The 230,686-nt window shown below is 59.2% G+C and carries 196 protein-coding genes, 1 tRNA gene and 7 pseudogenes (2 of these 204 cut by a window edge); 102 read left to right on the top strand and 102 right to left on the bottom strand.

All coding sequences use genetic code 11. The annotated features are described in order from the left end of the window. The 4 genes from C6382_RS02570 to C6382_RS02555 form a co-directional block, all read left to right on the top strand. Positions 1–850, top strand: partial view of a YCF48-related protein gene (locus C6382_RS02570; protein WP_107022964.1) — the 3' portion only. The gene continues 197 nt to the left of window position 1, outside the view; 850 of the gene's 1,047 nt are visible here — the last part of the coding sequence; the start codon falls outside the window, past its left edge; its stop codon occupies positions 848–850. A gap of 20 nt (positions 851–870) precedes the next feature. After that, complete coding sequence (locus C6382_RS02565; RefSeq protein WP_107023023.1) at positions 871–3,255, top strand: RND family transporter; 2,385 nt, start codon at positions 871–873, stop codon at positions 3,253–3,255. 116 nt (positions 3,256–3,371) lie between these two features. Beyond that, positions 3,372–3,662, top strand: coding sequence for a DUF5629 family protein (locus C6382_RS02560; RefSeq protein ID WP_107022963.1), 291 nt, complete (start codon positions 3,372–3,374; stop codon positions 3,660–3,662). Continuing rightward, the gene (locus C6382_RS02555; RefSeq protein WP_107022962.1) at positions 3,628–4,767 is read left to right on the top strand and encodes a lactonase family protein; all 1,140 of its coding nucleotides are present in this window, start codon (positions 3,628–3,630) and stop codon (positions 4,765–4,767) included. The genes C6382_RS02560 and C6382_RS02555 overlap by 35 nt, the downstream gene beginning before the upstream one ends. 206 nt (positions 4,768–4,973) lie before the next feature. On the opposite strand, the gene C6382_RS02550 is transcribed toward C6382_RS02555, so the two are convergent. The 19 genes from C6382_RS02550 to C6382_RS02460 form a co-directional block, all read right to left on the bottom strand. Continuing rightward, positions 4,974–5,567 carry a glutathione S-transferase gene (locus tag C6382_RS02550; RefSeq protein WP_107022961.1) on the bottom strand — a complete coding sequence of 198 codons (594 nt, stop codon included), beginning with the start codon at positions 5,565–5,567 and terminating at the stop codon, positions 4,974–4,976. Next, positions 5,564–9,211: an AAA family ATPase gene (locus C6382_RS02545; RefSeq protein WP_107022960.1), complete on the bottom strand. Its 3,648-nt coding sequence runs from the start codon at positions 9,209–9,211 to the stop codon at positions 5,564–5,566. Before C6382_RS02545 ends, C6382_RS02550 begins: the two co-directional genes overlap by 4 nt. Beyond that, positions 9,208–10,449 (bottom strand): exonuclease SbcCD subunit D C-terminal domain-containing protein, encoded by a 1,242-nt coding sequence (locus tag C6382_RS02540; protein WP_107022959.1) that lies wholly within the window; start codon positions 10,447–10,449, stop codon positions 9,208–9,210. The genes C6382_RS02545 and C6382_RS02540 overlap by 4 nt, the downstream gene beginning before the upstream one ends. A 51-nt stretch (positions 10,450–10,500) precedes the next feature. Beyond that, positions 10,501–12,129, bottom strand: coding sequence for a BatD family protein (locus tag C6382_RS02535; RefSeq protein WP_107022958.1), 1,629 nt, complete (start codon positions 12,127–12,129; stop codon positions 10,501–10,503). Next, entirely contained in the window at positions 12,126–13,844 is a 1,719-nt protein-coding gene (locus C6382_RS02530; RefSeq protein ID WP_107022957.1) for a VWA domain-containing protein, read from the bottom strand. Before C6382_RS02530 ends, C6382_RS02535 begins: the two co-directional genes overlap by 4 nt. Then, entirely contained in the window at positions 13,841–14,917 is a 1,077-nt protein-coding gene (locus tag C6382_RS02525; RefSeq protein WP_107022956.1) for a VWA domain-containing protein, read from the bottom strand. The genes C6382_RS02530 and C6382_RS02525 overlap by 4 nt, the downstream gene beginning before the upstream one ends. After that, a complete protein-coding gene (locus tag C6382_RS02520; protein WP_107022955.1) occupies positions 14,910–15,404 on the bottom strand; it encodes a DUF4381 domain-containing protein in 495 nt (164 codons plus the stop codon). The genes C6382_RS02525 and C6382_RS02520 overlap by 8 nt, the downstream gene beginning before the upstream one ends. Then, positions 15,401–16,345, bottom strand: a complete 945-nt coding sequence (locus C6382_RS02515; protein WP_107022954.1) for a DUF58 domain-containing protein — start codon at positions 16,343–16,345, stop codon at positions 15,401–15,403. Before C6382_RS02515 ends, C6382_RS02520 begins: the two co-directional genes overlap by 4 nt. Before the next feature lie 4 nt (positions 16,346–16,349). Beyond that, entirely contained in the window at positions 16,350–17,309 is a 960-nt protein-coding gene (locus C6382_RS02510) for a MoxR family ATPase (RefSeq protein WP_107022953.1), read from the bottom strand. A 189-nt stretch (positions 17,310–17,498) separates the two neighbouring features. Then, the gene (locus C6382_RS02505) at positions 17,499–18,431 is read right to left on the bottom strand and encodes a phosphatidate cytidylyltransferase (RefSeq protein ID WP_107022952.1); all 933 of its coding nucleotides are present in this window, start codon (positions 18,429–18,431) and stop codon (positions 17,499–17,501) included. A 2-nt stretch (positions 18,432–18,433) separates the two neighbouring features. Next, complete coding sequence (locus C6382_RS02500; RefSeq protein WP_107022951.1) at positions 18,434–19,054, bottom strand: 1-acyl-sn-glycerol-3-phosphate acyltransferase; 621 nt, start codon at positions 19,052–19,054, stop codon at positions 18,434–18,436. 9 nt (positions 19,055–19,063) lie between these two features. Next, positions 19,064–19,519 (bottom strand): hypothetical protein, encoded by a 456-nt coding sequence (locus C6382_RS02495; RefSeq protein ID WP_107022950.1) that lies wholly within the window; start codon positions 19,517–19,519, stop codon positions 19,064–19,066. Beyond that, complete coding sequence (locus C6382_RS02490; RefSeq protein WP_107022949.1) at positions 19,509–20,864, bottom strand: phosphatase PAP2/dual specificity phosphatase family protein; 1,356 nt, start codon at positions 20,862–20,864, stop codon at positions 19,509–19,511. Before C6382_RS02490 ends, C6382_RS02495 begins: the two co-directional genes overlap by 11 nt. Next, a complete protein-coding gene (locus C6382_RS02485; protein ID WP_107022948.1) occupies positions 20,861–22,618 on the bottom strand; it encodes a bifunctional alpha/beta hydrolase/class I SAM-dependent methyltransferase in 1,758 nt (585 codons plus the stop codon). Before C6382_RS02485 ends, C6382_RS02490 begins: the two co-directional genes overlap by 4 nt. Before the next feature lie 10 nt (positions 22,619–22,628). Beyond that, positions 22,629–23,252: a CDP-alcohol phosphatidyltransferase family protein gene (locus C6382_RS02480; RefSeq protein WP_107022947.1), complete on the bottom strand. Its 624-nt coding sequence runs from the start codon at positions 23,250–23,252 to the stop codon at positions 22,629–22,631. Positions 23,253–23,441: 189 nt separating this feature from the next. Beyond that, the gene (locus C6382_RS02475) at positions 23,442–24,770 is read right to left on the bottom strand and encodes an MFS transporter (protein ID WP_107022946.1); all 1,329 of its coding nucleotides are present in this window, start codon (positions 24,768–24,770) and stop codon (positions 23,442–23,444) included. A gap of 46 nt (positions 24,771–24,816) precedes the next feature. Beyond that, a complete protein-coding gene (lhgO, locus tag C6382_RS02470) occupies positions 24,817–26,010 on the bottom strand; it encodes an L-2-hydroxyglutarate oxidase (RefSeq protein ID WP_107022945.1) in 1,194 nt (397 codons plus the stop codon). Positions 26,011–26,128: 118 nt separating this feature from the next. Continuing rightward, positions 26,129–26,839 carry a FadR/GntR family transcriptional regulator gene (locus C6382_RS02465; RefSeq protein ID WP_107022944.1) on the bottom strand — a complete coding sequence of 237 codons (711 nt, stop codon included), beginning with the start codon at positions 26,837–26,839 and terminating at the stop codon, positions 26,129–26,131. Positions 26,840–26,913: 74 nt separating this feature from the next. Further along, positions 26,914–27,267: a hypothetical protein gene (locus tag C6382_RS02460; RefSeq protein WP_107022943.1), complete on the bottom strand. Its 354-nt coding sequence runs from the start codon at positions 27,265–27,267 to the stop codon at positions 26,914–26,916. A gap of 349 nt (positions 27,268–27,616) precedes the next feature. On the opposite strand from C6382_RS02460, the gene C6382_RS02455 reads away from it, so the two are divergent. After that, the gene (locus C6382_RS02455; protein ID WP_107022942.1) at positions 27,617–32,482 is read left to right on the top strand and encodes an NAD-glutamate dehydrogenase; all 4,866 of its coding nucleotides are present in this window, start codon (positions 27,617–27,619) and stop codon (positions 32,480–32,482) included. Between the two features lie 176 nt (positions 32,483–32,658). On the opposite strand, the gene C6382_RS02450 is transcribed toward C6382_RS02455, so the two are convergent. Beyond that, positions 32,659–33,477: a pyruvate, water dikinase regulatory protein gene (locus C6382_RS02450; protein ID WP_107022941.1), complete on the bottom strand. Its 819-nt coding sequence runs from the start codon at positions 33,475–33,477 to the stop codon at positions 32,659–32,661. 176 nt (positions 33,478–33,653) lie between these two features. Between C6382_RS02450 and ppsA the strand changes: the two genes are divergently transcribed. The 8 genes from ppsA to C6382_RS02410 all read left to right on the top strand — a co-directional run bounded on the left by ppsA (position 33,654) and on the right by C6382_RS02410 (position 41,737). Next, positions 33,654–36,029 (top strand): phosphoenolpyruvate synthase, encoded by a 2,376-nt coding sequence (ppsA, locus tag C6382_RS02445; protein WP_107022940.1) that lies wholly within the window; start codon positions 33,654–33,656, stop codon positions 36,027–36,029. A gap of 109 nt (positions 36,030–36,138) precedes the next feature. Further along, a complete protein-coding gene (locus C6382_RS02440) occupies positions 36,139–37,155 on the top strand; it encodes an alpha/beta fold hydrolase (protein ID WP_107022939.1) in 1,017 nt (338 codons plus the stop codon). A 68-nt stretch (positions 37,156–37,223) separates the two neighbouring features. Then, positions 37,224–37,712 carry a ribonuclease E activity regulator RraA gene (gene rraA / locus C6382_RS02435; RefSeq protein WP_107022938.1) on the top strand — a complete coding sequence of 163 codons (489 nt, stop codon included), beginning with the start codon at positions 37,224–37,226 and terminating at the stop codon, positions 37,710–37,712. Positions 37,713–37,739: 27 nt separating this feature from the next. After that, positions 37,740–38,735: a zinc transporter ZntB gene (locus C6382_RS02430; protein WP_107022937.1), complete on the top strand. Its 996-nt coding sequence runs from the start codon at positions 37,740–37,742 to the stop codon at positions 38,733–38,735. A 95-nt stretch (positions 38,736–38,830) separates the two neighbouring features. Then, positions 38,831–39,085 (top strand): CrfX protein, encoded by a 255-nt coding sequence (locus C6382_RS02425; protein WP_371261983.1) that lies wholly within the window; start codon positions 38,831–38,833, stop codon positions 39,083–39,085. Positions 39,086–39,087: 2 nt separating this feature from the next. Beyond that, a complete protein-coding gene (locus C6382_RS02420; RefSeq protein WP_107022936.1) occupies positions 39,088–39,912 on the top strand; it encodes a mechanosensitive ion channel domain-containing protein in 825 nt (274 codons plus the stop codon). A gap of 113 nt (positions 39,913–40,025) precedes the next feature. Next, positions 40,026–40,592 carry an RNA polymerase sigma factor SigX gene (gene sigX / locus C6382_RS02415; protein ID WP_107022935.1) on the top strand — a complete coding sequence of 189 codons (567 nt, stop codon included), beginning with the start codon at positions 40,026–40,028 and terminating at the stop codon, positions 40,590–40,592. A gap of 110 nt (positions 40,593–40,702) precedes the next feature. Then, on the top strand, positions 40,703–41,737 hold the full coding sequence (locus C6382_RS02410) for an OmpA family protein (RefSeq protein WP_107022934.1): 1,035 nt from the start codon (positions 40,703–40,705) through the stop codon (positions 41,735–41,737). Between the two features lie 57 nt (positions 41,738–41,794). Here C6382_RS02410 and cobA read toward each other — a convergent pair whose 3' ends face one another. From cobA to C6382_RS02385, 5 genes are all read right to left on the bottom strand, one after another. Next, entirely contained in the window at positions 41,795–42,538 is a 744-nt protein-coding gene (gene cobA, locus C6382_RS02405; protein ID WP_107022933.1) for a uroporphyrinogen-III C-methyltransferase, read from the bottom strand. A gap of 29 nt (positions 42,539–42,567) precedes the next feature. Next, on the bottom strand, positions 42,568–44,238 hold the full coding sequence (locus C6382_RS02400; RefSeq protein ID WP_107022932.1) for a bifunctional protein-serine/threonine kinase/phosphatase: 1,671 nt from the start codon (positions 44,236–44,238) through the stop codon (positions 42,568–42,570). Between the two features lie 9 nt (positions 44,239–44,247). Then, entirely contained in the window at positions 44,248–45,459 is a 1,212-nt protein-coding gene (locus C6382_RS02395) for a NarK/NasA family nitrate transporter (protein WP_107022931.1), read from the bottom strand. 174 nt (positions 45,460–45,633) lie between these two features. Next, positions 45,634–46,209, bottom strand: coding sequence for an ANTAR domain-containing response regulator (locus C6382_RS02390; protein ID WP_107023022.1), 576 nt, complete (start codon positions 46,207–46,209; stop codon positions 45,634–45,636). Between the two features lie 15 nt (positions 46,210–46,224). Further along, positions 46,225–47,439, bottom strand: coding sequence for a CmpA/NrtA family ABC transporter substrate-binding protein (locus C6382_RS02385; protein ID WP_107022930.1), 1,215 nt, complete (start codon positions 47,437–47,439; stop codon positions 46,225–46,227). Positions 47,440–47,590: 151 nt separating this feature from the next. Here C6382_RS02385 and C6382_RS02380 point away from each other — a divergent pair, with 151 nt between their 5' ends. Beyond that, positions 47,591–48,613: a quinone-dependent dihydroorotate dehydrogenase gene (locus C6382_RS02380; RefSeq protein ID WP_107022929.1), complete on the top strand. Its 1,023-nt coding sequence runs from the start codon at positions 47,591–47,593 to the stop codon at positions 48,611–48,613. A gap of 95 nt (positions 48,614–48,708) precedes the next feature. On the opposite strand, the gene rmf is transcribed toward C6382_RS02380, so the two are convergent. Beyond that, a complete protein-coding gene (gene rmf, locus C6382_RS02375) occupies positions 48,709–48,924 on the bottom strand; it encodes a ribosome modulation factor (RefSeq protein ID WP_010223328.1) in 216 nt (71 codons plus the stop codon). A 541-nt stretch (positions 48,925–49,465) separates the two neighbouring features. Between rmf and rlmKL the strand changes: the two genes are divergently transcribed. Further along, on the top strand, positions 49,466–51,667 hold the full coding sequence (gene rlmKL / locus C6382_RS02370; protein WP_107022928.1) for a bifunctional 23S rRNA (guanine(2069)-N(7))-methyltransferase RlmK/23S rRNA (guanine(2445)-N(2))-methyltransferase RlmL: 2,202 nt from the start codon (positions 49,466–49,468) through the stop codon (positions 51,665–51,667). Between the two features lie 106 nt (positions 51,668–51,773). After that, positions 51,774–54,170, top strand: coding sequence for a diguanylate cyclase (locus C6382_RS02365; RefSeq protein WP_107022927.1), 2,397 nt, complete (start codon positions 51,774–51,776; stop codon positions 54,168–54,170). A 4-nt stretch (positions 54,171–54,174) separates the two neighbouring features. On the opposite strand, the gene dacB is transcribed toward C6382_RS02365, so the two are convergent. Continuing rightward, a complete protein-coding gene (gene dacB, locus C6382_RS02360) occupies positions 54,175–55,638 on the bottom strand; it encodes a D-alanyl-D-alanine carboxypeptidase/D-alanyl-D-alanine-endopeptidase (protein WP_107022926.1) in 1,464 nt (487 codons plus the stop codon). Positions 55,639–55,841: 203 nt separating this feature from the next. On the opposite strand from dacB, the gene C6382_RS02355 reads away from it, so the two are divergent. Further along, positions 55,842–56,186 (top strand): YggL family protein, encoded by a 345-nt coding sequence (locus tag C6382_RS02355; RefSeq protein WP_107022925.1) that lies wholly within the window; start codon positions 55,842–55,844, stop codon positions 56,184–56,186. 80 nt (positions 56,187–56,266) lie between these two features. After that, positions 56,267–56,371, top strand: a complete 105-nt coding sequence (locus tag C6382_RS24555; RefSeq protein ID WP_371919550.1) for a hypothetical protein — start codon at positions 56,267–56,269, stop codon at positions 56,369–56,371. Here the strand turns inward: C6382_RS24555 and C6382_RS02350 are convergent. The 3 genes and pseudogenes from C6382_RS02350 to C6382_RS02335 form a co-directional block, all read right to left on the bottom strand. Further along, positions 56,345–59,662: pseudogene (locus C6382_RS02350) on the bottom strand (ATP-binding protein); the annotation flags it as partial. The gene C6382_RS24555 and the pseudogene C6382_RS02350 sit on opposite strands and share 27 nt — an antisense overlap. A 233-nt stretch (positions 59,663–59,895) precedes the next feature. After that, a pseudogene (locus C6382_RS02345) lies at positions 59,896–60,372 on the bottom strand (LuxR C-terminal-related transcriptional regulator); the annotation flags it as partial. A gap of 696 nt (positions 60,373–61,068) precedes the next feature. Then, a complete protein-coding gene (locus C6382_RS02335) occupies positions 61,069–61,713 on the bottom strand; it encodes a hypothetical protein (protein ID WP_107022922.1) in 645 nt (214 codons plus the stop codon). A 273-nt stretch (positions 61,714–61,986) separates the two neighbouring features. Between C6382_RS02335 and C6382_RS02330 the strand changes: the two genes are divergently transcribed. Then, entirely contained in the window at positions 61,987–62,757 is a 771-nt protein-coding gene (locus C6382_RS02330; RefSeq protein ID WP_107022921.1) for a hypothetical protein, read from the top strand. Between the two features lie 254 nt (positions 62,758–63,011). Here C6382_RS02330 and C6382_RS02325 read toward each other — a convergent pair whose 3' ends face one another. The 6 genes from C6382_RS02325 to C6382_RS02300 all read right to left on the bottom strand — a co-directional run bounded on the left by C6382_RS02325 (position 63,012) and on the right by C6382_RS02300 (position 69,059). Next, complete coding sequence (locus C6382_RS02325; protein WP_107022920.1) at positions 63,012–63,395, bottom strand: hypothetical protein; 384 nt, start codon at positions 63,393–63,395, stop codon at positions 63,012–63,014. A 188-nt stretch (positions 63,396–63,583) separates the two neighbouring features. Beyond that, positions 63,584–64,768: an HNH endonuclease signature motif containing protein gene (locus tag C6382_RS02320; RefSeq protein ID WP_107022919.1), complete on the bottom strand. Its 1,185-nt coding sequence runs from the start codon at positions 64,766–64,768 to the stop codon at positions 63,584–63,586. A 376-nt stretch (positions 64,769–65,144) separates the two neighbouring features. Continuing rightward, the gene (locus C6382_RS02315) at positions 65,145–66,701 is read right to left on the bottom strand and encodes a hypothetical protein (protein WP_107022918.1); all 1,557 of its coding nucleotides are present in this window, start codon (positions 66,699–66,701) and stop codon (positions 65,145–65,147) included. 9 nt (positions 66,702–66,710) lie between these two features. Then, entirely contained in the window at positions 66,711–66,998 is a 288-nt protein-coding gene (locus tag C6382_RS02310; RefSeq protein WP_107022917.1) for a hypothetical protein, read from the bottom strand. 220 nt (positions 66,999–67,218) lie between these two features. Beyond that, entirely contained in the window at positions 67,219–68,418 is a 1,200-nt protein-coding gene (locus C6382_RS02305; protein WP_107022916.1) for an XRE family transcriptional regulator, read from the bottom strand. Continuing rightward, entirely contained in the window at positions 68,415–69,059 is a 645-nt protein-coding gene (locus C6382_RS02300) for a hypothetical protein (protein WP_107022915.1), read from the bottom strand. The genes C6382_RS02305 and C6382_RS02300 overlap by 4 nt, the downstream gene beginning before the upstream one ends. A gap of 221 nt (positions 69,060–69,280) precedes the next feature. On the opposite strand from C6382_RS02300, the gene C6382_RS02295 reads away from it, so the two are divergent. From C6382_RS02295 to C6382_RS02280, 4 genes are all read left to right on the top strand, one after another. Next, a complete protein-coding gene (locus tag C6382_RS02295) occupies positions 69,281–70,996 on the top strand; it encodes a hypothetical protein (RefSeq protein ID WP_107022914.1) in 1,716 nt (571 codons plus the stop codon). Between the two features lie 58 nt (positions 70,997–71,054). Beyond that, entirely contained in the window at positions 71,055–71,744 is a 690-nt protein-coding gene (locus C6382_RS02290; RefSeq protein WP_107022913.1) for a hypothetical protein, read from the top strand. A gap of 67 nt (positions 71,745–71,811) precedes the next feature. Further along, positions 71,812–72,555, top strand: coding sequence for a hypothetical protein (locus C6382_RS02285; RefSeq protein WP_107022912.1), 744 nt, complete (start codon positions 71,812–71,814; stop codon positions 72,553–72,555). A gap of 156 nt (positions 72,556–72,711) precedes the next feature. Continuing rightward, the gene (locus C6382_RS02280; RefSeq protein ID WP_107022911.1) at positions 72,712–73,953 is read left to right on the top strand and encodes a hypothetical protein; all 1,242 of its coding nucleotides are present in this window, start codon (positions 72,712–72,714) and stop codon (positions 73,951–73,953) included. Between the two features lie 273 nt (positions 73,954–74,226). Here C6382_RS02280 and C6382_RS02275 read toward each other — a convergent pair whose 3' ends face one another. Further along, a complete protein-coding gene (locus C6382_RS02275) occupies positions 74,227–74,667 on the bottom strand; it encodes a transcriptional regulator (RefSeq protein WP_158262095.1) in 441 nt (146 codons plus the stop codon). 775 nt (positions 74,668–75,442) lie between these two features. On the opposite strand from C6382_RS02275, the gene C6382_RS02265 reads away from it, so the two are divergent. The 5 genes from C6382_RS02265 (at position 75,443) to C6382_RS02245 (ending at position 78,339) form a co-directional block, all read left to right on the top strand. Next, positions 75,443–75,841: a hypothetical protein gene (locus C6382_RS02265; protein ID WP_146146884.1), complete on the top strand. Its 399-nt coding sequence runs from the start codon at positions 75,443–75,445 to the stop codon at positions 75,839–75,841. A gap of 62 nt (positions 75,842–75,903) precedes the next feature. After that, positions 75,904–76,107, top strand: a complete 204-nt coding sequence (locus C6382_RS02260; RefSeq protein WP_256588910.1) for an MbcA/ParS/Xre antitoxin family protein — start codon at positions 75,904–75,906, stop codon at positions 76,105–76,107. Between the two features lie 174 nt (positions 76,108–76,281). Then, positions 76,282–77,013 carry a hypothetical protein gene (locus tag C6382_RS02255; protein ID WP_107022906.1) on the top strand — a complete coding sequence of 244 codons (732 nt, stop codon included), beginning with the start codon at positions 76,282–76,284 and terminating at the stop codon, positions 77,011–77,013. A gap of 447 nt (positions 77,014–77,460) precedes the next feature. Beyond that, entirely contained in the window at positions 77,461–77,766 is a 306-nt protein-coding gene (locus C6382_RS02250; protein ID WP_107022905.1) for a hypothetical protein, read from the top strand. 138 nt (positions 77,767–77,904) lie between these two features. After that, positions 77,905–78,339: an RES family NAD+ phosphorylase gene (locus C6382_RS02245; RefSeq protein ID WP_256588909.1), complete on the top strand. Its 435-nt coding sequence runs from the start codon at positions 77,905–77,907 to the stop codon at positions 78,337–78,339. 111 nt (positions 78,340–78,450) lie between these two features. Here the strand turns inward: C6382_RS02245 and C6382_RS02240 are convergent, their stop codons facing one another. Next, positions 78,451–79,113: a hypothetical protein gene (locus C6382_RS02240; RefSeq protein WP_256588908.1), complete on the bottom strand. Its 663-nt coding sequence runs from the start codon at positions 79,111–79,113 to the stop codon at positions 78,451–78,453. Position 79,114: 1 nt separating this feature from the next. Beyond that, positions 79,115–79,285 (bottom strand): hypothetical protein, encoded by a 171-nt coding sequence (locus C6382_RS24115; RefSeq protein ID WP_178082730.1) that lies wholly within the window; start codon positions 79,283–79,285, stop codon positions 79,115–79,117. Between the two features lie 577 nt (positions 79,286–79,862). On the opposite strand from C6382_RS24115, the gene C6382_RS02235 reads away from it, so the two are divergent. Beyond that, positions 79,863–80,768 (top strand): hypothetical protein, encoded by a 906-nt coding sequence (locus tag C6382_RS02235; RefSeq protein WP_107022904.1) that lies wholly within the window; start codon positions 79,863–79,865, stop codon positions 80,766–80,768. 337 nt (positions 80,769–81,105) lie between these two features. On the opposite strand, the gene C6382_RS02230 is transcribed toward C6382_RS02235, so the two are convergent. The 3 genes from C6382_RS02230 to C6382_RS02220 form a co-directional block, all read right to left on the bottom strand. Next, positions 81,106–82,311: an XRE family transcriptional regulator gene (locus C6382_RS02230; protein WP_107022903.1), complete on the bottom strand. Its 1,206-nt coding sequence runs from the start codon at positions 82,309–82,311 to the stop codon at positions 81,106–81,108. After that, the gene (locus C6382_RS02225; RefSeq protein WP_107022902.1) at positions 82,308–82,964 is read right to left on the bottom strand and encodes a hypothetical protein; all 657 of its coding nucleotides are present in this window, start codon (positions 82,962–82,964) and stop codon (positions 82,308–82,310) included. The genes C6382_RS02230 and C6382_RS02225 overlap by 4 nt, the downstream gene beginning before the upstream one ends. Positions 82,965–83,192: 228 nt before the next feature. Then, positions 83,193–85,619: a UvrD-helicase domain-containing protein gene (locus C6382_RS02220; RefSeq protein ID WP_107022901.1), complete on the bottom strand. Its 2,427-nt coding sequence runs from the start codon at positions 85,617–85,619 to the stop codon at positions 83,193–83,195. A gap of 762 nt (positions 85,620–86,381) precedes the next feature. Here C6382_RS02220 and C6382_RS02215 point away from each other — a divergent pair. From C6382_RS02215 to C6382_RS02200, 4 genes are all read left to right on the top strand, one after another. Beyond that, the gene (locus C6382_RS02215; RefSeq protein WP_107022900.1) at positions 86,382–86,591 is read left to right on the top strand and encodes a hypothetical protein; all 210 of its coding nucleotides are present in this window, start codon (positions 86,382–86,384) and stop codon (positions 86,589–86,591) included. Between the two features lie 456 nt (positions 86,592–87,047). Further along, positions 87,048–88,271, top strand: a complete 1,224-nt coding sequence (locus C6382_RS02210) for a DUF4427 domain-containing protein (RefSeq protein WP_256588907.1) — start codon at positions 87,048–87,050, stop codon at positions 88,269–88,271. A 96-nt stretch (positions 88,272–88,367) separates the two neighbouring features. Next, the gene (locus tag C6382_RS02205) at positions 88,368–88,988 is read left to right on the top strand and encodes a hypothetical protein (RefSeq protein ID WP_256588906.1); all 621 of its coding nucleotides are present in this window, start codon (positions 88,368–88,370) and stop codon (positions 88,986–88,988) included. Between the two features lie 109 nt (positions 88,989–89,097). Then, positions 89,098–89,460 (top strand): histone-like nucleoid-structuring protein, MvaT/MvaU family, encoded by a 363-nt coding sequence (locus C6382_RS02200; protein ID WP_107022899.1) that lies wholly within the window; start codon positions 89,098–89,100, stop codon positions 89,458–89,460. A gap of 285 nt (positions 89,461–89,745) precedes the next feature. Here the strand turns inward: C6382_RS02200 and C6382_RS23845 are convergent, their stop codons facing one another. Next, entirely contained in the window at positions 89,746–89,928 is a 183-nt protein-coding gene (locus tag C6382_RS23845) for a hypothetical protein (RefSeq protein ID WP_146146883.1), read from the bottom strand. Positions 89,929–90,061: 133 nt separating this feature from the next. Continuing rightward, positions 90,062–90,457 (bottom strand): helix-turn-helix domain-containing protein, encoded by a 396-nt coding sequence (locus tag C6382_RS02190; RefSeq protein WP_256588905.1) that lies wholly within the window; start codon positions 90,455–90,457, stop codon positions 90,062–90,064. 202 nt (positions 90,458–90,659) lie between these two features. Here C6382_RS02190 and C6382_RS02185 point away from each other — a divergent pair, with 202 nt between their 5' ends. Together C6382_RS02185 and C6382_RS02180 are read left to right on the top strand one after the other, a co-directional pair. Continuing rightward, on the top strand, positions 90,660–90,905 hold the full coding sequence (locus C6382_RS02185; protein ID WP_107022897.1) for a hypothetical protein: 246 nt from the start codon (positions 90,660–90,662) through the stop codon (positions 90,903–90,905). Positions 90,906–90,988: 83 nt separating this feature from the next. Further along, entirely contained in the window at positions 90,989–93,844 is a 2,856-nt protein-coding gene (locus tag C6382_RS02180) for an AAA family ATPase (RefSeq protein ID WP_107022896.1), read from the top strand. Positions 93,845–93,945: 101 nt separating this feature from the next. On the opposite strand, the gene C6382_RS02175 is transcribed toward C6382_RS02180, so the two are convergent. From C6382_RS02175 to C6382_RS02135, 9 genes and pseudogenes are all read right to left on the bottom strand, one after another. Continuing rightward, on the bottom strand, positions 93,946–95,427 hold the full coding sequence (locus C6382_RS02175; RefSeq protein WP_107022895.1) for a site-specific integrase: 1,482 nt from the start codon (positions 95,425–95,427) through the stop codon (positions 93,946–93,948). Beyond that, on the bottom strand, positions 95,427–95,966 hold the full coding sequence (locus tag C6382_RS02170; protein ID WP_107022894.1) for a hypothetical protein: 540 nt from the start codon (positions 95,964–95,966) through the stop codon (positions 95,427–95,429). The genes C6382_RS02175 and C6382_RS02170 overlap by 1 nt, the downstream gene beginning before the upstream one ends. Further along, entirely contained in the window at positions 95,944–98,094 is a 2,151-nt protein-coding gene (locus C6382_RS02165) for a hypothetical protein (RefSeq protein WP_107022893.1), read from the bottom strand. Before C6382_RS02165 ends, C6382_RS02170 begins: the two co-directional genes overlap by 23 nt. A gap of 27 nt (positions 98,095–98,121) precedes the next feature. Next, complete coding sequence (locus C6382_RS02160) at positions 98,122–100,194, bottom strand: hypothetical protein (protein WP_107022892.1); 2,073 nt, start codon at positions 100,192–100,194, stop codon at positions 98,122–98,124. Between the two features lie 142 nt (positions 100,195–100,336). Continuing rightward, positions 100,337–100,489, bottom strand: a pseudogene (locus C6382_RS02155) (response regulator); the annotation flags it as partial. Positions 100,490–100,797: 308 nt separating this feature from the next. Then, positions 100,798–102,129, bottom strand: a complete 1,332-nt coding sequence (locus tag C6382_RS02150; RefSeq protein WP_107022891.1) for a deoxyguanosinetriphosphate triphosphohydrolase — start codon at positions 102,127–102,129, stop codon at positions 100,798–100,800. Between the two features lie 87 nt (positions 102,130–102,216). Then, positions 102,217–102,549 (bottom strand): hypothetical protein, encoded by a 333-nt coding sequence (locus tag C6382_RS02145; RefSeq protein WP_107022890.1) that lies wholly within the window; start codon positions 102,547–102,549, stop codon positions 102,217–102,219. Next, entirely contained in the window at positions 102,546–102,923 is a 378-nt protein-coding gene (locus C6382_RS02140; protein WP_107022889.1) for a phage holin family protein, read from the bottom strand. Before C6382_RS02140 ends, C6382_RS02145 begins: the two co-directional genes overlap by 4 nt. 8 nt (positions 102,924–102,931) lie before the next feature. Further along, complete coding sequence (locus C6382_RS02135; RefSeq protein ID WP_107022888.1) at positions 102,932–103,246, bottom strand: YqjD family protein; 315 nt, start codon at positions 103,244–103,246, stop codon at positions 102,932–102,934. A 296-nt stretch (positions 103,247–103,542) separates the two neighbouring features. Between C6382_RS02135 and C6382_RS02130 the strand changes: the two genes are divergently transcribed. Next, on the top strand, positions 103,543–104,751 hold the full coding sequence (locus C6382_RS02130; protein WP_107022887.1) for an ammonium transporter: 1,209 nt from the start codon (positions 103,543–103,545) through the stop codon (positions 104,749–104,751). On the opposite strand, the gene C6382_RS02125 is transcribed toward C6382_RS02130, so the two are convergent. Continuing rightward, the gene (locus C6382_RS02125) at positions 104,752–106,710 is read right to left on the bottom strand and encodes a monovalent cation:proton antiporter family protein (protein ID WP_107022886.1); all 1,959 of its coding nucleotides are present in this window, start codon (positions 106,708–106,710) and stop codon (positions 104,752–104,754) included. Positions 106,711–106,887: 177 nt separating this feature from the next. On the opposite strand from C6382_RS02125, the gene C6382_RS02120 reads away from it, so the two are divergent. From C6382_RS02120 to C6382_RS02105, 4 genes are all read left to right on the top strand, one after another. Next, positions 106,888–107,124, top strand: a complete 237-nt coding sequence (locus C6382_RS02120) for a glutaredoxin family protein (RefSeq protein WP_107022885.1) — start codon at positions 106,888–106,890, stop codon at positions 107,122–107,124. Positions 107,125–107,219: 95 nt separating this feature from the next. Further along, positions 107,220–107,651, top strand: coding sequence for a D-Ala-D-Ala carboxypeptidase family metallohydrolase (locus C6382_RS02115; RefSeq protein WP_107022884.1), 432 nt, complete (start codon positions 107,220–107,222; stop codon positions 107,649–107,651). Positions 107,652–107,739: 88 nt separating this feature from the next. Then, on the top strand, positions 107,740–108,051 hold the full coding sequence (locus C6382_RS02110) for a transcriptional regulator (RefSeq protein WP_107022883.1): 312 nt from the start codon (positions 107,740–107,742) through the stop codon (positions 108,049–108,051). Between the two features lie 50 nt (positions 108,052–108,101). After that, positions 108,102–108,989: a pseudouridine synthase gene (locus C6382_RS02105; RefSeq protein ID WP_107022882.1), complete on the top strand. Its 888-nt coding sequence runs from the start codon at positions 108,102–108,104 to the stop codon at positions 108,987–108,989. 40 nt (positions 108,990–109,029) lie between these two features. On the opposite strand, the gene C6382_RS02100 is transcribed toward C6382_RS02105, so the two are convergent. From C6382_RS02100 to acnA, 3 genes are all read right to left on the bottom strand, one after another. Next, complete coding sequence (locus tag C6382_RS02100; protein ID WP_107022881.1) at positions 109,030–110,595, bottom strand: PAS domain-containing methyl-accepting chemotaxis protein; 1,566 nt, start codon at positions 110,593–110,595, stop codon at positions 109,030–109,032. A gap of 93 nt (positions 110,596–110,688) precedes the next feature. Beyond that, the gene (locus C6382_RS02095; RefSeq protein ID WP_107022880.1) at positions 110,689–111,465 is read right to left on the bottom strand and encodes a CPBP family intramembrane glutamic endopeptidase; all 777 of its coding nucleotides are present in this window, start codon (positions 111,463–111,465) and stop codon (positions 110,689–110,691) included. 153 nt (positions 111,466–111,618) lie between these two features. Beyond that, the gene (gene acnA, locus C6382_RS02090; protein ID WP_107022879.1) at positions 111,619–114,360 is read right to left on the bottom strand and encodes an aconitate hydratase AcnA; all 2,742 of its coding nucleotides are present in this window, start codon (positions 114,358–114,360) and stop codon (positions 111,619–111,621) included. Between the two features lie 253 nt (positions 114,361–114,613). Between acnA and rlmM the strand changes: the two genes are divergently transcribed. Next, positions 114,614–115,678, top strand: a complete 1,065-nt coding sequence (rlmM, locus tag C6382_RS02085; RefSeq protein ID WP_107022878.1) for a 23S rRNA (cytidine(2498)-2'-O)-methyltransferase RlmM — start codon at positions 114,614–114,616, stop codon at positions 115,676–115,678. Positions 115,679–115,738: 60 nt separating this feature from the next. Then, positions 115,739–115,981 carry a sulfurtransferase TusA gene (gene tusA / locus C6382_RS02080; protein ID WP_038608848.1) on the top strand — a complete coding sequence of 81 codons (243 nt, stop codon included), beginning with the start codon at positions 115,739–115,741 and terminating at the stop codon, positions 115,979–115,981. Here the strand turns inward: tusA and C6382_RS02075 are convergent. Continuing rightward, complete coding sequence (locus C6382_RS02075; protein WP_107022877.1) at positions 115,978–117,384, bottom strand: MATE family efflux transporter; 1,407 nt, start codon at positions 117,382–117,384, stop codon at positions 115,978–115,980. The genes tusA and C6382_RS02075 overlap by 4 nt on opposite strands. Before the next feature lie 143 nt (positions 117,385–117,527). On the opposite strand from C6382_RS02075, the gene pdxB reads away from it, so the two are divergent. Then, a complete protein-coding gene (gene pdxB / locus C6382_RS02070) occupies positions 117,528–118,670 on the top strand; it encodes a 4-phosphoerythronate dehydrogenase PdxB (RefSeq protein ID WP_107022876.1) in 1,143 nt (380 codons plus the stop codon). Between the two features lie 53 nt (positions 118,671–118,723). On the opposite strand, the gene C6382_RS24110 is transcribed toward pdxB, so the two are convergent. Beyond that, on the bottom strand, positions 118,724–118,897 hold the full coding sequence (locus C6382_RS24110; protein WP_178082729.1) for a PA1571 family protein: 174 nt from the start codon (positions 118,895–118,897) through the stop codon (positions 118,724–118,726). Positions 118,898–119,152: 255 nt separating this feature from the next. Between C6382_RS24110 and C6382_RS02065 the strand changes: the two genes are divergently transcribed. The 4 genes and pseudogenes from C6382_RS02065 to mqo all read left to right on the top strand — a co-directional run bounded on the left by C6382_RS02065 (position 119,153) and on the right by mqo (position 124,737). Further along, entirely contained in the window at positions 119,153–120,925 is a 1,773-nt protein-coding gene (locus C6382_RS02065) for an ABC transporter transmembrane domain-containing protein (protein ID WP_107022875.1), read from the top strand. A 161-nt stretch (positions 120,926–121,086) separates the two neighbouring features. After that, positions 121,087–121,866, top strand: a pseudogene (locus C6382_RS24550) (methyl-accepting chemotaxis protein); the annotation flags it as partial. A gap of 117 nt (positions 121,867–121,983) precedes the next feature. Next, positions 121,984–122,751, top strand: coding sequence for a methyl-accepting chemotaxis protein (locus C6382_RS24545; RefSeq protein ID WP_371919549.1), 768 nt, complete (start codon positions 121,984–121,986; stop codon positions 122,749–122,751). Between the two features lie 387 nt (positions 122,752–123,138). Beyond that, the gene (mqo, locus tag C6382_RS02055; RefSeq protein ID WP_107022873.1) at positions 123,139–124,737 is read left to right on the top strand and encodes a malate dehydrogenase (quinone); all 1,599 of its coding nucleotides are present in this window, start codon (positions 123,139–123,141) and stop codon (positions 124,735–124,737) included. An 87-nt stretch (positions 124,738–124,824) separates the two neighbouring features. Here the strand turns inward: mqo and C6382_RS02050 are convergent, their stop codons facing one another. The 3 genes from C6382_RS02050 to C6382_RS02040 form a co-directional block, all read right to left on the bottom strand. After that, positions 124,825–125,187, bottom strand: coding sequence for a glycine zipper domain-containing protein (locus tag C6382_RS02050; RefSeq protein ID WP_107022872.1), 363 nt, complete (start codon positions 125,185–125,187; stop codon positions 124,825–124,827). Between the two features lie 136 nt (positions 125,188–125,323). After that, positions 125,324–125,400 (bottom strand) — tRNA-Pro (locus C6382_RS02045). A 65-nt stretch (positions 125,401–125,465) separates the two neighbouring features. Beyond that, entirely contained in the window at positions 125,466–125,687 is a 222-nt protein-coding gene (locus C6382_RS02040; protein ID WP_107022871.1) for a YgdI/YgdR family lipoprotein, read from the bottom strand. A 192-nt stretch (positions 125,688–125,879) separates the two neighbouring features. Between C6382_RS02040 and moaB the strand changes: the two genes are divergently transcribed. Both moaB and glp read left to right on the top strand, forming a co-directional pair. Continuing rightward, on the top strand, positions 125,880–126,419 hold the full coding sequence (moaB, locus tag C6382_RS02035) for a molybdenum cofactor biosynthesis protein B (RefSeq protein WP_107022870.1): 540 nt from the start codon (positions 125,880–125,882) through the stop codon (positions 126,417–126,419). A gap of 22 nt (positions 126,420–126,441) precedes the next feature. Beyond that, positions 126,442–127,629, top strand: coding sequence for a gephyrin-like molybdotransferase Glp (glp, locus tag C6382_RS02030; RefSeq protein ID WP_178082734.1), 1,188 nt, complete (start codon positions 126,442–126,444; stop codon positions 127,627–127,629). On the opposite strand, the gene C6382_RS02025 is transcribed toward glp, so the two are convergent. Then, complete coding sequence (locus C6382_RS02025; protein WP_107022868.1) at positions 127,618–128,865, bottom strand: glycosyltransferase family 4 protein; 1,248 nt, start codon at positions 128,863–128,865, stop codon at positions 127,618–127,620. The genes glp and C6382_RS02025 overlap by 12 nt on opposite strands. Positions 128,866–128,929: 64 nt before the next feature. After that, on the bottom strand, positions 128,930–130,384 hold the full coding sequence (locus tag C6382_RS02020; RefSeq protein WP_107022867.1) for a mannose-1-phosphate guanylyltransferase/mannose-6-phosphate isomerase: 1,455 nt from the start codon (positions 130,382–130,384) through the stop codon (positions 128,930–128,932). 277 nt (positions 130,385–130,661) lie between these two features. On the opposite strand from C6382_RS02020, the gene yegS reads away from it, so the two are divergent. Next, positions 130,662–131,561 carry a lipid kinase YegS gene (gene yegS, locus C6382_RS02015; RefSeq protein ID WP_107022866.1) on the top strand — a complete coding sequence of 300 codons (900 nt, stop codon included), beginning with the start codon at positions 130,662–130,664 and terminating at the stop codon, positions 131,559–131,561. Here the strand turns inward: yegS and C6382_RS02010 are convergent. The 3 genes from C6382_RS02010 to C6382_RS02000 form a co-directional block, all read right to left on the bottom strand. Beyond that, on the bottom strand, positions 131,545–132,204 hold the full coding sequence (locus C6382_RS02010; protein ID WP_107022865.1) for a response regulator transcription factor: 660 nt from the start codon (positions 132,202–132,204) through the stop codon (positions 131,545–131,547). The genes yegS and C6382_RS02010 overlap by 17 nt on opposite strands. Continuing rightward, the gene (locus C6382_RS02005) at positions 132,201–133,091 is read right to left on the bottom strand and encodes a sensor histidine kinase (protein ID WP_107022864.1); all 891 of its coding nucleotides are present in this window, start codon (positions 133,089–133,091) and stop codon (positions 132,201–132,203) included. Before C6382_RS02005 ends, C6382_RS02010 begins: the two co-directional genes overlap by 4 nt. Before the next feature lie 448 nt (positions 133,092–133,539). After that, positions 133,540–134,037, bottom strand: a complete 498-nt coding sequence (locus C6382_RS02000) for a histidine kinase (RefSeq protein ID WP_107022863.1) — start codon at positions 134,035–134,037, stop codon at positions 133,540–133,542. A 349-nt stretch (positions 134,038–134,386) separates the two neighbouring features. Here C6382_RS02000 and C6382_RS01995 point away from each other — a divergent pair, with 349 nt between their 5' ends. Together C6382_RS01995 and C6382_RS01990 are read left to right on the top strand one after the other, a co-directional pair. Beyond that, positions 134,387–135,322: a chemotaxis protein CheV gene (locus C6382_RS01995; RefSeq protein ID WP_107022862.1), complete on the top strand. Its 936-nt coding sequence runs from the start codon at positions 134,387–134,389 to the stop codon at positions 135,320–135,322. A gap of 46 nt (positions 135,323–135,368) precedes the next feature. Further along, positions 135,369–136,172: an MOSC domain-containing protein gene (locus C6382_RS01990; protein WP_107022861.1), complete on the top strand. Its 804-nt coding sequence runs from the start codon at positions 135,369–135,371 to the stop codon at positions 136,170–136,172. A 77-nt stretch (positions 136,173–136,249) separates the two neighbouring features. Here C6382_RS01990 and C6382_RS01985 read toward each other — a convergent pair whose 3' ends face one another. Further along, a complete protein-coding gene (locus C6382_RS01985) occupies positions 136,250–138,178 on the bottom strand; it encodes a transglycosylase SLT domain-containing protein (RefSeq protein ID WP_107023018.1) in 1,929 nt (642 codons plus the stop codon). A 221-nt stretch (positions 138,179–138,399) separates the two neighbouring features. On the opposite strand from C6382_RS01985, the gene C6382_RS01980 reads away from it, so the two are divergent. Beyond that, positions 138,400–140,319 carry an ATP-binding cassette domain-containing protein gene (locus tag C6382_RS01980; RefSeq protein WP_107022860.1) on the top strand — a complete coding sequence of 640 codons (1,920 nt, stop codon included), beginning with the start codon at positions 138,400–138,402 and terminating at the stop codon, positions 140,317–140,319. Positions 140,320–140,358: 39 nt separating this feature from the next. Here C6382_RS01980 and C6382_RS01975 read toward each other — a convergent pair whose 3' ends face one another. Then, a complete protein-coding gene (locus tag C6382_RS01975) occupies positions 140,359–140,799 on the bottom strand; it encodes a universal stress protein (protein ID WP_107022859.1) in 441 nt (146 codons plus the stop codon). 109 nt (positions 140,800–140,908) lie between these two features. Between C6382_RS01975 and C6382_RS01970 the strand changes: the two genes are divergently transcribed. The 7 genes from C6382_RS01970 (at position 140,909) to C6382_RS01935 (ending at position 149,215) form a co-directional block, all read left to right on the top strand. Beyond that, positions 140,909–141,346, top strand: coding sequence for a hypothetical protein (locus C6382_RS01970; RefSeq protein ID WP_107022858.1), 438 nt, complete (start codon positions 140,909–140,911; stop codon positions 141,344–141,346). 496 nt (positions 141,347–141,842) lie between these two features. Then, complete coding sequence (gene fadB / locus C6382_RS01960; RefSeq protein ID WP_107022857.1) at positions 141,843–143,990, top strand: fatty acid oxidation complex subunit alpha FadB; 2,148 nt, start codon at positions 141,843–141,845, stop codon at positions 143,988–143,990. A gap of 29 nt (positions 143,991–144,019) precedes the next feature. Further along, positions 144,020–145,195, top strand: a complete 1,176-nt coding sequence (gene fadA, locus C6382_RS01955; protein ID WP_107022856.1) for an acetyl-CoA C-acyltransferase FadA — start codon at positions 144,020–144,022, stop codon at positions 145,193–145,195. Positions 145,196–145,273: 78 nt separating this feature from the next. Beyond that, positions 145,274–145,525, top strand: coding sequence for a DUF1653 domain-containing protein (locus C6382_RS01950; protein ID WP_038608885.1), 252 nt, complete (start codon positions 145,274–145,276; stop codon positions 145,523–145,525). A gap of 100 nt (positions 145,526–145,625) precedes the next feature. Continuing rightward, positions 145,626–148,238 (top strand): type I DNA topoisomerase, encoded by a 2,613-nt coding sequence (topA, locus tag C6382_RS01945; RefSeq protein ID WP_107022855.1) that lies wholly within the window; start codon positions 145,626–145,628, stop codon positions 148,236–148,238. 171 nt (positions 148,239–148,409) lie between these two features. After that, complete coding sequence (locus C6382_RS01940; protein WP_107022854.1) at positions 148,410–148,931, top strand: DUF6586 family protein; 522 nt, start codon at positions 148,410–148,412, stop codon at positions 148,929–148,931. Between the two features lie 50 nt (positions 148,932–148,981). Continuing rightward, positions 148,982–149,215 (top strand): hypothetical protein, encoded by a 234-nt coding sequence (locus C6382_RS01935; RefSeq protein WP_038608889.1) that lies wholly within the window; start codon positions 148,982–148,984, stop codon positions 149,213–149,215. A gap of 66 nt (positions 149,216–149,281) precedes the next feature. On the opposite strand, the gene sulA is transcribed toward C6382_RS01935, so the two are convergent. Together sulA and lexA are read right to left on the bottom strand one after the other, a co-directional pair. Then, positions 149,282–149,776, bottom strand: a complete 495-nt coding sequence (sulA, locus tag C6382_RS01930) for an SOS-induced cell division inhibitor SulA (protein ID WP_107022853.1) — start codon at positions 149,774–149,776, stop codon at positions 149,282–149,284. A 10-nt stretch (positions 149,777–149,786) separates the two neighbouring features. Continuing rightward, positions 149,787–150,395, bottom strand: coding sequence for a transcriptional repressor LexA (gene lexA, locus C6382_RS01925; protein WP_107022852.1), 609 nt, complete (start codon positions 150,393–150,395; stop codon positions 149,787–149,789). Positions 150,396–150,625: 230 nt separating this feature from the next. Between lexA and C6382_RS01920 the strand changes: the two genes are divergently transcribed. From C6382_RS01920 to nagZ, 3 genes are read left to right on the top strand one after another with little or no spacing between them, the layout of a single operon-like run. Then, the gene (locus C6382_RS01920; RefSeq protein WP_107022851.1) at positions 150,626–151,339 is read left to right on the top strand and encodes a TetR/AcrR family transcriptional regulator; all 714 of its coding nucleotides are present in this window, start codon (positions 150,626–150,628) and stop codon (positions 151,337–151,339) included. 45 nt (positions 151,340–151,384) lie between these two features. Then, on the top strand, positions 151,385–151,909 hold the full coding sequence (locus C6382_RS01915; protein WP_107022850.1) for a L,D-transpeptidase: 525 nt from the start codon (positions 151,385–151,387) through the stop codon (positions 151,907–151,909). Positions 151,910–151,931: 22 nt separating this feature from the next. After that, the gene (gene nagZ, locus C6382_RS01910) at positions 151,932–152,930 is read left to right on the top strand and encodes a beta-N-acetylhexosaminidase (RefSeq protein ID WP_178082733.1); all 999 of its coding nucleotides are present in this window, start codon (positions 151,932–151,934) and stop codon (positions 152,928–152,930) included. Between the two features lie 71 nt (positions 152,931–153,001). On the opposite strand, the gene C6382_RS01905 is transcribed toward nagZ, so the two are convergent. From C6382_RS01905 to mfd, 3 genes are read right to left on the bottom strand one after another with little or no spacing between them, the layout of a single operon-like run. Beyond that, the gene (locus tag C6382_RS01905) at positions 153,002–156,340 is read right to left on the bottom strand and encodes a DEAD/DEAH box helicase (protein ID WP_256588903.1); all 3,339 of its coding nucleotides are present in this window, start codon (positions 156,338–156,340) and stop codon (positions 153,002–153,004) included. 4 nt (positions 156,341–156,344) lie between these two features. Continuing rightward, entirely contained in the window at positions 156,345–156,905 is a 561-nt protein-coding gene (locus tag C6382_RS01900; protein WP_107022848.1) for a CsiV family protein, read from the bottom strand. A gap of 10 nt (positions 156,906–156,915) precedes the next feature. Continuing rightward, a complete protein-coding gene (gene mfd / locus C6382_RS01895) occupies positions 156,916–160,365 on the bottom strand; it encodes a transcription-repair coupling factor (RefSeq protein WP_107022847.1) in 3,450 nt (1,149 codons plus the stop codon). Between the two features lie 169 nt (positions 160,366–160,534). On the opposite strand from mfd, the gene C6382_RS01890 reads away from it, so the two are divergent. From C6382_RS01890 to sthA, 3 genes are all read left to right on the top strand, one after another. After that, positions 160,535–161,998 (top strand): glyceraldehyde-3-phosphate dehydrogenase, encoded by a 1,464-nt coding sequence (locus C6382_RS01890; RefSeq protein ID WP_107022846.1) that lies wholly within the window; start codon positions 160,535–160,537, stop codon positions 161,996–161,998. A gap of 71 nt (positions 161,999–162,069) precedes the next feature. Then, positions 162,070–163,068 (top strand): FAD:protein FMN transferase, encoded by a 999-nt coding sequence (locus C6382_RS01885; RefSeq protein ID WP_107022845.1) that lies wholly within the window; start codon positions 162,070–162,072, stop codon positions 163,066–163,068. 194 nt (positions 163,069–163,262) lie between these two features. Further along, on the top strand, positions 163,263–164,657 hold the full coding sequence (gene sthA, locus C6382_RS01880; RefSeq protein WP_107022844.1) for a Si-specific NAD(P)(+) transhydrogenase: 1,395 nt from the start codon (positions 163,263–163,265) through the stop codon (positions 164,655–164,657). Positions 164,658–164,699: 42 nt separating this feature from the next. Here sthA and C6382_RS01875 read toward each other — a convergent pair whose 3' ends face one another. Both C6382_RS01875 and C6382_RS01870 read right to left on the bottom strand, forming a co-directional pair. Beyond that, entirely contained in the window at positions 164,700–165,422 is a 723-nt protein-coding gene (locus C6382_RS01875) for a glycerophosphodiester phosphodiesterase family protein (RefSeq protein ID WP_107022843.1), read from the bottom strand. Positions 165,423–165,449: 27 nt separating this feature from the next. Next, positions 165,450–166,037, bottom strand: a complete 588-nt coding sequence (locus tag C6382_RS01870; RefSeq protein ID WP_107022842.1) for a PilZ domain-containing protein — start codon at positions 166,035–166,037, stop codon at positions 165,450–165,452. Positions 166,038–166,131: 94 nt separating this feature from the next. Between C6382_RS01870 and C6382_RS01865 the strand changes: the two genes are divergently transcribed. The 3 genes from C6382_RS01865 to C6382_RS01855 all read left to right on the top strand — a co-directional run bounded on the left by C6382_RS01865 (position 166,132) and on the right by C6382_RS01855 (position 169,390). Continuing rightward, positions 166,132–167,382 carry a lipoprotein-releasing ABC transporter permease subunit gene (locus C6382_RS01865; RefSeq protein ID WP_107022841.1) on the top strand — a complete coding sequence of 417 codons (1,251 nt, stop codon included), beginning with the start codon at positions 166,132–166,134 and terminating at the stop codon, positions 167,380–167,382. A 7-nt stretch (positions 167,383–167,389) separates the two neighbouring features. Next, entirely contained in the window at positions 167,390–168,073 is a 684-nt protein-coding gene (lolD, locus tag C6382_RS01860; protein ID WP_178082728.1) for a lipoprotein-releasing ABC transporter ATP-binding protein LolD, read from the top strand. 72 nt (positions 168,074–168,145) lie between these two features. Next, positions 168,146–169,390, top strand: coding sequence for a lipoprotein-releasing ABC transporter permease subunit (locus C6382_RS01855; protein ID WP_107023016.1), 1,245 nt, complete (start codon positions 168,146–168,148; stop codon positions 169,388–169,390). 66 nt (positions 169,391–169,456) lie between these two features. Here the strand turns inward: C6382_RS01855 and C6382_RS01850 are convergent, their stop codons facing one another. Continuing rightward, positions 169,457–170,815, bottom strand: coding sequence for a heavy metal sensor histidine kinase (locus C6382_RS01850; protein WP_107022839.1), 1,359 nt, complete (start codon positions 170,813–170,815; stop codon positions 169,457–169,459). Continuing rightward, complete coding sequence (locus C6382_RS01845; protein WP_107022838.1) at positions 170,812–171,492, bottom strand: heavy metal response regulator transcription factor; 681 nt, start codon at positions 171,490–171,492, stop codon at positions 170,812–170,814. Before C6382_RS01845 ends, C6382_RS01850 begins: the two co-directional genes overlap by 4 nt. 156 nt (positions 171,493–171,648) lie before the next feature. On the opposite strand from C6382_RS01845, the gene C6382_RS01840 reads away from it, so the two are divergent. Both C6382_RS01840 and queF read left to right on the top strand, forming a co-directional pair. Beyond that, positions 171,649–172,143: a plastocyanin/azurin family copper-binding protein gene (locus C6382_RS01840; protein WP_107022837.1), complete on the top strand. Its 495-nt coding sequence runs from the start codon at positions 171,649–171,651 to the stop codon at positions 172,141–172,143. Positions 172,144–172,210: 67 nt separating this feature from the next. Beyond that, on the top strand, positions 172,211–173,041 hold the full coding sequence (gene queF, locus C6382_RS01835; protein ID WP_107022836.1) for an NADPH-dependent 7-cyano-7-deazaguanine reductase QueF: 831 nt from the start codon (positions 172,211–172,213) through the stop codon (positions 173,039–173,041). Positions 173,042–173,086: 45 nt separating this feature from the next. On the opposite strand, the gene C6382_RS01830 is transcribed toward queF, so the two are convergent. Further along, on the bottom strand, positions 173,087–173,350 hold the full coding sequence (locus C6382_RS01830; protein WP_107022835.1) for a DUF4404 family protein: 264 nt from the start codon (positions 173,348–173,350) through the stop codon (positions 173,087–173,089). A 124-nt stretch (positions 173,351–173,474) separates the two neighbouring features. Further along, complete coding sequence (locus C6382_RS01825) at positions 173,475–174,041, bottom strand: phosphonoacetaldehyde phosphonohydrolase-related protein (RefSeq protein WP_107022834.1); 567 nt, start codon at positions 174,039–174,041, stop codon at positions 173,475–173,477. Between the two features lie 197 nt (positions 174,042–174,238). Here C6382_RS01825 and C6382_RS01820 point away from each other — a divergent pair, with 197 nt between their 5' ends. The 3 genes from C6382_RS01820 (at position 174,239) to rssC (ending at position 176,949) form a co-directional block, all read left to right on the top strand. After that, positions 174,239–174,946 (top strand): VacJ family lipoprotein, encoded by a 708-nt coding sequence (locus tag C6382_RS01820; protein WP_107022833.1) that lies wholly within the window; start codon positions 174,239–174,241, stop codon positions 174,944–174,946. Positions 174,947–175,285: 339 nt separating this feature from the next. Then, positions 175,286–176,470 carry a two-component system response regulator RssB gene (gene rssB, locus C6382_RS01815; RefSeq protein ID WP_107023015.1) on the top strand — a complete coding sequence of 395 codons (1,185 nt, stop codon included), beginning with the start codon at positions 175,286–175,288 and terminating at the stop codon, positions 176,468–176,470. Then, the gene (gene rssC / locus C6382_RS01810) at positions 176,467–176,949 is read left to right on the top strand and encodes an anti-sigma factor antagonist RssC (RefSeq protein ID WP_013971741.1); all 483 of its coding nucleotides are present in this window, start codon (positions 176,467–176,469) and stop codon (positions 176,947–176,949) included. Before rssB ends, rssC begins: the two co-directional genes overlap by 4 nt. A 39-nt stretch (positions 176,950–176,988) precedes the next feature. Here rssC and C6382_RS01805 read toward each other — a convergent pair whose 3' ends face one another. The 3 genes from C6382_RS01805 to dusA form a co-directional block, all read right to left on the bottom strand. After that, a complete protein-coding gene (locus C6382_RS01805) occupies positions 176,989–178,893 on the bottom strand; it encodes an alkaline phosphatase D family protein (RefSeq protein ID WP_107023014.1) in 1,905 nt (634 codons plus the stop codon). 153 nt (positions 178,894–179,046) lie between these two features. After that, positions 179,047–179,973, bottom strand: coding sequence for a transaldolase (tal, locus tag C6382_RS01800; protein WP_107022832.1), 927 nt, complete (start codon positions 179,971–179,973; stop codon positions 179,047–179,049). Between the two features lie 122 nt (positions 179,974–180,095). Next, on the bottom strand, positions 180,096–181,070 hold the full coding sequence (gene dusA, locus C6382_RS01795) for a tRNA dihydrouridine(20/20a) synthase DusA (RefSeq protein ID WP_178082727.1): 975 nt from the start codon (positions 181,068–181,070) through the stop codon (positions 180,096–180,098). A 491-nt stretch (positions 181,071–181,561) separates the two neighbouring features. Between dusA and C6382_RS01785 the strand changes: the two genes are divergently transcribed. Then, positions 181,562–182,452 carry a glycosyltransferase gene (locus C6382_RS01785; protein WP_107022829.1) on the top strand — a complete coding sequence of 297 codons (891 nt, stop codon included), beginning with the start codon at positions 181,562–181,564 and terminating at the stop codon, positions 182,450–182,452. Here C6382_RS01785 and C6382_RS01780 read toward each other — a convergent pair. Then, positions 182,442–183,644 (bottom strand): O-antigen ligase, encoded by a 1,203-nt coding sequence (locus C6382_RS01780; protein WP_107022828.1) that lies wholly within the window; start codon positions 183,642–183,644, stop codon positions 182,442–182,444. The genes C6382_RS01785 and C6382_RS01780 overlap by 11 nt on opposite strands. A gap of 257 nt (positions 183,645–183,901) precedes the next feature. After that, positions 183,902–184,513, bottom strand: coding sequence for an alpha/beta fold hydrolase (locus tag C6382_RS01775; protein ID WP_107022827.1), 612 nt, complete (start codon positions 184,511–184,513; stop codon positions 183,902–183,904). Between the two features lie 246 nt (positions 184,514–184,759). Between C6382_RS01775 and C6382_RS01765 the strand changes: the two genes are divergently transcribed. Next, the gene (locus tag C6382_RS01765; RefSeq protein WP_107022826.1) at positions 184,760–185,740 is read left to right on the top strand and encodes a hypothetical protein; all 981 of its coding nucleotides are present in this window, start codon (positions 184,760–184,762) and stop codon (positions 185,738–185,740) included. 45 nt (positions 185,741–185,785) lie between these two features. Here the strand turns inward: C6382_RS01765 and C6382_RS01760 are convergent, their stop codons facing one another. Further along, entirely contained in the window at positions 185,786–186,571 is a 786-nt protein-coding gene (locus tag C6382_RS01760) for a sulfite exporter TauE/SafE family protein (RefSeq protein WP_107022825.1), read from the bottom strand. Between the two features lie 280 nt (positions 186,572–186,851). Continuing rightward, on the bottom strand, positions 186,852–187,472 hold the full coding sequence (locus C6382_RS01755) for a helix-turn-helix domain-containing protein (RefSeq protein WP_107022824.1): 621 nt from the start codon (positions 187,470–187,472) through the stop codon (positions 186,852–186,854). Positions 187,473–187,598: 126 nt separating this feature from the next. On the opposite strand from C6382_RS01755, the gene C6382_RS01750 reads away from it, so the two are divergent. From C6382_RS01750 to C6382_RS01740, 3 genes are all read left to right on the top strand, one after another. Further along, positions 187,599–188,729, top strand: coding sequence for an FAD-binding oxidoreductase (locus C6382_RS01750; RefSeq protein WP_107022823.1), 1,131 nt, complete (start codon positions 187,599–187,601; stop codon positions 188,727–188,729). A 21-nt stretch (positions 188,730–188,750) separates the two neighbouring features. After that, positions 188,751–189,128, top strand: coding sequence for a RidA family protein (locus C6382_RS01745; protein WP_107022822.1), 378 nt, complete (start codon positions 188,751–188,753; stop codon positions 189,126–189,128). A gap of 75 nt (positions 189,129–189,203) precedes the next feature. After that, positions 189,204–190,268 (top strand): hypothetical protein, encoded by a 1,065-nt coding sequence (locus C6382_RS01740; protein WP_107022821.1) that lies wholly within the window; start codon positions 189,204–189,206, stop codon positions 190,266–190,268. Positions 190,269–190,316: 48 nt separating this feature from the next. On the opposite strand, the gene C6382_RS24540 is transcribed toward C6382_RS01740, so the two are convergent. The 3 genes and pseudogenes from C6382_RS24540 to C6382_RS01730 all read right to left on the bottom strand — a co-directional run bounded on the left by C6382_RS24540 (position 190,317) and on the right by C6382_RS01730 (position 193,252). Further along, on the bottom strand, positions 190,317–191,057 hold the full coding sequence (locus C6382_RS24540; RefSeq protein WP_371919548.1) for a methyl-accepting chemotaxis protein: 741 nt from the start codon (positions 191,055–191,057) through the stop codon (positions 190,317–190,319). A 114-nt stretch (positions 191,058–191,171) separates the two neighbouring features. Beyond that, positions 191,172–192,203 (bottom strand): annotated as a pseudogene (locus C6382_RS24535) (cache domain-containing protein); the annotation flags it as partial. Positions 192,204–192,370: 167 nt separating this feature from the next. Further along, positions 192,371–193,252, bottom strand: coding sequence for a LysR family transcriptional regulator (locus tag C6382_RS01730; RefSeq protein ID WP_107022819.1), 882 nt, complete (start codon positions 193,250–193,252; stop codon positions 192,371–192,373). 124 nt (positions 193,253–193,376) lie between these two features. On the opposite strand from C6382_RS01730, the gene C6382_RS01725 reads away from it, so the two are divergent. Beyond that, complete coding sequence (locus C6382_RS01725) at positions 193,377–193,823, top strand: PACE efflux transporter (RefSeq protein ID WP_107022818.1); 447 nt, start codon at positions 193,377–193,379, stop codon at positions 193,821–193,823. A gap of 6 nt (positions 193,824–193,829) precedes the next feature. Here C6382_RS01725 and C6382_RS01720 read toward each other — a convergent pair whose 3' ends face one another. Continuing rightward, positions 193,830–194,876, bottom strand: coding sequence for a hypothetical protein (locus C6382_RS01720; protein WP_107022817.1), 1,047 nt, complete (start codon positions 194,874–194,876; stop codon positions 193,830–193,832). A 314-nt stretch (positions 194,877–195,190) separates the two neighbouring features. Between C6382_RS01720 and C6382_RS01715 the strand changes: the two genes are divergently transcribed. The 8 genes from C6382_RS01715 (at position 195,191) to C6382_RS24530 (ending at position 204,814) form a co-directional block, all read left to right on the top strand. Further along, positions 195,191–197,206, top strand: a complete 2,016-nt coding sequence (locus C6382_RS01715) for a type VI secretion system tip protein VgrG (protein WP_107022816.1) — start codon at positions 195,191–195,193, stop codon at positions 197,204–197,206. Then, positions 197,203–198,084, top strand: a complete 882-nt coding sequence (locus C6382_RS01710; protein ID WP_107022815.1) for a DUF4123 domain-containing protein — start codon at positions 197,203–197,205, stop codon at positions 198,082–198,084. The genes C6382_RS01715 and C6382_RS01710 overlap by 4 nt, the downstream gene beginning before the upstream one ends. After that, positions 198,081–201,551 (top strand): T6SS effector BTH_I2691 family protein, encoded by a 3,471-nt coding sequence (locus tag C6382_RS01705; protein ID WP_107022814.1) that lies wholly within the window; start codon positions 198,081–198,083, stop codon positions 201,549–201,551. Before C6382_RS01710 ends, C6382_RS01705 begins: the two co-directional genes overlap by 4 nt. A gap of 277 nt (positions 201,552–201,828) precedes the next feature. Then, entirely contained in the window at positions 201,829–202,317 is a 489-nt protein-coding gene (locus tag C6382_RS01700) for a hypothetical protein (RefSeq protein WP_256588902.1), read from the top strand. Positions 202,318–202,394: 77 nt separating this feature from the next. Next, positions 202,395–202,895, top strand: coding sequence for a hypothetical protein (locus tag C6382_RS01695; protein WP_107022813.1), 501 nt, complete (start codon positions 202,395–202,397; stop codon positions 202,893–202,895). Positions 202,896–203,163: 268 nt separating this feature from the next. Continuing rightward, on the top strand, positions 203,164–203,658 hold the full coding sequence (locus tag C6382_RS01690; RefSeq protein WP_371919546.1) for a hypothetical protein: 495 nt from the start codon (positions 203,164–203,166) through the stop codon (positions 203,656–203,658). Further along, positions 203,658–204,359: a hypothetical protein gene (locus C6382_RS01685; RefSeq protein ID WP_107022812.1), complete on the top strand. Its 702-nt coding sequence runs from the start codon at positions 203,658–203,660 to the stop codon at positions 204,357–204,359. The genes C6382_RS01690 and C6382_RS01685 overlap by 1 nt, the downstream gene beginning before the upstream one ends. Before the next feature lie 20 nt (positions 204,360–204,379). Beyond that, entirely contained in the window at positions 204,380–204,814 is a 435-nt protein-coding gene (locus tag C6382_RS24530) for a hypothetical protein (protein ID WP_371919545.1), read from the top strand. Between the two features lie 635 nt (positions 204,815–205,449). Here the strand turns inward: C6382_RS24530 and C6382_RS01675 are convergent. The 4 genes from C6382_RS01675 to C6382_RS01660 all read right to left on the bottom strand — a co-directional run bounded on the left by C6382_RS01675 (position 205,450) and on the right by C6382_RS01660 (position 208,793). Continuing rightward, positions 205,450–206,136, bottom strand: a complete 687-nt coding sequence (locus tag C6382_RS01675; protein WP_107022811.1) for a GntR family transcriptional regulator — start codon at positions 206,134–206,136, stop codon at positions 205,450–205,452. Positions 206,137–206,152: 16 nt separating this feature from the next. Continuing rightward, positions 206,153–206,857, bottom strand: a complete 705-nt coding sequence (locus tag C6382_RS01670) for a FadR/GntR family transcriptional regulator (RefSeq protein ID WP_107022810.1) — start codon at positions 206,855–206,857, stop codon at positions 206,153–206,155. A gap of 69 nt (positions 206,858–206,926) precedes the next feature. Beyond that, positions 206,927–208,237, bottom strand: coding sequence for a C4-dicarboxylate transporter DctA (locus C6382_RS01665; protein ID WP_107022809.1), 1,311 nt, complete (start codon positions 208,235–208,237; stop codon positions 206,927–206,929). A 241-nt stretch (positions 208,238–208,478) separates the two neighbouring features. Then, a complete protein-coding gene (locus C6382_RS01660) occupies positions 208,479–208,793 on the bottom strand; it encodes a helix-turn-helix domain-containing protein (protein WP_107022808.1) in 315 nt (104 codons plus the stop codon). A gap of 368 nt (positions 208,794–209,161) precedes the next feature. On the opposite strand from C6382_RS01660, the pseudogene C6382_RS24525 reads away from it, so the two are divergent. The 9 genes and pseudogenes from C6382_RS24525 to C6382_RS01620 form a co-directional block, all read left to right on the top strand. Next, positions 209,162–209,323 (top strand): annotated as a pseudogene (locus tag C6382_RS24525) (PAS domain-containing protein); the annotation flags it as partial. A 408-nt stretch (positions 209,324–209,731) separates the two neighbouring features. After that, positions 209,732–210,610, top strand: coding sequence for a methyl-accepting chemotaxis protein (locus tag C6382_RS24520; protein ID WP_371919547.1), 879 nt, complete (start codon positions 209,732–209,734; stop codon positions 210,608–210,610). 22 nt (positions 210,611–210,632) lie between these two features. Next, a complete protein-coding gene (locus C6382_RS01650; protein WP_107022806.1) occupies positions 210,633–212,330 on the top strand; it encodes a bifunctional diguanylate cyclase/phosphodiesterase in 1,698 nt (565 codons plus the stop codon). Positions 212,331–212,444: 114 nt separating this feature from the next. After that, complete coding sequence (gene kdpF / locus C6382_RS01645; protein WP_105642480.1) at positions 212,445–212,534, top strand: K(+)-transporting ATPase subunit F; 90 nt, start codon at positions 212,445–212,447, stop codon at positions 212,532–212,534. A gap of 8 nt (positions 212,535–212,542) precedes the next feature. Then, positions 212,543–214,237, top strand: coding sequence for a potassium-transporting ATPase subunit KdpA (gene kdpA / locus C6382_RS01640; protein ID WP_107022805.1), 1,695 nt, complete (start codon positions 212,543–212,545; stop codon positions 214,235–214,237). A gap of 10 nt (positions 214,238–214,247) precedes the next feature. After that, positions 214,248–216,302, top strand: a complete 2,055-nt coding sequence (kdpB, locus tag C6382_RS01635) for a potassium-transporting ATPase subunit KdpB (RefSeq protein ID WP_107022804.1) — start codon at positions 214,248–214,250, stop codon at positions 216,300–216,302. A gap of 16 nt (positions 216,303–216,318) precedes the next feature. After that, positions 216,319–216,879 (top strand): potassium-transporting ATPase subunit KdpC, encoded by a 561-nt coding sequence (gene kdpC / locus C6382_RS01630; RefSeq protein WP_107022803.1) that lies wholly within the window; start codon positions 216,319–216,321, stop codon positions 216,877–216,879. 9 nt (positions 216,880–216,888) lie between these two features. Beyond that, entirely contained in the window at positions 216,889–219,549 is a 2,661-nt protein-coding gene (locus C6382_RS01625; protein WP_107022802.1) for a sensor histidine kinase KdpD, read from the top strand. After that, positions 219,546–220,244: a response regulator gene (locus tag C6382_RS01620; RefSeq protein WP_107022801.1), complete on the top strand. Its 699-nt coding sequence runs from the start codon at positions 219,546–219,548 to the stop codon at positions 220,242–220,244. The genes C6382_RS01625 and C6382_RS01620 overlap by 4 nt, the downstream gene beginning before the upstream one ends. A gap of 57 nt (positions 220,245–220,301) precedes the next feature. Here the strand turns inward: C6382_RS01620 and C6382_RS01615 are convergent, their stop codons facing one another. After that, positions 220,302–221,342, bottom strand: a complete 1,041-nt coding sequence (locus C6382_RS01615; RefSeq protein ID WP_107022800.1) for a patatin-like phospholipase family protein — start codon at positions 221,340–221,342, stop codon at positions 220,302–220,304. A 157-nt stretch (positions 221,343–221,499) separates the two neighbouring features. Between C6382_RS01615 and C6382_RS01610 the strand changes: the two genes are divergently transcribed. The 3 genes from C6382_RS01610 to C6382_RS01600 all read left to right on the top strand — a co-directional run bounded on the left by C6382_RS01610 (position 221,500) and on the right by C6382_RS01600 (position 223,442). Next, entirely contained in the window at positions 221,500–221,778 is a 279-nt protein-coding gene (locus C6382_RS01610) for a hypothetical protein (protein ID WP_107022799.1), read from the top strand. Between the two features lie 14 nt (positions 221,779–221,792). Next, complete coding sequence (locus C6382_RS01605; RefSeq protein WP_107022798.1) at positions 221,793–222,560, top strand: CHAD domain-containing protein; 768 nt, start codon at positions 221,793–221,795, stop codon at positions 222,558–222,560. Between the two features lie 81 nt (positions 222,561–222,641). Beyond that, positions 222,642–223,442: an acyl-CoA thioesterase II gene (locus C6382_RS01600; protein ID WP_107022797.1), complete on the top strand. Its 801-nt coding sequence runs from the start codon at positions 222,642–222,644 to the stop codon at positions 223,440–223,442. A gap of 42 nt (positions 223,443–223,484) precedes the next feature. On the opposite strand, the pseudogene C6382_RS01595 reads toward C6382_RS01600, so the two are convergent. From C6382_RS01595 to C6382_RS01585, 3 genes and pseudogenes are all read right to left on the bottom strand, one after another. After that, positions 223,485–223,706, bottom strand: a pseudogene (locus C6382_RS01595) (Mpo1-like protein); the annotation flags it as partial. 75 nt (positions 223,707–223,781) lie between these two features. After that, positions 223,782–225,260 carry a methyl-accepting chemotaxis protein gene (locus tag C6382_RS01590; protein WP_107022796.1) on the bottom strand — a complete coding sequence of 493 codons (1,479 nt, stop codon included), beginning with the start codon at positions 225,258–225,260 and terminating at the stop codon, positions 223,782–223,784. Between the two features lie 86 nt (positions 225,261–225,346). Next, a complete protein-coding gene (locus tag C6382_RS01585) occupies positions 225,347–226,153 on the bottom strand; it encodes a TatD family hydrolase (protein WP_107022795.1) in 807 nt (268 codons plus the stop codon). Positions 226,154–226,311: 158 nt separating this feature from the next. On the opposite strand from C6382_RS01585, the gene C6382_RS01580 reads away from it, so the two are divergent. Continuing rightward, positions 226,312–227,736, top strand: coding sequence for a transglycosylase SLT domain-containing protein (locus C6382_RS01580; protein WP_107022794.1), 1,425 nt, complete (start codon positions 226,312–226,314; stop codon positions 227,734–227,736). Positions 227,737–227,949: 213 nt separating this feature from the next. Beyond that, positions 227,950–228,258 carry a hypothetical protein gene (locus tag C6382_RS01575; protein WP_107022793.1) on the top strand — a complete coding sequence of 103 codons (309 nt, stop codon included), beginning with the start codon at positions 227,950–227,952 and terminating at the stop codon, positions 228,256–228,258. A gap of 14 nt (positions 228,259–228,272) precedes the next feature. On the opposite strand, the gene C6382_RS01570 is transcribed toward C6382_RS01575, so the two are convergent. From C6382_RS01570 to C6382_RS01560, 3 genes are all read right to left on the bottom strand, one after another. Next, complete coding sequence (locus tag C6382_RS01570; RefSeq protein WP_107022792.1) at positions 228,273–229,490, bottom strand: DUF3422 domain-containing protein; 1,218 nt, start codon at positions 229,488–229,490, stop codon at positions 228,273–228,275. Between the two features lie 146 nt (positions 229,491–229,636). Then, positions 229,637–230,131 carry a transcription elongation factor GreB gene (greB, locus tag C6382_RS01565; RefSeq protein WP_107022791.1) on the bottom strand — a complete coding sequence of 165 codons (495 nt, stop codon included), beginning with the start codon at positions 230,129–230,131 and terminating at the stop codon, positions 229,637–229,639. 78 nt (positions 230,132–230,209) lie between these two features. Continuing rightward, positions 230,210–230,686, bottom strand: the 3' portion of a protein-coding gene (locus C6382_RS01560) for an ABC transporter permease (protein ID WP_107022790.1). Its footprint extends 2,034 nt past the window's final position; only the last 477 of its 2,511 coding nucleotides appear in the window; its start codon lies beyond the right edge, outside the window — the gene reads right to left on this strand; its stop codon occupies positions 230,210–230,212.

Genomic DNA, 230,686 nt, shown 5'->3' with positions numbered 1-230,686 from the left:
CGCACGCCTGGTCGCAGTTGGCGATCGCGGTCATATTCTCTTCTCCGATGACCAGGGCAAGTCCTGGACCCAATCCAAGGTGCCGACCCGGCAATTGCTCACGGCGGTGTATTTTGTCGACGACAAGCACGGCTGGGCTGTTGGTCATGATGCGCAGATTCTCGTCAGCGCAGATGGCGGCGTAACCTGGACCAAGCAATTCGAAGACCTGCAACGCGAAGCGCCATTGCTGGATGTCTGGTTCAAGGACGCCGAGCACGGCTTTGCTGTGGGCGCCTACGGTGCATTGCTGGAAACCACCGACGGTGGCAAGCAGTGGAGCGACGTTGCCGATCGCCTGGACAACGAAGACCAGTTCCACCTCAATGGCATCGCGCAAGTGAAGGACGCTGGCCTGTTCATCGTCGGTGAGCAGGGCAGCATGTTCCGCTCCAGTGACGACGGCCAGACCTGGCAGAAGCTCGAAGGCCCTTACCAGGGTTCGCTGTTCGGCGTGATCGGCACTGCCCAGCCACGCACACTGCTGGCTTATGGGTTACGCGGTAACCTCTACCGCTCCACGGATTTCGGCGACAGTTGGCAACAGATCGAATTGAAAGCCGCCCGCGGTGCCCTCGAATTTGGCCTGGCAAGCGCTACGCTTCTCGATGATGGCAGCCTGGTGTTGGTCGGCAATGGCGGCAGCGTCCTGCGCAGCAGCGACGATGGCCAGACTTTCAGCGTTTACAACCGCGCCGATCGCATCGCTCTGGCGGGCGTCAGCGGCAGAAACGGCGAAGGCCTGGTGCTGGTCGGCCAGGGTGGCGTGCACCTGGCCTCGGCCCAGGGTGCCGAAGGAGTGCAGCCATGAGCCAGCAGGAGCAGTTCAGCATGAATCAGCAGCAACACCACCATCAGGACAAGGCGACGCTGCTTGAGCGCCTGATTTTCAATAACCGTCCGGTGGTGATCCTCATCTGCCTGCTGGTCAGTGTGTTCCTGTTCTGGCAGGCCACGCAGATCCGTCCTTCGACCAGCTTCGAGAAGATGATTCCGCTTGAGCACCCCTTCATCGAGAAGATGCTTGAGCACCGCAACGACCTGGCCAACCTCGGCAATACCGTGCGCATTTCGGTGGAAGCCACCGATGGCGATATCTTCAGCAAGGACTACATGGAGACCTTGCGCCAGGTTCACGACGAGGTCTTCTACATTCCCGGCGTCGACCGCTCCGGGCTCAAATCGCTGTGGAGTCCCAGCGTGCGCTGGACCGAGGTGACCGAAGAGGGCTTCGCCGGTGGTGAAGTCATCCCCAATACCTACGACGGCTCGGCCGACAGTCTCGACCAGTTGCGCAACAACGTGCTCAAGTCCGGGCAGGTCGGGCGTCTGGTGGGCAACAACTTCAAGTCGAGCATCATTGACGTGCCGCTGCTGGAGTCCTACCCGGATCCGCAGGACCAGAGCAAGCTGATCAAGCTCGACTATCAGCAGTTCTCCCATCAACTGGAAGAAAAGATCCGCGACAAGTTCCAGGCGCAGAACCCCAATGTGAAGGTGCACATCGTTGGTTTTGCCAAGAAAGTCGGTGACCTGATCGATGGCCTGGTCATGGTGGCGATGTTCTTCGGTATCGCCCTGGTGATCACCTGGATCCTGCTGTACTGGTTCACCTGGTGTATTCGCAGCACCATCGCCGTGCTGATCACCACCCTGGTGGCGGTGGTCTGGCAACTGGGGCTGATGCATGCGGTAGGTTTCGGCCTCGATCCGTATTCGATGCTGGTGCCGTTCCTGATCTTCGCTATCGGTATTTCCCACGGGGTGCAGAAAATCAACGGTATCGCCCTGCAGTCGAGCGAGGCCGAGAACGCCCTGACCGCCGCCCGGCGTACCTTCCGCCAGTTGTTCCTGCCGGGGATGATTGCGATTCTGGCCGACGCCGTGGGTTTCATCACCTTGCTGATTATCGACATCGGCGTGATTCGCGAGCTGGCCATTGGCGCGTCGATCGGCGTGGCGGTGATCGTGTTCACCAACCTGATCCTGTTGCCGGTAGCGATTTCCTATGTCGGCATCAGCAAGAAGGCCATTGAGCGCAGCAAGAAAGACGCGACCCGCGAGCATCCGTTCTGGCGCTTGCTGTCGAATTTTGCCAGCGCCAAAGTTGCCCCGGTGTCCATCGTCCTGGCCTTGCTGGCCTTCGGTGGCGGCCTTTGGTACAGCCAGAACCTGAAGATCGGCGACCTCGATCAGGGCGCACCGGAACTGCGTCCGGATTCGCGCTACAACAAGGACAACAGCTTCATCATCAACAACTATTCGACCAGCTCCGACGTGCTGGTGGTGATGGTCAAGACCCCGACCGAGGGTTGCTCGATCTACTCGACCATGGCGCCGATTGACGAGCTGATGTGGAAGATGGAAAACACCCCGGGCGTGCAATCGGCGATTTCCCTGGTTACTGTGTCCAAACAGATGATCAAGGGCATGAACGAAGGCAACCTGAAATGGGAAAGCCTGTCGCGTAACCCGGATGTACTCAACAGTTCGATCTCCCGTGCCGATGGCCTGTACAACGCCGACTGCTCGCTGGCGCCGGTGCTGGTGTTCCTCAACGACCACAAGGCCGAGACCCTCGATCGGGCGGTCAAGGCGGTACAGGAATTTGCCGATACCCACAACAAGGAAGGCCTGGAGTTCCTCCTGGCAGCGGGTAACGCCGGTATCGAGGCGGCCACCAACGAAGTGATCAAGTCGGCCGAGCTGACCATCCTGATCCTTGTGTACATCTGTGTAGCGGTGATGTGCATGATCACCTTCCGCTCCTTTGCCGCGACCCTGTGCATTGTGCTGCCGTTGGTCCTGACCTCGGTGCTCGGTAACGCGCTGATGGCCTTCATGGGCATCGGCGTCAAGGTCGCGACCTTGCCGGTGGTGGCGCTGGGTGTCGGTATCGGTGTGGACTACGGCATTTATATCTACAGCCGCCTGGAAAGTTTCCTGCGTGCCGGGTTGCCGTTGCAGGAGGCTTACTACCAGACCCTCAAGTCCACCGGTAAAGCGGTGCTGTTCACCGGCCTGTGCCTGGCCATCGGTGTGTGCACCTGGATCTTCTCGGCGATCAAGTTCCAGGCGGATATGGGCCTGATGCTGACCTTCATGCTGCTGTGGAACATGTTCGGTGCACTGTGGCTGCTGCCAGCACTGGCGCGGTTCCTGATCAAGCCGGAGAAAATGGCGGGCAAGGAGAGCCGTTCGATTTTCGCGCATTGAGGGTTATCGCAGGGCAAGCCCGCTTCTATAGGGATCACCCAGATCCTGTGGGAGCGGGCTTGCCCCGCGATGCTTTCAGGTATCATTAATTTTTTTAGCCTGATGATACCTGCCTGATGACAACCCTTTCCCAAGCCCTGCAGACTTGCGACATGCTCCTGATTGACGGCCTGCACGCCTTCGACTTCACCTTCGACGACACCGGTCTGCACCTTGAGTGCATGGATGGCCGGGCCCTGAAGAAGTGGTCTTTCACCCCTGAGCAAATCGCCGCCGCCCGTGCAGAAGGAGGGGATTGGCTGATCGCTGCCGACACCGCCGAGCATCGGCTAGTCTGTATGAGTGCCTTTCGCGCCCCGGACGAAGATGACGATGAAACGCCAGCTGACGACCCTGCTGATCGCTAGTGCCATGAGTGTGTTTGCCACCGCCCACGGCGCGCAACTGCTGGTGGGCAGTTACACCGAGGGCGCCAGTGAAGGGCTCTACCGTTACGCGTTCAACAGTGACAGTGGCCAGATCGATGCCAAGCCGTTGCAGGTGCTCAAGAGCGAGAATCCCTCCTGGTTGACCCTGTCGATCGACAATCGCCTGCTTTTCGCGGTCAACGAGAACGGTACCGGTAAAGGCCAGGCCAGCAGTTTTTCCATCAACGCCAAAGACGGCAGCCTCAAGCCCCTCAATCAGGTCGGCAGCGCCGGCGACGAGCCGACCCATGCCAGTCTCAGTCATGACCAGCGCTACCTGTTCGTGGCCAACTATGGCGTACAGCCGACCCCCGGCGGCAACCTGAGCGTGTTGCCGGTGGCCAAGGACGGTAAGCTCGCGGCTTCGGTGCAGCAGGACCAGCACAAGGCCAGCGGCTCAAACCCGCAGCGCCAGGCCGGCCCGCATGTGCATTCGGTGGTGTCCTCGCCTGATGGGCATTATGTGTTTGCCAGCGACCTGGGCGCCGACAAGGTGTTCATCTACCGTTATGACGGCGCCAGTCCCAAGCATCCGCTGAGCCCGGCCGATCCGGCAGCGATTGATCTGCCACCGGGTAGCGGGCCGCGTCATCTGTTGTTCAGCAGCGACGGCAAACAGGCCTACCTGACCCTGGAAATGAGCGCGCAAGTGGTGGTCTTCGCCCATCAGGACGGCAAGCTGCTGGAGCTTCAGCGCCTGCCGCTGACCGAGCAGAACGATGCCTCGGCCAAGGCCGCAGGCGCCTTGCATCTGTCGGCTGACGGGCGTTTTCTGTATGTCAGCAACCGTGGGACGGCCAATGAGTTGCTGGTTTTCGCTGTGGATGAAGACAGCGGCAAGTTGATGCAGGTGCAGCGCCGCAGTGTCGAGGGTGATCATCCGCGGGAGTTCACCATCGACCCGTCTGGCAAGTTCCTGCTGGTGGCCAACCAGAAAAGCAACGAGATCGTGGTGATCCGCCGCGATCCACGTAGCGGCATGCTCGGTGAAACGCTGCAGAAGCTGCCCCAGGACGCGCCGTCGGACCTCAAGTTCATCGATTGACGGTCAATAGCCATTGCCCTGAGAGGTGTAAAGATTCTGGTAATGGCATATCGCCATGTTATTGAATTTGACGCTAAATTTTTGACTCTTCTCGATCAGGAGATCAAGCATGATCTGGCGCGTCGTGGCGGTACTGCTGTTCCTCTACTCTTCACCGATTCTAGCTGTGTAAACCCATTGAGCGCGGTGGACCGGGTCGTACAGTATCACCGCGCCATAATTGCCTTGAACAATGCCGAAGCCAGCCAACCCTGCAACCACGCACGCAAGTGCGGGTAGGGTGCGCTGGCGAACCAGTCCGGTTCGACCCCGGCGAACTGGCGTATCAACGGCAGCAGGGCGGCATCGGCCAGGCTCGGGTGATCGGCGAACAGGAACGCTCGTTGCATCAGTCGCTCATCCAGTTCAGTCAACCAGCCTTCAGCTTGCGTGCGGTAGTCTTCACGCGAGTGCTCCGGGTAGCGTTCGGCGTATTTGTACAGATTGACCTGGGCCTTGAAATCCCGGTCGTTGCGGGCGATCAGCGCATCGGCCGCTTGCGCCGCCTGCGGATTGGCGCGTAGCAGCCAGTCCTGCGGATCATGCCGGGCCAGGGCCCAGCGCATGATATCCAGGCTTTCATCAAGCACCTGATCATCCGCGCTCAGTACCGGCACCGTGCCTTTGGGCGAAAGCGTGAGTAACTCGGCCGGCTTGGCCTTGAGGCTGACCTCCCGGATTTCCACCGGACATTCGCTATAACGCAGCGCCAGCCGTGCGCGCATGGCCCAGGGGCAACGGCGGAACGAGTAGAGAATCATCCACTGACCTCCAGCGTACTCAAACCATTACCCTGACGGCGTACCTGGATCTGCACCGGGATCCGCTCGTGCATTTCCTGCACATGGGAAATCACCGCAACCTTGCGGCCCTGGGCCTGCAGGCCATCAAGGGCGTCCATGGCCAGTTGCAGCGACTCCGGATCGAGGCTGCCGAAGCCTTCGTCGATAAACAGCGATTCGATGCGCAAGGTGCTCGAAGCCATCGACGCCAGGCCCAAGGCCAGGGCCAGGGACACCAGGAAGGTCTCGCCACCGGACAATGAGTGCACTGAGCGCAGCTCATCGCCCATTTCAGTATCCAGCACCAGCAAGCCCAGCAGGCTGCCGCCACGCTTGAGGCGATAGCGCCGGGCCAGCTGGCGCAGCTGGGCGTTGGCGTGATGCACCAGCAAGTCGAGGTTGTAGCCCTGGGCGATCTTGCGGAAGGTATCGCCGGTGGCCGAGCCGATCAGGGCATTGAGCCGCGCCCAGCGTTGCCATTCAAAGTAGGCCTGGGCAATTTGCTCGGCCAGGGCCTGGTTGGCTTGTTGGCGGCGCTGGTCATCAGCTTGCTCGGCACGTAGTTCGGCACAGGCCTGCTCGCTGGCCGAGAGCTGTTCGTGCAGGGCTTGGAGTGCTTGCTCCAGCGCTTCGGCAGGTAGCTCCAATGTGGCCAGGGCTTGATGTTGCTCCAGGCGCTGCTGACGTTCCTTAAGCAGAATGTGCGCTTGTTCCAGTGCTTTCTCACTGTCTTGCAGGCGCTGACGCAGCTGGCTGACAGCATTGTCATCCAGGGCCAGCAATTGCTCCAGGCCGCTGTCGTCCAGCTGCGGATGACCCTGGCGCCATTGCTCGATCTGACTGCGCACCTCAGCGTGTTCTTGTTCCAGGGCAGCCAAGCGCTCGCCCTTGGCTTTGAGTTCGGCCGCCAGTTCAATCAGCCGTGCCTGGGTGTCCTGCAATTGCTGGGCTGCTTGTGCTTGTTGCTGGCGCGCATACTCTACCGCCTGTTCCAGGTGCTGCTGCCATTGCTCGGCGCTGGGTTGCTCAGCGAGCAGGCTGGCAAGACTGGCCTTACTCTGCTGCTGTTGGCGTTCAAGCTCGGCGAACTGCGCCTGCAACTCCTGCTGTTTTTGCGCCCGCGCCTGTTGCTGGGGCTGAGCCTTGTCCAGGGGCTGCTGGCGTTCGCTGTGCTCAAGCTGCTCATCCTTTTGTCGCTGCAGCAGGTCCAGACGCTGGGCCAGTTGCTGGTCCAGACGCAGGAAGGTTGCGGCCGGCTCACGGCGAAGTTCTTCCAGGGTGTCGGCGGGCAGCAGCGTGGCGAAGCTTGCCAGCTCCTGTTCCAGACGCTCTTGATCGGCGCCCAGGGCTTGCTGCTGTCGCTGCAGATGCTGGTTGGCCTGCTGGCTGGCTTCGCTCGCGGCTTGCAGTTGCTGCTGCAGGCGGGCGGCATCTTTTTGCAGGGTCAGCAGGGTGTTCTGGCGCTGCTCGTCGCGGTTGATGTCATCGTTCAGACGGCGGGACTGCAGCTCCAGCCAGGCCGTGCGCTGGCTCACCTCCTGATCGGACAAGGCAGGGAAGAGCGGGTGTGCCTGCAGGTTGGGTACCAGGCCTTGCAGCTGCTCGGCCAGTTGCTCCTGCTGAAGCAGGTACTCCTTGATCTGACCGTTGACGCCGCCCAATTGCGTGCGCAGTTCGTCCAGCTGCTTCTTCAACTCATCGACTGCCTGCTGGGCGTTGCGCTCTTCATCCTGGTCATGCCGCCCGAGACTTTGCAGCAAGGCTTCAGGTTGGTGGTAGGGATGCTCCTGGCTACCGCATACCGGGCAGGGCTGATCGTCCTGAAGTTGGGCGCGCAGTTCTTCGACGCTCTGGCTGCGGGCCAAACGTTGGCGTTCGAGCAGTTGCCGGGTGACCGTTAGCGTTTGTTCGGCGGCGGTCAGCTGGTTCTTGCCGTTGAGGCCTTCGCTGATCAGCTGCTCACGCTGCATCAGAGCGATTTGCTGGCGCTCACGCAGGGTATTGAGCCGTTGTTGCAGTTCCTGCTGCTGGCTCCACAGCCGGTTGAGCGCTTCCACCTGGCGTTGCTGCTGGCGATTATTCTGCAGCAGCTCGCCAAGCAGGCCGATCTGTTCGGCCAGGGCTTCGGGTTCGGCCTGGGCTTCGTGGTAGAGCAGGGCGATGGCGGCGCGCTGTTGCTCGAGTACGGCGCTTGCCTGCTCGGCACGGGTGTGCAGGCTGGGCAATTCGGCGCGGCCCTGATTGAGGCGGTTGCCCAGTTGCATCACCTGTTGCAGGCGATCGCGGTAGGCGTTCCAGGCTTCGCTCAAGCCTGCCAGGGATGCACTCTGGGCCAGTTGCTCGCTGATCTGACCGAGGCGTTCTGCGCTCAGTTGCTGTTGCTCGGTGAGGTTGAGCAACTGTAGCTGGCCTTCGCTGCAAGCTTGCTCGGCTTGCTGTTTAAGCGTCTGGCAGTTGCCCAGTTCCTGGGACAGGCGTGCCAGGGTGTTCTGCTCGGCAAAGGCCTGGCGCAGCAAGGGCGTACTTTCGCTTTGCCGGCTCAGGGCCTGGTTCAGCGCCTGTTGGGCGTCGTGCTGTTGGCTGTGCAGTTGTTGCTGACGCGTCTGTAGTGCGTCGTACTGTTGACGCAAGGCGCTGATGCTGGCGGCCAGGGGGGAAAGCTGGCTGCTCAACGTCTGCAGACGGGTGAACTGATGACGCTGCGGAGCCAGTTGTTCCAGATGCACCAGGTTCTGGCGCTCACCCTGCAGGCTGTCGCTGTGTTGCTGGGCGCTGTGCAGTTGCTCGTTGCTACTGTGTACCTGAGCTTGCAGCTGCTGCAGTTCGGTCAGCCAGGCGCGTTGCAGTTCGAGTTGACGCAGTTGCGCCTGCTCGCCCTTGAGTCGCTCCAGAGCCTGAGCATAACGTTGGTCGAGTTCGGCACGGGCTTCAGGCGTCATCGGCATGACGCCGGCGGCCTGGTCTTCAAGGGCCTTGTGGAGTTCTTCGGCTTCTTTGCTCTTGCTGTAGGCGCGACGCCCCAACTGGCTGTAGATCGCCGTGTTGGTGAGCTTTTCCAGCAGCTCGCTACGGTCTTTGTCGTCGGCCTTGAGGAAGGCGCTGAACTCGCTCTGGGCCAGCATCACGGCCCGGGTGAACTGCTCGAAGTTCAGGCCCAGGCAAGCTTCGATCAGTTGCTTGTATTCACCTTTGCTCTGGTTGCTCAGCAGTTGCTCGCTGTCCAGGTCGTGCAGGCTCTGGCGGCTGCCTTGCAGTTTGCCGTTGGCTTTGTCGCGGGCGCGGTTGGCTTCCCAGCGGGCGCGATAACGACGGCCATCGACACCAACGAAGTCGACTTCGGCAAAGCCACTGCCGGTGCCGCGACGCAGCAGGGTGCGCGGGTCGCTGGTGAGGATGTCGCTGTCGACTTCCGGCAACTTGGTTTCGCGGCCGATATTGCTCAGCCGTGGCACGGCGCCGAACAGCGCCAGGCACAGGGCATCGAGCAGCGTGCTTTTGCCGGCACCGGTAGGCCCGGTGATGGCGAACAGGCCAGCGCTGGCCAAAGGCTCTGCAGTGAAGTCGATTTCAAACGGGCCAGCCAGAGAGGCCAGGTTTTTCAGGCGGATGGCGAGAATCTTCATGGCTGCTCCTCTTGCTGTTGAACGTCCTGCAACAACAGGGCGAAGTCGGCCAGGGTCTGTTCGTCCACGGCGTTGCCATAGGCCTGGGCCCAGGCGCGGCTGAACAGTTCCTGTGGCGTCATCTGGTCCAGCTCCACCAGGGCGACGTCATCCAGCGCTTCACCTTCACGGTTACCCGCGTATTCGGCGCCGATGCGCACCAGGCGTACGGCCTTGCCGTGCAGGGCGCTTTCCAGTTGCTGGCGCAGGTCCGGTTGCGGCTCGTCGAGGCGCACGCGCACTTCCAGCCAGGGTTGGCGCTGCGGGTCATCGAGCAGATCGACTACCGGCAGCTCGGCCAGTTGCTCAAGTATCTCCGCCAGCGGTGCCGGACCGAGGCGTTGCAGGTGAACTGCGCGGGGTATCAGACGCGTTTCGACACTGGCCAGTGTGCTGCCATCGAGTTCGATTTCGAGGATCTGGTGCTGATAGCCAATTTCCGAGAATGACAGCGGGATCGGCGAGCCGCTGTAGCGGATGCGCTCCTCGCGGTTGACCCGCTGCGGTTTGTGCAGGTGGCCCAGAGCGACGTAGCTGATGTCCTTGCTGAACAGGCTGGCGGGCAGGGCTTCGGCGTTGCCGATGATCAGGCTGCGCTCGGAGTCTTGCGAGACCGAACCGCCGGCCATGTGTGCATGGCTGACAGCGATCAGCGCCTGGCCCGGCTTGCGTCGTTCCAGTGCGGCTTCGATCAGGCGCTCGTGCACCTGGCCGATACCGCGCAGGTAGTCATCGCCCAGCTGCGCGCCGGTCACTTCGGCCGGCCGCAGGAAGGGCAGGGCCAGGCACCAGGCCGCGACCTTGCCGCGGGCGTTGGTCAGCGGAATCAGCAGGCGATCGCTGTCCAGGATACCGTCATCGAGCCATTGCACCCGCCCCAGGGCGTGGGTGCGCAGACGCCGCATCAACGGTGCTGGCAGTTCGATGCGCGAGCCCGAGTCGTGGTTACCGGCGATCATCACGATGTTCAGTTTTGGCTGCTGCTCGTGGGCCTGGACGATAAAGTCGTAGAGGCGCTCCTGGGCTTTGACCGGTGGGTTGACCGTGTCGAAGATATCGCCCGCAATCAGCAGCGCATCAGGTTGGCGCAGCTTGAGCTGGCCGAGCAGCCAGTCAAGGAAACAGGCGTGTTCGAAGTCGCGTTCCTGGCCATGCAGGGTTTGTCCCAGGTGCCAGTCGGAGGTGTGAAACAGACGCATGAAGGGTTCCGCAGATTGCCGGCGCAACGCGTTGAGCGTCACGCCTTGGGGTTATTTGGGATACAACGGCGGCAGGCTGCCGTTTTCGCTCGCAGTCGGCTGAACCTGTTCAGCTGCTGGAATGGTGCCGATGGCACGCCACAGTTCATCACCTTGCCAATACTGCCCGCTTTCGCTGTAGAGGGCACCGTTCAGACCATCCAGAGCATCGGACAACGGTACGAAGCGGGCGGCGATTTCCGCCAGGGTTTCTGGCTGTTGTCGGGCCCAGGCGTCCAGAGCCTGGCGGGTGGCCTGCGGATCGTTGGCCTGGCACGCACGCTTGAGATCATCGAGCAGGGTGCGTGGGCTTGGTCCGCTCTGGGCTGCACGTAGCACCGCCGGTTGCGAACGGGCGCGCCACCACAGGGCGAAGCCGAGCAGGGTGGTCAGGGCCAGCAACGCGGTACTTAGTTGCCAGGGCCAGAGCGGTCGGGTGGTGACACTGACCGGGTCGATGTTGGCCGGTTTGTCGGCGCTCAGGGCCGGATTGTCCTGGATCTGCAGGCTGCGCGCCGGCAGGCTGCTGTGCTCCAGGTGGTCTTCACGGGTGTTCCACCAGAACACCTCCTGAGCTGGCAGTTCCAGGTTGCCGCTGTGGGTCGGGACCAACGCTTCACGTTCTTCGCGGATGCCGAGCAAGCCCCGGTCATTGACCTGGTTGCGCAGTTGCGGCTGGTCCGGGTAACGGCGCAGGCCGGTCACTTCGGTAGCTGGCAGCGGTGGCAACTGGGCACTGGACAGGCCTTCGGCCTGTACCGTCACGGTACGGGTCAGGGAGTCGCCAATCTGGGTCTGCTGTTGCGCCGGGTCGGGGCTCCAGTGTTCCTCCAGGCTCAGGTTGCTGGTTGGCAGCCAGGGCGCATTGACCGGATAGTCGGCGGGGATCGGGTTGACCGTCAGCACCAACGGTGTGGAATCGACACGTACTGGTTTGCCGGCCATGGGTGCATTGAGTTCTTGCTCGGCATCATTCTGTGCAGCCGTGGCGCTGAACGCCAGCGCCGGGATGGTGAGGTCACCGCTTTGCTGCGGGTAGATCGCATAGCGCATTTCGATCACCCCGTGGCGCACACCGTCGATATCCTTCTCGAAGGTCCGCGATTCACCCAGTGGTTCGACCTTGGCGTTGTCGATCTGCAACGGGCTCAAGCTGCTGTCATCGTACAGCGGCACCGAGTGATAGATGCTCAGGGTCAGTACCGCCTGGGCTTGCACGTAGACTTCGGGTTGATCGAGGCTGGCATCGATGAACACCGGGCCGTGGTTCTCGTTGCTGGCTTGCTGAGTGAGGATTTGCAGACTGATCGGCTCGCTACGTAGCTCGCCCAGTTGCAGGGCTGGAATTTCCACGCTGCCGCTCTGGCGTGGCAGCAGGGTGATGATCCAGCGGGTGCCGGCAGCGCTCTGGTCGTCGAGGCTGTTGAGGCTGTTGACCTGGCGGGTGTCACGTACTTCGAAATTGGCCTCCAGAGGGCTCAGGTCCGGTTTGCCGAACTGGGTTACGTCTCTGGTCTGCAAGGTCAGCTCAAGGGTTTCGCCGGCGTTCAGGCGTGCGCGATCGACGCTGGCGAGCAGCGACGCGGCCTGCACCTGCAGGCAGAGTAAGAGGCCGAGTACAAAGACGCAGACGCGACTCATCGATGGGGTTCCTGATGTTGTTGCTGTTCGTACCAGAATTTACGCCGAAGCAGTTCTGCCGGGTTGTCCGGGATCTGCCGCAGCCATTGTTCCAGCGCCTGGCGCTGTTCGGCATCCAGGGTGCTGTCGAGCGGGCGCTGGGGTGGCCGGGTGGTTTCTTCATCATCGCCGTTGTTGGCCAGGTGCTGTGCCTGCTCACTGCTGTTGCTGTCGTCCTTGTGGGTGTCGCTGGGCTGTTGCGCAGGCTTTTCGCTGGGCGGATCCTGATTGTTCTGGGTGCTGCTGTTGCTGTCGGTTTGGGCGTTTGCGTCGCTCTGCTGGTTTTGCTCGGGCGGTTGCTCGGGCTGTTCGGCCTGACGTTGTTGCAGCAACTGTTCGACCAGGGCCTTGTTGCTCAAGGCAGGCTGCAATTCCGGCTGGCGCTCCAGCGCCTGTTCATAGGCATCCAGCGCCGCTTCAAGTTCCCCACTACGCGCCAGGGCGTTGCCGCGATTGTAGTGGTCTGCAGCACTGTTGCCTTGGGCGAACAGGCGCGCGGCAGCGTCGTAGTCGCCAGCTTCATAGAGGGCCAGGCCTTTCCATTGGCGATTCTGGAAGTGCTCGGCGGCTTCATTCGGGCGCTGTTGCTCAAGTAATCGCTGGCCTTGCTGGTCGGGACGTAGCCACAGGTCACTGAACTCGAAGGCATAGCCGGGTTGCGGCAACACCAGCAACAGCGGCAGGCAGAACAGCCAGCCACGGCGGCCGGCGCAGGCTGCCAACAGCAGCAGCGGCAACAGCAGCCAGTAGCCCTGATCGGCCCAACTGTCCAACTGCAGCGTCTGACCATCGTCGCGCAGGCTTTTCGGGTTATCGAACAGGCGCAGACCGCGCAGGTCGAGGTCATCGATACGGGCGTTGCGATAGCGCCCGCCGGTGCTGCTGATAAATGCTTTAAGGCTGGCGCTGTCCAGACGTGGCAGCAGGATACCGCCCTGATCGTCCTTGAGGAATTCACCATTGGCTTGCTTGACCGGGGCGCCTTGAGCGGTACCGATACCCAGCATCAGCAGGCTAGGACCCTGGCGTCCCAGGGCTTGCTTGATGCCTTCGCGTTCCTGCGGGCTCAAGGACGAGCCCAGCAGCAGCAAGCGACCCTGGCCCAGGCCAGCCTGGGCCAGCAAGGCCAGGCCCTTGCGCACGGCGAGGTCGGCGCGCTGGCCGGTCTGGGGCATGATCGACGGGGCGAGGGCTTCAAGCAGGTTGCGGCTGGTGGCCAGGTCGTCCGACAGCGGCACCAGGGTGTGGGCGCTACCGGCATAGACGATAATTGCGGTCTGGCTGTCGCGGCGATGCTCAAGCAGGTCGAGAATTTTGCGCCGAGCCTGTTCCAGGCGGGTTGGCGCGACATCTTCGGCGAGCATCTGCGGGGTCAGCTCGAGCAGGATTACCAGCGGGTCGGCAGGACGCTGGCGGGTTTCTTCCAGGCGTTGCCAACTGGGGCCGACCAAGGCCAGTACGCTGAGCAGCCAGGCCAGGCCCAGGGCAATCCACGGCAGTTTACTGTCGCGGCCACTACCACCGCCCAGCAGTACGGCATGGAAACTGGGCGGCAGGATCATTTGCCAGCGTCCGGCGCGTTTCTGCCGGTGCCAGAGTTTCCATAGCAACCAGGCGAGCAGGGGCAAAACGATCAGCCAGGCCGGGCGCAGCCATTGGGGCCATAGAGCCATCATCGGCGTCTCCTCAGACGCAGGCGCTTGAGCCGCTCACGCCACTGCGGATGTGGAACCAGAAAGCTGGGGCGGCGTAGCAGACGTTGCAGGCGGTTGTCCGGCCATTGTTCCTGGATGACCAGCAATACGCTGAGCAGCAAGGCCAGCGCCAGCGGCCAGCTGTACAAGGCCTCGGCGGTACGCGCCTGGGTCGGTTGCTGGGCCACCGGTTCCAGGCGGTCCAGGGCACCATCGATATCCCGTAGCTGTTCGCCGTCACGGGCGCGGAAATAGGTGCCGCCGGTCAGCCCGGCGATTTCCTTGAGTGAGGCCTCGTCCAGGTCCAGGCTCGGGTTGAGGCCGAGCAAGCCGGCAGTGCCGGTTTCTTCCGGGTCGGCGCCGATGCCGATGGTGTAGATCCGTACATTTTCCTGGGCGGCCAGGCGGGCGGCGGTCAGTGGGTGGATCTGTCCGCCATTGTTGGCGCCGTCAGTGACCAACACCAATACCCGGCTCTGCGCCGGGCGCTGGCGCAGGCGCTTGAGTGCCAGGCCAATGGCATCGCCGATGGCGGTGTTCTTGCCGGCAATGCCGATCTGCGCTTCGTCGAGGAAGGTGCGTACGGTACGTCGATCGAAGGTCAGCGGTGCTTGCAGGTAGGCCTGGCTGCCGAACAGGATCAGGCCGACACGGTCGCCCTGGCGGGCTTCAAGGAAGTCGCCGAGCAGAGTCTTGACCAAGGTCAGACGGCTGACTTCTTCGTCCTGCCAGTGCATGTCGGGAAAGTCCATGGAGCCGGAGACATCCACCGCCACCAGCAGGTCGCGGCCGCTGGCGGACACCGGCACCGGCTCGCCCAGCCACTGCGGGCGGGCGGCGGCCAGCAGCAGTAACAGCCAGACCACGACGAAGGGTGCCTGCTGACGCCAGGTCGGCAGGTTCAGACGTGCACGGCGCCCGGCCAGACCTTCGAGTTCATTGAGAAAACTGACTTTGAGTACCGGTTCGCCACTGTCGGCGCCAGGCAGCAGCAAGCGCGCCAGCCAAGGCAGCGGCAACAGCAGGAAAACCCATGGCCAGGCCAGTTCAAACATGTTTACGGATCCAGGTTTCGACCGCTTGACTAAGTCCGGCGATGGCCTTGTCATCGAGCTTGCATTCGGGCTTGTAGGCGCCTTCGACCAGGACCATCCAGCGGGTCAGGCCGGCGGCTGGGCAACGGTTGTCGAGAAAGGCCAGCCACTGCCGGCCATTGAGGGTATGGCTGTGGCTACCCGGGTAATGGTTGCGGCACAGGCGTTTGAGCAGCGCGTTGATCTGCTGCAGCCAAGCGCCGGCCGGCTCACCGTCATAGGGTTTGGGCAGGCGCGCGAGCTCCGCCAGCGCTTCGATACGGATCGGGTCCAGGGGCAGTTCGGCGCGCACGATAGGCTTTTTGCCTGGGCGCCAGTGTCGTAGGCGCCACACGCCCCAACCCAGCAACGGCAGCAGGGCAAGCAACAGCCACCAGCCTGGGGCCAGTGGCCACCAACTGATTGGCGCCGGGCTGATCAGTGGTTGCAGTTGCTCCAGCGGGTTCACTGGGCTTTCCCCGGTCGTTGCGCGTTGAGGTACTCACGCAGTTGTTCGATCATTTCGCTTTGCGTGCTCAAGGGCATCAGCACCACCCGAAGCTTTTGTGCCAGCAGCTCCCAGCGCTCGATACGCGCTTCGCTCTGTTGACGGTAGCTGCGGCGCAAGGTCGGGTCGAGCGTGTCGAGCTCCAGTTGCGCACCGTGCTGGGCAAAACGCAGCAGGCCGGCGGCGGGCAGGGCGTGGTCGAGCGGGTCGGACAGCGGCAACAGGAGCAGGTCGCAGTGGCGCGACAGCAGGCTCAGTTGCTGCTCCACCGCCGGGCTCAAGGCGCGCTCGTCGCAGATGATGATTGCCAGGCTGCCCGGGCGCAGTACTTCGCGGGCGCGGCGCAGGGCCAGTCCGAGGCTGTCAGCCTGCGGCTTGGCTTCGGTATGCAGCGACTGGTTGACCCGGGCCAGGCGGTTGAGCAATTGCAGCAGGCTCTGCTTGCTGCGCCGAGGTTTGATTTCGTAGTGCTCGTTGTCACCGAACACCAGGCCACCGATGCGGTCGTTATGACCCAAGGCGGCCCAGCCGATCAGCGCCGCAGCCTGGGCTGCGAGCACCGATTTGAACATCAGTCCCGAGCCGAAGAACAGGCGCTGGCTTTGTTCGACGAGAATGAATATCGGCCGCTCACGTTCCTCATGAAAGAGTTTGGTGTGTGGCTCCTGGGTGCGCGCGGTCACCCGCCAGTCGATATTGCGCACATCGTCGCCGGCCTGGTAGACCCGCACCTGGTCGAAGTCGACCCCGCGGCCACGCAGTTTCGAGTGGTGCAGCCCCACCAGCGGGCTGCGCTGGCCGGGCCGGGAGAACAATTGCACTTCGCGCACACGATGACGCATCTCGATCAGCTCGGCGAGGCTGATACGGATTCCGGGCGCGGTCAGCAGGCTATCGGGCATGGCGTCAGGCGACGGCGACGACGTCGAGGACGCGCTGGATTACCCGGTCCTGATCGATCCCGGCGGCCTCGGCCTCGAAGGAAAGAATGATGCGGTGGCGCAGCACGTCGAACAGCACGGCCTGGATGTCTTCCGGGCTGACGAAGTCGCGCCCGGCCAGCCAGGCGTGGGCGCGCGCGCAACGGTCCAGGGCGATCGAGCCACGCGGGCTGGCGCCATAGGCGATCCAGTCGGCGAGCTCCAGGTCGAATTTGCCCGGCGTGCGGGTGGCCATGACCAGCTGTACCAGGTATTCCTCTACCGCATCGGCCATATACAGGCCGAGGATTTCCTTGCGGGCGGCGAAGATCGCCTGCTGGCTGACTCGTCGTTCCGGTTTGGCCTCGCCATTGAGTGCTTCGCCACGGGCCTGCTGGAGAATCCGGCGTTCCACGGAAGCATCCGGGAAACCGATTTTCACATGCATGAGGAAACGGTCGAGCTGGGCTTCTGGCAGCGGGTAGGTACCTTCCTGCTCGATCGGGTTCTGCGTGGCCATGACCAGGAACAATGGCGACAGCTCGTAGGTGCTGCGCCCGACGCTGACCTGGCGTTCGGCCATGGCCTCAAGCAGCGCCGACTGAACCTTGGCCGGGGCCCGGTTGATTTCGTCGGCCAGTACCAGATTGTGGAAGATCGGCCCTTGCTGGAACACGAAACTGCCGGTTTCCGGGCGATAGATCTCGGTACCGGTGATATCGGCCGGGAGCAGGTCGGGGGTGAACTGGATACGATGGAACTCGGCTTCGACGCCTTCGGCCAGTTCCTTGATGGCCTTGGTCTTGGCCAGGCCGGGGGCGCCTTCAACCAGCATGTGGCCGTCAGCCAGGAGGACGATGAGCAAGCGCTCGACGAGCTTTTCCTGACCCAGGATCTGGGTTGAAAGAAAGGTGCGCAGCGCGATCAGCGCCTCACGGTGTTCCATCGTTGACGATTCCTGGACAAAAGCCTGGGCGTGCGGCGTGAAAGCGCCCGGGCGGGGGTTGTTACTTTAATCTATCCGGGCCTCAGGCTACTAATGGCGGCAGGTAATTTTGTGCAAATCGACCACACATCGCGGGGCGAGCCGGCTCCCACCGACCGGGGTAGGAGCGGGCTTGCCCCGCGAGCGATCTCAGGTCCACCAGTAACGCACCAGGTGAAAGAAGATCGGTGCGGCAAAGCACACCGAGTCCAGGCGATCGAGCATGCCGCCGTGGCCTTCGATCATGTGCCCCCAATCCTTGACACCACGGTCGCGTTTGATCGCGGACATGACGATGCCGCCGGCAAAACCCAGCAGGTTGATCAGCAGCGCTATCAGGAACGACTGCCAGAGGTTGAACGGGGTGATCCACCACAGCGCAGCGCCGATCAGCGACGCCAGTAACAGGCCGCCGACAAAGCCTTCGACGGTTTTCGACGGTGACAGGTTGGGGGCGATCTTGTGCTTGCCGAACAGTTTGCCGCAGACGTACTGCAGCACATCGGACAGTTGCACGACGATCACCAGGTAAGCAATCAGCAACAGGTTGCGGCCCTCATAACCGGCGATGTCCAGGGTCAGCAGGGCTGGCACGAACGATATGCAGTACACCGCAATCATCAGGCCCCACTGGACTTTGGAGGCGCGCTCGAGAAAATGCGCGCTGTCACCGCCCAGGGACGCGAGGATCGGTAGAAGCAAGAACACATAGACCGGGATGAAGATCGAGAACAATCCATACCAGTCGGCGTAAATCAGCAGGTATTGCAGCGGTAGTGCCAGATAGAAGGCTGCCACCAGGGCCGGGTAGTCGCTGCGCCGGGTCGGGGTCAGGGTGAGGAATTCACGCAAGGCATAGAACGATACGGCGTAGAAAAGCAGGATCACTGCGCCGTTGCCCAGCCAGAAGGCGATGCCAATGACCAGCACCATCACCCACCAGGCATTGATCCGCGCATTGAGGTTGTCGATCACGGCACTGGTTGCGCCGCCGCTACGCCATTTGAGGATCAAGCCGATCAGCGAGGCCGACAGCAGCAGCGCGCCGATGCCGGCAAATAACGTCAGAGTCTGGTTATCCATGTTCAGCAATGCTCCGGGGCCAGGTCCAGCAACGCGGCACGGCTACGTTGAAGAAATTGTGCTTTGCTCTCACCGTCTTCGAGCTGCAGCGGTGTGCCGAAGCTGGTAGTGCAGAGCAACGGCAACGGCAGTACACGGCCCTTGGGCATGACCCGATTGAGGTTGGCGATCCACACCGGAACCAGTTGCACCTGTGGGTACGCTGTGGCCAGGTGAAAGATTCCGCTTTTGAACGGCAGCAGGCCGTCTTCCTGATTACGCGTGCCTTCGGGGAAAATGATCAGGGAGTCACCACCCTCCAGGGCATCGAGCATGGGTTGCAGGGGGTTGGCCTGTGGGTCATGGCGCTCACGGTCGATCAATACGCCATTGAACACCTGATTGATCACGTAGCGGCGCACGGCAGTGGTTTGCCAGTAATCAGCACCCGCCACCGGCCGAGTGGTTCTGCGCAAAGCCGGCGGCAGCGAGGCCCACAGCAAGACGAAATCGCCATGGCTGCTGTGATTGGCAAAGTAGATGCGTTGCACAGGCTCCGGGCCGCAGCCGAGCCACAGGCTGCGGGCACCGGTGATGGAGCGTGCGGCTGAGGTGATGAGGTGCGCGACCAAGGGTGCGAGCATAGGGATTCCTTATCCGGCTGTGGTCCACCAGGGGCTGGCCAGCAGGCAGCCCAGGGTCAGGAGTAGTTGTGCCGCGAGCATGAGCGCTTGACGGCGCAGCAGCGCCAAGGCGCCGCGACTGCGTTCAGGCCACGCTCGGCCGCCGTGTTCGGCAGCTTGCAGGCCAAGTGAAGCCAGGGCGTGATCCAGCGCTTGGGTCTTGTCGTCCAGTGTTGACGGGGTATCGGCCAGCCGTTGGAACAGATCGGCATCGAAGGCCACCCTCAGTGCCCAGTATTTCTGCACGGCCCCCAGTATCAGCAACGCGCAGCCGAGCGCCAGCGGCCAGGGGTTGAACGTGGCCAGCCACCAGGGGCCGAGCCCGAGCAACACGCCCAGCAATGTCAGCCCGGTGGATAATTGATCCAGGCTGCGTCCGCGGCGCAGCAGGCTGGCGACACAGTACAGTTGCATTTCAGTGGTCATACACCCTCGACTGCTTTTTACTCAATGGCGTCAGGGCCTGACGGTGCGCAGCGTGCAGAACCACCTGCGGGCGAGCCTGCTGAAGCCGTTCGAGGGCAGCGTCAACACTGGCAGCCCGGCCACTGTGTAGCAACCAGGCTGCCACTGCCGTTGCACTGCGGGAGTAGCCCAGGGCGCAGCAGACCAGCACCGGGCCCTGCTGGCGCAGGCGCTCCAGCGCCAAGGCCAGCTCAAGGCATTGCGCCGTCGTCGGTGCTGTCAGATCGAGCACCGGCACTGCCTGATAAGCCACGGTTCCCGCGTTGAGGGGGAGTTCGGCGCACAGGTCGAGCACGGCATTGAACGGGCTGTGGCGTAATTGCGCGGTGGTGGGGATGCGCCCTAGCCAGACGTCATCGATTACCCGGTCAGGCTGCGGGTGTTTGTGCGTCCACAGCCGTGAGTTGATCCAGGCCGCTGCCAGATAAGGCGCCAACAACCAGCATGCGGCGGCGCTCAAGCGACCGTTGGCGTCTTTCTGAAAGCCGGCGGCATCGAACAGCGCGTAGTTCAGCGCCACCAGCAGCAGTGCGGTCGCAGGCCAGAGCAACCACAACCCGCCACCGCCCAGGGCGAAGGCAGGGATGGCAAACAGTGCAGCGCCGAGTGTGTAGCGCACGGCCAGCTGCCAGCGTTTTCGATCGCGTGTCAGCTGTAGCCGTTGCAACATGCCGGGACGCTCCAGTGGCCACAGCCAGACACAGAGCCAGCCGGCCAAGGCGCCGGTGGGCACATCAATGAAGTGATGCTGGTAGGTGGTCAGTACCGATACGCCGATCAAGGCAAACCAGCCATGCACCAGCCAGCGCCACAGCCCCCGGCAATGCTGCGCGTAGCACACCCACAGCACTACCAGCAGGGCGATGTGCAATGAGGGGGCCTGGTTGAACGGTTTGTCGAAGCCTGCGAGTACGGCAAACAGCCAGCCGAACACACCGTCCAGCTCGGGTCGCTCGAAAGTGAAGCGCAAAGGCCAGAGCAAGAAACAACTGACGGCAATCAGCTGGGCAGTGAGCAGGCGCAGGGCATGGCGCTTGAGGGCCTGGCGGCTGCGCGGCAGCAACAGGGAAAAGCCGTACAGCAGGTCGATGGACCAGTAGGGCACGATGGTCCAGGGCCAGAACGGCACATGCTGTTCCCAGGCAAACACCAGGCTGGCGACATCTTCGCGCTGGGCGGTGACCCAGGTGGCGAAGCCGTACGTGCCGAAAAACAGGGGCGCCAATAGCAACAGCCAGAGTACTGCGGGTTTGAGCAGGCCAGGTTCGCGTGCGGTCACCGGGGCGGTGGCGCTTAGGCTCATCATTGCACCCGCTGGGCGAGCGATACGCTGAAAATCCCCCATTGGTCGATGCGCTGGGTCACTTTGCGAAAGCCTGCTGCTTCCACCAACTGGTCCATCTCGGCCTGGCTGCGGCGGCGCATCACCCAGGCCTGGCCGGCGCGGTGGCTGGTCAGGGCGCGGGCGATCAGCTCCAGTTGCGGGTGCCAGGGTTGCCCGGTGTAGACCAGATAACCGCCAGGTTCGATGGCATCGGCAAGCCCTGCCAGGGAGCGACTGACCATCTGATTGTCGGCAAACAGCTCATAGAGCCCGGAGACCACCGCCAGGTTCGGTTTTGGCGACAGCGTAGCCAGGTCCTGGCCGTCGAATGCATCACCTTTGACGAATCGGGCGATGTCGCCAAGGCCTTTTTCAGCGATCAGCGCGCTGCCATCGCGCACGTTGATGTCGCTGTAGTCACGCAGCAGGATCGACTCCGGCAACGGGCTCATGCCTTGTACGGCCTCAAGGATATAGCGCCCGTGGCCTGCGGCGATGTCGACGATGCGCACAGGCTGCTGCTGTTCGCGTAACCCGATGATCGCCAGGCGCAGCAGCTCTTCGACGTGCAGCTTGCGTTGGCGGATGCCTCGCCAGCCGATGGAGTCGAGGTAATTGCGATCGATCAGCCGGCCAATTGGAGAAAGCCCGGTGGCGCGGTTGCGGTACACGTAGTCGAGTGTGCTGCCCGAGTCGAAACCGGTGTCAAAGCCCAGCTTTACCCCGGACGACAGTTTGCTACCCAGGCTGAGGCTGGCACGGGTCATGCGCCAGTACAGGTCGCGCAGGGAGTTGCGCGGCAGTGTGGTGGCCAGCGATTCGGCCTCGGCGCAGGTGGCGCCGAGGCGGTCGGCGTTCAGCAATGATGGGCGATTCGAGGGGCTGGCGAAATTCTGCAGGATAAAGCGGCGTATGCGGGCGATGACCGGTGCACGATCCTTTTCCCCCAGGGTGTCGTGGTAGAACCCCGGCAGAATGTGCTTTTCCTTGTGCACGCTGCCCAGGCGCTCGAAAAACTGCTCCTGGGGTTTGCGATGCACCACGAAGTCGGCGCCGGAGATCAGCAGCTGGGTCGGTACCCCGATCGCCTGGGCATCGGCGACCACGCGTTCGCCGGCTTCGTAGAGGCCCAGGAGCACATTGACCGAAATGCTCTTGGTGATCAGCGGGTCCTGGTCATAGGACGCTATGCGCTGCGGGTCGTGACTGAGAAAGCGCGCTTTGACGTAGCTGTCGACGAAAAAGTTGCCGCGCAGCTTACGCAGCAAGGCCAGCCCCGGCCGGGCCAGGGGTACATAAAGTTTGACTTTGAACGCCGGAGAGGCGAGCACCAGTGCACGGATACGCGGGGCATAGTCGTGGACCCAGGTGGCGGCAATCACCGCGCCTACGCTTTGGGCAATCACGGCGATATTCTCTTCGTCGATGCCATGGGCCTGGGCCAGATGCTCGCAGAAGGTCTGTACGTCCCGGGCGCTGGTGGCAAAGCTTGGGCTGTCGCCGCGGGCGCCGGGTGACTGGCCGTGACCACGGGCATCCCAGGCGAAGAAGTCGACGTCTGCCAGATCCAGTTCGTCTACCAGGTGGGCAATGCGCCCGGAGTGTTCGTGCCCCCGGTGAAACAGCAGCACGGCCTTGCGCGGCTCGTCCGGCGCGGCGCTGCGGGCTGGCCAGTGGCGATAGAACAGCGCTACGCCGTCATGGGTGGTGAAGGTCTGATCCTGAGCTTCGCGCATTGCAGCTTCCTTATGCTGATGGAGCGTTTTCCTTTACTTCTTTGAGTCCCTGGCGCACCCGGTTGATCAGGGTATACACCAACAACACGGCGATCACGGTGAATACACCGTTGATCCAGGCGGCGCTCAGCCAACCCAGTGCAATCGCAATGGCCAAGGTACCGAGCACAAAGGCGCGGTCGCTTTTGCCCATAGGCCCGTCATAGCGGCGTGAGGCGCCGACCATTGGCCCAAGCACGCCAGTGTACTCGCTGAACACCGCCAATAGCGCAACCAGCACCACAGCAAACGCGCTGACGCCTGGAACCAGTGCGAAAGGCAGGATCAGCGCACTGTCGGCAACGATGTCGCACAGTTCGTTGAGGTACGCCCCCAGGTGCGATTGCTGGCCGAACTCTCTGGCCAGCATACCGTCAATGGCGTTGAGGGCCATGCGCAGGATCATCCACAACGGAATCAGGATGAACAGCCAGGCATGTTGAGCAAACAGGGCGATCAGGCAGCCAAGCAGCACCGAGCAGGCACCTGCCAGCAAGGTGATCTGATTGGCGCTGATGTGGCGCGCGTGCAGGCGTTTGACCAGCGGTCGCAGGAGGTTCTGGAAGGCAGGTTTGAGTTGGTAGATGGACACCATCGGAGCAGGTCTCGACCGGTCAGGGAACAGGTTTAGGTCAGGATGGCGCCGGGCAAAGGCGCGGAGCGCTATCAGGGGCTGCAGTGTTACGCAAAAGTCACTGTAGTGGAAACCCCGGTAAGGCTACAGACTGCGAAGCAGACGGGGCCCGCGTAGTCCGAAGACTACGCGGGTGGGTGAGGCATTGTCTCAGTTCTTGAAGCTGGAATGCTTGCGCCCTTGGTCACAGAAGGCAAATACCACCACTAGCACTGCCGCCACCGCCAGGATCACTGCCACACCATCGGTAGAGTGGGTCGCGGAGCTGGCCACCAGGGCCAGGCCACCCAGTGGTGCCAGGCCACCGGCCACGGCAGTACCGATCTCGCGACCGGTACCGAAGCCTGAGGAACGGGTCTGGGTCGGGAACTGGCGGCTGAGGAACGAGCCCTGCGGGGCGAACATCATCGGCGCGAGGAGGCCGGTACCGATGGCGATTGCCAGGTAGATCATCGTCGGCTCGCCAGTGTTGAGCAGGGCCAGGAACGGATAGGCGAACAGTACCGAGAAAACCCCGCCGAGCATCAGCACAGTCTTGCTGCTCCACTTGTCGCACAGCCAGCCGAAGAACGGTACGGCGATAATCGCCACTAGGCTGGCGATGGTCACTGACAGCGAAGTGACATGGGCCTCAACGCCTTTGTACTGGGTCAGGTAGGCCAGGGAGAAGGTCTTGAAGATGTAGCTCAGGGCGTTGTAGCCGATGGCGACGAAGAACACCACGGCGAGACCCTTGAGGTCGTTTTTGAACAGCAGCTTGAGCGGTGACACCTGCGCTTTGCTCGGGGTTTTATCGAGCTCTTTGAAATCCGGGGTTTCCGGGATGCTCCTGCGCACCCACAGGCCGACGGCGACCAGCACGATGCTGCAGATGAAGGGGATGCGCCAGCCACCGGAGAGCAGGAACTCGTTGCCGTTCATGGTCAACAAGTACACGGTCAGCGACGACAGCAACAAGCCCAGGTTCAGTCCCAGTGCCGGCCAGGCACCCTGGCTGCCGCGCTTGCCTTCACTGGCATGCTCATAGGAGGTGACCGCTGCGGCGGAGAGCTCGGCACCGGCCCCCAGCCCCTGAATGACACGTACCAGAACGAGGATGATCGGTGCCCAGATGCCGATCGAGGCATAGCTGGGGATCAAGCCGATCAGGGTGGTGCACACACCCATCAGGCAGAAGGTGATGACCAGCACCTGTTTGCGCCCGAAACGGTCGCCCAGGTAGCCGAACAGAATGCCGCCGAAGGGCCGGGCGATAAAGCCGATGGCAAAGGTGGAAAAGGCCAGCAGCGAGGCCACGGCCGGATTGCTGGGGTCGAAGAACACCTTGGAGAAAACGATCGCCGCCATGGTGGCGTACAGGTAGAAGTCATACCACTCCAGCATCGAGCCGAAGATGGTGGCAGCCGCGACCTTGCGCAGGCGCTTTTTCTTCTGTTGTGGGGTTTCTGTCGCGGCCACAGCCGCCTCATGTACCGACATCGGAGGTTTCCTTTTTGTCTTTGTAGTTATGGTGTTCAGCAGGGTTTCAGCGGGTCTTGAAGATCCTGTCGGCGATCATCTGGCCGATCGGGATCGCCGAGGTGGCGGCCGGCGACGGGGCATTGCAGACATGCACCATGCGTGGCGTCTCGGCGAACAGGAAGTCGTGGACCAGGGTGCCGTCGCGCATCACCGCCTGGGCGCGGATCCCGGCTTCATAGGGCAGCAGGTCTTCGATGTTCAGTGATGGGCAATACTTGCGGCATTGCTCCAGGTAGCCGCCCTTGAACAGCGAGTTCTTCATTTCGGTGGTGCCGGAGCCGAGGTTGGCCCAGATGGTTTTCCAGAAGCCGGGGAAGCGTGCGTAATCAGCGACGTCGCGCCAGTTCACCGAGAACTTCTTGTAGTTCTCCCGGCCCAGACCCAGCACGGCGTTGGGCCCGACTGTTACGCTGCCGTCGATCATTCGCGTCAGGTGCACGCCGAGAAACGGCAGCTCAGGGTCGGGGATCGGGTAGATCAAGTGGTTGACGATGTCGTTCTTGCTGGCCGGCAGGCGGAAGTATTCACCGCGAAAGGGGATGATCTGATGATCAATCTTGACCCCGGCCAGTGCCGCCAGGCGATCCGACTGCAGACCGGCACAGGCCACCAGCTGACGGGCCTGCCAGACCTTGTCATCACTGCTGATGGTGACACTGTCGGCGCTCTCGACGATCGCGCGCACGCTGGTCGACAACTGTACCTCGCCACCCGCGGCCTGGATCACCCGGGCCATGGCCTGGCATACCTGCTTGTAGTCGACGATGCCGGTGGCATCGAGAAACAGCCCGCCGAGGCCGACGATGTTCGGCTCGCGGCGTTGCAGTTCGGTAGCGTCGAGGCGTTCGACTTTCAGGCCATTTTGCTGTGAACGCTCGTACAGGGCCTGCATGCGCTGAACCTCCAGCGGGGTAGAGGCCACCAGCAGTTTGCCGCAGACATCGAACCTGATCTTGTGCTCGGTGCAGAACGCCTTGGTCGCCTCGGCGCCGCGTTTGCACAGGTCGGCCTTGAGGCTGCCGGGGGCGTAGTAGATGCCCGCATGGATGACGCCACTGTTGTGACCGGTCTGGTGCCTGGCCAGGCTCGCTTCCTTTTCCAGGATCAGCAACGAGGCGCCTGGCTGGCGTTCAAGCAGCGCCATGGCGGTGGCGAGGCCGACGATGCCGCCGCCGATGATGCAGTAGTCGTAAATCATGCAGGTGTCACCTTGGCTTGTTCTTGTCAGAGAGTCTGCTTATCAGGTTGTCAGACTAAGTCGGTCAAACAAAAGGACGCTGTGCACCAGCGCCCGCTATTCATGGCAGTTCAAGGGTTCAATCGATGCTTGGTAAATCCAGTTTCAGGCGTTTGGCCGAGGCGCGCAGGTGGGCTTCGGCGCAGGCGGCGGCGGCATGCCGGTCGCCGTCGGCGATGGCCTGGTACAGCGCCTGGTGTTCGCGGTTGGCATCCGCCGAACCACCCACCGAGTGGGCGGCCGAGTTTTCCCAGGCGGTTTTGCGCGCGGCGGCCAGCTGGCCACGGAGAAAGTCGTGGAAGGCCACGAAATAATCGTTTTTGCTGGCGTCGGCGATGGCGCGGTGGAACTCGACATCGGCGGCGGCCGCAGCGGCAAAGTCACTACGCTTGTCGAGCATCTCCTGCAGGGCCTTGTTCATTCGCGCAAGGTCCGCAGCATCGCGGCGCTGGGCGGCAACCGAGGCAGCCTGGGTTTCGATCCACAGGCGCACTTCGAACATCTGCACCAGGTCCGGGCGCCGACCCTGGCCGGAAGGAAAGCGGAACACCGTGCCGGTCGGGGTTTGCGAAATGTATGAACCCAGGCCGCGGCGGGCGATCAACACACCATCGGCCTTGAGCTGGGCCACCGCCTCGCGCACAACCGAGCGGCTGACGTTCAGCTGTTCGGCCAGTTGCTGTTCGGTGGGCAGGCGCGATTCGGCCGCCAGGCGCCCGGAATCGATCTCTGCACGGATGGCACCGACGACGCGTTCAACCAGCGTATCGGGGCGCTGAAGCTCAAGCATGGGGTATTGCTCATTAATCAGGTTGTCAGACAATGCCTTCGGGAGGGTTTCTTGTCAAGAAACCGCAGTCGCGATCACAGCTCGCTGATGTAGGTGCCAGTGCCCTTGAGGATGTTCTGCAAGGTCTCTTCGACCTCGGCCAGATCAGTGCCATCGCTGCTCAGGATGATTTCCAGGTGATCGTCGCCACCGAGGGCGTCGGCATCCAGAGGTGCAACCTCGATCAGCAAGCTTGCTTTGCTCAGGGTCACCTTCAAGCCTTCGACCGGGGCGTAATGGTCGTCGAGGGTGATGTCCACACGCTCTTCGTCCGGGTAGCGGGTCATGAGGAACATCCGCCCCTTGTCGCTGTGGCAGCACAAGGTGGCCATGTTGTCTTCTTCATCATCGCAAGGGGTGGCGAAGAGCAGGGCGGTGGTCAGTTGCATGAGCGGCTCGATCAATAAGTTGAAACCCGATTCTGCCAGTCTTCGGTCCCTGGATAAACGTGCACCTGCACCTCAATGACCGAATATGTCGCAGCACCGCAAGCAGGGGCGGGCGGGCACTCGTTAAGCTGCGCTGTCGATGGTCACCCGTAAAGACACAGCTCTGCCTGGAGCAGTCGTTTTTGCAGATGCCCATCCGTGGAACGGGTGCATGTGACTTGTGAGTCATGATTTACACCTGTTCCGATGGTTTTTCCGTCCTCCTGCTACGGGTTGGCTATCGTTGATCCGTAGAGGGTGGAGGCGCGCGACGCTTCACTCCATAACAAAGCCCAGCGGAGTACCACAGATGGCGTTTTTCACCGCAGCCAGCAAAGCCGACTTCCAGCACCAACTGCAAGCGGCCCTGGCGCAGCACATCAGCGAACAGGCACTGCCACAAGTGGCGATGTTCGCCGAACAGTTCTTCGGCATCATTTCTCTAGACGAACTCACCCAGCGCCGCCTGTCGGACCTGGCCGGTTGCACCCTGTCGGCCTGGCGCATCATCGAACGCTTCGACCCAGCCCACCCTCAGGTTCACGTCTACAACCCCGATTACGAGCGTCATGGCTGGCAGTCGACCCACACCGCGGTCGAAGTACTGCACCATGACCTGCCCTTCCTGGTCGACTCGGTACGCACCGAGCTCAACCGCCGTGGTTACAGCATCCATACCCTGCAGACCACCGTACTGAGCGTGCGTCGCGGGGCCAAGGGCGAGCTGCTGGAAATCCTGCCCAAGGGCACTCAGGGCGAGGGTATTTCGCAAGAGTCGCTGATGTACCTGGAAATCGACCGCTGCGCCAACGCCGCCGAGCTCAATGTGCTGAGCCGCGAGCTGGAGCAAGTGCTGGCCGAGGTGCGCGTTGCGGTGGCCGATTTCGAGCCGATGAAAGCCAAGCTGCGCGAACTGCTGGCACTGGTCGAACAAACCGCCTATGCCCCGGCCCAGGCCGAGAAGGCCGAGGTCAAGGACTTCCTGGAATGGCTGGTGGGCAACCACTTCACTTTCCTCGGTTATGAAGAGTTCGTGGTCCGTGCCGATGCCCAGGGCGGTCAACTGGTGTATGACGAGCAGTCGTTCCTCGGTCTGACCCGCTTGTTGCGCGCAGGGCTCACCGCCGAAGACCTGCGTATCGAAGACTACGCGGTCAACTACCTCAACGAGCCGCTGCTGCTGTCCTTTGCCAAGGCCGCTTATCCGAGCCGTGTGCACCGTCCGGCCTACCCGGATTACGTCTCGATCCGCCAACTGGATGCCGACGGCAAGGTCATCAAGGAATGCCGTTTCATGGGCCTGTACACCTCCTCGGTGTATGGCGAGAGCGTGCGCAACATCCCCTATATCCGTGGCAAGGTGGCCGAAGTCGAGCGCCGCTCACACTTCGACCCTAAAGCCCACCTGGGTAAGGAACTGGCCCAGGTCCTCGAAGTACTGCCGCGTGACGACCTGTTCCAGACCCCGGTCGACGAGCTGTTCAGCACTGTCATGTCGATCGTGCAGATCCAGGAGCGCAACAAGATCCGCGTGTTCCTGCGCAAGGATCCGTACGGACGTTTCTGCTACTGCCTGGCCTATGTGCCGCGCGATATCTACTCCACCGAGGTACGGCAGAAGATCCAGCAGGTGCTGATGGATCGCCTGAAGGCCAGTGACTGCGAGTTCTGGACCTTCTTCTCCGAGTCGGTGCTGGCCCGCGTGCAGCTGATCCTGCGCGTCGATCCGAAAAACCGTATCGACATCGACCCGCAACAACTGGAAAACGAAGTCATCCAGGCCTGCCGTTCGTGGCAGGATGACTACGCCAGCCTGATTGTCGAAAGCTTCGGCGAAGCCCAGGGTACCAACGTTCTAGCCGACTTCCCGAAAGGCTTCCCGGCCGGCTACCGCGAGCGCTTCGCCGCCCATTCGGCAGTGGTCGACATGCAGCATCTGCTGACCCTGTCCGAGCGCAAACCGCTGGTCATGAGCTTCTACCAGCCGTTGACCCAGGCCGGCAAACAGCAGTTGCACTGCAAGCTGTACCACGCCGACACCCCGTTGGCGCTGTCGGACGTCCTGCCGATCCTGGAAAACCTCGGCCTGCGCGTGCTCGGCGAGTTCCCGTATCGCCTCAAGCATGCCAGCGGCCGTGAGTTCTGGATCCATGACTTTGCCTTCACCTACAGCGAAGGCCTGAACCTGGATATCCAGCAGCTCAACGACACCCTGCAGGATGCCTTCGTCCACATCGTCAATGGCGATGCGGAAAACGATGCCTTCAACCGCCTGGTACTGACCGCCGGTCTGCCATGGCGTGACGTGGCGCTGCTGCGGGCCTATGCCCGCTACCTCAAGCAGATCCGCCTGGGCTTCGACCTGGGTTACATCGCCAGCACCCTGAACAACCACACCGACATCGCCCGCGAGTTGACCCGGTTGTTCAAGACCCGCTTCTACCTGGCGCGCAAGCTCACCAGCGAAGACCTGGACGACAAGCAGCAACGTCTGGAGCAGGCCATCCTGACCGCTCTGGACGAAGTCCAGGTGCTCAACGAAGACCGCATCCTGCGTCGCTACCTGGACCTGATCAAGGCCACCCTGCGCACCAACTTCTACCAGACTGACGCCCACGGCCAGGTCAAGTCGTACTTCAGCTTCAAGTTCAATCCCAAGCTGATTCCCGAACTGCCCAAGCCAGTACCGAAGTTCGAGATTTTCGTCTACTCGCCGCGCGTCGAGGGCGTGCACCTGCGCTTCGGCAACGTCGCCCGCGGTGGTCTGCGCTGGTCGGACCGTGAAGAAGACTTCCGTACCGAAGTGCTGGGCCTGGTAAAAGCCCAGCAGGTGAAGAACTCGGTGATCGTGCCGGTCGGGGCCAAGGGTGGCTTCCTGCCGCGCCGCTTGCCGCTGGGCGGCAGCCGCGACGATATCCAGGCTGAAGGCATCGCCTGCTACCGGATCTTCATTTCCGGGCTGCTGGATATCACCGACAACCTCAAGGACGGCGCCCTGGTGCCGCCGGCCAACGTTGTGCGTCACGACGATGACGACCCGTACCTGGTAGTGGCAGCCGACAAAGGCACCGCGACCTTCTCCGACATCGCCAACGGCATTGCCATCGACTACGGCTTCTGGCTCGGCGATGCGTTCGCCTCTGGTGGCTCGGCCGGTTACGACCACAAGAAAATGGGTATCACTGCCCGTGGCGCCTGGGTCGGCGTGCAGCGTCACTTCCGTGAACGCGGCATCAACGTCCAGGAAGACCCGATCACCGTGGTCGGTGTCGGTGACATGGCCGGCGACGTGTTTGGCAACGGCTTGCTGATGTCCGAGAAGCTGCAGCTGGTCGCTGCTTTCAACCACCTGCACATCTTCATCGACCCGAATCCGGAGCCAGCCAGCAGCTTTGCCGAGCGCAAGCGTCTGTTCGACCTGCCGCGTTCAGCCTGGAGCGACTACGACACCAGCATCATGTCTGAAGGGGGCGGAATCTTCCCGCGCAGCGCGAAAAGCATCGCCATTACCCCGCAGATGAAAGAGCGCTTCGCCATCGAAGCCGACAAGCTGACCCCGACCGAGCTGCTCAACGCCTTGCTCAAAGCGCCGGTGGACCTGCTGTGGAACGGCGGTATCGGTACCTACGTCAAGTCCAGCGAAGAAAGCCACGCCGATGTTGGCGACAAGGCCAACGACGCCCTGCGTGTCGACGGTAACGAGCTGCGCTGCAAGGTGGTGGGCGAGGGCGGTAACCTCGGCATGACCCAGTTGGGTCGTGTCGAATTCGGCCTCAACGGCGGCGCCACCAACACCGACTTTATCGACAACGCCGGTGGTGTGGACTGCTCTGACCACGAGGTCAACATCAAGATCCTGCTCAACGAAGTGGTGCAGGCCGGTGATATGACCGAGAAGCAGCGTAACCAGCTGCTGGGCAGCATGACCGAGGAAGTTTCCGGGCTGGTGCTGGGCAACAACTACAAGCAGACCCAGGCGCTGTCCCTGGCGGCGCGTCGGGCTCGCGAACGCATCGCCGAGTACAAGCGGTTGATGGCTGACCTGGAAAGCCGTGGCAAGCTGGATCGGGCCATCGAATTCCTGCCAACCGAAGAACAGCTGGCCGAGCGCCTGGCTGCCGGCCAGGGCCTGACTCGCGCCGAACTGTCGGTGCTGATCTCCTACAGCAAGATCGACCTCAAGGAACAGCTGCTCAAGTCGCGGGTGCCGGATGACGACTACCTGACGCGCGACATGGAAACCGCGTTCCCACCATCACTGGTGAGCAAATTCGCCGAGGCCATGCGTCGCCATCGCCTGAAACGCGAAATCGTCAGCACCCAGATCGCCAACGATCTGGTCAACAACATGGGCATTACCTTCGTTCAGCGCCTGAAAGAGTCCACCGGCATGAGCCCGGCGAACGTCGCCGGTGCTTACGTGATCGTGCGGGATATCTTCCACCTGCCGCACTGGTTCCGTCAGATCGAAGCGCTGGACTACCAGGTGCCCGCGGAAATCCAGCTGACCCTGATGGACGAGTTGATGCGTCTGGGCCGCCGCGCTACACGCTGGTTCCTGCGTAGCCGTCGTAACGAGCAGGACGCCGGGCGTGACGTCGCGCACTTCGGGCCGAAGATCGCCGCGTTGGGGCTGAAGCTTGATGAGCTGCTGGAAGGGCCGACCCGTGAGCGCTGGATGACCCGTTACCAGGGCTTCGTCGAGGCCGGTGTACCGGAGCTGCTGGCGCGTATGGTGGCCGGTACCACGCATTTGTACACGCTGTTGCCGATTATCGAAGCGTCCGACGTCACCGGCCAGGACCCGGCTGAAGTGGCCAAGGCCTTCTTCGCGGTGGGCAGTGCGCTGGACCTCACCTGGTACCTGCAGGAAATCAGCAACCTGTCGGTGGAAAACAACTGGCAGGCCCTGGCCCGCGAGTCGTTCCGCGATGATATCGACCTGCAGCAGCGGGCAATCACCATCTCGGTCCTGCAGATGGCTGATGCGCCGGAAGACATGGATGCCCGGGTTGCCCTGTGGCTGGGGCAGCACCGTGTGATGGTCGTGCGCTGGCGCGCCATGCTTGACGAGCTGCGTGCCGCGACCGGTACTGATTACGCCATGTATGCGGTGGCCAACCGCGAGCTGGTGGATCTGGCCATGAGCGGACAGGCGGCGGTGGTGCCGTCCTGAGTCTGAGCTGAAATGAAAAAGCCCCGGCATCTGCCGGGGCTTTTTTTCGTCTGCTGGGGCCTCATCGCCGGCAAGGCCGGCTCCTACAGGAGCTTCATGCACCGTTCCATTGTAGGAACCGGCCTTGCCGGCGATGAAGCCGATGAAGCCGATGAAGCCGATGAAGCCGATGAAGCTTACTTGAAACGTCGCTCCACACCTTTCTCGACCAGAATCTTCGCCGCAATCTCTTCCACCGAGAAATGCGTGGAATTGATGTGGGCAATGTTCTCGCGGCGGAACAGGTTCTCCACCTCGCGCACTTCGAACTCGCACTGGGCGAAGCTGGCATAGCGGCTGTTGGGCTTGCGCTCATGACGAATGGCGGTCAGCCGGTCCGGGTCGATGGTCAGGCCGAACAGCTTGTGCTGGTGGTTTTTCAAGGCCTGGGGCAGTTGCAGGCGTTCCATGTCGTCTTCGGTCAGCGGGTAGTTGGCCGCGCGGATGCCGAATTGCATGGCCATGTACAGACAGGTCGGGGTTTTGCCGCAGCGCGAAACGCCCACCAGGATCAGGTCGGCCTTGTCGTAGTAGTGAGTGCGGGCGCCATCATCGTTGTCCAGGGCGAAGTTGACCGCCTCGATGCGCTCCATGTAGTTGGAGTTGCCGCCGATGGAGTGGGATTTGCCCACCGAATAGGACGAATGCGCGGTCAGTTCCTGCTCCAGCGGGGCCAGGAAGGTCGAGAAAATGTCGATCATGAAACCATTGGAGGTGGCCAGGACCTCGCGTATATCCTGATTGACGATGGTATCGAAGATGATCGGACGGACACCGTCCTTTTCTGCGGCGCTGTTGATTTGCTGTACCATGGCCCGCGCTTTTTCCACGCTGTCGATGTACGGGCGTGTGTATTTATTGAACGGAATGGTATCGAATTGCGCCAGAAGACTCTGTCCCAGCGTCTCGGCAGTGATACCGGTGCCGTCGGAAATAAAGAAAGCAGATCGTTTCATTTGCGCCTTGGGCCTTAAGCTGGTGAGAATTCTTGGATATGATAGGTTCGGTTTACCGAACATCGTGTTCGGCATTCTCACTTATTTTCCGGGTCCAGGCCACAAGCGCCCGGCCAAGCCAGAGCTGGCAGGCGGGCGACCTGAGCTTTTCCAACACAGTTAGTGGAGAGATCACCTTGGTAGAGTACGTAGTTTCCCTCGATAAGCTCGGCGTCCATGATGTGGAGCATGTGGGGGGCAAGAACGCATCCCTCGGCGAGATGATCAGTAACCTCGCGGGTGCCGGTGTATCGGTCCCCGGCGGCTTTGCCACTACGGCTCAGGCGTACCGTGATTTTCTCGAGCAGAGTGGGCTCAACGCCCAGATCCACGCCGCGCTCGACGCGCTGGATGTCGATGACGTCAATGCCCTGGCCCGCACCGGTGCACAGATCCGCCAGTGGATCATGGAAGCCGAGTTCCCCGAGCGCCTGAACACTGAAATCCGCGCCGCCTTTGCTGAAATGTCCCAGGGCAACCCGAACATGGCCGTCGCCGTACGTTCCTCGGCCACCGCCGAAGACCTGCCAGACGCTTCGTTCGCCGGTCAGCAGGAAACCTTCCTGAACATCCGTGGCGTCGACAACGTCATCCGCGCCGCCAAGGAAGTGTTCGCTTCGCTGTTCAATGACCGCGCCATTTCCTACCGCGTGCACCAGGGTTTCGACCACAAGCTGGTGGCCCTGTCGGCAGGCGTGCAGCGCATGGTGCGTTCGGAAACCGGCACCGCCGGCGTGATGTTCACCCTCGACACCGAATCGGGCTTCCGTGATGTAGTGTTCATCACTGGCGCCTACGGCCTGGGTGAAACCGTTGTTCAGGGCGCGGTCAACCCGGATGAATTTTATGTCCACAAAGGCACGCTGGAAGCCGGTCGCCCGGCCATCCTGCGTCGCAACCTGGGCAGCAAGGCCATCAAGATGGTCTACGGCGAAGAAGCCAAGGCCGGTCGTTCGGTCAAGACCGTTGATGTCGACAAAGCCGACCGCGCCCGTTTCTGCCTGAGCGACGCCGAGGTCAGCGAGCTGGCCAAACAGGCCATGATCATCGAGAAGCACTACAAGTGCCCGATGGACATCGAGTGGGCCAAAGACGGCGATGACGGCAAGCTGTACATCGTTCAGGCCCGCCCTGAAACCGTGAAGAGCCGTTCCCAAGCTAACGTCATGGAGCGTTACCTGCTCAAGGAAACCGGCACCGTGCTGGTTGAAGGCCGTGCCATTGGCCAGCGCATCGGCGCCGGCAAGGTGCGGATCATCAAAGACGTGTCGGAGATGGACAAGGTCCAGGCTGGCGACGTGCTGGTATCCGACATGACCGACCCGGATTGGGAACCGGTAATGAAGCGCGCCAGCGCCATCGTCACCAACCGCGGCGGGCGTACCTGCCACGCGGCGATCATCGCCCGTGAACTGGGTATTCCGGCAGTGGTCGGTTGCGGCAACGCCACCCAGTTGCTCAAAGATGGCCAGGGTGTGACCGTTTCCTGCGCCGAAGGCGACACCGGTTTGATCTTCGAAGGCGAGCTGGGCTTTGACGTTCGCCAGAACTCTGTCGATGCCATGCCTGATCTGCCGTTCAAGATCATGATGAACGTCGGTAACCCTGATCGCGCGTTCGATTTTGCCCAGCTGCCCAACGCCGGTGTCGGCCTGGCACGTCTGGAGTTCATCATCAACCGCATGATCGGCGTGCACCCCAAGGCACTGCTGAACTACGCCGGCCTGCCGGCCGAGTTGAAAGAAAGCGTCGACAAGCGCATCGCCGGTTACAACGATCCGGTCGGCTTCTACGTTGAAAAACTGGTCGAAGGCATCAGTACCCTGGCTGCGGCGTTCTGGCCGAAGAAGGTCATCGTGCGTCTGTCGGACTTCAAGTCCAACGAATACGCCAACCTGATCGGCGGCAAACTCTACGAGCCGGAAGAAGAAAACCCGATGCTGGGCTTCCGTGGCGCCTCGCGTTACATCAGCGAAACCTTCCGTGACTGCTTCGAGCTGGAGTGCCGCGCACTCAAGCGCGTGCGCAACGAAATGGGCCTGACCAACGTCGAGATCATGGTGCCGTTCGTACGTACCCTGGGTGAAGCCAGCCAGGTCGTCGACCTGCTTGCTGAAAACGGCCTGGCTCGCGGCGACAACGGTCTGCGCGTGATCATGATGTGCGAGCTGCCGTCCAACGCCATCCTCGCCGAAGAGTTCCTCGAGTACTTCGACGGCTTCTCCATCGGTTCCAATGACCTGACCCAGCTGACCCTGGGCCTGGACCGCGACTCGGGGATCATTGCTCACCTGTTCGACGAGCGTAACCCTGCGGTCAAGAAGCTGCTGGCCAACGCCATTCAGGCTTGTAACAAGGCTGGCAAGTACATCGGCATCTGTGGCCAGGGCCCATCCGACCACCCGGACCTGGCCAAGTGGCTGATGGAGCAGGGCATCGAAAGCGTCTCGCTGAACCCGGATTCGGTACTCGAAACCTGGTTCTTCCTGGCCGAAGGTCAGGCTGCGAACTGAGGCGTTGAACCGGAACCTTCACCCGGCCTTCGCTGGCCGGTGAAGGTTTCGACCGTATTCCAGGGCGTGTTCCAGTGATGGTACCCGCCCTTTTTCGTGCAAGAAACCTATGCAAAGCAGCAGTTCTCTATTTCCCGTGGCCTTGCTCAGTGCCGAACGTCGCGGTGATCTGAGCGAAGACGTCTACCGGATCAAAGCCGGTAACAGCCCGGATCGCACCGTTGAGTTGGCGGTCACCCGCCTCGGTCTGGCTGACCAGGCCGAGGTGCGCGGCGCCCCGGTGATTTTGCTGCACGGCAGCTTTTCCAATCGGCGCTTTTGGTATTCGCCCCGGGGTGTTGGCCTGGGGGCGTATCTGGCGCGCGCCGGTTTTGATGTGTGGATTCCGGAAATGCGCGGTCACGGCCTGTCGCCGCGCAACCACGCTTATCGACACAACCGTGTCGCCGACTATGCCCGTTACGATTTGCCGGTCATCGCCGCCTTTGTCAGCGAGCAGTGCGGCCGTGCCGCGCACTGGATCGGCCACTCCCTGGGCGGTACCACTCTGGCCGCCGCGCTCGGCGGTCAGTACCTGGCGCCCGAGCAGGTGGCCAGCGCGGCGTTTTTTGGTACCCAGGTCAGCCGCACCTACTGGCCGTTGAAACTACCGCCAGTGGAGTGGGGCGGGCGCCTGTTGCTCAAGCGCTTCGGGCAGATTTCCGGCGCGCGGCTCAAACGTGGCCCGGAGGACGAGCCGATCGGCCTGGCCCTGGAAAGCATGCGCTGGTTCGGGCTGTTCGGCCGTTTCGGCGACAAGGATCGCGACTGGTGGGCCGGGCTGGCTGAGGTCGATGTGCCGGTGTTGGCGGTAGCCGCTGCAGGCGACCATCAGGACCCGGTGTGGGCCTGTCGCAAGCTGTTTGAACAGCTGGGTTGCGAGCACAAGCAATTCGTTCGCCTGGGGCGCGAGGAGGGCTTCGACAACTTCGGGCACATCGATATGCTGGTCAGCAAGCCGGCGCAGGCACAGGTATGGCCGCTGGTCGAACGCTGGCTGCACGACCCTTTGACTGCTTTGCTCAATGATACTGCGCAGCAGGTGACCGGATTGGCGCCGACGTGTAGCCTTGAGCCTGAAGCGTGATCGCTGGGCCTCGTTAACTGATTGAAACTGTGACATCCCTTTGTCTTGGCAACCGACAGGAGCTTCCCATGCATTATCTCACCCCCGATCTGTGCGACGCCTACCCGGAACTGGTACAGGTGCTGGAGCCGATGTTCAGCAACTTCGGTGGCCGCGATTCCTTCGGTGGTGAGATCGTCACCATCAAGTGCTTCGAGGACAACTCGCTGGTCAAGGAGCAGGTTGACCTGGATGGCAAGGGCAAAGTTCTGGTGGTCGACGGTGGCGGTTCGCTGCGTCGGGCGCTGCTGGGCGACATGCTTGCCGAGAAGGCCGCGAAGAACCACTGGGAAGGCCTGGTGATCTACGGCTGCGTGCGTGACGTCGATGTCCTGGCGCAGACTGACGTTGGCGTGCAGGCCTTGGCCAGCCACCCGATGAAGACCGACAAGCGCGGCATCGGTGATCTCAACGTGGTGGTGACCTTTGCCGGGGTGACATTCCGTCCGGGCGAGTACATCTACGCTGACAACAATGGTGTGATTGTCTCGCCAAGTCCGCTTAAAATGCCGGAGTAAGCACTGAAGCCGCGAAGTGGAGCAGGAATGTTCGAGGAAGAAAACGCGCAGTGGGGGCTGGTGCATGCCCTGGTGCTCGATGGTAAAGGCGGTGCGCGTTCGATTGCTCGAACTGAACTGGACGACCTGCAGCTGCAGCCAGAGCAGAGCCTCTGGCTGCATTGGGATCGCAGTCATCCCCAGACCCGGACCTGGCTGCGCCGCGACAGTGGCCTGAGCGAATTCGTCTGCGACCTGCTCCTCGAAGAAAATACCCGCCCACGCCTGCTGGCCTTGCCGCAAGAGCAGATGCTGCTGTTTCTGCGCGGGGTCAACCTCAATCCGGGCGCAGAGCCCGAAGACATGGTTTCGGTACGCATCTTCGCCCAGGCGCAGCGGGTAATTTCCCTGCGCTTGCGGCCATTGCGCGCCAGTGACGAACTGTTGCAGCAACTGGCCGAAGGCCGTGGCCCGAAGACCGCCTCTGAGCTGTTGCTGAGCATGGCGCAGTTACTGACCGAGAAGGTTCAGGCGCTGGTCAGCGACCTCTCGGAGGTGGTCGACCTTGAGGAAGAAAAGCTCGAAGCCGACCAGCGGTATGCACCGGAACAGGTTGCCTTGCAGCAGATTCGCCGTCGCGCCGCCGGCCTGCGCCGTTTTCTCGCGCCGCAGCGCGAGTTATACGCGCAATTGGCGCGCAACAAGTGGAGCTGGTTCGCCGAAGACGATGCCGATTACTGGAACGAGCTGAACAACAGCCTGATCCGCTACCTTGAGGAGCTGGAGCTGACCCGTGAGCGGGCTGCCCTGGTGCTGGAAAGCGAAGACCGTCGGCGTGCCGAACGGATGAACCGGACCATGTACCGCTTTGGCATCATCACCTGCATCTTTCTGCCCATGAGTTTTGTCACCGGGCTGCTGGGCATCAACGTCGGCGGCATTCCGGGGTCTGAAAGCCCCTATGGTTTTCTCTTCGCCAGCTTGCTGGTACTGGCGCTGGCGTTGGGGCAGTGGTGGTTGTTCCGCCGGCTGCGCTGGGTGTGATCCGGTGCATTTGCTGAACAATCAGTCATTAACTGTCTACCCGGTTCATGTGACCCGCGCCGAGGCGACCTCGTCTTTGACAGATATTGCGCGAGGTGCCCATGCACGATCCGTTTGAAGAATCCCTGCGAGACCTGCTCAAGGCATCACCGTCCGGGCGCGAGCGCGACGACGATGCCTGCCTTGGGCGTGTCCTGAAAACCGCCAACCGTCAGGTGGGTGCGGGCGATCTGTTCAGCCTGCTTGGCCGCTGGAGCCAGGCGTTGATGATTGCCGTGAACAATGGTTCGGCGCATGTAGCGCCGGTCCGCCGTAACGCTACCGCTCGTAAAGCTGATAAGGCCGATTGAATATGGAACTTAATCTCTGGACCCAGAGCTTGCTCACCGCGATGACCGCGCTGTGGACCAAAGTGGCGAACTTCATCCCCAATCTGTTTGGCGCCCTGGTTGTGGTGCTGCTCGGTTTTGTCGTGGCCAAGCTGCTCGACACCTTGCTCTCCAAACTGTTGGCCAAGCTCGGTCTGGACCGCCTGATGGGCGGCACCGGCCTGACCAAGATGCTGGATCGGGTCGGTATCCAGGTGCCGATCTCGACGTTGATCGGCAAGATCGTTTACTGGTTCGTGTTGTTGATCTTCCTGGTCTCGGCCGCTGAATCCCTTGGTCTTGAACGCGTTTCGGCAACGCTGGACATGCTGGCGCTGTACCTGCCGAAGGTGTTTGGGGCGGCACTGGTGCTACTGGCGGGCGTGCTGCTGGCGCAGTTGGTCAACGGCCTGGTGCGCGGCGCCGCCGAAGGCATCGGCCTGGAGTACGCCGCCGGTGTCGGTCGTATCGCCCAGGGCCTGGTGATCATCATCAGTATTTCAGTGGCAATCAGCCAGCTTGAGGTCAAGACCGATCTGCTCAACCACGTAATCGTCATTGGATTGATTACCGTTGGTCTGGCCGTTGCCTTGGCAATGGGCCTGGGCAGTCGCGAAATTGCCGGGCAGATTCTGGCTGGAATCTATGTGCGAGAGCTTTATCAAGTAGGCCAACACGTGCAGGTTGGAGAGGTCGAAGGGCAGATCGAGGAGATCGGGACGGTCAAGACGACCCTGCTGACCGATGACGGCGAGCTGGTCTCGTTGTCCAACCGGATTCTTCTCGAGCAGCGAGTCAATAGCCGCTAACCGGGTAATCCTGCTAATGTATGCCGCCGCAAAATTACCCCAGGCAGGGGTAAGCGGCGACATTGACCTGACTGTCGGCCAGATTCGTTTTGAATAAAGTTCACTCGCTGCCCATGCGTTACGACCCCCGCGAGCTCACTGATGAGGAGTTGGTGGCGCGTTCGCATGTGGAGCTGTTTCATGTTACTCGCGCGTATGAGGAGCTCATGCGGCGTTACCAGCGGACTCTTTTTAACGTGTGTGCACGTTATCTGGGGAACGATCGGGATGCTGATGATGTCTGTCAGGAGGTGATGCTCAAGGTGCTCTATGGCCTGAAGAACTTCGAGGGTAAATCGAAGTTCAAGACCTGGCTCTACAGCATCACCTATAACGAGTGCATCACCCAGTACCGCAAGGAGCGGCGCAAGCGTCGACTGATGGATGCCTTGAGTCTTGATCCACTTGAGGAAGCCTCGGAAGAGAAGGCGCCGAAACCGGAAGAAAAGGGTGGACTGGATAAATGGCTAGTGCATGTAAATCCTATTGACCGGGAAATTTTGGTGCTACGATTTGTCGCAGAGCTGGAATTTCAGGAAATCGCAGATATCATGCATATGGGCCTGAGCGCAACGAAAATGCGCTACAAACGTGCGCTAGACAAGCTACGTGAGAAATTTGCGGGCCTTGCTGAAACTTAGTGGCGCGCAAATATCTCTAACGTACCGGCAAGTTCTGCTAAACTTGTCGTCGAGTTGTCCCCCGGATGTTGGTGGGACTGCTTAACTATCACCAGATGGGGAATTAACGGATGAAATTGAAAAACACCTTGGGCTTGGCCATTGGTTCTCTTGTAGCCGTAACTTCGCTTGGCGCTCTGGCACAAGGCCAAGGCGCGGTTGAGATCGAAGGTAACGTTACCAAGCAGTACTACGATACCGAGCGCAATTTTCAGAATGACGGCACCAACCCTGGTGTTCGCCTCGGTTACTTCCTGACCGACGACCTGTCGCTGGATCTGGGTTACAACGAAACTCACAACGTTCGTGGCGATGTCTTCAACAAGGACATCAAAGGTTCCAAAGCCAAGCTCGACGCTACCTACCACCTGGGTACCGTAGGCGACGCAGTGCGTCCTTACGTTTCCGCTGGTTTCGCGCACGAGAGCATCGGTCAGGCTGCCAACAACGGTCGTGACCACTCCACCTTCGCCAACCTGGGCGCCGGTGCCAAGTGGTACATCACCGACATGTTCTTCGCCCGTGCCGGCGTTGAAGCCATGTACAACATCGACAACGGCAACACCGAGTGGGGTCCAACCGTCGGTCTGGGTCTGAACTTCGGTGGTAGCGGTGGCGCTGCTCCAGCTCCGGCTCCAGTTGCTGAAGTCTGCTCCGACAGCGACAACGACGGCGTTTGCGACAACGTCGACAAGTGCCCTGACACCCCAGCCAACGTTACCGTTGACGCTGACGGCTGCCCGGCTGTTGCCGAAGTCGTACGTGTTGAGCTGGACGTCAAGTTCGACTTCGACAAGTCGGTCGTCAAGCAGAACAGCTACGGTGACATCAAAAACCTGGCTGACTTCATGAAGCAGTACCCACAGACCACCACCACTGTTGAAGGTCACACTGACTCCGTCGGTCCTGACGCTTACAACCAGAAGCTGTCTGAGCGTCGTGCAAGCGCCGTTAAGCAAGTTCTGACCAACGAGTACGGTGTTGAGTCGAGCCGCGTTGAATCGGTTGGCTACGGTGAAACCCGTCCGGTTGCTGACAACGCCACCGACGCTGGTCGCGCTGTTAACCGTCGCGTAGAAGCACAAGTAGAAGCCCAAGCCAAGTAATTGGTAAGCGCTTCACGGAAAAGCCCGGCCTAGGCCGGGCTTTTCTTTACTCGCGATTCAGGCTGGTATCTGCAGCAGGGTACTGCCTGACGCTTCTCGGGCCGCCACTTCGCCAATCACCAGGATCGCCGGGCTGCACAGCTTGAAGTGCGCAGCGTCCGCGCATAGCTGCATCAAGGTGCTGCGCTGTTCGCGCTGTTGGGGTAGGGACGCATTCTCGATCATCGCCACCGGCGTGTCGGCTGCCAGGCCAGCTGCCAGCAGTCCTTGCTGGACCTCGCCGAGTTTGCTCACGCCCATGTACACCACCAGGGTGGTGCCCCCCTGGGCGAGCGCCTGCCAGTTCAGCGGGCTGTCATCCTGGGTGTGCGCGGTGACCAGGGTCACGCCCCGGCTCACGCCGCGCAAGGTCAGGGAAATGCCGCATTGGGTTGCCCCGGCAAGACCGGCGGTAATGCCATTGACCAGTTCGGTTTCGATACCTTGAGCCTGCAGCCAGGCGGCTTCTTCGCCACCGCGTCCGAAGATGCACGGGTCACCGCCCTTGAGTCGGGCCACACAACGGCCCTGGCGTGCATAACGCAGCATCAGGCGCTGGATGAAGGCCTGAGGTGTGGAGCGGCAGCCGCCACGTTTGCCAACGGCAACCACGCGTGCCTGAGGGCAGTGGGCGAGGATCAGCGGGTTGACCAGGTCGTCGATCAGTACCACATCGGCTTCAGCCAGGGCACGCACAGCCTTGAGGGTCAGCAGCTCCGGGTCGCCGGGCCCCGCACCAATCAGCCAGACTTTCGCATTCATCGGGTATTCCTCATCGGCAAAGGACGCCGTCAGCCTTTTAGCAGGCAGAACAGCAGGATCAGGTTGAGTAACAAAGACAGCAGCGCCAGGCTGCGCCAGACCTTCAGTGGCTCGCGTTCGAGCAGAGGCCGCGGGCGTACGCTCAGGTGCTGGCGTTCGCCTTGTTCGAGCAGCAACAGCCATTGCTCGGCGGTTTCAAAACGTTGTTGCGGGTCGGCGAGCAACGCCTGGGTCAGGTTATGTTCCAGCCACTCGGGCAGGTCTGGACGGTAGCGCGCAGCGCTGGTGGGCTGGATAAAACGTGGGCGCTGGAACGCTTCGATTTCGCCATAGGGGTAGTGACCGGTCAGCAGATAGAACAGCGTTACGCCGACGCTATACAAGTCCTGCCGGGCGCTGGGTGGCTCGCCGCCGAACGCTTCCGGGGCAATGAACGACGGGGTGCCGGGGAGTTCATGGGCGCGGTCTTCAGAGAGTCCTGGGCAGAAGGCCAGGCCGAAGTCCAGCAGGCGCAGCTGGCCATCGTCACCCAGGTGCAGGTTCTGCGGTTTGATATCGCGATGGAGGATGTTGCGCCGGTGCAGCATACCCACGGCCTGCAGCAGTTGCTGGGCAAGCGCTTGCCAATCCACCAGCGGCAAAGGGCCGGTACGGGCGAACAATTGCTCAAGGGTCTGACCCGGGTATTCACGCATCAGGTAATACAGGTGCTGGCGTTGGCTGGCTGGGTGCACTTCGGGGAAGAAGCGCCCGGCAACCCGGCGCAGGAACCATTCTTCGAGCAGCAGGCTTTGCAGTGCGCCAGGTTCATCCTTGCGCTGCTCGGGCAGGGTTTTCAGCAACCAGGCGTGTTGCTGGTTGTCGTGAACCCGATATAGCAGGGACTGCCGGCTCTGGCTGAGGGGCTGCTCGATCGTCCAGCCATCGATCGATTGACCGCTACGCAGGGGGGCAGGCAGCGGCCATTGCTGCAATTGCGCCAGGGAATCGCCAAGGTTGCTCGCGCCCAACTGATCGATCCGCACCAGCAATGCGCTGGCGTTGTCCTGGCTGCCGCTGTGATGGGCCGAGCTGACCAGCGTTTGCGCTGCATCCTGCAAATCAATCTGTTCACGCAATACCGCCCTGATCTGTGATTCGCTGAGGCTGGCCCAGACGCCATCGCTGAGCAGGACGAAGCATTCACCCGCGTGCAGGTCGCCTTCGAGGTAGTCGACCTGCAGGTGCTGATCCAGGCCCAGGGCGCGCTTTAGCACATGCTGCATGCCGGGCTGATCCCAGACGTGATCCTCGCTGATGCGCTGCAGTTGACCGGCGGCCCAGCGATAGATACGGCAGTCGCCGACATGTGCCAGGGTGAAGCGCCGGCCGCGCAACACCAGGGCGCTGAGGGTGGTCAGTAGGGGCTGGCCACCGCCATTGGCGCGCAGCCAGCGATTCTGTGCCAGCAACAGGCGGTCGAGGGCCTGGGCCACGCCCCAGGTTGGCGGTGTGGCGTAATAGTCCAGAGCTAGCGCCTGCAGGCTTGTCCGCGCGGCCAGGCCGCCGTCGGCGCACTGGCTGACGCCGTCGGCGAGGGCGAACAGATAGCCTTTGCTGGCGGCCAGTTCCGGGTTGGGCGTGACCAGGCGCAAGGCATCCTGGTTCTCTTCTCTAGGCCCGGTGGCGCTGGCGTGGGCGAAGCTCAGTTGCAGGCTCATGGCGCTGCCTCAGACCCGCGCTGCAGTGACGGCAGCCGAGCCCCAGGTGGTGCGCCAGCGTTGTTTGACGCCGTGCAGGCCGAACCAGGCCAGCACGCCGAGGCTGGCGAACAGCCAGAGCCCCAGTTGATAGTCACCGCTGTGCTGTTTGATCGCGCCAAGGCCGGCGGCCAGGAGGAAACCGCCGATACCACCGGCCATGCCGATCAGGCCTGTCATCACCCCGATTTCCTGGCGAAAGCGCTGCGGTACCAGCTGGAACACTGCGCCGTTGCCTGCGCCAAGGCCGAGCATGGCGCTGACGAACAAAGCCAGTGCCGCCACCGAACTGGGCAGATTGAAACCGACTGCGGCAATGCAGAGGGCGGCTACGGTGTACATCGCCAGCAGGGTACGGATCCCCCCAAAGCGATCCGCCAGGGCGCCACCCAGAGGGCGCATCAGGCTGCCGGCAAAGACGCAGGCGGCGGTGTAGTAGCCGGCAGTGACCGGGCTCAGGCCGTACTGGTCGTTGAAGTAGCCGGGCAGGGCGCTGGCCAGGCCGATGAAGCCACCAAAGGTGACGCTGTAGAAGAACATGAACCACCAGCTGTCGCGATCACCCAGGGCTTTGAGGTAGTCGGCCATGGCCTTGGGCTTGGGCCTTTGTGGGGCGTTGCGCGCGAGCAGGGCGAACAGCACCAGGGTCAGCACTAGCGGTACCACGGCAAAGCCGAAAACAGTGTTCCAGCCAAAACTGGCGGCCAGGACCGGCGCCAGCAGTGCGGCGAACACGGTGCCGGAGTTACCCGCGCCGGCAATGCCCATGGCCTTGCCCTGGTGCTGGGCCGGGTACCACTGCGAGGCCAGTGGCAGAGAGACGGCAAAGGAGGCGCCGGCGACGCCGAGGAACACCCCCAGCAGCAACGCCTGCTCATAGCTGTGTATGCCCAGGTTCCAGGCGCAGAACAAGGCGATGATGACGATCACCTGGCCAATCAGGCCGGCGGTTTTCGGTGACAGGCGGTCTACCAGGATGCCCATCACGAAGCGCAGGATGGCGCCGGCCAGAATCGGTGTGGCCACCATCAGGCCGCGCTGCTGGGTGGTCAGTTGCAGGTCGGTGGCAATTTGCACCGCCAGGGGGCCGAGCAGGTACCAGACCATAAAGCTCAGGTCGAAATACAAAAAGGCGGCGAACAGCGTGGGAACATGCCCGGACTTCCAGAAACTCGTATTCATCGAACACCTCGTTGAACGTTGCACTGCAGGTCGCGCCCTCAAGGGGCAGAAACGCAAAAGACGCCGCCTCCCGGCCCGCTGCTGCGAGGGGGATGCGACGTCTTTGTCGTGAAGGGGCAACCGCCGTTGGCTACCTGTGCGAATAGCATTTGCAAAAGCCAGGCCAGGGTAGCGTCAGCCGAGCAAGTCGCTCATGGCGATGATCTGTTCGGCCACCTGGATCAACTTCTGCTGCTTGCTCATGGCCTGGCGACGCATCAGGGTGTAAGCCTGTTCTTCATTGCAGTCCTTCATTTTCATCAGCAGCCCCTTGGCCAGCTCGATACGTTTGCGCTCGGCCAGTTGCTGGTCGCGGGCTTGCAGCTGGGCCTTGAGCGCCTGGTCGCTCTCGAAGCGGGCCATGGCCACGTCGAGGATCGGCTGCAGCCGCGCCGCATGGATGCCTTCGACGATGTAAGCGCTGACCCCGGCCTGGATCGCCTGGCGCATCACGCTCGGGTCGTGCTCGTCGGTAAACATGACAATTGGCCGTGGCCGGTCGCGACTGACCAGGATCACTTGCTCCATCACATCCCGGCCCGGTGACTCAGTATCGATCAGCACCACATCTGGTCGCACCGTTTCGACGCGTGCCGGCAGGTCGATGGTCAGCCCTGACTCTTCGATAACTTCAAAGCCGGCTTCAACCAGTGCGGCTTTCAGGCGCCCGACTTTCTTTTCGGTGTCGTCGATCAACAGGATTCGCAGCATCATGGCCTCCCCTGATCAGCGGCGGGCGAGGGCGGCGGGCGTTTGCGCCAGCGCGTGCAGGGCAAAGCTGCGGGCGTAGCTGGCGGGGTCGCTGCCATCCCAATAGCTGCCATCGATCAACTGGCTTCGGCGCATGTTCTGCTCACTGCAAGGCACGCCGATGGCGCTGGCGGCGTCGCGGTACAGCGCCAGTTGTTGCACCTGGCGCGCCACGCCCAGGTAGTCGGGATCTTCGCGCAGCAGGCCCCAGCGGCGGAATTGGGTCATGAACCACATGCCGTCGGACAGGTAGGGCAGGTTGGCCCGGCCGTTGTCATGCAGGCGCAAGGCATGTGGGTCGTGCCAGTGATTGCCAAGGCCGTCGTGGTAGTCGCCGAGCAAGCGCGGTTCGATACTGTTCAAGGGCGTGTCCAGGTAGGCCTGGCCGCTCAGCAGCTGGGCTGTGCTACGACGGTTTTCCGGGCTTTGCTCGATGAAGCGGCTGGCGGCCAGAATCGCTTTGACCAGCGCTCTGGCGGTATTGGGGTACTGCTCAACAAAAGCGCGGGTACAGCCGAGGACTTTCTCAGGGTGATCAGGCCAGATCGATTGACTGGTAGCCAAGGTGATCCCCTGGCCCTGCTCGACGGCGTCGGCCGACCAGGGTTCGCCGACACAGAAGCCGTCAATGCGCCCGGCTTGCAGATGAGCAAGCATCTGCGCCGGCGGTACCACAACGCTGTTGACGTCATGCAGTGGGTGGATGCCCTGGCTGGCCAGCCAGTAATACAGCCACATGGCGTGAGTACCGGTCGGAAAGGTCTGGGCAAAGGTGAGTTTTGTCCTGCTTTGGTGCACGAAACGCTCCAGTGCCTCGGGACGGGTCACGCTCTGACGCTGCAGCGGCGCCGACAGATTGATGCCTTGGCCATTCTGGTTGAGCCCCATCAGCACCGCCATGTCTGTGGCTCCGGTGCCGCCAATGCCCAGGTGCACGGCATAAATCAGCCCATACAGACTATGGGCGGCATCCAGCTCGCCGCTGACCAGTTTGTCGCGCAAGCCAGCCCAGGAGCTCTGGCGCTTGAGGTTCAGGCTCAGGCCATAGGGTTGGGCAAAGCCCTGGGTCGCGGCAACCACTACTGAGGCGCAGTCGCTCAGGGCCATGAAGCCGATGTTCAGACTGTGCTTTTCCGGCGCATCGCTGCCGTTGACCCAGGCCAGTGGAGTGGTGGGGGTATCGTTGTTCACAGTATCGCGCCTGTATCGAAGGTCAGGCCGTGCCGCTTGCGTGGCCGGTGTCAAGAGTCAACAAAGCAACGCATATGCCAAGGCGGCGCTGTCCCCCGGACGATGCCATCTATATAATCGCCCCCTCACTCACGTCGAGCTAAGCCCGCCCATGTATACCCTGGCCCGCCAGCTGCTGTTCAAGCTCTCCCCGGAGACCTCCCATGACCTGTCCCTGGACCTGATCGGCGCCGGTGGCCGCCTGGGCCTGAACGGGTTGCTGACCAAGGCCCCGGCCGCTTTGCCGGTGACGGTCATGGGCCTGGAGTTCGCCAACCCGGTGGGGCTGGCGGCAGGTTTGGACAAGAACGGTGCCGCCATCGACGGTTTTGCCCAGCTGGGCTTCGGTTTTGTCGAGATCGGCACGGTCACACCCCGTCCGCAGCCAGGTAACCCCAAGCCGCGCCTGTTCCGCTTGCCACAAGCCGAGGCGATCATCAACCGTATGGGCTTCAACAACCTGGGTGTCGATAACTTGCTGAACCGCGTGCAGGCGGCGAAGTATCGCGGCGTGCTGGGCATCAACATCGGCAAGAATTTCGATACCCCGGTCGAACGCGCGGTAGACGACTACCTGATCTGTCTGGACAAGGTCTACAACCACGCCAGCTACATTACCGTCAACGTCAGTTCGCCCAACACCCCAGGCCTGCGTAGCCTGCAGTTCGGCGACTCGCTCAAGCAATTGCTCGATGCCCTGGCCGAGCGCCGCGGGCAACTGGCTGCGCAGTATGGCAAGCACGTACCGTTGGCGATCAAGATTGCCCCGGACATGAGCGATGAAGAAACCGCGTTGGTGGCAGCGGCGCTGGTCGAGTCAGGCATGGATGCGGTGATTGCCACCAACACCACGCTGGGCCGCGAGGGTGTCGAAGGCTTGCCCCATGGCGACGAGGCCGGTGGCCTGTCGGGCGCGCCGGTACTGGAAAAGAGCACGCATATCGTCAAGGTGCTGGCAGGTGAACTGGGCGCAAAGTTGCCGATCATTGCCGCCGGTGGCATCACTGAGGGCAAGCATGCGGCACAGAAGATCGCTGCCGGTGCCAGCCTGGTGCAGATCTATTCGGGGTTCATCTACAAGGGGCCTGCGCTGATCCGCGAAGCCGTGGACGCTATCGCTGCCATGCCGCGCTGAACTGCAGGCATAAAAAAGGGCCCCTTAAAGGGGCCCCTGGGCCTTAGCCCGCCGCCCGGATGGGGCGTGCATGGTGAATGAATTCAGATCCTCGTTCAGCCAACGGCGTGAAGTTCGTTGAGTCTATGAATACCCGCAGTGCCGGTCATACCGTCCCAGTTGTCGCCGCGTCCTTCGCGCCAGCCATTGATCCATGCCTGGCGTACAGACGGTAGAGTAAAAGGGCAAAGCTCGCGGGATTTGCCGGTGACCCCATATTGGTAGCCACGTGAAAATGCTCGTTCCAACGGATCACGCTTAAGTCTTCTCATAGGGTGTTGCCCTCACTTGTTGACTGTAATGTCCCGTCGGCCTCCAGGAGGCCGGGCAGAATCGTTCTGCCGGTTTGCGCTCGCTGCCGGCGTCGCGAGCGAAAGTGTTGCCCCGTTGCGGTGACAACCTGAGATGAGTTCTAACCAATGCACGACACAGTGTGAATGATCGTTTTGTCATAAGGACGTAACCTTTCCTAGGGTCAAAGGATAAGTAAATAAATGCGTCAGGCCTGGATCCGACGCAAAGCCCGCTATGATCAGGGTTTGATAAGAATTGAAGTCACTTGGCTATCGCCGGGTGATAATTTGTAACAAGGCAGTCAATACGACGAAGGGTCATTTTTCCCCCTGCCAGTCGTGAAATTTTCATTCTGCCCGTCGATCAAAGACTTTTCTGCCCCTGGCGAAAGGTCAGATTGCCCGGGTGGCCCGGCACTCATCGCGGTGCCATTCGAACGCTCGCTGGAAAGGCGTTCGATTAAACATCGGAAGGCGATGCGCTTGCCCTCCACTAATTGCTCAAGGCACTGGATACCACATGTCGGACCGTTTCGAACTCTACCTAACCTGCCCTAAAGGTCTTGAAGGCCTGCTCGCCGAAGAGGCCCGCGGCCTGGGCCTTGAAGAGGTGCGTGAACACACCTCGGCCATTCGCGGCTCGGCCGACATGGAAACCGCCTACCGCTTGTGCCTCTGGTCACGCTTGGGTAACCGCGTGCTGCTGGTGCTCAAGCGTTTCAACATGAAGAACGCCGACGACCTGTACGATGGTGTACATGAGGTCGAATGGCAGGACCATCTGCAAGCCAGTGGTTCGCTGGCCGTGGAGTTCAGCGGCCATGGCTCGGGTATCGACAACACCCATTTCGGCGCCCTGAAGGTCAAGGATGCCATTGTCGACAAGTTGCGTACCCGCGATGGCGAGCGACCTTCGGTTGACAAGCTCAACCCTGACTTGCGCGTGCACCTGCGTCTGGACCGTGGTGAAGCAATTTTGTCCCTGGACCTGTCGGGGCACAGCCTGCACCAGCGCGGTTACCGCCTGCAGCAGGGGGCTGCGCCGCTCAAGGAAAACCTTGCCGCCGCCGTGCTGATCCGTGCCGGCTGGCCGCGTATTGCCGCCGACGGCGGGGCGCTGGCTGACCCGATGTGTGGTGTGGGTACGTTCCTGGTGGAAGCGGCGATGATTGCCGCCGACATCGCCCCCAACCTCAAGCGCGAGCGCTGGGGCTTCAGTGCCTGGCTTGGCCATGTACCGGCGTTGTGGCGCAAGCTGCATGATGAAGCGCAGGCGCGGGCGCAGGCTGGTCTTGCCCGTCCGCCGTTGTGGATTCGTGGCTACGAAGCCGACCCGCGGCTGATCCAGCCGGGGCGTAACAACGTCGAACGTGCCGGTCTTAGCGACTGGGTGAAAATCTACCAGGGCGAGGTCGGCAGTTTCGAGCCGCGTCCAGACCAGAACCAGAAGGGCCTGGTGATCTGTAACCCTCCCTATGGCGAGCGCCTGGGTGATGAAGCCAGCCTGTTGTATCTCTACCAGAATCTCGGTGAGCGCTTGCGTCAATCGTGCCTGAACTGGGAGGCGGCGGTGTTTACTGGCGCTCCGGACCTGGGTAAGCGCATGGGTATTCGCAGCCACAAACAGTACGCGTTCTGGAACGGTGCGCTGCCGTGCAAGCTGCTGCTGATCAAGGTGCAGCCTGACCAGTTCGTCACCGGCGAACGTCGCCAGCCCGAGCGTGACGCTCAGGGTAGCGAAGGCCAGCGTTCACCGGCAGCCGTTGCCAGCGAGCCGGCGCGCTTGAGTGAAGGTGGGCAAATGTTCGCCAATCGCCTGCAGAAGAATCTCAAGCAGCTGGGCAAGTGGGCCAAGCGCGAACAGGTCAGTTGCTATCGTCTGTATGATGCCGACATGCCTGAGTATGCCTTGGCCATCGACTTGTATCAGGACTGGGTACACGTCCAGGAATACGCAGCACCGCGTTCGATTGATCCGGAGAAAGCCCAGGCCCGCCTGTTCGATGCCCTGGCCGCAATTCCCCAGGCACTGGGCATCGACCAGAGCCGGGTGGTGGTCAAGCGTCGCGAGCGTCAGAGCGGTACCCGTCAGTACGAACGCCAGAGCACCCAGGGCCAGTTCCTGGAGGTCAGCGAAGGTGGCGTCAAGTTGCTGGTCAATCTGACCGACTACCTGGATACCGGGCTGTTCCTGGATCATCGGCCGATGCGCATGCGTATCCAGCGCGAGGCCGCCGGCAAGCGTTTCCTCAACCTGTTCTGCTACACCGCGACCGCCAGCGTACATGCGGCCAAGGGCGGTGCGCGCAGCACCACCAGCGTCGACCTGTCACGGACTTACCTGGACTGGGCACGGCGCAACCTGTCGCTCAATGGCTTCTCCGACAAGAACCGTCTGGAGCAGGGTGATGTCATGGCCTGGCTGCAAGCGTGCCGTGATGAGTTCGACTTGATCTTCATCGATCCACCGACCTTCTCCAACTCCAAGCGCATGGAAGGTGTGTTCGATGTCCAGCGTGACCATGTCGAATTGCTCGACCTGGCGGTCGCGCGTCTGGCACCAGGCGGTGTGCTGTATTTCTCCAACAACTTCCGCAAGTTCCAGCTCGACGAACGTCTGGCCGAGCGTTATGCGGTAGAGGAAATCAGTGCGCAGACTCTGGATCCGGACTTCGCCCGTAACACCAGGATTCATCGAGCGTGGCGCATTCAAGCACGTTGAAGGTGATCTTCTCCCAGGCCGTAGATTGCTTCATTAGTGGCTAATGGCTATAACTGAAGAAAGGCCTGGGAAACGCTGCATACTGGCGTTATGAGTGTTATCAACTATGTCGATGCATGGCGTTCGTCCAAAGATGCTCGGCTTTGTCAGCGAAGAAGTGTCCGCTTGGCTGGTTGCCCTCGTGGCATTGGTGGCCGGCGGACTGTTGACCGCTTTTCTGGCGTTGGCAACCTACGAGTTGTACCAGCAACAGTTGCGCCAACGCTTCGAATTGCTCGCCAGTGAGCGTTACAGCCGTATCAAAGAACGCTTCGAGGATCAGGTGCAGCGCCTGGATGGGCTGCGCCGGTTCTTCGTTTTTGCTACTGAAATCACCCCCGAAGAATTCAACGGTTATGCGCGGCCCTTGTTGCATCGCACCCAGGCCTATTCCTGGGCGCCGCAGGTGCCGGGGGCGGCACGCCATGCGTTTGAGCGGCGCGCGAGTCAGGTCCTTGGCCACCCCTACGAAATTCAGCAACTGACAGATGACGGCAGTTTGCGCGTATCACCGGTACGCCCGGTGTACTACCCGGTGCTGTTTACCCAGGCATTGAGCCTGCAGCGCCAGCCGCTGGGGCTCGACCTGCTTTCCCAAACCCTGCACCGGGACACCCTGCAGCGTGCCTCGAAGCCTGGCGGCATGGCCGTCTCTGCGCCGCTTAACCTTACGGATGTAGAGCCTGCGTATGCCCGCGGGGTGCTGATGGTGGCTCCGGTGTTCGCACCCCTCGATCCAGGCCCTGAACCGCGCGGTTATGTCATGGCGGTGATCAGCCTGCGCCAGCTGATGGCTGAAGGTTTGCCCAATTCAGTCGAGGACAACCTGGTGGTGCGTATTCGCGACCTGTCCGGGCCGGACAGCCAGCATGAGGTGCTGTTCCAGTCGGATAATCGGGGTACCTCCTCAGCGCTGGCCGCCAGTCATCTGTTGCACTTGGCCGACCATGACTATCAGCTCGATATCCGTCCAAGTCTGGCGTTCATGCAGGCCAACCGCTCTTCGGCAGTCCCTGCCGTGGTGTTTCTTGGTGGTTTGCTCAGTGTATTGCTCAGTGCCTTGCTGTTCAGTCTGTTCAGCCAGCGTCAGCGCGCCCTGACCTTGGTCGAGCAGCGCACTGGCGAGCTGCGCATCAGTGAGCAGTCATTGCGTGATACCCACAATCAGTTGCGCAGTGTGCTGGATGCGGCGACCCAGGTTGCGATCATCGCCACCAATCTGCGTGGCGTGATCAGCACCTTCAATGCTGGCGCCGAGCGCCTGCTTGGCTACAGCAGTGCCGAAGCAGTGGGAAGTTTGACCCTTGAGGCGCTGATTTCACCACAAGAACTGCACCAGCGGGCCCGGGACCTGAGCCACCGTTATGGGCGCGAAATCACGCCCGCCCAGGCAATGTTTGCGCAAACCGTCCAGGAAGGGGGCAACGAGGCAGGTGAGTGGACACTGCAGCGCAAGGATGGTGGCCACCTGCTTGCCAACATGCTGGTCACGGCGGTGCTCGATGAGCATGGCCTGTGGGTCGGTCACTTGGCGATCTGTATCGATGTCACTGAGCGCAAGCGTGTGCATGAAGCTCTGGCGGCCCGTGACCGCTTGCTGGACAAGCTCAGTGCCGAGGTGCCTGGCGGCATTTATCAGTTTCGCCTGCGCCCGGATGGCAGTTCTTGTTTCACCTATGCCAGTGAAGGCTTGCGTGACATCTACGAGATTGAACTTGAGCTGTTGCGCCAGGATGCTACGGCGGTATTTGAGCGGATCCACCCGGATGACCTGTTACGCGTGCGCAGTTCGATCCGCCATTCAGCCGATCACCTGACACCTTGGCGTGAAGAGTACCGAGTGGTGTTGCCACTGGCAGGTCAGCGCTGGGTGCGGGGCGAGGCGACTCCTGAGCCGGAGGAGGACGGCAGTACGCTGTGGCACGGCTATCTGACGGATATCTCCGATCTGAAGCGGGTTGAAGAAGAACTGCGCGCGCTGTCGGTGACCGACTCGCTGACCGGTATTCATAATCGGCGCTATTTCCAGGAGCGTTTGAAGGTCGAGCTTGAGCGCGCGCAGCGCGACCAGCAGGACCTGGCGATCATCATGCTGGATATCGATCACTTCAAGCGCATCAACGACCAGTTTGGTCATGCCGTGGGTGACCATGTGTTGCGCAATCTGTGCCAGCGCATCAGTCACCGCCTGCGGCGCACCGACGTGTTCTGTCGCCTGGGAGGGGAGGAGTTCATGGTCCTGTGCCCTGGCAGTAACGCCGAGCAGGCGCACTCGCTGGCCCTGGAGTTGTGGCAGGGGGTGCGCAACGTCGTCGTCGAGGGCGTCGGGCAGGTCACGGCCAGTTTTGGCGTGGCCGGCTGGCGCCCGGGGGAGGGCGCCGATGCCTTGTTGCTACGCGCCGATTCCGGCGTCTATGCGGCCAAACAAGCTGGCCGCGACCGGGTCGAGGCAGAACTGCCCTGAGTACTCAGGGCTGAACGGCAGCGGTACTGTTGACCAGTTTCGGCTGGCGATAGAGGTCCAGCAGCACCTGATCGAGCACAGCTGAAGCACCCCAGGGCTTTGGATCGTTGAGGATCGCTGCCACCGCCCAGGTGTTGCCGTTGCTGTCGCGGCTGTAGCCGGCAATGGCGCGTACGGTGTTCAGGGTGCCGGTCTTGATATGAGCCTCGCCGGTCATCGCGGTACGCTTGAGGCGCTTGCGCATGGTGCCATCCATGCCTACCAGCGGCATTGAGCTGATGAATTCGGCAGCATATGGGCTTTTCCAGGCAGCCTGCAGCAGGGCGGCCATTTCCCGGGTGCTGACCCGCTCGGCGCGAGACAACCCGGAGCCGTTCTCCATGATCAGATGCGGTGCAGTGATGCCCTTTTTCGCCAGCCACTGGCGTACCACACGCTGCGCTGCATGGGCGTCGTCGCCATCGGCATCGGTGCGGAACTGCGCGCCCAGGCTCAGGAACAACTGCTGGGCCATGGTGTTGTTACTGTATTTGTTGATATCGCGAATGATCTCGACCAGGTCAGGCGAAAAGGCGCGTGCCAGCAGGCGCGCACTTTTCGGTACGCTGTCGATCCGGTCGCGGCCCTGGATGGTACCACCCAGTTCATTCCAGATGGCCCGTACCGCACCGGCGGCATAGGTCGGGTGGTCGAGCAGCGACAGGTAGGTCTGCGAGTTGCAGCCATCAGCCAACTGACCGCTGACCACAACGGTGACGCCGTCTGCCCGGGTGACCGGGTTATAGCGCACGTCGCCGCTGCATTGCTTGCTATTGACTGCCTTGACCTGGTTGTCGATACGGATGCTGGCAATCGGTGGTTCGACCGATACCAGCACCTTGCCGCCGTCGTTGCGGGCGACAAAGCGCAGGGCCTTGAGGTTGATCAGCAAGGAGTCGGGCTTGACCAGAAACGGCTTGTTTTCGTCGCCGCCGTCATCATTGAACTGGGGGAGCACGGGTTGGACGAAGTGACTGCGGTCGAGCACCAGGTCGCCACTGATGGTTTGCACCCCATTGGCGCGCAGGTCGCGCATCAACAGCCAGAGCTTTTCCATGTTCAGTTTCGGGTCACCGCCGCCTTTGAGGTAGAGGTTACCCTGCAGGGTGCCATTACGCAGCGGGCCGTCGCTGTAGAACTCGGTTTTCCACTGGTGCGTCGGGCCGAGCAGCTCCAGGGCCGCATAGGTGGTGACCAGCTTCATGGTCGAGGCCGGGTTGACCGAGATATCGGCATTGAACACGGTTGGTGTGCCAGGGCCGTTGAGCGGCAGCATCACCAGCGACAGGGCCGAGTCCTGCAATTTATTGGTTTTCAGCGCCTGCTGTACTTTGGCAGGCAGCGTGGTGTTGACGGCCGCAGCCTGGGAAGTCAAGGCAACGGGCAGAAGCAGGCCGGCAAGCAGAAGAGGACGTAGAGATCTGATCATGTGCAATAAACCCTGCGAGCGAGGGGTGAAAAAAACGGAGCAAGGAAAGGTGAAGGCCCCGGTGTGAAAAATATAGTGCGCATTATGCCCCAAGGCGCAGGGTGATGGGGCAGTGCGAAAGGGTGGCTTATCGGCTTTTATTCCGGCAACCTCGTGGTGAAACTGGTAAAGTGCGCCGCGTTATTACTCAAGAGGATTGTTTCATGGCCACTAACCGTTCCCGCCGTCTGCGCAAAAAACTCTGCGTGGATGAATTCCAGGAGCTGGGTTTTGAACTGAACCTGGAGTTCAAGGAAGACCTGACCGACGAAGCCGTTGATGCCTTCCTCGATGCGTTCCTGGCAGACGCTATGGATGCCAATGGTCTGGACTATGTTGGCGGCGACGACTTCGGTCTGGTTTGCAAAGCAGATCGCGGCTCGGTCACTGAAGAACAACGCGCTGCCGTTGAAGACTGGCTCAAAGGCCGCAACGAGCTGACCAAGATCGAAGTCAGCCCGCTGCTGGACGCCTGGTATCCGGAAAACCCGATCAATCCGGTTGCCTGATGCCTGAAGAAACGGCGGCCCCAGTGGCCGCCGTTTTGTTTTCAGCTCACCTTTGCCGCCGTACTGGCTGAGCCCCCTGGGTGCAAGAGTCGCTCAAGTGCTTGCTCCACCTCTGCCATGGCTGCCGCCAGCTGTTGCTGGTGAAGCTCGAGCGTGGGTGCCGGCGCATTCGCCTGGCAGTCTGATTCCAGCTGTTCGCAGGCATCGATCAAGGCATTGGCCTGAATGATCCGCGCGGCGCCGAGAATACGATGCGCTTCGTCCTTCAACTGTTCGGGTTGCAGTTCAGGGTCAAGCTCCGCCAGCGCTATCCGGTCCTTGCTAAAGCTCTGTTTAAGCTGTTTCAGCAAGGCTTGCAGGTCGACGGCGCTGCTGCCCACCACGGGCTCCAGGCCTTGCAGGTTGAACAGGGCCGAGTGGGTGGCGCTGGTGCGTTGGGGGAGCGGTTGTATCCTGGCCAGACGCTGGCCCAGCGCCTTGAGGCTGATCGGCTTGAGCAGGCAGTCATCCATGCCGGCTTGCTGGCATCGCCTGCGGACTTCTGGTTGCGCATTGGCGGTGTAACCCAGCAGGGTGCTGCGTGGCCATTGTTGTGCGTTTTCATCAGCGCGTACCGCCTGGGCGAATTGGTAGCCATCGATGCCTGGCATGTTGCAGTCGATGATCAGCACATCGAATGCCTCTCGCCGCCATATCTCCAGAGCCTCCAGGCCATTGTCGACACTGCGGTGCTGCAACCCCAGGTAGTTCAGTTGCTGGGTCAGCAGCAACAGATTGGCCGGATGGTCGTCGACCACCAGTACTTTCAGCGCGGCCACGGATAGGCAGGGTTCGGGAATCACGGCAGGCTCGTCGGGCTGGCTGGTCATCAGCGTCACCGGCATGCTGACCTGCACGCGGGTACCCTGGCCAAACACACTGTGCAGGGTCAAATTACCGCCCATCAGGTGGCACAGGTCGCGACTGATCGACAGACCCAGGCCTGTACCGCTACGTGCCAGCTTACTATCGGGGTTGGCTTGGGCGAAGGGCAGGAACAGGCGTTGCTGGTCCTGTTCGCGAATGCCGATACCCGTGTCCTGTACGGTCAGTTCAAGCCTGGCAAGACCCGGCTCGGGGCCAGGCTCCAGGCTCAGCTCGATGATGACCTGACCGTGCTCGGTGAATTTGATTGCATTGCTGACCAGGTTCGAAAGGATTTGTTTCACCCGTAGCGGGTCCAGTTGAACGTCGACGCGCGCGCTGGGGTCGATACGGATCATCAGGCACAGGTTTTTCTGGCGCGCCAGACCATCGAACACGCGTCCGACAGACTCCACCAGCGCTATCAGGCCGACCCGTTCCGGTGCCAGAGCAAGGTGCCCGGACTCGATGCGGGCGATGTCGAGTATGTCGCCGATCAGGGCCAGCAAGTCGTTGGCCGAACTGTAGGCCACTTCGACTGCCGGTCGATCCAGCTGTCCCTGGTTGGCTTTTTCGAGGGCTAGCTCGAGCATGCCAAGGATGGCGTTCATCGGGGTACGGATTTCATGGCTGATGGTTGCCAGAAAGGTGCTCTTGGCGCGATTGGCGTCATCGGCCTGCTGCTTGGCCTGGCTCAGGTCCTGGATCAGCTGGCGCCGTTCGCTGATATCGATCCAGCCGCCGATGATACCCTGGACTTCACCGAGCGAATCCCGGTAGGGCAGGATCCAGTGGTAAATGGTCATTGCCCTGCCATTGATCAGCAGCGGGCGGTCAATGATCAGGGGCGCGCCCTCACGCATCACGTGCTGGTAGTCGGCCTGAATCTGGCTGGCATAGCAGCTGTCGCCCAGTGCGCCATCCTCCAGACGCTTGCCCAGCACCTCATCAAGCTGTAACTGAACGGCCTCCAGGTAGCTGTCGTTGCAACTTTGCAGCAGCCCTTCACGGTCACGTACGTACATGGGGTGGGGCGTACCGTTGAGCAATGTGCGCATGAATTCGAGCTGATCGCCCAAGGCGCGCTCTGCTGCCTCGCGTTGCTTGATCTGGCGGCGCATCCAGGCATTCCAGGCCAGTGACAACAGCAGTAGCACGCTGGTGCCCAATACGATTTGCAAGACCAGTTGGTGGTACTGGCTCCAGTAGGCATCGGTTTCAGTGCTGTAACCGCGCCAACGGCTGTTGATAACGCCCAGTTCTTCCGGCGCGATACTCAGCAGTGCCTTGTTCAGAATCGAAGCCAGCTCCTGGGAATGCCTGGCGGTCGCCATCGAAAAAGTTGCAGGTTCGGCGCCGACCGAGGCTCGAATGACCAGCCCATGCTGGGTCGCCAGGCTGAAGTTGGCGTTGATCAGCGCAGTGATGGCAGCATCGACTTGGCCGCTGGCCAGTAAGGATGTGGAGTGAACGGCGCTTTCGGTCTCCACCAGCTGGATACCGGCCACTCGTGCACGCAGTCTGTCGATCAGAGGGCTGTCGCGGGTCAGGGCCACGCGTCGTCCTGACAGTTGATCCAGCGAGGTGGGTTGGTCCGCTCCCGTTCGAGTCATCAGCACATAGGAGTTTTCCAGGTAGGGGCGGCTGATATGCAGGGTGCTTTCCCGCTGCTTGCTGGGCGAGATGGCGGCAATCACATCGGCCCGGTTGTGGTTGACACGATCGATCATGTCGCTGATACCGCTGGCGCGCTGTACTTCGAAACGCAAACCGGTGCGCAAGCGGATTAGCTCAAGCAGGTCGGCGGCAATCCCGCGAAAGTTACCGGCGTTGTCGAAAAATGTCAGTGGCGCTGCGGTTTCGTTGACCACTACACGTACCACCGGGTGCTTGCTCAGCCAGTGTTCTTCACGTTGCGAGAGTTGCAGTTTGCGATCAGTCAGGAGTATGTCGCTGCCTGCGCTCCAGCGTTTGAAAATGTCTTCACGGGCAGTGCTTGAAAGGTTGTCGAGTGTGGCGTTGATCAACTGCAGCAGCGTGAGGTTGCTTTGCTGTACGGCAAAGCTGAAGCCGACCGGTTCGTGTTTGCTGAAATTGGCCATCTTGACGTTCTGCAGGTGGCCCTGATTGATCATGTAATGGGTGGAAATAGTATCGCCGAGAAATACGTCGGCCTGATCGAACGCGACGGCATTGAGGGCATTCAGATAGGAGGGGTAGGTCTGAATCGTTGCCTTTGGGTAGTTGGCCTTTATCTCTGCCGGTGGCAAGTAGTGATAGACCATGCTCAGGCGCAGGCCAGTCAGGCCAGTATCAAGGGGGCGGCTTTCGTTTTCGCGGGTCACCAGCACCGGTTGATCGATGGCGTAGGGTCTGGAAAGTACCACCCCCGGTGTAGCGGCTTCGAAGCCATTGGCACTGCCGAGCAGGTCTATCTGCCCCAGGGTAAGGGCTCTTACCGCTGCCTGGCGGCTGGCAAAGCGTCGGACCTGAATCGGCAAACCCAGCGTGTTTTGCAGAATTCCAGCAATGTCGGCAGTCAGGCCCTCGTAGTCGCGACCGCTGGCGGTCATGTCGAAGGGCGGATAATCCGGTGCCGAAGTACCCAGCAGCAATTGCCTTTTACCTGCGATCCAGCGTCGTTGCGCCGTACTCAACGGCAGGTTCACACCTAGCGGTTGCGAGCGGCTGAGCAACCTGTACTGGCTGGCCTGAACTTCGTCGGCACTTGCCGTAGATAGCAGGCACAGGCAGGCCAGGATGCTGCACAGGCAACAATGGAGGGTGCGGCTAGGCATGGCTTGATTCAAACCAGAGCATTGCGTTTGGCCATTTCAATGAGTTCAACCAATGACTTGACTTTGAGCTTCTGCATCAAGCGCTTTTTATAGGTGCTGACAGTTTTGTTGCTGAGGAACATCCCTTGGGCGATTTCTTTGTTGCTTCTGCCTTGGGCAAAGAGTTGCAGGACCATCAATTCCCGATCGTTGACTTGTTTGAACAGTTCCAGCTCGCAGTGTTCATTGCCGTGAGGGCGCAAGTTGCTGATGGCCTGGCTAGGGAAGTAGTTGTAACCCGACAAAACCGCTTTGATCGCGCTGAGCAACTCGCTCAGGTCTTCCTGTTTGCATACATAGCCGGCAGCGCCGGAGTGCATGCAGCGTACGGCAAACAACGCCGGCGACTGTGCGGTAAGCACCAGGATTTTCAGCGGAATGGCCATGCTATGAAAGCGTGACAATACTTCCAGGCCGTCGAGCCTGGGAATGCTGATATCGAGGATTTTCTAGACAAGGGCTATTTTGGTGTCAAACCATCGCTGACCCCAACCCTCATTCATCACCACACCTCCTTAGCTCCCAGCCTTGCTGCAGTTCTGGCGAGTGGAGACAAAGGTGCGATTGTGAAGGGGAGTGGACAGAACAGGTCTTGATGATTTTCCGATGCAAGGTTTCAACACCCGACCTCAGGATGTGAAGCTGACTGAACCCCAGGTAACCCCATCCCTCTGCATCATAGAGAGACCGGATCTGAAGTGGCCAATCAAAAAGAGGAACCCAGCGCATTTCGCCCAGGTGTGAGTAATTTCCCCTCTAAGCATTGATGCTAGGGGTACGGCTTTTGACTCTTCGGAGGGCCCTTTGCGGGCCCTACAGGCGCGAATCCGGTCATCGCGTGTCAGAGACGGAGATCGGCCTCCAACTTTATGGCCATTATCCGGATAAAGCAGTCATGAGCGCGCTGCTTGAGTCCAGCGTTGATAGCTCTGTTCGGCATGATTGGGACTTTCAAGATTGGGCTTTGATCGCAAGGCGAATGCCTTCTCGGCTAGCACCTCCAAACGTTCAGCCGCCTTGGGCAGCCAGCCATTCCTGATCGCCCATCGCCTGATGTTTCCTGTAGGTTCCTGATGGTCGCGCAAGCGGGGGATTCGAAGGATCCGCTTGAGCAGCTCGTGCTGATCATGAGTAAACGTTATCTAGAACGGCAAGTCATCATCGAAAAAATCAAACGCTGACTGGTCATCTTTAGGATCGGCTCCACGAGGTTCATCTTTGTACATGTCCAACATGGTCTGATGCCATTCCTCCTTGAATAGAAAATGGTCAAGGTTTAGGTCCACAATACCGAGCGTTTCAACAGCTAGAATGCTTTTGGCGTAAGTGCGAAATTGGCGACCCTCGGTAAAATGGCGAATCTGGGTTTCGCACATGAGGCGTAGATCCCAACAATCACAGATGACATTTGAAGCGATGCACTGCCAAAATTCCACGAACTGATCTGTACCTTGGCGGAATGAAGGATCCAGGAGGAGCGTCAGTAGACCTTCTGAATGATGAATAAGTTGAACGGGGGCCAAAACGTCCAAGGCAATTGCTTCTTCAACTACGTGGAAAAGTCGATTGTCAAGGCCGTGTTTATCCCAAAGAACCGCAAACGTCTGAACGCCTACGCTATCTCGGTAATGGACGTTGATATCCGTATGTTGATGGGTTGAGTAGATCGAGGCGACAAGGCTGCCGTCCTTACGGTCAATCAGATCATGCTCAGCAAAAAACAGGCGCGAGCAACGGGCAATTTCTGGTTCTTTGCGCTGCAGGCTGACTGACTCCACATTTGCCATGATTTTTTACTCGATTACGGACTCGTAGATCAAGGGTAAGAGGTTGCTTCCTGTTTTCAAGTCGAAGGTGGAGGTCGTTCTCTTCGTGGTATTGAGGGTCGAGCTGAGCGCTAAGTTATCTTAAACAAATCTGTGTTAAATCAGATGCTTACTTGTATAATGTTTCGATTTAAGTATATATTGGTTTAGAGGCTTTTCGACGAACGGTAGCTTGTGATTTGTGCGCCTGGCAAACGCTCGCACAAAACTAGCCATTCGATCAAGGGAGTGCGCATGGTAACTGATGAGCCTGATCTAAAAATATTTAGCTGTGATGATCCGAAGGATGCAATAAGAACGCTGTCACTGATTCACGGTGTCGAGGCAGCAGAGATTGAGAGGGTGTATCTCGGCGATTGGCCAGATTTTTTACAGCAAGATTTCAATAGTTTTGATTCTGAGTTTTTCCCTTGGCTGATGGCTGATAATGTTAATGGTAAGCTCAACTGTGAATTTCAGGAAGCCGCGTATTACCATCGGGCTCGCTATGATGGTAGTGAGACTTGGTTTGATAATGGGCTTCTTTCGTCGGGTGAAGGCGCAGTTGAGTTTTTGCACAAAACTCGTAGTTCCTATGAGGGCTATGATTTTGATCAGATACTCGCTATTTGCGAAGTGAATATACGAGAAAGAACCGATCTCGAAGGGGGTGGGACTTTGAAGTCAGGTGGCGGCCCTTATGCGTTCGATACCTTTGAAGATGCGAAATATGGGATTGGTGAAAACTACGAAACCCCTGAAATGTTCATCGGCCCTAGGTGGGGAGGGTGGTGCGGCCCTACCGAAGCAGCAACAGATTTGATAGAAATCCTCAGCAGAAGCTTAAAGCCAGTGATCGTGAAATTCATTGGAAAGGTAGAGGATCAGGAGCGTTACACCACTGGTTTGTGGCATTACCTGTACAGGGTCGCTAATGGGTTGGAGTACATGCCGTTCACGCACACCTTCCTGGGTAGAGGCGTAACTGTTCCCTACGAGAGGATTATCTCGGTTATCGATCTGTAAATGTTCTCGTCGCAGATCTAGAAGCTGCATTCTGAGCAAAGGTGCAGAGCAGGACTGCAGCGGGTGCCTCATGTGGGTCGACGCGGCAGAAATGGATCACAAGATTTTCACACCTGCAGCCTTAGCATGCTTGTACTCCCAATGATTCATCCGGCCCTCTCCCCATCGCGGGCTTTTTTTTGCCCGTTTGCTGCGCCGCCCTAGCCCCGGTTCTCGATTCCGGTGCCCCAGGCCCGAGGGGGAGGGCCGAATCATTACTCCGAAGGCTGAGTGTCTCGTGTTCTGTTGGTGTAGATGAAGTGATTCGCTCGCCCACGTGCCACCCATATTTCCATAGCACGCTGCACCAGATTCCAGGTGTCCGTCAGGTTCAGGTCATTCAGCTCAGAGTGAGTCATGGTAGGGGCAAACCATCTCTCGCCCTCGATCTTGATCTCAAACTCGTTGTAGTAGACGTCGGGCCCTTCGTGGCTCCAGTTTTTCATCATCAGCTCGGCGTCCTTCTGTAGCTTTTGAGCCGTCCCACGCATTATGCAATTGAGCACGACGATGTGATGTGACCTGAGCGCTTTGACGAGCTGTTCGACGTGCACGACTGTTTCATCAATCACTACGACCTGGTGCATTCCTTGATCCATTCAGCGGTTCCTTCAGTCTTGGATAACATCGCCAGTGAGATCCCACAATATGCAGGTGGCTTGCATGGCGTCCCTCAGAGACTCATACGTAACTGCGGATACCTCTGACGAACAGACACATCATGGTAGGGATCATAAAATTATGAATGAGTACAGATTACTCCATCGCTTTGCCAGCAATAGGTGCATCAGGGTTGAGCTGCTGCTTTAAAGTCGTCTTGGTCTTGGTCTTGGTCTTGGTCTTGGTCTTCGGTTGCCTCGTCCTCATCCCAGATCACACCTGCAAGCCCTGATTTATACAGATTGATCTCGTAGGCTCGTTTTTTGATGTCGGGGTGAGCGTTCCGTATGGCCAAGACGGTGCCGGTGATCACTACCTTTTGCATGACCCGCTCAAGGCGATTGACCTTTATCAAGCAGGCGAGATCCTGTGATCCTCTCAACCATAAAGAGCGCGCTGAGACGGAAGTGCCCTCGTTGCGATCAAATGCGAACTGAATTTCTACATTGTTCACTGACCGTTTTCCCATCACGGGGTCACTAGCGATGGTAGCGGGGCCACAATTGTTGAAAATGTAACGGCCCTGCACGAGAACTAGGTCACCTTCCACTATCCAAGCCGATAGCTTGCCCCGGTCAAGTTCGTCTGAGATGTTTCTGATGACGCTGCCGTGCATCACCGCTCTCAGCATCTCGGTCATATAGAGATAAAGATATTGAGCACTGGCGCCGCTGTGCAGCAGGCCCTCGGATCCCTTTCTTACGGCCATGCCGTCCTTGGTGCATGAACCTGCATCAAAGGTTTCCGGATAGCCAGCAAGCCTAGTGAACGTTACTCCGCCCTCTTGAGCGAGTTCGTACAATCTCAAGTGGTTGAAATACCACCAGTGGCAACCTTGGCTTTGCGTCGCAGTATGCACATCGAGTCGATCCAGACGTTTAACCTCATCTTCCCAGGCGGCCTTAAGGCCAATGAGGCGGTCAGCTGACAATGCCATGTCAAGGGCGCGCTTGGTGTGTGCCTCACTGTGGTGTGTGCTACAAAGCACTGCAAGGTTAGCCGGAGAATGGTCTCGGCTCTCTGCCCATGGCCGAATGTGATGAACAACGATGGGCTGGCTGGAGTCTCGACATACGCAGCAAAGCCAACGATTGGCAAACAGCACTTTGATCAAGTCGGGTATGGGAATAGGGGGTCTTGCACCCTCATGGATAGAGGTGATGTCATCCGGGCTGAGTCCGTAGCTCTTCAGTTCTTGCGTGTCCATCAATCTGAGCGTCTTCAAGTACAGCCCTTGCTTGCGTAGCTGTTTTGCAAGATCGCTGTTGATGCCGCGAGCAATTAGCGCGAGCTCAGTACGGTTCGACTTCATAATTGCCACTCCTTGGATGCATCCGACTGCGTACAGCGTCGCTTTCCAGAGGGAGAGAAGTCAATGTACCCGGAGCGCAGAAAAGGGTTCGCCACAAATTATGGGGAATTGTTCCTCGGGGGACATAGCTTTGGCTGCTCCGATTCGTAGTAGCGAGGGCTGACCCGTGGAGCGGTGCACGCCTTGGCGCATATCAGTCGGTAGGCGATGGGGGAGGCTGAGCAACGTCTAGCTCCGGCAGTTCTTGAGTGTGCTCGCGCGATCACTGCTTCAATTCGGGCTTTGCAGTTGTCGGGTAAGTAGGGGCTTGGGGAAAGTAGCTTGAGCCATTGCGCGGCTCAAGCATGAAGAGGGGGCGATGCTTTAGGCTTATAGCTCAGTCTTGGAACGTGAGCTTAATCCGCTCTCGTGGGCCGGCGATGTCAGGCACGTAATCAAAATAGGTGTTCAGCATTTTGACCGCGGTGAAAATGTCGTAGGTATCAAGCACCGCGGCGATGCGCTCACCCTCGAATTGTTCGAGTTCATTCTGGTGGTGCCAGAGGTCTTCTCGTCCGACGAGCCTGGATACCATCAGCGTGTAGCGTCGGAACCAGAATTCAAGGTAGTGCTCAGGAACCCGTTCGGTGCTTTTGAAATCCTTCACCTGGTCGAGATAGAAGAGGGGATTGTTCGAACTGGTGGTTTTCCCGTACCAGTAAGCCTTGGTGCGTACAGTGTCGACATCCTTCCCTAAGCACGTGATGAAGGCTGCCAATGTCTCAAGCAGGTTAAAAGTGGGATCCTCTTCCCAAGGGCTTTTGACGATCCACGTCAAATTCAAATGCCGATCGTAGGCGGAGTTAAGTTCTGCGTCGGAGTAGCTCTGGCCGAGCAGCTTGGCGAGCTTGAGTCGAAAGGTGTCCCAGTCCCGCGCTCGGAGAGCCATGACCACCTCAAAGACGGAGTCTCTCGACCACACCTCGCACTTCGGCAGATGAGCGTCATCGCTTACCAAGAGGCTGTTCAGTGACGCTTTGCCTAACAGGCGCAGTTTGACCTCCCTCCGTACCAGACCTGCATAGAGATCGATATCGAGTCTGTTTGCTGGACGATTGCTCCGCAAAGGCAGATGTTCAGCTAGGTCACTTTGTTTAATAGTGAGGTGATTTATGCCAGGATTTTCCAGATACAACGCCAGCACCTGTGTGGAGGCAAAGCCGCTTTGAGCGAAGCGGTTAGCAACGCGCTCCATCGTAGGCAGGATGCTGATCACCTCGTCATAGCTCATGCCGAAGGTCAGGCTCTGTTTCAAGTCAGAGTAGAGCGCCACGCCATTTCGAGCCGTATCGTCATCCCACTTCAGTGGAGAAAGGTCGCGCAGCTCTAGGTTCCATCGCTCGCCTGATTCCGGAATCGCGAAGCGACTGAAAATTTTGGGCTCCCACATGCGATAGCGATAGAGCGTGCATAGTGCCTTAATCGCAAACGAATGGTTTATTGCATCACAGGGAAAAACGGGTGAGGCCTCCGTATAGGTCTGAAACCTATTTCCGGTCAGATCCTGTATCACGCGTTTAAGCGCTTTCACGACACTGTCGACATTTTGAATCGTCGCGCCCGGCGCCAAGGGACTGATAGTCTCAAGGTGAGCAATCAGGGGGCTCTGGCGCACTGCCTTGCCATCGAGTACCTCTGGGCTTCCAAGTTCATACGGGGAGGCGAAGATCCGTTTTTTATCGGCATCATCAAGCAGATGGTGGACGATGTGTTCAGCTACCCCTTTACAGGCATTGAGCGGGTATCGCCCAGTCAGCGTGCGAAACTCCAGCTCCTCGAAGCCAAGCAGTGCTTCTGCGCTCAACGGGTCGGTGGCATGCTTGAGAGACTTTTTCAGCTCTGCCAGCTCATATTCTTGAAGCTCGTTCAGAAACTCATCGGATTGCTTCTTCATCGTGGCGTCTCAGGCTGGCAGTGGGGAAGAGTGTGCAGAGTTGGCACGAGTGAGGTCTTCGCTGAGTGCCTTGTACTCGGCGCCTTTTTCCGAGAGATTCATGATTTCTTCGTGGCGGACGGCGGCAGTGGTAACCGCTTCACCATAGCCTACACCGGTGTTGTCTCTGATCCGTCTGGCCATTTCGTTGATGACGGCTTCTTCACCATGCTGATAGGTTGCTTTAACGATGTGGTAAACGGCGCTGGTCGAGCGAAGGGCTTTCTCGGCGCATTTGGTGGATAGCAAAATGCCCATTGGGTGTGACCTCTGATAGTGCCGAAGTGGCGTGATCAAAAGTACAAAATCACCGGGAAAAAACCAGGATAGGCAGATTTAATGGCCGCTTCGCACCTCTCGTGTTACTGAGGCGTGCATGCAGAGGGGGCGGTACAGCTTTAGGCACGAAGCCTACTATCGGCAGCACCTCAATGAGTCTGGATCAGGGGCGGGTCGTATTCCACGACCCGCCAATGTTCTACTTGCGTCGATTGAAGGGAAGTACAACACCTGATTCGTTGGGTTGTATCTGTGCCGATGCGGTGAGGCTTTTGAGCTTGGCCAAATGAACTACTGCGGCTTTACCGCTGAGATAGTGTTCAGGAAGACCTGTCAGCATCTCAATATCGTTGTTGGCCAGGCCGATGTAGGCCGAGACGGCATCTAACGGCATGACGCCAGAGGAAGCGAGGAGCTCTATTGTGCGCTTGAGCAGTCGAACCTGCTCAGGTGCGCGACCATCATCCCCGGGCTCAGCCTTGACTCCCCATCTGGCAGAGCGGCGTTTGAACAGGAGTCCTTTTGCATCGTCGTCAATGACTTTCAGCGCCCACAGGCGCATAACCATTGCTGCAACCGAAACGCCCCAGCGCTGCTTCAACAACAAGAGGCTGTCCAGGGTGACGGGGAGCTTCACATCCGATGCGAAGGTTTCCGCAGGAAGCAAGAATGCTCCGGCAAAGCGGTGTGCTTGGTCTTCCATGAGCTTGTGTCGCGCAGGATCGGTAGACCGCTCAATGCCCTTGTGCAGTATCAGGTGGCCGAGTTCATGGGCAAGGTCGAATCGACTGCGAAACCCGTTGCCTTTGTCTGCTGAGAGCAAGATGAGCGGGCGATTCAACGCCTGGCTCCAGGCGGACAGCCCTTCGATTGTCGCTACGCCGGTTTCTTCCCGAACCAGAATGACACCGGCACCCTCGACCGCCATGGCGAGATCAGGGATTGTACGACGGCCCAGATTCCAAAGGTTTCGGCATTCATCTGCGGCTTCTTCGATATCCGCACTGGTAATTTGCTCCGGATCTGTGAAAGCGCGTTTCGGCAGATTGACGTCCGGAAAATTCACAAACTCACCCAGTGCTAGGGCGATGTCCTGAGCCCACTCCAGGCGCGCTTCGAGCATTGCGCGAGCGTTCACATGAGCAGAGGCGTTGCTTCGGAAAAGCGGTAACGAGCATTTCTCCGGCATGGGTCTGGTGAACCATTCAGGGGTTACGTTGATGACCCTTGAAAGGTTGACGAGTGCATCGGCCTCAGGAGATTGTTGACCTGATTTCCACTTACTGATGGTTGCAGGCGAGACCCCCGCCATAGAGGCGAGCGATACTTGAGAAAGCCCACGAGCCGCGAGCGCTTGAACAAGGCGGCCGGGCTCAAAACCTGTGATTCCACGACTCATGATGCGGTGTGCTGTCCCGTTTCGATAATTCCAACTTTGAGCTTCGGCACTGCCAGGTCGACCTGGTGCTGAGGAGCCTCATCATAGCGTGCCAAGAACTTCAGAAGGGGCTCGCGGAACAACCAGCCCCCCATCTGCGGATCAGGTACAGCGATGTGAATCTCTAGCGGTTTCTCCGGCTGGATGTTCAGCGATCCACTGAAGCACGCCACGAAGAAGAACGTACCGGAGGTGATGTCTTGTGGGGCGAACAGCGAAGGCTGAACGATCTGGGTCATCCCCTGATTGGCCTCAGCGAGCTGGCGGCGGACTGCGCTGCGTTTGCAATTGTTCCACAGCTTCGAGGACATGTTCACCCGGCAAAACTTGAACATACCTGCCTGGCCCACTACGACGCCATTTCCCTTGAGCGGGGTGTGTTCAGCGTCTGCAGCTACAAGGGCTTGGCTGAACATCTCGTTCATGTGGAAAGCCCGCATCTGCCCCAAAGCGTTTTTGCGATGCTTGCTGTCCATATCCTTCGTTTTGAGGTGAGCGAGCAGGGCTCCAGCTACACAGGCGTCTTCGACACCCATCACAAGGTTCCGTGGTACGTGAGCAATCAGCAAATCGGCGATAGAGGGGTTGCGGGTTTGGATCATAGAGAGTCGCCCTGGTTTCGTTTTTCGGGATTATATCCATTTAAAATTTCGCGTGGCTAGTCATCCATGCTCATGTGATGACGTTAATTTGAAAAATCCGGCTTGAACAACCCCTTGTGTATCTGGCAGTGTCTCTCAGCGCTCGGCTGAGGGCACCCCGGTCGGAACCGAAGGGGCAACCCGCACCGTGCGCGTCAGACTCTTCCACTCAAGGAATATCCATGCTCCAGGCGGCCACCGGAAAGCTTTTTACTGAGCGGCACAATTCCCAAGTCAACACGCTTCGAGGAGTGGTGTACACCAACCTCGATCTGGGCAGTGGCGAAGCTTTCAGCAGCGCAGTCGGGACGCTCAATGCCTTTGACACGATGACCACGCCTCATGCCCTGTGTTATGAGATGAAAGAACACATCGAGGGGACGCCTGCGGCAGGCCTCATCGCTTCACGCATGATGGGGGCGTACATCGATGATTTTGCAGACGTAGCCTCGTTCGGTTTACGGGCAATATTCAGTCCTGACGTACACCTCGCCGAACGCTTGCTGCACCAGCGTGTTCGCGTGGGGGAGTCGCACCCCAGCGAACGGTTGTCACGGTTCTACGACCCATCGTTAAGGGTGAGCACCCAGGAACTGGAGGCATTCGGCGAGTTCGCGAACCAGTTGATAGGTCTGAAGCGGAGCACGTACCAAAGCGTGCTCAAGGCAATCAGATCCTACGTCGCTGCGGTTCACAGGATGAGCGACGACCTCGATCTGGCCTATGCATTGCTGGTCATTAGCATCGAGTCGCTAGCCCAGGATTTTGATGGCTACGTGGTTGTCTGGGAGGAAATGCCAGATGAGAAGCGCAAGCCTATCGACAAGGCGTTGGAGAACCTCGAAGCGGCAGACGCGCAGGCAGTACGCGATAGCATCCTTTCGACCGAGCACTTGCGTCTGGGGCACCGCTTTTCCAAGTTCATTTTGGAGTACCTGCCGGCGGACTATTACTCAACGCAGGCCGACAAAGAAAAGTATCCCATCGGTAGGCGGGAGTTTGTGGCCGCGCTCAAGAGCCTCTATGGGACGCGTTCTGACTATGTCCACACGCTCAAGCCGCTGACCAAAGAATTTCTCCACTTTTCCGGCCACGCGGAAACCTACGCCGATGATGACAAGCTCATGTTCACGTTCCAGGGCCTTTTCCGCCTGGTGCGTGCGGTGATCATGGAGTTCGTACGTCGCGCCGACAAAATTGATCATGAGCCCTGCGCCTATGAGTATGACAACCCTGGCGTGTTGCGGATTTCGTGGGATCCCTCGATGTGGGTCTATGACCCCGCAGGCCTGGATGCAGAGACCTGTTCGCGATTCTTTGAAGGGTTAGTGGCGCTTCTTAGCCAGGCGTTGAATGACTACCCCCACCGACGACTGAAGAATTTGCGCCCGGTCGTAGAAGCGGGTTTCAAAATTAAGAATGGGTTGAAGAAATCTCCGAAGGCGGCCCTGCTGGCATTCATCTACGTGAAGCATCACTACCTGGGCGGCGAAGCTGGTGAGTCGATGCTGAAGCAGGCAGATGTTGCTCTCCTCAATCAGCCTGGCCTGGAGTCACTGATTGGTCAGGCACTAACGGGGGACGACACAGAATGGCTGCCGTCAGTACACCTTGATCACCTAAATCGCTATTACGCCCAGTGCTTCAAGCCCACAGGAATCAAGGTGCCATTGCTGGTCGAAGCCTGTATGGCTCTCGCGCTGGTAGAACGGTACCGGGCCGCAGGCCAATTTCAGGATGCCCAAGATGCCCTGGCCGCCGCGGTAGAAGATTTCCCGCGGCTGCCTTGCATGAAGGACGTCCAGTTCGACCCCGACACCCCTATACGCTGGCTGGACATCATATATCCGAAACGTACGCCAGGAAGAATCCCGATGCTGGAGTGTCATGGCCTGTAGGTTTAGCTAGGAGGGGCTGTGACAGGGCGGCCCCTCTCTTCATGGAGAGGTACGGAAATTGGATGTTGATTTTTTCCTCAAAGAGCGCACCACATTCATTAAGCATTACTACGACGAAGCCATAGCGCCATTCGCTGAGACCATGCAAAAAATCGAGAGCGGTGTGCCACCGTTTCAGCCGCCCCCGTTCAACCCGCAAACCATGAGTGACGAACCAGCGTTTTTGGAGGAGTGGCTGCGAGCGCAAACAGGTTTTCAGGTAGTTGGCCAGACCTGTGTGTCGATGCTCTCAGAGTCGCTTAAAATTTTCTTCGTGACCCACGAGAAAAACTTAGGTTTAGACTTTGAAAAATCGTTGGGAAAGAACGTTTTCAGCAAGGGTTTCATCCGTGGCTATCGAACCTGCTTCGCTAAGATTGGCGTTGACTGGAGCAATTGCCCTGCGAATTTCTCCATCTTGGAGCAGGTGGTTTTGTCTCGAAACGCAAGCCAGCATGCGACCTCGATAACTTCTACACGGGCAAACCACGTTGTCGGGTCGCTTCGCAAGCATCCAAACCCACTGTTCGTCAGCATCCATGAGATGAGCCTTCTGGCGAGCAGAGGAGGCAGTTGGATGATGGCACCCGCTGTTCACGTTACCCGTGAAGCTCTCCACCAGGCAGTAGACGAAGTGGAAAAGCTCGCAGAGTGGATGAGCTCCATCAATTTCAGAGCTCTGCTTAAGGCGCAGAAGGCAACCCCTTAAATTCATCAATCGCGAGTCCGAGGTGGTCGGTACCGCCGAGGCCGGGTTACAAGGAGTTAGAAGCCAAGTGGTTAGAGTAGTATTTTTCGATGACGCATTCAGGGCCGCTTTTAAGCATGCCGAAGCGCTATGCAGTGACGCCAAGCACAAGATCAAAGAGATCGTGCTGGTGATCCCGGCCATGGCAAACCTCAAAGGCTCCACATCCCTGGCTTCTTTCTTGGGGGCGGAGGCGACCAAGGCCCTCAATAAAGGCGAGACTGCTGTGTTGAGCGGAGTACCCGTCACCCTGAAGACTGAACGTACGTTATCGGGTTTGACGCCAAATACTTTGGTCATATGCGCCTACGCCAGCCAAAGCATGATGGACAAGGTCGATGGGTTTGGGCAGGTGGCGGGCGTGATTGCATTGCCTTTTGCAAAAGACGTAATCAATGGCTGGATGACGTCTTGGTCGCCCTTGGTCGAAGGTAAACAGCCTCGGCAGACGATATCTGCAGCGGCTGATGGTGTTGTTTTGCAGGCGATGAAAGGGCTGACCGCAACGGCGGGTGTGGCAACTAGTGTGCTCCATAACTCGGACAAAGAGCGGGTTGATCGAACGCTCAGGATCTTGCGAAGAAAAGATCACACGCTGGATGCCATGGCGTTGCGCGCATGGGCTGTTGGTAACGGCTGGGCGCCAAAGGCTGCGGATGAACTGGAGAAGCTTGCGAGCCGGATTGCAGGGTTGAAGAATAAACCCACTCTGGACAGGCTGGATCAGGCCGAGCAACTCTATGCCTTTTGGGTCGAGAAAGCCTCTAAATAGCTGTCTTCAAGGCGCCCCGTTGGCGCCTCTTTATCGTGATCAATCTGGAAGCGCCACCTCTGCCTGCATGGAGTGAGGGGAGAAGGTGGCACGGAGCTATTGCCAGCCAGTTCCACCCCGGGCAACCTGAGCTCCATTTACACGGAGAGCTCTGCAGTGGACACACAGGAAAAGCGGTACCCAAGGGAGCGGTTCACTAAGCAGCTGATCCGTATTTGCGAGGCGCTCGACAAAGTATCGACACGTGAATTTGAGTACACGGTTTTTGATAGATCAGCAGTCTGCCGCTTGACCGTGAATGCGGTTTGGGTGGTGGGTTCCTATGCGCGTGGTGCGCTGACATGCGGTGACCTGGACGTTGTCGTAAAGTACACGAAAGCTTCGGGTGCCAAACCGCTGCCAAAAATCTACACGCGGGCATTCTTCGGTGCTACGCCAGGGGTGCGTTTTTACGACGGTGAGCCTCAGGAGAACAGTTCGGGGGCTGACTTCAGCGATGCGGTGCTGATTTGGGCAGATCAGGATGGGGAGGTGAAAAGCTGGCAGTTGCGTATCGACTCCATCACCCCCGATCCTGACGCCGGCCGAGCTCCTCGCGATACGGATTGCATCCCGCTGCGCGGGGAGCAATTGCGAACCAACAACGAAGATATGGAACTCGCGGCAAGTTGGTATCGGCAGGGCATCCTGGAGTGGGATTATTTTCCCTTGGACGAGGAGATGATGAACCCTATTCCAGAAACGGCACTGTCGCGCAGAGACGCAAGGCTGGTAAAGTATGGGAAGGATATGGCGCAAAAGACTCTTGAGCTCCTCCCCGCCATATGGCGTGTGACGACCCGAACTGAACCGACAGGCACGTGGAGTGAAGCATGCGGTGAGCGCGCGACGCTTCGGTGTGGCAGCACACTCATCAGTGTCGGTAAACCGTCCTTGTCATTGCGTTCTTTTGAAAGCATGAAAACTCGTCAATTGATGCTGATCCCCCACCGCACGGCTCGTGGGCCGAATGGCATCTGGCTGATTCGCCGTGGCCCAAAACATCCTCATGTGCTCGGATTCAAGAAGCGCTCTGTGTTCTTCATTGGAAAGCCTGGTGCGCCTGAGCTCGTGCATGCGGAGCATCGAGATGGTGACGTGCGCATCCTGGAACTTTTCGACACCAAGACGCAAGCCAAAGCAGCTATCGACCAGACGTGCTCAACGCCAATGGAGATCAGCCAGGCGAAGGATAACGAAGTTTTTGATCTGATTGTCCGAGCCGATATTCTTGAGTTAGGTTCGGAGCAAATTGCTGTAACCGACATTGGTCGTTGGTATTTGGGGCTAGGTGCGAACACTAAAGACGTCATTCATCCATCTGCTCTAGCTGAGGCGCTTCCAGAGTCGGCCTCCTGACATAAGGGAGTGGAGCTGATCTGGATAGTCAAATACGGGGTAGCTAAGGATCGAATGACTGTGGCAAATGCGACCATCAAAGATCTAATGGTCGCCTCATGGAGTCCGAGTCGGTTAGTCATGTTCGGCACCCAGCGCTGTGGGGGATAGAGCATGCCGTAAGTGTCGTAGATACTTGGGGGCTTTCGCTCGTGATGGCCGTCACATCGGAAATGATCATAGCGAGTGACCTTTTGTATCCGGCTACCTCACTAGGAACAGCTCTAGGGATGGTTACCAGTGCCTCCCAACCGTCTGCTTGGAAACCCCAAGCTCCCGAGCCACCTCAGCCTTGGTCAACCCTTGGCTCTTCAGGCGCTGCACCTGTTCACGACGCTCATTAGCCGCCGCCACCCGGGAGTGTGTTCGGGTCTCAGGTTTGATCACAAGCGGCGCTACCGATCCCCCCAGCGTCGCCACTTCTTTGGACACCTGCTTCAAGAGATCTGTAGGGCGGACAACCTCATCTGCGCCGTAAGCCAGCGCGAGCAGGGTGAGGGGATGGACACCGAGTTGTCGAGCGATCTCATCGAGCTTTTCTACCGTTACGCCACGCTCGGCGCGCTCGACGCGGCTGAGGTGTGAAGCGGTTACGCCTTCCTCAAGGTCAGTCAGTAGCACTTGCTGTTGCTGACGAACGTGGATCAACGCTGCGGCGATCGCTTGCCTGAGCATTCGGGGGTATCCGTAAATTCCGACTGTATGCCCGGTTTGCATGGTTCCACTCAATGTCGTATAGTCAAATGAGTGGAACGAATGCGGTGAGCTGTGCAGCTGCTAGGGCAAGACGCCCGTCATTCTGCAGGCTAGGGATGATCTCAATATATCGCTTAATCGACGGCACTGAGCTAACAGGTAGCTCTGGGGGGGCAGCTTCATGAAAATTCTGGTCTATTCCGATTGGCACACTGAACTCTCAGCCTTCATCCCTCCAGCGACAGACTCTGATCTGGTCTTTTTAGTCGGTGACATCATGGGTGAATACAGGCATTACCAGAAAAGGGCTGTTTAGCCCTTTCATCAAGTGCACTGATATGGCCAGAAAATTTGAGTTTTTGGCTAGCCAGCAGTCGCCAGTAGAAACGGCACCCGGCTTGGTGCCAGGTAGCGTGGAACGCGCGATGGCCGAGAAGTTTGGTATGGCAATAACAGGTTTCCTCTGCTGCGCTGTGTGCGATCAGACAATTAATTGCTTGGTTGGCATTGTTTATTGCGAGAGCCGAGGCCGGTTCCGGGATGGTTCAGTAATCCGAACGTCTCCATGGAGAAGGCGCATAGAGCGTGGTGCGTACCACCTGTTTCAGACGGCAAACGGCAGCACCTATGTAATTTGCGACTGGTCGCCGGAAGGTGGTAGCCCTTGGTTCGAGGGCGCTCTCCACTGAGCCCGACATACCCCGCAATGAAGCGATGGAAGATGTAGCGCACCAAGATGAGTCAGGTAGGTACAGTGGAAGCAGCATTGGTAGCAGAACTTTTATCCGAACACGGCGTTCCCTTGGAAGGGGACGGCCAATCAGACGAGCTTATCGTGGAGACTGCATGGGCAAATAATCAGGGCCGATCGTTTTATGTGGTAAGGAATTGGTTCCTGCTTGACATAATGCTGCCAAGTGACGTCGAGGATGACCTTAGAGCGAAGGGGCTGCAGCCAACAGTAGTCTTTGCCAAGACCGTGGTGTACGACAGTAGGGCTGAAGGCTCCCGAGCAGGTGTAATACGCTCTAGCTTTCAGCGTGTATTAGATAGCTATATTTTTGAGAGTATGAACACAAGTTTCTTTTTGGCCGGGCCCGGCAAAAGAAAATATGTAAGTCTTCCTGCACTGCTGGCATTAGAAAATATCTGAATTCAAGCCATAGGTTATTCGCCCAAGAGATGAACGCGCAAGGTGCGAGGGAATCATGTTCCATGAAAACAGAAATGAATTTTGAGGAGCTGATTCGGCATCAGGCCGAGCAGGTGTTTGGCAGCAAAGCCAAGGCCGATGCATGGTTGGCTCGTCCCCTGGCTGAATTCGGTGGTGTTGCTGCGTTGGTGCGTGCTCGCGATGAGGCTGGATATCAAGCAGTGAAGAGTGTGCTTGAGCGAATTGAACACGGGTACGGCTGTTAATCAAACCTTGCTGCGATGTGGTTAGCTCTACGGCTCTAAGCCATATGTAATTCCAGCCATATAATCGCGTTTCACACAATAGCAGTTATTGAGTGGGGCCATTCGGGAAAAATTTTCTTTCATTAAGCGCTGTGCCATTGAACTCAATCTGCTCATCATTTTCGGAGAGGCGACATGAAGGATGTGTATGCAGAGTGGGGTCGTTTTTGCCTGAGGTATCGACAAGTTACAGAAAACCCGAAATTTGCCTCTGCTCGCGTTGATCTTCCCCAGTTTGATGGGGCAGCGGAATTTCGAGTTGCGGCCAATTTCTCTGGCGGTAAGCAAATGATCGGTACGCTCTTTTTCGTGCCGTATTACGAAGTCGACCCGTTAGGTATTACCCTCCACCACAATAAAATGATTGCGAGCTTAAGGGAAGGGTATTGCTTGCTAGTTCCTCTCTCTGTTGATGCGGAATGGGCGCAAATCGTATGGCCCAAGTCGATGGTGGAACTAAATAATTTTATTGCCAATTCAACCGGATCTCCGCAACTCCTTGAGGCTTGGGTTATGGGTAGGAGTCGAGAGTTTAATAAATTACTGATAGTTGTGCTAGTTCAAAATAATGCTTGTTACGGATACCTACTAGGTTCTCCGGGAAATGCGGGATTCAGTGAGGTTCGCGTGATTCCTATTTTATTCGATCGAGTTGAGGAGTTTGCGCTTGACGTTAGGGTGCTGATTGAACTGGAGCTCAGCGTTAAACATATCGAAGAATTAATTAGATATTCTCGCCTGTTACAGCCCAGTTCTGGCGACGCACAGGAGGATCAACGCTTGTGTAATGCACTCGATGAACTGGCACGTGCGTTGGAAAAGGGTGCCAGTCGTTCTCGTCCGACCTGGCCTCGGGTGCTTCGTTGAGCCGGGCACATTGATCATTAGGTACGCTCCTTGGTTACCGATCTCTTGAGAAAAGGTCATCCACGTTCATCGCGTCTAACCTGTTCTGGGCAGCTTGCGGTGAGATGTAGCGGCGATCATCTACACCCCCAAGCCACACACTGAGCTACGCTGGGCGCCCCGTGTGAGATTTCGAGTGCGAAAATCTTGGAGGGGCAGATTTGGATTTGAGTGTCTGAACGCTGGATTGGAAGACGTAAAGCTCGCAAGAACAGGTGTGTTCATACCGTTCGACGTGTGCTGGAGCGCTTGAGGGGCGTGTTAGCTACCCTTACCTTGTGGCTACTCCCAGACCGTTTTTTCATGGCTGTTCATTCAAAAGCAGGATGGAAGATAAGCGTGTATTTGCCTGCAGGTCAGGGGTACCCACCCAACATCCAATCAGCATCCAGTGAGGGAGGATCAGTCATGGCGAATGACTCAAGTTCCAGCAAACCCAGCGGTACGGCTAACCTAGTGGCCCAGTACAGCCAGTATGCCGATCTGGCCAATGAGTATGAGCCTGATGTCGCGGCAGGCCTGATGAAGAAGGCTTTGGAGCGGCAGGGCGTGCAGCAGAGTAGAACGGAGGTCGAGGCTTGGGCAGCTATCAATAGTGCGATCGTCACCAAGCCGGTAGATCTCGCTCAGGAGGTTGCCCAGGCCAATGCGAAAGCAGACGCAGTGGCTCAGGGGCTGATCGGTACGCAGCCAGCGACTGCAGCAGCGCCATAGGCGATCTAGCTGCCGTCTACCAGCGGAGAGCTGAGCTTCAGTTGAAGCTCGTGTAGCCAAGCCTTTTGGAATTCTGGGAAACCTAAATAACCGAGCTTAACTGCAAAACGCAGGACGTCCGGGGCGATTCAAGCCTGTGTGGCTGAGCTTCGGCCACCGGTCGGTGGCACTGTCGTCAGTGGGGAGTTCAGGTTGACTGAACCCGTCAGCATGCTGGACTTCGAACGATTCGAAGCAGCCGATCTTGGGCCCGAGCCGAGCGTCTTCGATCCCGATTACTTCCTGAAGTCTGGGCGCAGAGAGTTCCTAAAATACCTGCACGATATGATTACTGCGCCGGTTCTCCCCGGATCGGAGAGAAACTATCTGGTGTCGCAGTTCATCGCCGAATACCTGGCCATCTGCATAGAGCCTCGTATCGACGGCGTGATCTTCAAGTCGGTTCAGGATCCGTCAGGAAGCAACATAGCCCTGTTCTCGCATGCCATTTACGTAGAAACGGCATTGCAGTGGGAGTTCCAGGATAGCGGTGGCGTCCGGGGGCCAAGGCAACTTGATGCCCCTCGCATCTAGTATGTGGAAGGAAGCCTCGGTCAGCACGTTATCGATGCAGTGAGGTACCGTCCCATTAATAAGGCCCTCGTAGAGAGGGCCCAAGACGGTGAAAGCGCTTAGCCGGGCCGCTTAGCGTGTAGGGGTGGCTGACGCTGACTCGACAGGCAATCCGGGTTTCGGTGCGGGTCTGATTGAGATACCGACACCGAAGGTTTCGGCCAAGCCGGAAATGATCCGCTCTTTCGTGCTCTGCGCGAAGTCGTCGCGGGTAACGCTAGACGCCGCCCCGAACAGAAGAAGGATGGCGATAAGGGTTGTGAGTGCATTGCCTACGACACCGCCTACGCCTCCGAAGAAGAGCGCTTTGGAACCATGCAGGAACTGCTCGAACTTCGACTCAGGTTTGTGTCGCTTGATGAAAAGCCACAGCTCAGCTTTGTAGCGCTTTTCCATCTCATCCAGCTTGTCCTGGATAGCGTCAGCCAGATAGTCGTTGAACAGCTTGTTGGCGGAGTCTTTGTACATATCCACGGCAGGTAATTCTGCGCAATAGACGTGGTTGCGGACTTCAGCGTCGGAGGGCTGCCGATGATTTCGCGTCGCGAATTGCTGCAGATACAGCTGCTTGCTCTGCTTGTACATGCAATAAGCGAGTTGCCCAACCATGTCATCTGGGTTGTCGACCAGCTTTTCGTACATGACATTGTGCTCCACCACCGACTTTTCGTCGTTGGTGGAGGGTTGGGGCAGGAAGTGCTTGGAAGGCGGTTTTTTGGGGCCTTTCTTACGCATTCTATCGAGAAGCCACACGCTTGACCTTCGCGAAGCGAGCGTTGATGGTGGCGGCGCTCTCGGTGCTCAGACTGCGCGCAAAGGCGCTCACGGCCTTGTTAGAGCTGCGACGTTTCAAGACCTTGGACACAAGGTCTTTTTTACCCAATAAATTTTTGAGGAAAGCAGTCATAAATCCTCCTGATTCAAGGGGCCATTGTACACCAAACCCCTGCGGCCTACCAACGGTGCGGAGGAGCGTGGTGCTCGCTGAAAACGACCGTTCAGTGGCTGTGACACAGGTAGATTAGGCGAAGTGTCATCACTTATCAACGCCTGCCACCATGCGCATTGACGGCAAGATACGCGAATTGTTTCAAATCATGAATCGCTCCTGAGCGTGCGTGACCCAGGTGGAAGCCTCGGATGCCGATCGACCCTGGCCCATCACGGTTGCAGCGGGGCGTGTCGCCGATGATTACCGCTTCAAGTGGCATTCTTGAACGGGCGGGCAGGCACAATCCCTGCTTCATGGTACGCAATGCTGTAGATTTCTGGATTGTTAGGTGACTCCAGCTCGCAGATCAGTGCGTACACGAATGATCTTCGCACTTCTCAAGCCTCCGGCACGCGGCTGAAACGCTGCCAGTTCGATCACCTAGTAGACCAAGGGTATCAGTAAGGGTGGTCAGAGGGGCAAGTGTGGCTGGTGTGCGAAGAATGTAGTCTGGCAAGCTTTGCCTCATAACCGGCCTATGAGGGGATTTCCGATGACCGCCATGGAAGTGACGACGATTAATGTCGAGCGAACGATTGCCTCCGACGCCAACACCATTTTTCTCATCGATTGCCTCGGCGAACGCGACAAGCAATCTGCTCGAACTCGCCACGAGGAGATCTGCGACACACTGATCGCTCAGTCGACCCAGAACATCACACACGACATATCTCACGTCCATCATGAGCTATGCAGACATCGAGGCGATTGGTCTGCTGCAATGAGCAAGATCCGGGATACATGCAAAAAGGGGATGCTTCCGCTGGTCTTCATCGACGGCCATGGGGATGTTCAGAAAGGCTTGGCCATGCCCAGTGGTGATTTCATTGGCTGGCAGGAATATGGTCAAGATCTGCGGGCTATTACGGACACAGCCCATGGCGAACTAACGGTAATCGCAGGTTTTTGCTACTCATTTGCGTTTGTTAAGACGGTTGCCAAGGTAGCAGAGAAGCTCCCCTTCGCGTTTTACTTCGGTTACAAGGACGAGGTGCGCACCGCAGACGTCGAAGATGAGACACGAATCATCTACAAATCGCTGATAAACGATGGGGGCAAATCCCTGAGATACGACGAGCTTCAGATTTCTAGCTACGACGAGTTCGACCATGCACTGGAAGTTGTTGGGCCGGTGGTCTTCATGCAGCTTGCACCTGACGCGCTGAGAGTTGGGTTGCCCCAGTTTTCTAAGGCGAAGTTCCGCAAGGAGCTTGAGAAACACCTTGCCCAACAGGGCAGGCCATTGGGTGAAATGAGGGAGATCGTGAAGCAGGTACTGAACAATACTCCCCGCATCGCAGAGAGGCTCATCGAGTCATGTATGCACGACACCACCCGGCGGAGCCGCTTCAAAGAGCATATTCTCTCGCAAATGGAAAAGGCCGGCTTACCAGGCTAAAAATTGGCTGGATGTCCGTAAGGTTGTCCTGCCATCTGACTACAGCAGTAGATAGTGAGTATTTCACGAGCGTGGCTGCCTGTGCGTCAGTTGCCCCTATGCAGCTTTAAGCTCTTGTTCTCGCAGGTCAAAGGTGTCCCGCAGCTTCCTGGACTCGGATCCGGTCAGTTTTCCGCTTTACTTGAATTCTCAACCAAAGCGGCTGGGCGCAAGTTCGTTAAGGTGGTCGGCAGGCTTGGAAATCCTTGGAGCGGCATGCGTCGTCCACTTGGCAGGTGATCAGCTACTAAGGATGTCAGAAGTCGAGGAAGGCCAAACTGCTTGGCCTCCGCGAAAATCATTTGCCGCGACTGAAAGGAACCACAACTCCCGCATCCTGCGTTTTGTGCGCAACAGTCATGGGGCTGCCGTTACCCTTGAGCTTGGCCAAGTGCACCACTTCGGCATTCCCACTGAGGTAGCGATTCGGCAAGCCTGTCAGCATCTCGATGTCCGTTGCAGCCAAGCCAATGTAGGCAGCGACTCCGTTCACTGGTAGGACGCCCGAAGAGGCCAGCAGCTCAATAGTACGTCTCAGAAGACGCGTTTGCTCAGGTGCGCGACCGTCATCACCGGGCTCGGCTTTCACGCCCCAACGAGCAGAGCGGCGCTTGAAGAGTAGGCCTTTCGCGTCATCATCGATCACCTTCAATGCCCACAAGCGCATGACCATTGCAGCCACAGAAACGCCCCAGCGCTGTTTGAGCAGCAGGAGGCTGTCTAGGGTGACTGGGCTCCTGACTTCCGCAGCGAATGTCTCGGCTGGGAGCAAGAAGGCTCCTGCGAAACGGTGCGCTTGGTCTTCCATCATTTTGTGGCGAACAGGGTCAGTCGACCGCTCAATTCCTTTGTGCAGGATTAAGTGACCAAGTTCGTGAGCTAAGTCGAAGCGGCTGCGGAAGCCGTTTTGCTTGTCAGCGGAAAGCAGCACAAGCGGACGGTTCAGCACCTGACTCCACGCCGACAGTCCCTCGATGGTTGCAACGCCAGTCTCTTCGCGCACCAAGATAACGCCGGCACCCTCAACCGCCATTGCCAGGTCAGGGATCGCACGTCGACCGAGCCCCCAAAGCTCCCTACATTCATCGGCAGCTTCTTCGATATCGGCACTGGTGATCTGTTCAGGATCAGTGAATGTGCGCTTTGGCAGGTTCACTTCGGGGAAGTCCACGAACTCACCGAGGGCTAATGCGATGTCTTGCGCCCATTCGAGGCGGGCTTCAAGCATCGTTCGGGCGCTGGCATGCGCCGAGGCATTGCTTCGGAACAAGGGGAGGGAGCACTTCTCAGGTAAAGGGCGAGTGAACCACTCCGGTGTAACATTGATGACCTTGGATAGGTTGCTTAAGGCTTCAGCCTCGGGAAATTGCTGCCCGCTTTTCCACTTGCTTATCGTGGCAGGGGAGACCCCCACCATGCTTGCCAGCGCGACTTGAGAAAGCCCGCGAGCCGCGAGTGCTTGTACAAGCCGCCCCGGCTCAAACCCTGTGATTCCACGACTCATGATTCTGTGTCTTGTCCTGTTTCGAGTAGGCCCGTTTCGAGCAGACCTGTTTTGAGCTTCGGCATCGCCAAGTCGACTTGCTGAGGTGCTTCGTCGTATCGAGCCAGGAACTTACTCAACGGCTCTCGGAAAAGCCAACCCTTCATTTCCGAATCGGGCACCGCGATGTGAATCTCCAGAGGTTTTTCAGGCTGTTGGGTGAGTGAGCCGCTGAAACATGCCACGAAAAAGAACGTGCCTGAGGTGATAGGTTCCGGAGCGAACAGCGATGGCTGTACCAGCTGCGTCATGGCCTGATTTGCCTCTGCAAGCTGTCGGCGGATGGCGCCGCGCCGGACGTTGTTCCATAGGGTGGAGGACATGTTCACTCGACCGAATTTGAAGATGCCTGCGTGGCCCAGAACAACGCCATTCCCTTTTAGGGGTGTATGGACGGCGTCGGCGGCACGTAACGTCTCTTCAAAGAACTCGTTCATATGGAAGGCCCGCATCTGTCCCAGCGCATTCTTCCGGTGATTGTCGTCCATGTCCTTTGTAGCCAAATAGGCGCGGAGCGCGCCTACCTCAAAGGCATCCTCGGTACCCATGACCAAGTTTCGAGGGACATGCTGGATCAATAACTCGGGAATGGTGGGTTGGCGGGTTTGGATCATATCGAGATACTCGGGTTTCGGGTGGCGGGATTATACATCCAAAAAATTTCGTATGAGCAGAATATTTGTATGATTACTGCATCCAAAACGCTAGGTAAAGGGAGCGCTATGCAGAATGCGCAGGGCATGGCATCCAACGAGGCTGCCCACTTGCTATACCAGGGGCAGAGCTACCACCTGAGAGGATCGCAGTGCCCGCGACGAGCAGTGGCTGTTCTCTGCAACTACTCAGATGCCTGGCTTGATCGGTGGGGCTTCAATGTGCCCCTCCATGTGCCTGCAAGATCCATTTTCCACGCCCTTGTAATGCGAGCATCCCCATTTGTTTACTTTGTCGCGGAAAACCATCTTCCCACCCGTTTTGGGGCAGACAGCAACCCAACCATCACAGCTTGGCGACACGCAGAGGCGATACCGTCCTGATCGGGTCATCGGTGCCTTACATGACGGACAACCGCTCTCTCTGTGGGTGCATTGAGGGAAGTTCGAGCAACCAATGAATGGGGCCCTGTCAGATTTTCTTACCCGGTTAACCAGATTGCCCTGGGTGCACACTGGACAGTTGGCCGCGAGTGCATTGACCTGTTCGGGGGCGGCTTCGAACTCCTCAAGCTCCAGAGGATATTTGCCCTCAATCAGCTCTCGTACGAAGGGGGAACAGCGCATCATGTCGCACAGCAGGTAGACGCGGTGCTTTGCGCGCGTCAACGCCACATAGAACAGTCGGCGCTCTTCAGCGTGAGGGTAGGGTTCTACTTTTGGCTGCAGAGCTTCGATAAGGGGATGAGTCACGATCTCTGAGGGCAGTCCGTACTTGCCCTTTGCCAGGCCTAGGATTATGACGTAGTCCGCCTCTTTGCCTTTGGAGCTGTGGATTGAATCTTTTTTGAACGTGAGGTTGGGGTACTGGCTTGCCAGAGGTTCGAGGTCGGGCAAGTCAAACTTGAACCTCGCAAGGAAGTAAACCGAGGAGTTTGGCTTCGCGGTTTGGCTGATGCGTTCTAACGTGTGTTCAATCGTCTCAGCTTTGGCGGAGTCTTCCCCCAGAGGAGCTCTAAGCAACGACACGGTCGGTGTATCCACGACGGTATGGGACTTTATGTCCTTGGTGATTTGCCGGTCATTTTGCATGACGAAGCGACTGGCCACTGCACCAATCATGCTGTTGAAGCGGAATGTTTTCTTGAGCTCACTGGACTTGGTGGCGCCGAAGATTCTCTCGAAATCGGCGGTGTAGCTGATGTCACTCCCAGTGAACCTGAAGATGGACTGCCAATCATCGCCTACGCAAAACAGTGAGACGTTGTCTTGGCATTTACGCAGTGCCTGCACCAGGTCGGTTCGAGATTTGGCGATATCTTGAAACTCATCAACGACAATGAATTTCCATGGGCTTCTAAAGCCGCCGTCGAGGACATACTGGTTGGCTTTGCTGATCATGTCATCAAAGTCCATTTTCCCTTCTGCCTTAAGCGCTTCCACGTACGCCTCGACAATAGGGGCGAGGAGGGTAAGGGCTGCGCTGATCTGCAGTGGATCGGCGGATCGAGCGATCAAGTCCGCTAGCTCTTGATCATTGAGGTTCGCCGCTCTGAGCAAGCCGAGCATGTCTGTCAAAATCAGCGAAAATTTGCTGATGATTCCGAATTCACGGAGGGTCTCAAGCACGGCCTCTGGGGGCAGCGGATTGAATACTACACCTGCGTTGACCAGACGTTGCTCCAGCACCTTCAGCAACTCGCCTTCCTGCTTTTCATAGTGGAAGGTTTCGATCAGCGTCGTACCACCCAGCTTGTGAACCTCGCGTTTCCACCCCATGTCGCTGTGGTATTGGGTTCGATCAATGTAGGGGGCGGTATCGCCCTGGCGATCCGTGCCGAAGTGTTCGATGTAGATCCCAAACTCCGGGAGATAAAAGTCGGGGCAGTAGGCACCACGGGCCTGCAGGCGTATCGCGCTGTCGTAGATGGCCTCGTACTTGTATTCAATGCCATTTCTGAACAGGAAATTCGCGATGTCGCACTCGCCAAAGCCTTTGACTGCCTCCCCCTTCAGCGTGCGAACCTCATTGTCTTCCAGGAACCGGTAGTATTCGCCCAGTGAGTTGAAGTCGAAAGGGTTGCGCACTGGGTACAGCCACTGCTCAAAGTAGCTCAGCAGTAGCTCTCGGTATGCGGGTTCGTGCTGCTTGGCTTTGAAAACGGTTTCGACGAAATTTTCTTTCAGCTTCTTGTCGGTCGCCATGGGGCTGATGGCAATCTTCTTCTTTTCAGCCTCCATCACTATGCATCGCCCCAGTCGGTGGAAGGTTTCCGCTGTGATGCCCTCAATGCCAAGCTTGCTCTTCAGTCGTTCTCTCAGCTCTTTGGCGGCTTTCTTGCCGTACGCTAGGAGTAGAATTTCCTCGGGCTTGGCCTGCCCACTGTTAACCAAAAAAGCGACCCGTCCAATTACAGTACTGGTCTTGCCGGTACCGGCGCCGGCGAGGATGAGGTTGTTGTCTTCATCGATTACACAAGCCTTGCGCTGGTCAGTGGTCAGCGGATCACTTTCGACAACTTCGAACAAGTCGTGATGGTCGATCAGGGCCTGAGTAACGTAGGCGTCACGGGATTTCTCAAGCCATTTCTCGGGATGCTGAGTGAGATCCCTCATCTGGGCCAGGTGGTTTTGCTGCTCAAGTGTGAGAAGGCCTTTAGGTGGGGCAGGAGGGCACGCGCTTGCCCATGACAGAGCATGCAGTCTGTAAGGCTCCCATCTGGACGTCCGGAGGTAGCGTTCGCTCAGCAGAGCCTCTTCGAAAGCCTTTAGGTGAGTTTGGGCTGTAGTAATTCGTGGGTTGTACCAAGCTCTTGTGAGCGCTTCCCAGGCGGCATCTCGTTGCTGCTCTGTGCGAAAGTAAAGGCATGAGGTTCCGCGTGGCGTGCTGATGGATGCCATGTGCAGAAACCAAATGGGAGACCTCTTGGGGCGATGACTGATCGCTGTCCACTCAACGCTCTCAGTGCCTTTTCGCGTGTGAATCTCAATGCTGGCAGCGGAAATGTTCAGAGCGTGCGCTGACGATGGAAGCCATCGAGTCCACCAAGGGGGAGAGAGTTTTGTGAGCATCTGGTACCAGCACCGGTACCAACGCTTGGCGCCCGGTGCACTTCCTTCCTGAGTAAATAGGGCATGCGCTACACGTCAGGTTGCTAAGCGCAAACCCGAAGGTTGTGAAGATGCGTAACGCCATCTAGAGTGGCATTGTGATGTGACTTCAGGGTGCCCACAACCCATCTCGAACTCTCGCAGACGAGACGGGCCTTGGAGGTGCCGTGCCCTGGGCGTGGTCGTCGTTACAACTCTCAGCTCGAAAGTGAAATCACTCCTTCAGTAACAAGGTTGGCGCAGCGTCATGGGCCGGAGGGCATGCGAATGAAAAAGGAAGCGTTCGCTATCTTGGAGGCGGGCAATCCGCTCATGACCAGTGCGCTGGATGCCCTTAAGCGCTACCACGATGCCGTGGCGACAGATCTGCCAGGCGATGAGGTAGAGCGTCTGAGGCTTGAGGCCGAAGCGCTTTGGAAAGCGGTATCCGAATACCAGCTACGAGTGTTGGGCTGCCCTAGCGCAACACTTCATTGAGAGCGCCATTCATTCCCCGCGCATGAAGCTATCTTGATGACTCTCATCTAGACCGTCTAACGCCAGATGGAGCCTAAACTTTCACAAATTTTGGGTAGTTCTGGTTCTTCATGTTTTGGTTGGCTTTCTGTTAGGAAGTTATAGCTAGTTTAATGTGTTTGCCATTTTTTCTAGATTATTTTAGATGTGGTTTTGCTTTCTTAGTATCCGAAGTGATGGGTTTTAAAAGATTTTTATTTGTTGGTCTGTAGGTATATTTTCAATGAGGGCGTGGAGTTTAGTGGTCAATATATGCATTACTCGAAAGTTGTTTTTGATTGAGTTAATTTTTTAGTTATCTGACCTTGCGTCGTAGCACTTTCGCGTCTATTTTCACAGGGCACGGTAGTTGGCGAGACCTACACCTTAATTCTTGAGGGCTAGGCCTTACCGTCTTCAGAAATGGAGATCTACGACATGTCGAAGAAAATCGATCTGATGTTCTGTTCCCGTCTGGCTCACTTCTTTCGAGATGTCGATCTGAAGGGACGGTCGTGCCCGGAATTCATACCTGAGGCATTTCCCCCCAACTGCTTGAATGACGACGATCAGTGGTCTGCTGGTTTTCTGCTCCGCTATGCCTTGCGCTTTCATCACGTGTGGGCCACGTACGGTGTTCAAGAGGGGAAGCGAACGATCCTCGGCCCAAAGGCAGCGGTGTCCTTCACGGATTTTAAACCTGCTGAACTGATCGATTTGCGTGAGGGGGCGAGGCCGCAGGATGGGGTGGTCACTCAATATGCGCTCACTTTTCCGTTGAGAACTGCCATGAAATGCGGCATTCAGCGATTTGAACCATGTGAGCAGGCTGATCCAGAAGACATGGACACGTTGTGCGCGCGTTTGATGGAACTGCGGGAGATGGCGAAGTCTGGGGGGCTCAGGCCATCTAGGTACATGTCCAAATGCTCAGATTGGCGATGGACGTACCCGGGAAACTATCAGCGTTGCATCGAGAAAATCGAGGCCAACGGATTTGAAGGGAACACGACTCCTGGTCTCAAGCTTCAGGTGAAGAAATGGTCAGGGATAGGAGTAGTCGTCCCAGATATGAAAACGGCTCGTGAAGTTCGGTACGACATACTGACCCTAATAGATCGCAAAATAGTGTCTTGCCAGCACTTCAGTCACATCCTAGTTTGTGACAAGCTAGCCGCAAACGCTGAAGGTATTAGCAAAGATAAAATTGAAGAGACTGTCCTTGCTTCCTGCATGGATTGGGACGCTCCTCTATGGATGAGCAGCTTAGAGGCGCACGTTTCAACGCTCGACTTTTCGTCTTGCGTGTTGATACATGGCAGTTCGCGTTTGAAGGGGCCAGTTCATGAACGTGGAGGCTGTTGGCTCTGGTTTGAGGACAATACCCATCGCTACGTCAGAGCCCTGGTGACGACGGGTCGAATCAAGGTCAACAAGATGGGCCGCTATCTTGCATCCTTGGACGAACTGGATCCTGGCCGAGATCTTCGTGAACGGGAGGAAATCGCCCTTGAAATCGCCAAGGAGTTGGAGCAAAAGCATGGGATCAAAAGCACCTACTTCAGCGTGCTGAATTCGCAATGCCCAGATGACGACCCAGCCTACTGTGGCGGGCTTGACGGTGGGTATTACTACATTAGGGGAGAAGCGAGTGACGCTTGAAGGCCGCGTTGTGACTATGGATGGACGCGTAATCCGGTCAGGGTCTGTTGCGCTGTCATCAGCCGAACACATACTGTAGCCACGGCGAAAACCAGCATGGGGGAATTGTCTGTGGATTCAGGAAACGTTTCGGCCATCATCGGCGCAGGGGCGGGTATCGCTGGCGTTCTGTTGGGTAATTTCTTCATCCTGACGAAAGAATGGTGGGCTCAACGGCAGAACAGAAAGCGAGATATTTCGTATGCCGGCATCATCTTGATATCCCATCTCGATCGCTTGGCTACCGAATGCCTGGAAGTCGCGTGTGACGATGGGACAATCCACGGACAGCCATCAGGAGAGAATGGCCAATGGGATACCGTCAAGCCGCTACCCACGTTCAACCCATTGGGCATGGATATCGATTGGCGATTGCTGCCGAAGAATTTGATGTACGCGATCATTCGGATCCCTGATCAGCAAGACAAACTCCATGGCAAGCTGAGCGCGATCTATGAATACGACTATAGCCCACCGGATCATCCTGAGTTTTTCTGGCACAGGCAGCACGGCTATGCCAAGTTGGGGCTACAGGTAGCTGATATTATCAAAAAGCTGGCCTCGTTTGCGGGGTTACCACACGAGCAGCCTGCGCCTGATGAGTGGAGCAGAGACGAAGAGCTCAAACGCGTGGTGGTGCGACTCGACGAGCTTGAGAGGAAGGCACGAGGATATTAAGCCTTACTTTGTCATTCGCATTAATAACTTTTTAAGTGAAGAAAGAAGTTACATTGATTCAGTGGAGTAGGTTAGTATTTTCATTACATCAACGTATTAAGGTGCTGAAATGTCCCGTCTAGCAGAGTTTCGCCAGCTTGAGCAAAAGCTCGCCCAGCAGTTGGCTGAGCTTGAGCAGCTTAAAGGCAGCTCGGAGCTAAAGAAAGAAATTGAATTCGAAGAGAAGCTTCGCGATTTGCTTAATAAATATGGCTTCAGCCTGCGTGACATCATTAACATTCTGGATCCACAATCCAATCGTCGCGCTGCTCCGGCTGTCGCTGAGAAAACGCCACGTCGTGCCCGGCAAATCAAGCAGTACAAAAACCCAAATAATGGCGAAATCATTGAAACCAAAGGCGGCAATCACAAGCTGCTCAAGGAGTGGAAAGCCCAGTACGGGTCGGATGTAGTGGAATCCTGGGTTTCGTGATCGCTGATCGTCACAGCGCGAAAACCGAACGACCCGTCGGGCAAGTTTATTTGTCTGACGGCGAGTAAGGAGGGTGCGCTGGGGCAGCAAAGGCAAGTCCTGTTTTTCTTCTCAGAGCGATCGCGGCATTGAGTTCCGCCGGGTTCAAGTGAGACAAGCTGATCGTTTGACCGAACTTGTTGAGTACGGTTTCCAAAGTCGAGAGCGTCGGATTCCCGTTATCCGCCTCCAGCTGCGCCAAGGCCCGTTTTGAAATTATGCCGGCCATGGCAAACCGCTACTGGCTCATGCCCAGCTGGTTTTCACGAAGACGTTTAACGACGCCGCCGAGCGTGTCAGCTTGCCCTGTGCAACCTCATCGGCCACGGCCTGAATGTAGGCCTTGCGTTCTTCCAGTGTCATCTCTTTCCCATCTATGCCCTTCGAGCGGCATGCCCTCGCGTTGCGAACATTGTTCTGCAGGTTCATGGATAGAACGAGCAGGCATTGAATCTTGCAATGCAGAATTTCAAGCCATGTCATAACGGCAGTGGAATTTAATGCGCTGAAGCTGGGTCAATGACGCGTGCCGGCGCATTTAAATGCGCTATGTGTTGGTGGTTCAGGATGCCGTGAAGCAGAGTTCCGCCTGCAAGGTCTGCGTATCCTGAGGATTTTGCGATCTGCGCGGCGCGCGGGCAGCGATGCCTCGGGTTGCGTGCTCCAGTCCTGGCAGACCTCCATCGCGCTCCAGGCCTTCAATTTCTGAGCGAAGGTGGTCGATGAGTTCGACAGCAGGTTTGCCGGCTTCCAGGCTCAAGGTGAGCGTCAGCAACGTCAATGGGCTCAGCTCCAACCGCTGGCTGACCTGGTCAAGCTTGTCCAACGTAAGGCTGGATCGAGCGCCTTCCAGCTTGGAGAGGAACGTCCTGCTGGTATCTCCAAAGTCCCGCTGCGAGATATTTCGCTTGCTGCGAAGCGTCTTCAGTACCGTGGCGAACGACGACTTCAGTGACATAGACCGTTCCTCCGTTTGAGCTTGTCTTCAGTGACCTCCACGCCGAACCCGCTGCCAGAGCGGCCTGCACTCTATCACGCGGGCTAGCGATGGCGTGCCGGTAGGTGACGCGCAGCGATACGTCGAGATACTGTTGATGCATACAGTATATCTCGCTAAGCTTGCGAGGAGAACATTTGTACTCCTTGCGGTTACGAGCGCTATGAACAACCTAGACGAGACCGTCGACGACCGCTTTGTCTTCTTCTCGCAGGAGGAGTTGCTGCGGCAGCAGTGCCTTCTGCTTGAGAACGAGCTGGCGGTGATGGGGGAGGAGTTGACGGCCTCCCGTGAAAAGATCGCCACCCTGGTTTTGATGTGGACGGAGCTCAAGGACGAGCTTCGGCATACAGAAGCCGAGTTGAACCAGGCGAGATACCGGCTGCAGATTGGCAGCGCGCAACACTAGCGAAAGCCCTCGGCACCTGTTTGGTGGTAATGGCTTTCTGATTTCAGTCCGGCTACGATCATGCGCATCAGGGAGGAGGCGCAATGAGTCAGTACCTTTTGAGTTTTGCCAGGCAGAATCTTGAAGGGCGTACTGACGCATACCTTGCCCTGCTTTGGTGTATGTACCAGGCCAATCAGGCCAAGGGACGCTACTCCGACCATATCAAGGCGCACATCACGTCGGCGGCTGATCAGTTGCTGGGTCGCAACTATCAACGTATCGCTGCGCGCTTCAAAAAGGTTCTCGAAAACAAGCCGGAACTGGATCGGATACCGCCTTCCGGCCTTGGTACGTTGGACTACCTTCGCGTGAAAAACTTCCGAGGCTTCGGAGAGTTTGGCCCTGACGACACAGGCACGTTCATTCGCTTCAGCAAGCTGAAGAACATCTTCTATGCACCCAATGGCGGCGGCAAATCATCGTTGTGCGAGGCGCTGGAAATCGGCACGACTGGCGATATCAAAGAAGCGGCCAGGCGCAAGACCAAGGTCAATCAGTACATCGCACGGGGAGCGGACAAGCCCAAGCTCATGCTGATGGGTACGGACAAGCTACCAGTCAAGCGAAGCATCAGCTGGTCGGGCTGCTTCATAGACCGGAACCGTCTTCAAGAATTCTCACTCTTGGGCTCCAAGGATACGGGCAGCGCCGAGAGTGATGTCCTGGCCACCTTGTTTGGCTTGGAGGAACTCCAGGAGGTCATTTCTCGGTTTGTCCGGCCTGAAAGCTTCTCGCTCAAAGCCTTCATGCGTGCCGACCAGGCTGAGGCACTGGAGGCCCTAGAGCGCACCCGAGTCAACCTGAGTCAACTGCGGCGTAAGCACAGGGCAGACTTACAAACATCGATCTCAGAGAGTTGTAGGCTGCTGGGGCTGAGGGCCGACCAAGACTTCGACGTTCGTCCAAAGGTCTTGCGGTTGCGTAAGACGGTAGAAATGCATATTCGTGGCGCCGAGCGCCTGCGAGCCGCCAAGGCACCGTTCTCTATACCGCTTGAGCAGGTGAAGCGCATCTGTGCCATCGCCCAGCGCTTGCTCCACCGCAGAGCCGATATTGAGAAGGTATTCATGCAGAGGGCCAGCGACGTCAACTATCGCGCAGTCTTCGAGGCTTTGGAGGCTATCGAGCAGTTGCAGGTTGCGGATAGCTGTCCCGCATGCCTGACGCCTCTCGACCGGGTGGTGGTAAATCCGTTTGAAAGGGCGCGAGACCAGATCAGGGCGCTGAGTGAATTGGAGTCCCTTAAGCAGTTCAGGCAGCGAAATGACGCCCGGATTGCGCTCTGGGCTTCACGAGTCGCAAGCGGAATCAGCGCGGTGAAAGGCAATGAGCATGTCGACGTGCCTTGCCCGCTGAAAACGGACGCGTTGGAAGCGGTGCTTGCAGAATTTCATGCCGCTACTGATCGCTCGGAAGTGGCGCCGTCCGTTCTCGATTCGTTTCTGAAGCTCTGCACGGAGAGTGCAGAGCAGATCGAAGTTTACCTACGTACCTGTGAGCGCAAGCGTCGGGAGGTTGGCCAGGCAGAGGCCCAGGCAGCTCGCCTTGAAGCTCGGGTGACGCAGCTCAAAGCAATTGATGAATCGCTGAAGCAGCAGTTCGACAGCAAAAAACTGGCGATACGCGAGTTCAAGGTCGCCAACGACCAGATGGCAGACCTGATCAAGCAGAAAGCGACATTGCTCAACGATGCAGTCGACAACAGCCACTTCAACCAGTTGCTCAAGGATCTGGAAGCTGAGTACCGAACCCTGTACCGCGACCTGCTGGATTACAAGCTTGAGCTGGAGAAAACGCGAATCACCGGGATCGAAGCCAAGGCTGCCGAGTACTACCGCGCGATCAACAACCACGACGATGACCATGAGCAGATCGCGTCGTTGAGCTTCGACCGGCAGGCGGATAGCTATCGCATCAAGATCACCAACGTGGACGGGTCACTGCTCGATGCGTTTTCTGTGCTTAGTGAAGGGCATCTGAGGGCGTTGGGCCTGTCCATTCTCTTGGCCATGGCTGAAAAAAACAATTTCCCGCTCATCGTCTTCGATGACGTCGTCAATGCGATCGACACCGAGCACCGATCAAACATCATCGACCTGTTCTTCAGCGATGCCTACCTGCGCCGGATTCAAATGGTGGTCACCACCCATGACCGTCTGTTCTGGGAGCGCTTCTGCATCATCGCCGACCGTCACCCACAATGCGACCAGCACGCCAGTCATGTGCTCAGCTACACGAACAAGGGCATCGTTGTGATTGATCACGCGGGTGGCTTCCAGAAGAAGGTGTACGTGGCGCTTTCGGTGTTCGACGTCCGCCAGGCGTTGCTGTACTGTCGTATCTGGTTCGAATCCATGGTGCTTGAGTTCTGCATCGAAAACGGCGTCACAGTCACGGCGAACTTCAACAAGTCGCAGCTCAAGAAGAGCATGTACCTGCAGGTCAGCCTGGAGCACACGTTCTCGCTGATTGAACCATTCATTGACTACGACCTGTCGTACTTCAATTTCATCAAGAATGACTTGGTCAACTGGGGTGGACAGAACCAGGAGCATCACGCCTTCGACGAGGGCAGCCTGAACTTCGTGCACGCCAAGACCAGTGGCGAGGTCTTGCGCATCTACGATGCTATCCGCTTCCTGGAGTGCCAGCTCTTCACGGCCAGGAAAAAGGAGTCAGGGGAGAAGTTCCTTACCGAGGTGAACGACAAGATCGAGAAAGGTAGGAGGAAGCTGCCAGGGCTCGTCAAGGCGCCGGAGCATGTGCAGAAGGAGCACCAAGCGGCGTTGAGCGCGCTGGAAAAGCGTGCTGAAGAGCTTGGCCAGGAGCTTCAGTTCATCGAGCGTTGCCTGCTAAGTGCTGCCCAGCGCGACCAGGCTAGTGGGGCAGCCGGTTGACCCGCTGACTTGAGACTTTGGTCGACGTTTGTCGGATCGGCTGCAAGCTTCCGCTTTCGCCGAAGACCTATTCCACCGGCAGCCTGGCGGTGAGGATGGTTTCACGGGGTATCATCCCTACCTCTTGGCTTTTCAGCAGCATAAAGACGCTCTTCTATATCACGGATCATTTGACGCATGCCCTCAAGGTGGCTAGTCGTCTGATCCTTAGTGTTGAAGTGTTGGCGGAATGTAAGGTCTTCCAGTGCATTCTTGGTGTGCTCCAAGTCATCCTTGATTGACTGAAGTGCTTCGTGCGAATCCGGAGTGGCCAGAAGTTTGTACTGCTCATCGACGTAGTGCCATATCGATTCGGGCCTACGATGACCAGTCTTAGGCATCACCGCTCGGGCGACATTTTCCCTTAGTGCCGGCGTGAGCTCGGCCAAAAGCTCGGGGTTATTTCGGAAGCGGAGAAGGAGCTCGGCCTTAACCTCCCGGCTTATAAATCTATGACGAAACATTGAGAGGCAGACCTTTCTGTCGTCCAGTCCTGCGTCCAGGCACAGCCTGTCAAACTCTTTTGTCAAGGAAGCTTTGATTAGAGGAGCACCGTCCTTGCCGAGAAGTATGTTTTTGGGTGATGTTGATAGCTTTTTGTGGGTGATTAGATACTTTATGAATTCGTCACGGTCATCGAAGTAAGCTTGCAGTGTTACCGCGAGCCCCATTGTAACTGTTAAACGACGGCTGATGCTCTGGTGTCGGATCTTTTTTGTTGGTAAAACAACGGCAAGGGTGTTAATGATGTTTAAGTTTTCATCAAGTGGCATTTCCTCCAGTTCTTCAGGGCGCAATCCGAAATTAGTCATCATGTTAATTGTAAACATGCGGCGACTATAAAGGTACTTCAAAGTCGCCACCGTATGATGGTTGAATGACCCATTAGGCCTCGGTGTGCGTTTAATTAGCTTGTGGTGACGTTGATAAACTGCGGTTCTTAGCTTCGCGATGTATTTCTCTGGCATTGGGAACTTATCGTTTAAAGGTGGTGCCTTAGTCACGAGCTCTGGATGCCAAAGGTATTTGCGGTTGCTGTGCGGAGAGTATCTAAACTCAATGACTACGCGAGGCTTATCAATCTCTACACCAATCAAAGGCAGGTGATTGTGGGGTGGATGATTCTGTTGTAGCCAAAAAAGAAAGTTCAAGCTGATTTGCTGAATAGAATAAGTTTGATTTGAAAGTCGAGCAAGGCGAGTGGCCTGGGTGACTCCAGGTTTCGTTTCGTTAGCAAGCTCTCGCGAAAATAGTTTGAAGTATGCATCGCTGAGATCATAGAATGATATGTCACGAGTAAAACAAAAACGTATTAAGTGAGTGATTAATGTTGCATCGGTTTTTGCTGACTCCTTGCCGGAGCTGCTTAGCGCAATTTCCATAAGCCAAAGATTCACCAGATGGCACGGTGTGCCATTAGGCCAGAACATCAACGGCAGGGATTTAAATTTTGAGTATGTAACGATGTGCTGTTTAGTACGCATCGTGGGCGAAGCGCCAGTCGGGAGTTTGATGTCGCTTAATAACCTATAAAGCTGCGCCATTAAGGTTTACCTCCCTGAATGACCTGGAGGGCTCCGCCCTCTCGGGACGCATGTGAGGTGATGTGAGAGTATTTCACGTTAGTAATCGATATGAAGTTTTCTATCTTTGCTTCGAGGAGGTCGGATAGTGATGGCTCTTTGAGTAGGGTGCGAAGAAATTCATATGCTTCTATGTAAGCCATTCCGCATAAATGAGCCTCCAATAAGGCTCGGTTTTCCAAATCCTTTAAATTTTTTTCTCCCTCGACAAGCCGTGCTTTAGCTGCAGTTTCATGGTGCGCTAGCGTTCTCAACTCTTTGAGGTATTCCCAAGTGTTTGGATAGTGATGCGGCGTGGCAATGCTCCGGTGCTTTACGGTGTACGCCTTGATGGTGTTGTATGCCTTTTGAGTGAAACACCCTTTGATGGCGAATGCTAGGAATGTACGAAGATCAGACAATGATTCGACTTCAGCATCATTGGGCGTAATTTCATGCGAAATGATGCGGTTGAGCCAGTCGAGTCGTGCCTCAATGTTATCCTCGGTCGAATTGGTCATCTTGCAATCCTTCGAATTTGATGGCGAATTCTATGGTTGTCAATGTGCCATCAGAGCCTTTGATCTCTACAGTGTACACTGTGCTCTTGTACTTGCCATTGCGCTGTAGCATATTGAGGAAGCGTATGAAATTAGCGTGGCTCAGGCTTTGCACTTTGGTGACGTTGAAATGGTTGCATACGTGGCTGTATAGAGCCTGTAGACCATCATGGCCGTCGGGGGTGACTTGACCTTGCTCCAGCGATACCAGAAGATCACTTATGCACTCACTTTCGTATTTTACGCATTCAGGGTCGTCATGTGAGAAGGCGGTATATTCATCAATTTGATTTTCGTCGATGTGACCTGCTGCATAACCCAAGGTGCGGCGTAAGTCACTATTGTGATGCTTGTACATTACCAGGAGAAAGAATTTTCTCATCTGATGGACACGAATTGTCCAAGGGTTTCCCAGTGGGTCTCGGGGAGGGTCGAATACTAAGCAAAATTTATCAATGCAATGATTAAGTGACTCCGACAATGCCTTACCTGTTGGCCTTAAGACAGTAAACGAAGGGATGTAGAAGAGAAGGGCGGCGACAGGGCCTGATTGGTCATCATATATGTGCCGGAGCTTTGCTGACAAAACCTGTAAGAGTTGAATAGCTCTGGCGACAACTGAAGGGATGGGGCGCTGTATATTCTGGTTTTCGCCGAGTACGCCGCTCTTTTCTAATGCAAAGCTTAGTACTGCACCACCCCCCTCAAACTCCAGATCTAAGCAGTTAAGCTCCAATTTATGTAGCTCACCATCACGGATAGGCTTGCACATACCGATCAAAAGTGCACATGCGCCGTAAAACGCTTGCTGAAGTGTTTTAAATGTAATTCCGGCTTCGATGCTAAGTGTGCGTGATTGGGAACTGAAGGTGGTTACGTTGTACCTTTCAAAAAGAGGGACATTTCCGTACTTGGGCTCAGAGTGCCAGTCATTCCTTTTGCGGTGTGCTAGTCGATTGATGATAGTGGTACATCTACTTTGTGTTGTGGAGCTTCTCAGATGTGTATACTCGCCAGCGAAGAATGAAGCTGCTTCGACTATCTGTTTACCGTAAACGACAATCATCTCAGCCGCATTGTTGATGGCGTCGAGGCCAACCTCAAGTGGGATAAGGTGTGTATGTCCGTCCATTGCAAGATTGTCATCATATTTCTCTCTAAATACCGATGTTGATAGGAATGGAATTTCATCAGACAAATGGTTATGGGCAGATACAAAGATTTTGATTTCTTTTATCTGGGCACGCATCGTTTTTCGTACAATGTTGGATTCCTTTGTGATGCGTCTATCCTCCAAAGGAGTTAATTCAATCATGTCGGTTGGCGAACAGGCACGACGTAAGTTGAACTGATTAATGATATTGGCAATGCTCGGATATTTTTCGAAGAGAAATGCTGAGCACCCCAGGATTCGCTCAAGGTACTTGCGAGATACTTTTTGTTCTTTAGAGTCCTTGCAGTTGACGTACGCGTCTTGAGTATTAAGCCATCGGGCCGATTCGATAATGAAACCTTCGTCTAAGCAAAGTCTTTTCTCAAAAATTTCGTGAATGGATAAGCTGGTTTTGGTCTGCTCATGCAGTAAAGTCAAAAACCTTTCCCCCAACTTTAACGTGTTGGCTAGCCCGCCGTGAGAGTATTCTTTAAGGTAAGCCCTCATATGATCGTCCGTCAGTAAGCGAAAACCGTAGCGTTGAGGCTGAAATACTTCTGCATTGAGAACAAGCCATCTTGCCAGGTTTATAGGGGTGGCGATGATCCGCATCCAATGCCTATGCCCCACATAGAAGTGTTCTAGATTTCCCATTCTCAAATGAAACGCCACTTTCTGAATTGGAGCTAGTAATCGAATATTTTTCGGCTCGGTGAGCAGACTACCGTCAGGCAACCTGGCATCAAACCTGATCTCGAACGTTGTCTGTTTATCGTAGTCATCAACTACGATCCACTGCTCACTGCCGATCTTGCCTGAAATCAACCAGTCTGCTTCATAGCTGAGCTTCCTTTGGGGTAAGAGTTTGCGAGCCCTTTCTATGAGCTGCTCTACTTGATCTTCATCTGAAATTTGTACTGACTTTCTTCTCGGCATCTGGATTTTCCCCCTCGCATCAGAGAGTTACTTTGGGTGTTGCGCGTTGATGAAAACAGAGTCGTAATACGGTACCTCTAATAGTGCTTGCTGATGTGCGGCTTTCATTTCATCCAGACAATCACCACCTAAGATGAGCGCCACTTGGAAATCGGCTTCGCTTGCAGTGTCGATATCGATCTCGGCAATTGATTTAAATAACTTGGCTATGCTGCATACGGATTGGTGACTTAGGTTTGTTGTGGGATGAATCCGAAACTGCTCTTCTTGGGGCATATCGGAAACTTTTTTATCATACGAGTAGAGGGCTGCCAGGATAGAGGAATGAATTCGTAAGTAGAGATCCCCTGTTTTTGGAGGGATGCTTGTAGTCGTGTGAGCATTGGCCGACAGTCGTCTGCGAGCAATTACTGCAAATGGATCATTCCCTGTGGCCTCTTCGAGAATTCGAACAATGAAAAGATGCAGGTAATCAGAAGTAAGGAAGTCGCTTGCGTCTAAAGCCCATGGATACCCATGGGTCGCAACCACAATCAACTTCTGAGTCAGGATCCTGTGCGTGCGGTTTGCAAATCTTTTCACCAGCCATCGAGGTACATAGTTTGTTTCAGTGACATCAATAGTATTTCCCAGTACCATCGCAGCCACCGCAAGGCTGCCCGTCCTTAGAAATGCGATTATTCCTTGTGTTGCGCGAAGAGCTCTAGGCGACAAATCTATTGAGGTTTTATGGTTAGCCAAATCGACAGATAGCCTACTTCTTAGGCTGCCTTTTTTTATACTGTTGTTGCTATTTTTTTTGGGGTTGGTTGCTGGGCCTCTTGAGCCCATATATAAGAAAAGTCGTCTCCAGTTTCTGTCCCCGCGCTCCTTGAAGAAGCATCTAAAGCTGAAGGTGCAGTCGACAATTGTTGATACAACCGTTCGGCTGATTTTGTTTAGGTAAGAGACTTTTCGGCTAAGTGCCCTTGGCTTAGATATGGAAAATCTGGCATGTCCGTTATCAGTGTCTAATTGTAAATAGCAATCACCATTTTCCATATATAAATCGGCTTTGGAGATGGCTTCGGGGGTAAAGGAAGGGTTGTTTATTACAAGTATTGCTATTGCTGCATTGCAGTCGAGAGCGCTTAGGGTGCCTATAAGTCGGCTAACATGCTCGCTGGCTACACTTCTATTAAGATATTTCGTGGGGCAGATTTTTTTTGCTTGTTGGAATAGCGCTGTTATCCTTTTTTTCGAAACGCCGATTTTTTTTCTATGTAGTTCTCGAACAGAGAGCTCGCTGATTTGACCAGACTCAAACATATTTTTTATCAAAAATAAAAGCCACGGTAGTGCTGCTGTGTTAGAGGGCGAGCAGACATGCACTCCGTTGTCGTCAAGTCCGTTATTCCTAGGTACGATTTCTCGTTCTTGAATTGGAAGGCTATCTATTAGTGATTTGCCGATGGCGTGGGTTTTTAACATTTCCTCCCAATAGTTATTGAGTGAATCTGAAACTATGTTAATGCTGCTTTCCAGTTCGCTCTTGAACTCTGAAAGGTAGATGTCGTCTGGCTTGTGCAGGTCTCGTTCTATAATGAATTTTTTTGGAAGTATGTCTTCTGGTAGTTTGGCTGCTTTAATTTTTTTGCCATTATAGCCAATGGGTGGTGTCGCGTTTTCGCCAAGTCGTATGTTGTTTTTTGTATGCGGGATAGTTACTGAAGGTGGGATTGCCCCCGCGCGGGAGAGTTCTTTTAATATCCGCTGGGCTTGGTACCAGTATGTGATCTTTGTCTCAAGTGGGAGGCTCCTTTTTAAAGTCTTTTCAAACATGGTTACAACGATGTTCTGCCACTGGTATGTATCGTTGTGAGTCGGCCAGACATCAGTTGTAAGCGTGGCAATGATGACGTCCAAGCCTTTGAATACCGCGTTATAGCTGCTTGGTGATAATCTGGAACAAACGTTTATTACGCATTGCACCAGTATTTTAGATTGTTTAAGAGTGTGGTGTTTGCCTCGCTTGCATCTATGGGTTTGCGTACCTTTGACTGCAGCATTTTCTGGCCACTCAAAAATCAGGGTGTTGTCGGTGATCTGGCATGTCAGCACGGCAGCATTCCTGTTTTCGAGGATCTGAAAGGAAGCCTAGCCGTTCGATGTTAGGTGTCAAATTACGGTGTCAATCTGCATCATAAGTAACTGAAAAATAGTGAGAAATGTATTTTTCTGTTTGTTCTGTCTAGAAAACCTTGATGACCAGGTCGGGTAGGCATTCGCGGACCATCTGCATGGCGTCCACGCCGTTGTCCGACTCTCCAGCCACGCAATAGCCTTCATTCTCCAGGAGCATGCGCACAGCCAGGCGAATGACTGGGTGATCGTCGATGATAAATACAGATTGCATGGTGAAATTATCCAGGAAAGGTGTCGATTAAGCTGGCACCTTAACGCAGATGGAACAGGGCACACACGAACAGAAAGGGAGTTAAGTGCTATATAGGAATTGTCCGACTCTAAATACAGGCATGGACTACAAGTGTTGTTTCACGTTATTGCCGAGAGAGTGGTGGTTGGTAACTTTATGTTTCTGTTTATTTGGTTTGTTTAATGTGCTTTGTATTATGTAGTCCTGGTCCTGCAGTGATATGTATTAACAGGTAGCCTGGTGTGAGTCCGACACTGCTCCTCACACCAGGCTGACGCGTAATGCAGTTACACCGGGCTTGAACGCCCCGTCATTTCCCGTGCCATTTCACTGGCATAGCTGTCTGTCATCCCGGCAATGAAGTCGATCATGCGCAGGAACGATGTATACAGTGGTGCATCGGGGTTTGGGGCACTATTGCCGAGCAGGTCGAGGGTGCGTCGGCTCTTGAACGACGGCGTGCGGCCACCATGTTGTTCAAGTGCCGCGCCGCAGAAAGAGTTGAGCAGTATTTCGAGGGTGGTGTAGGCGCCGATTTCATGCAGTGTTTTGCGCTTGTCCTGGAAGATCTTCTGGCGTGCCATGTCCTTGGCCTGCAGGACGCAGCGTTTGGCTGGGCCGTGCATGTGCTCGACCAGGTCGCCATGCAAGCGGCCCGACAGCAAGGCATCCTGTTGTTCGACAAATGCGCGGGCGGCGGCATTGGTCAGGTGCTCGATGGCCTTGCCGCGCAGAATCGCCAGCTTGCGCCGACGTGAATCACCTGGGCCCAGCTGACGGTAGGTTTCCGGCAGATCGTCACCTACCAGATTCAACAGCAGCGATTCCACTTCTGGATAGTCGAGCAGCTCCATTTCCAGGCCGTCTTCGAGGTCGATCAGGGCGTAGCAGATGTCGTCGGCGGCTTCCATCAGGTACACCAAGGGGTGTCGGGCCCAGCGTTGATCTTCAATCTGCGGCAGGCCGAGTTTGCCGGCAATCTGCTCCAGTAATGGCAGTTCGCTCTGATAGCAGCCGAACTTGTGCTTCTTGTAGCCCAGCGCGTCGGCGTGGCGGGCGGTCCAGGGGTATTTCAGGTATGTGCCGAGAGTTGCGTAGGTCAGGCGGGTGCCGCCGTCGAACTGGTGATACTCCAGTTGGGTCAGGACCCGGAAGCCCTGGGCATTGCCTTCGAAATTGAGAAAGTCGGCACGCTCGGCGTCGCTCATTGCATCGAGCCAGCCGCGCCCGGCTGCCTGCTGGAACCAGTGGCGAATGGCATCTTCACCGGAGTGGCCAAAGGGCGGGTTGCCGATGTCGTGAGCAAGGCAGGCTGATTGCACGACCATGCCAAGATCGCTTGGCTCGCACCATTCAGGCAACTGGCGACGCAGCGTTTCACCGACACGCATGCCCAGTGAGCGGCCGACGCAGCTGACTTCCAGCGAATGGGTCAGGCGTGTGTGGATATGATCGTTGCTGGATACCGGGTGCACTTGAGTCTTGCGTCCCAAGCGGCGGAAGGCACCGGAGAAAATGATCCGGTCATGGTCCTTGTGGAAGGGGCTGCGGCCCAGCTCTTCAGGGCTGTGCAGGGTCTTGCCGAGACGTTCGCGGGTGAGCAGGGTGTGCCAGTCCAAGGCCGGTTCTCCAAAACAGGGGCAGGCGCCTAGCTTCCCGTGTCGGTGCGGTACCTGCAAGTCTATCTGTGGGAGCGGGTCCGATACTCAGCGTTTGCTGGCAGCGCCCGGCATGACCAGCTTGAGCAACGGCAGCAGGCTGCTGCCCAGGCGAATCATCCAGCTCAGGCTACCGCTTTTGGCACCCTTGCCGGTCAGGAATCCCAGCACCACCACCGCAGCGATCCCCCACAATGGTGCATGCTTGATGCCCAGTCCACCCTGCAGGCTGTCGCCCATGGCGCGCAGACGGGTCAGGGGGGAGAGCAACTGCCCGGACTCATGACGGATTTCCTGGCGGTGCATCTCCAGGCGCAGGCGTACCAGCGCCTTGCGCAGCTCACGCCGGTTGGTGGTTTTCGGTAGCTCAGGCAGGCTCATGGCAACAGGCGCTCCCGGTCCTTGGCAAGTTCTTCGAGGGTCGAGCTGAAGGGTGACGATTCATCGTGCACCGCCGCTCTCAGGCGCAGGGCGCAGAACAGCGCCGCCAAGCCATGGAACACACACAGGCCGACGATGCCGGACAAGCGGTAACTGTCCCAGAGCAGCACCAGTACCAGGGCCGAGAGCGCAACCAGCAATAGCAGGGCAAACACCAGTGCCAGGCCAGCAAACAGCAACAGGTCCAGCGTGCGCGCTTTCTGCTCCTGCAGTTCTATGCCGAACAGCTCGACATGGCCGTGCAACAGGCCGAGTACGGCTGCGCCCAAGCGTTTGCCCGACGCAGTGCTAGTGCCGTTGGATTCGCTTTCCATAGCCGACCTCAGCGCCGATTGGCCAGCAGACCAATCAGAAAACCGACCCCGGCGGCGATGCCGATCGATTGCCAGGGGTTGCTCTGTACATAGTCTTCAGTCGCACTCAGGGCTGCCTGGCCGTGCTCGCGGACGGATTCTTGGGTCAGCTGCAGGGTTTCCCGGGCACGTGTCAGTCTCTCGTGGATCTGAGCGCGTAATTCGTCGGCCTGATCCCCGGCCAGGTTGGCGGTGTGTTCCAGCAATTTCTCGGTGTCACGGACCAACGCCTGAAAATCAGCCATCAATATGTCTTGAGCAGTCTTTGCCGATTTGCTGGTCATGGGGCTCTCCCTAAGAGTGTGTGGCTATTTCGAGTCGCGAGCGCTGGCGAAGGTTCAGTGAAAATGCTGGTACAGGTTTTGCTGTTCCAGGGTGCGCTCAGGTCCGGTGCCTGCGCCAAGTTCGCGCACCGAGGGCAACCGGTCCTGTAAACCTTAACCCAATCCACGACAAACCCAAGGAAAAACTCCAGATATCAGCAGGATCGGCCAGGGAGGTGGCGTTCGCATGATCCAGGCTGGTGCAAAAAGGAGTCACTCCGCGCTGTCTTGGCGCTTTCGAAAGGCCTGCCGATTCCATGGAAAACCTGCAAAGTGCGGTGGACAGTCTGATCCACGGCTCCAACACACTCTTCATTCTGCTGGGCGCTGTTATGGTGCTGGCTATGCACGCCGGGTTTGCCTTCCTCGAAGTGGGTACCGTGCGCCATAAGAACCAGGTTAACGCGCTGTCGAAGATTCTCAGTGATTTTGCTGTATCAACCCTGGCGTACTTCTTCGTCGGCTACTGGATTTCCTATGGCGTGAATTTTCTGCAGCCTGCGGCGGTGCTCAGTCATGAGCATGGTTACAGTCTGGTGAAGTTCTTTTTCTTGCTGACCTTTGCCGCAGCGATTCCGGCAATCATTTCCGGCGGTATCGCTGAACGGGCCCGCTTTGCTCCGCAGATGTGCGCTACGGCGCTGATTGTCGCTTTTGTCTATCCCTTCTTCGAAGGCATCGTCTGGAATGGCAATCTGGGCTTGCAGGCCTGGTTGCAGGCACAGTTTGGCGCCAGCTTCCATGACTTTGCCGGCTCCGTGGTGGTACATGCCATGGGCGGTTGGCTGGCTTTGGCGGCAGTGCTGCTGCTCGGCCCGCGCAACGGGCGTTACCGCGATGGCAAGCTGGTGGCGTTCGCCCCTTCGAACATTCCCTTTCTGGCGCTGGGTTCGTGGATTCTGATCGTCGGCTGGTTCGGCTTCAATGTCATGAGTGCCCAGACCCTGCAGGGGGTCAGCGGTCTGGTCGCGGTCAACTCGCTGATGGCTATGGTCGGTGGCACGGTGGCGGCTTTGCTGGTCGGGCGCAATGACCCGGGTTTTTTGCACAACGGTCCGTTGGCTGGATTGGTGGCAGTGTGTGCAGGCTCGGACCTGATGCATCCGGTCGGGGCGTTAGCCACTGGAGCGATTGCCGGGGCTTTGTTTGTGTGGTGTTTTATTGCAGCGCAGAACACCTGGAAAATCGACGATGTGCTGGGCGTCTGGCCGCTGCACGGTTTGTGCGGTGTGTGGGGTGGCATCGCCTGCGGGATTTTCGGTCAGACAGCGCTCGGTGGCCTGGGTGGCGTCAGCCTGATCAGCCAATTGATCGGCAGTCTGGTCGGGGTGCTGGTAGCGCTAGTGGGCGGCTTTGCCGTGTATGGCGTGATCAAGATGTTGCTCGGTCTGCGCTTGAACCAGGAGCAGGAGTATTACGGCGCCGACCTGTCGATCCACAAGATCGGCGCCACCAGCCAGGATTGATCAGCGCCCGGCGACCAGGCGTGCCTCACAGGCTGCCAGGGCGGGTAACGGGCCGCTGAGCAGCACTGCGTCGCCAGCATGCAGGCAAGTGTCGGCGCTCATTGCCAGCTCTTCGCCATTGCGTTGTACGGCCTGCAGTTCGACACCGAACTGCTCCAGGTCCAGTTCGGTCAGAGGGCGTCCGCAGGCATAGGCCTCGGCGTCAAGGTTGACTGCGTGCATCATCGCTTTGGGCTGGCCTTCGCTGTCGACCGGGCTGGTCTGGGCGCCTTGATAGAACGCCTGTAGCATGCGGTAGCGTGTCTGGCGCACTTCGTCGATGCGTGCTTGTACGTGGTCAATTGGCAGGCCAAGCATGACCAGTGCATGGGAAGCGAGCATCAGACTCGATTCGAGCAGTTCAGGTACAACGGCGGTCGCACCTGCCGTACGCAGCTCTTCATGCTGGCTGTCATCACGGGTGCGCACCAGAATCTGCACTTGGGTGTGACGTTCCCGAGCCGCTTTGAGCACGCTCATTGCGATGTCGGTTTTATCCACCGCAATCACCAGCAGGCGTGCACGCTCAAGGCCGATGGCGCTGAGCAATTCGCCGCGCCGCGAGTCGCCGTAGTGCACGCAGCTTTCGCCAGCCGCAGCTTCCTGAACCCTTACCGGGTCGTCATCCAGGGCAATGAAGGGGATGTTTTCCCGGCGCAGGAAGCGCCCGATCGATTGTCCAACCCGGCCATAGCCGCAGATCAACACATGACCGCTCATTGAGGCGCTTTGCGCCTCGATTGCCTCCAGCTGGACTTCCTCGTTGGGCTTGCGGTGCAGGTGGGCGGCAATGCTGGGGGCGGCACGCAGTAGCAGCGGGGTGACCAGCATCGAACAGAAGGTCGCGGCCAGCAACAGATTGCCAAGGGCTTCAGGCAGCAAATGGGTTTGCTGCATCTGTGCCATCAGGGCGAAACAGAACTCGCCACCCTGAGCCAAGGCCAGGCCGCTGCGCCAGGCAGTTTCGGCATCGCTGCCATGCACCCGAACCAGTGCGGCGACCATGCAGCCTTTGACCAGCAGCAGGCCTAGGGTCAGGGCGAGAATTTCCAGACCATGGGTGGCAAAGAGCTGCAGATCGATGAGCATGCCGATGCTGACAAAAAACAGCCCCAGAAGAATATCGCGGAACGGGCGGATGTCCGCTTCGATCTGATGACGATAGTTACTCTCACCCAGCAGCATGCCGGCCAGGAATGCGCCCAACGCCGGCGACAGGCCAAGCAGGTGAGTCAGCCAGGCAGTGAGCAACACAATCACCAGTGCCAGCAGTACGAACAACTCCGCCGAATGCGAGCTGGCAACTTCATGGAACAGGCGCGGCAGCAACCAACGGCTGGCCAGCAGCAAGCCAACAAATAGCAGGACGGTTTTACCCAGGGTCAATGGCAAGGCCCAATACCAGGCTTGGCCACCTTCGCCGGCGAACACTGGGACCAAGGTCAACAGCAACACGGCCACCACATCCTGGAACAGCAGCACGCCAATGGCGTTTTGCCCGTGACTGCTGAAAATCTCCCCAAGGCTCGTCAGTTCCTTGCTGACGATTGCCGTGGATGACAGCGCCAGCCCGGCACCCAGCAGCAGCGCTGCATTGGCTGGCATGTCGAGCAGCACCAGAAGTCCTGCGAGGAGAGCCGCTGAGCAGATCACCTGTAGGCTACCCAGGCCAAACACCACTTTGCGCAAGGCGAGCATCTTCGAAAGGGAAAATTCAAGGCCCAGTGAGAACAGCAGGAACACCACGCCCATTTCCGCAAGGTCCGGCAACGCTTCGCTTTCGTTGACCCAATTCAGGGCCGTGGGGCCGACAAACAGGCCAACACACAAATAGCCCAGGACAGGTGGCAGCTTCAGGCGCCTGAAGCAGGCAATGACGACCAGCGATGAGGCCAGAATGATTAACAGGTTGGCAAACACAACAAGCTCCATGTAGGAAAGCTGCAAAAAACCATTAAGCATGAACCATAGCTGCTGGTCGGACGCTGATCAGGATCAGTCGTCCGTCACGGAGCAGGTGCCGGAGCCTTGCGCTCGACGGCCCCCGGCGGCAGACCTAGAATAATGATCCCTTCTTTCTTTTGTCGGTACCCATAAATGCTTCCTGAATGCCAATTGTTCGGCACCCTGGGTTGCCACCTGTGTGAAGTGGCCGAAGCCTTGTTGATGCCTTTTGTCGAGCATGGCCTGCTGGTTGAACTGGTGGATATTGCCGATGACGAGTCGCAACTGGCTCGTTATGGACTATTGATTCCGGTGCTGCGTCGATGCGATACAGGTGCCGAGCTGAACTGGCCGTTCGATGCCGAGCAAGTGGTGGCCTTCCTGCGTTGAAATAACCGCTTTGGCGGAGAAATTTCCTGCCGTGCAAGGCAGGGCGCGGGTGTGGACAATCCCTGGGTGTTTTTACGCATACCAAGGAGCGGACCATGTACCTGAGCGAACACTTCACGCTGGCTGAAATGACGGTATCGGAGAGCGCCGCGCGTTTGGGTATCGACAACACCCCGGATGCCCAAACGCTCGTCAACCTTCGCCGGCTCTGCGCTTTACTGGAACAGATACGCCAGTTGGTCGATAAACCGGTGCTGGTCAGCAGCGGTTATCGCTGCATTCAATTGAACGAGGTCATTGGCGGTTCGCTTCAGAGCGCTCATACCGACGGTCTGGCAGCGGACATCAATGTGCCAGGGTTGACACCTGAGTTGTTGGCGCGCGTTGTGGCAGACAGTCCGTTGATGTTCGATCAACTGATTCTCGAGTTCGACCAATGGGTGCATGTGGGGCTCTCCCTGACGCCTGAGCGTCGGCAATTGCTGACCATTCGCAGGGGCACGGGCTACCTTCCCGGGTTGGTCTGAGTGCTGTCTGATTGACGCGTCCGACAACTCTGAATATGCTGTATATAAATACAGTATTGGGGTGGCGTTTGCCTCGAGGATCCAAACCATGGTCAATGTCGAACAACTGAAATACACCGTCAATCGTATGCCCACCGCCATGGTCAGCGAGGCGGTGCTCGAGTTGCGCCTCGATGGCCTGGTGCTGGAGGGCAAGACGCCTTTCAACAAGCTGCACTTCAACACCTGTTTCGCCGAAATCGAAGCATTGTTCCAGCGTGCCGGTTATCACCGTGCGCTGGATGTGGTCGGCTATCAGGGATTGTTGTATGCGCTGTACGACCCGGGTCGCTGGGAGGCGGTTGAGGTGTTGCGCTGGCTCAAGGAGTACACCGAGGCTGTTGCAAGCCGGACTGGCTGAGGCGCCAGGCTTGCGGGATAATGCGTGGTCTATCTGTCACGAGCGTTCCCATGGCCATTGCCCCTTTCGATCCGGCCCAGCATCAAGCCAGCACCGTGTGCCTGCCGCCCGGCAACTGGGTGACCGTGCTCGACTGCCTGAGCGAACATTTCAAGGCCATCGGGCGCGAGCAGTGGCTTGACCGGATCACCCGAGGGAGGGTACTGGATGCTCAGGGTGAACCGATCAATGTGGCACTGGCTTACAAACCGGGACTGCGCATTCATTATTTTCGGGAAGTGCCCAACGAGAAGCCGATCCCCTTCGAAGAGCAGATTCTGCATGTTGACGAGCACCTGGTAGTAGCAGACAAACCGCACTTTCTACCGGTCACGCCAACTGGCGAGTATGTCGAACACACGTTGCTGCGTCGGTTGATTCGTCGTCTGGGCAATCCGAACCTGGTGCCTTTGCATCGTATCGATCGTCACACTGCCGGGCTGGTGTTGTTTTCCGCCAATCCGCAGAGCCGCTCGGCCTATCAATCGCTGTTCCCCAACCGCCAGATTGACAAGCACTACCAGGCCATTGCCCGGGCCCTGCCGCTGCTTGAGTTTCCGTTGACGCACAAGAGTCGTATGGTCAATGGCGAGCCGTTTTTCCGCATGCAGGAAGTCGAAGGGCAGAGCAACAGCGAAACCTTGGCCCAAGTGCTGGAGAAAAATGGCGAACTGTGGCGCTATGGATTGTCACCCATCACGGGCAAAACGCACCAGTTACGTGTGCATATGACGGCGCTCGGTGCGAGCATCTGCAACGATCCGTTTTATCCGCACGTGGTTCAGGATCAGGATGACTACAGCAAGCCGCTGAAGTTGCTGGCGCAGAGTTTGCGTTTCAAGGATCCGCTGAGCGGTGAGTCGCGGTATTTCGAAAGCCGGCTGACGCTCGACTGGTAAGGCGGGAAACGGCGCATCCGCAAGCGGATGCGCCGTCTTTTCAACGGTTGAAGCGCTCGACCAGCGAGTACTGAGTGGTCGCCGTGCGAGTCAGCTCTTCACTGAGCAGGGCCGAATGCTGGGCCTGCTCTGACGTCTGGTCAGCCAGTTCGGCGATGGTGCTGATATTGCGGCTGATCTCGTCGGCCACAGCCGTCTGCTCTTCGGTGGCAGCCGCGATCTGGGTGGTCATGTCGGTAATGTTAGCCACCGCTTCGCTGATACCGACCAGCGCCTGGTCGGCTTCCATAACTCGCGCCACACCTTCTTCGGCCTGACGGTGCCCCGACTCCATGGTTTGCACGGCATTGCTGGCGGTTTGCTGCAGCTTGGCGATCAGGCTGTGGATCTGGCCGGTCGATTCGCTGGTGCGCTGGGCCAGTTGGCGAACTTCATCGGCCACCACGGCAAAGCCGCGACCCATTTCGCCGGCTCGCGCAGCTTCAATGGCGGCGTTGAGCGCCAACAGGTTGGTCTGGTCGGCAATGCCTTTGATCACATCGACCACGCCGCCAATTTCATCGCTGTCGCGCGCCAGCTGGGTGACGGTCAGGCCGGTTTCGCCGACCGCCGCCGACAGGCGCTGGATGGCTTCGCGGGTTTCACCGGCGATGTCACGGCCACGGCCAGTCAGGCGATTGGCCTCTTGGGTAGCGTCGGCGGTGCGCTGCACGTGGTTGGCCACTTCCTGGGTGGTGGCGGCCATCTGGTTGACTGCGGCAGCGACCTGTTCGGTCTCGACCCGTTGCCGCTCCAGGCCCGAAGAACTGTTGTGGGCCAGGCTGTCGGACTGTTGGGCCTGTTCGTTGAGATGCTCTGCCGTGTCCTGCAGGCGGGTCAGGCAGGTCTTCATCCGCGCATCCTGACTGAGCATGGCCATTTCCAGGCGCGCCTGGACACCGCGGCTGTCGGTGTACATTTGCGCGATCAACGGATCGGAGGTGGACTGCTCGGCCAGGCGTAGCAGACGCTTGAGGCCGCGTTGCTGCCAGCTCAAGCCCAGCAGGCCGAGTGGCACCGACAGGGCGGCGGCCAAGGCGAAGCCCCAGGAGTGGCCAAGCCAGTTACCGATCAGGAAACCGACCTGACTGACCAGAATGAACGGCAACCAGTCTTGCATCACGGGCAACCACTTGTCGCGACGCGGGATCGCCGTACGGCCCTGGTTGATGCGCAGGTACAAAGCCTCGGCCCTGCGGACCTGCTCGGCAGTCGGCTTGACCCGTACCGACTCAAAGCCAACCACTTGGTTATTTTCGAAGACCGGGGTGACGTAGGCGTTGACCCAGTAGTGGTCACCGCTCTTGCAGCGGTTCTTGACGATGCCCATCCATGGCAAGCCTTGCTTGAGCGTGGCCCACATGTGCGCGAACACCGCAGGCGGGACATCGGGGTGGCGCACCAGGTTGTGCGGCGCGCGCGTCAGCTCTTCGCGGGAAAAACCACTGATCTCGACGAAGGCGTCGTTGCAATAGGTGATGACACCCTTGGTATCGGTGGTTGAGATCAAGCGTTGTTGAGCAGGGAAAGTCCGTTCGCGCTGAGTTATTGGCTGGTTATTACGCATTAGCTGTTCAATCCACAAGGCTTTCGAGGGTTATCGGCAGCGTGGGGGGTTTGTTGAATGATATTTTGCAAAAGTCAGCAAGTGACCGCGTGTTCACGAAGGTATCAGCATCGGATAGGTAAAACCGGCGAAGTGTGCCAGGTTCAGGCCGAAATGGCAGAGTACTGCGGCGATCAAGCCGCCGTAGCGGTAAGCCAGACCATAACCAATGCCGGCCAGGGAGGCGAGCAGTACCCACTGCCAGCCAGCGCCCAGGTGCGCGAGGCCGAACAGGCCGGCGGCCAGGAGCAGGGCCAGGTGCTGATTCTTGAGTAAACGTTGGAGGCCGCCCTGGAGGTAGCCACGAAACAGCAGCTCTTCGGTCAGGCTGACCAGCAACAGGTTGTTCAGCACCCAGAGCCAGGCGTGCTCCGGCCATTTCGGCGCCCAGGCAATCATACCCAGCAGCCAGGCACCGCCCAGGCAGGCGGCAATCACCGCCGGCAACGTTGTGGCCAGGCTCGGCAGCAGGCGCTTGCCACCCATCGTCAGTACCCAGGGACAGGCCAGCAATAACCAGAAGCCGATCAATGGCTTGTCCAGGTTCAGGTACATGGAAAAGGGCACGGCGCCTTCGCTCAACACCACCTTGTCGATGACCTTGGCACCGTGGAACCCCGGCAGCCAGTGCAACGCCAAGCCTATGGCCAATAGCACGAACAGGGCATGGCCAGACAATTGCTGCCAGCGCCCCGGCCGGTAAACCAGCAATCCGGCGCACAGCAGGGCAATCAGGCTGGGCAATGCGTGCAGGCCCAGGTTGCCATTGACGAGGGAAAAGACGTAACCAAGGCCCAACAGGGCCAGTCCGATCCATTGGGAAACAGGCATGCAGATTCCATTGTTCGGTGAAAGCGTGAGCTATACGACTCCCCAGGTGTCGCCCAGGACACGCATGCCTGCGCTATCACCGCCTGCAACGGGTGCTCACCGCGAGCGGAGCAAGTCGGCAAAGGCCCGGCCACAAAGGGCCGGACCCGTGCTTCACGCTGCGATCAATTGCCGCAGTACATAGTGCAGGATGCCGCCCGATTTGAAGTATTCAACCTCGTTGAGCGTATCAATCCGGCACAGCACTTCGATCTGCTCCTGACGGCCATCCTGACGGGTGATTTGCAGGCTCAGGTTCATGTGCGGCTGGATCCGCGCGTTGCTCAAACCGAGGATATCGATACGCTCGCTGCCATCGAGGCCCAGGCTCTTGCGGGTTTGTCCGGCAATGAATTGCAGTGGCAATACACCCATGCCCACCAGGTTGGAGCGGTGAATACGCTCAAAGCTTTCCGCCAGCACCGCTTTGATCCCCAACAGGTTGGTGCCTTTGGCCGCCCAGTCGCGGCTGGAGCCAGTGCCGTACTCCTGACCGGCGATTACTACCAGTGGGGTGCCTTCGGCCCGGTAACGCATGGCCGCATCGTAGATCGCCATCTTCTCGCCGGTCGGCACATACAGGGTGTTGCCACCTTCTTCGCCACCAAGCATTTCGTTGCGGATGCGGATGTTGGCGAAGGTGCCGCGCATCATCACTTCATGGTTGCCGCGGCGCGAACCGTAGGAGTTGAAGTCGCGCGGCTCTACGCCTTTATCGCGCAGGTAGTGGCCGGCCGGGCTGTCGACCTTGATGTTGCCGGCCGGGGAGATGTGGTCAGTGGTCACCGAGTCGCCGAGCAGAGCCAGTATCCGCGCGCCGCGAATATCCTCGATCACTGGCAAGGGGCCGGTGATGTCCTCGAAGAATGGTGGGTGCTGGATATAGGTGGAGTCATCCTGCCAGACGTAGGTAGCCGCCTGCGGTACTTCAATCGCCTGCCATTGGGCGTCTCCGGCGAAGACTTCGGCGTATTCCTTGTGGAACATCGCCGTATCGACACTGGCGACCGCCGCGGCGATTTCCTGCTGGCTCGGCCAGATGTCACGCAGGTACACCGGCTGGCCATCCTTGCCGGTACCCAGTGCTTCGCAGCTCAAGTCCAGGCGCACGCTCCCGGCCAGGGCATAGGCCACCACCAACGGTGGAGATGCCAGCCAGTTGGTTTTCACCAGCGGGTGCACTCGGCCTTCGAAGTTGCGGTTGCCCGACAGCACTGAGGCAACGGTGAGGTCGGCGCCGGTGATGGCTTTCTCGATGGCGTCGTCCAGCGGCCCGGAGTTACCGATGCAGGTGGTGCAGCCGTAGCCGACCAGGTCGAAGCCCAGTTCATTCAGATAGGGCGTCAGGCCAGCCGCCTTGTAGTAGTCGGTCACCACCTTGGAGCCGGGGGCCAGTGAACTCTTGACCCAGGGTTTGCGTTTCAGGCCTTTCTCGACGGCTTTTTTCGCTACCAGGCCGGCGGCCATCATCACGCTGGGGTTGGAGGTGTTGGTGCAGGAAGTAATCGCAGCAATTACCACGGCGCCGTCGCGCAGCAGGTGGCGCTGACCTTCATGTTCATAGCTGACTTCACCGGCCTGGTCGGTATTGCCCACGGCGACGCCACCGCTGCCTTCACTTTCCAGGCGGCCGACGTCCTTGTTCGAGGTGCGCAGCTGCAAACCAAGGAAACTGTCGAAAGCCTGGCTGACCTGCGACAGGGCGACCCGGTCTTGTGGCCGCTTGGGGCCGGCCAGGCTGGCTTCGACTTCATGCATGTCCAGGGCCAGGGTGTCGGTGAATACCGGCTCCTGGCCAGGCAAACGCCACAGGCCCTGTTCCTTGCAGTAGGCTTCGACCAGTTTCACCGTGTCCTCGGGGCGGCCGGACAGGCGCAGGTAATCCAGGGTCACCTGATCGACTGGGAAAAAGCCACAGGTGGCACCGTATTCCGGGGCCATGTTGGCGATGGTGGCGCGGTCGGCCAGCGCCAGGTCAGCCAGGCCGTCACCGTAGAATTCGACGAATTTGCCGACTACGCCTTTCTTGCGCAGCATCTGCGTGACAGTCAGCACCAGGTCGGTGGCGGTGATGCCTTCGCGCAGCCTGCCGGTCAGCTTGAAGCCGATCACTTCCGGAATCAGCATCGACACCGGTTGGCCGAGCATGGCTGCCTCGGCTTCGATGCCGCCGACGCCCCAGCCAAGCACGCCGAGTCCGTTGATCATGGTGGTGTGCGAGTCAGTGCCGACCAGGGTGTCGGGGAAGGCGTAGGTGCGACCGTCTTCTTCACGGGTCCACACGGTACGCCCCAGGTACTCCAGGTTGACCTGGTGGCAGATGCCGGTGCCTGGTGGCACCACGCTGAAGTTATCGAAGGCATTCTGGCCCCAGCGCAGGAAGGCATAGCGTTCACCGTTGCGCTGCATTTCGATGTCGACGTTCTGCGCGAAGGCTTGTTGGCTGGCGTAGCGGTCGACCATCACCGAGTGGTCTATGACCAGATCTACCGGCGACAGCGGATTGATCCGCTGCGGGTCACCGCCGGCCTTGGCCATGGCGGCGCGCATGGCCGCCAGGTCGACAACGGCGGGAACCCCGGTGAAATCCTGCATCAACACCCGGGCCGGGCGGTACTGGATTTCGCGATCGGAGCGGCGCTCTTTGAGCCAGTCGGCCAGGGCGCCAAGGTCGGCGCGGGTGACGGTCTTGGCGTCTTCCCAGCGCAGCAGGTTTTCCAGCAGCACTTTCAGCGACATGGGCAGGCGCTGCAGATCGCCGAGGCGCTTGGCAGCTTCGGTCAGGCTGAAGTAGTGATAGACACAGTTAGCGACTGTCAGGGTCTTGAGGGTTTTCAGGCTATCGAGCGAGGGCATTGCCAACTCCTTCTGCGTAGGTGTTCGGCGATCTTCCTTGCTGTCGCCGGTTCACCGCCTCTGTGACGGTCCGCACGGCACGGACCTGGCTGAGCGGTCAGGTTAGACCTGTTTGGCGCACCTGACCAAGTACTGGACCGGCGGGGCATGTCGCCGGTTCCGAACTTGCTTTATCATTCGCGCATTTGCCGGCGCAGTGTATTGCGCCCGGTCAGGGTTGGGGCCATTGGCCGCCAGCCGTCCTGGAGTGAAGATGAATACCCTGTTTATGCATTGCCGGCCCGGCTTCGAGAGTGAAGTCTGTGCCGAAATCGCCGAGCATGCCGCCCGGCTGGACGTCGCCGGCTACGCCAAGGCCAAGCCGCAGAGCGCCTGTGCCGAGTTCATCTGCAACGATGGCGAAGGCGCCGAACGCCTGATGCGCGAACTGCGCTTTGCGCAACTGATTTTTCCCCGCCAGTGGGCGCGCGGTAGTTTCATCGAACTGCCGGAAACCGACCGTATCAGTGTGCTGCTCGAGTCCCTGGGTGATTATCCGGTGTTTGGCAGTGTGTGGCTGGAGGTGATGGACACCAATGATGGCAAGGAGCTGTCGACCTTCTGCCGCAAGTTCGAGGTGCCGCTGCGCAAGGCGTTGACCAAGGCTGGGCGCCTGGTGGAAGACCTAAGCAAACCGCGGCTGCTGCTGACCTTTGTCAGTGGCCGACGGGTATTTGTCGGTGTTGCCGCAGCGGACAATTCGGCGATGTGGCCGATGGGGATCCCGCGCCTGAAGTTTCCACGTGAAGCGCCGAGCCGCTCGACCCTCAAGCTGGAGGAAGCCTGGCATCATTTTATTCCCCGCGAGCAGTGGGATGCACGGCTGTCCGATGACATGACTGGCGTTGATCTGGGCGCGGCGCCGGGTGGCTGGACCTACCAGCTGGTCAAACGCGGCATGCTGGTTACCGCCATCGATAACGGCCCAATGGCCGAGAGCCTGATGGACACCGGCCTGGTCCAGCACCTGATGGCAGATGGCTTTACCTACAAGCCCAGGCAGATGGTGGACTGGATGGTTTGCGATATCGTCGAGAAGCCTGCGCGCAGCGCGGCGCTGCTGGAAACCTGGTTGGGCGAGGGCTTGTGCCGGGAGGCGGTGGTCAACCTCAAGCTGCCGATGAAGCAGCGTTATGCCGAAGTGCGCCGCTTGCTGGAGCGGATTGAAGAGGGATTCAAGGCGCGCAAGGTCAAGGTCTCGATTGGCTGCAAGCAGCTGTATCACGACCGCGAAGAGGTGACCTGCCACCTGCGCCGCCTGGACCTGAAACCGCGGTAGGAGCGGGATGACCCCAAGGCCTGGTTGAGCGACAATAGCTGATTGTTCCCGGAGTTCTACATGACTGATTTCACCCCAGATGCGATCCTTGACGCCACCGGCCTCAACTGCCCGGAGCCGGTGATGATGTTGCACCAGCACGTGCGCGACCTGGCGGCCGGCGGCCTGCTCAAGGTGATCGCCACCGATCCGTCGACCCGTCGCGATATCCCCAAGTTCTGCGTGTTCCTCGGCCATGAACTGGTCCAGCAACAGGAAGACGCCGGCACCTACCTGTACTGGATCCGCAAGAAGCTCGACTAAGTGCGCTGCGCCCGGCGAATGTGTTTGCCACTGCTGCGCGCCAGGCGAATCGACAGCATCAAGGCCGCGCAGGTCAAGCCGGCGATCAAGCCTTCCCACAAGCCGTTGGGGCCACTGGCAGGGCCGAAGTAGTCGGTCAGACCCAGTACGTAACCCACCGGCAAGCCGATGCCCCAGTAGGCGAACAGGGTCAGGATCATGGTCACCCGGGTGTCCTGGTAGCCACGCAGGGCGCCCGCCGCGATCACCTGGATAGCGTCGGAGAACTGGTACAGCGCGGCATACACGATCAGCATCGCGGCAATCTGGATAACCGCCGTGTCCGGGGTGTAGATCGAGGCGATCGGCTCGCGCATCAGCAGGATCAGGCCCGCCGAGAAACAGGCGAACACCAGGGCGGCGGCCAACCCCACCAGCGCGGCAAAGCGCGCCTGGCGCGGCTCGCCGGCACCGATTGCCTGGCCCACCCGTACCGTCACCGCCATCCCCAGTGAATACGGAATCATGAACAGCAGCGAACTGATGTTCAGGGCGATCTGGTGGCCGGCCACCACGGTCGCACCGAGGCTACCGATCAGCAGGGCGATCACCGCGAAGATGCTCGATTCGGCGAACACTGCGATGCCGATTGGCAGGCCAACACCCATCAGGCGTTTGATCACCACCCATTGTGGGCGCTCAAAACGTACCAGCACCCGGCTGCTCTGGTAGGTCGGAGCCCAGCGGGTCCAGGCGGCCATGCTCAGGGCCATGAACCACATGACGATACCGCTGGCCCAGCCGCAGCCAACGCCCCCCAAGGCGGGCAGGCCGAAGTGGCCGTAGATCAGGATGTAGTTCAGCGGGATATTCAGCAGCAGGCCCAGGCAGCCAATGACCATGCTCGGGCGGGTGCGGCCAAGGCCGTCGCTGTAGCAGCGCAGCACGTAGTAGAGGGCAATGCCGGGGAAGCCGAAGGCAATACCTTGCAGATAGCCCATGCTCGGCTCGACCAGTTGCGGATCGACATTCATCACCTGCAGGATCGGTTCGGCGCTGATCAGCAAGCCACTGGCGATCAGGCTGACAGCGACTGCCAGCCACAAGGCCTGGCGCACCAATGGCCCGATTTCGTCATGCTGGCCAGCGCCAAAGCGTTGCGCCACCTTCGGTGTGGTGGCCAGCAGGATGCCGGTCATCAGCAGGAACACCGGAATCCAGATCGAGTTACCCAATGCCACCGCCGCCAAGTCGCGCGGGCTGACCCGACCGGCCATTACCGCATCGACGAAGCCCATGGCGGTGGTGGCCAGCTGGGCAATGATGATCGGTGTGGCCAGCAGCAACAGGCTGCGCAGTTCGGTCCGCACGCGAGCGGAGCGGGACAGGGGAGGGGAAAGGGTGTTACAGGTCTGAAGTGTCACAAGACAGGTGTCCAAAAAGGTGCGCAAAGCCTACTAGTCTACGCTTTGACGCATTGGTCAGGAAATCCACCCGGCGCTTTTGTCTGCGGCTGGATTAGCGCCCCTGCATGGGCCTACACTGCGCATCCCGATAGGAGAGCGCCATGCTGATTGTTGCCGACGAGAATATTCCACTGCTCGATGCCTTCTTTGCAGGTTTTGGCGAAATCCGCCGCTATCCAGGACGCGCCATTGACGCCGCCTGTGTGAAGGATGCCGATGTCCTCCTGGTGCGCTCGGTGACCCGTGTCGACCAGGCGCTGCTTGAAGGCAGCAAGGTGCGTTTCGTCGGTACTTGCACCATTGGCACCGACCACCTGGCGCTGGATTACTTCGCCCAAGCCGGTATCCAGTGGTCGAGTGCACCGGGCTGCAATGCACGTGGGGTAGTCGACTACGTGCTGGGCAGCTTGCTGACTCTGGCGGAACTCGATGGTGCCGACTTGCTTGGCCGCACCTATGGTGTGGTTGGCGCAGGTGAGGTCGGCGGGCGGCTGGTTGAGGTGTTGCGCGGGCTGGGCTGGAAAGTCCTGGTGTGTGATCCGCCGCGCCAGGCCCGGGAGGGCGGCGACTATGTCAGCCTGGAGGGGGTTCTTGCCGAGTGCGATGTGATCAGTCTGCACACCCCATTGACCCGCCAGGGCGAACACGCCACCTGGCACTTGCTGGATCACGAGCAATTGACGGCGCTGCGCCCGGGGACCTGGCTGATCAACGCCAGCCGGGGGCCTGTGATCGACAACACCGCACTGCGTGAGCTGTTGCTGGAGCGTGAAGATGTGCTGGCAGTGCTGGATGTCTGGGAGGGTGAGCCGCAGGTCGACCTGGAGCTTGCCGACCTCTGCGTGCTGGCCACCCCGCATATCGCTGGCTACAGCCTGGATGGCAAGCAGCGCGGCACGGCACAGATTTACCAGGCCTTCTGTGCCTGGCGTGGTGAGCCTGCGTCGGTGCAACTGGCGGATCTGTTGCCCCAGCCTTGGCTGGCCGAGATCGGCCTGCAAGCTGAAACCGACCCGGCTTGGGCCTTGGCTACCCTGTGCCGGGCGGTGTATGACCCGCGCCGGGATGATGCCGATTTCCGTCGCAGTCTGAGCAGTGATGTGCTTGAGCAGAAGGCCGCGTTCGATGCCTTGCGCAAGCACTATCCGCCACGTCGCGAGATTGAGGGGCTGATGGTACGTCTGCACGGAGAGGCACCAAACCTGGCACAGATGGTCCGGGCCCTGGGTGGGGTGCTGGTGTAAAACACAGGCAATAAAAACCCGGCGCTTATGCCGGGTTGAAAAATTCGGGAGGTTCAGTCTTTCTTGGCGGGGTCTTTACGGCTTTGCTCCAGCTTTTGGCAGGCCTCCTGAACCATCGCTTCGGTGATGGTGATTTCTTTGCCGTCTGGGCCGATGATCGAACCGCCGACAGGTGTCTGCGGGTTCGGCGCGGCTTTGGGCTGGGTATTGCCTTGTTGCAAACTCATTTCCTGTCTCCTCATCAGGTTGCAAGCTCAGACTAGAATCGCCTCGTGACCGGCCTGTGACAGCTCTTTTGGTTATCACTGTGCGATGCTTCCAGTCCACCAGAAAGCCGGGTAAACCTCCAGTGGTACGTTAGAACGAAATGGTCTAGTGATCAGCAGGGCTAACCTTAAAAGCGGTCATTTCCCTGGCGTTTCTTGGCGTAGGGCGAGCGGTCAGGTGTACGCTGGGTAAAACAGCTGATTTCTGGTCCCTACATGCTCAATCGCTTTTCCCCTCGCCAGCGTCAGGCAATGCGTCTGGGCTGGCGTTTCATTCGCCCGTATCGCAAACAGGTCCTGCTGGCCTTGCTCGCCCTGGTCGTTACTGCCGGCATCACCTTGTCCTTGGGTCAGGGTATCCGCCTGTTGGTCGATCAGGGCTTCATGACCCGTTCACCGCAACTGCTCAATCAGTCCATAGGTTTTTTCCTGATGCTGGTGCTGGCCTTGGCCATTGGCACTTTCAGCCGCTTTTACCTGGTGTCGTGGATCGGCGAACGCTGTGTGGCCGATATCCGGCAGCAGGTGTTTGCTCACCTGATTTACCTTCACCCTGGCTTTTTCGAGAGTAATCGCAGTTCGGAGATCCAGTCACGGCTGACCGCCGACACCACCTTGCTGCAATCGGTGATCGGCTCGTCGTTGTCGATGTTCCTGCGCAATGCCCTGATGGTGCTGGGCGGTATCGTGCTGTTATTCGTCACCAACCCCAAGCTCACCAGCATCGTGGTGCTGGCGTTGCCGCTGGTGCTGGCGCCGATTCTGATCTTCGGGCGGCGGGTGCGCAGTCTGTCGCGCCAGAGCCAGGACCGGGTAGCCGATGTCGGCAGCTATGTGGCTGAAACCCTCGGGCAGATCAAGACAGTTCAGGCTTACAACCACCAGGCCAGCGATCAGCAGCATTTCGGTCACACTGTAGAGGCGGCCTTCTCTGTCGCGCGTAAGCGCATCCTGCAGCGCGCCTGGCTGATTACCCTGGTGATCGTGCTGGTGCTTGGGGCTGTGGGGGTCATGCTCTGGGTTGGTGGCATGGATGTGATTGCCGGGCGCATATCTGCGGGCGAACTGGCAGCCTTCGTGTTCTATAGCCTTATCGTTGGCGGTGCCTTTGGCACCCTTAGCGAGGTGATCGGCGAGCTGCAACGCGCTGCCGGAGCCGCGGAGCGAATTGCCGAGTTGCTGGCCGCTCGCAGCGAAATCAGTGCACCTTCACAGGGGCTGGAGCGCTCGGCGTCGCGGGTCAGCGGTCGGCTTGAGCTTCGCGATGTACGCTTTGCCTACCCGTCGCGGCCTGAGCCTGCGGCGATCGACGGCTTGGGCCTGATCATCGAACCCGGGGAGACGCTGGCGCTGGTCGGGCCTTCGGGGGCGGGCAAATCGACCTTGTTTGACCTGCTGTTGCGTTTCTATGACCCTCAGCAAGGGCAAATCCTTCTGGACGGCCAGGACCTGAAGCGACTGGACCCGCAGGACCTGCGCCGACACTTCGCCCTGGTCGCGCAGAACCCGGCGCTGTTCTTCGGTACCGTTGAGGAAAACATTCGTTACGGCCGAGCCGATGCCAGCACTGCGCAGGTTGAAGCCGCCGCGCGCAGTGCCCATGCCCATGATTTCATCCTGCAACTGCCTCAGGGCTATCAGACCCACCTGGGCGATGCCGGCCTGGGCTTGTCGGGCGGCCAGCGTCAACGCCTGGCCATCGCCCGGGCCTTGCTGGTGGATGCGCCGATCCTGCTGCTGGACGAGGCCACCAGTGCCCTCGATGCCCAGAGCGAGCACCTGATCCAGCAGGCGCTACCGACCTTGATGAGCGGGCGCACCACCCTGGTGATCGCTCACCGCCTGGCCACCGTGCAGCATGCCGACCGTATCGCGGTGATTGATCAGGGCCGCCTGGTCGCTATCGGCACGCATCGCCAATTGATTAAGCAAAGCCCGTTGTATGCGCGGCTGGCGGCCTTGCAGTTCAACGTCGTGACGGAAATGTGACAGCGTTCCACAGGCTGTCACATTTCTGTAGCAATCCCCTGAGACTATCTCCTCCAGCTGTTGCGTCATGCTCGAATCAGGCTGCTGTCGAATGATGGCAGCTTTTTTTTCGCCTGCGCCGGTTGCCGGTGAACAAGGACAAGGACGTCTTTGCCTGGTCGATGCAATCAAGCGTCGTTTCCTTCCTCCTTGTTCCGAGATTCCTTCCGATGTTGCGTAAATCCCTCAGAGTGCAAATCCTCGCGCTACTTGGTGGCAGCCTGTTGGCGATACTGATGATCGCGCTGGTCTGCTTTCAATTGCTGTCGTCCAGCGTGCGTGGTTATGGGCAATTGATCGACGGGCCATTGCAGGCCTCGCAGTTGATTGACGAGGCCAATCTGCAGTTCAAGGTTCAAGTCCAGGAGTGGAAAAACGTGCTGTTGCGCGGTAAGCAACCGGCCGACCTGGACAAGTACTGGCAGCAGTTCCTTGCCCGTGAGCAGCAGGTGCAGGGCATACTTGACCAGTTGATTCAGACTAGCGACGCAACGCTCAAGGCGCGTGCCGAACAGCTCAAGGAAAGCCACCGTCAGTTGGGCCAGGCTTATGCACAAGGGCGTCAGGCGTTCCTCGCGGCAGGGGCTGACCCGACGGCGGGGGATCAAGCGGTCAAGGGCGTGGATCGCGCGACCAGTGAGCAGATGAGTGAACTGGTAAGCCAACTGCGTAGCGACGCCCAGGCACGTGCCCAGGCCATCAATCAGTCGGCTGAACGCACCGTGTGGCTGGGGCTGTTGGTGATGTTCGGTTCGGCACTGTTGGTCGGTCTGTTCAGTCTCTGGCTGGTTAATCGCAGCCTGATCGAGCCGATCCGTGGCCTGATCGAGTATGTCGCCCAGTTGAGTCAGGGACGTTTCGAGGCGCGGGTAGCCAGTGACCGTCAGGATGAGCTGGGTCGTCTGGCCGTGGCCGCCAACACCTTGCGCGACTTCCTCGCCGATACGTTTGCCCGCCTGCAGAACAATGCCGGTGAGCTGGAAACGGCCAGTGGCGAACTGCGCAACATTGCCGGTGGTATGGCTCGTGGAACCGATGACCAGTTCCAGCGTACCGACCAGGTGGCCACGGCTATGCACGAGATGTCTGCCACCGCTCAGGAAGTGGCGCGCCATGCCGCTGAAGCCGCGCGCGCGGCCGATGACGCCGATCATAGTGCCCAGGCGGGCGAGCAGGTGATGCAGGCCACCATCGACACTATTGCCACGGTCAATCAGGAGATTGCCGGTACAGCGGCGGTGATTCGCCATCTGGAGGCCGACAGTGCCAGGATCGGCAAGGTGCTGGAGGTGATTCGCGGGATTGCCGAGCAGACCAACCTGCTGGCGCTCAACGCCGCCATTGAGGCGGCGCGGGCGGGGGAGGCCGGTCGCGGCTTTGCCGTGGTCGCTGATGAAGTGCGCAGCCTGGCGCAGCGCACAGCCGCCTCGATTGCCGAGATCAACCAGATTATCAGTGCCGTACAGTCCGGCGCCCTGGAGGCGGTCAAGGCCATTGAAAGCGGTCAGCAGCGCAGTGAGGAGGGTGCCGAGCAGGTCCAGCGTGCCGGCCAGATGCTGCAGCGCATTACCCTGGCGGTGGAGGCGATCCGCGACATGAACCGCCAGATCGCCACGGCCGCCGAAGAGCAGACCAGCGTGGCTGAAGACATCTCCCGCAATCTGGTGGAGATCACCCGCATCGCCACCGCCAATCAGCAGGCGGTGCAACATACCGAGCAGGCCGGGCATCGCCTGCATGGCCTGTCGGGGCAGCTCGGCGAGGTCACCGCGCGGCTAAACGCTTGAAAAAGGGGGAAATCCGCCATATTTCGCACGGCAGGGACGGCGATGTGGCGGATTGCCGCCAGAAAAACCTTTAAAGATGGGGTGCGACGACTCGTCCTAGCTATTAGTCGTTGGTCTGGCAAAAGTTGGCCTGCTTCGTGCTTGAAGGCGGTCAGGCCTAGGCCATGCAAGCACCCGGCGTCAGGCTTTAATGCCCATCGTCAGGGTGACGACCGTTCCCGATCCATCGAACAACCCCAGCTGCCAACCATTGCCCGCGCGTCCAGGCTGCTTGCCTGAACGCCGAGCCCCGCTAAGCTTTGGTCTGCGCGAGCAACAACAAGAATCCGGGCGTGCACAACGGGTGAGCGGTCATTGCCAATTACTTCACCTCAATTGGATTGAATTATGAAAAAAATCCTGCTGACGCTCCTATGCCTGAGTGTCATCGGTTGCTCCAAGCCCAGCGAGCCAGAGAAAACCGTAGATGTACTGCTGATCGGCGGCGGCATCATGAGTGCAAGTCTCGGGACTTACCTCAATGAGCTGGAACCGACCTGGTCGATCGACATCTATGAGCGCCTGGACAAGGTCGCCGAAGAAAGCTCCAACGCCTGGAACAACGCCGGTACCGGTCACTCCGCCTTTTGCGAGCTGAACTACACCAGCGAAGGTGCCGACGGCAAGATCGACATCAGCAAGGCAGTCGGAGTCAACGAGCAGTTCGAGATCTCCAAGCAGTTCTGGGCCTACCAGGTCGAGCAGAATGTGCTGAGCAATCCGAAGTCGTTCATCAACAACGTGCCGCACATGAGCTTCGTCTGGGGCGACAAGAACGTCGAATTCCTCAAGAAGCGTCATGAAGCCCTGCAGCACAGCTCGCTGTTCCGCGGCATGGAATATTCCGAAGATCACACCCAGATCCAGAAGTGGGTGCCGATCGTGATGGAAGGCCGCGCTGCCGACCAGAAGATCGCCGCAACCCGTATGGCGATCGGTACCGACGTCAACTTCGGCGAAATCACCCGCCAGTTGATCGCCTCGCTGACCAAGCACGACAACGTCAAGCTGCATGTGCAGCACGAAGTGCGTGACATCGTGCGCAACGCTGACAACACCTGGACCGTGGTCGTTGCTGACCTGGCCAACAAGGGCGTTGAGCGCAGCGTGAAGGCCAAGTTCGTCTTTATCGGTGCCGGTGGTGGCGCCCTGAAGCTGCTGCAGAAGTCCGGTATTCCCGAGGCTGATGGCTACGCAGGCTTCCCGGTCGGCGGTCAGTTCCTGATGACCGACAACCAGGACATCGTTGCCCGTCACAAGGCCAAGCTGTACGGCAAGGCTTCGGTCGGTGCACCGCCAATGTCCGTTCCGCACCTGGACACCCGTGTGATCGACGGCAAGGAAGTCCTGCTGTTCGGCCCGTTCGCGACCTTCTCGACCAAGTTCCTCAAGAACGGTTCGCTGCTGGACATGTTCGCGGCACTGACCACCCACAACATCATGCCGATGACCCATGCCGGTATCGATAACATCGACCTGAGCACCTACCTGATGGGGCAGTTGATGCTCAGCTTCGATGACCGTATGCAAGCCCTGCGTGAATACTTCCCGAACGCAAAGAACGAAGACTGGAAACTGCTGCAGGCCGGTCAACGCGTCCAGGTGATCAAGAAGGATCCGGTACACGGCGGCGTACTGCAGTTCGGTACTGAAGTCGTCGCTGCCCAGGATGGCACCATCGCCGCGTTGCTGGGTGCATCGCCAGGTGCGTCGACTGCCGCGCCGATCATGCTTAGTGTGCTGGAGAAGACCTACAAGGATCGCATCAAGACCCCTGAGTGGCAGGCCAAACTGAAGGAAATCGTTCCGACCTATGGCCAGAAGCTCAACAACAACCTTGAGCTGACCAACAAGACCCGTGAATGGAGCAGCTCGCGCCTGGGTCTGCTGTACGTTCCGGTGCTGCCGGAAGAGGCTGCTGCAGTACAGGCTGAGCCTGCGCTGTAAGGTTTGAATCGGTAGTAGCAAACAGCCCCCTGTTCAGGGGGCTGTTTTGTTTATGCTCTGCAAAAGTATTGCGGGGCAAGCTCTGAATCAACGATGCTTATCGGCCAGGTTGTTACCCAGTGCACCGCCGGCTGCGCCACCCAGGCCGGCACCGATCGTCGAGCCGGTACTACCACCGAGCTTGCCACCGATCAGCGAACCGCCGGCCGAACCCAGACCGCCACCAATGGCCGCTTTGGTCTTGTTGCCCTTCTTCGCGGCCATGGCGCTGCCTGCTGCGCCACCGACGCCGGCACCAATCGCAGCACCGGTGCTGCCGCCGAGCTGTTTCCCGACTACGTTACCCAGTACGCCACCCAGGCCGCCGCCCAGGGCAGTCTGGCCATCGCCGGCCATCGCGCCTTGTGCACACAGCAGGCCCAGTGTCAGGACGGCAAGAGTCTTACGCATGTGTTCCAACCTCTAAGTTCGAAAGGCGCGCATTTTGCTGCCCCTGTCATCGCGGTGCAATGCTGGCCAGTGCAGTTTGTCGTAATAGCAGGTACGAAAAAGCCCGCGCACGAGAGCGGGCTTTTGTCGAGTGATCTGGTCGGAGAGACAGGATTCGAACCTGCGGCCTTCTCGTCCCGAACGAGACGCGCTACCTGGCTGCGCTACACTCCGATGGAGAAAATATTACTCAGAATTTTCTCCTCGACAAGCCCCCCTGAGAGGGGCTGTCGCAGGTATCAGAGGTCCTTGACGGTACGCACCTGATCTTTGTTGATGCGTGTACGTTTGCCATCGAGCTGTTCAAATTCGTAGAAGCCTGATTCATCGTCATATTGCGGCGTGTCGACCGCCTGGATTTCGCGACCGTCGTTCAAGGTGATGACGGTTGGCGAGGAGCAACCGGCCAGAGTGCCCAGGCCCAGAGCGAGCAGGAAGGCGGGGAAGGTCCGTTGAATCATCATGTTTCTCCAGTAAAGGGTGGTGCGTAATGTCCTTGAGACGCATGGCGACGGCGCAAGTTCCTTGTCCATTGCAGCATAGCTACTGCGCGGCACTATTGATCGGCGGCACGTCCGGGCCGGGTCATGGGCGCGAGCCGGGCAGGGCTGTGATATAACACCGCCCATACTCCCTCAATGGATCAAGGTCCCATGAAAGCCAAGGCAGATGTACCTTTCGTGCCGCTGAACATCGCGGTATTGACGGTCAGCGATACCCGTACCCTGGAAACCGACACCTCTGGTCAGGTGTTTGTCGATCGTCTGACCGAAGCCGGCCACGGTCTCGCTGCACGGGTGTTGCTCAAAGACGATCTGTACAAGATTCGCGCCCAGGTCGCCACCTGGATTGCCGATGAGCAGGTGCAGGTGGTGTTGATTACCGGTGGCACCGGCTTCACCGGTCGTGATAGCACTCCAGAAGCCGTTGCCTGCCTGCTGGATAAACAGGTCGATGGCTTCGGTGAGCTGTTCCGCCACATCTCCCTGGCGGACATCGGTACTTCAACGGTGCAGTCGCGTGCCCTGGCCGGGTTGGCCAACGGTACCCTGGTCTGCTGCCTGCCGGGTTCGACCAATGCTGTGCGCACCGGTTGGGATGGCATCCTTGCCGAGCAACTCGATGCCCGTCATCGTCCGTGCAACTTCGTTACCCATCTCAAGCAGGCCGAGCCCTGCGCCAGCCGTGGTTGAGGTACCTGTGAACAAGCCGTTGATGCCGGTTGAAGACGCACTGGCACGCTTACTGGCACTGGCTGAGTCCGCGCCCATCGTCGAGACCGAGCAGGTAGCCTTGGCACAGGCTGAGGGGCGGGTGCTGGCCGAAGCGCTGATTGCCAGTCTGGATCTGCCGCCTTGGCCCAACAGTGCCATGGACGGTTATGCCTTGCGCCTGGCTGACTGGCAGGGCGAGGCGTTGCCGGTCAGTCAGCGGATTTTCGCCGGTCACGCCCCGGAGCCATTGCAGTCAGGCACCTGTGCGAGGATCTTTACCGGTGCACCGTTGCCGGCGGGTGCCGATTGCGTCGAGATGCAGGAGAACGCCGAGGTCCTCGAGGATCAGCGGGTGCGCTTCAGCGAGCCGATGCGCGCGGGTCAGAATATACGTCCGCAAGGCCAGGAAACCCGTGTCGGTGAGTCGGTGCTGGCGGCGGGTACCCGGCTGGGGCCGATTGAGCTGGGGCTGGCGGCAACGCTGGGTTGCGCCACGCTCATGGTGGTGCGCAGGGTCAAGGTTGCGGTGTTGTCTACCGGCGATGAGCTGGTAGAGCCGGGCTTGCCGCTGGGGCCAGGGCAGATCTACAACAGTAATCGCCGCCTGCTGGTCAGTTGGCTGCAGCGCCTGGGCTGCGAGGTGATCGATGCCGGGATCCTTGCCGACGACCTGCAAAAAACCCGTGATTGTCTGGCGGGATTGGGTCAGGTCGATTTGATCCTGTCGACCGGTGGTGTTTCCGTGGGCGAGGCCGATTACCTGGGCCTGGCCTTGCGCGAAGCAGGCGAACTGGCGCTCTGGAAGCTGGCGATCAAGCCCGGCAAACCATTGACCTTCGGCCACTACAAAGGCGTGCCGGTGATCGGCTTGCCTGGCAATCCGGCTTCGACCCTGGTGACCTTCGGTCTGCTGACCCGCCCGTATCTGCTGCGCCGCCAGGGTGTGAGGGAGGTGACCCCTCTGCAGTTCCCGGTACCAGCCGGTTTTGACTGGCCCAAAGCTGGCAGTCGTCGGGAGTACCTGCGCGCGCGGCTGGACCAGGGGTGTGCGCAGATCTACAAGAACCAGAGTTCTGGCGTGCTGCGCAGCGCTGCCTGGGCCGAGGGCCTGGTGGAGGTCCGTGAGGGCACTACACCCGCCAAAGGCGATACCGTGCAGTTCATTCCCTTGAGTGAACTACTCGGCTGAGCGACTGAGCAAACCGTTGTCGCTCAGATTGCTCAGTGTGGGCGCGCGCTGGCTCAGGCGCGTGTGCACGCTTTCCAGCTGGGCCGCAGCAATGCTCCAGTCGTGGCGCTCATGGACGAACTGACGCGCGGCTTCGGATAACTGGCGCATGCGCCAAGGCTGGTTGAGCAATTGGGTGATGAGCAAGGCCAGTTGATCGCCATCGTCACTGCCCAGGTAGTGTTCGCCCTGGGTCACCTGCAGGCCGCAGACGCCCTTGGCGGTAGTGACGACAGGTAAGCCAGCGGCCATGGCTTCCAGCACTTTGATTTTCGAACCACCGGCATAACGCAGCGGGGCGAAAAAAATTGCCGAATGACGTTGCAGCTCACGCAGGTCAGGCAGGTAGCCGACCCATTCGATTCGCGGGTCGTTCCAGCGCGATTTCCAGCTGTCCGGCAAGGCATGTCCGACGATGGCCAAGCGTACCGCCGGGTTGCTCTGCCAGACCTGCGGAAGGATATCCTCCAGTGCCCATTCGATCGCTTCGAGACTGGCGCTGTACTCGAAGTTGCCGACAAACAGCAGGCGCTGGCTATGCAGCGACGGCTGGATATCCTGGTAATGCGCGCAGTCCACGCCATTGATCACCAGCGAAGCGGGAAAGCCGGTCAATCGGCTGATGTGTTCGACATCCTTGGGGCTGACCGCCACCACTTCGTGGGCCTGGCTCAGTACCCGGTTTTCCCAGCGCCGGTAGCGCCAGCGGTCGAAGGCATTGAACGGTCGCAGCCATAGTGGCAGGCGGTCATGGCAGGCGGCACCGGATACCGATTCGATAGTGTGTTCACTGAGCAGGAAGGGCAGGCGTCGAGCTTGCAGGGCCTTTTCGAACGGCTGGAAGCTATAGCTGTGCTCGATCTGGATCACATCCCAGCGTTCTTCCAGCAGTTGTTCGAATTGATGGCGCAGGTGCGGAGCCAGGCCGTTGACACTGGCTCGCATGGGATAGTCGGCGTATACCGCAGCCAGCAAGTTCAGCGGACTATGCAGCGGGCGCCTGGGTAACACGATCAGGCGTTCGAGCAGGGGCTCGAGCGCCTGGCGTGCCGCCTCGCTGGGCGGGATTTTCGACTGCACCAGCAAGGTGATCTGGTGGCCACGCTGCGCCAGGCTGCGCAGCAGGTGGTATTGCCGGGTTTTGCCGCCACTGGTGGTTGGCCAGGGCAGGTAAGGCAGTGTCCAGAGTACGCGCATGACCCCTTTTCCTCTATCACCAGGCGGGTAACGGCATGCAGATATCAAAGGACACGCCTGGGGGTCAGCTGCTGGCTGGTTCCGGGGCGCGTCCATAGATATCAGTAAAGCGCACGATGTCGTCCTCGCCCATATATTCGCCACTTTGTACTTCGATCATGACCAGGTCGATCACGCCGGGGTTGGTCAGGCGATGTACCCGCCCCGGTTTGATAAAGGTCGATTCATTGGTGTCGAGCAGAAACTCGTCTTCACCGTTGGTCACGCAGGCCATACCGCTGACCACGATCCAGTGTTCACTGCGATGGTGGTGCATCTGCAGTGACAGCGATGCTTGAGGGCGAACCACGATGCGCTTGATCTTGAAGCGCGGACCTTCCTCGAGCACCGTGTACATGCCCCATGGACGGTTCACAGTGCGGTGCAGGCGATAGGCATCATGGCCCTGGTGCTTGAGCTGCTGAGCGATCACTTTGACCTCCTGGCTGCGCGCGGCATCGGCGATCAGCAGGGCGTCGGGGGTGTCGATGATGATCAGGTTGTCGAGGCCCACAGCGCCGACCAGGCGGCGGGGCGAGTCGATGTAGCAATTGGAGACGTCGTGCAGGACGGTCTCGCCATTGCACTGGTTGCCATTCTGGTCGGCTTCCTTCAGACCGCGTACCGCCTGCCAGCAGCCGATGTCGCTCCAGCCCAGGTCAGCGGGTAGTACGGCCACCTGATTGGAGGCTTCCATGACGGCGTAATCGATGGAGATGTCCGGTACCCTCTCGAAGGTCTGCGAGTCCAGTTCCAGCTGCAGTTCACCCTCACCCTGTTTGCTCGGACTGTGTTGCAGGCAATGGTGGACGCTGGCGAGCAGGTCCGGAACGTGGCGGTCCAGTTCTGCCAGGATTGCATCGACGCGCATGCAGAACATGCCGGCATTCCACAGGTGCTGGCCACCCTCCAGGTAACGCTGGGCAGTGGCTGCATCGGGCTTTTCGACAAAACGCTGCACTTTGTAGCCTTGCGCCCCCAGGGCCTGGCCTTTCTCGATATAGCCAAATCCGGTTTCGGCGTGGCTGGGCACCAGGCCGAAGGTGGTCAGCCAACCTTGTTGCGCCAGATCGCGGGCTTGTGCCACCGCCTGTTCGAAGGCTGGCAGGTCGCTGATCAGGTGGTCGGCGGGCAGCACCAGCAGCAAGGCGCTTTCGCCATACAGCTTGGCGCAGTGCAGGGCGGCCGCTGCGATGGCTGGAGCAGTATTGCGGCCAAAGGGCTCGAGGATGAAGTCCAGGCTCATGCCGCTCTGGTTCAACTGGCGGTACTCATCCTGAGTACGGAAATACACTTCACGGTTGGTTACCGTCAGGACCCGTTCGACGTCTGGCAGCGCACTGGCGCGGGAAAAGGTCTTTTGCAGCAGGCTCTGGCCATCAGGCAGGCGCATGAACGGTTTAGGCATGGTTTCGCGGGAAACCGGCCAAAGGCGAGTGCCGGCGCCGCCGGCGATGATGCAGGGGATCAGAACGCTCATTTCACAGCCTTGAGTCAGGGCACTGAAACTACAGTGCAGTAAAGGGAAACCGGGACCTGGCAGGCGCTCGCGTAATAAGTCAATAAAATGACTTTTACCATCAGCATCTTCCTTGAGGGCCAAATATTTGTCGAATGATGCGCCCGGGCGTTCCTGCTTTCAATGATATTTGTGTGAATGCCCGGCAAATTTTCCATTCGATCGACTATTGGGCGTGCAGTAAATGCCCTTGTCCTGTGGTCGAGATGCTCAAGCTTTCTTTCGCCGGGGAGGCACCATGACGCAGCACAAAACCTTGATCATCCTGCATGGCAAGCAGGCCATGAACGAACAGGTGCGTGCCGCCGTCGCTGCGCTGCGCGGGCGTGGCTGGCAGCTTGATGTGCGCCTTACCTGGGAGGCCGGCGATGCCGCACGGCTGGTTAACGAGGCGCAGGCGGGCGGCTACCGGTACGTGGTGGCCGGTGGTGGAGACGGCACTTTGCGCGATGTCGCCGAAGCCATGGTGCGGGTCGCTTCCCAGGCAAGTCTGGTGCTTCTGCCGTTGGGGACCGCCAATGATTTTGCCCGGGCTGCAGGTGTACCGCTGGAGCCTGAGCAGGCGCTCGGGTTGCTGGAAACGCCTGCCCGGTGCATTGATCTGGGGCAGGTGGGTGAGCAGGTGTTTCTCAATATGGCTACCGGCGGTTTTGGCAGCCAGATCACCGCCAATACCTCTGAAGACCTGAAGAAAGTGCTGGGTGCGGCAGCGTATCTGTTCACCGGCCTGTCGCGATTCAGCGAGCTCAGCGCGGCCTCGGTGGCGTTGCATGGGCCGGATTTCCAATGGCGGGGTGACTTGCTGGCCCTGGGGATCGGCAATGGTCGGCAGGCAGGTGGTGGGCATGTGCTTTGCCCGCAGGCGCAAGTGGATGACGGGCTGTTGGATATCAGCATTTTGCCGGCTCCAGAGGAGGTGGTGGGCACTTTGCGCAGCCTGTTAAGCGACGGCCTGGGCCTGGAGAACATGTTTGTGCGGGCGCGCCTGCCCTGGGTTGAAATCAAGTGTTCGCAAGGGCTGGATATCAACCTCGATGGCGAGCCGCTGCAGGGTGACAGTCTACGTTTCGAGGTGCTGGCAGGCGCCTTGCGGGTACACCTGCCGTCTGACTCGCCGTTGCTCAGTCGTCGAGGCTGATGATCTGCTCGCGTACGGCAAACAGTACCAGGCCGGCAACGTCGTAGATCTGTAGGCGTTTCATGATTTGTGAGCGGTGAGTTTCTACGGTCTTGATGCTCAGGCCCAACCCGTGGGCAATCTCGCGAGTGGATTTGCCGCGCACGATCAAGCGCAGGATTTCCAGTTGGCGGGCCGTCAGGTTGTGGTTATCCGAGGTCGGTGCCTTGACGCTCTGGGTTCGCAGCAGGGCCTGATTGATCACGGTGTGGGCGATCGCCGGGCTCAGGTAGCGCTCGCCGTTGCGCAGTGCAGCCAGGGCCTGTTCCAGTTCGGTGGCGGTGGTGTCCTTGAGCAGGTAGCCATGGGCGCCGCTTTCCAGGGCCTGCATGATCAGGTCAGGATCGGTGTGCATTGACAGGATCAGTACTTTGCTGCGACAGCCGCTGGCGCCTAGCTGGGTGAGGGCGTCCAGGCCGTTGGTCGCGCGCATCGAAATGTCCAGCAGGACAATGTCTGGATCCAGTTGCAGTACGAGTTCGGCAACCTGATTGCCGTCATTGCCTTCACCCACCACCGTGTAACCGGGAATATCCGAGACCAGGGCGCGAACACCGGCGCGAATCAGTGAGTGGTCATCTACCAGTAGCAATTTACAGGTCATGGGGCGTTATTTGTCTTGGCGCGTTCAAGGGTGCGTGGAGGCCAGGGAAGCAGGGCATCGATTCGAGTACCCTTGCCTGGCTGGCTGCTGACTGACAGTGTGCCATCAAGCAGTGCGGCACGTTCAAGCATGCCGGCCATGCCGCATTGTCCTTCATCCGCCGGGTTGCTGGCGGGCAAGAAACCCAGGCCATCGTCGCTGATGGACAAGGCCAGGCCTTCAGGCTGGCGCTCAATGCAGACGATCAGGTTATGCGCGCTGGCATGGCGAAGCATGTTGGTGACCGCCTCCTGGGTGATGCGGAAGGCAGCGATGGCCATGTCTTCAGGTATCCCGCCCAGGCGCTGGCGGCACTCAAGGCTCCAGTGCACGCTGGTGTTTTCCAGGGTGCGCAGCAAGTGTGCGCGCAAACTGGCCTCCAACCCCAGGCTGGAAAGCTGGCGTGGGTTGAGAATGGCCGAGACGTCACGGACATTGGCCAGGGTGTCGTCCAGGGTGCTGCGCAGGGTGGCGCAGTGCTCCTGCAGTTCGCCTGGCACCCGGCGTTGCAGCCAGTCAGCCTGGAGTTTGGCGGCTGTCAGTAGTTGGCCAATATCGTCGTGCAGCTCCCGGCTCAGGCGCTGGCGCTCGCTCTCCTGGACCTTGAGCAGACGATCGGCAAGTTCTGCCGGGCGCAGAGCAATCGAGCGTGCCCAGCGACGCAGGTGCCAGCCAATGCTTAGCATCGCGACGATGTGCAGGATCAGCACGCCGGCCGGCATCGGCAACGCGTAGAGGTACAGCGCCAGGTTGGCGATGATCGAGGCCAGGCACAAGAGCGCGGTCAGCCCGCGCAGCAGAGCGGCTCCGGGGCGCCAGAGCTTGAATCTATTGAGGCTTGAGAGCATATAAAATGAAGCCACTGAAATATCGCTGAAGAAAGCCTTGAACAGGTCAAACTAGGGGCGTTGTCGTATTGCCTTCAAAATCATTTAAATGTCGGCGCCGGGCGGTGTGATGAATACCTGCGCCAAGAGATAGAACCTTCGAGGGCATGATTGGCCAGGGTCTGACTAACCTTCATCTGCACGCATGGTATCACTTCAAGTCCCAAGGGTGGCGAACTCTGATAACTGTATGAATCGTCAGGTTTTATGGGCTGATACAGGCTGCCGTGATGGGTGCTAGGCTGTCACTTTGCCACTACTTTGAGCGCTGTAAGATTTCCACTAAATGAATTAAATCTGCAGTTGTGAAAACGATTGCAGAATTAATCAGAAAACGGGAAAAGTTGCTGGCCAGTGCGTAGCGCAGAGCACTGCCGATAGCCAGTGCTGGATCTTTGTCTATTACCCTTTAGTTTTCTGTAGTTGGGCGCCCAGTTGTCTCGTGGGGTGTGTACGGTGGGTGTTTGCAGGGGGGCATGCTTGAGCTGCAGGAAGCACGGGTCGAGGTCGGGTTCAGGGCGACCGCCAGGTTGTCCAGTAGCACCACCTGTTCATCTGTATCCAGGCTTAAGCGGCCGGTGTGCGGGTCAACCAGTTCCAATTGCCAGGCCAGCAGGGTCAGACACTCTTCCAGCGCCGGCAAGGCGCTGCCGGGCAGTCGCGACGGGTTGTGAGCAGTTTTCAGTAAGTGCTGCAGTTGCTTGCTGTAGCTGGCCACCTCCACGAGCCCCAAGGTCTGGGCGCGACTCACTAGCGTAGCCAAGGTATCGTTGAGGCAGTGGCAGGCATCCGGATCGTTGTCGATCAGTTCCAGGTGCTGCAGGCACTCTTCGGCCTGGGTCAGCAGAACCTGGGCGTCCACGAGGAAATCCTGCAGGGCGCAGCTGTTCAGTGATTCGTTAGCCATCATTTGGCTCCAGCACAAAAGGCTGGAGCAGGGGCTGGCCACAACGAGGCGGTCGCTGACAAAAGCCTGACTCCGTTCATGCAATGAGAATGGCGTCACATTAATGGCTAATGGATATCGCGAACATCAGGTCTCACCCGATTGTCACTAGGGGTTTCCCTGGTGGGGTGATGTGATTACGACCCTTTGCGGGTGTTTACGACAGGAAGGGGCTGAGCGCAGTAAAGCATGATGTTAAAATGACATCAATGACCGGCTGAGCATTTTCTTCAGGGGGTCAAGCTGTGCCTGATCTGGCCGATACAGGGCCAATGGGTTCATTTCTTGGAACAAGCCTGGGGGTTCTTTAATGGCTGGCATTCTCGACACAGTAGACCAAAGAACGCAGCTGGTGGGTGAGAACCGCCTGGAAATCCTGATGTTCCGCCTGGCCGGGCGACAGTTGTTCGCGATCAACGTGTTCAAGGTTCAGGAGGTGCTGCAGATGCCCAAACTGACCTTGATGCCGCAGCGTCATGCTTTCGTCTGTGGTGTAGTCAACCTGCGCGGGCAGACATTGCCGGTGATCGATCTGTCCCAGGCTATCGGCATGCGCCCGCTTACGCCGGGGCCAGGCAGTACCATTATTGTCACTGAGTACAACCGTTCTGTGCAGGCGTTCCTGGTCGGTGGGGTCGACCGTATCGTCAACATGAACTGGGAAGCCATCATGCCGCCACCCACCAGTGCCGGTCGTCAGCATTACCTGACGGCGATCAGCAAGGTCGATGAGCAACTGGTGGAGATCATCGACGTAGAGAAAGTGCTGGCCGAAATTGTGCCTTACAGTGCCAAGGTCTCGCGCTCCAAGTTGGAGGACCCGGTGTTGGCGCGGGCCCGAGGTCGCGAGGTGCTGTTGGTTGACGATTCCACTGTGGCCTTGGCTCAGCTGCGCGAGACATTGTCTCAGTTGGGGGTGAAAATGCATGTCGCCAGTGATGGCCTCAAAGCCTTGCGCATGCTCAAAGGCTGGGCCGACGCTGGCGAAGATATGTGTGAAAAGCTGTTGATGATTTTCACTGATGCCGAGATGCCCGAGATGGACGGCTACCGCCTGACTACCGAGATCCGTAACGACCCACGTCTGCGCCCGTTGCATGTAGTGTTGCACACCTCGCTGTCGGGCAGTTTCAACGAGTCGATGGTGAAGAAAGTCGGTTGTGACAACTTCCTCTCCAAGTTTCAGCCTGACAAGTTGGTCGATGTTGTTCGCCAACGCCTGATGCTGGATGAAGCGACGGCCTGAGTCGGTATAAGCTAAGGCTTTAAACCGGCAAAAGGACAGGTCACCGATGCAATTGAGTGCGTTGTACCGATATCCGCTCAAATCCGCGCGCGGCCAGGCGCTGCAAACGTCGTCGCTGGGTCTGCTGGGATTGGAAGGCGACCGTCGCTGGATGCTTGCAGAGCGTGACAATGGCCGCTTCCTGACCCAGCGCGCGTATCCGCAGATGAGCCAGTTGACGGCGTTGCACGGGGTTGATGGCGGGCTGACCCTGGAAGCGCCTGGGCGGACTGCGTTGAAGGTTGCCGTACCGCAGACTGGCAGCGATCTGCGCGGTGTCACCATCTGGCGCGACACTTTTCGCGTCCCGGATGCCGGTGATGCCGCTGCACAGTGGCTCAGCGAATTTATTGGCAAAGAGGTGCGACTGGTCTATGTGCCCGAAGAGCGCAGCCGGTTCCTGCCTGGAGGCTATGGCCTGAACAGTGATCGGGTGGCTTTTGCCGACGGTTTCCCCTTGCTGTTGATCGGCCAGGCGTCGCTCGATGATCTGGTAGAGAAGGTCGGGCGGCCGCTGGAGATGCAGCGCTTTCGTCCCAACCTGGTGGTGGAGGGCGCAGAAGCCTTTGCCGAGGATGGCTGGAAGCGAATCCGTATCGGCGCGGTGGAGTTTCGTGTACTCAAGCCTTGCGAGCGTTGCATCATGACTACCATTGATCCGCAGACCGGCGAGCGCAGTGCGGATCGCGAACCCCTGACCACACTCAAAACCTATCGGCAGAAGGAAGGCGATGTGCTGTTCGGGCAGAACCTGGTGGCTGATGGTAGCGGGGTGCTTGAGGTGGGGATGCCGGTGACGGTGCTGGAGTAATCAAATCGCGGGGCAAGCCCGCTCCCACAGGTCGGCAACTTCTGTGGGAGCGGGCTTGCCCCCGCGATTGCACTCAACTACTGGTCATCGAAATAGTGCTCATGCCAGTCCACCAGCGGCTGCGGTGAGTTGAGCTTCTGCCCGTAGATCACCGAGTAAGACAGTACGTTTTGCACATACTGACGGGTCTCATCAAACGGGATCGATTCCACCCAGACATCGAAGCTCAGGTGGTCGGCGCCACGCAGCCATTGCCGTACACGGCCAGGGCCTGCGTTATAGGCGGCCGAAGCGAGTACCCGGTTGCCGTTGAACTGGCTGTGCACCTGGCTCAGGTACGCCGCACCGAGCTGAATGTTCTTGTCCGGGTTGAACACCTGGGCCGGGGAAGCCAGCGGGATGCTGAACTTGCGTGCAGTCTCCTTGGCAGTGGCCGGCATCAGCTGCATCAGGCCGCTGGCGCCAACGCTGGAGCGGGCGTCCTCCATGAAGGCGCTTTCCTGGCGAGTGATGGCGAACACCCAGCTTGAGTGCAGGCCACGAACCTTGGCTTCGCGCACCAGGGTGTCGCGATGCGCCATCGGGAAGCGGATGTCCAGGTCATCCCAGTATTTTGCCTGGCTGATGGTACGAATCGCCGGGAAGTACCAGCGCATGTCATAGGCCAGGCGCGCCTGGGCAACCATTTCGTCGCGGTTGAAGTGGCGGCTGACGTGGTACCACTCGCGGCGACCGTCGACGATCTGACCGCGGGCATGGAATTCCAGGGCGCGACGAATACCCGGTGTGTTGCGCACCTTGTTCATCAAGGCCGGGCTCAGTACCAGTGGCTTGTTGTTCAGCTGGTAAGGGGTTTTCGCCCGGTCTGCGGCAAGAAAGCCGTAGAAGTCACGCTCGCGGGCCACGGTCTGGTACAACAGCGGAATTTGCGGGTTCTTCGGCTGCGCCAGTTCCAGGCTGCGCGCTTGCCAGTAGCGCCAGCGGCTGCTGGTGGCCAGGTCTGCAGGCAGGCGTTTGGTCAGTTGGTAGGCATCGTCCCAGCGCCCCAAACGCAGCAGCAGGCGCAGACGCCATTCAGTGACGGTGTTGTCGCGCAGTTCGGGGTCGTAGCGGGTCATCAGGTCCAGGGCCCGCGGGTCGTAGCGACGGGCCAGGGTCAGGCCGATTTCGCGGGCGATGGCGACTTTCTCGTCGCGGGAGAAATGCATGCGGTTGGCATAGTCGTCCAGCAGGCGCATGGCCCGCTCCGGGTCCTGGCGCGCCAGGCGGCGCAGGCCCAGGCTGACCACATCGGACATGGCCTCGTTGACCGGTACGAAGCGTCCAGGCTGGTTCAACAGCTGTGGCTTCTGTGCCACCTCAATCAGCAAGCGACCCTGAGGGGCGAGGGTGGTGAGGGTTCTGGTCAGGCTGTTGGCCAGGGCATAGTTGCGCGCCTGAGCTGCCAGCTTGGTGCGCTGCCAGCGCTTCTGCTCGTTGAGCTGGCCTTCGGCGGCCCAGCGGTCGAACAAGGCATCGCAGGCGGCGGGTTGGGACTTGCCCACCAGCCAGAGTTTTTCTGCCGAGGCATAGCCTTCGGCGCGCTGGCCCTGGATCAGCTGACGCTGACCATTGAGGCAGTCGAGTTCGGTGAAGTTCAACTTCGGGTCGTAGTAACGGCTGAAGGTCTCCCACTCGCCGCGTTCGGCCAGCCAGCGCAACCAGCGCAATTTCATCCAGTTGGCCTGGGGTAGGTCGCCATGCGCGGCGAGGAATTTCTCGATCTCGGCATTGCTGGCGGTTTTCAGACGCGCGGTCAGCTCGTCGTAGGCCAGGTAAGGCGTCAGCGGATAGTCGCTCAACGCTTGCGCGTAACGCAGGTAGGGGCCCTTGTCACCCTTGGCCAGGGCGCGCTTGGCCTCGTCATAGTACTGGCGCTGCACGGTGATGTCGGTGGCCTGGGCGACGCTGGCTGCGGAAGCCGAGAGAAGCAGGCAGGAAACTAGATTTAACAGGCGGCTGCGCATGATACGTCCGGGCAGTTTGACCATGAAAAGTGACGGCGAAGCCAGCACTGTTGGGATTACATTGTTTAAGCTTAGCCGTTTGCCATGGGTGGATGAAAGCATTGTGCTTGTATCCAGTTGTAATCACATGGCCTGCCGTCGGATCTGTCCGGTGGCACGTCTGTTTAATGTGAAGCAGGCCCAAGTCGGGTAGAATGCGCGCCCGGTTTTTGGAGAAGATCATGACCCTGCTCAAATTAAGCGATGTGTCCCTTGCGTTCGGCGCCATGCCGTTGTTGGACAAGGTGTCGTGGCAGATCGCCCGTGGTGAGCGGGTGTGCATTATCGGCCGCAATGGTACTGGCAAGTCGAGCATGCTGCGCCTGGTCAAGGGCGATCAGAAGCCTGACGATGGCGATGTCTGGCGCGCTCCTGGGTTGAAGATTGGCGAGCTGCCGCAGGAACTGCCGGTGGCCGATGGTCGTACAGTGTTCGACGTGGTGGCCGAGGGCCTCGACGGTGTTGGCGCCTTGCTGGCTGAATATCACCACCTGAGCCAGAACATCCACAGCGATGCCGATCTGGAAAAGCTCATGCACGTCCAGCACGATCTGGAAGCGCGTGACGGCTGGCGCTTGCAGCAACTGGTCGACAGTACTCTGAGCCGCCTGCAACTGCCGGCCGACAAGACGCTGGCCGAGCTCTCCGGTGGCTGGCGCCGGCGCGTGCTGCTGGCCCAGGCGCTGGTGTCCGAGCCAGACCTGCTACTGCTCGACGAACCTACCAACCACTTGGACATCGGCGCCATTGCCTGGCTTGAAGAGGCCCTCAGCGGCTTCGGCGGCGCCGTGCTGTTCATCACCCACGACCGTTCCTTCCTGCAAAACCTGGCCACGCGCATTCTCGAGCTGGACCGTGGTGGCCTGATTGACTGGAACGGCGACTACGCCAGCTTTCTGGTGCACAAGGAAGCTGCGCTGGCCGCTGAAGAAACGGCCAACGCGCTGTTCGACAAGAAGCTGGCCCAGGAAGAGGTGTGGATTCGTCAGGGCATCAAGGCCCGGCGTACCCGTAACGAAGGCCGTGTGCGTGCTCTCAAGGCCCTGCGCGTGGAGCGCAGCGAGCGCCGCGAGCGTACCGGCAAGGCCAATATCCAGCTTGACGTTGCGGAGAAATCCGGCAAGCAGGTGATGGTGCTGGAGAATGTCAGCTTCAGTCACCCTGGCGGCCCGCAACTGGTCAAGGACTTCTCCATGGTCCTGCAGCGCGAGGACCGCATCGGTCTGCTCGGCGCCAACGGTACCGGCAAGACCACCTTGCTCAAACTGATGCTCGGCGATCTCGAACCCACTAGCGGTAAGGTCGAGTCCGGCACCCGTCTGGAAGTGGCTTATTTCGACCAGCTGCGCCATCAGCTGGACCTGGAAAAGACCGTCATCGACAACTTGTCCGAAGGTCGCGACTTCATCGAGATCGACGGCCAGAACCGGCACGTCCTGAGCTACCTCGGCGACTTCCTGTTCAGTCCGCAGCGTGCCCGCACGCCGGTCAAGGCGCTGTCCGGTGGTGAGCGCGCGCGGTTGCTGCTGGCCAAGCTGTTCAGCAAGCCGGCCAACCTGCTGGTGCTCGACGAACCGACCAACGACCTCGACGTGGAAACCCTCGAGCTGCTCGAAGAAGTGCTGTCTGCATTCAAGGGTACCGTGCTGATGGTCAGCCACGACCGGGCCTTCCTCGACAACGTGGTCACCAGCACCCTGGTCTTCGAAGGTGAGGGCAAGGTGCGCGAATACGTCGGTGGTTACCAGGACTGGATTCGTCAGGGTGGCTCGCCAAAATTGCTTGGCGTTACCGAGAGCAAGTCGGGCAAATCAGAGCTGAACACGGCGGTGGTTGAAGCCGCTGAGCCGGCTCCGGTTGCGGCTCCGGCCGCCGAGACAGCGAAGAAAAAGCTCAGCTACAAGTTGCAGCGCGAGCTGGAGGCTCTGCCGGGTCAGATTGACGAACTGGAACAGAAGATGGCGGCGGTACAGGAAGAAATTTCCGATCCGGCCTTCTACCAGCGTCCGATTGATCAGACCTCTGCCGTGTTGGCGCGTCTGGAACAGATGCAAGCCGAGCTCGATGTGCTGGTTGAGCGTTGGGCTGAACTCGATAGCTAAGGAAAAGGGCCCGGCGCAGACTGCGCCGGGCTACCCTGGTTACTCTTTTTTCTGCAGGCGTACGGCAAGCACATCACAAGGTGCGCCGTGCAGGACGTCGTTGGCGGTGGAGCCCAGCAGCAGTGCCAGGCCGTGACGGCCGTGGCTGCCGACCACGATCAGGTCGCACGCATTCTCCTTGGCCAGCTGATGGATCTCTTGGCGGGGCTGGCCGTAGGTCAGGTGCGAATCGCCGCGCTTGATGTCGGGATATTTGACGAACAGGCGGTCCATGCGCTCTTTGGCCTGGTCGAACTGTTGTTGTTGCAGCTGGGACAGGTCCATCGGCACATCACCACCAAACGCCATGGCCATAGGCTCGACGATATGCACCAGAGAAACTTTGGTCTCGGTCGATGCGGCCAGTGTCATGGCGCGCTTGATGACCGGATCGCATTCTTCGGTCAGGTCGACGGCAACCAGTATGTGTTCGTAGGGCATGAGAGGCTCTCCTGACAGTCGCGATAGTTCAAGTATGGTCGTTTTCAGGCTGATCGCTCAGAACCTCGGCTAACCAGCTCATTTGCAAAGCTTTATGGGAATAACAGATATGACGGTCTGGGTAGTGGTGTCAATCCTTGCGCTGATTCTCAGCCCCTTGGCCTGGTTGCGTCCTTCGCGTAACCAGAGTGGCCGCATGGCCCTGCGCATGGAAGCCCGACGCATGGGCTTGAACATGCAGCTGGCGCCGCAGCAGTGGCCGCACTGGCTGCCCAAAGAGCCGCCGAGCCCCTGCGCGCAGTACGTACGACCGCGGCGCCAGGGCAGGGCAGACAGCTGGAGTTACTGGCAAACCACTCCGGGCACCTGGCTCAACCAATGGCGTGAGCCGTGTGCCGATCCTGTGCTTGCAGAACATTTTGCCCGCTTGCCTGAAAGCGTCTATAAGGTTGAAGCCGGCCCGCAGATGGTTGCCCTCTATTGGGGAGAGCGGGGTGAAACAGCTGTATTGCAGGATATTGCCGCGGTACTCAAAGCCCTGGCCTGATCACGCTCAATAAAAAGCCCGATACACGCATCGGGCAGGCGGGCCAGGCAGGCCGGTCTAAGTCTTGAATCCTTCCCAGTGTAGCGGGCTGTGCGCTACCCGCCGTTTTTCCTGCCCTTTTTGTTCGCGCCTGGCGTGTATTGACCCTGTGCATGCGCGTGTAAGCCTTTGTCCATTATCGTTGGTGTGAATACGCATTGATCACCGAAGCCGGTGTTTGCCCACGATCAGCAGAAAGTGACCGTAAAGTCGCGCTTTCACGCTGCTTTCGGGCATTTGACAACGGCGATTTTTTCGTTGAATGTGTGCATACCCAAATCAAACGGGCGTATGAATTGAGCGTTTGTATTGTCAGAAGGCTCTTACAGAATCCCGACTATCGCGCTGACGGGTGTGCCTGGCGCAAGGATTCGGCAAATCACGGCCAACGGCCGGCCGGGTCTTTCACCAGCGTTCGGCGTGTACAGTTCAGCTTCCATATCGTGGAGATCAGTTGATGATTTACGAAGGTAAAGCCATCACGGTTAAGGCTCTTGAAAGCGGCATCGTCGAACTGCAGTTCGACCTCAAGGGTGAGTCCGTCAACAAGTTCAACCGTCTTACCCTGAACGAATTGCGTCAGGCCGTAGACACCATCAAGGCCGACGCCTCGATCAAAGGCGTAATTGTCAGCAGTGGCAAGGACGTGTTCATCGTCGGCGCGGATATCACTGAGTTTGTCGATAACTTCAAGCTGCCCGAGGCCGAACTGGTCACCGGCAACCTGGAAGCCAACCGGATTTTCAGCGACTTCGAAGACCTGGCCGTGCCGACTGTTGCCGCGATCAACGGCATCGCGCTGGGCGGCGGTCTGGAAATGTGCCTGGCTGCCGACTACCGCGTGATGTCCAGCAACGCCAAAATCGGCCTGCCGGAAGTCAAACTGGGTATCTACCCAGGCTTTGGCGGCACCGTGCGCCTGCCACGCATCATCGGTGCCGACAACGCCATCGAGTGGATTGCCGCCGGCAAGGAAAACCGTGCTGAAGACGCTCTGAAAGTCGGCGCCGTCGATGCCGTGGTAGCCCCGGAGCTGCTGCAGGCCGCAGCGCTGGACCTGATCAAGCGCGCCATCAGCGGCGAATTCGATCACAAGGCCAAGCGTCAGCCCAAGCTTGAGAAGCTCAAGCTCAACGCTATCGAGCAGATGATGTCGTTCGAAACCGCCAAAGGTTTCGTTGCCGGTCAAGCAGGCCCGAACTACCCGGCGCCGGTCGAGGCGATCAAGAGCATCCAGAAGGCTGCCAACTTCGGTCGTGACAAAGCCCTGGAAGTCGAAGCCGCTGGCTTCGTCAAACTGGCCAAGACCTCGGTGGCCGAGAGCCTGATCGGTCTGTTCCTCAACGACCAGGAACTCAAGCGCAAAGCCAAGGCCCACGACGAAATCGCTCATGACGTGAAGCAGGCTGCCGTACTTGGCGCCGGCATCATGGGTGGCGGTATTGCTTACCAGTCGGCGGTCAAGGGCACCCCGATCCTGATGAAGGACATCAACGAAGGCGCTATTCAGCTGGGCTTGAACGAAGCCTCCAAGCTGCTCGGCAAGCGCGTTGAGAAGGGCCGCCTGACCCCGGCGAAAATGGCTGAAGCGCTGAATGCGATTCGTCCGACCCTGTCCTATGGCGACTTCGCCAACGTCGATATCGTCGTTGAGGCAGTGGTCGAGAACCCGAAGGTCAAGCAAGCGGTACTGGCTGAAGTGGAAGGCCAGGTGAAGGAAGACGCCATCCTCGCTTCCAACACCTCGACCATCTCCATCAACCTGCTGGCCAAGGCGCTCAAGCGTCCAGAAAACTTTGTCGGCATGCACTTCTTCAACCCGGTGCACATGATGCCGCTGGTCGAAGTCATCCGTGGTGAGAAGTCCAGCGATGTGGCCGTTGCCACCACCGTTGCCTACGCCAAGAAAATGGGCAAGAACCCGATCGTGGTCAACGACTGCCCGGGCTTTTTGGTCAACCGCGTGCTGTTCCCGTACTTCGGCGGTTTCGCCAAGCTGGTCAGCGCCGGTGTCGACTTCGTGCGCATCGACAAGGTCATGGAAAAATTCGGCTGGCCGATGGGCCCGGCCTATCTGATGGATGTGGTCGGCATCGACACTGGCCATCACGGCCGTGACGTCATGGCCGAAGGCTTCCCGGACCGCATGAAGGACGACCGTCGTTCGGCCGTCGACGCGCTCTACGAAGCCAACCGTTTGGGCCAGAAGAACGGCAAGGGCTTCTACGCCTACGAGACCGACAAGCGCGGCAAGCCGAAGAAAGTCGCCGACGCGGCCGTCCTCGAAGTGCTCAAGCCGGTCGTCTACGAGCAGCGTGAAGTCACTGACGAAGACATCATCAACTGGATGATGGTCCCGCTGTGCCTGGAAACCGTTCGTTGCCTGGAAGACGGTATCGTTGAAACCGCCGCCGAAGCCGACATGGGTCTGGTCTACGGTATCGGTTTCCCTCCGTTCCGCGGTGGTGCGCTGCGTTACATCGATTCGATCGGTGTCGCTGAATTCGTTGCCCTGGCAGACAAGTACGCCGATCTGGGTCCGCTGTATCACCCCACCGCGAAGCTGCGTGAAATGGCCAAAAACGGCCAGAGCTTCTTCGGTTAAGCGCCCAACGATAGAGAGCGAGAGAATATATGAGCCTGAATCCAAGAGACGTGGTGATTGTCGACTTCGGTCGCACGCCGATGGGCCGCTCCAAGGGTGGCATGCACCGCAATACCCGCGCCGAAGACATGTCCGCGCACCTGATCAGCAAGGTGCTGGAGCGCAACACCAAAGTCGACCCTAACGAAGTCGAGGACGTGATCTGGGGCTGCGTCAACCAGACCCTGGAGCAGGGCTGGAACATCGCCCGCATGGCGTCGTTGATGACCCAGATCCCTCACACTGCGGCCGGCCAGACCGTCAGCCGTCTGTGCGGCTCGTCGATGAGCGCCCTGCACACCGCAGCGCAGGCGATCATGACCGGCAACGGCGACGTTTTCGTCGTCGGTGGCGTGGAGCACATGGGGCACGTCAGCATGATGCACGGTGTCGACCCGAACCCGCACATGTCGCTGTACGCCGCCAAGGCCTCGGGCATGATGGGCCTGACTGCTGAAATGCTCGGCAAGATGCATGGCATCAGCCGTGAGCAGCAGGACCTGTTCGGCCTGCGTTCGCACCAGCTTGCCCACAAGGCGACGGTCGAAGGCAAGTTCAAGGATGAAATCATCCCGATGCAGGGCTACGACGAGAACGGCTTCCTCAAGGTCTTCGACTACGATGAAACCATTCGCCCGGACACCACCCTGGAAAGTCTCGCAGCCCTCAAGCCTGCGTTCAATCCTAAAGGTGGTACCGTGACTGCGGGCACTTCGTCGCAGATCACTGACGGTGCGTCGTGCATGATCGTCATGTCGGCACAGCGCGCTCAAGACCTGGGCATCCAGCCGCTGGCGGTGATCCGTTCCATGGCGGTGGCCGGTGTTGATCCGGCGATCATGGGCTACGGTCCGGTGCCAGCAACGCAGAAAGCGCTCAAGCGTGCCGGCCTGAGCGTCGCCGATATCGACTTCTTCGAGCTCAACGAAGCTTTCGCCGCACAGGCCCTGCCAGTGCTGAAAGATCTGAAAGTGCTCGACAAGATGGATGAGAAGGTTAACCTGCACGGCGGCGCTATCGCCCTGGGCCATCCTTTCGGTTGCTCTGGTGCGCGGATTTCCGGCACTCTGCTCAATGTCATGAAGCAGAATGGCGGGACCTTCGGCGTTTCGACCATGTGCATCGGTCTGGGCCAAGGTATCACCACCGTCTTCGAACGCGTTTAAGCGTTTCGCTGATGGAAACCGGGGCCTGGTGCCCCGGTTTTTGTTTTTGCAGGATTTTTTTTCAAGAGGGCGAGCAACATGCAGATACAACCAGGCGTATACCGGCATTACAAGGGGCCTGAGTATCGTGTGTTCGGCACGGCGCGCCATTCCGAAACCGAGGAGTGGGTGGTGTTCTACCAGGCCCTGTACGGCGAGTTCGGCCTCTGGGTTCGACCCCTTTCGATGTTTATGGAGTCGGTCGAGGTTGACGGCGAGCAAGTGCCGCGCTTTGCTTTGGTCAAGGCTGAAGCCGAACTGTTTTCCCGGCCAGATGCCGAGGGTGGCTAACGCCTCGCGCTTGACCTCACTCTGTTGCCACTATATATAGCGGTGCCGCGTCAGGTACCTGCCGTGTTTTTATTTTCAGTATTCAGGAATTTTCCGATCCATGGGCAAATCGCTGGTCATTGTGGAATCCCCGGCTAAGGCCAAGACCATCAACAAGTACCTGGGCAGCCAGTACGTGGTGAAGTCGAGTATCGGCCATATCCGAGACCTGCCCACCAGCGGTTCGGCCAGCGCCAGCAAAGAGCCTGCTGCCAAGCGTGGCAAGGCCGCCGCCGGCGAAGCGCCAGCCCTGTCGCCGAAAGAAAAGGCGCGCAAGCAACTGGTCGCGCGCATGGGGGTTGATCCGGACCACGGCTGGAAAGCCAAGTACGAGATCCTTCCAGGCAAGGAAAAGGTTATCGAAGAACTGCGTCGTCTGGCCAAAGATGCCGACACCATCTATCTCGCAACCGACTTGGATCGCGAGGGGGAAGCCATTGCCTGGCACCTGCGCGAAGCCATCGGTGGTGATGACAGCCGCTACAAGCGTGTGGTGTTCAACGAAATCACCAAGAAGGCCATCCAGGAAGCCTTCTCGCAGCCAGGCGAGCTGGATATCGATCGGGTCAATGCCCAGCAGGCGCGGCGCTTCCTTGACCGCGTGGTGGGTTACATGGTCTCGCCATTGCTGTGGCAGAAAATCGCCCGCGGCCTGTCTGCCGGTCGTGTGCAATCGGTTGCCGTGAAGCTGGTTGTCGAGCGTGAGCGTGAGATTCGCGCCTTCATCCCGGAAGAGTACTGGGAAGTGCATGCCGACCTGGGGACCGCCAAGGACGCCAAGGTGCGTTTCGAAGTGGCCCGCGAGAAGGGCGAAGCTTTCAAGCCGCTCAACGAAGCCCAGGCCATGGCCGCGCTGGAAAAGCTCAAGTCTTCCAGCTACACCGTTGCCAAGCGTGAAGACCGTCCGACCAGCAGCAAGCCGTCGGCCCCCTTCATTACTTCTACCCTGCAACAGGCCGCGAGCAATCGTCTGGGCTTCGGGGTGAAGAAGACCATGATGATGGCCCAGCGTCTGTACGAAGCCGGCTACATCACCTATATGCGTACCGATTCGACCAACCTTTCGGTCGATGCGGTGGATATGGCCCGCAGTTACATCGAAAGCGAATTCGGCAAGCAGTACCTGCCGGAAGCGCCGATCGTCTACGGCAGCAAAGAGGGTGCCCAGGAGGCGCACGAAGCGATTCGCCCTTCCGACGTCAACACGCACCCGACCAAGCTCAGTGGCATGGAGCGTGACGCCGAGCGTCTGTATGAGCTGATCTGGCGCCAGTTCCTGGCCTGCCAGATGCCACCGGCGCAGTACCTGTCGACCACCGTCAGTGTCAACGCTGGCGACTTCGAGCTGCGCGCCAAGGGCCGTATCCTCAAGTTTGACGGTTACACTCGGGTCCTGCCGCAACAGAGCAAACCGGGCGACGATGACGTGCTGCCGGAGATGAACCAGGGCGAAGTGCTCAAGTTGATCCAGCTTGATCCGAGCCAGCACTTCACCAAGCCGCCTGCGCGTTTCTCCGAGGCCAGTCTGGTCAAGGAAATGGAAAAGCGTGGTATTGGCCGTCCCTCCACCTACGCGGCGATCATTTCGACCATTCAGGATCGCGGCTACGTGACCCTGCATAACCGTCGGTTCTATTCCGAGAAAATGGGCGACATCGTCACCGAACGTCTGTCGGAGAGCTTCTCCAACCTGATGGACTACGGCTTCACTGCCGGCATGGAAGAGAACCTCGACGATGTGGCCCAGGGCGAACGCGACTGGAAAAACGTGCTGGACGAGTTCTACGGCGATTTCAGCAACAAGCTGAAGCTGGCCGAGGATGGCGAGAAGGGCATGCGTGCCAACCAGCCGACCCTGACCAACATCGCGTGCAAGGATTGCGGGCGGCCGATGATGATTCGTACCGCATCTACCGGCGTGTTCCTCGGCTGCTCGGGCTACAGCCTGCCGCCGAAAGAACGTTGCAAGGCCACCGTGAACCTGGTTCCGGGCGATGAAATCGCGGCCGACGACGAGGGTGAATCGGAATCGCGCGTGCTGCTCAACAAGCACCGTTGCCCGATCTGCTCGACGGCCATGGATGCCTACCTGCTCGATGAGAAGCGCAAGCTGCACATCTGCGGTAACAATCCTGATTGCACCGGCTACGAGATCGAAGAGGGCAATTACCGCATCAAAGGCTACGAAGGGCCGAGCCTGGAGTGCGACAAGTGCGGTAGCGAAATGCAGCTCAAGACCGGTCGTTTCGGGAAGTTCTTCGGCTGCACCAACGCCGAGTGCAAGAACACCCGCAAGCTGCTCAAGAGCGGCGAAGCGGCGCCGCCGAAGATGGATGCGGTGAAAATGCCGGAGCTCAAGTGCGAAAAGGTCAATGACACCTACGTCCTGCGTGATGGTGCTTCGGGTCTGTTCCTGGCCGCCAGCCAGTTCCCGAAAAACCGCGAGACCCGTGCGCCGCTGGTGATCGAAATCATTCCGCATAAAGACGAAATCGATCCGAAGTACCACTTCCTCTGCGAGGCGCCGAAGAAAGATCCTGATGGCCGTCCGGCAGTGATCCGCTACAGCCGCAAGACCAAGGAGCAGTACGTGCAGACCGAGGTCGAGGGTAAGCCGACTGGCTGGCGTGCGTTCTACGACGGCAATGCCTGGAAGGTTGAGGATAAGCGCTGATCGATCTTTATTGATCAAATCGCGGGGCAAGTCGGGTCGCCGCACCGCCGCTCCCACAGGTGATCCCTGTAGGAGCGGCGGTGCGGCGACCCGACTTGCCCCGCGATGCTTTTCAGGCCTGCAATGGTGTAAATTCACAGATCGCCTTGCAGCCTTTCGGAGGGCACCCAAATGGCCCAGGAACTTTACACCCGCACCAATCAGAAGATTTACTTTGCCGGCCTGGCCCTCGAAGCCATGGGCAGGGCACAGGAAAGCCGGGCTATGAATGCCCAGGCCTTGATTCAGGCTGAGCGTGAATCGGCGCTGTTTCACCTGTACGGTGCACTGCTGGGTTTGTGTCACGAGATTGCCGGTTTTTACCGCTTGCCGCAGGCCGGTGCACCACGCGCAGAGTTGCTGCTGACTCGCGAAGTGCTGGCGGCGGTGGCGATTCCTGAGATGGCGGAGCTGGTCGAACTGGCTGAGCAGCGGGAAACCTGGCTGGCGCAACTGTTAAGCGCTTATGCCGATTTGTTCCGACCGCCGGTCGCGAAAAAAACGCCGAAAACCGACGTCACCCAGCCTTTGATTCAGGCTGTGAGCCTTGAAGAGCCTGAGGTGGCGCCACTTTCGCGGGAAGAGCTGGAAAGCTGGCGGCAGAATCTCAAGGGCCTGACCGTTCGTTTTCGCGAGGGCTTGAGTGAGTGCTGATTGGGGCGCTCGCTGGTACAATACTGCCCTTTCGTGGAGAACAGCCCCTTATGCCAACGTCCTTTCTAGAAATTGTCGAGTTGCCTGATGGCCGGATCGAGTTGCGCCGTGCCGAGGACGAAGGCTCCCTGGTAACCCTGGATTTCTCCGAGGACGCCAAGGCTTTCTTGCAAGGTCAGCACGTGGAAGTGGCCAAGGCCATGCTCAGTGTTGGCGTGCAGATGGCCGGCAAGCTGGTGGAAGGCGAAGTCGAACGAGACGACGGGCCCCGCGTTCTGCATTGATCGCCATACATGGCTTCCTCGTCCTGAGGAAGCCTGGCGCAACCAATCAATACTTGAACCTGAGTATCAGCCAAGGCGGATGTTCAGACTTTGTGCGTCTCCAGCGCGTGCGGCGTTGCTCAGTTGCTGGCGAGCGCTGCTGCTGACCGTGCTCAGCCAACTGACCACGGTATGGCTGCGGCCCAGGCGCAGGGCTTCACAGGCCAGTTGCAGGGCGCTCTGGTTGCCGCGTGGTTGCAGTAGCAGAATGCGCTCGCGGTTCAAGCCCGCTTCGCGTAGCCATGCCTGGGTCAGGCTGGCCGGTGGGGCGATCAGGGTCAGCCAGCGCTCGTCCTGCTCTTCGCTCAGCTCGCTCAGTTCGCGCAACATGGGGGCCAGCAGGCTCTGGCAGTTGCCCAGCGCACCACGGAAAGACAGCTCGCTGAAAACCTGAGCTGCGCCAGGGTGCGGCACAGGCTTGGCGGCTTTCAGTCCGGGCAGCACTGGCTGGGCCAGGAATGCTTCGAACAGGGGCAATTGTGCTTGCTGCGGTACGTTCTGTGACGCTGGGGGGAACTGCATGACGCCTCCTTTACCGGCGAATGACGCCGACACTCAAGCCCTCGATCACCAGCTCCTGGTCTTTCAGGTTGACTTCGATGGGGGCGAATTCGGGGTTTTCAGCAATCAGCCAGACTTTGCTGCCTTCACGCTTGAAGCGCTTGACTGTGACCTCGTCACCCAGGCGGGCAACCACGATCTGGCCATTGCGGGCTTCGCGGCAGGTGTGTACGGCGAGGAGGTCGCCATCGACAATGCCGACATCCTTCATGCTCATGCCGTGAACGCGCAACAGGTAGTCGGCCCGGGGATGGAAGAAGGCCGGGTTGATGTTGCAGGATTCCTCGATGTGTTGCTGGGCAAGGATCGGGGCACCGGCTGCGACACGGCCGATGATCGGCAAGCCGCTGTCTTCGGTCTTGGCTTCAAGGCCGGGGATGCGGATGCCGCGCGAGGCGCCCGGGGTCATCTCGATTGCGCCCTTGCGGGCCAGGGCCTTGAGGTGTTCCTCGGCGGCATTCGGAGACTTGAAACCCAGCTCCTGGGCGATTTCTGCGCGGGTGGGCGGGAAGCCGTTGTCTTCCAGGCAGCGCTTGATAAAAGCCAGAATCTCAGCTTGGCGTGGCGTCAGTTTTAGCATGTCGATCGCTCTGTCTTTTTATACAGTGACTGGGATTATATACAGTGAGTGGCAGGCTGCAAGCATCAGGCTGCAAGAAAACCCGGGGCAGGGGCAGATGTCCTTGCAGCTTGCGGCCTGCAGCTGTGATTTAATACGTGACCGGGTAGGCACAAAACGGCTGCGCGGACTTGACAAATCACCGCTTTGAAACGTATGTTTCAAACAAGTGTTTGTCAGGCGGAGTAGTCATGGCCCAGTCGGAAACCGTTGAACGCATTCTCGATGCTGCCGAGCAGTTGTTCGCGGAAAAAGGTTTTGCCGAAACCTCATTACGGCTGATCACCAGCAAGGCCGGCGTCAACCTGGCGGCGGTGAACTACCATTTCGGGTCCAAGAAGGCCCTGATCCAGGCGGTCTTCTCGCGTTTCCTCGGTCCTTTCTGCACCAGCCTCGAGCGCGAGCTGGAGCGTCGTCAGGCCCGTCCAGAACACAAGCCAAGTCTTGAAGAGCTGCTGGAAATGCTGGTCGAGCAGGCGCTGGTGGTACAACCGCGCAGCGGTAACGACCTGTCGATCTTCATGCGCCTGCTGGGCCTGGCCTTCAGTCAGAGCCAGGGGCACTTGCGGCGTTACCTGGAAGACATGTACGGCAAGGTGTTCCGCCGTTATATGCTGCTGGTCAACGAGGCCGCGCCGCGTATTCCGCCCATCGAGCTGTTCTGGCGCGTGCACTTCATGCTCGGTGCCGCGGCATTCAGCATGTCCGGGATCAAGGCGCTGCGGGCCATTTCCGAAACTGATTTCGGCGTTAACACCTCGATCGAACAGGTCATGCGCCTGATGGTGCCGTTCCTTGCCGCCGGTATGCGCGCCGATAGCGGTGTCACTGACGGAGCCATGGCCGCCGCGCAGCTGCGTCCGCGCAGCAAGTCTTCAAGCACCACGGTCGCCGCCAAGGCCTGATGCCATGGCTGGGCGCGGCGAGCCGCATCGGCTAAGCTAGCGCCCATGCCCAGTCTCGATTTACTGCACATTTCCCTTGCCGATCAATGCCTCTACGGGTTCGCCCAAGGGCAATTGCGCTTGCGTCTGCCTGTCTCCACCGCGCTTAAGGGGGCCGGTGAACGCAATGGCTCCGGTTGCACACCCCGTGGCCTGCATCAGGTCCGGGCAAAGATTGGTGCCGGGCTGCCGCAGGGTGCGGTACTGCGCGGGCGGCGCTGGACCGGCGAGACGTGGTCGCCTGAACTGCAAGAGCAATTTCCCGGCCGTGACTGGATCCTCAGCCGTATCCTCTGGCTTAGCGGTTGTGAGCCGGGATTCAACCGTCTGGGGATGGTCGACACCTTCCGTCGCTACATTTATCTGCATGGCACGCCTGATTGCGAACCTATGGGCGTGCCGTTGTCCCATGGCTGTGTGCGCCTGCGCAATGCCGACCTGTTGCGCCTGTTTGACCAGGTGCCAGTGCATTGCCTGGTGCGAATCGAAGAAGCCGCGTGCCCCGAATGGGTCGACGCGCCCCTGAACTGAAGGATCAATTATGAGTGCCAGCCTGCAAGGCTCCTTGATGGTCGACATCGCCGGTACCTGGCTGACCGCCGAAGATCGCCAGCTGTTGCGCCAGCCCGAAGTGGCCGGTCTGATCATCTTTGCCCGTAACATCGAAAGCCCGCGCCAGGTGCGCGAACTGACCGCCTCGATCCGTGCTATCCGCCCGGACCTGATTCTTGCTGTGGATCAGGAAGGCGGCCGGGTGCAGCGTTTGCGCCAGGGCTTTGTAAGACTGCCGGCCATGCGTGCAATTGCTGATAACGACAATGCCGAGTACCTGGCTGAGCAGTGTGGCTGGCTGATGGCTACCGAAGTGCTGGCGGTTGGTCTGGACCTGAGTTTCGCCCCGGTTCTGGACCTCGATCACCAACGCAGCGCCGTGGTTGGCAGTCGCGCGTTCGAAGGGGATCCGCAACGTGCCACTGCCCTGGCCGGTGCCTTTATCCGTGGTATGAACGCCGCAGGCATGGCTGCCTGCGGCAAGCACTTCCCGGGCCATGGTTGGGCTGAGGCCGACTCTCATGTCGCCATCCCAACTGACGAGCGCAGCCTTGAGCAGATCCGTGCCGTCGATCTGGTGCCGTTCGCGCGACTCAGCGGCCAGCTGGCGGCGGTGATGCCGGCACATGTCATCTATCCGCAGGTCGACAGCCAGCCGGCGGGCTTCTCGCGCCGCTGGTTGCAGGACATCCTGCGTGGCGAGCTGGGCTTTGACGGGGTGATTTTCAGTGATGACCTGTCGATGGCGGGTGCTCATGTGGTGGGTGATGCGGCCAGTCGTATCGAGGCGGCGTTGAGTGCCGGGTGTGATATGGGTCTGGTGTGTAATGACCGGACCGCTGCCGAGCAGGCGCTGACAGCGGCGCAACGTCTTAAGGTCAAGCCGTCGCCACGTATTGCACAGATGCGTGGGCAGGGCTTTGCGCGTACCGATTATCGTCAGCAGCCGCGCTGGCTGGAGGCACTGGGGGCTTTGAAAGAGGCGCAGTTGGTCGACTGATTTCGCGGGGCAAGCCCGCTCCCACAGGGATTCTCACCTTCCTGTGGGAGCGGGCTTGTCCCGCGATGAATTCAACCCGCTTTCGAAGCCTTGCGCTTGCCAGGCAACGGCGCAAACAATGCATCGATATCCTCCGCCGCCAAACGCCAATCCCCCGCCTGACGCCCATCCAGAACCCCAGCCGCCAGAGCCGACTTCTCTTGCTGCAGCTGCTGGATTTTTTCTTCCACCGTGCCTCGGGTAATCAGCTTGTAGACGAACACTGGTTTTTCCTGGCCAATCCGATAGGCACGGTCGGTGGCCTGGTTTTCCGCCGCTGGATTCCACCAGGGATCGTAATGGATCACGGTATCGGCAGCGGTCAGGTTCAGGCCCACGCCACCGGCCTTGAGGCTGATCAGGAAAATCTGCAAGCGACCGTTCTGGAAGTCCTGTACCGGCGCGCGGCGATCGCGGGTTTCGCCGGTCAGCAGGGCATAGGCAATACCACGCTGCTCAAGCTCGTTTTCAATCAGTCGCAACATGCTGGTGAACTGCGAGAACAACAGCACTCGACGACCTTCGGCGAGCAGTTCTTCGAGCATCTCCATCAGGCTGGTGAGCTTGCCGGAATGGGTGCCGCGGGCAGTCGATGCTTCGCTGTTGAGCAGGCGCAAATCGCAGCAGACCTGGCGCAGTTTAAGCAGCGCTTCAAGAATGATGATCTGACTGCGGGCCACGCCCTTGCGGGTGATCTCGGCGCGCACTTTCTGGTCCATGGCCAGGCGCATGGTCTCGTAGACATCGCGCTGGGCATCGCTGAGATCGACCCAATGGATCATCTCGGTCTTGGCCGGTAGTTCGGTGGCTACCTGCTCCTTGGTGCGCCGCAGCAGGAACGGCTTGATCCGTGCGTTGAGGTGCTGCAGGCGCTCGTTGTTGCCTTGGCGTTCGATCGGTGTGCGGTAGTCGCGGTTGAAGGCCTTGGCATCGCCCAGCCAGCCAGGCAGCAGGAAGTGGAACAGCGACCACAACTCGCCCAGGTGGTTTTCCAGGGGCGTGCCGCTCAGGCACAGACGCTGACGGGCTTCAAGCTGGCGTGCGGCCTGGGCGGCCTTGCTGCCCGGGCTCTTGATGTACTGGGCTTCGTCGAGGATCAGCACATGCAGCATCAGGCCTTTGAAGTGTTCCAGATCCTTGGGCAACAGGGCATAGGTGGTCAGCAGCAGGTCGTAGTCTTGCAGTTTGTCGAAGTGCTTGCGCCGGCCCAGGCCTTGCAGGGCCAGGACCCTCAGGCCGGGCGCAAAGCGCTGCGCTTCGTCCTGCCAGTTGGGGATCAGGCTGGTCGGCATCACCACCATGGCCGGGCGGGTCAGGCGTCCGGCGTTTTTTTCGGTAAGCAGGTGCGCCAGGGTCTGCAGGGTCTTGCCCAGGCCCATGTCGTCGGCGAGGATGCCGCCCACTTCCAGCTCGCGCAGGGCCTGCATCCAGCTCAGGCCTTCCAGCTGATAGGTGCGTAGCATGGCGTTGAGGCCCGCCGGGATCTGTGCCGGTTGCAGGCGGATATCACGCAGACGTTCGCCCAGGTTGCGCACCCGCTCGCCGCCTTGCCAGTTCAGCGCAATGTCTTCCAGCGCGTTGAGGCGGGTGGCGTCCAGCGTCGGCAGGCGCACGCTGGCTTCGCCCGGCTCGCGCAGGTAGAAGTCGCCCAGCGTTGCCAGTACTGGCTTGAGCCGGCCGTACGGAAGTGCTACTTGCAGGCTGCGGCGTACCTCACCCTGGGGGGCGGGAATCTGCACCAGAAGGCTTTCGTCGTCGCGCCGCCTGTTCAACTGGGCAGGGTTGAGCAGTTCCGGGTGGGTGCGCAGTACATTGAGCAGAATGGGCAGCAGGCTCAAGCGCTGGCCATTGACCTCAATGCCCACTTCCAGGTCGAACCAGTCGCGCCCGCTAGCCTCGTCAATATGGGCGTACCAGTCATCGACCTCGGCGAGATTGAAAGCGAAATCGTCGGTGTATTCGATCTCCCAGCCTTGCTCGCGCAGGGCCGGCAGGTCGTTGAGCATAAAGCGTAACCAGGCGCCTTCGGTTGCCAGTTCCAGAAGCTCACCCGCGCTTTCTGGGAGTGCTTTGCTTTGGCGGGTGGCCACTTTGAAGCCCAGGCGCAGCAGTGTCTGGCGTATCAGCTTCTCGGCGTCAGGCTGGCGCTGGATGCGCTGGTTGGTAGTGCCGTCAAGGCGTGTGATTTCCGCGCCTTGCTTGCCACTGGCGCGGATGCCGTCATATACAAAGGACAGGGCGGCGCGGTGCTGGTGCTGGCGTTGCATCCTGCCCGATTGCGGCACATAAGCGCTGAACTCGTGGCTGCCCAGAATCAGGTGGGGCGTGGGGGCAATACCGTCGATGATCGTCTCGCTCAATGTTCTGGGGGTGGGGATCTGCCGGTTGAGGGTCTGGATCCTGTGGCTGAAATTAACCACCTGGCTTTCAGGCACCAGCGGTGCCAAAGCGAGGGAGCAAGCAATTACTTCATCATAGCTGTGGCTGAGCAGACCAATCTGGCCCTGTTCGGCATCAACGTAGTACAGCGGTTTCAAGGCCAGTACCTGTTTGCGCATCTTGCCCTGGTGGTACCAGCAGCCTCTGTAGTTTTCGTTTTTGAGTTTTTCCCAGCGAAACTCGCCTGTCAGGGTCGGGCCTGGTTTGAGTGGTTGTTCATCTGCCGTCAGAAACAGGCGCTCGGTGGCAAGTGCGTGTTCAAGCAGCTCGGCGCCTTCACTGCCTTCGAGGTTCACACCGCTCGAAAAAGCACCGGTGGACGTTCCGGCAACAACCATGCGCAAAAATTTCGCGTCGCTTTCGGCCAGGTAGCCAGGGTTTTGTCGCAGTATTTCGTGCGGGTAAAGGATCACCTTGAGGTCTGTGAAGTGGCCATCCTTGAGGCGCTTGCACTTGTACGGTGTGATAGTGGCTATGCCGTTTGCCTGGAACTCAAGTTCGTAGATCAGGGTGCGCGTGCTGTGCTCGGCACGTTTATCGGCATCGCGACCTGATTTTTTCAGGCATTCCAGCCAGTGCTCCAGCGCAGGGCTTAGCTGCTCGCCGTCATTCTGTTGCGTTCCTGCCGGTAGCGCGGGAAGTGTCATCAGGTGGTACAAGGCTGCTGCGCAGTGCTTGCAGTCGAAGCCGACCGGGCAGGTACAGTCGGCGTTCAACGAAGCGAAGTGCTTGCCTGGTGGCCTTACGCTGATGGACTGGGTGTAGATGTTCGCGCCTGAACCGCGACAGACCGAGGTAAAGTTGTAATCCTCAAGGGATATCACCTTTACCCGGTGTTGTTCGGCATAGTGGAACCCTCTGTCCAGCGCATTGTGCGGGAAGGACAGAGCCCAGTCGCTATCTTCGAGCACTTGTCGCAGCGTTTTCGGCATTAGACTACTGCTCCATCATCTCCGGCGCAGGAGTGGGTGCACTGACGGGCCGATTGGCCGTAACCTTGAGCAGCAAGGCCAGGTGCCCACCATCAAGGAAGGTCAGTTCGCCATTTTTTACCGTGCTGTTGCTCTGCTTGAGCTGTTCGCTCTGGATCACTGCGCCATTGCCGTCGAACTGGTTGACCCAGAGGCTGGCCTCGACGCTGATGAAGCGCTCTTCCTTGAGGTTCAGGTTGCCCTCGATCGGGAAGTGCCCGAACTGTTCCTTGCCGTCACTGATAGCGATGGTGCCGGTGTCCTGTTTCCAGGCTTTATGCAGCAGTACGGTGTACTGGCTGTCGGCACTTAGCTTGGCTGCTTCGTCGCTCATGGCCGGTTGGCGCAGGTCGCCTTCGGCAATGGCCTGGGCGCCGTTTCTCCAGTCTTCCGGGGCTGACTGGCTGGTAATCGCCGGCACAGCGTTCTGCCGTACCAGGATCAATTCGACCTGATAAACGCCTTCAGCAAAAGCTGCTGGAGTGAACAACGCCAGCAGCAGGGGCAGGTAACGAATGACACGCATGGATCTTCCTTCACGCAGATTGTGGGGTCAGGCGCTCGAACAGCGCCTCAAGGTTGTTGAAGCGTTCTTCCGGGCGCTCCATCGGCACCATGAATTTGAACTGGGTAGCACCTTCGAACTTGTAGCGTTTGGGCTGGCCCTGGATCAGCTTGATCAATGCCAGCGGATCGACCGGGGTCTCGGCCTCGAACTCGATCTTGCCGCCGTTGGGGCCGGCATCGACTTTCTTGATGCCGAGTTTTTCCGCCTGCAGCTTGAGCAAGGTCAGGCGCACCAGGTTTTTGGTCGGGTCGGGCAGCAGGCCGAAGCGGTCGATCATCTCGACCTGCAGGTCCTTGAGGCCGTCTTCGTCCACCGCTGAGGCGATGCGCTTGTACAGGATAAGGCGTGCATGCACATCCGGCAGGTAGTCTTCGGGAATCAACGCAGGCAAGCGCAGGTTGATTTCCGGGCCACCACCGAGCGGCTGATCGAGGTTCGGCTGAGTGCCTTTGCGGATGGCCTTGACTGCGCGTTCGAGCATTTCCATGTACAGGGTGAAGCCGACCGCCTGGATCTGCCCACTCTGGCCTTCGCCGAGCAGTTCGCCGGCGCCGCGGATCTCCAGGTCGTTGGTGGCCAGGACGAAACCGGCGCCCAGGTCCTGGGTGTTGGCGATAGCCTCCAGGCGTTTTTCGGCGTCCGGGGTGATCTGCTGGCGCGGCGGGGTGAGCAGATAGGCGTAGGCCTGGTGGTGGCTGCGTCCGACCCGGCCACGCAACTGGTGCAACTGGGCCAGGCCGAACTTGTCGGCACGCTCGATGATGATGGTGTTGGCGCTGGGCACGTCGATGCCGGTCTCGATGATGGTCGAGGCGATCAGCACGTTGAAGCGCTTGTGGTAGAAGTCGCTCATCACCTGTTCGAGTTCACGCTCGCGCATCTGCCCGTGGCCGATGCCGATACGCGCTTCGGGGACCAGTTCGGCGAGGTCGGCGGCGCACTTTTCGATGCTCTTTACATCGTTGTGCAGGTAATAGACCTGGCCGCCGCGCAGCAGCTCACGCAGCAGTGCTTCTTTGACCGTGCTCTTGTTCTGCTCCATGACGAAGGTGCGCACCGACAGCCGGCGTGCTGGCGGGGTGGCGATGATCGACAGGTCGCGCATGCCGGCCACGGCCATGTTCAGGGTGCGCGGGATCGGTGTGGCGGTCAGTGTGAGGATGTCCACCTCGCTGCGCAGGGCCTTGAGTTGTTCTTTCTGGCGCACGCCAAAACGGTGCTCTTCGTCGATGATCACCAGACCCAGGTCCTTGATCTTGACGTCGTCCTGCAGCAGCTTGTGGGTGCCGATAACGATGTCGATCTTGCCTTCGGCCAGGTCGGCGACGGCGGCGGCGACCTCTTTGGGCGACTTGAAGCGGCTCATCACTTCGACGGTCACCGGCCAGTCGGCAAAGCGGTCGCGGAAGCTGTTGTAATGCTGCTGGGCGAGCAGGGTGGTTGGTACCAGGATGGCGACTTGGCGACCGCCGTGTACGGCGATGAAGGCGGCACGCATGGCCACTTCGGTCTTGCCGAAGCCGACGTCGCCGCAGACCAGGCGATCCATCGGTTTGGCCGCCAGCATGTCTTCGCGCACCGCTTCGATGGCGCTCTGTTGGTCCGGGGTTTCTTCGAACGCAAAGCCGGCACTGAAGGTGGCGTAATCCACTGACGGGTCGGCGAAGGCATAACCTTTGCGCGCGGCGCGACGGGCATAGATGTCGAGTAGTTCGGCAGCCACGTCGCGCACCTGTTCGGCGGCCTTGCGCTTGGCTTTCTGCCAGGCTTCGGAGCCAAGGCGGTGCAGCGGCGCCAGGGCGTCGTCGCTGCCGGTGTAGCGGGCGATCAGGTGCAGGTTGGCCACCGGCACGTAGAGCTTGGCACCCTCGGCGTATTCCAGCGTGAGGAACTCGGCGGCCTGGTTGTCGATCTCCAAGGTCGCCAGGCCCAGGTAGCGGCCCACGCCGTGATCGATATGCACCACCGGCGCGCCTTCGCGCAGCTCGGTGAGGTTTTTGATCACCGCATCGTTGTTGGCGTCGCTGCGTTTGTCGCGGCGCCGGCGCTGCATGACCCGTTGACCGAACAGCGGGCTCTCGGCGACCAGTGCGATGGCCGGGTCGTCGAGCAGCAGGCCCTCGTCCAGCGGTGCAATGGTGATTGCCAGGCGCTCTTTGCCGGCGACGAAAGCGTTCCAGCTGTCGACGGTTTGCGGGCGCAGCTTCAGGCGCTCGAGCAACTCCAGCAGTACCTCGCGACGGCCCGCCGATTCGGCGGTGAACAGCACGCGGCCAGAAAATTGCTCGAGAAAGCCCGACAGCGCTGCCAGTGGCTGGTTGGCCTTGGCTTCGATGGCCAGGTTCGGCAAGGTCTGGGCCGGGAAACGCTCGCGGCCGACGCCGCTATCAACGTCATCCTGGCTGACCACCACCCGCGGCCAGCTTTTGAGCCGGGCAAAGCAGTCTTCCACTGGCAGGAACAGCTCGGCCGGCGGCAACAAGGGCCGCGACGGGTCGATGCGGCGCTCCTCGTAGCGGTTGCGCACATCGCTCCAGAAATGCTCGGCGGCCTGTTCGACACCCGGCAGGGAAAACACCTGGGTGTCCTGCGGCAGGTAGTCGAACAGGGTCGAGGTGTCTTCGAAGAACAGCGGCAGGTAGTACTCGATACCGGCCGGGGTAATGCCGCTGGACAGGTCCTGGAAGATCGGGCAACGGCGAAAATCGACGTCGAAGCGCTCGCGAAAGCGTGCCTTGAAGCGGGTTACAGCCTCTTTTTGCAGCGGAAACTCGCGGGCCGGCAACAGCCGTACCGACTCGACCTTGTCGATCGAGCGCTGGGTTTCCGGGTCGAAGGTGCGCAGGGTCTCGATTTCGTCATCGAACAGGTCGATGCGGTAGGGTAGTTTGCTGCCCATCGGGAACAGGTCGATCAGCGCGCCACGGACGGCGAATTCGCCATGCTCATACACCGTGTCGACGCAGCGATAGCCACTGGCTTCCAGGCGCGTGCGCATCTGTTCGACATCGAGCTTCTGGCCGATGTCCAGCACTAGGCTGCTACCCAGCAGGAAGCTCGTCGGCGCCAGGCGGTGCAGGGCGGTGGTGATCGGCACCACGAGAATGCCGTGATCAAGCTCCGGCAGCCGGTACAGGCTGGCGATCCGCTGGGAGATGATGTCCTGATGCGGTGAGAACAGGTCGTAGGGCAGGGTTTCCCAATCGGGAAAAGGCAGTACCGGCAGCTCGGGTGCGAAAAAGCGCAGCTCCTGCTCGAGCCGGTCAGCGCTCTGGCTGTCGGCGGTCAGTAGCAGGGTGAAGCGCTTGGCGGCGCTGGCAGCCTCGGCAATCGCCAGGCTCAGGGCGGCACCCGGCAGGTTGCCCCAGGTTTGTTTGCCGGCAGTGGCCGACAGGTGCGGTAGACGCAGAACAGGCACGGGAGGTCGAGCTCCAAGCGTTGCGACAAAGACGCCAATTGTACCGGTCACAGGCCCGTGCTGTCAGGTTTGCGCAGGCTAAATACATGTAGTGACAGAGTGGCGACAGGCGCTCATTGCTCGATGGGCTGCGGGGCGTCATAATGTAGCCCCTTTTTTCTGTCCCTACATGTGGAAGGTTCCCGTGACTCAGAAGCCCGACCAGTGTCTTGGTGAGTGGATTGATCGTGAAGCACTTGCAGAAGCGATGATCCCGCTTATCGGTCAGCTCTACCGCAATAACAATGTGGTGAGCTCGATCTATGGCCGCAGCCTGATCAACCGTTCGGTGATCTCGATCCTCAAAGCGCACCGCTTTGCTCGTCATCGCCAAACCGACGAAACCGAACTCTCTGTCCACGAGACATTCCCGCTGCTCAAAGCCATGAGCGAGCTGAAACTGGGCGCCGCTTCGGTCGACCTGGGCAAGCTGGCCAATAAGTTCAAGCAGGAAGGCAACGGCCGTAGCGCCGAGCAGTTCGTGCGTGAAGAAATGGCTGATGTGGTTGGCCAGCAGAACGTTTCGGCGCGCAAAGGCACCGACGTTGTGCTGTACGGCTTCGGTCGTATCGGCCGCCTGTTGGCGCGCATCCTGATCGAAAAAACCGGTGGTGGCGACGGTCTGCGTCTGCGCGCCATCGTCGTGCGCAAAGGTGCCGAGAACGATCTGGTCAAGCGTGCCAGCCTGCTGCGTCGTGACTCGGTTCACGGCCCGTTCGATGGCACCATCACCATCGATGAAGAACACAACACCATCACCGCCAACGGCAACCTGATCCAGGTTATCTACGCCAAGAGCCCGAGCGAAGTCGACTACACCCAGTACGGCATCGAGAACGCGCTGATCGTCGATAACACCGGTGTATGGCGTGACGCCGACGGCCTGGGCCAGCACCTGGCCTGCCCGGGTGCTGGTCGTGTGATTCTCACCGCACCTGGCAAGGGCGCGCTGAAGAACATCGTTCACGGTATCAACCATGGCGATATCACTGCCGACGACAAGATCATCTCGGCAGCTTCGTGCACCACCAACGCCATCGTGCCGGTGCTCAAGGCGGTGAATGACAAGTACGGCATCGTCAACGGCCACGTCGAAACCGTTCACTCGTTCACCAACGACCAGAACCTGATCGACAACTTCCACAAGGGCAGCCGTCGTGGCCGCGCCGCGCCGCTGAACATGGTCATCACCGAGACCGGTGCTGCCACCGCAGCCGCCAAGGCACTGCCAGTGCTCAAGGGCAAGCTGACCGGTAACGCGATTCGCGTTCCTACGCCGAACGTGTCGATGGCTATCCTCAACCTGAATCTGGAAAAGGCCACCAACCGCGAAGAAATCAACGAGTACCTGCGCCAGATGGCCATGCACTCGGATCTGCACAAGCAGATCGATTACGTCAGCTCCCAGGAAGTGGTGTCCACCGACTTCGTAGGTTCGCGCCACGCCGGTGTAGTCGATGCCGAAGCCACCATCTGCAACGATAACCGTGTTGTCCTGTACGTCTGGTACGACAACGAATTCGGTTACAGCTGCCAGGTTGTGCGCGTGATGGAAGACATGGCCGGTGTAAACCCGCCAGCTTTCCCACGCTAAGCTTGGCTTGGTTGTGAAAGACGGGAACCTCAGGGTTCCCGTTTTTTTTGTCTGAGTTTCCAGGAGGACCGATGCGCAACGTGTTGCTGGTGAGTGTACTGGTGAGTCTGTTGGGCTGTGGCCAGGGCGATACGCTTGAGCGAATCAGCGGCCCGACTATGGGCAGCAGTTACACCGTACAGTACGTACGTACGCCGCAGGGGCCGGCACCTGGGCAGGTCAAGCGTGAGGTTGAAGCCATCCTCGAGGGGGTCGATAAGCGTTTCTCCACCTATCGTAGCGACTCGCTGACCGAAACGTTCAACCGCTTGCCCGCCAACAGCTGCCAGTACATGCCTGCTGATGTGCTGGAACTGATACGTGTCGGTGAGCAGCTGTCGCAGCAAAGCGACGGTGCGTTTGACCTGACCGTAGAACCGTTGCTCGATCTATGGGGGTTTGGTCCGCAGTCACGGTTCGAGAAAGTACCTGATGCACAGGCGTTGGCTGCTACGCGCCAACGCGTTGGGCATGGGCATTTGCGCATAGTGGGCGAGCAACTGTGCAAGGATGCGCCGGTGCAAGTGGACTTCAACAGCATCGCTGCCGGGCATGCAGTCGATCTGCTGGTTGAGCGGCTCAATGCCTTGGGCGTCGCGGATTTGCTGGTCGAGATCACCGGTGAACTCAAAGCGTTGGGACGAAAACCGGATGGCAGCAGCTGGAAAGTGGCTGTCGAATTGCCCCGCGAGGATCGCCAGATCGCCCAGCAAGTACTGGCGGTGGATGGTTTTGGCGTATCGACCTCCGGTGACTATCGCAATTATTTCGAGGACAATGGCCAGCGCTATTCGCACACCTTCGATGCGCGTCTGGGGCGGCCGGTGAAGCATGAGCTGGCGGCGGTGACGGTATTTGCGCGCTCGACGCTGATGGCCGACGGTTATTCAACCCTGTTGTTGATCCTTGGGCCGCAGCAGGGTTGGGATTTTGCCCTCCGGCACGAGATTGCCGCAGTGTTCGTGACCCGGGTTGCCGATGGCTTCGTCTCTCGAAGCACCCCGGCGTTTGCGCGAGTGGATAAGGATTGAAAGGCATCACGGGGCAAGCCCCGTGATGAACACATGTAGTGCAGAGAAAAATAGCCTACGACGCGACCAAGGGTTAATGTGCGCGGCGTTCAAGCTTGATTAGACTGCACCCGAATTTTTTCATGGCGCCGCTGGCGACATGATTTAGCCCCGCTTGCCAATGTGGTGAGCGGGCCTGTTCTGAAGGAGTACGCATGGCTGTCTACAACTACGACGTAGTGGTGCTGGGTTCCGGCCCCGCAGGAGAAGGGGCGGCAATGAATGCTGCCAAAGCAGGACGCAAGGTGGCGATGGTCGATAGCCGTCGCCAGGTCGGCGGCAACTGCACCCACCTGGGCACCATCCCGTCCAAGGCCCTGCGTCACTCGGTGCGCCAGATCATGCAGTTCAACACCAACCCGATGTTCCGGGCCATTGGTGAGCCGCGCTGGTTCTCGTTCCCTGACGTGCTTAAAAGCGCTGAGAAAGTCATCGCCAAGCAGGTTGCTTCGCGCACCGGCTACTACGCCCGCAACCGTGTCGATGTGTTCTTCGGTACCGGCAGCTTCGCCGATGAGCAAACCATCGAAGTGGTCTGCGCCAACGGTGTGGTCGAGAAACTGGTGGCCAAGCACATCATCATCGCCACCGGTTCGCGTCCGTACCGTCCGGCCGATATCGATTTCCATCACCCGCGGATCTACGATAGCGACACCATCCTCAGCCTCGGTCACACCCCGCGCAAACTGATCGTTTACGGCGCTGGCGTCATTGGTTGCGAGTACGCCTCGATCTTCAGCGGCCTGGGTGTGCTGGTGGAACTGGTAGATAACCGTGGTCAGCTGCTGAGCTTCCTCGACTCGGAAATTTCCCAGGCGCTGAGCTACCACTTCAGCAACAACAACATCACCGTTCGCCACAATGAAGACTACGAGCGCGTTGAAGGCCTGGACAACGGTGTGATCCTGCACCTGAAGTCGGGCAAGAAGATCAAGGCCGATGCCTTGCTCTGGTGCAACGGCCGTACCGGCAACACTGACAAGCTGGGTCTGGAAAACATCGGTATCAAGGTCAACAGCCGTGGCCAGATCGAAGTCGATGAGAACTACCGTACCCACGTGCCAAACATCTATGGTGCGGGTGACGTGATCGGCTGGCCAAGCCTGGCCAGTGCTGCGCACGACCAGGGTCGCTCGGCCGCTGGCAGCATCGTCGACAATGGCAGCTGGCGCTTCGTCAACGACGTGCCGACCGGCATCTACACCATCCCGGAGATTAGCTCGATCGGCAAGAACGAGCAGGAACTGACCCAGGCCAAGGTGCCTTACGAGGTCGGCAAGGCCTTCTTCAAAGGCATGGCGCGGGCGCAGATCGCCGGTGAGCCGCAAGGCATGCTGAAGATCCTGTTCCATCGTGAGACCCTGGAAATCCTCGGCGTACACTGCTTCGGTTATCAGGCGTCGGAGATTGTCCATATCGGTCAGGCGATCATGGATCAGCCGGGTGAGCGCAATACCCTGAAGTATTTCGTCAACACCACCTTCAACTACCCGACCATGGCCGAAGCCTATCGGGTAGCGGCCTACGACGGCCTCAACCGGCTTTTTTGAGCGGCTCCGGCCGGTGGCCTGAGCCGGCCGGGGAGACCGATTTCAGCGATTCTCGAGGGTGGCGCTGGCCAAACCGGGAAAGTCTGTAATCAGGCTGTCTACGCCGAAGTCGGCGAGCCTGCGCATCAGCGCCGGCTCGTTGACTGTCCACACCGACACGTGCAAACCCTGGCCCTGAGCCTTGATCAGGCGCTCAGGGGTGCACAGTGTCCAGTTCAACGCCAGCAAGTTGCAGCCATAGTTCTGGGCGACCTTCAACGGGTCGAGCCAAGCGTATTCGGCGACCAGTCCGCGAGAAATATCCGGCGTCAGCTCAAGGGCTGCACCCAGTACTTCCCGTGAGCTGGAGGTGATGGTGATTTTGTCGAGCAGGCCGAACTGCTGGGCCATTTCGCGAATGGCCAGCACCGTGGTCACGGCACGGGTGCGCGAGGCGCTCTTGACCTCCAGTTGCCAGTGCTCGAAATCGCACTTCTCAAACAACTCTTCAAGTCGAGGAATCGGGCAGGGTGATACCCAGCCCGGGCCACCCTTGCGCGCATCGTAGGTCGCCAGATCCGCGGCTGTGTGTTCGGCGATTTTGCCGCGTCGACCGGTGGTGCGTTTGAGTGTCGGGTCGTGGATCACCATCAGCTCGTTGTCAGCTGACAGGTGCAGGTCCAGCTCGCAACGACGTACGCCGTGCTTGAGACATTGCTGGAAGCTGGTCAGGGTGTTTTCGGGGGCTTCGCCCTTGGCGCCGCGGTGGCCGTAAATCTGGGTCACGTTTGTTCCTTCAAGAAAGGGTGAGACTCAAGAAGCGCTCGGGGCGTTCTGTTCCAGCGCCTGGCGCCTTAGTTGCGCCTGTCGTTGGAGGATATAGCGGGCCAGCAGCTGGCGCTGGGCGTCAGTCATCTCGACGAACTCGGTACCGATTTCATACAGGTCATCAGGCTGCTGATCACAGTGGGTGACTCTGGCGCGCAGCAGCAAACCCAAGGCTTGCGGCATCAATACCATCTTCACTGCGACTCGGCTGCCAGCAGCGAGCGGTTGGGCCTGGTTGAACTCGATACCGCCCTCCGACAGCACCACCGCTTGTGGTGCGCTCAGGTGTCCGAGCAGGGTTTGTGCAACCACAGCGCTGAGCAGGTCGATACGTTTGTTCTGCGCCTTGAGGAAAGCGGCCAGGGTGCGATCCTTGTCGCTGAGCTGGCGCAGCAGGTGCTGGGACTCGAATTCGCTCAGGTGCAGCTCACTGAGCAGATTGAAGAGTGGTGAATCATCTTGCAATAAGTCTGGGCCGAGGGCTTCAGTAGCACTCAGCGGGCTAATTTCCAGTGCGATCCTATCGTCGATACGGTAGTATTCGCGGCGATCTTCTTCATCTAATGTCGACATGGCGAACCCATGGTAGCGGCGGTGGTCTGAGTGTAAAGCTGCTATTCAAGCCCCGCCACAAGGACGTTCCTCTTTCATCCGAACAAGCCCCGACATGTTCAGACCTCTCTTCGTATTCATCGGTACGCGTTACACCCGTGCCAAGCGTCGCAACCACTTCGTCTCGTTCATTTCCCTGACCTCGATGATCGGCCTCGCCCTGGGCGTGGTGGTGATGATCGTGGTGTTGTCGGTGATGAACGGTTTCGATCACGAGATGCGCACCCGGGTATTGGGCATGGTGCCCCATGCCACTCTGGAAACCGGACAGCCGCTCAACGACTGGCCCGCCCTTGCCAAGCAAGTAAAGCAGAACCCGCAGGTTGTGGCGGTGGCACCCTTTACCCAGATGCAGGGCTTGCTGACTCATGACGGCAAGGTGCAGAAGGTGCTGCTCAACGGCATCGATCCGGCTCAGGAGCGGCAGGTTTCGATCATCGACAACTTCATCCGTGAAGGTAAGCTCGACGCCCTGGCGCCGGGTGAGTTCGGCATCATGATCGGCGACAAGGCGGCGACCAAGCTGGGTGTCGGCATCGGCGACAAGCTGACCTTTGTTGCCCCGGAGGTCACTGTAACCCCCGCTGGCATGTTCCCGCGCATGAAGCGCTTTACCGTGGTCGGTATCTTCCATGTAGGCGCCGGTGAAATCGACGGCTACCTGGGTCTTACCAACCTCTCGGACCTGTCGCGTCTGCACCGCTGGAAAGCCGATCAGGTCCAGGGCCTGCGCCTGAAGTTCGACGACCTGTTCCAGGCGCCGCGCACCGCCTGGGATATCGCCCAGAACCTGGGTGACCGCGAGTTCTACGCCCGCGACTGGACCCGCAGCCATGGCAACCTGTACCAGGCGATCCGCATGGAGAAGGCCATGATCGGCCTGCTGTTGCTGCTGATTGTGGCGGTGGCGGCGTTCAACATCATTTCCACCCTGGTGATGGTGGTCAACGACAAGAAGGGCGATATCGCCATCTTGCGTACCCTGGGTTCGACCCCGGGGCAGATCATGGCCATCTTCATGGTCCAGGGTACGGTGATCGGCGTGGTCGGCACCTTGATCGGTGGTGTGCTCGGCATCGCCGCCGCACTGAATGTCAGCGCGGCTATCGCCGGGCTCGAGCGCCTGATCGGACACAAGTTCCTCAATGCCGACGTCTACTTCATCGACTACCTGCCGTCCCAGGTCATGGCCGAAGACGTGTGGATGGTCTGCGGTGCGGCATTGGTCCTGAGTTTCCTCGCCACCCTGTATCCGGCCTGGCGTGCGGCACGCACCCAGCCTGCGGAGGCGCTACGTTATGAGTGAGTTGGGCATGAGTAATAAAGCAGTGCTGAGTTGCCGCAACCTGGGCAAGTCCTACGAGGAAGGCCCGGAGAAGGTCCAGGTGTTGTCCGGTCTGCAGCTGGAGCTGCACCCCGGTGAGCGGGTGGCCATTGTCGGCAGTTCGGGTTCGGGCAAAAGTACCTTGCTCAACCTGCTGGGCGGTCTCGACACCCCGACCGAGGGTAGCGTCTGGCTGGCCGGTGAAGAGCTGTCGGCCCTCGGCGAGCGGGCCCGTGGTCTGCTGCGTAACCGCGCACTGGGCTTCGTCTACCAGTTCCATCACCTGCTACCGGAGTTCACCGCGCTGGAGAACGTGTGCATGCCGTTGCTGATTGGCCGCACCGCCATCCCCGAAGCGCGCGAACGCGCCGAGGCGCTGCTCAAGCGCGTTGGCCTGGGCCACCGCCTGAGTCACAAACCGGCCGAGCTGTCCGGCGGTGAGCGCCAGCGGGTGGCTATCGCCCGCGCCCTGGTCAACCGTCCGGGGCTGGTGATGCTCGATGAGCCGACCGGCAACCTCGACCACCACACCGCCCAAGGCATCCAGGACCTGATGCAAGAGCTGAGCAGCTCGTCGCAGACAGCCTTCCTGGTGGTCACCCATGACCTCAACCTGGCGCGGCAGATGGACCGTGTGCTGCGCCTGGACGACGGCCACCTAGTAGCGATCTGACCTGGCCGTGCAGCGTGCCCGCAAACTTAGGCGGGCACCGTGTTTCTTTTCTTTACCTGGGTGCTTCCGTTCATGTTCAGACCCTTGTCTATTTTCATCGGCGCGCGCTACACCCGCGCCAAGCGCCGCAACCATTTCATCTCGTTCATTTCCATGACCTCGATGATCGGCCTGTCCCTGGGTGTGCTGGCGATGATCGTGGTGTTGTCGGTGATGAACGGTTTCCAGCGCGAAATGAGTGCGCGGATCCTCGGCATGGTGCCGCATGCCAGTATTCTCGGTGTGCAGCCATTGGCTGACTGGCGCCCGGTGGCCGATGCTGCGCTGAAAGACCCGCAAGTACTCGCTGCCGCGCCTTTGACCGAGATGGAAGGCATGCTCTCCTACAAGGGCGCGATGCAGCCGATCCAGGTCAGCGGCATCGACCCGGCCCAGGAGGGCAAGGTCTCGATCGTGGCCCAGCACATTGTTCAGGGCAGCTTGCAGGCGCTGGAGCCGGGAGAGTATGGGGTCGTGATCGGCGAGATCAGCGCCCGGCGTTTTCGTTTGAATGTCGGCGACAAGCTGACCTTGATCGTGCCGGAAGTGAGCAGTGCTCCAGGTGGAATCACGCCGCGCATGCAACGCCTGAATGTGGTCGGGGTGTTCAAGGTGGGTGCCGAGCTGGATGGCTCCATGGCCTACATCCATATGGCCGATGCCGCACAAATGCAGCGCTGGCAGCCGGGTCAGGTGCAGGGCGTGCGCCTCAAGCTCAAGGACCTGTACGCGGCGCCGCAGGTGTCCAAGGCCATCGCCGCAGGCCTGGGCGAGCAGTACCGTGCCGATGACTGGTCGCATACCCAGGGCAGCCTGTTCAGTGCCATGAATATGGAAAAGACCATGATCGGCCTGTTGCTGCTGATGATCATCGCGGTGGCGGCGTTCAACATCATTGCCACGCTGATCATGGTGGTCAATGACAAGGGCGCGGACATCGCCATCCTGCGTACCATCGGTGCGACTCCGGCGCAGATCATGGGCACGTTCATGGTTCAGGGTACCTTGATCGGCATTGTCGGTACCTTGATCGGTGGCGTGCTCGGGGTGATTGCCGCGCTCAATGTCAGTCAGATTGTCGGTTGGCTGGAGCGGGTCAGCGGGCAACACATCTTTACCTCTGATGTGTACTTCATCAGCAGCCTGCCCTCGGAGTTGCAATGGGGTGATGTGGCGTTGATCTGTAGTGCGGGCCTGGTGATGAGTTTTCTGGCGACCTTGTACCCGGCGTATCGGGCTTCGCAGGTTGAGCCGGCTTACGCTTTGCGTTACGAGTGATGGTCATCGCGGGGCAAGCCCACCCACAGAAATCTCGGTGGGAGTGGGCTTGCCCCGCGAACAGTTCTAAACCGCTGGCAAGTCAATCACAAACCGCGTCCAGCCCGCCGCCGACTCGGCACGAATACTCCCGCCATGGGCCTGCACAATCGAACGGGTAATCGCCAAGCCCAACCCCGCATGCTCGCTACTGCCTTCGCGACGCGCCGGATCGGCCCGATAAAAACGGTCGAATAGTCGCGGTAACAATGTCGGGTCTATGGGCTCGCCAGTATTGGCTACCTGCAAGCGCACCTGGTTATTCCCCACCTCGATACTCAAGCGAATCTCGCCCTGTGCCGGGGTAAAGCGCAAGGCGTTGTCCAGCAGGTTGGACAGGGCCCGGCGCAGCATGTGCCGGTCACCGTCCAGGCTGGCCTGCCCTTCGCGGTGCAACGTAATACCGCTTTCTTCGGCCAGTGGGGCGTAGTACTCCAGCAAGGCATCCGCTTCATCAGACAGGGCAAGCCGCTGGCGGCTGGGCATCAACAGGCCGTGGTCGGCCTTGGCCAGATAGAGCATGTCGTTGACCAGTTGCGCCATCCACTGCAGCTCTTCAAGGTTGCTGTGCAAAGCTTCGCGGTATTCGTCCAGGTCGCGTGGGCGGGTGAGGGTGACCTGGGTGTGCGTCAGCAAATTCGACAGTGGCGTGCGCAGTTCGTGGGCGATATCGGCAGAGAAGGCCGACAAACGCTGGAAGGCATCATCCAGACGCTCCAGCATGGCGTTGACGGTCTGTGCCAGTTCGGCCAGTTCAACCGGCATCTGGTTTTCAGGCAGGCGCGTGGTCAACGAGCGCGCCGATACCTGTGAGGCGACTTCGCCCATGCGTCGCAATGGCTGCAGGCCGCTGCGCGCAGACCAGGCGCCGAGCAGGGCGGTGGCCAGGGCGGAGAGGCCGACGGTCAGCCAGATCAGTTGCTGCATGCGCTGCAGGAAGTGCTGGTGATGAGTGATATCGAGGAACAGTGTCAGTTGAGCCGACCGTGGATCACCGTGTTCCAGATTGACGCACAGGCTGCGATAGTCGCTACTGGTGCTATGCACGGTGCTGATCCCGGGCACCTGAGGCGATTCGGGCAGGTTGCTCTGGCTGTCGAACCACACCCGGCCATCGCTGCCCCGTACGCGTACGGCGAGGTCAGCCTGATGGCTCAATTCGGTTTGCAGGGCGGGCAGGCGCGTAGCCAGGCTGGCCGGGTCGTGAACGCCGTCGAGCATTTGGCGCAACACTGACAGCCGACTCTCGAGCAGTTGCTGGTCCAGTTCGATGAAATGACGTTCACTGGCGCGGCTGAACAGTATGCCAGCAGTCAAGGATACCGCCGCGGTGCAGGCGGCAAACAGCAGTGCCAGGCGGCCACCCAGGGATAATCGGCGCATCAGGCAAGCCGCTCTTCAAGCACATAGCCCATGCCGCGCACGGTATGGATCAGCTTGTGCTCATGGTTGTCATCGATTTTCAGGCGCAGGCGACGGATCGCCACTTCGATGACGTTGGTGTCGCTGTCGAAATTCATGTCCCAGACCTGAGACGCAATCAGCGACTTGGGCAGCACCTCGCCTTGACGGCGCAGCAGCAGTTCGAGCAGGGCAAATTCCTTGGCGGTCAGGTCGATGCGCTGGCCGTTGCGCTCGACCCGGCGGCGGATCAGGTCCAGACGCAGGTCGGCAAGGCCCAGGCTGGTTTCCTGGGTCGGGCTGCTGCCGCGACGCAGCAGGCTGCGCACCCGTGCCAGCAACTCGGAGAAGGCAAACGGCTTGACCAGGTAATCATCGGCGCCCAGTTCCAGGCCATGCACGCGGTCTTCCACGGCATCGCGGGCGGTGAGAAACAGCACCGGCACCTCACTGCCTGCAGCGCGTACGGCCTGGAGGATCTGCCAGCCATCGCGGCCAGGCAGCATCACATCGAGGATCAGCAGGTCGTAGTCGCCGGTCAGTGCCAGGTGCTGGCCGGTATTGCCGTCGGCGGCCAGCTCCGTGGCAAAGCCTGCTTCACTGAGGCCTTGGCTCAAGTACTGGCCGGTCTTGGTCTGGTCTTCGACGATCAACAGTTTCATCGGGTGGCTCTTGAAGAGGGGTTGCCGGGTGGTTATACCGTGCCGGGCAGTGTGTGGGGCCAAGCTGACAAAGTTGTAATGTTTTTGTCAGGTAGCTGCCAGCGCCGGTTTTCTACAGTGAAGCCTGATTCGTCGCAACCTTGGAGTTGGCCTGATATGAAACACCTTTTTTTCGCTGGCGCTCTGGCGCTGTTCAGTCTGCCTGCACTGGCTTCTCCTGCGAATTCATTTGCCTTTGGTGTGCCTGTAGCGGCTGCCGAGGCTGATCGTACCGTGGAGATCGTCATGGGCGACATGTACTACGCGCCACGCAGCTTGCAGGTCAAGGCTGGAGAAACCGTACGCTTCGTGCTGATCAACAAGGGCGCGGTTGCACATGAGTTCAGTCTTGGTGACGCGGTCATGCATGCCAGGCATCAGAAAGAAATGATCGCCATGCAGGGTCAGATGGATCACGCGGCCATGGGCCACGGCAGCATGCAGCACGGCGCAATGATGAAGCATGACGATTCCAATACGGTGATGGTTGCCCCCGGCAAGCGTGGTGAGTTGACCTGGACCTTCACACAGAACACCCCCATCGAGTTCGCCTGCAACGTGCCGGGCCATTATCAGGCAGGCATGGTGGGTGAGCTGACCATCGGCCAGTAACAGCCGATTCCCCTTTGCATGGCACAAACCGATAAACTAGGCACATTTCGTCCTTCAGGTTTGAGTCATGCATCCCGCCGCCGAACATTCCCCGCTGGGCAAGTCCAGCGAATACATTGCCACTTACACGCCATCGCTGCTGTTCCCGATTCCCCGCGCGGCCAAATGGGCCGAGCTGGGCGTCAGTGCCGAAACGCTGCCGTGGCAAGGTGTGGATTTCTGGAACTGCTTCGAACTGTCCTGGCTGTTGCCGTCGGGCAAACCGGTGGTGGCGATTGGCGAGTTCGCGATTCCCGCCGACTCGCCGAACATCATCGAGTCCAAGTCGTTCAAGTTGTACCTGAACTCCCTGAACCAGACCCTGTTCGAAACGCCGGCAGCGTTGCAGGCGTGCCTGGCAAAAGATCTCTCGATCGCGGCCGGCAAGCCGGTGGTCGTGCAGATTCGTAGCCTGGCTGAAGTCGAAGGGCAGGGCGTGGTTGCCTTGCCGGGCGTGTGCATTGACGACCTGGACGTCAGCATCAGCAACTATGAACAGCCACAGCCGGAGTTGCTGCGTTGTGACAGCAGCCGCATTGTCGAAGAAACCCTGCACAGCCACCTGCTCAAATCCAACTGCCCGGTCACTGGCCAGCCGGATTGGGGCAGCGTTACCGTGCATTACCGCGGGGCGGCGCTGGATCACGCAAGCCTGCTGACCTACCTGATCAGCTTCCGCCAGCATGCTGATTTCCATGAACAGTGCGTGGAGCGCATTTATCTGGACCTCAAGCGCTTGCTCAACCCTGAGTTCCTGACGGTCTATGCTCGTTATGTGCGGCGTGGCGGGCTGGATATCAACCCGTACCGTAGTACCGAAACCGTGACCCTGCCAAACCTGCGCCTGGTTCGGCAGTAACGAAAAAGCCCCGTTCGATGACGGGGCTTTCTTATCGGATTGGGCTCAGATACCCATGCTGTGCAAGCTTACCGCCAAGCGGCGCAAGATGCCGGTCAGGCTGGGGTGGTTGACCTCAAAGGTTTCCACAGCCAGATTGACGCTATCGACCAGATCGTTGTCCGGGCTGGCGGCTTCCAGCTCAAGCTTGGCCTCGATTTGCCGCATCAGCTCATGCAGCTGTTCGCGCTCTTCTTCGGAAAGCGGCGGATTTTGCTCCAGTTGCTCACGCAGCTCGTTGAGTTGCGCTTGCAGTTCGCGGGCAGGCATGGGTGATCTCCCTCTATGAATAGGCACAGTCATGGACCCCGGTAGCGGGTGAAAGGTCCATACCTTGCCTTCTAGAGTAATCCACTGGGCGATGCTTTGCATGACCCGGATCAACGGCCCTGTGTCAGGGTTTTTCACCCTTGAGGCGGCGCTGGGCTATGTCGGCCAGGCAATCGCCCAGCGCTTCAAGATGATCGATTACCGAATGCACGCCCAGGGCGAACAGTTGCAGGGTCGCCTTGGCGCGTTTGCGCTCCTGTTCCTGTGGGCTGAGCGCTTGCCATTGCTGACTGTCGAGCCCGCAAAGCGAGCTGCAGGTGGCAAGGCCGATGGTCCACAGGCCGGCATTGAGCCCCGACTGCAGCAGGCGGGGCTCACCACTGACCAGTACGCAGCCTTCAAGGGTGTGGGTCTTGAGCGTCATTAACGCCTGCCAGCAGGCGTCCGGCGCAGGCCATGGCGCCGGCGTCTGATGTTGCGCCTTGATCCAGGCGGGTAATGGCCTGCCAAAGTGTTCGGCGTCGGCGGTGCTCAGCTCGTCAATCCAGGCGCAGGGCACCTGTTGCTGATTCAGCCAGTCGAGTGTCCGCAGGGCGCCTGGGGTGGGTTGCGGTTTCGGGGTGACGCCGGTTTCGACGAGGCAGCCGCGCAGGCCAAACAGCAGAGCGGTGAAGGCGGGGGCGTCTGGCATGGCAACATCCCTGAAATAACCTGCAGACTACGCTCGCTGTGTTACACCTCGGTTACGACGCCACTACACAGCCTTTCACAAAAACGTGAGCTCTTTTATGTCAGGCTGTTTATCAGTGGAAGACCCTTTATACTTGTTTCCTTTTTTGAGCGTAGGACACGTAGTGTCTTACGCAGTGACTGTCGAGGAGTAACACTATGCGTAGGATCGGTACAGGCGTGATCAATCGGATGACCCGGGCCTGTGTCTGTGCCAGCCTGCTGTTGGCGCCAATGGGCGCAGCCCAGGCGGCGACCGAGGAAGATCCGTGGGAGAGCATCAACCGGCCGATCTTTACCTTCAACGACACTGTTGACACCTACGCGCTCAAGCCGTTGGCCAAGGGATACCAGGCGATCACCCCGCAGTTCCTGGAAGATGGCATCCACAATATGTTCCTCAACCTGGGCGACGTGACCAACCTGGCCAACAACATCCTGCAGTTCAAGCCGCATGCCGCCGGTGTCGACACGGCACGGTTGATCGTCAACACCACCTTCGGGCTGGGCGGTTTCTTCGATGTCGGCACTAAAATGGGCCTGCAGCGTAACGATGAAGACTTCGGTCAGACCCTCGGTTACTGGGGGGTAGGCAGTGGTCCTTACGTGATGCTGCCATTGCTCGGTCCAAGCACGGTGCGTGACGCTATCGGCAAGTATCCGGACACTTACACCGAACCCTACCGCTACATTGATCACGTGCCGACCCGCAACAGCGCGCGTTCTGTGGATGTCGTCGATACCCGTGCCAATTTGCTGTCGGCGGAAAAGCTGATCCGCGGCGACAAATACGTATTCATTCGCAATGCTTACCTGCAGAGCCGCGAGTTCAAGGTCAAGGATGGCGAAGTCAAAGACGATTTCTAATCCGTACGCCAACGAACAGGGCGGCCTTAGGGTCGCCTTTTTCATGGCTGCGGTTCAGCGCATGCTGACAATCTCATCCTTCCATTAGGTTGCAGCTAAAGACGTTTTTATAACTCCCAGTGATTTACCCTGCAAAGAGCAGCCGCGAGCATCGGCGTACCCTTGAAACCCCCAGCGGATGGGAGTACCGTCTGCGCCTTACAGGGCACCTCTGCAAGTTGCCGGACAGCCTGTCTTGTCCTACAACTCATATAAGAGTGGCTAGAAGCGAATCCAGTATGTGTGCTCATGCCTTGTCGAGCCGCCTACACCAACCTAATTCTGGCGCCGTTTGCCCACATGCAGAAAACCAGTGCCACGCTGCTGATAATCGATGACGACGACGTCGTACGTGCCAGTCTTGCCGCCTACCTTGAAGACAGTGGTTTCAGTGTCCTGCAAGCGAGTAATGGCCAGCAGGGCCTGCAGGTCTTCGAACAGGAACAGCCTGATCTAGTGATCTGCGATCTGCGCATGCCGCAAATGGGCGGTCTGGAGTTGATTCGCCAGGTTACCGAGCGCGCGCCCGAGTTGCCGGTGATCGTGGTCTCCGGTGCCGGGGTCATGAACGATGCAGTAGAGGCGTTGCGCCTGGGCGCTGCCGACTACCTGATCAAGCCCCTGGAAGACCTTGCGGTGCTGGAGCATTCGGTGCGTCGTGCACTGGATCGCGCTCGCCTGGTGCTCGAGAATCAGCGTTACCGGGAAAAGCTCGAAACCGCCAACCGCGAACTGGAAGCCAGCCTGCACCTGTTGCAGGAAGATCAGACAGCCGGGCGCCAGGTGCAGATGAATATGCTGCCGGAAAGTCCCTGGGTGGCCGACGGGCTGTCGTTCGAGCACCAGATCATTCCATCGCTGTACCTGTCGGGTGATTTTGCCGACTATTTCCGGGTTGACGAGCGACGTATCGCCTTCTACCTGGCGGACGTTTCCGGTCACGGCGCCTCTTCGGCGTTCGTTACCGTGTTGCTGAAGTTCATGACTACCCGGCTGCTGTTCGAATTCAAGCGCAACTCCAGGTTGCGCGATTTCAAACCCTCGGAAGTGCTCGGCCACATCAACCGCGGCCTGATCAACTGCAAGCTGGGCAAGCATGTGACCATGGTCGGCGGGGTGATTGATGAAGACACCGGGCTGATGACCTACAGCATTGGTGGCCACTTACCGTTGCCGGTGCTGTATACCCCGGGCCAGAGTCGCTATCTGGAGGGCCGCGGATTGCCGGTCGGACTGTTTGAGGAGGCGACCTACCAGGATCATGTCCTGGAGTTGCCACCGCAGTTCAGCCTGACCCTGCTCTCTGATGGCATTCTGGACCTTTTGCCTGGGGGAACACTCAAAGATAAAGAAGCGGCCTTGCCTGAAATCGTCAAGGCTGCGGGTGGTAGCCTGGATGGGCTGCGCCAACGATTCGGATTGGCTACGCTTGGGGAGATGCCGGATGATATCGCCCTATTGGTGTTGAGCAGGAACCTTCAATGAGTACGGGAAGAATCCAGTTCGCCGAACAGAGCGGCACCTTCGTTCTGAAGTTTGTCGGCGAAGTGCGCCTGACCTTGTGTTCGGCGCTGGATGCGACTATTGAAAAGATCTTCACGGCGCTGAATTTCTCGGCGATCGTCATTGATCTGACTGAAACCGAAAGCATCGACAGTACCACCTTGGGTTTGCTGGCCAAGCTCTCGATCCTGTCGCGCCAGAAGGTCGGGTTGTTGCCGACAGTGGTGACCACCAATCCGGACATCTCGCGGTTGTTGCAGTCGATGGGCTTCGATCAGGTGTTCAACATCGTTGATCGGCCGATTCCATGCCCCGAGTGCCTGACCGATCTGCCCTCGCAGGATCAGAATGAAGACGTAGTGCGCTCCAAGGTGCTGGAAGCGCACAAGATCCTCATGGGCCTGAACGATTCCAATCGCGAAGCCTTCCACGACCTGGTCAACGCCCTCGAACGTACCTGATCCGGCTCTCAGGCGCCTTGCGGCGCCTGCGCTTACTGACTAATCCGTTGTCCTGGGTGGGAACTCGGTCGGTGCCGCACCGTTGGCATTGAGTTGGTAAATCCGCTGAGGTTGCCCCTGCTCATTGAAAAACACCTGGCCCAGGCCTGCACTGTTCCACAGTCGCTCGCCGGCCTTGCTGTTGCTGGGCGTGCGAGGGATTACCTCCATCTGGCGGCGCTTGGTAAACCAGTTGAGCGGTGAGCGGGGTGAGTAAAGCCAACGGTTAAGGCGGTCGAAGGTGTCCAACAGGCGCCGCGGGAACTCGTTCTTGATACCGCTGCTGGTGATCTGCCATAGGTGCGGACTGCGCTGGCGATGACGGATCAGTACTTCGTAGACGAAGGAATAGTGCACGTCACCTGAGAGAATCACGTAATGCCCTGGTGTGCGCGAGTGTCGGAAGATATTTAAAATCACCTGTGCCGCACCACGATGGGCCATCCAGTTTTCAGCATCGACCAGCAGGGGGTAGCCCAGCCAGCTGAACACCCGCTGCACGGTCTCAATCAGCTTGACGCCGAATATCGGTGCAGGCGACACGATGATCACCGAGGGGTGATCGAGCAGGGCCTGCTGTAGTTCGCTCAGGGCTTCCCAGTCGAGCAGGCCAGAAGGCTTGTTGAAGTTGCTTTCGCTGCGCCAGCGACGCGTGCGGGTGTCGAGCACCAGCAGCGGTGGATTGCTCGGCAGTACGAACTGCCAGCCTTGAAAGCGCAGCACTTCATCGATCAGCGCGTCCTGCAAAGAGGCGTCCAGACGCTGGTCGTACAGGGCGCTGTGGCTCAGCGTCTGGCATTTGTGCACAAGCTCGCGGCAGGCATCGGGATCATTGCCCCAGCCCTGGCATAGCAGGTAAGCAAGCAAGGCATTGCCGATGATGCGCCTGGAAAAGGGGTGGCCGTAGGCGGTTTCTTCCCATTGCGCAGACAGGTTCCAGTCGTCGGTGATGTCGTGATCGTCGAAGATCATCAGGCTTGGCACATGGGCCAGCACACGGGCGACACCGCCCAGGCCGCTGATAAAACCGCGGATCAGCTGTTGTTCCTGCCGGTAGCGGTCCTGGCGCTGAGCGGTAAGTCCAGATGGCATTTGCGGGTCGATCAGCGACCAGGGTACTGGCGACCAGACCAGTAGGTACATGGCCATTACCTCGGCAAAGGTCACCAGGTGATTGTCGGCATTGCTGCTGGTGAAAATCGGCTTGCGCGCGCCGCCGAAGAAGCGCTCACGCAGGGTTACGTTGCTTTCCAGCGCCGGTAGTAAATCTGCGCGGTGGTAATAACTGGCCGGGTGCTGATAGAGCGCGGTGCTGTTATCGACCACCGCACCCCGCAGCGCCTCGTCAAACAATCCCAGGCGTTCGATCAGCGCATGTATCGCGCGCAGCATCGGCCCGGCGACATCATCGGCGTAGATCTGATCGCCGCTCATCATCAGCAGCGCCGGGCGCGATTTGGGGTCGGTGCCTTCCATCAGCAGGCGATCAGCGCAGAGCAGGCCATCGGCGGCCGGGTGGTGAGGCTTGCGGCAGGAGCCGTGAAGCAGCTGTTCAAGGCGTGAATGCAGGACAAAGCTGGGTTGCCGGGCGCCGTCGTAGAGCAGGTGTGGGGCCCATTGGGCGATACCTTGAGCGCCGTTACTGGTTTGCAGGATCAGGTCATAGTCGATCTGCACATCGCAGGGCAGCGGGTTGTCGAGGTGGATGTCGATCAGGTGCACGAACGCCTGACGGCCGATGGCGATGACCTGGCAATCGAGGTTGGGCGTGATGCCCGGACAGCTCAGCGATAAGGTCGGTTGCAGCGCTTGCGAGCCGACCAGCCAGAACACCATTCGCGTAGGTTCCAGGCGGCGTAGCAAGGGGCCGGCCAATACTGCGGGCAATACGGAAGGTTCAGGCATCAACATCTCGGATAACACGATCGAAAGCATCGCGGGTCAAGCCCGCTCCTACAGACAGGGTAGGAGCGGGCTTGACCCGCGATGAGGTCTCAAGGCTGCAAAAAAGGATGGATACTCAGCATCCCTTGCCTCAGTGGCAAATGCGGTTTTGTATCAAGCTTTTGCCGCGAGCAATGCCTCCAGCTTCTCCTGATCCCGGGCAAATTGACGAATGCCCTCGGCCAGTTTCTCAGTGGCCATGGCATCTTCGTTGGAAGCCCAGCGGAACTGTGCCTCGCTCAAGTGCTGACGGGTTTCACCTTGGTTGCCCGGTTTGAGGATGCGTGGCAGCTCGCCCTGATCTTCGCTCAGTTGCTGCAGCAGCTCGGGGCTGATGGTCAGCCGGTCACAGCCGGCCAGTTGCTCGATCTGGCCGATATTGCGGAAACTTGCCCCCATGACCACGGTCTTGTAGTCATTGGTCTTGTAGTAATCGTAAATGCGCGTAACCGATTGCACGCCCGGATCTTCAGCGCCGACGTATTCCTTGCCGGTGGATTTCTTGTACCAGTCGTAGATACGACCCACGAACGGTGAAATCAGGAACACCCCGGCGTCGGCACAGGCCTGGGCCTGGGCAAAAGAGAACAGCAGGGTCAGGTTGGTCTGGATGCCTTCCTTCTCAAGCACTTCGGCGGCGCGGATGCCTTCCCAGGTCGAGGCGAGTTTGATCAGCACACGATCACGACCGATACCGGCCTTATCGTACAGATTGATCAACTGCCTGGCCTTGGCCAGCAGCGCGGGTTGGTCGAAGGACAAACGCGCATCGACCTCGGTGGAGATGCGCCCTGGAATCACTTTGAGAATGCCGGCGCCAACCGCCACGGCAAAGGTGTCACAGGCAAGACCGACGTCACCCTTGCTGTGCTCGACTGACTGCTTGAGCAAGTCGGCATAACCGGGCATGGCCGCGGCCTTGAGCAGCAGCGACGGGTTGGTGGTGGCATCGACCGGTTTCAGGCGGCTGATGGCATCGATATCACCAGTGTCGGCAACCACAGTGGTGAACTGCTTGAGTTGTTCCAGCTTGGAAGTCATGGGCGTGCTCTGTCCTGTGCAATGGATCGACATTACCCGAGCGCTGCCAGCCGCTCAAGGGCTGGCTGGCAGGCGGGGCGAAGATAAGCCTTCGAGTGTCCAAGTGTGCACAGGTTCCGGAGCTAGCGGCCCTGCAACAGCTCGCCGGCCTGATCGAGCAGCGCCAGTGGATCCTTGCTCTTGTGGATGTCCACCGAGAGCAACTGGCGGAACTTGCGCGCCCCCGGGAAGCCTTGGCCGAGACCGAGGATGTGGCGGGTGACATGGTGCATGGCGCCGCCGGCAGCCAGGTGTGCGGCGATGTAGGGGCGCAGCTTGGCCAGGGCTTCACTGCGGCTGATCACGGGTGCCTGACTGCCGAACAACTGCTGGTCGACCTCGGCCAGTACATAGGGGTTGTGGTACGCCTCGCGTCCGAGCATCACCCCGTCGAACGTCTGCAGGTGCTCCTGGCACTCGGCCAGGGTTTTGATGCCACCGTTGAGGATGATCTCCAGCTCTGGGAAATCCGCCTTCAACTGTGCTGCCACGTCGTAGCGCAGTGGTGGAATCTCGCGGTTTTCCTTCGGCGACAAACCTTCAAGGATCGCAATGCGTGCGTGCACGGTAAAGCTGCGGCAGCCGGCATCACGCACCTGACCGACGAAATCGCACAGCTCGGCATAGCTGTCGCGGCCATTGATACCGATACGGTGCTTGACCGTCACCGGGATCTGCACCGCATCCTGCATCGCTTTGACGCAATCGCCGACCAGCGCCGGATGGCCCATCAGGCAGGCGCCGATCATGTTGTTCTGCACCCGGTCGCTCGGGCAGCCAACGTTGAGGTTGACCTCATCGTAGCCAGCGTCTTGTGCCAGTTTGGCGCACGCAGCGAGATCCGCCGGCACGCTGCCGCCCAGTTGCAGAGCCAGCGGATGCTCGGCTTGGTCATGACGCAGGAAGCGCTCAGCGTCGCCGTGCAGGAGGGCGCCGGTGGTGACCATTTCGGTGTAGAGCAGGGCGTTGCTGGAAAGCAGGCGCAGGAAGAAGCGGCAATGGCGGTCGGTCCAATCCATCATCGGCGCAACAGAAAACCGCCTAGCTACCGGATTCATTGGGTTTACCAGGTTTTCTGCTTGGTTCGTCTGCATCTACACGCTTCTCATTTGCTAATGTTTACCGCTGGTTTTGCTTTTCTCGAAGGCGGCGCATGCCGCACACATTCGCATCGTGCAAAAGGGCGTAATAGTTTATCAGGAAAGCCAGACGTTCGACCGCAAGACAATGGCTCAGGCGGTTATCTACCTTGGGGCGATCCGTTCTGGTGCCCGCTCCTGCGACAGAGCCAAGGGGGCAATCATGAGCGTCCACCATGCCTTGATCCCTGGTGGCGAGCAGCGGTCCCAAGCAAGCCGGTATCGTTTGAGGTCGCCTTCATCTAGACTGAAGGTTCTACACAGAGATCATCGATGCAACTAATGATAAGATAAGCGGTATTACACCCGCACCTTCGGCTATTAGTCGAGGCTTGTGAGCTTGAGCGCGACATTCGCAAATATAAGCTGAAAATTACTAATGCAGCACGGATTGAATTTAGGGTTTTTTTATGTCTGCTCAACGTCACGATGTTTCTGACACACCGTTGGTGACAGTAATCATCGCTTCTTACAATCACGCGCGCTATATAGAAAAAAGCGTCAATAGTGTCATCAACCAAACCTATCCCAATATCGAGTTGCTCGTCATTGATGATGGTTCGACGGATGAAAGCCCGGCGATCCTGAAGCGGCTCCAGGAAACGCATGGTTTCGATTTGCGCTTTCAGGCCAACAAGGGCTTGGCCTGTACGCTGAATGATGCGATTGAGCGTGCAAGGGGCGAGTTGATTGTCCCGTTCGGATCCGACGACATCATGGTTCCCCATCGAATCGCCACGCAAGTGGAGTACATGCAGGGCAAACCTGAAGTGGGTATTTGTTCGGCCAATATCGAAACCATTGACCAGGATGGTCGGGTGATGGGCCCGCGCGAGCAGCGTAAGCGAAATCTGCCTTTTCGCCGCCTGGATTTTGACGACCTGTTTCTCGATCGCAAGCCCGGGCCCATGGCCGCGACGTTGATGCTGCGCCGTGAAGCCCTGGATAAGGTCGGCGGCTTCAATGCGAACATTCGCTTGGAGGACGTCTATATCGAGTTGGCGATTGCTCGTGCCGGTTACTTCATCGACGTGCTTGGCGAGGTGCTGGCGCAATACCGTGATCACCCCACCAACACCTTCAAGAACGGCCGGTTCATGGTGGATAACGTACTGAAAACCTACGAGGTGTTCCGTGATCACCCGCAGTACGAAAAGGTGTGCATGAATTTCCGCAACTCCATGGTGCTCAAGTACGCCAACCGTGACAAGGCGTTGACGCGGGAAATCCTGGCGGAAATCCCGGTCAAGTACTGGAACAAGAAAACCTTGCGCGGTATCTGGAGGCTGATCAGCTCTTGACTGCCCGGCTACGCGTCCAGTGGATCAGCGATTGGCCATAGACCATGGCCAGCGGTATCCAGATCAGAAACCAGTGCTCTTTGGGGCGTGACATGAAGGCACTGCCTTCGGTCAGCCCCGAAGCAAAGCCGAAGATAAGCCAGGTCGCCGCGAGGGTGACAGCGGGTTGCTTGCGGTGGACCCAGCTGAAGTACATCGCCAGGCCATACAGCGTCATCCACAACGCCAACCCCAAGATACCGCCCGAGTACAACACGCCCAGTTCGATGTTGTGCGGGTCGGCGAGGGTTTTGCTCAAGTCTGGAAGTATCACCGTCATGGGTGAGTCGAAGCCATGGCCCAACCATGGATGCTCGCTGATCTGGCGCAGCGACTCCATCCAGATGGCGGGGCGGTAGGATACGCCGCGCTGGGTGATGGCTTCGGGGTGAATCAGTGCAACGACCATTATGCCAAGAGCAACCACCCCTATGGCAATCAAGCTACGGCGTCGGTCGCCGACGATCATCAGCCACCCCATGGCTGCCGCCAGCCCCACCAATGGCGTCCGTGATCCGGTTGCGAGGATCGCTGCGCCCAGTAGCGCCAGGCAGATAATCGGCAGTGGGCTCAACACGTTGCGTGCCTGGAACCATGATCCCAGCCAGAATGCGGCGAATGCACCGAATACATGGGCGGTGAGCAAGGGGTTGTAGAGCGCGCCGTAACCGCTTAAACGGTTGCCTGCGTAGGGCAGCTTGGAGTACATGAAGTAGATCAGCGCCAGACCTGCCACCAATGCGACGAAGATGGCCGCCAGACGCGTGCACTGCTCCAGTTGCGCAGGGTTGCGCAGAGCGATGATCCCCGCAGAAAGCAGTAGCATCGCGATGTACAACGGTCGTTTGAGCAAACTGCCTGTTGAGTTTTCCGTGTCGGACCAGGCAATGCTCAGGAGGGTGTAGGCACTGAAGGCCAGGAAGGCAATAAACAGCGGGTTACTGGTCAGGGGTTTGAGTAATCGCGGTTGCAGGATCAAAGCCAGGAGGGTGGGGAAGGCCAGGAAAATGTAATAGAGCTTGTGGTACATCGCTCGTTCCCCGGCCCAGAACATCCCTGTGAGGATGATCAGCCAGCCTAACGGCAAGAGGTAGCTATTGATCATGTTCCCCAGGCGTTGGGCCTTGGTCTCTATCGGTACATCAATTGACATCTCGCGTGTTCATCCTAATCAATGTCATGTTTATTTGACCTGTGCGGTATTAATTCTGAAACGCTTGGGCCCCTTAAGCGATCGCCTCCTGCTGACTAAGGGCGGCACAGTAGCCCGTGGCCACGGATCAAACGGCTGGAAAATCGGGGGACAAGGGCTGGCAGGAAAATAGCATCAATCCAGCATTGGCGCCACGCTGGAGTGGCGCCAGGCCCAGAGCGTTGGCCGTGCTGTGCTGACAGAGCGGGGATCAGGTGCTAGCCAAGTAAATGACGATCAATCAGCTTCGCTACTTCTGCGGCATGACTGAACCCCAGGTCATGGCCCGCGCCTTCTAGAACATGCAGGCTTGCACACGGTAGTAGCCGTGCAAGGTGCTCCCCCACCCTGACCGGGCTGATCGGATCATTGTCCCCCCACAGCAGCAACACCGGCATCTGCAGCTCGGCCAAGCGCTCGCTGAGGTCGCTGTGATCGTCGATGAACCAGCGCGGCACACTCGGGAACTCGTCTGCGAACGCCGGGCGCCAATCCTGTGCACCGAGGGCTGGCATGTTGACCCCGCCGGAGGTGACGCTAAGCACCAGGTGGGTTATCCGCTCAGGTCTTTGCAGCGCGGTAAGCACCGCGACGATACCGCCCATCGATTGCGCGATCAGTGCAGTCGGTTGGTCGATATCGGGGAGCAGGCGGGTTACCAGGTCGTCCATGCTGTTCACGCCTGAATCCGCTGGTGTGGGACCGAAACCGGGCCAGCCGATGTGCAACTGTGCTGCAGGGTAGGCAAGAGATTGGGCTGCCGGGCGCCAGAAATCGGTGTTGCCTGAGGCGCCGGGAAGGAAGATCAGTCTGGAGGGTAGGGCAGTCACCAGGACCTCTGTACATATGCGGTTTCAAGGACGGCAGGATGCCGAATGGCGCTCAAGTATGCGTTGGTTACCGGTAAAGGTTAAGACCTGGCGCCCTTGCCAGGGTGGCGTGGAAAGCGGCCTCGATCTGTGCCTTATTGCCCTGGATTTCTGACGGTTCTTCAAGGCCCCAGTGGCTTTCCGCTAGGATAGACCGTTTCGAATGCCAGGCCGCCGTGCGCATCCAGGATAGGAGAATCAAGGCTGATGTGGGGATATGTTGCGCTCTATGTGCTATTTGCAGGGGGCGTCTATTGTGTGGATCGCTTCACTCATCGTTCACTGTTTGTCCGGACCCAGAATCGACATTTGCGCTGGAAGTTGAATTTCAGCGTGAGGGGTTGGGACATCGATGACTATCTGGCGGCAGTCATCTTGGTCTGTGTGGCCATCCTGCAAGCCATGATGATGCTTGATTGGTGGGGCAGCTCGGTCGACAAAAACCTGGCGAGGGGGTTGTTTGCGCTCTTGAGCTTGAGCTCCATTGTTCTCGTCGTTCGATTGCTTCGATTGGTTGAGCGCTACGCACGACACAAGGGCTGGTTAACCGTGTTGGCCGCATTGCTGACGGTGGGGGCGGGGCTGATAGCCAGTGCAGAAGCCGACGCTTTTATCCTTGGGCAGACCCGTGTCGATCCAGGACAATTTCCTGTCGCGCAGAAAACACTGACATTCATCTACCTGGTTTACCTCTGGTATCTGTCCACGAGTTTGCTGATGGCCTTGGTGATGTTCGTCGGCGCCCTGATTTATGGGATGACCGCACCCGGGTTCAAGCAACAAGTGAGGCGTAATCGGGCGACAGCCATCTGCCGGGGTCTCTACATTCCAAGCTTGACCTGGCACAAGCGTCAGTGGCTGCAGGCATCCTGCGTCATCGGTGTGATCTACACGGCTGTGATTCTGCTGGCATTTTCAGAGGTGGTTAATGCCAGGCTTCGCACAGTGCTTCACGAGGCATTGGTGTATGCCTCCTTCCATCTGCGCCCTGAAGATTGCGCCATGACCGGGCTGCCACCTGGCACGCGACTGGCTTTGTTGGCAAAAGGCGCGGTAGTGGTCGCTCGACCGGTGGAGGGCGGTTATCGCTTTGATGAACAGGTATGCTCACTGCAGTCAGCCACTCAGATCGAGACGACGCGAGATCAGCGAATCAGAAACGCCAGGGCTCAGGATGCATATTTTTGAATACGCGGTACCTGAGTCAAGGGGGAAGTGCCTGGTTCCGGGTCTTCAGAACGCCAGCTTGTAACCGATCATCAGCAGCATGCCGGCCAGGCAAGGGCGCAGGACGCTGTCGGAGATGCGTCCGGTCAGGTGGCTGCCCAGGTAGATGCCCGGCAGCGAGCCCAGCAGCAGATAGCCCAGCAGTGACCAGTCCATGTTGCCCATGCTGGCGTGGCCCAGGCCGGCGACCAGCGTCAGGGGCACGGCGTGGGCAATCTCGGTGCCGACCAGGCGGCGGGTGACCAGGTAGGGGTAGAGCAGGAACAGCGCAACAGTACCCAGAGCGCCAGCCCCGATGGAGGTCAGCGACACCATGACGCCGAGCAGGATGCCGGTGATCACGGTCAGCAGGTTGAGACTGGTACCGCTCAGGTGATAGCGGTCGCCAGCGTGTTTGCTGGCGAAAGCTTGCAGTTTGCTTTTGAACAGAATGGCCAGGGCGGTGAGTACCAGGACGACGGCCAGGCCTTGCTTGATCACGGCGTTGGCGGCTTGGGTGTCGGTGTCCAGGGTGCTGAGGAACCACAGGGTTGCGGCGGCGGCCGGGACGCTGCCCAGGGTTAGCCAGCCGGTGATTTTCCAGTCGATGTTTTTGTTTTTGCTGTGGACCCAGACGCCGCTGGCTTTGGTGATGGCGGCGTACAACAGGTCGGTGCCCACTGCGGTGGCCGGGCTGATACCGAACCAGAGCAGGATAGGGGTCATCAATGAACCGCCGCCGACGCCGGTCATGCCGACGATGAAACCTACGATGAGGCCTGCAATGGTGAAGCCGAAAGAACCTACATCCATAATCTACCTAATCGCCCACATGCCCGTGATCGGATGGCAGCCAGCATAAAGGTTTTTTTATAGCCAAATAGACTAGTTCGTTATTAGGTTATAACTGGGACGTTTTGGTGCTGAGAGGGTGGGGCTTTGCGATTTGTGCGGGCATCCGGTTGCCACGGTGGCGCTGAATCACCTTTGCGCCCTTATGGCAGCTGGATCAAGACCAAAAGCAGATCAGGTTCCAGGGCAAGATTCGCTTCGTTCCTGCTTGCTGCGAGGTACGCAGTTTTGAGCATACCCATCACCGATCCGTCATCACCACCATCACCTGTGCATCACCCCCATCCTCACTCTCCGACAGGTAGATGTGGCCGACATTGCTGTTGAAATAAGCCGTCTCCTGCGCGCCGATGCTGACTGCCTCACCGGTTTCGAACTCAATCCGTACCCGCCCACTGAGCACCAGGGCAAACTCTTGCCCGGGGTGACGAATGAACTCATCGAACTGCTGCCGCTCGCGGGCGATGATCCGCGCGTACATCGGGGTCATCAGCCGCTCGGGAAACTCTCCGGCAATCAAGTGGTAGTCATAGGTTCCGGTGCTGTAACCCGGCGTTGAAGGCAGCGAATGGACTACCACAGTGGTCGATGCCGGGGCGTCTCCCATTTCTGCCGAGCGAAACAACTGGGCGATGTCGACATTCAGCGCCCGCGCCGCTGCGGCGAGTTTTTCGTAACTCACCGATACCTGCGCCAGCTCCATTTTCGACAAGGTCGAGACCGGCACCCCGGAGCGTTCTGACAACTGCTTGAGGGTCAGTTGCTGACTTTTGCGCACGGTCCGCAGGCGGGCGCCGACTTCTGTGCGGTCGATCGGGGGCTGCGTGCCAGGGCGGTCGGCGGCAGGGGAGCGGTCACTCATCAAGGATCTCGGTCAGGAATAACGGTTAGGCATCTTACCGTGGCCGCTTGCGTATTCTGAAATTCTCATATATTAGAATTCTCATAAGTGATAATTTCGATTACCTCATCAGGCAATGGCAAGGTTATGACGCAGATATTCGACAGCGTGATCATTGGCGCCGGTATTGCGGGTGCTTCCTTGGGGTACCGACTGGCCGGCCAGCACCGTGTGTTGCTGCTGGAGCGCGAGTCGCAGCCCGGCTATCACGCCACCGGGCGCTCGGCGGCGATGTTCATGGAGGCTTACGGCACCCCGCAGATCCAGGCTTTGACCCGGGCTAGTCGGGCGTTCTACGAGTCGCCTCCAGCGGGGTTCTGCGAGCATCGCTTGCTTGAGCCGCGAGGGTGCCTGTATGTCGCCAGTCTCGATCAGCAGGATCTGCTGGCCAGCAGTTATGCCCAGAATCTGGCCAACGGCACCGAGGTCCATTTGCTTGACCCTGAGGCAGCGTTGGCGATGGTACCGAGCCTGAGGGGCGAAGCTATTGCAGGCGCGTTCCATGAGCCGGGTGCCATGGACCTTGATGTACACGCTTTGCATCAGGGCTTCTTGCGTGGCTTTCGTCAGGCGGGCGGCGAGCTGCGCTGCAATGCCGAGCTGGTTGAGGGGGCCTTTGCCGAAGGCCTCTGGCATCTGCACCTGGCTGACGGCTGCGTGGTGCAGGCCCGACAGTTGGTTAACGCGGCGGGCGCCTGGGCAGATCGGGTTGCCGCGGTCTGTGGTGTGCAGCCTGTTGGCTTGCAGCCTTGCCGACGCAGCGCTTTTACCTTCGAAGGGCCACAAGACCAGGCGTTTGCACAGTGGCCGGCAGTGATCGGGGTGGATGAGAGTTTCTATTTCAAACCCGACGCTGGGCAGTTGCTCGGCTCGCCGGCCAATGCCGATCCGGTCGAACCCCAGGATGTAATGCCCGAAGAGTTGGACGTGGCGATCGGTATCTACAACATCGAAGCCCTGACCACGCTGACGATCCGTCGTCCCAGTCACATCTGGGCCGGGCTGCGTTCATTCGTCGCCGATGGCGATCTGGTCATTGGCCGCGATCCCCACACGCCGGCGTTTTTCTGGCTGGCGGCCCAGGGCGGCTATGGCATCCAGTCGGCGGCCGGTGTCTCGCAACTGGCCTGTGCGTTGCTGCTGGATCAGGCACTTCCCGCTTCCTTGCAGCGCGAAGGTGTCGAGCCGCAACGCTTGTCACCGGCGCGTTTTCGTTAATCCCCCTCAAAGGACATTGTCATGAACTCGACGATTCAACGTATTCCCAGCCACCTGCCGTTTCCGTTTTCCAAGGCCGTCAAGGTCGGGGGCTTTTTGTTTCTTTCCGGTCAGGTCCCCATGAACGCCGCAGGCGAAGTGGTACGTGGCGACATCCAGACCCAGACCCAAGCCACCCTGGAGCGTATCGGCGAAACCCTGGCCGAGTGCGGCGCAGGGTTCGAACAGGTGGTCAAGGCCACAGTATGGCTGTCCGACATGGCGCATTTCGCCGGATTCAACGAGGTCTACAAAAACTTCTTCGCCAATGGCTTTCCCGTGCGCTCGACAGTGAGCGCCGGTCTTGCACTGGGCGTGGATGTGGAGATCGAAGTACAGGCCTGGATCGGTCACCACTGAGGTCGCACACGCCTGCGCGGTACTGGGTAAAAACAACAAGGCCTGACCAGGGCCATAGATGCCAGAGGGTTCAAGATGAAAGAACAGCTGAAAATTGCAGGCGCCTTTATCGGCGTTATCGTGGGTGCAGGTTTCGCCTCAGGGCGGGAGTTAATGCTGTTTTTCGTCAACTTCGGCCTCTGGGGGCTGCTCGGCACCCTGGTCAGTGCGGCGCTGTTCACTTTTCTCGGCATGGCCCTGGCTGGTCTGGGCAACCGTCTGCAGGCTGCTTCCCACAAGGATGTGGTGTATGCCATCTGCGGGCGCTACTTGGGGCTGTTTGTCGATCTGTTGATCACCTTCTTCATGTTCGGGGTGACGGTGGTGATGCTCGCCGGTGGCGGTGCGTTGCTTGAGCAGCAGTTCGGTATCCCGGCGCTGACCGGCAGTGTGCTGGTGACCCTGCTGGTGGTGGCTGTGGTCTGTCTGGATATACACAAGGTCATCGTGCTGATCGGCGCCGTCACGCCTTTTCTGATCCTCGCAGCCTGTGCTATCGCGTTGTATGCAGTGTTCACCCGCGACTTGAGTTTCACCGCTCTGGACCAGATCGCCAATCAGCAGGAGGCAGGAGCGAGCCACTGGTTGCTGGGGGCTTTCCTCTATGTGTCGTACAACGTTGTGGCCGGGGCACCGATGCTGGCGATTCTCGGTGGTTCGGCACGCCTGGAGAAAACTGCGCTCTGGGGTGGCATTCTCGGTGGCGCGGGCCTGGGCGGCTTGATGCTGGTGATCAGCGCCGGGTTGCTCTCGCGCTTGGACACGGTGGCCGATTTGCCGATGCCGATGCTGTCGATTGCCAGCGAAATTTCCCCGGCGCTGGGTGTGATCATGTGCGTGATCATCTTCGGCATGATCGTCAATACTGCCGTGGGCATGCTCTATTCGTTTCTGGCGCGGCTGTTGCCGGCGGGTACGCGCCGTTTTCGTCTGGGCGCAGTGGGGGCGGGGGTGGCGGCGTTTATCTGTAGCCTGATCGGCTTTATCAGCCTGGTTGGTCAGGTCTATCCGCTCTTTGGATACCTGGGCTTTGTGGTGATGCTGGCGGTGCTGATCGGCTGGATGCGCATGGGGCGGGTCAAGCGCGCGGTGGTGGTGTAGTTAACAGACACCTGGCGAGGACAGTGTCTGCCCTCGCCAGGTGTAGGGTCAGATCTTGAAGCTGTCGACCAGTTGCTTGAGACGTCCGGCCTGTTGGGCCAGGGCATCGCAGTGACGCAGGGTGTCATTGAGGTTGGCTACGCCTTGCTGGTTCAGCACGTTGATCTGGATGATGTCCAGGTTCAGGCTTTCGACCACGGCGGTCTGTTCCTCGGTCGCTGCCGCCACTGACTGGTTCATGCCGTCGATTTCGCCGATACGCTGGGTCACGCTGCTCAGGCGTTCACCGGCCTGGTTGGCGACCATCACGCTTTCCTCGCTCGATACCTGGCTGGCGTTCATGTTGTGCACCGCCTCGCGCGAGCCGACCTGCAGGGTGGTGATCATTTTGTGGATTTCTTCGGCCGATTCCTGGGTGCGGTGCGCCAGGTTGCGCACTTCGTCGGCGACCACGGCAAATCCACGTCCGGCTTCCCCGGCACGGGCGGCTTCGATGGCGGCGTTCAGAGCCAGCAGGTTGGTCTGCTGGGAGATACCCTTGATCACGTCAAGGATCTGCCCGATGTCGTCGGTGCTGGCGTTGAGGGTTTCGATCTGTTCGCAGGATTCGCTGATCTTCTGCGACAGCGCAGTCATCGCCGAGATGGTTGCTTCCACCACCTGGCGGCCGTCGTTGGCCTGTTCGCTGGCGCCGCTCGCGTGCTGCGAAGCATCGGCGGCGTTGCGGGCGATTTCCTGGGTGGCGGCGCCCAGTTCATTGATGGCCGCAGCCACGCTGTTGGTGCGCATGCTCTGCTCTTCCGAGCCGATGATCGAGGCGTTCGACGCGCTCATCACCCGCTCGGAAAGGTCATGCACCTGACGAGTGGCCGAGGACACTTCGGCAATCGAGGCGTGAATACGTTCGACGAACTGGTTGAAGGCAGCAGCCAGTTCGCCGAATTCGTCCTTGTTCTCCACGACCAGACGGCGAGTCAGGTCGCCTTCGCCTTGGGCGATGTCCTGCATGGCGCGGCCCATGGTGGTCAGCGGACGCATCAGAACCGGAATCAGCAGGCCAAGCAGGCCAGCAATGGCCGCCACGGCGATGAGCATGGCGATGATGGCCGAAGTACGGAACTGGCTGAGAGGAGCGTAGGCCTTGTCTTTGTCGATCGACAAGCCGATGTACCAGTCGGCCGACGGCAGGCCACTGACTGGAGCAAAGGAGATGATGCGCTGCTGACCGTCCAGGGTCGCGTCATGAATGCCTGGGGTCACTTGCAGGTTGCTGCCTGAATAAATGTCCTTGAGGGTCTTCATCACCTGGTTTTTGTCCGGGCTGACGATCACCTGGCCGTTGCGGTCGACCAGGAAAGCATGGCCGATACCGCCGAAGTCCACGGCGTTGATGATGTCGACCAGGGATGCCAGGCTCAGGTCGCCACCGACCACACCCAGCAGTTCACCGTTGGTCTTGCTCTTGACCGGCATGCCAATGGTGACTACCAGTCCACCGACGGCGGCCATGTACGGCGGGGTCAGCATGGGCTGGTTGGCGGCGACGGCGGCGGTGTACCAGGGGCGTTGGCGCGGGTCATAGCCGTCAGGCATCTTCGCATCCGGGCGCTGGGTGAACACACCGTTGGCCTGGCCGACGTAGGTGAACTGGAAGTTATTGGTGAGCGAAGGCTGGTCGACCAGTCCCGGGAAATCGGCATTGGCACCTTGGTGGGCAACGTCCTGGGCGAGGTTTTCCAACACCAGAATCCGGCCGCTCATCCAGTTCTGCACGCTGCTGGCGGTCAGTGCGCCGGCTTGCTTGACCGACGACTCGATGTTCTGTCGGATGGTGTTGCGTTGCAGATAGTCGTTGTAGAGGGTGAACAAAGCAAATGCCAGAACCACGACGCCGCAGGCGCACAGCAGGATCTTGTGGCGAAATTTCAGGTTCATGTTCCGATACCTTGTGCCAGTAAGGAGGAGTGCCGAGCGGTGCTTTTGGCCAGTGCTCGTACCTATCCACACGGCTATCGGCCATAACGGTGAAAAATTGAAAGGTAGATTGCCGCAGGGGCTGACAGGTTTTTCCTACCCGAGGCTTTAGCCTGCGGTTTGTGGCGCTAGACGCCGAGACGCTTGACCAGTTCCTGTGCCGCCTTTTGCAGCGGCTGTTTGTGGCGCCAGAACGCATGCACCGGCAACTGCAGTTCGTTGCGGGTGTTCTTGAAATCCAGGCGCAGCAGACGCCCGGCCTCAAGCAGCGGGGCCACCCGCGACAGTGGAAAGTCACCCCAGCCCAGGCCTGCTTCGACCATCTCCAGGGCCATGCTCAGGCTGTCGGTACGCCAGTGGGCCTTGCCGATCAGGGCACGGGTGTCGCTGATCGGCAGGTCGCGACTGGCCACCAGGATCTGCCGGACATTGACCAGGTCTTCGAGGTAGGCAATCTGCCGAGGTTGGCGTTGCAGGGCAGGGTGCTGCGGCGAGATGGTCGCCACCAGCGACTCCATACCGACATTCTGGAAACGTTGCTGTGGATCGACCGCCAATCCGGCAAATGCCAGGCACAGGCTGACCCGGCCGCTGTGCAGCAATTGCAGCGCCTCTTCCTGAGGGGCGCTGAGCACCTCGATCTCCAGCAGCGGATAGCGCTCGCTGATGGTCTTGATCGCGGTTAGCAGCGGGCCGTGGTCAATGTCCGGTACCACGCTGATGGCCAGGGTGCTTTCCAGTCCTTGGGACAATTCCAGGGCATGCACCTGTAACTGTCCCAGTTGCGCCGCGATCATCCGCGCATGGGGTTCCAGCGCCAGGGCCCGTGCGGTGGGCCGGGTATCCCGGTGGCTGCGTTCGAACAGGACGTAGCCCAATTCGGCCTCAAGGTTGCCGACTGCCATGCTCACGGCCGAAGGCACCCGGCCCAAGGCGCGGGCAGCGGCAGAGAATGAGCCGCGGTCAAGCACGGCGAGGAACAATTCGATGTTGTCGCTGGAAAAATTCAAAAGAGCAATCTCCTATCAGTCAATCTGATAGCTGCTTACTTTTTCTGTCAAGAAGATTGACGCATTCTTGCGCCTTTCTGCGGCCTGGATAGGCGGCGTTTGATGATGCAACTGAGGAAATACGGTGCAAGGTGTAAAACGCAAACTGGTATACGTGACTGCCTACGAAGTGATTGGCCTGTGCATGTCGACCCTGGGGCTGGCCTATCTGTCGGACACGGCGCCGAGTAATACCGGGCCGTTGGCGGTGATGATCACCACCATCGCCATGGCCTGGAACTTTATCTACAACACCCTGTTCGAGTACTGGGAAAGCCGCCAGGCCAAGCGTGGGCGCAGCGTTGCCCGGCGTGTCGTCCATGCCATCGGCTTTCAGTTGACTCTGGTGGTCTACCTGATTCCGTTGATTGCCTGGTGGCTGGACATGAGCCTGGTCGAAGCGTTCCTGGTGGACCTGGCTTTCATCATCCTGATTCCTTGCTACACGTTCCTCTACAACTGGCTGTTCGATCGCATTTTCGGATTGCCGACGTCGGCCCAGGCTGTGGGCGACAACCGTGTCGCTGCCTGAGGCGAGTTACTGCGCCGGCAGAACGATGCGCAACGAGCCGCTCTCAGTTTCATCCGGCAGGCGCCGGGCACCGAGCAGGTCTTCCTCGATCTCGCCGGACAAGTAGTACACCCCGGCCATGACGCCGCTCTTGCGGTTGTCTATGAGCTCACGCCATTCCTCGTTGAGCGCCACATTGAGGATCACCCGCAGTTGCTCGACCATGGCGGGTTGTTCCTGATTGTGGCTGACGACACCGTAACCGGCCGCAGCCACCGAGATCAGGGTGCCCGCAACGCGGCCTACGGCACTTGCTACAGCGCTGGCGATGCCACGCGGCGCCAGGGTTGCACCGAGCTTTTCGCTGGCCTGTTGCGCTACCGTTGACAGGCCGACATCGGAGCGCTGAGTGCCGGCGCGCACAGCGCTGTGCATGTGCCCGACCAATGTTGCATACGCCGGTTGCTCGGCCAGCGACTTGCTGTACAGCAGTTGGTAGAGCGAGGCGTTGCGCGCCGCAGGGGGGCCCAGGTTGATCGCCTGAATCCGCGTCAGCCGCAGATTGAACTGCTCGGGCGGTGCCCGGTAGCGCTGGGCAATCTGTTGCAATTGCTGGTTGAGCAACTGAAGGTACAACTCCATGGCGCGATTGCGAATGCCTTCGGGGTCGATCTCCTTGGCCACCTGATCGAGCACCCGGCGGTGATACTGCTCCTGCAGGTAAAGGGCCAGGCGCTTCTCCGGCGGCTCCCTGCCTTCGCCGCTGTTCAACTTGTACCAGGCTACTTTCATGGTCAGCCATTGCTGGGTCCAGTAGCCGGTGAACCAGGGAATGAAATCGCTTTCGGTAAACTGCTGCACGCGGTCCTTCCACACGCGCATGGAGCGCCGGGCGTAGTCATTGACTGAGCTGGTACTGGCCAGTGAGGCGTCGATGATTTCCCGGTCGATCTGCTCCCAGGTGGCGGGGCTCAGTTGTACGGGAGGGGGCTCGACGGCCTTTTCTCGCGAGGCGCAGCCGCCCAGGGCGAGCAGGAGGATGAGCAGGAAACTGAGAAATGAACGGGGGGTCACAAGCGCTACCCCCCTTGCGACGGGATGTTTTGCGGGTTTGATACCTTGGTGATTTCAGTATAGGTGGGGGGACATCGAAGCCTGATAAGACCGACCAAGTACTGCTTATGCCGTGGTCCGCACTCGAGGTCGCCTGTGGAGCTTGCTCTGCGAGCTTTTTGTGAGCTACCAGTCGAAAATCTGCAAGTGCAAATGCATTTTCGGAAACGTCTGACATCAATTTTTTGCCGCGCTTGGTAGCTTTTCCGGGTGTTTGCGCCTGCTCATCGTCTTGGGCAGCGCGTGGTTTCCTTTCCCCGTTTAAGGACAAACGTATGGTCGCGCCGGCCCATAGCGTGCAATTCGAATTACTGATCCCTACTGTCAGTCACGACTTCAAGGTACTGGCTTTTGACGGTACTGAAACCATCAGCCACCTGTATGCGATTAAGGTCGAGCTGGTCAGCGAGTACCCCGACTTCGATCTGGAGAGCCTGCTCTGCCAGCCAGCGTTCCTCCAGTTTGGCCTGAATGGCGAAGGTATTCATGGCCGTATCGAAGATGTGCTGGTGGGCGAGGCCGGCAAACGCCTGACCCGTTATCAGCTGACCCTGGTGCCTGCCCTGCATTACTTGCAGTTCAGCCACAACCAGCGGATTTTCCAGCAGCTGACAGTGCCGCAGATTGTCGCCCAGGTGCTTCAGGGCCATGGCATTCAGGCCGATGCCTTTACCTTCCATGTCAGCCCTCGTCCCGCACGCGACTACTGCACTCAATATGCTGAGGATAACCTCAGTTTCGTAATGAGGCTGTGCAGTGAAGAAGGCATTGCCTGGCACCACCAGCACAGCCCGGATGGCCACCAGTTGGTGTTCACCGACCATCAGACTTTTTTCCCCAAGCTCGGCGCAACCCCCTATCAGCAAGGCTCTGGGCAGGTGGTAGACCACCCGGTCATTCGCGAGTTTTCCACGCGTTTGAGCACCCGCACCAGCACGGTCACCCAGCGCGACTATGACCTGAAACGGCCAAGCCGGTTGCTGGAAAGTCAGTTCAGTGCCGCGTTCAGCCCGGCGCTTGAGGACTACCGTTACCCGGTGCCGTTCGAAACCGAGAAACTCGGCGAGCAACGTGCCCGCGAGGCCCTGGAACGGCACCGCTGCGACTACCAGTTGGCTGAAGGCAAAAGTGACCAGCCAAGCCTGCGCAGCGGTCATTTCTTCGGCCTGAGCGAACACCCGCGTAAACAGTGCAACGACTTGTGGCTACTGCTCAGTGTCACCCACGAAGGCAAGCAGCCGCAGGTGCTGGAGGAGTCGCTCGGCAGCGACAGCCCGCCCAAAGATGGCTTCAGCCAAGGCTACCGCAACAGCTTCAGCGCCATCCCCTGGGATGTGTTCTACCGTCCACCGTTGGTCACGCGTAAATCGCGACTGGTCAGCCAGACTGCCCGTGTGACCGGGCCTGAAGGCGAAGAAATCTTCTGCGATGAGCATGGCCGGGTCAAAGTCGAGTTTCATTGGGACCGCGCCGAGCTCAACAGCGACAAGAGCAGTTGCTGGTTACGGGTTTCGTCCAGCTGGGCCGGGGTGGGCTTTGGCGCGGTAACTATCCCGCGCGTCGGCATGGAAGTGGTGGTGACCTACCTGGAGGGCAACCCCGACCAGCCGTTGATTACCGGGTGTGTGCCGAACACGCGCACACCGGTGCCCTATCCCTTGCCGGCGAACAAGACCAAAACCGTGTTGCGCAGCCGCAGCACGCCGGACAGCAGTGGCTACAACGAGCTGTCGATTGAGGACCGCAAAGGCCAGGAGCTGATCTACCTGCGTGCGCAACGCGACCTGGAACAAAAGATCGAGAACGACAGCCAGCTGGAAGTCGGTAACGAACGCCGGGAGACCATCAAGGGCAACAGCATTGCGGTGCTGGAGGCCGAAGATCAGTGCACGGTGAGCGCTGACCGAAAAGTTGAGCTCAAGGCTAACGACTATCTGCAGATCGCCGACAGCAGCCATACCCGGGTCGGGCAAACGCTGGTGATCGAGTCTGGTCAGCAAGTGCACCTCAAGGCGGGCCGCGAAGTCGTGCTAGACGCTGGGGGCAGCATCAGCTTGAAAGGCGGTGGTCAGCATATCGTCGTAGGCCCAGGCGGCATCTTCAGCAGTACCGAGATTCAAATCGGTGGTGCGCCCATCGCGGGAACCGCAGCGGCGCCGGAGTTGCCCGGCATGCTCGAAGGATTATCGACACCACCGCTACTCGCGCTTGTGTCGCAGAGCAAGGCACTGATGCGGCCTGAGCCATGGTGTGAAGTCTGTGAACAGGCTGCGGAGGAAACTGGCCAGTGAGTAGCTTCCCTCAAGCCAATTACCTTCTGATCGATGGTGTCTTGCGTCCCAATGCGCTGGCGAGTCTTTACGCCCTTGCAGAGCCGGTTGAAATCGAACCGCTGTACCTGGCAACCCGCTGGACGGAACTTAAACACCTTGGCCCGCTATTGGTGGCGATTGACGGCTCTTCCAGTCTGATCGACGAAACCTGCCAACGTGCTACCGGGCAGGCCGACGCCAGCCTTTTGTACAGCCCTGCACCGATAATTGCCGTAGCCGATCATTTGCGTCGCTTCATTGCGCCAGCAGATGTCCTTGGCAGCAAGGGGTTGCTGCGTTTTGCCGACCCCTTGGTGGCGCGTTACTGGCTAGGTAGTTATCAAGGTGCGCAGCGGGATGCAGTGCTGGGCCCGATCCAGGCCTGGCACCTGCCGCGCAACCCTCATTCCTGGGCGCTTGCTGAGCCCGTCGAGTGGCACACAATCGCGCGCACGGCGCCGTCGCCCGAATGGGTGGATGAGCACGCTCGGTTGGGCGAAGCACAGATACATGCGCTCGATCAGGCCGCACGCTGGCGCTTCATGGAACGGCTGCACCATCGTTTTGAACAAAGTCATCCCCAGCAGTTGGTGCGTATCGAAAAAGCCCATTTAGCCCGCTGGTTCGATGAGCGTCTGGATGAAGCGCAGGCCTGGGGGCTTGTCAGCCAGCGCAGCCTCGCAATCTGGGTTGAATGCAGCCTGCGCTGGGGGGAGGGATTTACCCAGCGTCCTCAAGCGCCCTATCAGCGCTGGCTGGCGCGTACCCCCGATGCCCTGAAAATCGCACCAGAGCTGCGCATCCAGCAATTGGATAACGAGTGTCTGCACCTAGACTTGAACAAGGAAGTGTCATGAACCAGCCCCCGACAGAAGCCGAGCTGAATCAGGCCCGGCGCAACCAGGAATTTACCAACGCGCCCATGGGCAGAGGCCAATGTGCCTTGCGGCACCCGCAGGTGGCGATTTTTCCGGTTCGTTATGCACTGGACGAATCACCGCTCAGCAAAGGCAGTAACCAAGGGCCGAATCCACTTCCGGCCGGCTGGTCGAGCAGACTGCCGGAGCTGCACACCCGCAGCTACACCCTGCGCCAGTTACGCGATGGCTGGCTCTATGTGTGGAACAGTGTCGACCAGACCTTCCATGAATATCAGGTAACCGCTGAACACTTCACGCGGCACCTGTGGACTGACGGCCAGCTGAATCAGGATGTTCGTCACAACCCGGGCGAAACCCATCCGTACCTGCTGTATTCCCGCCGCAGCCAGCTGCGTATCGCTTTCTCGCCGGTGCAATGGACCTGGCGTATGTGCGAGCTGATGCGCAGCAATGCCCCCGCACAACGCCAATGGATGCGCTCCCTCGATCTGCCAGCGTTCTGCGCCAGCGGAAAAGCCGAGCACGGTGACGAGATTACCGAGCTGGGCAACCGCGTGGCGGATATTTTCGTCTATGGCGCAACAGCCCCGACCTTCGCCAGCACGCTGCTGCCGACCACCGCAAGCGAGCCTGGCCTGCCGTACAAACCCGCGTTCGAAGAGGCGTTGGTGCGCGGCAGGGTTCCCGAACAGGACACCGCGCTGTTCATCGCCCTGGATGATCCGTTAGCCATGGTCGATGACCTGAGCATGAACCTCAGCGGTCGGCTCATGGAACAGAGCCGGTTTGAAAACCTGCATCAGCACACACTGGAAAGCGCTGTCGCCGTCGAGCGGTTGTGTGGGTTTGACACCGATGCGTTCATCCCGGACTCGATCCAGGACCCGCTTCAACGCCAAGCCTGCACCGACGACTTGTACCGCCTGCTCAAAGCCATGGATGAAGTCGAGCGCGGCAAGGACCTGGTCTCTGCCGATCTGGACGGTATGGTGGAGCTGGGCGCGGCCTCGGCAGTCACTGCCGCCAAGGCCTCGTTTGAAGCCCGATGGGGGCAACTGCCCGCTCAAGGCGATTGGCAAACAGCCCTTGAAGAATGGAATGCCAAGCGTCTTTGGCGCGAGGACGTACGCTTTGATGAAGCACAGCAGTACCTGAGTCAGACCTCCGCCCAGGCGCAACGGCTGCAGGACCATTGCCAGCGTAGCGAAGCTGATCTGCTCACCTGGCTCGATCGCCTCAGCCCCAGCGCAGAAGCTGTTTACCACGACACCTGCAACGTCGACCAAGCCAGCCAACTGCTGGAGACCGCTCACGCGCTTTACACCCTGCTGGGCAATGGCCAGCACGGGCAGCAGTGGTTGTGCCAGCAAGCTGAGCGACCGAGCAGCCTGTTTGGCCTGGCGCTGTTCAACTTCAACCCGGAAGTGGCGACCTTGATCAAAACGGTGTCGCACAACTTCACGACCTACGGAACCCTTGACGACCAAGGGCGCGAAGGGGATGGCAGCGCACCGGCGCTGACGCCGAGCTCGGCGGCCGATGTCACCAGCATGGCCACCCGGGCCAATGAGATCAAAGCGGTCTTCGACCTGCAGACGTTACAAAACAGCCAGCACTACAACGCCATGAGCAGTGCCGCCAGGCAAGCGCTGAGCACCTTGGTCAAAGTCGCCAACAACCAGGCCATGGACGCCTGGCACGGGCTGAGCGGCATACTGCTGCCGGCCATGAAGCAGCAGCTCGGATTCACCCTCGCGGCCACCCAGGTGTTGATCTCCACGGAAATCGCCACGGCTACCCAACTGCGCATCAATCCGAGCTATGCGCGCGACTACCAGACCTGGCTGCTACAAGTGAACACCGTGAACAACAAAATAGCCGGCGCCAAAGGCGTATTGCTCCGCCAAGCTGCGGCTTACGACCAACGCGCCGCGCGAAGATCGCTGCAAGCCTATGAAGAACAGCTCAAAGCATTGTTCCTGAAGCGTCCCAACCAGGTCATCGCGCAAGCATCGGGTAGCACGCGCCTGAATGCCAGCCTGGAGCAAATCAACGGCTGGCTCGCCGACCTGGGGCAGGCCGAGGTGAGGGCGCAACTGAAACTGGCCGGTACCCAGGATTACCTGAGGCGCACCAAAGCCTGGATGGCGCAGAACCTGGGCAATGCCCTGCCGGCGTTGCTGGTCGGTCTGAACGCGTGGAACCTTTGGAACACCGCCAAGCAGGCGCAGAACGACGGTCGCTTTACCGCTGATGAATGGCGCACGTTGGGGGCAAATGCGGCGTATACAGCCAATGCCATTGCGGCGCTGTGGGTTGGGCCGGCCTGGAGTCGGGCGGGAGGGATGGCTGCGGAGTTGGGTAACAGAACTCTGAAAGTTGCTGAGGCCGGATACTCTAAATGGTTGGGGCAAACCAAAACCGCTTCCGCGGGGGGGAGCCAGGCTGCGGTGGCAAACGAGTTTGCGACGGTTTCAAAAGGTCTGATTTTACGCACGGTGACCTGGGCAGCGTTGGGGGCTGTTGCGGCGGGCCTTGAGGCTTGGCAGATTTCTGAAGATGCTGGTGGCGCCACGAGCGAGGAAGAGAAAGCGCTGCTCTGGACAAAGTTCGGTGTGGTTTTCGGAATGTCTATTGCGGCAACGACCCAACTAGTCGGCGCAGGCCTCGGTTATTGGTTCGGTTTTGCCTGGGTAATGTCGACGCCAGTCACTATCACTTTAGCGCTCCTCGGAATTGCCTATTTGATGGTCTCCATGGCCGCCAACCGCTTCAAGCGCGAAGGACTGCGCTTGTGGTTGTACCGTTGCAGTTGGGGGCGCGGGGCAACCCCCGAATGGTTGGGCGATGATGGGCATCTCAAGCAGATGACCTCCCTGATGGAGACCTTGCAACGACCCACGGTAATGGGAAGAACTCTGTATTACGGTGGTGGCAGCACCCCGAGAAAGTGTCTGGGCTTCTGGGTACAAATCCAGGTGCCGGCAGCGCTGGCGGGCAAAGAGCTGATCTTACAACCAGCAATAGTCGAGAAGCGCTATTTCTCTAAAGATCGGCTGTACGCCACGGAGAATAATTTTTACGACCAGTTTCTTGATGGTAACTGGGTCGATCCGAAGCGACTCGGAGAGTTGCCCAACGGACCCGTATATAGCCTTCGCTCAGCGGACTTCACTTACACCTCAAGGGAACAACATCGTCTGTGGCAAGTCTGGATTGACAGTCCGGCGGCCAGTCCGATCCTTGAGTTGGAAGTTAAATACCCGCGCGACGTGCGGCAGCGGTCAGATGGCCGTGGTTACATGTTCCGACTGGCACTGGAATGGGCGGTGAACGAGGCCGATCGTGCCAATAATACGTTTAACAATGAACTGATGGAAAAGGATGGCATTGTGCTGACATACAAAAGCACTGAGCTATTGAAGTTGATGGTCCCTAATTAAACTTATCGTTGAGAACTATAATGTTTGATCTTGATAAGTCCCTTGATCTGCCGTCGCAGCTTCAATGGAAATTTTCGCACGAGCCTGAGTTAATGGCTTGGGTGATTCGGGCGCGTAACTACAACACATTTGTAGCCAATGGTATGTTTTTTTTCATGGCTTTATTAATATTGGGGGGCGCATTCATTATGTATTCGGTGTATGAAGGGATGGATCAGTCTTGGCGAATATCTTCGTGTATATTTTTTTTATACTTATGTTGTCAGTGGTTTCGTCCATGACCCATCAGCGAATAAATTGTGCTTATCGTTTTAGTGAGTCGGGATTGGAGCATTGTGAGTGGAAGGATTTCCCCAAATGGCCCCTGACATTTTTGAAGTGGCTTGCAGGGATAACGGCGATTTTATTTATTTTCATGGCAACCATTGATCCGTCGTTTTTGCTTGGTGCGCTGATAGGTCCTGGTGGAGTGGGTTTGACATATCTTTCGATGGCATACTCAAAAAGTTATAGGGAGATGCATGCCCAATACCATTGCTATGCATTTAAGTGGGATGAGCTTACGCAGCTCGCTATTGTTACTAATAGAGAAATCGTCGAGTTTAAATATAGCGTGACCCAAGAAGGGCGTGATCATATAACCAGTGGGGGAGTTAATATTTTTTGCAAAAGGAAACAGAAAGAAAGCGTGGCTGATTTTATTAAATCTTATCTGTCTCCAGGTGTGCCTTGCATTAAAACCAAGGCTGACGTTCCACAGTACTAATGGGGGATAGGCAGCTACGGTTCTCTGTAGTTGGACGCGCTTTGTATTGCGGTGGTAACAGTGCCTCGAGAAAGTGTATGGGCTTCTGGGTGCAAATCCAACTGCCGGCAGCGCTGGCGGGCAAAGAGCTGACCTTGCAACCGGCAATTGTCGAGAGACGCTATTTCTCTAAAGATCGGATGTACGCCACGGAGAATAACGTTTACGACCAGTTTCTTGATGGTAACTGGGTCGATCCGAAGCGACTCGGAGAGTTGCCCAGCGGACCCGTATATAGCCTTCGCTCAGCGGACTTCACTTACACCTCGAGGGAACAACATCGTCTGTGGCAAGTCTGGATTGACAGTCCGACGGCCAGTCCGATCCTTGAGTTGGAAGTTAAATACCCGCGCGACGTGCGGCAGCGGTCAGATGGCCGCGGTTACATGTTCCGACTGGCTCTTGAATGGGCGGCGAACGAGGCTGATCGAGTCAACAGCGCATCTAGCAGTGAGCTGATGGAGAAGGATGGCATCGTGCTCACCCATAAAAGCACTCAGGTATTAAAATTGCACGTCCCTCATTCAAGTGATCATTGAGCGCTAGTATGTTGAGTTTTAATAAGTCCCTTGATCTACCACCGCAGCTTCAATGGAAATTTGCGCATGAGCCCGAGTTGTTAGGCTGGATGACTCGGGCGCGTAATTATAATACGTTCGTGGCTAATTGCATGTTCGCATTTATGTCTATTTTGATAGCTGGGGGGCATATGTTGTATATTTAGTACCGGCGCCGGGTGAAGGTTTGTTGTTCAGGGGCATAATTAGTTTGTGTTTTTTCATAATTATTGCACTCACGATTTCTAGTATGACCCATCAGCGAATGAATTTTGCCTATCGATTTACTCACTCTGGAGTTGAGTATTGTAATTGGAAAGATTTTCCGGAATGGGTCCTGACTTTTTTGAAATGGCTTGCGGGGATAACGGCGATTTTTTTTATTTTCATGGCGACTATTGATCCATCATTTTTGCTTGGGGCGCTGATAGGTCCTGGTGGTGTGGGTTTGACGTATCTCTCGATGGCGTACTCAAAGAATTATCGGGAAATGCATACCTACTACCATCACTATGCGTTTAAGTGGGAAGAATTTACGCAGCTCGCCATTGCTACCAATCGTGAGGTGGTCGATTTGAAATACACCATCACCATGGGCGGGGATGACTTTGAAACTAATTGGAGCCTGAATATTTTTTGCAAACGAAAGCAAAAAGAAAGGGTGGCGGAGTTTATCAGGCCTTATCTGTCTCCAGGTGTGCCTTTCATTAAGACCAAAGTTAATGTTCCGCTTAGTACCGACTGATGGTTGAGCGTTCATGGACCGCCGACCGTTTCAAACGTGAGGGGCTGCGCTTGTGGTTGTACCGTTGCAGCCGGGGGTGCGGGGCAGCCCCCGAATGGTTGGACGATGATGGGCATCTCAAGCAGATGACCTCCCTGATGGAGACCTTGCAACGACCCACGGTAATGGGAAGAACTCTGTATTACGGTGGTGGCAGCACCCCGAGAAAGTGTCTGGGCTTCTGGGTACAAATCCAACTGCCGGCACCGCTGGCGGGCAAAGAGCTGACCTTGCAACCGGCAATCGTCGAGAAGCGCTATTTCTCTAAAGATCGGCTGTATGCCACGGAGAATAACGTTTACGACCAGTTTCTTGATGGCAACTGGGTCGATCCGAAGCGGCTCGGAGAGTTGCCCAGCGGACCCGTATATAACCTTCGCCCAGCAGATTTCACTTACACCTCAAAAGATCAACACCGTCTGTGGCAAGTCTGGATTGACAGTCCGACGGGCAATCCGATCCTTGAGTTGGAAGTTAAATACCCGCGCGACGTGCGGCAGCGGTCAGATGGTCGCGGTTACATGTTTCGACTGGCACTGGAATGGGCGGTGAACGAGGCCGATCGTGCCAATAATACGTTTAACAATGAACTGATGGAAAAGGATGGCATTGTGCTGACATACAAAAGCACTGAGCTATTGAAGTTGATGGTCCCTAATTAAACTTATCGTTGAGAACTATAATGTTTGATCTTGATAAGTCCCTTGATCTGCCGTCGCAGCTTCAATGGAAATTTTCGCACGAGCCTGAATTAATGGCTTGGGTGATTCGGGCGCGTAACTACAACACATTTGTAGCCAATGGTATGTTTTTTTTCATGGCTATATTAATATTGGTGAGGGCGTTCATTATGTATTCGGTGTATGAAGGGATGGGTCAGTCTTGGCGAATATCTTCGTGTGTATTTTTTTATATACTTATGTTGTCAGTGGTTTCGTCCATGACCCATCAGCGAATGAATTTTGCCTATCGCTTTACTAAGTCAGGGGTGGAGTGCTGTGAATGGAAAGATTTCCCGAAATGGGCTCTGACATTTTTGAAATGGCTTGCAGGAATAACGGCGATTTTTTCATTTTCATGGCTACCATTGACCCGTCTTTCTTGCTCGGCGCGCTGATAGGTCCCGGAGGCCTGGGCTTGACGTACCTCTCGATGGCGTACTCAAAGAGCTATCGAGAAATGCACGCTCAATATCATCATTTGATATATGAGTGGAGAGATTTCACACAGTTGGCTATTGCAACCAATAGGGAGGTTGTAGATTTAAAATTTACTCACTTCGATCAGCGGCTTGGTCGAATAGTAAGTTGGAGTCTCAACGTTTTTTGCAGGCGAAAGCAAAAAGAAAAAGTAGCGGAGTTCATTAGGCCTTATCTGTCTCCCGGTGTGCCTTGCATTAAGGCGAAAGTTAACGTTCCGCTCAGTACTGATTAATGGTTAGTATACCTTGGCGGGGCGGTGGTGGCCATTTACAGCAAATGCGATCTTTCATGGAGCCGCTGCAACGACCCACGGTAACGGGAAGAACTCTGTATTACGGCGGTGGCAGCCCCCCAAGGCGGTGGCTGTGCTTCTGGGTGCAAATTCAGGAGCCTGCAGCGTTTGAACATCAAATCTCAGCGCTGCAAGTAGCAGATGTTGGCTTTCTCGGGATTTCATGCTGAACCTAATGCGGTGTGACAGTTGTACCGCAAGCTCAGATTTTACGGCCGCTGCGCGACCGATCGCGGGACAAGGCCCGCTCCAGCAGGTTCAGGATTCCAGATCCAGCTTGGCCTCGATATGGTCCAGGTGCTGGTGCATCAAGGCCAGGGCCGCTTCGCCGTCACCCCGTTCGAGCGCATCGATGATCGCGGCGTGCTCCTGCCAGGCGCAATGGCTGCACGGGCGAGCTTCGTACTGGGCGATGATCAACGAAGTTTGTGGCACCAGACCATTGAGAAAGCGCGTCAACGGAGCGTTGTTGGCGATCTCCGCCAGTTTCAGGTGGAACTCGCCGCCCAGGCGGATTGCCGTGCAGCGCTGACCCTGTTCGTGGTGCTGGCGTTCGCGCGCGACCAGTTCACGCAGTTGGCGGATTTTTGCCGGTCGCGAGCGTTGTGCGGCGAGGGTGATCAGGGTGGTTTCGGCCAGACGCCGGGCGCTGAGGATCTGCCGCGCTTGTTGCGGGTCGGGGGCTGCCAGGCGCGCGGTGTGACTCGGGCGTTGAACGATCACTTGCTGGTCGCACAGGCGGCCCAACACCCGGCGAATCACGGTGCGACTGACTCCGAACGCTTCACCCAGTGCCTGTTCAGGCAGGGCGCTGCCCGGCGCCAGGCGCTGTTCGAGAATGGCGTCGAACAGACGCGGGTAGATCTGCTCGGCCGACAGGCGAACTTCGCCATGGGTAAGTAACGGGGGCAGGGCGGTCACAGGGGCTTGGGCGCTGGCGTTCATCAATGCTCTCCTGAATTCAAGTGGCCGGATGTTCGTCCGGTATGTTCAGTTCGATACCCATGCGCCGGCCTTCCTGGAGGATGTGGTGACGCATTTGCGCACTCGCCTGGGCACTGTTTTTGTTGCGGATGGCGCGGACTACCGCTTCATTTTCTTCCAGGCGAGCCGCCAGGTGTTCTGGGGAATTGCGCAGCACCGCGGCACTTTGCTTGAGGGCATTGCTGGTCTGCTGCACCACGCTCTGGAAAATCGGATTGGCGGTGAGGGTGAACAGTTCTTCGTGGAAGGCGATGTAGGCGTTGACCCCAGCTTCGCTGTCCTCGGCCTCAAGGGCTTCGCGCATGTCCATCAGGGTCAGGCGCAACTGGCCGATTTCCTTGCTGCTGATCGACTGCGCAACCAGGCCGACGATGAATGGCTCCAGGGTGTAGCGCAGTTGCAGTACATCTTCCAGGCTGGCTTCGGCCACGCCGGTCTGTGCTTGCGCGGCTTCGGCCAGGTCGGCGTCGAGTACCAGCACCCCTTTGCCCGGCATCGAGCGGACCAGGCCGAGGGTTTCCAGTACGGTCACCGCTTCACGCAGGCTGGGGCGGCTGATGCCCAGTTGCTCGGCCAGCTCACGTTGCCCCGGAAGCATGTCACCGGAACGCCACTGGCCGCGGGCCAGGGCCTGGCGGAGTTTTTCCACTACGGAATTCACTACGGTCGATGAAGTAATCACTGTTCACTCCATGAGTACGCTTGCATGGTTCGCTCCTGGGGCCGGCACCGTCAGTGCCGGCCCTTGCACTCAGAACTCTTGTTGATGGGCGTTGGGTGTCTTGCGTTGGGCAAAGCCAAAGCCCTGTTTGCCAGCCAGTACATTGTTGGCCCGTTCCATGTCGATATCACCTTCCCAGCGGCCGATGGCGACGGTCGCCACACAGTTGCCGATCAGGTTGGTCAACGCCCGGCCGATGCCCATGAACCAGTCCACCGCCAGCACCAGCACCAGGCCGACCACCGGGATCGCCGGAATCGCAGTCAGGGTCGCGGCCAGAATCACCAGCGCCGAACCTGGGATGCCGTGGGCGCCCTTGGAGGTGATCAGCGATACCAGGAGGATGGTCAGCAGGTCGGTCATTGCCAGTGGGGTGCCGGTGGCATTGGCGATGAAGACAATGGCCAGGGTCAGATAGATCGAGAAACCATCGAGGTTAAAGGAATAGCCGGTCGGGATCACCAGGCCGACAGTGGAGTTACCGATGCCCAGGTGTTCGAGTTTGCGCATGATCTGCGGCAATACAGCGTCGGAAGAAGCGGTGCCGAGCACGATGGTCAGCTCTTCGCGCAGGTACTTGATGAACGGCAGGAGACGCAGGCCCGAAAGACGCATCACGGTTCCCAGGATCAACAGCACGAAACCGGTACAGGTCAGGTAGAACAAGGCGACCAGGCCACCCAGGTGCTGCAGCGATTCCAGGCCATATTTGCTGGTGGTGAAGGCGATGGCGCCGAACACGCCGATCGGCGCCAGGCGCACGATCATACCCATGATGCGGAAGATCACATGACTCAGTTCGTTGATCAGCCGCGAGATTCCGGACGCTGCCTCACCGACCAGATTCAGGGCACTGCCGAACAGCACTGAAAACAGCAGCACTTGCAGGATGTTGTTGTCAGCGAAGGCCCCGATCACCGACGTCGGGATCAGGTCCATAAGGAAAGCGGCAGTGCCATGGATATGTTGGCCGCGTTCGGCCAGGTTGCCGGCTTCGGCGCTCGACAGCTGGTCGAGGTGGATGTTGGCGCCGCTGCCGATCCCGGAGGTAAAGGCAAACACCAGGCCGATGACCAAGGCGATGGTGGTCAGTATTTCGAAGTAGATCACCGATTTCAGGCCGATCCGTCCGACCTTTTTCAGGTCGCCCGCACCGGAGATACCGCTGACCACGACACAGAACACGATCAGCCCGATGAGCATTTTGATCAGCTTGATAAAGCCGTCACCCAAGGGTTTGAGCTGCAGGGAAACTTCAGGAAAGCTGAGGCCACAGGCGACGCCAAGCACCAGGCCGAGCACTACTTGGAGGAAGATCGAACGCGAGCACCATTTGAGCATGGGAGGGATCTCTGATCGGTGTCCTTGCTTCGATGCCGGGAGCAGGCGAAAGAGCGGAGGACTTAATTATTGTGGTCTTACCGGTATGTCCAGTGCGGGGGCAGTGTAGGCGCGTATTTTCCGCGTTTGCAAGGGGTTTGTGGCTGAATGGAGAATAATTGGCTTTACCGGTCTGACCAGTTGAGGTTCATCACGCTGATATAGCCAACAAAGGCCAGGTCTGCCGTAGGTTGAAGAGGGGCTAACGCTTGGACAGGGCCCGATCGACAGCTGCGATCAAATCGCCCAAGGCGTGGGATGGAGCGTTGTGGATAACGCCGAACAGGTAACCACGCTGTTCGCCTTCGTCGTCTTGATCGGTGAAAAAGGCTTTCAACTTGATGCCCAATATTTCGGCAAAGACCAACAGGGCGTCGACGCTCGGGGTATAGGTGCCGGTTTCAAAGCGGCTGATGGTCTTGGGGTCGAAGCCGGACCGTTCGCCAAGTTCAGCCTGAGTAAGCCCGGCAACCTTGCGGTAGCGCTTGATGGCCGAACCCAAACTTGAATGATTCATCGCTTGATTTCCATTTAGAATCAAGAACTTAACGGTAACCGTTGGAATGGCACAACGCCATATTTCATCACATTTTGTTGCAAAATGTGATGTAATTCATCCCGTGAATGGGCTGGACAGGTCAAAAACAATCAAGTTTCAACCCGATTTCGTGGCCCGGACATTGGGAAAATCACGCACCTGGCGTGGTTTCCCTGTGCCGGATGTATGGTTTGCGCTAGGCGGCAAACTGCAGCAAAGGGAGTTTCAACGTGCGTTTCAACCTGCCGGTCACCTCTGTCGAACAGACGTTCGGAGATGACCAACGGCTCATTTCTGCTACCGACACCGCCAGCAACATCACCTATTGCAACGCTGAATTCGCCGCCATGAGTGGCTTCAGCCAGGCCGAACTGATCGGCAGCCCACACAACCTGGTACGTCATCCGGACATGCCCGCAGTGGTGTTCCAGCAGATGTGGCAGTACCTCAAGGCCGGCCAAAGCTGGATGGGGATCGTCAAGAATCGCTGCAAGAACGGCAACTTCTATTGGGTCAGCGCCTACGTCACGCCGATTCTTGAAGGTGGTCGCCTGGTGGGCTACGAGTCGGTTCGGGTCAAGCCGAGCCGTGAGCAGGTGCGCCGCGCCGAAGCACTTTACGCGCGTTTGCGTGAGGGCAAGGCAGCGGTTCCTGCGGGGCGGCGTCTGGCGTTGCTGGCGCAGGTTACGTGTGTGCCGCTGCTGGCTGGTGCGATCGCCATCGGTGCCCAGTGGCTGTTGCCTGGTTGGCCGGGCCACGGAATTGCTCTGGGATTGTTCGGCTTGGTCGGTCTGTGGGCGCATCAGCGCCTGGGACGCCAGTTGGCGCAGATCGTCCAAGGCTCGGGCAACACCTTTGCCGATCCTGTCGTGGCGTTGACCTACAGCGACGCTCTGGGGCCTGCGGCGCAGTTGCAAATGATCCTGATCAGCGAAGAGGCGCGGTTGAAAACCGCATTGACGCGACTGAGCGACCTCGCGGTGCAAATGAGCGAGGCGGCCAGAGACTCCAGCAGCCTGTCGGGCCATACCGAATCGGCCCTGCTCGAGCAACGCGCAGAAACCGACATGACCGCCACTGCGATGACCGAGATGGCGGCCTCGATTGCCGAGGTTGCGCGTCATGTGCAGGACACTGCCGGCGAGGCGCACACGGCCAATCAATTGGCCGGACAGGGCAGTGCGGTGGCCGGCAGCATGCGTGAGGCGATCCAGTTGCTGGCCGGCACTGTCAGCCAGATCAATCAGGCCGTAACTCACCTGGCTGGCCAGACCCAGGATATCTCCCTGGCCGCTGAAGTGATCCGTGCGATTGCCGAGCAGACCAACCTGTTGGCCCTCAATGCCGCGATTGAAGCGGCCCGTGCCGGTGAGCAGGGGCGCGGTTTCGCCGTGGTCGCCGATGAAGTACGGGCGCTGGCCGGCAAGACCCGGCAATCGACCGTACAGATTCAGGGCATCATCGAGAGTTTGCGCGCCGGTGCCGACCAGGCGGTGAGTATTGCCAGTCTGGGCATCGATGAAGCGCAGCACGGCGTGGCACGAGTGCTGGAGGCACAGCAGGCATTGCAGGGTATCCGCGTGGCGGTGGAACGTATCAGTGACATGAGCCAGCAAATGGCGGCGGCGTCTCAGGAGCAGTCGTCGGTGGCCGAAGAGGTCTGTGCGCAGATCAACAGCGTTGCCAGCACTGTGCAGCGCACCGCGCAAAACGCCAATGCTGCCGCCACCCGCGGAGCAGAACTGGAACACATTTCTTCGGGCCTGCGTGCCTTGGTCGAGCGCTTCAATCGCTGAGCCTTCAGGGTACGAGATTTTCATGGACGATAATTACCGCACGGCCGTTGATGCGGCCGCGATCTTTTCTGAAACCGACTTGAGTGGTCGGATCACTTACGTCAACGAGCAGTTTTGCAGTATCTCGGGGTACCGTCGCGACGAGCTGCTGGGGGCCAACCACCGGATTCTCAATTCCGGCCTGCACGATCCGGCGTTTTTTGACGGCATGTGGCGTGCCCTGGTCGCTGGCAGGGTGTGGAAGGGCGAGATCTGCAACCGCGCCAAGGACGGTTCGCTGTACTGGGTCGACAGCACCATGGTACCGCTGATCGATCCGGCCAGTGGCCGGGTGCGCAAGTATGTGTCGATCCGCTTCGACGTGACCGAGAAGCGCCGGCTGCTGCATACCCTGCAGTGGCGGGTGGGCCACGACGTGCTGACAGGGCTGCCCAATCGCGCCTACCTGTCTGAGCTGCTGAATCAGGCACTGGAGTTCTCGCGGCGGGAAGACATTGCCTTGGCTGTGTGCATGCTTGATCTGGATGGCTTCAAGGCGGTCAATGACGGCTACGGTCATGCCAGTGGCGACCTGTTGCTGGTGGAAGTGGCCAATCGCTTGAAGGGCATCTTGCGTGGCGGCGATGCGGTGGCGCGGCTCTCGGGCGATGAGTTCGTGTTGATCCTGCGTCATGTACAGGACCCGGCGCAGTTGCAGTTGGCACTGCAACGGGTGCTCAAAGCGATTGCCGCGCCGTACTCGATCCGTGAGCGTGAGGTCAGTGTCAGCGCCAGCATCGGAGTGACCCTGTTCCCCCTCGACAATGAAGATGCCGACACCTTGGTGCGTCATGCCGATCAGGCGCTGTACGTGGCCAAGCAGAGTGGACGCAATCGCTATCACCTGTTCGATGTGTCGCTGGATCGCGAGGTCAAGGCCACTCACCAGACTGTGGCACGGGTGCGTCAGGCCCTGACCAAGGGTGAGCTGTGCCTGCATTACCAACCCAAGGTCAATATGCGCAGTGGCCAGGTGCTCGGTTTCGAGGCGTTGCTGCGCTGGCAGCACCCGCTCAAGGGCTTGGTGGCGCCGACCGATTTCCTGCCGCTGGTGGAGCAGACCGACCTGATTGTCGACATCGGCGAGTGGGTCATCGCCCAGGCCATGGCGCAGATGCAGTGCTGGCAGCAGGCTGGACACGTATGGCCAGTGAGCGTGAACATCGCTGCCCGGCACGTTCAGCGCAGTGACTTTGTCGAGCGCCTCAAGCGCCTGCTGGCGCGTCACCCGGCCGTGGCACCGCAGATGCTCGATCTGGAAATCGTCGAGTCGGTAGCGATCGAGAACATCCAGCGTGTCAGTCAATGCCTGGACGCCTGCCAGCAGTTGGGTGTGCAGTTCTCGCTGGATGATTTCGGCACCGGCTACTCGTCCTTGAGTTACCTCAAGCGGCTGCCGACCCGCACCATCAAGATCGACAAATCCTTTGTGCGCGACATCCTCATCGATCATGACGACCTGGCGCTGACCCGGGCGGTGATCGGTCTGGCCAGGGCCTTTGGTCGCCAGGTGATTGCCGAGGGCCTGGAGACCATCGAGCACGGTCTGTTGCTGATGGGCCTGGGCTGTGATGTCGCTCAGGGCTACGGCATTGCTCGGCCGATGCCGGCCGAGGCGGTCGTCGATTGGGTCGCCAACTATCAACAACCGCCACAGTGGCAGGCATTGGCAGGGCGCTAAGGGGGTTCTTTACGCATTCTTTATGACCTGGCCAGGGTCCTGATCTCGCACCTTTACAGCAGCTCTACCGACAATGACCGTCAGCGGCAAGTGCCGTAAGGACGGAGAGTTTCGATGAGCATTCTGGACGGGGTGTCACTGCTGTTGGCAGTGGCGTTGATGATCTACCTGATGGTCGCGCTGCTGCGCGCTGACCGGGGTTAGGAGCGACCATGCACAGTTACGATTATGCGTTGCTGCTGGCGTTCTTTGCGCTAGTGTTGGTCCCGGCACCCTGGCTTGGGCGTTTCTATTACAAAGTGATGGAGGGGCAGCGCACCTGGCTGTCTCCCGTGTTGGCGCCGGTGGAGCGTGGTTGCTACCGGCTGGCCGGAGTCGATGCTGAAGCCGAGCACAACTGGAAGCAATACACCCTGGCCTTGCTGGCTTTCAACCTGGCCGGTTTCCTGCTGGTGTTTACTGTGTTGCTTGTACAAGGTTATCTGCCGCTCAACCCGCAGCACCTGCCGGGTCAGGAGTGGTCGCTGGCGTTCAATACGGCGGTGAGTTTTGTCACCAATACCAACTGGCAGGCCTACAGCGGTGAAGCGTCGGTCAGCTACCTGAGCCAGATGATCGGGTTGACGGTGCAGAACTTTGTCAGTGCTGCCACCGGCCTTGCCGTGCTGGTCGCGCTGTGCCGCGGGATTGCCCGGCGCTCTGCCCACACCCTGGGCAACTTCTGGGTCGACATGACCCGGGCCACGCTCTACGGCTTGCTGCCGCTGTGCCTGCTGCTGGCCTTGTTGCTGGTCTGGCAGGGCGTGCCACAGACCTTCGGTCATTACGTCCAGGCCCTGACCCTGCAAGGGGCTGACCAGACCATCCCGCTGGGCCCGGCGGCCAGCCAGATCGCCATCAAGCAACTGGGCACCAATGGCGGCGGCTTCTTTGGCGTTAACTCGGCGCACCCGTTCGAGAACCCGACGGCCTGGAGCAACCTGTTCGAAGTTGCCTCGATCATTCTGATTCCGGCAGCCCTGGTGTTCACCTTCGGTCACTATGTCAAAGACCTGCGCCAGAGCCGGGCGATCATCGCCTGCATGCTGGCGCTGTTCCTGATCGGTGGCGGCACGGCGCTGTGGTCGGAATACCAGGCCAACCCGAGCCTGAACAACCCGCAGGTTGCCCAGAGCGCACCACTGGAAGGCAAGGAGAACCGCTTCGGCACCACCGCCAGCGTACTCTGGACGGTGACCACCACCGCCGCTTCCAACGGCTCGGTGAACAACATGCACGACAGCCTCAACCCCATCAGCGGGATGGTCGCGCTGGTCAACATGATGGTTGGCGAGGTGATCTTTGGCGGCGTCGGTGCCGGGCTCTACGGCATGCTGCTCAACGTCCTCATTGCGGTGTTCCTGGCCGGCTTGATGATCGGCCGCACACCGGAGTACCTGGGCAAGAAACTCCAGGCGCGGGAAGTGCAACTGCTGGTGGCGACCCTGCTGGTGATGCCGGTCGGCGTGCTGATTCTCGGCGCTCTGGCGGCCAGTCTGCCAGGCCCCGTTGCGGCGGTGACCAACCCCGGTGCCCACGGCTTCAGTCAGGTGCTCTACGCCTATACCTCGGCCAGCGCCAACAACGGTTCCGCGTTTGCCGGCTTCGGTGCCAACACCACCTACCACAACCTGATGCTCGGCTTGGGCATGTTGATCGGCCGCTTTGGCTACATCCTGCCGGTGCTGGCCCTGGCCGGCAGTCTGGCGCAGAAGAAGAGCGCGCCGCTGGGCGCGAACAGCTTCCCGACCCACGGTCCGTTGTTTGCCACCTTGCTGGTCGTCACCATTCTATTGATCGGTGGATTGACCTTCCTGCCGGCCCTGGCCCTGGGCCCGATCACCGAACACTTGAGCCTGGGTTTCTGAGGAGCGAATCATGAACATGCCGATTCCTGAAGTGAAAGCGGCCCCGGCCCCGGCGGCACGGACTACCTTTGCCGCGCTATGGCGCCCGGCGTTGCTGCAGGCGTTCGTAAAGCTCGACCCGCGTCAGCTCAAACGCTCACCGGTGATGCTGGTGGTGGAGTTGACCGCAATCTTCACAACGTTGTTGTGCCTGGTGCCCGACACTGCTGTTCCGACCGCAGTGGCGGTGCAGATTGCCCTGTGGCTGTGGTTCACTGTGTTGTTCGCCAACTTTGCCGAAGCGCTCGCCGAAGGTCGCGGCAAGGCCCGCGCCGACAGCCTCAAGGCCGGTAGCCAGGGCCTCAGCGCCCGGCGTCGCAACGCTTCGGGCAGTTTCGAGATAGTGCCGGCGACCAGCCTGCGCAAGGACGATGTGGTCAAGGTCATGGCCGGGGAAATGATCCCCAGTGACGGCGAAGTGCTCGAAGGGATTGCCGCAGTCAACGAAGCGGCGATTACCGGTGAGTCCGCGCCGGTAATCCGTGAGTCCGGTGGTGATCGCTCGGCAGTGACCGGCAACACCCGATTGGTTTCTGACTGGTTGCTGATCCGCATCACCAGCAACCCTGGCGAATCGACCCTGGACCGTATGATCGCCCTGGTCGAAGGCGCCAAACGCCAGAAGACGCCCAACGAGATCGCCCTGGACATCCTGCTGATCGGCCTGAGCATGATCTTCCTGGTGGTCGTGGTAACCCTGCAGCCGTTCGCGCACTTTGCCGGTGGCAGCATCCCGCTGGTGTTTCTGGTGGCGCTGCTGGTCACTCTGATCCCGACCACCATCGGTGGTCTGCTGTCGGCCATCGGTATCGCCGGCATGGATCGCCTGGTGCGCCTGAACGTGATTGCCCGCTCTGGTCGCGCCGTGGAAGCCGCCGGTGATGTGCATGTGCTGATGCTCGACAAGACCGGCACCATCACCTTCGGCAACCGTCGTTGCAGTGCGTTGCATGCCGCCCCTGGCGTGACGACCAAAGAACTGGGCGAGGGTGCCTTGCTGGCCTCGCTGGCTGACGACACGGCCGAGGGCAAGTCGATTGTCGAGTACCTGCGCCAGTTGCACGACTTCGTTGAGCCGGCCAGTGCTCAGTTGACGCCGGTGGCCTTCAGTGCCGAAACGCGGCTGTCCGGTGTGGATTATGAGCAGCGTCGGTTCCGTAAAGGTGCGGTGGATTCGGTGCTGGCCTTCGTCGGCATGCAGCGCCTGGAAATGCCAGCGTCGCTGGCCCGCGAAGTGGACAAGATCGCCCAGAGCGGCGGTACCCCATTGTTGGTGTGTGTCGACCAGCGCCTGCTGGGGGTGATCCACCTCAAGGATGTGGTCAAACCGGGGATTCGCGAGCGCTTTGCCGAGCTGCGCAAGCTGGGCATCCGCACCGTGATGGTTACTGGCGACAATCCGCTGACTGCTGCCGCTATCGCCGCCGAAGCCGGGGTCGATGACGTGCTTGCCGAAGCTACCCCGGAGAAGAAACTGGCACGCATTCGCCAGGAACAGAACGACGGACGCCTGGTTGCGATGTGCGGCGACGGCGCCAACGACGCCCCGGCGCTGGCCCAGGCCGATGTCGGCATGGCCATGAACGATGGCACCCAGGCGGCTCGCGAGGCAGCCAACATGGTCGACCTGGACAGCGACCCGACCAAGCTGCTGGATGTGGTCCAGGTCGGCAAGGAACTGCTGGTGACCCGTGGCGCCTTGACCACCTTCTCGATTGCCAACGACGTGGCTAAGTACTTTGCCATCCTTCCAGCCCTGTTTGCCGCGATCTACCCGCAGCTAGGCGTGCTCAACCTCATGCAGCTGAACAGCCCGCAGAGCGCGATTCTCTCGGCCATTGTTTTCAACGCACTGATCATCGTCGTGCTGATTCCCCTGGCCCTGCGCGGCGTGCGGGTACAGGCGGCGAGTGCCGCGCACCTGCTGCGACGCAACCTGCTGATCTACGGCGTGGGCGGGCTGATCGTGCCGTTCGCCGGGATCAAGCTGATCGACATGCTGCTCACTGCTTTGCATCTGGTCTGATACCAAGGAGATGACCATGACAACTTATGTACGTCCGGCCTTGAGCCTGATCCTGCTGATGACCCTGATCACCGGTGCGGTATACCCGCTGGTGGTCACCGGGGTGGCCCAGGTGGCCTTCCCCGAACAGGCCAACGGCAGCCTGCTGCGCGATGATCAGGGCCAGGTGCGCGGCTCGCTGCTGATCGCCCAGGCCTTCAAGGGCGATGCCTGGTTTCACGCCCGGCCATCGGCGGCTGACTATGCCACTGTCGCCAGTGGTGCCAGCAATCTGGCGCCGAGCAATCCGGCGCTGGCCCAGCGCATCAACGACAGCGCCGCGCAACAGTACATCGAGGCGCAGGGCGCGGTCCCGCTGGACCTGCTGACCACCTCCGGTAGCGGTCTGGACCCGCACTTGTCGCCTGCCGCTGTGGCCTATCAGCTGCCGCGGGTGGCGGCTGCGCGGCAGCTCGGCACAGAGGCCTTGCAAGCCTTGGTCGAGCAGTCCACCCTGCAGCCATTGATCGGTCCGCCGGTGGTCAATGTCCTGGCCTTGAACGCCGCCCTTGAACGGCTGGCCCCGGCCTCGAAATAAGGATAGGCAGTGAGCGATAGCAATTCCGAACGCGCCGACGCGTTGTTGGCCGGGCTGCCGCGCGAGGGGCGCGGCAGGCTCAAGGTGTTCCTCGGGGCAGCGCCGGGGGTAGGCAAGACCTACGCCATGCTCCAGGCCGCCCACGCCCAGGTACGCCAAGGCGTACAGGTGCTGGCGGCGGTGGTCGAGACCCATGGCCGGGCCGAAACCGAATCCTTGCTTGCCGGGTTGGCGCAACAACCGCTGGTGCGTTCGGAGTACCGCGGTGTACGGCTGGAGGAGATGGACCTGGATGGCCTGCTCAAGGCTTCGCCACAACTGGCGCTGGTCGATGAGCTGGCCCACAGCAATGCCCCCGGCAGTCGCCACACCAAGCGCTGGCAGGATGTGCAGGAACTGCTGGCTGCCGGTATCGATGTCTACACCACGGTCAACGTTCAGCACTTGGAAAGCCTCAACGACCAGGTGCGCGGTATCACTGGCGTGCAGGTACGTGAAACCCTGCCTGACTGGGTGTTGCAGGAAGCCTTCGAGCTGGTGCTGATCGACCTGCCGCCGCGCGAACTGCTCGAGCGTTTGCGCGAAGGCAAGGTGTACGTGCCTGAGCAGGCGCGGGCGGCAATCGATGCCTTCTTTAGCCAGACCAACCTCACCGCTTTGCGCGAGCTGGCCATGCAGACTGCGGCGGCCCAGGTCGATGCCGACCTGGCACACGGTTACCGTCAGCTCGGCCAGGACGCACCCTCGTTGCGTGGGCGCTTGCTGGTCGGGGTGGATGGCGATGCACAGGCCGAGCGCCTGGTGCGTCATGCCAGCCGGGTGGCCCAGCGTCGTCACCTGCCCTGGAGCCTGGTGCATGTCGACAATGGCAAACTGCGTGACGAAACCGCTCGCCAGCGTTTGCAGGCAGCCCAGCAGCTGGCCGAGCGCCTGGGTGGCGAAGTGGTGTTACTGCGCGCGGGTGAAGTGGCTAAAACCCTGATCCAGCACGCTCTGGAACGGCGCGCCAACCTGGTGTTGGTCGGCCAGTCCCGTGATCGCCTGCGACGGCGCTTGTTCGGTGCCGGCGTGGCCACACGTTTGTTGCGTGAGGCCCATGGCCTGGAAATCAACGTGCTCGACCGTGACGAGCGGTCTGAACCGCCGAGTGCGGCGGTGAAGAAGGTCTGGGTCTGGCGGCACTACCTGTTGGCGCTGGTCGCCACCGTGCTCGCTGCGGGAATTTCCTGGGGTGTTTCCAGTGTCCTGGCCTTGCCCAACATCTCGCTGGTGTTTCTTGCCGCCGTGTTGCTGGTGGCCGTGCGCAGTAGCCTGGGCCCGGCGCTGGCCTGTGCGGTCATGTCATTTCTGACCTACGACTTCCTGTTCATCCCACCGACCTTTTCCTTCAGCATCCAGCGTGAAGAGGATGTGCTGACGTCGCTGTTCTTTCTGTTGATGGCGGCGCTCACCGGCAACCTGGCGGCACGTCAGCGCCGGCAGTTGCAGGCGTTGCGCGAAACCCAGGAGCAGACCAACCAGTTGCTTGATCTGTCGCGCAAGTTGACTGCCGCTACCGACCGCCAGGCGGTGTTCAATGCTGCCGGGCAGCACCTCGATGGTTGGAACGATCTACAGGTTTGCCTGCTGGAGCGCGATGTCGAAGGGCGCCTGCAAGTTGTCAGTGCTGGCAGCGTGCAGTTCAGCGACAACGAGCGGGCCGCCGCCGACTGGGCCTGGCAGCACGATCAGGCGGCAGGATTGGGTAGTGATACCTTGCCCAATGGCCATTGGTGGTGGTGGCCGTTGTCGGTGGAGGAGCAGCCACTGGCGCTGCTCGGCGTGCGCCCGCGTCAGGACCAGGGCCTGACACCGCAGCGCCGTCGTTTGCTCAAGGCCTTGAGCCAGCCATTGGCTCAAGCCCTGGCCAGGGCGCGTCTGGCCGAACAACTGGAGGCGGCACGTTTGCATGGCGAAACCGAGCAGCTGCGCAGTGCCTTGCTTGCCTCGGTGTCCCATGATCTGCGAACGCCCTTGACCGCCATGCGTGGCAGCATCGACAGTCTGCTAGCCCTGGGGGAGGCTATTCCCATGGCCGACCGCCAGGAATTGCTTGAAGGCACACGCAACGAAGCCGAGCGTCTGGACCGCTACATCCAGAACCTGCTGGACATGACCCGTCTGGGTCACGGTGGCCTGAAGCTGGCCCGTGACTGGGTGGCGCCCACCGATATCGTCGGCAGTGCACTCAACCGCTTGCGGGTAGTGCTGGCACCGTTGCAGGTGTCCACCGAGGTGGCCGACGGTTTGCCGCTGCTGTTCGTGCATGCCGCCTTGATCGAGCAGGCGCTGGTCAATGTGCTGGAGAACGCCGCGCGCTTTTCCCCGGCCAACGGACGCCTGCAGTTGCAGGTGTCGGCTGGCGATGGACACTTGCGCTTCGCGGTCAGCGATGAGGGCCCGGGTATTCCTCCGGCTGATCGCGAGAAGATCTTCGATATGTTCTACACCGCTGCCCGGGGCGATCGTGGTGGGCAGGGCACCGGTCTTGGTCTGGCGATCTGCCAGGGCATGATCGGGGCGCACGGTGGGCATATTCTGGTAAGTGAGGGTATCGATGGTCATGGCACCTGCATCACATTATGCTTGCCGCTTCCGACCCAGCCCGAGCCTGAAAGCGAAGCGCCATGAGCCAGATCGCAACCATTCTTGTCATCGATGACGAACCACAGATCCGCAAGTTCCTGCGCATCAGCCTCAGCTCCCAGGGCTATAAGGTAGTGGAGGCGGCCAGCGGTGCCGAAGGCCTGACCCAGGCCGCCCTGGCCCGGCCCGACCTGGTGGTGCTCGACCTTGGCCTGCCGGACATGGACGGGCAACAGGTGCTGCGCGAGCTGCGTGAGTGGAGCCCGGTGCCGGTGCTGGTGTTGTCAGTGCGTGCCAGTGAAATCCAGAAAGTCGAGGCCCTTGATAGCGGTGCCAACGACTACGTGACCAAGCCGTTCGGCATCCAGGAGTTTCTTGCCCGGGTGCGCGCGTTGTTGCGCCAGGCACCCCAGGCTGCGGCAACGGATGTCGCCCCAAGCTTCGGGCCCTTGACGGTTGATCTGGCCTTTCGCAAGGTCACCCTGGACGGTGTCGAAGTGGCCCTGACCCGCAAGGAATACGCGCTGTTGGCGCAGCTGGCAACGCATCCGGGGCGGGTGATTACCCAGCAGCAACTGCTCAAGGACATCTGGGGGGCGACCCATGTCGACGACACGCACTACTTGCGAATTGTTGTCGCCCATGTGCGGCAAAAGCTGGGCGATGACCCGACGGCGCCACGCTTCATCATCACCGAGCCTGGGGTGGGGTACCGGCTGGTGGGGCCGGAGCAGGGTTAAGACGGTGAGTGGGAGAGGGCTTGCCCCACAGACAGCTGCTCCCACACTTTCAAGCAATCAGCGCCGTTCCGCCTCATAGTTCTCCATGGTATCCCGTGCAATTTCCCGGCCCAGGGCGATCAGCTCCGGCGCTTTGTAAAACTCGAAAAAACGACATACCCGCTTGGGGACGTTGATCAGCACGTCCGGCGGGTAGCCGGCGATCTTGTACTGAGCCAGCGAGGTCTGCATCACTTCAAAGCTCTGGTTGATCAGGTCCAGCAGTGACGCGGGGCCGACGTTGTCGATGATGAACGAGCCGGCCGCCGACTTCGGTGCGCCGTCACTTTCCGGCGCTGCGGCCGGTTGCTGGGCTTCGGGATCGGCGGCGTCGCTGAGCCAGGGGTTGGGGATCTGCGCGGCCTGTGGTGCGAGCACTTGTTCGATGCGCATCAGCTGTTCGGCCTGTTTACGCCGGAACGGCAGGTGTGAACCCAGGGAACTGATCAGATTGTCAAAACGCAGCTTGAAGGCGGCCGGGCGTTCGATTACCGGTAGCTGGTACTGTTTTTGGTTAGTCGAGTTGAGGTTCACGGCAATGATCAGGTCGCAGTGGCTGGAGACCACCGGAATGATCGGCAATGGGTTGAGAATACCGCCATCAACCAGCATGCGGTTGCCTTGCACCACCGGGGTGAACAGGCTGGGAATCGCCGCCGAGGCGCGCATGGCCTGGTGCAGACAACCTTCCTGGAACCAGATTTCCTGCTGGTTGGTGAGGTCGGCGGCCACTGCCGTGTAGGGGATGCGCAGTTCTTCGATATTCACTTCGCCGACGATCTTGCGGATCTGCCCGAACACTTTCTCGCCTCGGATCGCGCCCAGGCGAAAGCTCACATCCACCAGACGCAGCACGTCCAGATAGTCCAGGCTCTCGATCCAGTTGCGATACTCCTCAAGCTTGCCCGCCGCATAGATCCCGCCAATCACCGCCCCCATGGAACAACCGGCGATACAGGCGATGTCATAACCGCGACGTTCCAGTTCTTCGATCACACCAATGTGCGCATACCCGCGAGCTCCGCCTGAGCCCAATACCAATGCCACGCGTTTGCTCATGATGGCTCCCGGTTGTACTGCGTCGATGCTCTAACAATGCGCCCATTCGCATCTGTGCTTCAATCGTCATTCGCGCTGCGCTACGCTTTGCAGGGCACTTTTCTTCTTTGTAGTCGTCGAACACGCCACGTTGAACATTTCTTTTGAGGGAACACCGATGAAAGCCTGGATTTGCCTGCCCCTGATTGCTTTGGTCCTGACTGGTTGTGCCGGCAAGACAGCCTATCGTGACAGTTGCGCCAATCAGCTGGACTCGGCCTGGAAGGAGCTCGACCTGGCCAAGGCCGAAGGCTTTGCCGGTACGGTCAGTTACTCCAAGGCGCTTTCATTGTTGACCGGGGCCAAGACCCAGCAGCAGTTCGAAGCTTTCGAAGGGTGCAGCAACAAAGCACAGAAGGCCCGTTTCTACATTCGTGAATCCCGCGCCGGTCGCTGACCCAGGAGAACACCATGTCGGCCATGCTCGACCATGTGATTGCCCAGGTACTGGCCCTGCAGGTGCGCCTGCTCGGTTGCCAGGCGCGGCTGGCGGCTGACACCGACAGCGAGGCGCTGCATGACCTGCGGATTGCCACGCGACGTTTGCGCAGCTTGTTGCGACCACTGCGTGAGTTGCCAGGGGTCGAGCAGCTCGAAGGCGCGGCGCAGGCGTTGGGCAGTCTGACCACGCCGTTGCGTGACCGCGAGGTGCTGGCGGCGCAGTTGTTCGAGCGCGGTCAGTTGGCGGCGGCGCAGGTGCGTCTGGCTCACCGCCGGGAAACCTTCGCCAGTGTTGCCGAGAGTGCCGAACTGGGCCGGCTGCTGACGATTGCCGATGCCTTTCCGATCTTCCTGCGGGCCGCTGAGCGTGAAGGCTTGATCCGTAAACTGCACAAGCGCATCGACAGGCGTCTGGAAAAACAGTGGAAGAAGTTGCGCCAAGCGCTACAGGACCCGGCCCATGACCGTCATCGCCTGCGCTTGCTGATCAAACGCGTACGCTATGCGGCTGAAGCCTACCCGCAACTGGAGCATGCCGGGCGCCGCTTGCAGCGCTTGCTCAAGCAGGCACAAAGCGACCTGGGCAGTTGGCACGATCTTCTGCAGTGGTTGCTGCAGGCCGAACAGCAGCGAGACCTGGCGCCTTGTGTCGAGCATTGGCAAGCACAGCTGGAGGACGCCGAACAGCGTGCCGATGTCACCCTGGAGCGCTTGCAAACGCTGCTGGTGCAGCGATAAGCCGCAGATATGGCTGAATTGCGGGCTGCCGCTGGCGCTTCTGCTGGTTAAGATCGGCCTTTTCCCACGGATGAGATCGGCATGAATTTCTCGCAATTACTCAAGACGGTCCGCCTGCATCCCCAGGCGGTAACCATTCCTGCCAGTTGGGCACAAGGGCGTGCCTGTTTCGGTGGCCTGATGGCGGCCCTGCTCTACGAAACCATGCTTACCAAGACCTCGCCCGGTCGCCCGGTGCGTTCCCTGGCGATCACCTTCGTTGGCCCAGCCGAGCCCGAGGTGCCGATCAGTTTTGAAGTGGAGCTGCTGCGTGAGGGCAAGGCCGTCAGTTCACTGTTGGGCCGTGCCGTACAAAACGGCCAGGTGGTGACCCTGATACAGGGCAGCTTCGGTGGTGGACGCGATTCCGTGGTCGATGTGCCGGCACTACCTGCTGTAGAGATGAGCAGCCTTGAGGCTGCCACCGGCGAGCTCCCCTATATCAAAGGCGTGACCCCTGAGTTCATGCAGCATGTGTCCTTGCGCTGGGCGATCGGCGGGATTCCGTTCAGCAACAATCACTCGCGCAGTATGGGCGGTTGGGTCCGGTTGCGTGACGAAGGTGGTGACGAAACTCTGAGTGAAGCGCACCTGCTGGCCCTGGTCGACGCCTGGCCACCGACCTTGCTGTCGCACCTGAGCAAGCCTGCGGCCGGTAGCACCTTGACCTGGACCATCGAATTCATTCAGCCAGTGGCGAGCCTGACCACCCAGGACTGGTGCAAGTACTGCGTGCAGACTGAGTATGCTCGCGATGGCTATGGACACGCGGCAGCCGCCCTGTGGACGGCCTCAGGTGAGTTGCTGGCCATCAGCCGGCAAACGGTGACCGTGTTCGGCTAGTGGCCTGTACGGTTAATTCGAGTAGGGCCACTAGTGACGATGGCGGTGGCCCTGACGCTGCAGGCCAAGGCCTGCGATCAGGGTGATGATGCCGACGGCCAGTTGCCCCAGGTCCAGCGAGAACAATCCGGACAGCACCAGTAGCACGCCGAGGATGAACAGCGGCACAGCGATCAGGTGCAACACCAGGTTGGTCGGGTTGCGGTGATTGTGGTGGTAGCCACGCCATTGCCAGGCGTGCAGGTTGGGCAAGCGTTTGCTCATGGGAAATTCCTCAGGGCTATGTCTGAAGAATAGTGCGGCCCCCGTCAGGGGGCCAATGAGCGCCGGCTATCGGGCTTATAGCTTGAGCTGGCCAATGGCCTTGTTCAGTTCGCCGGCCAGGGTGGCCAGCTCGCTGCTGGTGGTGGCCGAGTCGACCGTCTGCTGCACGGTTTCTTCAGTGACATCACGAATGCTCACCACCGCCCGGTTCATTTCTTCAGCTACCTGGCTTTGCTGCTCAGCGGCGACGGCAATCTGTGTATTGCTTTCGCGCATCTGCGCGACCGCACTGGTGATCTCGGCCAGGGCGGCGCCGGCTTCCTGGGCTTGCTGAACGCAATCGTCAGCCTTGAACGAGCTTTCCTGCATGAAGTCCACCGCATCGCGGGTGCCTGCCTGCAGCGCCGCAACCATGGTGGTGATTTCATCGGTGGAGGCCTGCACACGCTTGGCCAGGTTGCGCACTTCATCGGCGACGACGGCAAAGCCACGACCCAGGTCGCCAGCACGGGCAGCTTCGATAGCCGCGTTGAGGGCCAGCAGGTTGGTCTGCTCGGCGATGCTGTGGATCACGCCGACCACACCATTGATCTTCTGACTGTCCTCGGCCAGTTGGTGAATCATTTCGGCGGTCTGCTGCACGCCGCTGGACAATCCGGAAATCGAGGTCTGCACGCGGCTGACTACTTCCTGGCCGCTGCCGGCCAGGATGTCGGCGGTCTGCGACAGATCGCGGGTGGCGCCGGCATGCTGGGCGATGTGATACACCGTGGCCGACATTTCATTGATGGCGGTGGCGGCCTGATCGGTTTCGCTCTGCTGGCCGAGCATGCCGTGGCGCACATCGTTCATGCTTGCCGCCAGGCGCGCAGCTCCGGAGTCGAGCTGGGCTGCAGTACGCGCTACGGTGTTGACCACGCGGTGATAGGTGGTCTGCATGGCGTTGAAGGCGCTGGCCATCTGGCCGACCTCATCGCCACAGGACAAGGGCACCCGGGCAGAGAGGTCGCCGGTCTTCTCGACATGCAGCATCACGTCCTTGAGGGTGTTGAGCTGGCTGAGCAGGAAGCGGATCAGCAACTGCGAGGCGCAGAGCATCGCCAGCATCAGGATCAGCACGCAAACCGCGTAGTTGCTGAAGCGGTCGGTAAACACCTGGAGCAGGCTGGGGGAGGGGGCGAGAACGGCGATTCGCTGGCCGTCGCGGCTGAGCACCTGAGCGCCACTCAGCGGGGTGGTGCCGGTCAGGGCCAACCCCTGCAACTCGACCCAGCCCTGGGCGTTGGCCAGGGTTTCGAGATTTTCATCAGCAAACGAGGGCACTTGCCCCGGGGCGTACTGCAGCCATAACGGGTTGTGCGGCAGGGCCTGGCCAGCCGGCCAGGCTGCCAGCAACTGAGCCTCGGACTGGGCCTTGGCCTGGGCTTGCTGCGCCCGGGCCTGTTGCTCCAGGTGCACGGCATACAGCACCAGGAACAGGGTTGTGACGAAGGCCACCGCATTGACGGCCCAGAATTTGTATTTCAGGGAGATATTGCTAAGCCAGGCACCCATGGAAGGTCTTCTCTGATTGAGCGGAAACATTGTTGGCAAGGTGCCATCATTGTGCCGAACCGAGCAGGGGTGCGCCTTGATATGCGTCAAATAATCGCGGGCAGGTCAAAGAAGGCACGTGCGCAGGCGGTGGTATGGGCGGCCAGCTGCTCGCTGTTTTCGCCCCGGTGCAAGGCAACTTCGCGCAGCACTTCGGTGAGGAATGCCGGCTCGTTGCGGCCGTTCTTGGGCTTTGGCCGCAGGCTGCGCGGCAATAGGTACGGCGCATCGCTTTCGAGCATCAGCCGGCCCTGGGGAATACTGCTCACCAGCGGGTGCAGGTGGGTGCCACGGCGCTCGTCGCAGATCCAGCCGGTGATGCCGATGTGCAGGTCAAGATCGAGGTAGCCGAACAGCGCGGCGCGTTCACCGGTAAAGCAATGCACCACCGCAGCGGGCAGGCGGTCACGGTAGTCCTTGAGGATCGCCAGCAAGCGCTCGCTGGCATCACGCTCATGGAGAAATACCGGCATCTGCAATTCGACCGCCAGCGCCAGTTGCTCCTCCAGGGCTTTCTCCTGCTGTGGGCGAGGGGAGAAATCACGGTTGAAGTCCAGGCCGCATTCACCCACCGCACGTACCCGGGGCTGCTCCAGCAAGGCACGCATCTGCCGGGCGCTGTCGCTGCTCCAATGGCTGGCATCGTGGGGGTGGACGCCGGCAGTACTGAACAGCCGTTGGCCACTTTCATCCAGCGCCAGGCACAGCTCCAGCGCCTGTTCGCTGCCTTCCAGGCTGGTGCCGGTAACCATCATTTGCACCACACCAGCGGTCTCGGCGCGCTCGAGAATCGCTTGGTGTTTGTCGGCAAAACTTGGGTTGGTCAGATTGACGCCGATGTCGATGAGTTGCATGGTGCTACCTCAGGCCGCTGGCCGGCCAGCATAGCAAAGCTCGAGTAATTTCGATAAATCGAAGAACTTCAATGAGTTGTCGTGGTCTTTTGCGGTCAATTGTCATGGAGTGACCGCAGGCTATGACGCCTACCCCACACGCGCGGACCTTGATACGGATGACCCGAGCGCTGTTTTTGTTGATGGTGCTGAGCGTTGGACTGCTTCTGGCAGGTCCGGCCAGCGCGCGCCTGCCTGGTCCGCAGCAAACGGTGAGCAAAGACCAGGTCCGCGACCTGGCGCAGATCCGCAGCAGCCGGGTCCTCAAGGTGCTGGTCAACCAGAGCCGCAACAGCTCCGGCGAAGTCAAAGGTGAGCCGGTGGGCGTTGAGTATCACCGCCTGCGGGCCTTCGAACACTACCTTAATGGCCGCGCCCGCGATGGCCAGGAAATCCGCCTGAAAATCATTCCGCGGGCCAAGGAGCAACTGCTGGCGGCGCTGCAGCGTGGCGAAGCCGATCTGGTGGCGCCGGGCGAATTGCTAGATCCAACGTCGAGCCGTGGCCTGGTGGCCAGCGATCCGGTGGTGGATAACGTGCCCATGGTGCTGGTGGGACGCAAGGGCGAACGCAGCTTTCAGCGGGTCGAGCAGCTGTCCGGGCGTACCCTGGCGCTGACCAGTGCCAGTGCCGCTGGCGATACCCTGCATGAAATCAACCAGAAACTGGCGCTGCGCAAGCTGCCGCCGATCAAGGTCGAATGGGTTGACCCGACATTGGCGGTGGAAGATGTTCTGGAAATGGTCCAGGCCGGTATCTTTCAGCTGACCGTCGTCGAACAGCCAATCGCCGAACGTTGGGCCAGGGTCATGCCCAAGCTGCGTATCGACCGCAAGGTGCAGGTTGCCGCTCCCGAGGCCATGCGCTGGTATGTGCGGCGCGATGCGGTGATGTTGCATGCCAGTGTCGACCGGTTCTTGCAGGGCTATCGGCCGCCGCAGAACCAGGACGCGGCGTTCGAACGTATCTATCGACGCCTGTACCGGGTGCACAATCCGTTGGCGCGCAATGATCGCAAGCGCCTGGAAGCCCTGCGGCCGGTATTGCAGCGTCATGCCAGCGAGCAGAAAATCGATTGGTTGAACCTGGCCGCGGTGGCCTTCAAGGAGTCTTCGCTAAACCCTGCGGCCCGAGGTGCCGGGGGAACCCATGGGTTAATGCAGATTACTTCCAGCGCGGCCCAGCGAGTGGGGGTGAGCAATATCAGTAATGTCGATGGCAATGTGCAGGCCAGCGCGCGTTATATGGCGCTGATTCGACGCAAGTTCTTTTCCAGTAATCAGCTCAATGAGCGCGAGCGCATGGCCTTTACTCTGGCCGCCTACAATCTGGGGCCTGAGCGGGTTCAGGCAATGCGGGCGGAAGCGCGGCGCCGGGGTTTGAATGGCAATCAGTGGTTTTTCCAGACCGAGCGGATTGCCATGGAACAGGTGGGGATGGGGCCGGTCAGTTACGTCAACAGTGTTAACAAGTACTTTCTGGCGTTTGACCGGGAGCGGCAGTCGCTCGAGCCTCAGGGGCGTAACGTGGCCGGGCGAAAGTGACTGGGGCAACGGTAGAACCAGCAGACTTCACGACATCACTTCGGGTTGACATTCTGCCCGCAGCTTCTCTAGGATGCTGACTTGCGCCGATTTAAACAGCTACTTGCGGGGCGCAGGAGAACCCGATGCGGTTCACCGAATACCGCTAAAACGCTGGTTCGGTGACGCCTCCCACCGCAGCCCAGCGGGATCTGCGAGGCGGAGAATTACTCCATGAGTTGTCCACGTACCAGTGTCTGTCTGACCCCTTTGCCTGCCAGCCAGGCCACCCGTGTGCCGCGCATTCTGCTGGGCGGTAGCCACCAACCTACGCTCCTGCGATTCCTCGATGGCTGGCCGCGCCGCAAAGGCAGTGCTACCGCTTTCCTGATCCAGTTCGCCGACACCCGCGCCTCGCTCGACCAGTTCGCCAACGACCGCTTCGACCTGGCCGTGATCCAGTCGCCCTGTGCCGAAGACGCCGCTGAGGTGATCGGGCACCTGACTCGTGTTGCGCGCCAAGGTCTGATCACCCGCGGTTGATCCACCGGCTAGGTTCAGTGCTCCTTGGCTTTTCTGATGCGCAACAAAATCAGCAGCAGAATAAGGATCGCTACCGGCGCCATGGCCAGTAGCGCATCGCGGGCCGAAATTGGCGCGCCCAGAGTATGCAAACCGGCGTAAAACAGTTTGAACAGGCTCAGCAGATAGTAGGTGATGGCAATGATCGACAGGCCTTCCACCGCCCGCTGGATCTTGATCTGCGACTCGGCCCGCGCATTCAGGCTGCGCATGATCTCAGCGTTTTGCTCTTCCATTTCCACCTGTACCCGCGCTTGCAGCAGGTCGCCAAGGTTGGCGACGCTTTCGGCCAGCTGTTCAAGGCGTTGCTCGGTGGCCGCGCAGTAACGTACGGTGGGCTTGAAGCGTCGCTCTATGAATATGCCCAGGCGCTGGTAATCACCGACATGACTTTCGCGCAACTCGCCCAGGCGTTCGAACACCAGCTGCGCATAGGCTTGGGTGGCGCTGAAGCGGTGGCGGCTTTTTACTGTGCTGCTGACCACCTGACGTGACAGTTGAGCGATATCTTCCAGCAATGCTTTGGCATTGCCACCGTCGCTGGCCACGTTGCGTTCCGACAAGCTGACCAGGCTGCGGTCATAGGCATCCAGTTGGCTGCTCAAGGCTTTGGCGGTGTCCAGGCTCAACGAGGCCATCATCCGATAGGTCTCGATTTCCAACAGGCGGCGGATCATGCGGCCCTGGCGATAGGCATTGAGGCGCCGGTTGATGAACAAAAAGCGATTGGTGCCGTCCTCGGTCAGACGAAAATCGCTCCAGACCACAGCATCGCCACCGCCGACACAGGAGCCGCTGGGGTCCTTGAAGGCGTACTGGCTGAGGTCAAGCCCGGTTTCGTCGCGCACGATCACTTGTACTGCGTTGATGATCAGCGCTTGGTAGGGCTCGATTGCCTGTGCCAGTACCTCAGGAAGTGCTCCCCACCTCAGTTCGCTTTTGTTCGCAGGCACGACCAGGGTCAGGGTAAAGAATTCGGCGTGGCGTTCCCATTTGAACGGGTGGCCATGGAGTCGCGTGATGCCCTGAGCGGCTTCGGGCTCGAACGTGTCAGCGGCGCAGCGCTGCAGCAGGGCAGTGCATTGCGTGGCAGTGCCGAGAAAGGCCAGATGGTAAACATGAGCTGGCTCGTCGAAATACAGCGACGGGCGAGCATGCAACTCGTTGTGCAGCGCTTTACGTTGGGCATGCATGAGGGTTCAGGCCGTATTGTTGTGTTTGTCTGCGGTTCCAGGTGCCAGGGGCACTTGCAATATGACAGGTCAAAGGCCCGTACGAGTCACGCTGCAAGTGAGCCGCTGGCGGCAATGAAAGTCAGTGCAGCAAACACATGACACGGTTACCCGTTTTCGGATGTGCCCGGTGGGCTGTAGGTGACACTGTTGATGTACCAGGTGGCTTCACCGCCAGGTGTTTGCACAACCACCTCGTCATCCTGGCCTTTCTTCAGTAGCGCTCGGGCCATGGGTGAGTCGATGGAAATGTAGTCGTTTCGCCCATAGATCTCGTCGTAGCCCACGATCCTGAAGGTTTTGATCTCGCCTTCGTCGTTCTCGATTTCCACCCAGGCGCCGAAGAAAACCTTGCCTTCCTGCTCGGGCGAATAATCGACGACTTTTGCGTCCTCCAGGCGTTTGCGCAGGTAGCGCACGCGTCTGTCGATTTCTCGCAGCAGCTTTTTGTTGTACTGGTAATCGGCGTTTTCACTGCGGTCACCCAGCGAGGCCGCCCAGGCAACCTTGGCGGTAATTTCGGGACGGTAAGTACGCCAGAGGTGATCCAGCTCGCTTTTCAGCGCCTCGTAACCTTCTCGGGTGATGATGTTTGTAGCCACGCTGGGTCCTTAATGGGGGCGGTATGGCGAGAGATGTACGGATTCTAACGATATCTCGCCAACATCACCTGCTTTCTATCAGCCTTCGCGCAGCACTTTGAGCGGGCTGGCATTGAGCGCGCGACGGGTGCCATAGACCCCGGCACCGCCCACCAGCAAAGCGCCGATCAGCGGCAGCAGCAGCAACCATGGGTGCGGACTCCAGCTCAAGTCGAAGGCGTAGCGGTACAGCAGCAGGGTGATCAGCTCGCAGCCGATGGCCGCCAGTAATCCACTGGCGGCACCGAGCAAGCCGAACTCGATGCGCCGGGCTTTGATCAGCAGGCTGCGGCCGGCGCCCAGCGCCCGCAGCAGTGCACCTTGGCGAATACGCTCGTCCAGTGTCGCCTGCAGGCCGGCAAACAACACTGCCAGCCCCGCTGCAAGGACAAACAACAGCACATATTCCACCGCCAGGGTGACCTGGGCGAGGATGCTGCGTAGCTGCTCCAGCAGGGCATCGACTTGCAGGATGGTGACGGCCGGGAATGCTCGCGACAGTGCCACCACCTGCTG

Origin of the sequence: Pseudomonas sp. BBP2017 (genome assembly GCF_003024385.1) — a bacterium.
Taxonomy (GTDB): Bacteria; Pseudomonadota; Gammaproteobacteria; order Pseudomonadales; family Pseudomonadaceae; genus Aquipseudomonas.
Note: the sequence above shows the minus strand (reverse complement) of the source record. Positions and strands in the feature narration are given on the sequence as shown.

Coding starts and splice junctions, on each gene's coding strand:
- C6382_RS02565 (WP_107023023.1), top strand. CDS start 871: ATGAATCAGCAGCAACACCACCATCAGGACAAGGCGACGCTGCTTGAG.
- C6382_RS02560 (WP_107022963.1), top strand. CDS start 3,372: ATGACAACCCTTTCCCAAGCCCTGCAGACTTGCGACATGCTCCTGATT.
- C6382_RS02555 (WP_107022962.1), top strand. CDS start 3,628: ATGAAACGCCAGCTGACGACCCTGCTGATCGCTAGTGCCATGAGTGTG.
- C6382_RS02550 (WP_107022961.1), bottom strand. CDS start 5,567: ATGATTCTCTACTCGTTCCGCCGTTGCCCCTGGGCCATGCGCGCACGG.
- C6382_RS02545 (WP_107022960.1), bottom strand. CDS start 9,211: ATGAAGATTCTCGCCATCCGCCTGAAAAACCTGGCCTCTCTGGCTGGC.
- C6382_RS02540 (WP_107022959.1), bottom strand. CDS start 10,449: ATGCGTCTGTTTCACACCTCCGACTGGCACCTGGGACAAACCCTGCAT.
- C6382_RS02535 (WP_107022958.1), bottom strand. CDS start 12,129: ATGAGTCGCGTCTGCGTCTTTGTACTCGGCCTCTTACTCTGCCTGCAG.
- C6382_RS02530 (WP_107022957.1), bottom strand. CDS start 13,844: ATGATGGCTCTATGGCCCCAATGGCTGCGCCCGGCCTGGCTGATCGTT.
- C6382_RS02525 (WP_107022956.1), bottom strand. CDS start 14,917: ATGTTTGAACTGGCCTGGCCATGGGTTTTCCTGCTGTTGCCGCTGCCT.
- C6382_RS02515 (WP_107022954.1), bottom strand. CDS start 16,345: ATGCCCGATAGCCTGCTGACCGCGCCCGGAATCCGTATCAGCCTCGCC.
- C6382_RS02510 (WP_107022953.1), bottom strand. CDS start 17,309: ATGGAACACCGTGAGGCGCTGATCGCGCTGCGCACCTTTCTTTCAACC.
- C6382_RS02505 (WP_107022952.1), bottom strand. CDS start 18,431: ATGGATAACCAGACTCTGACGTTATTTGCCGGCATCGGCGCGCTGCTG.
- C6382_RS02500 (WP_107022951.1), bottom strand. CDS start 19,054: ATGCTCGCACCCTTGGTCGCGCACCTCATCACCTCAGCCGCACGCTCC.
- C6382_RS02495 (WP_107022950.1), bottom strand. CDS start 19,519: ATGACCACTGAAATGCAACTGTACTGTGTCGCCAGCCTGCTGCGCCGC.
- C6382_RS02490 (WP_107022949.1), bottom strand. CDS start 20,864: ATGATGAGCCTAAGCGCCACCGCCCCGGTGACCGCACGCGAACCTGGC.
- C6382_RS02485 (WP_107022948.1), bottom strand. CDS start 22,618: ATGCGCGAAGCTCAGGATCAGACCTTCACCACCCATGACGGCGTAGCG.
- C6382_RS02480 (WP_107022947.1), bottom strand. CDS start 23,252: ATGGTGTCCATCTACCAACTCAAACCTGCCTTCCAGAACCTCCTGCGA.
- C6382_RS02475 (WP_107022946.1), bottom strand. CDS start 24,770: ATGTCGGTACATGAGGCGGCTGTGGCCGCGACAGAAACCCCACAACAG.
- lhgO (WP_107022945.1), bottom strand. CDS start 26,010: ATGATTTACGACTACTGCATCATCGGCGGCGGCATCGTCGGCCTCGCC.
- C6382_RS02465 (WP_107022944.1), bottom strand. CDS start 26,839: ATGCTTGAGCTTCAGCGCCCCGATACGCTGGTTGAACGCGTCGTCGGT.
- C6382_RS02460 (WP_107022943.1), bottom strand. CDS start 27,267: ATGCAACTGACCACCGCCCTGCTCTTCGCCACCCCTTGCGATGATGAA.
- C6382_RS02455 (WP_107022942.1), top strand. CDS start 27,617: ATGGCGTTTTTCACCGCAGCCAGCAAAGCCGACTTCCAGCACCAACTG.
- C6382_RS02450 (WP_107022941.1), bottom strand. CDS start 33,477: ATGAAACGATCTGCTTTCTTTATTTCCGACGGCACCGGTATCACTGCC.
- C6382_RS02440 (WP_107022939.1), top strand. CDS start 36,139: ATGCAAAGCAGCAGTTCTCTATTTCCCGTGGCCTTGCTCAGTGCCGAA.
- rraA (WP_107022938.1), top strand. CDS start 37,224: ATGCATTATCTCACCCCCGATCTGTGCGACGCCTACCCGGAACTGGTA.
- C6382_RS02430 (WP_107022937.1), top strand. CDS start 37,740: ATGTTCGAGGAAGAAAACGCGCAGTGGGGGCTGGTGCATGCCCTGGTG.
- C6382_RS02420 (WP_107022936.1), top strand. CDS start 39,088: ATGGAACTTAATCTCTGGACCCAGAGCTTGCTCACCGCGATGACCGCG.
- sigX (WP_107022935.1), top strand. CDS start 40,026: ATGCGTTACGACCCCCGCGAGCTCACTGATGAGGAGTTGGTGGCGCGT.
- C6382_RS02410 (WP_107022934.1), top strand. CDS start 40,703: ATGAAATTGAAAAACACCTTGGGCTTGGCCATTGGTTCTCTTGTAGCC.
- cobA (WP_107022933.1), bottom strand. CDS start 42,538: ATGAATGCGAAAGTCTGGCTGATTGGTGCGGGGCCCGGCGACCCGGAG.
- C6382_RS02400 (WP_107022932.1), bottom strand. CDS start 44,238: ATGAGCCTGCAACTGAGCTTCGCCCACGCCAGCGCCACCGGGCCTAGA.
- C6382_RS02395 (WP_107022931.1), bottom strand. CDS start 45,459: ATGAATACGAGTTTCTGGAAGTCCGGGCATGTTCCCACGCTGTTCGCC.
- C6382_RS02390 (WP_107023022.1), bottom strand. CDS start 46,209: ATGCTGCGAATCCTGTTGATCGACGACACCGAAAAGAAAGTCGGGCGC.
- C6382_RS02380 (WP_107022929.1), top strand. CDS start 47,591: ATGTATACCCTGGCCCGCCAGCTGCTGTTCAAGCTCTCCCCGGAGACC.
- rmf (WP_010223328.1), bottom strand. CDS start 48,924: ATGAGAAGACTTAAGCGTGATCCGTTGGAACGAGCATTTTCACGTGGC.
- rlmKL (WP_107022928.1), top strand. CDS start 49,466: ATGTCGGACCGTTTCGAACTCTACCTAACCTGCCCTAAAGGTCTTGAA.
- C6382_RS02365 (WP_107022927.1), top strand. CDS start 51,774: ATGTCGATGCATGGCGTTCGTCCAAAGATGCTCGGCTTTGTCAGCGAA.
- dacB (WP_107022926.1), bottom strand. CDS start 55,638: ATGATCAGATCTCTACGTCCTCTTCTGCTTGCCGGCCTGCTTCTGCCC.
- C6382_RS02355 (WP_107022925.1), top strand. CDS start 55,842: ATGGCCACTAACCGTTCCCGCCGTCTGCGCAAAAAACTCTGCGTGGAT.
- C6382_RS02335 (WP_107022922.1), bottom strand. CDS start 61,713: ATGGCAAATGTGGAGTCAGTCAGCCTGCAGCGCAAAGAACCAGAAATT.
- C6382_RS02330 (WP_107022921.1), top strand. CDS start 61,987: ATGGTAACTGATGAGCCTGATCTAAAAATATTTAGCTGTGATGATCCG.
- C6382_RS02325 (WP_107022920.1), bottom strand. CDS start 63,395: ATGGATCAAGGAATGCACCAGGTCGTAGTGATTGATGAAACAGTCGTG.
- C6382_RS02320 (WP_107022919.1), bottom strand. CDS start 64,768: ATGAAGTCGAACCGTACTGAGCTCGCGCTAATTGCTCGCGGCATCAAC.
- C6382_RS02315 (WP_107022918.1), bottom strand. CDS start 66,701: ATGAAGAAGCAATCCGATGAGTTTCTGAACGAGCTTCAAGAATATGAG.
- C6382_RS02310 (WP_107022917.1), bottom strand. CDS start 66,998: ATGGGCATTTTGCTATCCACCAAATGCGCCGAGAAAGCCCTTCGCTCG.
- C6382_RS02305 (WP_107022916.1), bottom strand. CDS start 68,418: ATGAGTCGTGGAATCACAGGTTTTGAGCCCGGCCGCCTTGTTCAAGCG.
- C6382_RS02300 (WP_107022915.1), bottom strand. CDS start 69,059: ATGATCCAAACCCGCAACCCCTCTATCGCCGATTTGCTGATTGCTCAC.
- C6382_RS02295 (WP_107022914.1), top strand. CDS start 69,281: ATGCTCCAGGCGGCCACCGGAAAGCTTTTTACTGAGCGGCACAATTCC.
- C6382_RS02275 (WP_158262095.1), bottom strand. CDS start 74,667: ATGCTCAGGCAAGCGATCGCCGCAGCGTTGATCCACGTTCGTCAGCAA.
- C6382_RS02260 (WP_256588910.1), top strand. CDS start 75,904: ATGAAAACAGAAATGAATTTTGAGGAGCTGATTCGGCATCAGGCCGAG.
- C6382_RS02255 (WP_107022906.1), top strand. CDS start 76,282: ATGAAGGATGTGTATGCAGAGTGGGGTCGTTTTTGCCTGAGGTATCGA.
- C6382_RS02250 (WP_107022905.1), top strand. CDS start 77,461: ATGGCGAATGACTCAAGTTCCAGCAAACCCAGCGGTACGGCTAACCTA.
- C6382_RS02240 (WP_256588908.1), bottom strand. CDS start 79,113: ATGCGTAAGAAAGGCCCCAAAAAACCGCCTTCCAAGCACTTCCTGCCC.
- C6382_RS24115 (WP_178082730.1), bottom strand. CDS start 79,285: ATGACTGCTTTCCTCAAAAATTTATTGGGTAAAAAAGACCTTGTGTCC.
- C6382_RS02235 (WP_107022904.1), top strand. CDS start 79,863: ATGACCGCCATGGAAGTGACGACGATTAATGTCGAGCGAACGATTGCC.
- C6382_RS02230 (WP_107022903.1), bottom strand. CDS start 82,311: ATGAGTCGTGGAATCACAGGGTTTGAGCCGGGGCGGCTTGTACAAGCA.
- C6382_RS02225 (WP_107022902.1), bottom strand. CDS start 82,964: ATGATCCAAACCCGCCAACCCACCATTCCCGAGTTATTGATCCAGCAT.
- C6382_RS02220 (WP_107022901.1), bottom strand. CDS start 85,619: ATGAGGGATCTCACTCAGCATCCCGAGAAATGGCTTGAGAAATCCCGT.
- C6382_RS02215 (WP_107022900.1), top strand. CDS start 86,382: ATGAAAAAGGAAGCGTTCGCTATCTTGGAGGCGGGCAATCCGCTCATG.
- C6382_RS02210 (WP_256588907.1), top strand. CDS start 87,048: ATGTCGAAGAAAATCGATCTGATGTTCTGTTCCCGTCTGGCTCACTTC.
- C6382_RS02205 (WP_256588906.1), top strand. CDS start 88,368: ATGGGGGAATTGTCTGTGGATTCAGGAAACGTTTCGGCCATCATCGGC.
- C6382_RS02200 (WP_107022899.1), top strand. CDS start 89,098: ATGTCCCGTCTAGCAGAGTTTCGCCAGCTTGAGCAAAAGCTCGCCCAG.
- C6382_RS23845 (WP_146146883.1), bottom strand. CDS start 89,928: ATGAACCTGCAGAACAATGTTCGCAACGCGAGGGCATGCCGCTCGAAG.
- C6382_RS02190 (WP_256588905.1), bottom strand. CDS start 90,457: ATGTCACTGAAGTCGTCGTTCGCCACGGTACTGAAGACGCTTCGCAGC.
- C6382_RS02185 (WP_107022897.1), top strand. CDS start 90,660: ATGAACAACCTAGACGAGACCGTCGACGACCGCTTTGTCTTCTTCTCG.
- C6382_RS02180 (WP_107022896.1), top strand. CDS start 90,989: ATGAGTCAGTACCTTTTGAGTTTTGCCAGGCAGAATCTTGAAGGGCGT.
- C6382_RS02175 (WP_107022895.1), bottom strand. CDS start 95,427: ATGGCGCAGCTTTATAGGTTATTAAGCGACATCAAACTCCCGACTGGC.
- C6382_RS02170 (WP_107022894.1), bottom strand. CDS start 95,966: ATGACCAATTCGACCGAGGATAACATTGAGGCACGACTCGACTGGCTC.
- C6382_RS02165 (WP_107022893.1), bottom strand. CDS start 98,094: ATGCCGAGAAGAAAGTCAGTACAAATTTCAGATGAAGATCAAGTAGAG.
- C6382_RS02145 (WP_107022890.1), bottom strand. CDS start 102,549: ATGAGCCTGCCTGAGCTACCGAAAACCACCAACCGGCGTGAGCTGCGC.
- C6382_RS02140 (WP_107022889.1), bottom strand. CDS start 102,923: ATGGAAAGCGAATCCAACGGCACTAGCACTGCGTCGGGCAAACGCTTG.
- C6382_RS02135 (WP_107022888.1), bottom strand. CDS start 103,246: ATGACCAGCAAATCGGCAAAGACTGCTCAAGACATATTGATGGCTGAT.
- C6382_RS02130 (WP_107022887.1), top strand. CDS start 103,543: ATGGAAAACCTGCAAAGTGCGGTGGACAGTCTGATCCACGGCTCCAAC.
- C6382_RS02120 (WP_107022885.1), top strand. CDS start 106,888: ATGCTTCCTGAATGCCAATTGTTCGGCACCCTGGGTTGCCACCTGTGT.
- C6382_RS02115 (WP_107022884.1), top strand. CDS start 107,220: ATGTACCTGAGCGAACACTTCACGCTGGCTGAAATGACGGTATCGGAG.
- C6382_RS02110 (WP_107022883.1), top strand. CDS start 107,740: ATGGTCAATGTCGAACAACTGAAATACACCGTCAATCGTATGCCCACC.
- C6382_RS02105 (WP_107022882.1), top strand. CDS start 108,102: ATGGCCATTGCCCCTTTCGATCCGGCCCAGCATCAAGCCAGCACCGTG.
- C6382_RS02100 (WP_107022881.1), bottom strand. CDS start 110,595: ATGCGTAATAACCAGCCAATAACTCAGCGCGAACGGACTTTCCCTGCT.
- C6382_RS02095 (WP_107022880.1), bottom strand. CDS start 111,465: ATGCCTGTTTCCCAATGGATCGGACTGGCCCTGTTGGGCCTTGGTTAC.
- acnA (WP_107022879.1), bottom strand. CDS start 114,360: ATGCCCTCGCTCGATAGCCTGAAAACCCTCAAGACCCTGACAGTCGCT.
- rlmM (WP_107022878.1), top strand. CDS start 114,614: ATGAATACCCTGTTTATGCATTGCCGGCCCGGCTTCGAGAGTGAAGTC.
- tusA (WP_038608848.1), top strand. CDS start 115,739: ATGACTGATTTCACCCCAGATGCGATCCTTGACGCCACCGGCCTCAAC.
- pdxB (WP_107022876.1), top strand. CDS start 117,528: ATGCTGATTGTTGCCGACGAGAATATTCCACTGCTCGATGCCTTCTTT.
- C6382_RS24110 (WP_178082729.1), bottom strand. CDS start 118,897: ATGAGTTTGCAACAAGGCAATACCCAGCCCAAAGCCGCGCCGAACCCG.
- C6382_RS02065 (WP_107022875.1), top strand. CDS start 119,153: ATGCTCAATCGCTTTTCCCCTCGCCAGCGTCAGGCAATGCGTCTGGGC.
- C6382_RS24545 (WP_371919549.1), top strand. CDS start 121,984: ATGGCTCGTGGAACCGATGACCAGTTCCAGCGTACCGACCAGGTGGCC.
- mqo (WP_107022873.1), top strand. CDS start 123,139: ATGAAAAAAATCCTGCTGACGCTCCTATGCCTGAGTGTCATCGGTTGC.
- C6382_RS02050 (WP_107022872.1), bottom strand. CDS start 125,187: ATGCGTAAGACTCTTGCCGTCCTGACACTGGGCCTGCTGTGTGCACAA.
- C6382_RS02040 (WP_107022871.1), bottom strand. CDS start 125,687: ATGATTCAACGGACCTTCCCCGCCTTCCTGCTCGCTCTGGGCCTGGGC.
- moaB (WP_107022870.1), top strand. CDS start 125,880: ATGAAAGCCAAGGCAGATGTACCTTTCGTGCCGCTGAACATCGCGGTA.
- glp (WP_178082734.1), top strand. CDS start 126,442: ATGCCGGTTGAAGACGCACTGGCACGCTTACTGGCACTGGCTGAGTCC.
- C6382_RS02025 (WP_107022868.1), bottom strand. CDS start 128,865: ATGCGCGTACTCTGGACACTGCCTTACCTGCCCTGGCCAACCACCAGT.
- C6382_RS02020 (WP_107022867.1), bottom strand. CDS start 130,384: ATGAGCGTTCTGATCCCCTGCATCATCGCCGGCGGCGCCGGCACTCGC.
- yegS (WP_107022866.1), top strand. CDS start 130,662: ATGACGCAGCACAAAACCTTGATCATCCTGCATGGCAAGCAGGCCATG.
- C6382_RS02010 (WP_107022865.1), bottom strand. CDS start 132,204: ATGACCTGTAAATTGCTACTGGTAGATGACCACTCACTGATTCGCGCC.
- C6382_RS02005 (WP_107022864.1), bottom strand. CDS start 133,091: ATGCTCTCAAGCCTCAATAGATTCAAGCTCTGGCGCCCCGGAGCCGCT.
- C6382_RS02000 (WP_107022863.1), bottom strand. CDS start 134,037: ATGGCTAACGAATCACTGAACAGCTGCGCCCTGCAGGATTTCCTCGTG.
- C6382_RS01995 (WP_107022862.1), top strand. CDS start 134,387: ATGGCTGGCATTCTCGACACAGTAGACCAAAGAACGCAGCTGGTGGGT.
- C6382_RS01990 (WP_107022861.1), top strand. CDS start 135,369: ATGCAATTGAGTGCGTTGTACCGATATCCGCTCAAATCCGCGCGCGGC.
- C6382_RS01985 (WP_107023018.1), bottom strand. CDS start 138,178: ATGCGCAGCCGCCTGTTAAATCTAGTTTCCTGCCTGCTTCTCTCGGCT.
- C6382_RS01980 (WP_107022860.1), top strand. CDS start 138,400: ATGACCCTGCTCAAATTAAGCGATGTGTCCCTTGCGTTCGGCGCCATG.
- C6382_RS01975 (WP_107022859.1), bottom strand. CDS start 140,799: ATGCCCTACGAACACATACTGGTTGCCGTCGACCTGACCGAAGAATGC.
- C6382_RS01970 (WP_107022858.1), top strand. CDS start 140,909: ATGACGGTCTGGGTAGTGGTGTCAATCCTTGCGCTGATTCTCAGCCCC.
- fadB (WP_107022857.1), top strand. CDS start 141,843: ATGATTTACGAAGGTAAAGCCATCACGGTTAAGGCTCTTGAAAGCGGC.
- fadA (WP_107022856.1), top strand. CDS start 144,020: ATGAGCCTGAATCCAAGAGACGTGGTGATTGTCGACTTCGGTCGCACG.
- C6382_RS01950 (WP_038608885.1), top strand. CDS start 145,274: ATGCAGATACAACCAGGCGTATACCGGCATTACAAGGGGCCTGAGTAT.
- topA (WP_107022855.1), top strand. CDS start 145,626: ATGGGCAAATCGCTGGTCATTGTGGAATCCCCGGCTAAGGCCAAGACC.
- C6382_RS01940 (WP_107022854.1), top strand. CDS start 148,410: ATGGCCCAGGAACTTTACACCCGCACCAATCAGAAGATTTACTTTGCC.
- C6382_RS01935 (WP_038608889.1), top strand. CDS start 148,982: ATGCCAACGTCCTTTCTAGAAATTGTCGAGTTGCCTGATGGCCGGATC.
- sulA (WP_107022853.1), bottom strand. CDS start 149,776: ATGCAGTTCCCCCCAGCGTCACAGAACGTACCGCAGCAAGCACAATTG.
- lexA (WP_107022852.1), bottom strand. CDS start 150,395: ATGCTAAAACTGACGCCACGCCAAGCTGAGATTCTGGCTTTTATCAAG.
- C6382_RS01920 (WP_107022851.1), top strand. CDS start 150,626: ATGGCCCAGTCGGAAACCGTTGAACGCATTCTCGATGCTGCCGAGCAG.
- C6382_RS01915 (WP_107022850.1), top strand. CDS start 151,385: ATGCCCAGTCTCGATTTACTGCACATTTCCCTTGCCGATCAATGCCTC.
- C6382_RS01905 (WP_256588903.1), bottom strand. CDS start 156,340: ATGCCGAAAACGCTGCGACAAGTGCTCGAAGATAGCGACTGGGCTCTG.
- C6382_RS01900 (WP_107022848.1), bottom strand. CDS start 156,905: ATGCGTGTCATTCGTTACCTGCCCCTGCTGCTGGCGTTGTTCACTCCA.
- C6382_RS01890 (WP_107022846.1), top strand. CDS start 160,535: ATGTGGAAGGTTCCCGTGACTCAGAAGCCCGACCAGTGTCTTGGTGAG.
- C6382_RS01885 (WP_107022845.1), top strand. CDS start 162,070: ATGCGCAACGTGTTGCTGGTGAGTGTACTGGTGAGTCTGTTGGGCTGT.
- sthA (WP_107022844.1), top strand. CDS start 163,263: ATGGCTGTCTACAACTACGACGTAGTGGTGCTGGGTTCCGGCCCCGCA.
- C6382_RS01870 (WP_107022842.1), bottom strand. CDS start 166,037: ATGTCGACATTAGATGAAGAAGATCGCCGCGAATACTACCGTATCGAC.
- C6382_RS01865 (WP_107022841.1), top strand. CDS start 166,132: ATGTTCAGACCTCTCTTCGTATTCATCGGTACGCGTTACACCCGTGCC.
- lolD (WP_178082728.1), top strand. CDS start 167,390: ATGAGTAATAAAGCAGTGCTGAGTTGCCGCAACCTGGGCAAGTCCTAC.
- C6382_RS01855 (WP_107023016.1), top strand. CDS start 168,146: ATGTTCAGACCCTTGTCTATTTTCATCGGCGCGCGCTACACCCGCGCC.
- C6382_RS01845 (WP_107022838.1), bottom strand. CDS start 171,492: ATGAAACTGTTGATCGTCGAAGACCAGACCAAGACCGGCCAGTACTTG.
- C6382_RS01840 (WP_107022837.1), top strand. CDS start 171,649: ATGAAACACCTTTTTTTCGCTGGCGCTCTGGCGCTGTTCAGTCTGCCT.
- queF (WP_107022836.1), top strand. CDS start 172,211: ATGCATCCCGCCGCCGAACATTCCCCGCTGGGCAAGTCCAGCGAATAC.
- C6382_RS01830 (WP_107022835.1), bottom strand. CDS start 173,350: ATGCCTGCCCGCGAACTGCAAGCGCAACTCAACGAGCTGCGTGAGCAA.
- C6382_RS01825 (WP_107022834.1), bottom strand. CDS start 174,041: ATGCCAGACGCCCCCGCCTTCACCGCTCTGCTGTTTGGCCTGCGCGGC.
- C6382_RS01820 (WP_107022833.1), top strand. CDS start 174,239: ATGCGTAGGATCGGTACAGGCGTGATCAATCGGATGACCCGGGCCTGT.
- rssB (WP_107023015.1), top strand. CDS start 175,286: ATGCAGAAAACCAGTGCCACGCTGCTGATAATCGATGACGACGACGTC.
- rssC (WP_013971741.1), top strand. CDS start 176,467: ATGAGTACGGGAAGAATCCAGTTCGCCGAACAGAGCGGCACCTTCGTT.
- C6382_RS01805 (WP_107023014.1), bottom strand. CDS start 178,893: ATGCCTGAACCTTCCGTATTGCCCGCAGTATTGGCCGGCCCCTTGCTA.
- tal (WP_107022832.1), bottom strand. CDS start 179,973: ATGACTTCCAAGCTGGAACAACTCAAGCAGTTCACCACTGTGGTTGCC.
- dusA (WP_178082727.1), bottom strand. CDS start 181,070: ATGAATCCGGTAGCTAGGCGGTTTTCTGTTGCGCCGATGATGGATTGG.
- C6382_RS01785 (WP_107022829.1), top strand. CDS start 181,562: ATGTCTGCTCAACGTCACGATGTTTCTGACACACCGTTGGTGACAGTA.
- C6382_RS01780 (WP_107022828.1), bottom strand. CDS start 183,644: ATGTCAATTGATGTACCGATAGAGACCAAGGCCCAACGCCTGGGGAAC.
- C6382_RS01765 (WP_107022826.1), top strand. CDS start 184,760: ATGTGGGGATATGTTGCGCTCTATGTGCTATTTGCAGGGGGCGTCTAT.
- C6382_RS01760 (WP_107022825.1), bottom strand. CDS start 186,571: ATGGATGTAGGTTCTTTCGGCTTCACCATTGCAGGCCTCATCGTAGGT.
- C6382_RS01755 (WP_107022824.1), bottom strand. CDS start 187,472: ATGAGTGACCGCTCCCCTGCCGCCGACCGCCCTGGCACGCAGCCCCCG.
- C6382_RS01750 (WP_107022823.1), top strand. CDS start 187,599: ATGACGCAGATATTCGACAGCGTGATCATTGGCGCCGGTATTGCGGGT.
- C6382_RS01745 (WP_107022822.1), top strand. CDS start 188,751: ATGAACTCGACGATTCAACGTATTCCCAGCCACCTGCCGTTTCCGTTT.
- C6382_RS01740 (WP_107022821.1), top strand. CDS start 189,204: ATGAAAGAACAGCTGAAAATTGCAGGCGCCTTTATCGGCGTTATCGTG.
- C6382_RS24540 (WP_371919548.1), bottom strand. CDS start 191,057: ATGCGCACCAACAGCGTGGCTGCGGCCATCAATGAACTGGGCGCCGCC.
- C6382_RS01715 (WP_107022816.1), top strand. CDS start 195,191: ATGGTCGCGCCGGCCCATAGCGTGCAATTCGAATTACTGATCCCTACT.
- C6382_RS01705 (WP_107022814.1), top strand. CDS start 198,081: ATGAACCAGCCCCCGACAGAAGCCGAGCTGAATCAGGCCCGGCGCAAC.
- C6382_RS01700 (WP_256588902.1), top strand. CDS start 201,829: ATGACCCATCAGCGAATAAATTGTGCTTATCGTTTTAGTGAGTCGGGA.
- C6382_RS01695 (WP_107022813.1), top strand. CDS start 202,395: ATGGGCTTCTGGGTGCAAATCCAACTGCCGGCAGCGCTGGCGGGCAAA.
- C6382_RS01690 (WP_371919546.1), top strand. CDS start 203,164: ATGACCCATCAGCGAATGAATTTTGCCTATCGATTTACTCACTCTGGA.
- C6382_RS01685 (WP_107022812.1), top strand. CDS start 203,658: ATGGTTGAGCGTTCATGGACCGCCGACCGTTTCAAACGTGAGGGGCTG.
- C6382_RS24530 (WP_371919545.1), top strand. CDS start 204,380: ATGTTTGATCTTGATAAGTCCCTTGATCTGCCGTCGCAGCTTCAATGG.
- C6382_RS01675 (WP_107022811.1), bottom strand. CDS start 206,136: ATGAACGCCAGCGCCCAAGCCCCTGTGACCGCCCTGCCCCCGTTACTT.
- C6382_RS01665 (WP_107022809.1), bottom strand. CDS start 208,237: ATGCTCAAATGGTGCTCGCGTTCGATCTTCCTCCAAGTAGTGCTCGGC.
- C6382_RS01660 (WP_107022808.1), bottom strand. CDS start 208,793: ATGAATCATTCAAGTTTGGGTTCGGCCATCAAGCGCTACCGCAAGGTT.
- C6382_RS24520 (WP_371919547.1), top strand. CDS start 209,732: ATGATCCTGATCAGCGAAGAGGCGCGGTTGAAAACCGCATTGACGCGA.
- C6382_RS01650 (WP_107022806.1), top strand. CDS start 210,633: ATGGACGATAATTACCGCACGGCCGTTGATGCGGCCGCGATCTTTTCT.
- kdpF (WP_105642480.1), top strand. CDS start 212,445: ATGAGCATTCTGGACGGGGTGTCACTGCTGTTGGCAGTGGCGTTGATG.
- kdpA (WP_107022805.1), top strand. CDS start 212,543: ATGCACAGTTACGATTATGCGTTGCTGCTGGCGTTCTTTGCGCTAGTG.
- kdpB (WP_107022804.1), top strand. CDS start 214,248: ATGAACATGCCGATTCCTGAAGTGAAAGCGGCCCCGGCCCCGGCGGCA.
- kdpC (WP_107022803.1), top strand. CDS start 216,319: ATGACAACTTATGTACGTCCGGCCTTGAGCCTGATCCTGCTGATGACC.
- C6382_RS01620 (WP_107022801.1), top strand. CDS start 219,546: ATGAGCCAGATCGCAACCATTCTTGTCATCGATGACGAACCACAGATC.
- C6382_RS01615 (WP_107022800.1), bottom strand. CDS start 221,342: ATGAGCAAACGCGTGGCATTGGTATTGGGCTCAGGCGGAGCTCGCGGG.
- C6382_RS01610 (WP_107022799.1), top strand. CDS start 221,500: ATGAAAGCCTGGATTTGCCTGCCCCTGATTGCTTTGGTCCTGACTGGT.
- C6382_RS01605 (WP_107022798.1), top strand. CDS start 221,793: ATGTCGGCCATGCTCGACCATGTGATTGCCCAGGTACTGGCCCTGCAG.
- C6382_RS01600 (WP_107022797.1), top strand. CDS start 222,642: ATGAATTTCTCGCAATTACTCAAGACGGTCCGCCTGCATCCCCAGGCG.
- C6382_RS01590 (WP_107022796.1), bottom strand. CDS start 225,260: ATGGGTGCCTGGCTTAGCAATATCTCCCTGAAATACAAATTCTGGGCC.
- C6382_RS01585 (WP_107022795.1), bottom strand. CDS start 226,153: ATGCAACTCATCGACATCGGCGTCAATCTGACCAACCCAAGTTTTGCC.
- C6382_RS01580 (WP_107022794.1), top strand. CDS start 226,312: ATGACCCGAGCGCTGTTTTTGTTGATGGTGCTGAGCGTTGGACTGCTT.
- C6382_RS01575 (WP_107022793.1), top strand. CDS start 227,950: ATGAGTTGTCCACGTACCAGTGTCTGTCTGACCCCTTTGCCTGCCAGC.
- C6382_RS01570 (WP_107022792.1), bottom strand. CDS start 229,490: ATGCATGCCCAACGTAAAGCGCTGCACAACGAGTTGCATGCTCGCCCG.